The 230686-nt window shown below is 66.0% G+C and carries 211 protein-coding genes, 4 tRNA genes and 3 pseudogenes (2 of these 218 only partly in view); 113 read left to right on the top strand and 105 right to left on the bottom strand.

Annotation, left to right across the window (positions count from 1 at the left end; all coding sequences use genetic code 11):
• Window positions 1–460 carry the 5' end (the start) of a DUF6049 family protein gene (locus tag OK015_RS01370; protein WP_268128667.1) on the bottom strand. The gene continues 1940 nt to the left of window position 1, outside the view, so the window shows 460 of its 2400 coding nt (coding positions 1–460); the start codon lies at window positions 458–460; its stop codon lies off the left edge, out of view.
• Window positions 457–1188, bottom strand: coding sequence for an NUDIX hydrolase (locus tag OK015_RS01365; RefSeq protein WP_268128666.1), 732 nt, complete (start codon window positions 1186–1188; stop codon window positions 457–459). Before OK015_RS01365 ends, OK015_RS01370 begins: the two co-directional genes overlap by 4 nt.
• 95 nt (window positions 1189–1283) lie before the next feature.
• Here OK015_RS01365 and OK015_RS01360 point away from each other — a divergent pair, with 95 nt between their 5' ends.
• The 19 genes from OK015_RS01360 (at window position 1284) to OK015_RS01270 (ending at window position 23651) form a co-directional block, all read left to right on the top strand.
• Window positions 1284–2738, top strand: coding sequence for a CCA tRNA nucleotidyltransferase (locus OK015_RS01360; protein WP_268128664.1), 1455 nt, complete (start codon window positions 1284–1286; stop codon window positions 2736–2738).
• Between the two features lie 45 nt (window positions 2739–2783).
• Window positions 2784–4733, top strand: a complete 1950-nt coding sequence (locus tag OK015_RS29170) for a serine/threonine-protein kinase (RefSeq protein WP_442791185.1) — start codon at window positions 2784–2786, stop codon at window positions 4731–4733.
• Between the two features lie 43 nt (window positions 4734–4776).
• The gene (locus tag OK015_RS29165; RefSeq protein ID WP_442791184.1) at window positions 4777–6864 is read left to right on the top strand and encodes a serine/threonine-protein kinase; all 2088 of its coding nucleotides are present in this window, start codon (window positions 4777–4779) and stop codon (window positions 6862–6864) included.
• A 50-nt stretch (window positions 6865–6914) separates the two neighbouring features.
• A complete protein-coding gene (locus OK015_RS01345) occupies window positions 6915–7421 on the top strand; it encodes a pullulanase (RefSeq protein ID WP_268128663.1) in 507 nt (168 codons plus the stop codon).
• A gap of 141 nt (window positions 7422–7562) precedes the next feature.
• On the top strand, window positions 7563–7892 hold the full coding sequence (locus tag OK015_RS01340) for a WXG100 family type VII secretion target (protein WP_268128662.1): 330 nt from the start codon (window positions 7563–7565) through the stop codon (window positions 7890–7892).
• Between the two features lie 53 nt (window positions 7893–7945).
• Window positions 7946–8236 (top strand): WXG100 family type VII secretion target, encoded by a 291-nt coding sequence (locus OK015_RS01335; protein WP_268128660.1) that lies wholly within the window; start codon window positions 7946–7948, stop codon window positions 8234–8236.
• 59 nt (window positions 8237–8295) lie between these two features.
• Window positions 8296–9129, top strand: a complete 834-nt coding sequence (locus OK015_RS01330) for an ESX secretion-associated protein EspG (protein ID WP_268128658.1) — start codon at window positions 8296–8298, stop codon at window positions 9127–9129.
• Window positions 9130–9164: 35 nt separating this feature from the next.
• Window positions 9165–10193 carry a MinD/ParA family ATP-binding protein gene (locus OK015_RS01325; RefSeq protein WP_326498511.1) on the top strand — a complete coding sequence of 343 codons (1029 nt, stop codon included), beginning with the start codon at window positions 9165–9167 and terminating at the stop codon, window positions 10191–10193.
• Window positions 10193–11686 (top strand): type VII secretion integral membrane protein EccD, encoded by a 1494-nt coding sequence (gene eccD / locus OK015_RS01320; RefSeq protein WP_268128657.1) that lies wholly within the window; start codon window positions 10193–10195, stop codon window positions 11684–11686. Before OK015_RS01325 ends, eccD (OK015_RS01320) begins: the two co-directional genes overlap by 1 nt.
• Window positions 11687–11691: 5 nt before the next feature.
• Complete coding sequence (gene mycP / locus OK015_RS01315; RefSeq protein ID WP_268128656.1) at window positions 11692–13344, top strand: type VII secretion-associated serine protease mycosin; 1653 nt, start codon at window positions 11692–11694, stop codon at window positions 13342–13344.
• Window positions 13341–14891 carry a type VII secretion protein EccE gene (gene eccE / locus OK015_RS01310; RefSeq protein WP_268128654.1) on the top strand — a complete coding sequence of 517 codons (1551 nt, stop codon included), beginning with the start codon at window positions 13341–13343 and terminating at the stop codon, window positions 14889–14891. The genes mycP (OK015_RS01315) and eccE (OK015_RS01310) overlap by 4 nt, the downstream gene beginning before the upstream one ends.
• Window positions 14888–16738, top strand: a complete 1851-nt coding sequence (eccA, locus tag OK015_RS01305; protein ID WP_268128653.1) for a type VII secretion AAA-ATPase EccA — start codon at window positions 14888–14890, stop codon at window positions 16736–16738. The genes eccE (OK015_RS01310) and eccA (OK015_RS01305) overlap by 4 nt, the downstream gene beginning before the upstream one ends.
• 156 nt (window positions 16739–16894) lie before the next feature.
• A complete protein-coding gene (gene mycP / locus OK015_RS01300; RefSeq protein ID WP_268128651.1) occupies window positions 16895–18241 on the top strand; it encodes a type VII secretion-associated serine protease mycosin in 1347 nt (448 codons plus the stop codon).
• A gap of 8 nt (window positions 18242–18249) precedes the next feature.
• Window positions 18250–19650: a type VII secretion protein EccE gene (eccE, locus tag OK015_RS01295; RefSeq protein WP_268128650.1), complete on the top strand. Its 1401-nt coding sequence runs from the start codon at window positions 18250–18252 to the stop codon at window positions 19648–19650.
• Between the two features lie 137 nt (window positions 19651–19787).
• Complete coding sequence (locus tag OK015_RS01290; RefSeq protein ID WP_326498510.1) at window positions 19788–20135, top strand: YbaB/EbfC family nucleoid-associated protein; 348 nt, start codon at window positions 19788–19790, stop codon at window positions 20133–20135.
• Between the two features lie 73 nt (window positions 20136–20208).
• Window positions 20209–20988, top strand: coding sequence for a sulfotransferase family protein (locus OK015_RS01285; protein WP_268128648.1), 780 nt, complete (start codon window positions 20209–20211; stop codon window positions 20986–20988).
• Between the two features lie 12 nt (window positions 20989–21000).
• Window positions 21001–21999 carry a glycosyltransferase family 9 protein gene (locus OK015_RS01280; RefSeq protein ID WP_268128646.1) on the top strand — a complete coding sequence of 333 codons (999 nt, stop codon included), beginning with the start codon at window positions 21001–21003 and terminating at the stop codon, window positions 21997–21999.
• A gap of 58 nt (window positions 22000–22057) precedes the next feature.
• The gene (locus OK015_RS01275) at window positions 22058–23101 is read left to right on the top strand and encodes a glycosyltransferase family 9 protein (RefSeq protein WP_268128644.1); all 1044 of its coding nucleotides are present in this window, start codon (window positions 22058–22060) and stop codon (window positions 23099–23101) included.
• Window positions 23094–23651 carry a DUF4254 domain-containing protein gene (locus tag OK015_RS01270; RefSeq protein WP_268128643.1) on the top strand — a complete coding sequence of 186 codons (558 nt, stop codon included), beginning with the start codon at window positions 23094–23096 and terminating at the stop codon, window positions 23649–23651. Before OK015_RS01275 ends, OK015_RS01270 begins: the two co-directional genes overlap by 8 nt.
• 4 nt (window positions 23652–23655) lie before the next feature.
• Here the strand turns inward: OK015_RS01270 and OK015_RS01265 are convergent, their stop codons facing one another.
• From OK015_RS01265 to OK015_RS01250, 4 genes are all read right to left on the bottom strand, one after another.
• Entirely contained in the window at window positions 23656–24432 is a 777-nt protein-coding gene (locus OK015_RS01265; RefSeq protein WP_268128642.1) for a hypothetical protein, read from the bottom strand.
• Window positions 24433–24459: 27 nt separating this feature from the next.
• Entirely contained in the window at window positions 24460–25419 is a 960-nt protein-coding gene (locus OK015_RS01260) for a hypothetical protein (protein WP_268128640.1), read from the bottom strand.
• The gene (locus OK015_RS01255; protein ID WP_268128639.1) at window positions 25419–26072 is read right to left on the bottom strand and encodes a DUF6065 family protein; all 654 of its coding nucleotides are present in this window, start codon (window positions 26070–26072) and stop codon (window positions 25419–25421) included. The genes OK015_RS01260 and OK015_RS01255 overlap by 1 nt, the downstream gene beginning before the upstream one ends.
• Before the next feature lie 183 nt (window positions 26073–26255).
• Window positions 26256–27224, bottom strand: a complete 969-nt coding sequence (locus OK015_RS01250; RefSeq protein WP_268128638.1) for a TauD/TfdA dioxygenase family protein — start codon at window positions 27222–27224, stop codon at window positions 26256–26258.
• An 823-nt stretch (window positions 27225–28047) separates the two neighbouring features.
• Here OK015_RS01250 and OK015_RS01245 point away from each other — a divergent pair.
• Both OK015_RS01245 and OK015_RS01240 read left to right on the top strand, forming a co-directional pair.
• On the top strand, window positions 28048–29520 hold the full coding sequence (locus OK015_RS01245) for a PPE domain-containing protein (RefSeq protein WP_268128637.1): 1473 nt from the start codon (window positions 28048–28050) through the stop codon (window positions 29518–29520).
• A 171-nt stretch (window positions 29521–29691) separates the two neighbouring features.
• Entirely contained in the window at window positions 29692–31929 is a 2238-nt protein-coding gene (locus OK015_RS01240; RefSeq protein ID WP_268128635.1) for a secretion protein EspK, read from the top strand.
• A gap of 3 nt (window positions 31930–31932) precedes the next feature.
• Here the strand turns inward: OK015_RS01240 and OK015_RS01235 are convergent, their stop codons facing one another.
• The 15 genes from OK015_RS01235 to OK015_RS01165 form a co-directional block, all read right to left on the bottom strand.
• Window positions 31933–32667 (bottom strand): hypothetical protein, encoded by a 735-nt coding sequence (locus OK015_RS01235; protein ID WP_268128634.1) that lies wholly within the window; start codon window positions 32665–32667, stop codon window positions 31933–31935.
• Between the two features lie 105 nt (window positions 32668–32772).
• A complete protein-coding gene (gene eccD / locus OK015_RS01230; RefSeq protein WP_268128632.1) occupies window positions 32773–34341 on the bottom strand; it encodes a type VII secretion integral membrane protein EccD in 1569 nt (522 codons plus the stop codon).
• Window positions 34338–36122, bottom strand: a complete 1785-nt coding sequence (locus OK015_RS29160; protein WP_268128631.1) for a MinD/ParA family ATP-binding protein — start codon at window positions 36120–36122, stop codon at window positions 34338–34340. The genes eccD (OK015_RS01230) and OK015_RS29160 overlap by 4 nt, the downstream gene beginning before the upstream one ends.
• A gap of 103 nt (window positions 36123–36225) precedes the next feature.
• On the bottom strand, window positions 36226–36516 hold the full coding sequence (locus tag OK015_RS01220) for a WXG100 family type VII secretion target (protein WP_268128629.1): 291 nt from the start codon (window positions 36514–36516) through the stop codon (window positions 36226–36228).
• A 43-nt stretch (window positions 36517–36559) separates the two neighbouring features.
• Window positions 36560–36871 (bottom strand): WXG100 family type VII secretion target, encoded by a 312-nt coding sequence (locus OK015_RS01215; protein ID WP_268128628.1) that lies wholly within the window; start codon window positions 36869–36871, stop codon window positions 36560–36562.
• Between the two features lie 88 nt (window positions 36872–36959).
• Window positions 36960–38180, bottom strand: coding sequence for a PPE family protein (locus OK015_RS01210; RefSeq protein WP_268128626.1), 1221 nt, complete (start codon window positions 38178–38180; stop codon window positions 36960–36962).
• Window positions 38181–38439: 259 nt separating this feature from the next.
• Entirely contained in the window at window positions 38440–40215 is a 1776-nt protein-coding gene (gene eccCb, locus OK015_RS01205) for a type VII secretion protein EccCb (RefSeq protein ID WP_268128625.1), read from the bottom strand.
• 61 nt (window positions 40216–40276) lie between these two features.
• Window positions 40277–42529, bottom strand: coding sequence for a type VII secretion protein EccCa (eccCa, locus tag OK015_RS01200; protein ID WP_268128624.1), 2253 nt, complete (start codon window positions 42527–42529; stop codon window positions 40277–40279).
• Window positions 42529–43971, bottom strand: a complete 1443-nt coding sequence (eccB, locus tag OK015_RS01195) for a type VII secretion protein EccB (protein ID WP_268128623.1) — start codon at window positions 43969–43971, stop codon at window positions 42529–42531. The genes eccCa and eccB overlap by 1 nt, the downstream gene beginning before the upstream one ends.
• Before the next feature lie 3 nt (window positions 43972–43974).
• Window positions 43975–45696 carry a type VII secretion AAA-ATPase EccA gene (gene eccA / locus OK015_RS01190; protein ID WP_268128622.1) on the bottom strand — a complete coding sequence of 574 codons (1722 nt, stop codon included), beginning with the start codon at window positions 45694–45696 and terminating at the stop codon, window positions 43975–43977.
• Window positions 45693–46304 (bottom strand): hypothetical protein, encoded by a 612-nt coding sequence (locus tag OK015_RS01185; protein WP_268128620.1) that lies wholly within the window; start codon window positions 46302–46304, stop codon window positions 45693–45695. Before OK015_RS01185 ends, eccA (OK015_RS01190) begins: the two co-directional genes overlap by 4 nt.
• Before the next feature lie 41 nt (window positions 46305–46345).
• Entirely contained in the window at window positions 46346–47221 is an 876-nt protein-coding gene (locus tag OK015_RS01180; protein ID WP_268128619.1) for an ESX secretion-associated protein EspG, read from the bottom strand.
• A 2-nt stretch (window positions 47222–47223) separates the two neighbouring features.
• Window positions 47224–47538, bottom strand: a complete 315-nt coding sequence (locus OK015_RS01175) for a type VII secretion target (RefSeq protein WP_268128617.1) — start codon at window positions 47536–47538, stop codon at window positions 47224–47226.
• 71 nt (window positions 47539–47609) lie between these two features.
• Window positions 47610–48845: an EspA/EspE family type VII secretion system effector gene (locus OK015_RS01170; RefSeq protein ID WP_268128616.1), complete on the bottom strand. Its 1236-nt coding sequence runs from the start codon at window positions 48843–48845 to the stop codon at window positions 47610–47612.
• Window positions 48846–49141: 296 nt separating this feature from the next.
• On the bottom strand, window positions 49142–50257 hold the full coding sequence (locus OK015_RS01165; protein ID WP_268128615.1) for an FHA domain-containing protein: 1116 nt from the start codon (window positions 50255–50257) through the stop codon (window positions 49142–49144).
• Window positions 50258–50704: 447 nt separating this feature from the next.
• On the opposite strand from OK015_RS01165, the gene OK015_RS01160 reads away from it, so the two are divergent.
• Entirely contained in the window at window positions 50705–50986 is a 282-nt protein-coding gene (locus OK015_RS01160; protein ID WP_268128614.1) for a WhiB family transcriptional regulator, read from the top strand.
• Window positions 50987–51133: 147 nt separating this feature from the next.
• Here the strand turns inward: OK015_RS01160 and OK015_RS01155 are convergent, their stop codons facing one another.
• Both OK015_RS01155 and OK015_RS01150 read right to left on the bottom strand, forming a co-directional pair.
• Window positions 51134–51583: a nitroreductase family deazaflavin-dependent oxidoreductase gene (locus tag OK015_RS01155; RefSeq protein WP_268128613.1), complete on the bottom strand. Its 450-nt coding sequence runs from the start codon at window positions 51581–51583 to the stop codon at window positions 51134–51136.
• A 180-nt stretch (window positions 51584–51763) separates the two neighbouring features.
• Window positions 51764–51919, bottom strand: a pseudogene (locus OK015_RS01150) (NmrA family NAD(P)-binding protein); the annotation flags it as partial.
• Between the two features lie 108 nt (window positions 51920–52027).
• Here OK015_RS01150 and sigI point away from each other — a divergent pair.
• Window positions 52028–52912: an RNA polymerase sigma factor SigI gene (gene sigI / locus OK015_RS01145; protein WP_268128611.1), complete on the top strand. Its 885-nt coding sequence runs from the start codon at window positions 52028–52030 to the stop codon at window positions 52910–52912.
• Between the two features lie 11 nt (window positions 52913–52923).
• On the opposite strand, the gene OK015_RS01140 is transcribed toward sigI, so the two are convergent.
• Window positions 52924–54141, bottom strand: coding sequence for a MinD/ParA family ATP-binding protein (locus tag OK015_RS01140; RefSeq protein ID WP_268128610.1), 1218 nt, complete (start codon window positions 54139–54141; stop codon window positions 52924–52926).
• A 662-nt stretch (window positions 54142–54803) separates the two neighbouring features.
• Here OK015_RS01140 and gltB point away from each other — a divergent pair.
• Together gltB and OK015_RS01130 are read left to right on the top strand one after the other, a co-directional pair.
• Window positions 54804–59399: a glutamate synthase large subunit gene (gltB, locus tag OK015_RS01135; protein WP_268128608.1), complete on the top strand. Its 4596-nt coding sequence runs from the start codon at window positions 54804–54806 to the stop codon at window positions 59397–59399.
• Window positions 59392–60858, top strand: coding sequence for a glutamate synthase subunit beta (locus tag OK015_RS01130; RefSeq protein ID WP_268128606.1), 1467 nt, complete (start codon window positions 59392–59394; stop codon window positions 60856–60858). Before gltB ends, OK015_RS01130 begins: the two co-directional genes overlap by 8 nt.
• 426 nt (window positions 60859–61284) lie before the next feature.
• On the opposite strand, the gene OK015_RS01125 is transcribed toward OK015_RS01130, so the two are convergent.
• Complete coding sequence (locus OK015_RS01125) at window positions 61285–63135, bottom strand: sigma-54-dependent Fis family transcriptional regulator (protein WP_268128604.1); 1851 nt, start codon at window positions 63133–63135, stop codon at window positions 61285–61287.
• 207 nt (window positions 63136–63342) lie between these two features.
• Here OK015_RS01125 and OK015_RS01120 point away from each other — a divergent pair, with 207 nt between their 5' ends.
• The 11 genes from OK015_RS01120 to OK015_RS01070 all read left to right on the top strand — a co-directional run bounded on the left by OK015_RS01120 (window position 63343) and on the right by OK015_RS01070 (window position 77601).
• A complete protein-coding gene (locus OK015_RS01120) occupies window positions 63343–65256 on the top strand; it encodes a hydantoinase/oxoprolinase family protein (protein ID WP_268128603.1) in 1914 nt (637 codons plus the stop codon).
• A 39-nt stretch (window positions 65257–65295) separates the two neighbouring features.
• Entirely contained in the window at window positions 65296–65724 is a 429-nt protein-coding gene (locus OK015_RS01115) for an acetone carboxylase subunit gamma (RefSeq protein ID WP_268128601.1), read from the top strand.
• Between the two features lie 27 nt (window positions 65725–65751).
• Window positions 65752–67881: a hydantoinase/oxoprolinase family protein gene (locus OK015_RS01110; protein ID WP_268128600.1), complete on the top strand. Its 2130-nt coding sequence runs from the start codon at window positions 65752–65754 to the stop codon at window positions 67879–67881.
• Window positions 67882–67921: 40 nt separating this feature from the next.
• Window positions 67922–70234 carry a hydantoinase B/oxoprolinase family protein gene (locus OK015_RS01105; RefSeq protein WP_268128599.1) on the top strand — a complete coding sequence of 771 codons (2313 nt, stop codon included), beginning with the start codon at window positions 67922–67924 and terminating at the stop codon, window positions 70232–70234.
• A 39-nt stretch (window positions 70235–70273) separates the two neighbouring features.
• The gene (locus OK015_RS01100) at window positions 70274–71062 is read left to right on the top strand and encodes a hypothetical protein (RefSeq protein WP_268128598.1); all 789 of its coding nucleotides are present in this window, start codon (window positions 70274–70276) and stop codon (window positions 71060–71062) included.
• Between the two features lie 8 nt (window positions 71063–71070).
• Window positions 71071–71874, top strand: a complete 804-nt coding sequence (locus OK015_RS01095; protein ID WP_268128597.1) for a CoA transferase subunit A — start codon at window positions 71071–71073, stop codon at window positions 71872–71874.
• Window positions 71874–72506: a 3-oxoacid CoA-transferase subunit B gene (locus OK015_RS01090; RefSeq protein WP_268128596.1), complete on the top strand. Its 633-nt coding sequence runs from the start codon at window positions 71874–71876 to the stop codon at window positions 72504–72506. Before OK015_RS01095 ends, OK015_RS01090 begins: the two co-directional genes overlap by 1 nt.
• A 335-nt stretch (window positions 72507–72841) precedes the next feature.
• On the top strand, window positions 72842–73141 hold the full coding sequence (locus OK015_RS01085; protein WP_268128594.1) for a PE family protein: 300 nt from the start codon (window positions 72842–72844) through the stop codon (window positions 73139–73141).
• Between the two features lie 162 nt (window positions 73142–73303).
• Window positions 73304–74686 (top strand): PPE family protein, encoded by a 1383-nt coding sequence (locus tag OK015_RS01080; RefSeq protein WP_268128593.1) that lies wholly within the window; start codon window positions 73304–73306, stop codon window positions 74684–74686.
• Window positions 74683–76059, top strand: a complete 1377-nt coding sequence (locus tag OK015_RS01075; protein ID WP_268128591.1) for a PPE family protein — start codon at window positions 74683–74685, stop codon at window positions 76057–76059. Before OK015_RS01080 ends, OK015_RS01075 begins: the two co-directional genes overlap by 4 nt.
• A gap of 165 nt (window positions 76060–76224) precedes the next feature.
• On the top strand, window positions 76225–77601 hold the full coding sequence (locus OK015_RS01070) for a PPE family protein (protein WP_268128589.1): 1377 nt from the start codon (window positions 76225–76227) through the stop codon (window positions 77599–77601).
• A gap of 258 nt (window positions 77602–77859) precedes the next feature.
• Here the strand turns inward: OK015_RS01070 and OK015_RS01065 are convergent, their stop codons facing one another.
• Entirely contained in the window at window positions 77860–78711 is an 852-nt protein-coding gene (locus OK015_RS01065; RefSeq protein ID WP_268128587.1) for an LLM class F420-dependent oxidoreductase, read from the bottom strand.
• A gap of 51 nt (window positions 78712–78762) precedes the next feature.
• Here OK015_RS01065 and OK015_RS01060 point away from each other — a divergent pair, with 51 nt between their 5' ends.
• Both OK015_RS01060 and OK015_RS01055 read left to right on the top strand, forming a co-directional pair.
• On the top strand, window positions 78763–79116 hold the full coding sequence (locus OK015_RS01060) for a hypothetical protein (protein ID WP_268128586.1): 354 nt from the start codon (window positions 78763–78765) through the stop codon (window positions 79114–79116).
• Between the two features lie 75 nt (window positions 79117–79191).
• Window positions 79192–80199 carry a PHP domain-containing protein gene (locus OK015_RS01055; protein WP_268128585.1) on the top strand — a complete coding sequence of 336 codons (1008 nt, stop codon included), beginning with the start codon at window positions 79192–79194 and terminating at the stop codon, window positions 80197–80199.
• Window positions 80200–80203: 4 nt separating this feature from the next.
• On the opposite strand, the gene OK015_RS01050 is transcribed toward OK015_RS01055, so the two are convergent.
• The 3 genes from OK015_RS01050 to OK015_RS01040 form a co-directional block, all read right to left on the bottom strand.
• Window positions 80204–80962 carry a YoaK family protein gene (locus tag OK015_RS01050; protein WP_268128583.1) on the bottom strand — a complete coding sequence of 253 codons (759 nt, stop codon included), beginning with the start codon at window positions 80960–80962 and terminating at the stop codon, window positions 80204–80206.
• 150 nt (window positions 80963–81112) lie between these two features.
• Window positions 81113–82312: a DNA polymerase IV gene (gene dinB / locus OK015_RS01045; protein ID WP_268128582.1), complete on the bottom strand. Its 1200-nt coding sequence runs from the start codon at window positions 82310–82312 to the stop codon at window positions 81113–81115.
• A 23-nt stretch (window positions 82313–82335) separates the two neighbouring features.
• Window positions 82336–82977, bottom strand: a complete 642-nt coding sequence (locus OK015_RS01040; protein WP_268128581.1) for a TetR/AcrR family transcriptional regulator — start codon at window positions 82975–82977, stop codon at window positions 82336–82338.
• A 76-nt stretch (window positions 82978–83053) separates the two neighbouring features.
• On the opposite strand from OK015_RS01040, the gene OK015_RS01035 reads away from it, so the two are divergent.
• Complete coding sequence (locus tag OK015_RS01035) at window positions 83054–84523, top strand: flavin-containing monooxygenase (RefSeq protein ID WP_268128580.1); 1470 nt, start codon at window positions 83054–83056, stop codon at window positions 84521–84523.
• On the opposite strand, the gene rraA is transcribed toward OK015_RS01035, so the two are convergent.
• The 9 genes from rraA to OK015_RS00990 all read right to left on the bottom strand — a co-directional run bounded on the left by rraA (window position 84520) and on the right by OK015_RS00990 (window position 90692).
• Window positions 84520–84999 (bottom strand): ribonuclease E activity regulator RraA, encoded by a 480-nt coding sequence (gene rraA / locus OK015_RS01030; protein WP_268128579.1) that lies wholly within the window; start codon window positions 84997–84999, stop codon window positions 84520–84522. The two genes, OK015_RS01035 and rraA, sit on opposite strands and share 4 nt — an antisense overlap.
• Complete coding sequence (locus OK015_RS01025; RefSeq protein ID WP_268128577.1) at window positions 84999–85445, bottom strand: Rv3852 family protein; 447 nt, start codon at window positions 85443–85445, stop codon at window positions 84999–85001. Before OK015_RS01025 ends, rraA begins: the two co-directional genes overlap by 1 nt.
• Before the next feature lie 105 nt (window positions 85446–85550).
• Window positions 85551–86063, bottom strand: a complete 513-nt coding sequence (locus OK015_RS01020; RefSeq protein WP_268128576.1) for a copper resistance CopC family protein — start codon at window positions 86061–86063, stop codon at window positions 85551–85553.
• Window positions 86060–86737 (bottom strand): YcnI family copper-binding membrane protein, encoded by a 678-nt coding sequence (locus OK015_RS01015; RefSeq protein WP_268128574.1) that lies wholly within the window; start codon window positions 86735–86737, stop codon window positions 86060–86062. The genes OK015_RS01020 and OK015_RS01015 overlap by 4 nt, the downstream gene beginning before the upstream one ends.
• 15 nt (window positions 86738–86752) lie before the next feature.
• A complete protein-coding gene (locus OK015_RS01010) occupies window positions 86753–87409 on the bottom strand; it encodes a DUF6474 family protein (RefSeq protein WP_268128573.1) in 657 nt (218 codons plus the stop codon).
• Window positions 87410–87530: 121 nt separating this feature from the next.
• The gene (locus tag OK015_RS01005) at window positions 87531–87929 is read right to left on the bottom strand and encodes a transcriptional regulator (RefSeq protein ID WP_268128572.1); all 399 of its coding nucleotides are present in this window, start codon (window positions 87927–87929) and stop codon (window positions 87531–87533) included.
• 456 nt (window positions 87930–88385) lie between these two features.
• On the bottom strand, window positions 88386–89081 hold the full coding sequence (locus tag OK015_RS01000; protein ID WP_268132372.1) for a TMEM165/GDT1 family protein: 696 nt from the start codon (window positions 89079–89081) through the stop codon (window positions 88386–88388).
• A gap of 257 nt (window positions 89082–89338) precedes the next feature.
• Window positions 89339–89872 (bottom strand): peptidase, encoded by a 534-nt coding sequence (locus OK015_RS00995; protein WP_268128571.1) that lies wholly within the window; start codon window positions 89870–89872, stop codon window positions 89339–89341.
• Between the two features lie 196 nt (window positions 89873–90068).
• The gene (locus tag OK015_RS00990; protein ID WP_268128570.1) at window positions 90069–90692 is read right to left on the bottom strand and encodes a superoxide dismutase; all 624 of its coding nucleotides are present in this window, start codon (window positions 90690–90692) and stop codon (window positions 90069–90071) included.
• Between the two features lie 868 nt (window positions 90693–91560).
• Here OK015_RS00990 and OK015_RS00985 point away from each other — a divergent pair.
• Complete coding sequence (locus OK015_RS00985) at window positions 91561–92607, top strand: DUF4328 domain-containing protein (protein WP_268128568.1); 1047 nt, start codon at window positions 91561–91563, stop codon at window positions 92605–92607.
• A gap of 4 nt (window positions 92608–92611) precedes the next feature.
• On the top strand, window positions 92612–93436 hold the full coding sequence (locus tag OK015_RS00980) for a glycerophosphodiester phosphodiesterase (RefSeq protein WP_268128567.1): 825 nt from the start codon (window positions 92612–92614) through the stop codon (window positions 93434–93436).
• On the opposite strand, the gene OK015_RS00975 is transcribed toward OK015_RS00980, so the two are convergent.
• From OK015_RS00975 to OK015_RS00965, 3 genes are all read right to left on the bottom strand, one after another.
• Window positions 93433–93990: a ferritin gene (locus OK015_RS00975; RefSeq protein WP_268128565.1), complete on the bottom strand. Its 558-nt coding sequence runs from the start codon at window positions 93988–93990 to the stop codon at window positions 93433–93435. The genes OK015_RS00980 and OK015_RS00975 overlap by 4 nt on opposite strands.
• 172 nt (window positions 93991–94162) lie before the next feature.
• Window positions 94163–95407: an LCP family protein gene (locus OK015_RS00970; protein ID WP_268128564.1), complete on the bottom strand. Its 1245-nt coding sequence runs from the start codon at window positions 95405–95407 to the stop codon at window positions 94163–94165.
• Window positions 95408–95474: 67 nt separating this feature from the next.
• Window positions 95475–96272 carry a DUF2470 domain-containing protein gene (locus tag OK015_RS00965; RefSeq protein WP_268128563.1) on the bottom strand — a complete coding sequence of 266 codons (798 nt, stop codon included), beginning with the start codon at window positions 96270–96272 and terminating at the stop codon, window positions 95475–95477.
• Between the two features lie 94 nt (window positions 96273–96366).
• On the opposite strand from OK015_RS00965, the gene pheA reads away from it, so the two are divergent.
• On the top strand, window positions 96367–97332 hold the full coding sequence (gene pheA / locus OK015_RS00960; RefSeq protein WP_268128562.1) for a prephenate dehydratase: 966 nt from the start codon (window positions 96367–96369) through the stop codon (window positions 97330–97332).
• 3 nt (window positions 97333–97335) lie between these two features.
• Window positions 97336–98022 (top strand): histidine phosphatase family protein, encoded by a 687-nt coding sequence (locus tag OK015_RS00955; RefSeq protein ID WP_268128561.1) that lies wholly within the window; start codon window positions 97336–97338, stop codon window positions 98020–98022.
• A 1-nt stretch (window position 98023) separates the two neighbouring features.
• On the opposite strand, the gene OK015_RS00950 is transcribed toward OK015_RS00955, so the two are convergent.
• The 3 genes from OK015_RS00950 to OK015_RS00940 all read right to left on the bottom strand — a co-directional run bounded on the left by OK015_RS00950 (window position 98024) and on the right by OK015_RS00940 (window position 100004).
• Entirely contained in the window at window positions 98024–98215 is a 192-nt protein-coding gene (locus OK015_RS00950; RefSeq protein WP_268128560.1) for a hypothetical protein, read from the bottom strand.
• 63 nt (window positions 98216–98278) lie between these two features.
• A complete protein-coding gene (locus OK015_RS00945) occupies window positions 98279–98629 on the bottom strand; it encodes a metallopeptidase family protein (protein ID WP_326498508.1) in 351 nt (116 codons plus the stop codon).
• 4 nt (window positions 98630–98633) lie between these two features.
• On the bottom strand, window positions 98634–100004 hold the full coding sequence (locus tag OK015_RS00940; RefSeq protein ID WP_268128559.1) for a septum formation family protein: 1371 nt from the start codon (window positions 100002–100004) through the stop codon (window positions 98634–98636).
• A 111-nt stretch (window positions 100005–100115) separates the two neighbouring features.
• Between OK015_RS00940 and serS the strand changes: the two genes are divergently transcribed.
• Window positions 100116–101372: a serine--tRNA ligase gene (serS, locus tag OK015_RS00935; protein WP_268128558.1), complete on the top strand. Its 1257-nt coding sequence runs from the start codon at window positions 100116–100118 to the stop codon at window positions 101370–101372.
• 5 nt (window positions 101373–101377) lie between these two features.
• Here the strand turns inward: serS and OK015_RS00930 are convergent, their stop codons facing one another.
• Window positions 101378–101872, bottom strand: a complete 495-nt coding sequence (locus OK015_RS00930) for a DUF2834 domain-containing protein (protein WP_268128557.1) — start codon at window positions 101870–101872, stop codon at window positions 101378–101380.
• Window positions 101873–101960: 88 nt separating this feature from the next.
• Here OK015_RS00930 and OK015_RS00925 point away from each other — a divergent pair, with 88 nt between their 5' ends.
• Together OK015_RS00925 and OK015_RS00920 are read left to right on the top strand one after the other, a co-directional pair.
• Complete coding sequence (locus OK015_RS00925) at window positions 101961–102608, top strand: TetR/AcrR family transcriptional regulator (RefSeq protein ID WP_268128556.1); 648 nt, start codon at window positions 101961–101963, stop codon at window positions 102606–102608.
• A 63-nt stretch (window positions 102609–102671) separates the two neighbouring features.
• A complete protein-coding gene (locus tag OK015_RS00920; protein ID WP_268132371.1) occupies window positions 102672–104240 on the top strand; it encodes a phytoene desaturase family protein in 1569 nt (522 codons plus the stop codon).
• On the opposite strand, the gene OK015_RS00915 is transcribed toward OK015_RS00920, so the two are convergent.
• From OK015_RS00915 to OK015_RS00905, 3 genes are all read right to left on the bottom strand, one after another.
• The gene (locus tag OK015_RS00915; RefSeq protein WP_268128555.1) at window positions 104237–104563 is read right to left on the bottom strand and encodes a hypothetical protein; all 327 of its coding nucleotides are present in this window, start codon (window positions 104561–104563) and stop codon (window positions 104237–104239) included. The genes OK015_RS00920 and OK015_RS00915 overlap by 4 nt on opposite strands.
• On the bottom strand, window positions 104560–106110 hold the full coding sequence (locus tag OK015_RS00910; RefSeq protein ID WP_268128554.1) for an MBL fold metallo-hydrolase: 1551 nt from the start codon (window positions 106108–106110) through the stop codon (window positions 104560–104562). The genes OK015_RS00915 and OK015_RS00910 overlap by 4 nt, the downstream gene beginning before the upstream one ends.
• 89 nt (window positions 106111–106199) lie before the next feature.
• Window positions 106200–106925, bottom strand: coding sequence for a phosphotransferase (locus OK015_RS00905; protein WP_268128553.1), 726 nt, complete (start codon window positions 106923–106925; stop codon window positions 106200–106202).
• 60 nt (window positions 106926–106985) lie between these two features.
• On the opposite strand from OK015_RS00905, the gene OK015_RS00900 reads away from it, so the two are divergent.
• The 8 genes from OK015_RS00900 (at window position 106986) to OK015_RS00865 (ending at window position 112918) form a co-directional block, all read left to right on the top strand.
• Entirely contained in the window at window positions 106986–107753 is a 768-nt protein-coding gene (locus tag OK015_RS00900) for a lysophospholipid acyltransferase family protein (protein WP_268128552.1), read from the top strand.
• 6 nt (window positions 107754–107759) lie between these two features.
• On the top strand, window positions 107760–108515 hold the full coding sequence (locus OK015_RS00895) for a lysophospholipid acyltransferase family protein (RefSeq protein WP_268128551.1): 756 nt from the start codon (window positions 107760–107762) through the stop codon (window positions 108513–108515).
• Between the two features lie 13 nt (window positions 108516–108528).
• Window positions 108529–109314 carry a lysophospholipid acyltransferase family protein gene (locus tag OK015_RS00890; RefSeq protein ID WP_268128550.1) on the top strand — a complete coding sequence of 262 codons (786 nt, stop codon included), beginning with the start codon at window positions 108529–108531 and terminating at the stop codon, window positions 109312–109314.
• Between the two features lie 36 nt (window positions 109315–109350).
• Window positions 109351–110178, top strand: coding sequence for an HAD family hydrolase (locus OK015_RS00885; protein ID WP_268128549.1), 828 nt, complete (start codon window positions 109351–109353; stop codon window positions 110176–110178).
• Between the two features lie 156 nt (window positions 110179–110334).
• A complete protein-coding gene (locus OK015_RS00880) occupies window positions 110335–110976 on the top strand; it encodes a hypothetical protein (RefSeq protein ID WP_268128548.1) in 642 nt (213 codons plus the stop codon).
• Window positions 110973–112139, top strand: coding sequence for a glutathionylspermidine synthase family protein (locus tag OK015_RS00875; protein ID WP_268128547.1), 1167 nt, complete (start codon window positions 110973–110975; stop codon window positions 112137–112139). Before OK015_RS00880 ends, OK015_RS00875 begins: the two co-directional genes overlap by 4 nt.
• Window positions 112140–112171: 32 nt before the next feature.
• Window positions 112172–112642, top strand: coding sequence for a DUF350 domain-containing protein (locus OK015_RS00870; protein WP_268128546.1), 471 nt, complete (start codon window positions 112172–112174; stop codon window positions 112640–112642).
• Between the two features lie 9 nt (window positions 112643–112651).
• Entirely contained in the window at window positions 112652–112918 is a 267-nt protein-coding gene (locus tag OK015_RS00865; protein ID WP_268128545.1) for a hypothetical protein, read from the top strand.
• Here OK015_RS00865 and OK015_RS00860 read toward each other — a convergent pair.
• From OK015_RS00860 to OK015_RS00850, 3 genes are all read right to left on the bottom strand, one after another.
• Window positions 112915–114831 (bottom strand): alanine racemase, encoded by a 1917-nt coding sequence (locus tag OK015_RS00860; protein ID WP_268128544.1) that lies wholly within the window; start codon window positions 114829–114831, stop codon window positions 112915–112917. The genes OK015_RS00865 and OK015_RS00860 overlap by 4 nt on opposite strands.
• Window positions 114832–114877: 46 nt before the next feature.
• Window positions 114878–116542: an LGFP repeat-containing protein gene (locus tag OK015_RS00855; RefSeq protein ID WP_268128543.1), complete on the bottom strand. Its 1665-nt coding sequence runs from the start codon at window positions 116540–116542 to the stop codon at window positions 114878–114880.
• Window positions 116543–116685: 143 nt separating this feature from the next.
• The gene (locus OK015_RS00850; RefSeq protein ID WP_268128541.1) at window positions 116686–117594 is read right to left on the bottom strand and encodes a PirG; all 909 of its coding nucleotides are present in this window, start codon (window positions 117592–117594) and stop codon (window positions 116686–116688) included.
• Between the two features lie 251 nt (window positions 117595–117845).
• Between OK015_RS00850 and glf the strand changes: the two genes are divergently transcribed.
• From glf to OK015_RS00795, 11 genes are all read left to right on the top strand, one after another.
• Window positions 117846–119102 carry a UDP-galactopyranose mutase gene (gene glf / locus OK015_RS00845; RefSeq protein WP_268128540.1) on the top strand — a complete coding sequence of 419 codons (1257 nt, stop codon included), beginning with the start codon at window positions 117846–117848 and terminating at the stop codon, window positions 119100–119102.
• Window positions 119099–120997, top strand: coding sequence for a glycosyltransferase (locus tag OK015_RS00840; RefSeq protein WP_268128538.1), 1899 nt, complete (start codon window positions 119099–119101; stop codon window positions 120995–120997). Before glf ends, OK015_RS00840 begins: the two co-directional genes overlap by 4 nt.
• Window positions 120990–121511 carry a phosphatase PAP2 family protein gene (locus OK015_RS00835; RefSeq protein WP_268128537.1) on the top strand — a complete coding sequence of 174 codons (522 nt, stop codon included), beginning with the start codon at window positions 120990–120992 and terminating at the stop codon, window positions 121509–121511. The genes OK015_RS00840 and OK015_RS00835 overlap by 8 nt, the downstream gene beginning before the upstream one ends.
• 11 nt (window positions 121512–121522) lie before the next feature.
• Window positions 121523–122434, top strand: a complete 912-nt coding sequence (locus tag OK015_RS00830) for a decaprenyl-phosphate phosphoribosyltransferase (RefSeq protein ID WP_268128536.1) — start codon at window positions 121523–121525, stop codon at window positions 122432–122434.
• Window positions 122421–124403, top strand: a complete 1983-nt coding sequence (gene aftB / locus OK015_RS00825; RefSeq protein ID WP_326498507.1) for a terminal beta-(1->2)-arabinofuranosyltransferase — start codon at window positions 122421–122423, stop codon at window positions 124401–124403. Before OK015_RS00830 ends, aftB begins: the two co-directional genes overlap by 14 nt.
• A 324-nt stretch (window positions 124404–124727) precedes the next feature.
• Window positions 124728–125765: a diacylglycerol acyltransferase/mycolyltransferase Ag85A gene (gene ag85A / locus OK015_RS00820; RefSeq protein ID WP_268128535.1), complete on the top strand. Its 1038-nt coding sequence runs from the start codon at window positions 124728–124730 to the stop codon at window positions 125763–125765.
• A gap of 153 nt (window positions 125766–125918) precedes the next feature.
• Entirely contained in the window at window positions 125919–126824 is a 906-nt protein-coding gene (locus tag OK015_RS00815; RefSeq protein WP_442791183.1) for an esterase family protein, read from the top strand.
• A gap of 129 nt (window positions 126825–126953) precedes the next feature.
• Entirely contained in the window at window positions 126954–127964 is a 1011-nt protein-coding gene (culp6, locus tag OK015_RS00810; RefSeq protein ID WP_268128534.1) for a carboxylesterase Culp6, read from the top strand.
• Window positions 127965–128235: 271 nt separating this feature from the next.
• On the top strand, window positions 128236–130134 hold the full coding sequence (gene fadD32, locus OK015_RS00805) for a long-chain-fatty-acid--AMP ligase FadD32 (RefSeq protein WP_268128533.1): 1899 nt from the start codon (window positions 128236–128238) through the stop codon (window positions 130132–130134).
• Between the two features lie 11 nt (window positions 130135–130145).
• Window positions 130146–135482, top strand: coding sequence for a polyketide synthase Pks13 (pks13, locus tag OK015_RS00800; RefSeq protein WP_442791182.1), 5337 nt, complete (start codon window positions 130146–130148; stop codon window positions 135480–135482).
• An 11-nt stretch (window positions 135483–135493) separates the two neighbouring features.
• Window positions 135494–137053 carry an acyl-CoA carboxylase subunit beta gene (locus OK015_RS00795; RefSeq protein WP_268132365.1) on the top strand — a complete coding sequence of 520 codons (1560 nt, stop codon included), beginning with the start codon at window positions 135494–135496 and terminating at the stop codon, window positions 137051–137053.
• Window positions 137054–137203: 150 nt separating this feature from the next.
• Here OK015_RS00795 and OK015_RS00790 read toward each other — a convergent pair whose 3' ends face one another.
• A complete protein-coding gene (locus OK015_RS00790) occupies window positions 137204–138976 on the bottom strand; it encodes an acyl-CoA dehydrogenase family protein (protein WP_268128531.1) in 1773 nt (590 codons plus the stop codon).
• A 153-nt stretch (window positions 138977–139129) separates the two neighbouring features.
• Here OK015_RS00790 and OK015_RS00785 point away from each other — a divergent pair, with 153 nt between their 5' ends.
• Window positions 139130–139996, top strand: a complete 867-nt coding sequence (locus tag OK015_RS00785) for a cyclopropane mycolic acid synthase family methyltransferase (RefSeq protein ID WP_268128530.1) — start codon at window positions 139130–139132, stop codon at window positions 139994–139996.
• Between the two features lie 24 nt (window positions 139997–140020).
• Here OK015_RS00785 and OK015_RS00780 read toward each other — a convergent pair whose 3' ends face one another.
• The 3 genes from OK015_RS00780 to OK015_RS00770 all read right to left on the bottom strand — a co-directional run bounded on the left by OK015_RS00780 (window position 140021) and on the right by OK015_RS00770 (window position 147358).
• On the bottom strand, window positions 140021–140515 hold the full coding sequence (locus OK015_RS00780; protein ID WP_268128529.1) for a hypothetical protein: 495 nt from the start codon (window positions 140513–140515) through the stop codon (window positions 140021–140023).
• 304 nt (window positions 140516–140819) lie between these two features.
• Window positions 140820–144044, bottom strand: a complete 3225-nt coding sequence (locus OK015_RS00775; protein WP_268128528.1) for an arabinosyltransferase domain-containing protein — start codon at window positions 144042–144044, stop codon at window positions 140820–140822.
• On the bottom strand, window positions 144041–147358 hold the full coding sequence (locus OK015_RS00770; protein ID WP_268128526.1) for an arabinosyltransferase domain-containing protein: 3318 nt from the start codon (window positions 147356–147358) through the stop codon (window positions 144041–144043). The genes OK015_RS00775 and OK015_RS00770 overlap by 4 nt, the downstream gene beginning before the upstream one ends.
• 147 nt (window positions 147359–147505) lie before the next feature.
• Here OK015_RS00770 and OK015_RS00765 point away from each other — a divergent pair, with 147 nt between their 5' ends.
• The 3 genes from OK015_RS00765 (at window position 147506) to OK015_RS00755 (ending at window position 149442) form a co-directional block, all read left to right on the top strand.
• Window positions 147506–148648, top strand: coding sequence for a BTAD domain-containing putative transcriptional regulator (locus OK015_RS00765; RefSeq protein WP_268128524.1), 1143 nt, complete (start codon window positions 147506–147508; stop codon window positions 148646–148648).
• 160 nt (window positions 148649–148808) lie between these two features.
• Window positions 148809–149048 carry a hypothetical protein gene (locus OK015_RS00760; RefSeq protein WP_268128522.1) on the top strand — a complete coding sequence of 80 codons (240 nt, stop codon included), beginning with the start codon at window positions 148809–148811 and terminating at the stop codon, window positions 149046–149048.
• Between the two features lie 43 nt (window positions 149049–149091).
• Window positions 149092–149442, top strand: a complete 351-nt coding sequence (locus OK015_RS00755) for a hypothetical protein (protein WP_268128521.1) — start codon at window positions 149092–149094, stop codon at window positions 149440–149442.
• Window positions 149443–149445: 3 nt separating this feature from the next.
• On the opposite strand, the gene OK015_RS00750 is transcribed toward OK015_RS00755, so the two are convergent.
• The 8 genes from OK015_RS00750 to OK015_RS00715 all read right to left on the bottom strand — a co-directional run bounded on the left by OK015_RS00750 (window position 149446) and on the right by OK015_RS00715 (window position 159468).
• Complete coding sequence (locus OK015_RS00750; RefSeq protein WP_268128519.1) at window positions 149446–152712, bottom strand: arabinosyltransferase domain-containing protein; 3267 nt, start codon at window positions 152710–152712, stop codon at window positions 149446–149448.
• Window positions 152712–154685 (bottom strand): galactan 5-O-arabinofuranosyltransferase, encoded by a 1974-nt coding sequence (locus OK015_RS00745; protein WP_268128496.1) that lies wholly within the window; start codon window positions 154683–154685, stop codon window positions 152712–152714. Before OK015_RS00745 ends, OK015_RS00750 begins: the two co-directional genes overlap by 1 nt.
• 2 nt (window positions 154686–154687) lie before the next feature.
• Window positions 154688–155452 carry a decaprenylphospho-beta-D-erythro-pentofuranosid-2-ulose 2-reductase gene (locus OK015_RS00740; protein WP_268128494.1) on the bottom strand — a complete coding sequence of 255 codons (765 nt, stop codon included), beginning with the start codon at window positions 155450–155452 and terminating at the stop codon, window positions 154688–154690.
• A complete protein-coding gene (locus OK015_RS00735; protein ID WP_268128493.1) occupies window positions 155453–156835 on the bottom strand; it encodes an FAD-binding oxidoreductase in 1383 nt (460 codons plus the stop codon). It lies immediately after the preceding gene.
• Window positions 156836–156925: 90 nt separating this feature from the next.
• The gene (locus OK015_RS00730) at window positions 156926–157291 is read right to left on the bottom strand and encodes a GtrA family protein (RefSeq protein WP_268132364.1); all 366 of its coding nucleotides are present in this window, start codon (window positions 157289–157291) and stop codon (window positions 156926–156928) included.
• A 96-nt stretch (window positions 157292–157387) separates the two neighbouring features.
• Window positions 157388–157870 (bottom strand): GreA/GreB family elongation factor, encoded by a 483-nt coding sequence (locus OK015_RS00725; protein ID WP_268128492.1) that lies wholly within the window; start codon window positions 157868–157870, stop codon window positions 157388–157390.
• Window positions 157871–158061: 191 nt separating this feature from the next.
• Complete coding sequence (locus OK015_RS00720) at window positions 158062–159186, bottom strand: SPFH domain-containing protein (RefSeq protein WP_268128490.1); 1125 nt, start codon at window positions 159184–159186, stop codon at window positions 158062–158064.
• 54 nt (window positions 159187–159240) lie between these two features.
• Window positions 159241–159468, bottom strand: coding sequence for a hypothetical protein (locus OK015_RS00715; RefSeq protein ID WP_268128489.1), 228 nt, complete (start codon window positions 159466–159468; stop codon window positions 159241–159243).
• A gap of 336 nt (window positions 159469–159804) precedes the next feature.
• On the opposite strand from OK015_RS00715, the gene OK015_RS00710 reads away from it, so the two are divergent.
• The gene (locus OK015_RS00710) at window positions 159805–160524 is read left to right on the top strand and encodes a C39 family peptidase (RefSeq protein WP_442791257.1); all 720 of its coding nucleotides are present in this window, start codon (window positions 159805–159807) and stop codon (window positions 160522–160524) included.
• On the opposite strand, the gene wzm is transcribed toward OK015_RS00710, so the two are convergent.
• The 5 genes from wzm to OK015_RS00685 are packed head-to-tail and all read right to left on the bottom strand — an operon-like array spanning window position 160521 to window position 165641.
• The gene (gene wzm / locus OK015_RS00705) at window positions 160521–161351 is read right to left on the bottom strand and encodes a galactan export ABC transporter permease subunit Wzm/RfbD (RefSeq protein ID WP_268128486.1); all 831 of its coding nucleotides are present in this window, start codon (window positions 161349–161351) and stop codon (window positions 160521–160523) included. The genes OK015_RS00710 and wzm overlap by 4 nt on opposite strands.
• The gene (gene glfT1 / locus OK015_RS00700; RefSeq protein WP_268128484.1) at window positions 161348–162262 is read right to left on the bottom strand and encodes a galactofuranosyltransferase GlfT1; all 915 of its coding nucleotides are present in this window, start codon (window positions 162260–162262) and stop codon (window positions 161348–161350) included. Before glfT1 ends, wzm begins: the two co-directional genes overlap by 4 nt.
• Window positions 162255–163103 (bottom strand): galactan export ABC transporter ATP-binding subunit Wzt/RfbE, encoded by an 849-nt coding sequence (gene wzt / locus OK015_RS00695; protein WP_268128482.1) that lies wholly within the window; start codon window positions 163101–163103, stop codon window positions 162255–162257. Before wzt ends, glfT1 begins: the two co-directional genes overlap by 8 nt.
• A 12-nt stretch (window positions 163104–163115) precedes the next feature.
• Entirely contained in the window at window positions 163116–163658 is a 543-nt protein-coding gene (locus OK015_RS00690; protein ID WP_268128480.1) for a bacterial proteasome activator family protein, read from the bottom strand.
• Window positions 163659–163670: 12 nt separating this feature from the next.
• Window positions 163671–165641 (bottom strand): DUF6541 family protein, encoded by a 1971-nt coding sequence (locus tag OK015_RS00685; RefSeq protein WP_268128478.1) that lies wholly within the window; start codon window positions 165639–165641, stop codon window positions 163671–163673.
• 118 nt (window positions 165642–165759) lie between these two features.
• Here OK015_RS00685 and OK015_RS00680 point away from each other — a divergent pair, with 118 nt between their 5' ends.
• Window positions 165760–166956, top strand: a complete 1197-nt coding sequence (locus OK015_RS00680; protein ID WP_268128476.1) for a cysteine desulfurase-like protein — start codon at window positions 165760–165762, stop codon at window positions 166954–166956.
• A 91-nt stretch (window positions 166957–167047) separates the two neighbouring features.
• On the opposite strand, the gene OK015_RS00675 is transcribed toward OK015_RS00680, so the two are convergent.
• Window positions 167048–168019, bottom strand: a complete 972-nt coding sequence (locus tag OK015_RS00675; protein ID WP_268128475.1) for an NAD(P)H-quinone oxidoreductase — start codon at window positions 168017–168019, stop codon at window positions 167048–167050.
• 36 nt (window positions 168020–168055) lie between these two features.
• Here OK015_RS00675 and OK015_RS00670 point away from each other — a divergent pair.
• Window positions 168056–168142 (top strand) — tRNA-Ser (locus OK015_RS00670).
• Window positions 168143–168267: 125 nt separating this feature from the next.
• On the opposite strand, the gene OK015_RS00665 is transcribed toward OK015_RS00670, so the two are convergent.
• The 3 genes from OK015_RS00665 to OK015_RS00655 are packed head-to-tail and all read right to left on the bottom strand — an operon-like array spanning window position 168268 to window position 170591.
• A complete protein-coding gene (locus tag OK015_RS00665) occupies window positions 168268–168456 on the bottom strand; it encodes a hypothetical protein (protein ID WP_268128473.1) in 189 nt (62 codons plus the stop codon).
• Between the two features lie 28 nt (window positions 168457–168484).
• Window positions 168485–169723: a lipase LipE gene (lipE, locus tag OK015_RS00660; RefSeq protein WP_268132362.1), complete on the bottom strand. Its 1239-nt coding sequence runs from the start codon at window positions 169721–169723 to the stop codon at window positions 168485–168487.
• 43 nt (window positions 169724–169766) lie between these two features.
• The gene (locus tag OK015_RS00655) at window positions 169767–170591 is read right to left on the bottom strand and encodes a crotonase/enoyl-CoA hydratase family protein (protein ID WP_268128472.1); all 825 of its coding nucleotides are present in this window, start codon (window positions 170589–170591) and stop codon (window positions 169767–169769) included.
• Between the two features lie 23 nt (window positions 170592–170614).
• On the opposite strand from OK015_RS00655, the gene OK015_RS00650 reads away from it, so the two are divergent.
• Window positions 170615–171199, top strand: a complete 585-nt coding sequence (locus OK015_RS00650) for a TIGR03086 family metal-binding protein (RefSeq protein ID WP_268128470.1) — start codon at window positions 170615–170617, stop codon at window positions 171197–171199.
• A 134-nt stretch (window positions 171200–171333) separates the two neighbouring features.
• On the opposite strand, the gene OK015_RS00645 is transcribed toward OK015_RS00650, so the two are convergent.
• Together OK015_RS00645 and OK015_RS00640 are read right to left on the bottom strand one after the other, a co-directional pair.
• Window positions 171334–171795, bottom strand: coding sequence for a DUF4334 domain-containing protein (locus OK015_RS00645; RefSeq protein ID WP_268128469.1), 462 nt, complete (start codon window positions 171793–171795; stop codon window positions 171334–171336).
• Complete coding sequence (locus OK015_RS00640; RefSeq protein ID WP_268128468.1) at window positions 171792–172865, bottom strand: pyridoxal phosphate-dependent aminotransferase; 1074 nt, start codon at window positions 172863–172865, stop codon at window positions 171792–171794. Before OK015_RS00640 ends, OK015_RS00645 begins: the two co-directional genes overlap by 4 nt.
• 90 nt (window positions 172866–172955) lie before the next feature.
• On the opposite strand from OK015_RS00640, the gene OK015_RS00635 reads away from it, so the two are divergent.
• Window positions 172956–173044, top strand: a tRNA-Ser gene (locus tag OK015_RS00635).
• A gap of 33 nt (window positions 173045–173077) precedes the next feature.
• A tRNA-Arg gene (locus OK015_RS00630) sits at window positions 173078–173150 on the top strand.
• A 99-nt stretch (window positions 173151–173249) separates the two neighbouring features.
• Here the strand turns inward: OK015_RS00630 and OK015_RS28995 are convergent.
• The 6 genes from OK015_RS28995 to OK015_RS00605 form a co-directional block, all read right to left on the bottom strand.
• The gene (locus OK015_RS28995; RefSeq protein ID WP_326498506.1) at window positions 173250–173528 is read right to left on the bottom strand and encodes a hypothetical protein; all 279 of its coding nucleotides are present in this window, start codon (window positions 173526–173528) and stop codon (window positions 173250–173252) included.
• 81 nt (window positions 173529–173609) lie between these two features.
• On the bottom strand, window positions 173610–174038 hold the full coding sequence (locus tag OK015_RS00625; protein ID WP_268128467.1) for a hypothetical protein: 429 nt from the start codon (window positions 174036–174038) through the stop codon (window positions 173610–173612).
• 135 nt (window positions 174039–174173) lie between these two features.
• Window positions 174174–174389, bottom strand: coding sequence for a hypothetical protein (locus OK015_RS00620; protein WP_268128465.1), 216 nt, complete (start codon window positions 174387–174389; stop codon window positions 174174–174176).
• A gap of 34 nt (window positions 174390–174423) precedes the next feature.
• Window positions 174424–174900, bottom strand: coding sequence for a hypothetical protein (locus OK015_RS00615; protein WP_268128463.1), 477 nt, complete (start codon window positions 174898–174900; stop codon window positions 174424–174426).
• 11 nt (window positions 174901–174911) lie between these two features.
• Window positions 174912–175907 (bottom strand): phosphotransferase family protein, encoded by a 996-nt coding sequence (locus OK015_RS00610; protein WP_268132361.1) that lies wholly within the window; start codon window positions 175905–175907, stop codon window positions 174912–174914.
• Window positions 175908–175965: 58 nt separating this feature from the next.
• Window positions 175966–176313, bottom strand: coding sequence for a nuclear transport factor 2 family protein (locus OK015_RS00605; RefSeq protein ID WP_268128461.1), 348 nt, complete (start codon window positions 176311–176313; stop codon window positions 175966–175968).
• A gap of 130 nt (window positions 176314–176443) precedes the next feature.
• On the opposite strand from OK015_RS00605, the gene OK015_RS00600 reads away from it, so the two are divergent.
• A complete protein-coding gene (locus OK015_RS00600) occupies window positions 176444–177385 on the top strand; it encodes a class I SAM-dependent methyltransferase (protein ID WP_268128460.1) in 942 nt (313 codons plus the stop codon).
• On the opposite strand, the gene OK015_RS00595 is transcribed toward OK015_RS00600, so the two are convergent.
• Entirely contained in the window at window positions 177382–178332 is a 951-nt protein-coding gene (locus tag OK015_RS00595) for a quinone oxidoreductase family protein (protein ID WP_268128459.1), read from the bottom strand. The genes OK015_RS00600 and OK015_RS00595 overlap by 4 nt on opposite strands.
• Window positions 178333–178423: 91 nt before the next feature.
• Here OK015_RS00595 and OK015_RS00590 point away from each other — a divergent pair, with 91 nt between their 5' ends.
• Window positions 178424–178834 carry a MarR family winged helix-turn-helix transcriptional regulator gene (locus OK015_RS00590; RefSeq protein ID WP_268128458.1) on the top strand — a complete coding sequence of 137 codons (411 nt, stop codon included), beginning with the start codon at window positions 178424–178426 and terminating at the stop codon, window positions 178832–178834.
• Between the two features lie 13 nt (window positions 178835–178847).
• On the opposite strand, the gene OK015_RS00585 is transcribed toward OK015_RS00590, so the two are convergent.
• Genes OK015_RS00585 through OK015_RS00575 form a run of 3 tightly spaced genes read right to left on the bottom strand, consistent with a single transcriptional unit; the run spans window position 178848 to window position 181225 of the window.
• Entirely contained in the window at window positions 178848–179492 is a 645-nt protein-coding gene (locus OK015_RS00585; RefSeq protein WP_268128457.1) for a carboxymuconolactone decarboxylase family protein, read from the bottom strand.
• 33 nt (window positions 179493–179525) lie between these two features.
• On the bottom strand, window positions 179526–180317 hold the full coding sequence (locus tag OK015_RS00580; RefSeq protein ID WP_268128456.1) for an SDR family NAD(P)-dependent oxidoreductase: 792 nt from the start codon (window positions 180315–180317) through the stop codon (window positions 179526–179528).
• Window positions 180314–181225 (bottom strand): MBL fold metallo-hydrolase, encoded by a 912-nt coding sequence (locus OK015_RS00575; RefSeq protein ID WP_268128454.1) that lies wholly within the window; start codon window positions 181223–181225, stop codon window positions 180314–180316. The genes OK015_RS00580 and OK015_RS00575 overlap by 4 nt, the downstream gene beginning before the upstream one ends.
• Window positions 181226–181317: 92 nt before the next feature.
• Here OK015_RS00575 and OK015_RS00570 point away from each other — a divergent pair, with 92 nt between their 5' ends.
• The 6 genes and pseudogenes from OK015_RS00570 (at window position 181318) to OK015_RS00545 (ending at window position 185113) form a co-directional block, all read left to right on the top strand.
• Window positions 181318–181896 carry a TetR/AcrR family transcriptional regulator gene (locus OK015_RS00570; protein ID WP_268128452.1) on the top strand — a complete coding sequence of 193 codons (579 nt, stop codon included), beginning with the start codon at window positions 181318–181320 and terminating at the stop codon, window positions 181894–181896.
• 54 nt (window positions 181897–181950) lie between these two features.
• A pseudogene (locus OK015_RS00565) lies at window positions 181951–182269 on the top strand (hypothetical protein).
• Window positions 182270–182387: 118 nt separating this feature from the next.
• Entirely contained in the window at window positions 182388–182624 is a 237-nt protein-coding gene (locus OK015_RS00560) for a hypothetical protein (RefSeq protein ID WP_268128450.1), read from the top strand.
• A gap of 11 nt (window positions 182625–182635) precedes the next feature.
• Window positions 182636–182791 carry a DUF6131 family protein gene (locus OK015_RS00555; protein WP_268128448.1) on the top strand — a complete coding sequence of 52 codons (156 nt, stop codon included), beginning with the start codon at window positions 182636–182638 and terminating at the stop codon, window positions 182789–182791.
• 125 nt (window positions 182792–182916) lie between these two features.
• Window positions 182917–183621: a response regulator transcription factor gene (locus OK015_RS00550; protein WP_268132359.1), complete on the top strand. Its 705-nt coding sequence runs from the start codon at window positions 182917–182919 to the stop codon at window positions 183619–183621.
• Window positions 183599–185113 (top strand): sensor histidine kinase, encoded by a 1515-nt coding sequence (locus tag OK015_RS00545; RefSeq protein ID WP_268128447.1) that lies wholly within the window; start codon window positions 183599–183601, stop codon window positions 185111–185113. The genes OK015_RS00550 and OK015_RS00545 overlap by 23 nt, the downstream gene beginning before the upstream one ends.
• On the opposite strand, the gene OK015_RS00540 is transcribed toward OK015_RS00545, so the two are convergent.
• On the bottom strand, window positions 185106–185582 hold the full coding sequence (locus tag OK015_RS00540; RefSeq protein ID WP_268128446.1) for a lipoprotein LpqH: 477 nt from the start codon (window positions 185580–185582) through the stop codon (window positions 185106–185108). The genes OK015_RS00545 and OK015_RS00540 overlap by 8 nt on opposite strands.
• Before the next feature lie 166 nt (window positions 185583–185748).
• Here OK015_RS00540 and OK015_RS00535 point away from each other — a divergent pair, with 166 nt between their 5' ends.
• Window positions 185749–187629 carry an alkyl/aryl-sulfatase gene (locus tag OK015_RS00535; protein ID WP_268128444.1) on the top strand — a complete coding sequence of 627 codons (1881 nt, stop codon included), beginning with the start codon at window positions 185749–185751 and terminating at the stop codon, window positions 187627–187629.
• A 10-nt stretch (window positions 187630–187639) separates the two neighbouring features.
• On the opposite strand, the gene OK015_RS00530 is transcribed toward OK015_RS00535, so the two are convergent.
• The 6 genes from OK015_RS00530 to OK015_RS00505 all read right to left on the bottom strand — a co-directional run bounded on the left by OK015_RS00530 (window position 187640) and on the right by OK015_RS00505 (window position 193132).
• The gene (locus OK015_RS00530; RefSeq protein WP_268128443.1) at window positions 187640–188608 is read right to left on the bottom strand and encodes an NADPH:quinone oxidoreductase family protein; all 969 of its coding nucleotides are present in this window, start codon (window positions 188606–188608) and stop codon (window positions 187640–187642) included.
• Window positions 188608–189219: a TetR/AcrR family transcriptional regulator gene (locus tag OK015_RS00525; protein WP_268128441.1), complete on the bottom strand. Its 612-nt coding sequence runs from the start codon at window positions 189217–189219 to the stop codon at window positions 188608–188610. The genes OK015_RS00530 and OK015_RS00525 overlap by 1 nt, the downstream gene beginning before the upstream one ends.
• Complete coding sequence (locus tag OK015_RS00520; protein ID WP_268128439.1) at window positions 189216–190523, bottom strand: acyl-CoA dehydrogenase family protein; 1308 nt, start codon at window positions 190521–190523, stop codon at window positions 189216–189218. The genes OK015_RS00525 and OK015_RS00520 overlap by 4 nt, the downstream gene beginning before the upstream one ends.
• 94 nt (window positions 190524–190617) lie before the next feature.
• Window positions 190618–191376, bottom strand: coding sequence for an SDR family NAD(P)-dependent oxidoreductase (locus OK015_RS00515; RefSeq protein ID WP_268128438.1), 759 nt, complete (start codon window positions 191374–191376; stop codon window positions 190618–190620).
• 1 nt (window position 191377) lies between these two features.
• Window positions 191378–192424, bottom strand: a complete 1047-nt coding sequence (locus tag OK015_RS00510; RefSeq protein ID WP_268128436.1) for a phosphotransferase family protein — start codon at window positions 192422–192424, stop codon at window positions 191378–191380.
• A 51-nt stretch (window positions 192425–192475) separates the two neighbouring features.
• Window positions 192476–193132, bottom strand: a complete 657-nt coding sequence (locus tag OK015_RS00505; protein ID WP_268128434.1) for a class I SAM-dependent methyltransferase — start codon at window positions 193130–193132, stop codon at window positions 192476–192478.
• Between the two features lie 117 nt (window positions 193133–193249).
• On the opposite strand from OK015_RS00505, the gene OK015_RS00500 reads away from it, so the two are divergent.
• Together OK015_RS00500 and OK015_RS00495 are read left to right on the top strand one after the other, a co-directional pair.
• Window positions 193250–193858 (top strand): histidine phosphatase family protein, encoded by a 609-nt coding sequence (locus OK015_RS00500; RefSeq protein ID WP_268128433.1) that lies wholly within the window; start codon window positions 193250–193252, stop codon window positions 193856–193858.
• A gap of 9 nt (window positions 193859–193867) precedes the next feature.
• A complete protein-coding gene (locus OK015_RS00495; protein WP_268128431.1) occupies window positions 193868–194914 on the top strand; it encodes a phosphotransferase family protein in 1047 nt (348 codons plus the stop codon).
• Here the strand turns inward: OK015_RS00495 and OK015_RS00490 are convergent.
• The gene (locus OK015_RS00490) at window positions 194911–195324 is read right to left on the bottom strand and encodes a LapA family protein (protein ID WP_268128429.1); all 414 of its coding nucleotides are present in this window, start codon (window positions 195322–195324) and stop codon (window positions 194911–194913) included. The genes OK015_RS00495 and OK015_RS00490 overlap by 4 nt on opposite strands.
• 102 nt (window positions 195325–195426) lie before the next feature.
• Between OK015_RS00490 and OK015_RS00485 the strand changes: the two genes are divergently transcribed.
• From OK015_RS00485 to OK015_RS00465, 5 genes are read left to right on the top strand one after another with little or no spacing between them, the layout of a single operon-like run.
• Window positions 195427–196374, top strand: a complete 948-nt coding sequence (locus OK015_RS00485) for an ABC transporter substrate-binding protein (protein ID WP_268128427.1) — start codon at window positions 195427–195429, stop codon at window positions 196372–196374.
• Between the two features lie 22 nt (window positions 196375–196396).
• Complete coding sequence (locus OK015_RS00480; protein ID WP_268132358.1) at window positions 196397–197488, top strand: ABC transporter ATP-binding protein; 1092 nt, start codon at window positions 196397–196399, stop codon at window positions 197486–197488.
• Between the two features lie 2 nt (window positions 197489–197490).
• Window positions 197491–198177: an ABC transporter permease gene (locus tag OK015_RS00475; RefSeq protein ID WP_268128425.1), complete on the top strand. Its 687-nt coding sequence runs from the start codon at window positions 197491–197493 to the stop codon at window positions 198175–198177.
• Window positions 198174–198917, top strand: a complete 744-nt coding sequence (locus tag OK015_RS00470; protein WP_268128423.1) for an ABC transporter permease — start codon at window positions 198174–198176, stop codon at window positions 198915–198917. The genes OK015_RS00475 and OK015_RS00470 overlap by 4 nt, the downstream gene beginning before the upstream one ends.
• A 47-nt stretch (window positions 198918–198964) precedes the next feature.
• Window positions 198965–199519: a putative glycolipid-binding domain-containing protein gene (locus OK015_RS00465; RefSeq protein WP_442791256.1), complete on the top strand. Its 555-nt coding sequence runs from the start codon at window positions 198965–198967 to the stop codon at window positions 199517–199519.
• Here the strand turns inward: OK015_RS00465 and OK015_RS00460 are convergent.
• Window positions 199482–200426 (bottom strand): prephenate dehydrogenase, encoded by a 945-nt coding sequence (locus tag OK015_RS00460; RefSeq protein ID WP_268132356.1) that lies wholly within the window; start codon window positions 200424–200426, stop codon window positions 199482–199484. The genes OK015_RS00465 and OK015_RS00460 overlap by 38 nt on opposite strands.
• A 131-nt stretch (window positions 200427–200557) precedes the next feature.
• Between OK015_RS00460 and OK015_RS00455 the strand changes: the two genes are divergently transcribed.
• The 3 genes from OK015_RS00455 (at window position 200558) to OK015_RS00445 (ending at window position 201653) form a co-directional block, all read left to right on the top strand.
• Complete coding sequence (locus tag OK015_RS00455; RefSeq protein ID WP_268128420.1) at window positions 200558–201079, top strand: tRNA adenosine deaminase-associated protein; 522 nt, start codon at window positions 200558–200560, stop codon at window positions 201077–201079.
• The gene (locus OK015_RS00450; protein WP_268128418.1) at window positions 201076–201534 is read left to right on the top strand and encodes a nucleoside deaminase; all 459 of its coding nucleotides are present in this window, start codon (window positions 201076–201078) and stop codon (window positions 201532–201534) included. The genes OK015_RS00455 and OK015_RS00450 overlap by 4 nt, the downstream gene beginning before the upstream one ends.
• A gap of 29 nt (window positions 201535–201563) precedes the next feature.
• Window positions 201564–201653: transfer RNA gene (locus tag OK015_RS00445), tRNA-Ser, on the top strand.
• Between the two features lie 65 nt (window positions 201654–201718).
• On the opposite strand, the gene OK015_RS00440 is transcribed toward OK015_RS00445, so the two are convergent.
• The 4 genes from OK015_RS00440 to OK015_RS00425 all read right to left on the bottom strand — a co-directional run bounded on the left by OK015_RS00440 (window position 201719) and on the right by OK015_RS00425 (window position 205257).
• On the bottom strand, window positions 201719–202966 hold the full coding sequence (locus tag OK015_RS00440) for an MCE family protein (protein WP_442791255.1): 1248 nt from the start codon (window positions 202964–202966) through the stop codon (window positions 201719–201721).
• Between the two features lie 162 nt (window positions 202967–203128).
• Window positions 203129–203887 (bottom strand): alpha/beta fold hydrolase, encoded by a 759-nt coding sequence (locus tag OK015_RS00435; protein ID WP_268128416.1) that lies wholly within the window; start codon window positions 203885–203887, stop codon window positions 203129–203131.
• A 270-nt stretch (window positions 203888–204157) separates the two neighbouring features.
• On the bottom strand, window positions 204158–204787 hold the full coding sequence (locus OK015_RS00430; RefSeq protein ID WP_268128414.1) for a TetR/AcrR family transcriptional regulator: 630 nt from the start codon (window positions 204785–204787) through the stop codon (window positions 204158–204160).
• 272 nt (window positions 204788–205059) lie between these two features.
• Window positions 205060–205257: a hypothetical protein gene (locus OK015_RS00425; RefSeq protein WP_268128412.1), complete on the bottom strand. Its 198-nt coding sequence runs from the start codon at window positions 205255–205257 to the stop codon at window positions 205060–205062.
• Between the two features lie 42 nt (window positions 205258–205299).
• Between OK015_RS00425 and OK015_RS00420 the strand changes: the two genes are divergently transcribed.
• Complete coding sequence (locus tag OK015_RS00420) at window positions 205300–205623, top strand: diguanylate cyclase domain-containing protein (RefSeq protein ID WP_268128411.1); 324 nt, start codon at window positions 205300–205302, stop codon at window positions 205621–205623.
• A gap of 1 nt (window position 205624) precedes the next feature.
• Here OK015_RS00420 and OK015_RS29155 read toward each other — a convergent pair.
• Window positions 205625–205762 (bottom strand): annotated as a pseudogene (locus tag OK015_RS29155) (isomerase); the annotation flags it as partial.
• Window positions 205763–205909: 147 nt separating this feature from the next.
• Here OK015_RS29155 and OK015_RS00410 point away from each other — a divergent pair.
• The 6 genes from OK015_RS00410 (at window position 205910) to OK015_RS00385 (ending at window position 210704) form a co-directional block, all read left to right on the top strand.
• On the top strand, window positions 205910–206530 hold the full coding sequence (locus OK015_RS00410; RefSeq protein ID WP_268128410.1) for a TetR/AcrR family transcriptional regulator: 621 nt from the start codon (window positions 205910–205912) through the stop codon (window positions 206528–206530).
• A 62-nt stretch (window positions 206531–206592) separates the two neighbouring features.
• Window positions 206593–207366, top strand: coding sequence for an SDR family NAD(P)-dependent oxidoreductase (locus tag OK015_RS00405; RefSeq protein ID WP_268132353.1), 774 nt, complete (start codon window positions 206593–206595; stop codon window positions 207364–207366).
• A 12-nt stretch (window positions 207367–207378) separates the two neighbouring features.
• On the top strand, window positions 207379–207579 hold the full coding sequence (locus tag OK015_RS00400) for a limonene-1,2-epoxide hydrolase family protein (protein WP_268128408.1): 201 nt from the start codon (window positions 207379–207381) through the stop codon (window positions 207577–207579).
• A 53-nt stretch (window positions 207580–207632) separates the two neighbouring features.
• A complete protein-coding gene (locus OK015_RS00395) occupies window positions 207633–208424 on the top strand; it encodes an enoyl-CoA hydratase/isomerase family protein (RefSeq protein WP_268132352.1) in 792 nt (263 codons plus the stop codon).
• A gap of 27 nt (window positions 208425–208451) precedes the next feature.
• Window positions 208452–209555: a nitronate monooxygenase gene (locus OK015_RS00390; RefSeq protein WP_268128407.1), complete on the top strand. Its 1104-nt coding sequence runs from the start codon at window positions 208452–208454 to the stop codon at window positions 209553–209555.
• A gap of 60 nt (window positions 209556–209615) precedes the next feature.
• Window positions 209616–210704, top strand: a complete 1089-nt coding sequence (locus OK015_RS00385) for a Rieske 2Fe-2S domain-containing protein (RefSeq protein ID WP_268132350.1) — start codon at window positions 209616–209618, stop codon at window positions 210702–210704.
• 296 nt (window positions 210705–211000) lie between these two features.
• Here the strand turns inward: OK015_RS00385 and OK015_RS00380 are convergent, their stop codons facing one another.
• Window positions 211001–212131, bottom strand: coding sequence for a cellulase family glycosylhydrolase (locus OK015_RS00380; RefSeq protein ID WP_268128406.1), 1131 nt, complete (start codon window positions 212129–212131; stop codon window positions 211001–211003).
• A 95-nt stretch (window positions 212132–212226) separates the two neighbouring features.
• Window positions 212227–212703 carry a TM2 domain-containing protein gene (locus tag OK015_RS00375; protein WP_268128404.1) on the bottom strand — a complete coding sequence of 159 codons (477 nt, stop codon included), beginning with the start codon at window positions 212701–212703 and terminating at the stop codon, window positions 212227–212229.
• A 146-nt stretch (window positions 212704–212849) separates the two neighbouring features.
• Here OK015_RS00375 and OK015_RS00370 point away from each other — a divergent pair, with 146 nt between their 5' ends.
• Window positions 212850–213182, top strand: a complete 333-nt coding sequence (locus tag OK015_RS00370; RefSeq protein ID WP_268128402.1) for a PE family protein — start codon at window positions 212850–212852, stop codon at window positions 213180–213182.
• Between the two features lie 80 nt (window positions 213183–213262).
• Window positions 213263–213649, top strand: coding sequence for a DUF2237 family protein (locus OK015_RS00365; RefSeq protein ID WP_268128400.1), 387 nt, complete (start codon window positions 213263–213265; stop codon window positions 213647–213649).
• Here OK015_RS00365 and OK015_RS00360 read toward each other — a convergent pair.
• Complete coding sequence (locus OK015_RS00360) at window positions 213639–214538, bottom strand: IclR family transcriptional regulator (RefSeq protein ID WP_268128399.1); 900 nt, start codon at window positions 214536–214538, stop codon at window positions 213639–213641. The two genes, OK015_RS00365 and OK015_RS00360, sit on opposite strands and share 11 nt — an antisense overlap.
• 51 nt (window positions 214539–214589) lie before the next feature.
• On the opposite strand from OK015_RS00360, the gene OK015_RS00355 reads away from it, so the two are divergent.
• Genes OK015_RS00355 through OK015_RS00340 form a run of 4 tightly spaced genes read left to right on the top strand, consistent with a single transcriptional unit; the run spans window position 214590 to window position 218609 of the window.
• Complete coding sequence (locus OK015_RS00355; protein WP_268128397.1) at window positions 214590–215858, top strand: sulfotransferase family protein; 1269 nt, start codon at window positions 214590–214592, stop codon at window positions 215856–215858.
• 9 nt (window positions 215859–215867) lie between these two features.
• The gene (locus OK015_RS00350) at window positions 215868–217127 is read left to right on the top strand and encodes an MBL fold metallo-hydrolase (protein WP_268128396.1); all 1260 of its coding nucleotides are present in this window, start codon (window positions 215868–215870) and stop codon (window positions 217125–217127) included.
• A gap of 20 nt (window positions 217128–217147) precedes the next feature.
• Window positions 217148–217633: a VOC family protein gene (locus OK015_RS00345; RefSeq protein ID WP_268128395.1), complete on the top strand. Its 486-nt coding sequence runs from the start codon at window positions 217148–217150 to the stop codon at window positions 217631–217633.
• A 1-nt stretch (window position 217634) separates the two neighbouring features.
• Window positions 217635–218609, top strand: coding sequence for an LLM class flavin-dependent oxidoreductase (locus tag OK015_RS00340; protein WP_268128394.1), 975 nt, complete (start codon window positions 217635–217637; stop codon window positions 218607–218609).
• Between the two features lie 262 nt (window positions 218610–218871).
• Here the strand turns inward: OK015_RS00340 and OK015_RS00335 are convergent, their stop codons facing one another.
• From OK015_RS00335 to OK015_RS00325, 3 genes are read right to left on the bottom strand one after another with little or no spacing between them, the layout of a single operon-like run.
• Window positions 218872–220194 carry a M1 family metallopeptidase gene (locus tag OK015_RS00335; RefSeq protein ID WP_268128393.1) on the bottom strand — a complete coding sequence of 441 codons (1323 nt, stop codon included), beginning with the start codon at window positions 220192–220194 and terminating at the stop codon, window positions 218872–218874.
• On the bottom strand, window positions 220191–224255 hold the full coding sequence (locus tag OK015_RS00330; protein WP_442791181.1) for a Pls/PosA family non-ribosomal peptide synthetase: 4065 nt from the start codon (window positions 224253–224255) through the stop codon (window positions 220191–220193). The genes OK015_RS00335 and OK015_RS00330 overlap by 4 nt, the downstream gene beginning before the upstream one ends.
• Complete coding sequence (locus tag OK015_RS00325) at window positions 224197–224856, bottom strand: GntR family transcriptional regulator (protein ID WP_268128389.1); 660 nt, start codon at window positions 224854–224856, stop codon at window positions 224197–224199. Before OK015_RS00325 ends, OK015_RS00330 begins: the two co-directional genes overlap by 59 nt.
• A gap of 67 nt (window positions 224857–224923) precedes the next feature.
• Here OK015_RS00325 and OK015_RS00320 point away from each other — a divergent pair, with 67 nt between their 5' ends.
• The 6 genes from OK015_RS00320 (at window position 224924) to OK015_RS00295 (ending at window position 230406) form a co-directional block, all read left to right on the top strand.
• A complete protein-coding gene (locus OK015_RS00320; protein WP_268128387.1) occupies window positions 224924–226297 on the top strand; it encodes an LLM class flavin-dependent oxidoreductase in 1374 nt (457 codons plus the stop codon).
• Window positions 226290–227474 (top strand): CaiB/BaiF CoA transferase family protein, encoded by a 1185-nt coding sequence (locus OK015_RS00315; RefSeq protein ID WP_268132349.1) that lies wholly within the window; start codon window positions 226290–226292, stop codon window positions 227472–227474. Before OK015_RS00320 ends, OK015_RS00315 begins: the two co-directional genes overlap by 8 nt.
• A 13-nt stretch (window positions 227475–227487) precedes the next feature.
• Window positions 227488–228399 carry an HpcH/HpaI aldolase/citrate lyase family protein gene (locus tag OK015_RS00310; RefSeq protein WP_268128385.1) on the top strand — a complete coding sequence of 304 codons (912 nt, stop codon included), beginning with the start codon at window positions 227488–227490 and terminating at the stop codon, window positions 228397–228399.
• 94 nt (window positions 228400–228493) lie between these two features.
• Complete coding sequence (locus OK015_RS00305; RefSeq protein ID WP_268128384.1) at window positions 228494–228649, top strand: hypothetical protein; 156 nt, start codon at window positions 228494–228496, stop codon at window positions 228647–228649.
• A 211-nt stretch (window positions 228650–228860) separates the two neighbouring features.
• Entirely contained in the window at window positions 228861–229553 is a 693-nt protein-coding gene (locus tag OK015_RS00300) for a type 1 glutamine amidotransferase domain-containing protein (RefSeq protein WP_268128382.1), read from the top strand.
• A 199-nt stretch (window positions 229554–229752) separates the two neighbouring features.
• Complete coding sequence (locus tag OK015_RS00295) at window positions 229753–230406, top strand: class I SAM-dependent methyltransferase (RefSeq protein ID WP_268128381.1); 654 nt, start codon at window positions 229753–229755, stop codon at window positions 230404–230406.
• Between the two features lie 160 nt (window positions 230407–230566).
• Here the strand turns inward: OK015_RS00295 and OK015_RS00290 are convergent, their stop codons facing one another.
• On the bottom strand, window positions 230567–230686 hold the 3' portion of the coding sequence (locus tag OK015_RS00290; RefSeq protein WP_268132347.1) for a MerR family transcriptional regulator. Its footprint extends 129 nt past the window's final position; the window shows 120 of its 249 coding nt (coding positions 130–249); its start codon lies beyond the right edge, outside the window — the gene reads right to left on this strand; it ends in the stop codon at window positions 230567–230569.

Below are 230686 nucleotides of genomic sequence, written 5' to 3'. Positions count from 1 at the left end.
TCCCCGGCTGGTCGATTCCCAGCGACGGCTTGGCCAACGAGCGCAGCGGGGCGGACAGGGTGAAACCGACTTCTTGCCCACGCTGCAGTTCCGGTGCCACCGTGAGGAATTCGGCGGCCGGCTGGTACTGGTCGGTGCTGCCGTCCAGCGAGGTGCGCAGGCCTGCGGACGCGTCGACCGCGGCGGCGTGTTCGAGGCGGACCATCACGTCGCGGACGGGACGGTCACCGATGTTGGTCACCATGCCGGTGACCGTGACGACCGGCGGGCTCGTCGTGGTGACGACGTCCGGGGTCACCTGGTCGATGCGGACCCGGACGAACGGGGTCGCTCCGGGCTCGTCGGCCGCCGCGCGAGGCATAGCGATCGGCCCGGTGAGCAGCACCGCAAAACCGGCCACGATGCCGACCACGACGGCAAGGCGCAACAAACCGGCCCAGCGGAGTCGCAGAACGGTCACGGCCCCGGCCCGTGACCGTTCTTACGACCGGGGGGCTTGTCGGAATGCCGGGTTCGGGAATGTGTCTGCGGGTTTCGCCGGGGTGCGCTCGGGGGCAGCGGTGGAAGCGCGGCGGGACCGTCGCTCTGCAGCTTCCCGATCAGCTCGTTGGCGACCTCGGCGAGGCGGCGTTCGTCGGCGTAGGCCAGCCGGGAGGGCAGCTCCCGCATCGGCACCCAGGCCACCTCGGCGACTTCGAGGTCCTCGTCGGAAAGCTCGCCGCCGGAGAAGCGCATCAGATAGTGGTGCACCGTCTTGTGCACCCGGCGACCGTCGGTGACGAACCAGTAGTCGATGCGACCCAGCGCGGCCAGCACGCTGCCGCGAATTCCGGTCTCCTCGGCAACCTCGCGAATGGCGGTCTGCTCGGCCGTCTCGCCGAGTTCGATGTGCCCCTTGGGCAGCGACCACAGCATTCGCCCGCGCCGATCGACGCGCCCGATCAAAGCCGCGACCTGACCGTCGCGCGGTCCGTCGATGCCGTCGATCACCAGCCCGCCCGCGGACGTTTCGTGCACGGTGCGCAACCGCTCCGGCATCCGGCGCGGCGCGCGCGGTCGGCGCTTGTTGCCCGCCGCCGCGTTGGCGGTCACTTTGGCGTCGGCGTCGTTCTCGGACGCACCGACACCGCCACGACCCCGACGGCGCCCCCGGCGTCGACGTGGTTTGGCTTGTTCGCCATCCGACACCCAAGCGATAGTAGCTGGCACGAGCTGTTCTTCTGGACACACTCGCCGCTGGTGCGGGCGCGACGACCGCCCGCGCGCGACTAGGCTGATCGAACGTGTCTGAAGCCGCCGCCGAAGTGGAGCTGCTGACGTCGGCTGCGAAGGCCCTGAATCAGCATGCCGCGCTGCTGAGCGGACTGGGCTCCCGGTTCGAGGCCGCGGGACACGACTTGTATCTGGTCGGCGGTTCGGTGCGTGACGCGCTGCTGGGCAGGTTGAGTCCCGATCTGGACTTCACCACCGACGCGCACCCCGAGCAGGTGCAGCGGATCGTGCGGGGGTGGGCCGACGCGGTCTGGGATACCGGGATCGAATTCGGCACCGTGGGCGTCGGCAAGGACGAGCACCGCCTGGAGATCACCACGTTCCGGGCCGACACCTACGACCAGGTGTCGCGCAATCCCGAGGTGCAATTCGGCGATCGTCTCGACGACGACTTGGTGCGCCGGGATTTCACCGTGAACGCGATGGCCGTGCGCATCACGTCGAGCGGGCCGGGCGAGTTCCTGGATCCCCTGGGCGGTTTGGCGGCGCTGCGGGCCCGGGTGCTGGATACCCCGGCGGCGCCCGCGGTGTCCTTCGGCGACGACCCGCTGCGGATGCTGCGCGCCGCCCGGTTCGTCTCGCAACTCGGGTTCAGCGTGGCCCCGCGGGTGCGGACGGCGATCGAGGAGATGGCCCCGCAGCTGGGCCGCATCAGTGCCGAACGGGTGGCCGCCGAGCTGGACAAGCTGCTGTTGGGCGCCGACCCGGTGGCCGGCGTCGACCTACTGGTGCAGACCGGGATGGGTGAGGTCGTGCTGCCCGAAGTCGGCGCGATGCAGATGGCCATCGACGAACACCACCAGCACAAGGACGTCTACCAGCATTCGCTGACCGTGCTGCGCCAAGCCGTCGCCTTGGAAGACCCCCCGCCCGAGGGAGGCCCGGATCTGGTGCTGCGCTGGGCGGCGCTGCTGCACGACATCGGCAAGCCCGCCACCAGACGCCACGAAGACAACGGCGGCGTGAGCTTTCACCACCACGAGGTGGTCGGCGCCAAGATGACTCGCAAGCGGCTGCGGGCGCTCAAGTACTCCAAGCAGATGGTCGACGACATCTCCCAGCTGGTGTATCTGCATCTGCGGTTCCACGGCTACGGCGACGGGAAGTGGACCGATTCCGCGGTGCGCCGCTACGTCACCGACGCCGGGCCGTTGCTCGCGCGGCTGCACAAGCTGGTGCGCGCCGACTGCACGACCCGCAACAAACGCCGAGCCGCTCGGCTGCAGGCCAACTACGACCGCCTCGAGGCGCGCATCGCCGAGCTGGCCGCTCAGGAGGATCTGGCGCGGGTGCGTCCCGATCTGGACGGCAACCGGATCATGGAGTTGCTCGACATCCCGGCGGGGCCGCAGGTCGGTGAGGCGTGGCGGTTCTTGAAGGAGTTGCGGCTGGACCGGGGACCGTTGACCGACGAGGAGGCCACCGCCGAGCTACTGGCCTGGTGGCAATCCCGGGGGACCGGGTAAATAGTCCGCAGCATTCGGGACCCCGACGAGTTCTAGGATTTGCTCATGCCGTTAGGCGAGGGGGCGCAGTTCGCCGGCTACACCGTGGGGCGGCTGCTCGGAATTGGTGGCATGGGTGAGGTCTACGCGGTACGCCATCCCCGGCTGCCCCGTCTCGAAGCGCTGAAAATCCTGCGCGCCGATGTGTCGGCGGATCCCGACTACCAGCAACGCTTCAACCGCGAGGCCGAACTGGCGGGCGGCCTGTGGCACCCCCATATTGTCGGCGTGCACGACCGCGGCGAGTTCGAGGGCCAGTTGTGGATCGCCATGGACTATGTCAACGGGCCCGATACCCGCGCGCTGATGGACCGGCAGTACTCGCGCGGGATGCCCCCGGGCGAAGTGGTGGCGATTGTGACCGCCGTCGGCGCGGCGCTGGATTACGCCCATCACCGCGGCTTGCTGCACCGTGACGTGAAACCGGGCAATATCATGATCAGTCGACCCGATGACGGCAGCCCACCACGAATCCTGTTGAGCGACTTCGGTATTGCCCGCCCTGTCGATGACAACACGGGCTTGACGGTGACCAATGCGACGGTCGGCACCGTCGACTACTGTGCGCCCGAACAGCTGTTGGGCAGCCCCCTCGATGGGCGCGCGGATCAGTACGCGCTGGCCGCTACCGCTTATTACCTGCTGACCGGCGCCAAGCTGTTTGCCAACGCCAGCCCGGTCGCGGTGATCAGCGCGCACCTGACAGCGCCGCCGCCACTGCCCGGCATGCTGCGTCCGGACCTGGCCGCCACCGACCGGATATTCGCCCGCGCGCTGGCGAAAAACCCCGCCGAGCGGTTCGACCGCTGCAGCGACTTCGCCGCAGCCCTGGCCGGCCAACTGCATGCGTCAACTGCCGAACTCACTCGGCCCGCCCCGGCGCCTCCGCCCAGGTACGCGCCGCCCGGGCCGCCACGACCAGTCGCACCGGGCCCACCGCCCAGCGGCGTCCAACGGCGTAAGCTCGGCCGCCGGCGCGGAGTGCGAATCGCTGCCTTGCTTACGGCAGGGATCACCGTTGTGGCCGTCGTCGCCCTCATGGTGATCCCTCGACTGACCGACCACGGTCGTCACGCCGCTACCCAGCTAGGCCCGCAGCAGCAAGAAGCGGCCCGGCTCGCCGGGCAGCACTACCTGGAGGCGCTTGCTCGCGGCGACGCCGCGGCCGCGCTCGCGCTGAGTGTAAATCCGCCGGCGACAACGCAATTCGCGACCGTAGACGTGCTACGTGCCCAGCTCGCCGCGATGCCGATCAGCGCTATCACCGCGACCCAGGCCCCGGTGCCCGCCGGCGACGACCCGCAGCAAGTGCAGTATCTGATGCTGTCCGCCAGGTTCGGCCCGACGCTGTCACAGGCCCGCGTCGCCGTGCGCCGCGATAGCGACGAATGGAAACTCGACACCGCGACGGTCGCTGTCGACATCGGACCACCGGGCAGCACCGACGCATCGCTGAAAGCGGTTGCGCTGTGGGGTGTTGCCACCGACGGGGCATCGCCGGTCGCGGTCTTCCCGGGCGCACTGTCCGTCTCGTCCAGTAACCGCTTCGTCGACATCTCCGCGCAGACTCCGCCGGTGTTGCTCGACGCGCTCGGCGGCGCCACCGACCGACCCACCATCAAGCCGGCAGCGGCGCTCAACGATGTGGGCCGCCAAGCGGCCAAGACGGCCATCGACAACTGGGTGCATTACTGCTACCGCGGAGCGGAGCCGCCACCCGACTGCCCCCGACTCAGCCCGGACAATCCCACGATCGACATCTCGGCCAGCCCCGGTGATTTCACCAAAACAACCCTCAACTTTGACGCCGCCAAGATGGTGGTCTCGATCGGTGGCAGCCTCGTCTATCAGGGCCATGCCGCCGGTGTCCCTGACTACACGGTGACCCTGAACTGGGTCGGCACCGTGGATCTGACCAAGGATCCCCCGGTATTCACCCGCACGGCCGGCCGTTGATAAACACCACCCGGCAGTCCTTCGGCGAGCCTAAGATGCGCGCATGCCGTTAAGCGAAGGGGCGCAGTTCGCGGGATACACCGTGGTGCAACTTTTGGGCGCTGGCGGTATGGGTGAGGTGTACTTGGTGCGTCACCCGCGGCTACCCCGCTTCGAGGCCTTGAAGATATTGGCTGCAGAGGTGTCGGCGGATCCCGATTACCAGCAACGATTTAACCGCGAGGCCGAACTGGCCGCCGGGCTGTGGCACCCACACATCGTCGGCGTGCAGGATCGTGGCGAGTTCGAAGGCCAGCTGTGGATCGCCATGGACTACGTCGACGGTCTTGATGTGGGCGCGCTGATGGACCAGGACTACCCCGGCGGCATGCCGGCCGAGAAAGTGGCGGCGATCGTAACCGCCGTCGGCGCCGCGCTGGATCATGCGCATCACCGCGGGATGCTGCACCGGGACGTCAAACCGGGCAATATCATGATCAGTCGTCCCGATGACGGCAGCCCGCCGCGAATCCTGTTGTGTGACTTTGGCATTGCCCGCCCCGTTGATGACGCAACCGGTCTGACCGCGACCAATATGACGGTGGGCACCGTCTATTACTGTGCCCCCGAACAGTTGTCCGGCCGGCCGCTGGACGGGCGCGCGGACCAGTACGCGCTGGCAGCGACCGCCTACTATTTGCTCACCGGGGCCAAGCTGTTTCCTCATGTCAGCCCGGTGGCGGTGATCAACGCTCACCTCACGTTGCCGGCGCCGCTATTGGGTGGGTTGCGGCCCGATCTGGCCAGCGCCAATCCGGTCCTCGCGCGGGCGCTGGCCAAGAATCCGGCCGAGCGGTACGACCGCTGTAGCGATTTCGCGACCGCGCTGACCGAGCACCTGCCGAACGTCGACCCCGGGCGCACGCCACCCTTCACCCAGCCGCGCCCGCTCCTGGCATCCGAACAAACCGTGCCAGTCGCCGCGGCCGCTACCGAGGCCATCCGCCCAATCGCGCCGCCCCGCAGTGGGTACCGACCGCCCGCCTCCACCGGATACCCGGGTCCACCGATGCCACCGCCCCCGCGGAGCGCACCGCCCTGGCCGAATGTCGGTACCAATCCACCGCGCAGCCGCAAACGCGTTGTGCTACTGAGCCTTTCACTGCTCGCGATACTGGCCTTGGTCGCAGCGGTGGGGATCGTTGCGACAAGCAAAATCATGAGCGGCGACGCCACGAAGCGGGCCGAGCAAGATCGGGAGGCCGCCAGGCTGGCCGGGCAGCATTACTTGGAGGCGCTCGCGGTCGGTGATGCCCGCACCGCGCTGTCGCTGGGGCCAGACCAGCAGGCGACACCCGAGTTGCTCACCGACAAGGTGCTGCGGGCACAGCTCGCCACCACACCTATCACCGACATCAAGGTCACCAACGACCCGACGCAGGAGCCGACCACCCCACCCGACGCCCAGCGTCTCGTCCTGGCCGCGAAATTCGGCGTCACGCCCACCCAGGTAGTGATCTGGGCACACAAAAAAGATGGTCAGTGGAAGCTCGATGCCACCACGGCCGCCATCGCTATCGACAAACCGCCCAATGCGGACGAAGCAATGAAAACCCTTGCGGTGTATGGAGTGGGGACGCACGGCGCCAGTCCAATTTCGGTTTTTCCCGGTGTCATTCAGGCCGGATCGGTCAATCGCTACATCGATATCACCGCACCATCGAAAGCGGTGCTGCTCGAGGCGCTTACTGCCCCCGCGACCAATCGGCCGAGTCTCCAACCGACCGTCGCACTCAATGATGCTGGGCGCCAGGCCTCCCTGGCGGCCGTCGACACAGAACTCCGCTACTGCTTCAAAGGGGTAGCCAAGCCGCCGGAGTGTTGCCCCAAAGACGGGTGCCCACCTCAACCGGCCCCACCCCCCGGAGTGGACCCTGACAGTGTGAAACTTGAGACTCTCGAAAACACCCAAGACGTGACTTACGACTTGGACCCCAACGCCCTGACAGTTCATCTCTCTGGAACCTTCAACTACAAGGCCGAGTTGATGCAGTACTCCAAACCGACGACTTATCGGGATGCCATGCGCGTCCAAGACAGCCATGTCGACCTGACCAAAGATCCGCCGGTTTGGTTTCGCGCACCGGGCTGATTCGGCACGGGCGGCGGAACCCGCCGCGGTGGGGCCGCGTCGGAAAGGTCATGGACTACTGCATCGGCTCTGACGACGGCGCGGCCATCTGGCACGGCCAACCTGACCTTGATCTCGACCACGACGGCCGCCTCGAATCGATCGGGCTCGATTTCGATCACGACGGAATGCGTGACGATGCACTCGGCGACTTCGACGGCGACGGGTTCGCCGATCACGCCGTGCTCGACCTCGACAACGACGGCACGCCCGAGGCGTACTTCACCGACGACGGGTCAGGGACCTGGGCGGTAGCCGCCGACCGGGCCGGGGGACTGCGCTGGTACGGGCTCGACGGTGCCGAGCACACCGGCGGCCCGTTAGTCGACTTCGACGGCCGCGGCCAGCCGGATGATCGACTGGTGGACGTCGACGGCAACGGAGTCGCCGACCGGGTGCTGTGCGCAGAAGAGGGCGGCCTGACCGGCTATGTGGACACCGACGGCGACGGCCGCTGGGACGTTCGATTGTCCGACACCGACGGTGACGGCTCGGCTGACGGCGCCAGCGGCCTTTGACAAGGTGTTTTGCGCGATTCGGCAATGGGTAGATCAAGGCCTGTGCAGCAGGCAAAACAACTGAAGTGACAGACCCCGATCCCTGTCTACACTCTTACCCATATCCAGGTCGGGGAGCCTAGGGAAATCGAAGGGGAAAACATGCCAAGCTCAATCGTTGTCACGCCCGAACTGCTCCGCAGTTCACAGCAACGCATCGAAGCGCGATTGCAAGAGGCGGCCGCAATCGCCAATCAATACCTGAGCGGCCACGAGAACATCGTCAGTGCCGCCGGGTGGACAGGTCAGGCCGGGTCGACGTCGCTGAACACGGCTGGCCAAATTCAGCATGACCTGCAGCAGATCATGACCGGCGGCAACCGGTTGGCGCACGGTCTGGGCCAGACGGCGACGCTGATGGAACACCACGAAGCGGATTCGGCCCACAGCCTCAATGGCGTTTTCGGCGGCGGCGGCGTCCAGTCGACCTAGTCGGCGTGCCACCCATTCCATCCCACAGATTTATTCGTTAAGGAACAATCAACATGTCAGACCAGATCACTTACAACCACGCAGCGGTCAGCGGCCTCACCGGTGACATCGCAACTCAAGCGGCGCAGCTGATGGAAATTCACGATGACGTTCTCCACATCACCCAGTCGTTGACCGAGTTCTTTCAGGGCCACGGCGCTACGGCATTCTTCGACGCCCAACAGCAAATGCTGCACGGGCTGCAGGACATGATTCAGACGGTCAGCCTGCATGGACACACAGTGAACACGGTGCACGACAACGTACTAACGACTGACCAGAACATAGGTACCTTCTTCGTCTAGTCGCAGTTTGGCGGGGCGCACGCGAGCGTGCGCCCCGCACTTGGCTTTAAGGGAAGACCGTGTTGACCACCTCATTGGATGGCTTGTGGGTCCTTCAGGTACTCACCGGCATCGAGGTCCTGGCTCCCGAAATGGGGCTGCGGCCACATTTGCCCAGCGTTGAGCCCAAGCACAAGGCGCTGGCACATCCGGTGACGGTCGAACTACGGGCCGCCGGGGCGATCGACGAAACGGACTCCGTCGACGGCGCGATCGTCGAGTGGCTGACGGTGCTATCCCGCCGAGACGTAGGGCTGATGATCCACTTCCGCTTGGCCGAGAACGGTGAACCGGCGCGGGCCATGCTGGCCCGGTTCGCGCAGTGGTGGGTCGCGATCGAACGATCCGGAGACCTGGTCCGGATCGGCGGAGTGGGAATCTCGAGCAGCGAGGGCGCGGCCAGCTCGGTGATCAACGCCCAGATCGAACGGTTATGCGGCGCAAGCGATCCCGCGCCGTTGCGTCCCGTCACACTGGACGCGGATGCCATGCGTGCGGCCGCCACCGATCTGAAAGCTCTGCACGAATTCCTGGGCAAGCAAGGACTCGATGCCGATCAGGTGCACATGCTGAAACTGGCCAACGATCCCGACCGATCGGCCCAGGCCTCGATCATCGCGATCCAGTCCGGGGTGGACAACGGCCAGCCCACCCGGACCCACATCGACCACGGCGCGGTGACGATCATCGATACGCCGGAAGGACGCCTGGTCGCCGAACACGTCCCTTCCGCCGGCAAGAAATGGATGATCGTCGCCCCGGGGACCAAGACGAACATCGGTTCGGCGATCAACCAGATGGTGCGGCGGCTACCCGCAGACCAGGAATGGTTTTCCTACCGAAAAGTCGTGTAGTCGAAAGGTAGTGCGAAAATGATAGCATCGGCATCGTGACAAATCCGTGGACGGGCTCATCCAATTCTCCGGAACAGGGCGGACCGACTCGGCGAGAAGCTCCCGCCCCGCACTACCAGAATCAAGATTCGGTATCCGGAACACTACGCATTTCCGACATGGTCGCCCCGCGAAAAATTCCGCCGGGCGGCGGCTGGCGTAAATTCCTGTACACGGTTACCGGCCACGCCATTAATTTCGGCGAATCGCCGTCAGAAAGACATTATCGGGAATTGCAGGAGCGCATCCGGCGCCACATCCGTAAGCAATACGTCGTCGGGGTCATTTCGGGCAAGGGCGGTGTCGGCAAGACCACGATGACCGCCTGCATCGGTGCGGTGTTCCGGGAATGCCGGCCCGAGAACGTCGTCGCGATCGACGCCGCCCCTGGTTTCGGCACGCTGGCCGGGCGGATCGACGAATCCCCGCCGGGCGACTATGCGGCGGTGCTCAACGATACCGATGTCCAGGGCTACGCCGACATCCGAGAACACTTGGGGCAGAACAGCCTTGGTCTTGACGTGCTGGCCGGAAACCGGGCATCGGACCAGCCGCGGCCGCTGGTTGCGTCGATGTTCTCCGGGGTGCTGTCGCGGCTGCGCCGCACCCACACCGTGATCGTGGTCGATACCTCCGACGACCTTGAGCACCCGGTGATGAAGGCCGTGCTCGACGCGTGCGACACGTTGGTGTTCGTTTCCGGCCTGACGGCCGACACCTCGTTGCCGGTGACCCGCGCGATCGACCTGCTGCGATCGATGGGTTACCACGAATTGGTGTCTCGCAGCATGGTCATCCTGAACGATAGCCGCGATAAATACGATGCGGAGGCACGAACTTATCTCACCGAGCGATTCGCACAATCGGGTGCGACTGTCGAGTTCATGCCGTACGACCCCTACCTCGCAAAAGGCGGGATCATCGACACCCGGCATGAGTTGAAGAAGAAAACTCGCCTGCGCCTCTTCGAAATCACCGCGGCATTGGCCGACAAATACATTCCAGATGCGGACAGGCCGCGCTAATGACCCCGTACGTGGGTAAGGTTTCGTTTCCAGCCCGTTGTGCGGTCGCAGTCGTATGTGGAGAACACCTCGTTTCGCAGGTGTATCCGGCCTCGGTGCCGATTGAGGCTTTCATCGACAATGTCGTTGAGCTGCTCAACGAGGAACTCAAGCGCCGGGGCTTCACCGGGCTCGAGTCCGGTATCGGATACGAACTGCAGAAGGCCAACGGTGTTCGGCTGGATGTCACCAAGACCTTCGACGAACTCGGCGTCGAGGACGGCGCCACGCTGACCCTGGTTCCCGCGGTCGCAGGTGAATCGTTCGAGCCGCAGTACGAGTCGTTGTCCACCGGTCTGGCCCGGGTGGGCAAGGCGTTGTTCGAGCCGGTGACCTTGCAAACCGCCGCGCACACCGCGCTGGTGATTCTGGCGTTGGTCTCGCTGACCCTGCTGGGACTGGCTGTGCGCCAACGTTTCTCGACCGACTCCCTGATGCCCACCATCGTGACCGGCGTGGCCGGCCTCCTGATCGCCGGCGGCGCCGCCGCGGTGTGGCGTTGGTGGCCGGGTCGCGCCGACATGGTCGACGGGCTCGGCTGGACCGCGTTGCCGTTGCTCACGGTGAGCCTTGCGGGCGGTGCGCCCGGGCCCCTGGGGGCCGCGCACGCCTTCATCGCCGCCTTGGCCGGCGCGGTACTCACCTGCGGAATCACTTCTGCGACAGGGCGCCACGCCAATGTGGCAGCGACCGTGGTGACCGTATTGGGACTCGGTGGCGCGGTCGCCGCCGCCCGGATGTGGTGGCCGGCGCCCGCGCAATGGCTGGGCATGTGCACGCTCGTCGCACTGCTACTGCTGCTGACCATGGCCCCGACGATCGCGCTGTGGGTCGCGCGGATCCGGCCGCCGTACTTCGGGTCGATCACCGGGCGCGATCTGTTCCGGCGCAGCGCGGGTCTACCGGCCGACGCGGTGTCGCCCGTCGATGAGGGCGCCGAGGAGGAAGCAAATTCCGACACCACGCCGCGCGGTGCGCAGATCGCGCTCGCGGCGGTCCACGCCAACAACGTCCTGACCGGAATCTGCGTCGGGGCCGGGCTGTCACTTCCCGTCGCGGTGTGGGCCACCCTGATGCCGGGCCACGACCGGAGCACGGCGGCCGCGGTGCTGGCCGGGCTGTTTGTGGTGATCTTCATCAGTCGTGGGCGGGCGTTCGCCGACAAACGGCAAGCGATCGCATTGGTCTGCGGCGCCGCCGCGGCGTTGTGCGTGGGTGTCGTCAAATATGTTGTGCACGTGCCCGCTTCGTCGGGCTACGGGGTGCTATGGGGAGCGCTGGTACTGGCCGGCTTCGGCGGCGCAGGTCTGCTGGCCGCTCTGCTGGTGCCGATTACGAGGTTCACCCCGCTGGTGCGGATGACCGCCGAATGGGTGGAAATAGCAGCGATCATCGCGGCCCTGCCGCTGGCCGCATGGATCGGCGGATTGTTCACCTGGGTGCGCATGCGATGAACCGGATGGCGCTCACCGCTCGCGCATTGACCCAGCGGGTCGCCGCAACGGCGTTGACGAGTCTGCTGGTTGCGTTGATTGCGGGCCTTCCCGCAGCGCAAGCGATTCCGCCGCCGGTGGTAGATCCCGGCCGGGTCCCGGCCGATGGCAAGCCGGCCTCCGACCAGCCGATGCGGCAGAGTTTCGCATGCGCACGAACGATCACCGTCGTCGATCCGAACGTGGCCCTGCCCGCGCCCGGGTTCACGATGCTGAACGTCAGCAAGGCCTGGCAGTTCTCCACCGGCAACGGGGTGCCGGTAGCGGTGATCGACACCGGCATCAATCCCAGTCGGCGGCTGCCGGTGGTCGCGGGCGGCGATTACATCATGGGCGGCGACGGCCTGTCCGACTGCGACGCGCACGGAACCATTGTGGGTTCGGTGATTGGCGCTGCGCCGCAAGGCACTCCGATGCCCGCGCCGATGCCGGCCGTTCCGGCCTTTCCACCGCCGGCGGGCCCACCGCCGTCCGATGCGGGAGCACCGCCACCCGGCGGGCCACCGCCGCCGCCCGCACCTCCGCCACCACCCTCGCCGGTGACGATCACCCAAACCGTGCCCGCGGCGCCGCCACCACCGCCCCCACCCGACGTGCCGTCGAATGGGCCGGGCGATCCCGCGCCCGGCCAGCCTGACGATCCGGAGGTGCCAGCACCGCCCCCCGGCGCGCCCGACGGGGTCGCCGGTGTCGCGCCGCACGCGGTCGTCATTTCCATCCGCCAGTCCTCGCGGGCCTTCGAACCGGTGAATCCCGGCGGCGGCGACTTCGAGGGGCGTAAGAAGGCCGGCACCATCGCCACGCTCGCCAGCGCCATCGTGCATGCCGCGAACATGGGCGCCAAGGTGATCAATATCAGTGTGACAGCATGTGTTTCGGCCGCCGACCCGCTGGACCAGGGCGCCATCGGCGCTGCCGTCTGGTATGCCGCTACGGTGAAGGACGCCGTCATCGTCGCCGCCGCCGGCAATGACAGCGAAGACGGCTGCGCCCAAAACCCGTCGTTCGACCCGCTGAACGCGTCCGATCCGCGCGACTGGCACCAAGTCAAGACGGTGTCGTCACCGTCCTGGTTCTCCGACTATGTGTTGTCGGTCGGTGCGGTCGACAACACCGGCGCACCGATCAGCAAGAGCCTGGCCGGACCCTGGGTGGCCGCAGCTGCCCCGGGTGTCGGGATCATCGGGTTGTCGCCGGAGAGTGGCGGACCGGCGAACGCCTACCCGCCGATCCGGCCGGGTGAGAAGAACATGCCGTTCTGGGGCACCAGCTTTTCCGCGGCATATGTCAGTGGGGTGGCCGCGTTGGTGCGAGCCAAATATCCGGCACTGTCCGCGCACCAGATCATCAACAGGATTCTGCAGACGGCACACAATCCACCGCGCGGAGTCGACAACCAGGTTGGTTACGGCGTGGTCGATCCGGTGGCCGCACTGACCTTCGATGTGCCTGCGGGGGAACGACTTCCACCGGCCGCTGCCAGTCGCATCATCCACCCGGCACCGCCGCCACCGCCACCGGATCACCGCGCCCGCGACGTGGCGCTGGTCTTCGCCGGCGTGGTGGCGGCCGCTATCGCGGTGGTGTCGTTGATCGTGCGAGCACGGCGCGAGCGATGACTGCCGCCACGAAGCTGACGATCATCGTCGCCATCTTTGCCGCCGCTGTACTCGGCTGGGCGGTTGCTGGATACCCGGGTGCGGCAGCGGGTTTGGTGATCGGAGTCGCCGTCGGCGTGATCCGCTGGCGGGGCCAGCCGGTGTGGTCCTGGCTGATGCTGTGGTTGCGGCGCCGTCGGCCGATGTGGTGGACCGAGCCGCTCACGGTGGCCAACGACCGCGCCGGCGGCGGCATCCGGTACCAGGACGGCGTCGCGGTGGCCGCGGTCCAGCTGCTCGGGAAGGCCCATACGCCAACGTTGTTCACCGGGTCGACCGCGACCTACACCGGCAACTCGTTCGACGTGACCGAGCTGTTGCCACTGCTGCACCAGAGCCTGGGGCTCACCCTGCATTCCCTGAGCGTCGTCACCGCGGGGGCGCGCCGGCGCAGCACCGGTGACTACTCGCGGGTGTACGACACGTTGATCGGCACGCCACCCTATGCGGGCCAGCGCGAAACCTGGCTCATCGTACGCATTTCGGCTCTGGACAATGCCGAGGCGCTGCGCGGGCGTACTTCGGTCGGCACCGCGACGCTCGCGGCCGCCCAGCGAATCAGTGCGGCCATGCGCCAGCACGGTATTCGCGCCAAGGTCGCGACGGCCACCGACATCGTCGAGATGGAGCGGCGGTTGGGCCGCTCAGCGCTGGATGTCCTCAATCGGCGGTGGCGATCGGTGCGCGGCGACAACGGTTGGTTGACCACCTACTGGTATCGCCCCGGCGACATCACGTCGGAGAAGCTGGCGGAAGCATGGTCGGCGCGCGTCGACGGGATCGTGCAGAACGTCACGCTTTTCGGCTCCAAAACAGCACCTGGCACGGCCACGGCAACCGTCACCGTGCGCAGCGCCCAACCACCGACGGCGTCGTTGAGTATGCGATTGCGAACCCTGCACGGTGAGCAGGCACAGGCGGTCGCCGCCAGCCTGTGTGGTCCGCTGCCGGCGCTGCGCGGCATCCGCCGTGGGGTGCTGCACGGTCCGCTCGTCATTCCGATCGGACCGTCGGGTGTGCTGCTGGGCAAGGTCGCCGGTGGGAACCGGATGATGCTGCCGCTCGACGACGCCGGAGAGTTCAGCCGGGTGCACATCGCCGCAGAGGACGCGTTGGCCAAGCGTTTCATCATCCGCCTGGCCGGCGCCGGCGAGCGGATTACGGTGCACACTCGAAACATGCAGCGGTGGGCCAGCGTTCGGATGCCGGAAATCGTCGTCACCGACCAGCCGAAGCCGGTGTCCGGCACCACGGTCAGCATTGTGGACGGCAGCATGTCGCCGGCGCCGCGGCCGAACACCCTGATTTCTGTCGGAGGGCCGGGTGAGCCCTATCGAGGGACCGCCAACGTATTGATCACTCAGACGGGCCCCGCGACGGTGGATGTGGCGGCCGGCCCTCACGTGCATTCGGTGGAGGTGGAGCTGTTCCGCGCCGAGAATAGATACGTATCGTCGGAACCGATGACTTTGCGAACCCCTGATCTCGAAGCGGTGGACACCCCATGACCAGCAGCACCACGCCGGCCGCCGCACGCAAGTATTTCGATGCGGCGATGGCGTTGCTCGACAGCGACGTCGCCTCGGCCGCCGCGCGGTTTCGGGAGGCGACCGAGGTCGACCCGTCGATGGCAGACGCCTGGCTGGGCCGTATTGCCGCGGGTGACGAGGCATTGTCGACCGTCGAACAGCTCTACACCTACGGGGCCCGGCTGCACCGGGAGACCAACCGGCTGGGTGCCCGCCTGTCGGCCCCGATCAAAGCCGGTCCGTATCTATCGATTTCGGTGACCGAGGCCTCGCATGCCGGCCTGGCGCTGGCCAGCGCCCTCATCGACGATCGCCAGTACGAGAAAGCCGAGGCGCTGCTGGCGGATTCGTCGCTGCTGGACACCTGGGAAAATCACCAGTGGAAGCAGTACGTCGAGTCCTATCTGATGTTCGCGACGCAACGGTGGCCGGACGTCATCTCGGTGGCAGCGGCCATCTTGCCACCGCAGGCCATCATCATGTCCGCGGTCACGGCGGCCACCTGCACGCTGGCAGCGCACGCTGCGGCACATCTCGGTCAGGCGCGGGTCGCGCTGGAATGGACCGACCGAGTCGAGCTACGCGCCGGATACGGCGGGCCGACCGAGGCACGTCGTTCCCATCTCGAAACCGCCGTCACCGCAGTCGATCCCAGTGACTTCCCGTTGATCGCGGCCGACCTTGCCTATGTGCGCGGGATGGCGCATCGCCAGCTCGGCGAGGAGTCCACGGCGCAGATCTGGCTCTCCAAGGCGACGATCAACGGCGCATTGATCGAGCCTGCCAAGCAAGCGCTGGGCGACCCCGCGCTGCAGCTGGTCGTCACCGACGAGGACGCCATCGGTTCCCGCACCAACAAATGGGATGTGACGACCGAGGTCTCGGAGCAGCAGCGCCAAGAGGAGGAGAACGAAGAGCGGCGCACCGAACTCCTGCAGGAGGGTCGCGCGCTACTCGACAATCAGGTCGGGCTGGCCGACGTCAAGCGCGCGGTCGCCGAACTGGAGGACCAGATCGAGGTTCGTGCGCTCCGTCTGGCGGCGGGCCTGCCGGTGGCCAACCAGACCAACCACATGCTGCTGGTCGGACCGCCCGGCACCGGTAAGACCACCACTGCCGAGGCGTTGGGAAAGATCTACGCCGGGTTGGGCATCGTGCGCCACCCGGAGATCATCGAAGTCAAGCGGGCCGATTTCTGCGGGGAGCATATTGGCGCGTCAGGACCGAAGACCAACGAGCTGATCAACCGGTCGCTGGGCCGGATCCTGTTCATGGACGAGTTCTACTCACTGGTGGAACGCCACCAGGACGGTCGGCCGGACATGATCGGCATGGAGGCGGTCAACCAGTTGCTGGTGGCACTCGAGGTGCACCGGTTCGACTTCTGTTTCATCGGCGCGGGATACGAAAAGGAAGTCGACGAATTCCTCACCGTCAACCCGGGTCTGGCGGGCCGGTTCAACCGCAAATTGCGGTTCGAGTCCTACACCCCCGACGAGTTGGTGCAAATCGCGATCCGCTACGGGCAGCCGCGTGCGACGGTTCTCGACCCTGCCACCGCCGAGGCGCTGAACGCCGCATGCGTGACACTGCGGGCCTACCGTGCACCCGATGGCCAGCACGGCATCGACGCCATGCACAACGGTCGGTTCGCGCGCAATGTCGTCGAGCGCGCGGAGCGACTGCGCGACTCGCGGGTGGCCGCACAGCATCGCGTCGACAAAGGCTCGGTGACGGTGGAGGACCTGCAGACGCTACGTACCCAGGACATCGTTGCGGCGGTCAAAGACGCGTGCACGGAAAAGCATGTGCCGATAGTGCTTTGACCAGGCCCCAGGCACGAGCGGATTTGCTCAGCGTCGGCGCGGCGAGCGTTCCAGGAAACGCGTTGTCGATCCGATCGGAAAGTTTAAGATGCACGCAGGCCCGCGACCGGGGTAGCGCGGTGGCGAAGCATGGCTTAGCGAATGGAGTGTCCGGCGGTGCACCGTATCTTTCTGATCACGGTGGCCTTGACGCTCGCGATCATCAGCGCACCTCCCGCCGTCGCGGTTGCCCCGCCGGTGATCGATTCGGCCGCCGTTCCACCCGATGTGACGGGGCCGGATCAGCCCCTCGAACAGAAGCGCGTCTGTAAGGCGCCGTTGTCGCTGCCCGGCACAAATTTCCACGATGCGCCGTGGCCCAACACCTACCTCGGCATCACGCAGGCCCAGAAGTTCGCCACCGGTGCGGGTGTCACCGTTGCCGTGATCGATACCGGTGTGGATGTCTCACCCCGCGTCCCCGCGGAGCCGGGCGGCGATTTCGTCGTCAAAGACGGCGACGGGCTCTCCGATTGCGATTCGCACGGGACGCTCACCGCGTCGATCATCGCCGCGCGGCCCGCGCTCACCGACGGGTTCGTCGGCGTCGCACCGGATGCGCGGCTGATCTCGGTGCGTCAGACGTCGGAGGCCTTCGAGCCGAAGGATTCCCAACCCGAGCAAGGCGACCCGAACTCCACACCGGCGGCAGGCTCGGTCCGCAGCCTGGCCCGCGCGGTGGTGCACGCCGCCAACCTGGGCGCCGGAGTGATCAACATCAGCGAGGCCGCCTGCTTCAAAGCCAAAAAGCAGGTCGACGAGACCACCTTGGGGGGCGCGCTCAATTACGCGGTCAACGTCAAGGGCGCCGTGGTCGTGGTCGCGGCCGGCAACGTCGGTGGGGATTGCGCGCAGAACCCGCCGCCCGACCTGTCCATACCCTCCGATCCCCGCGGCTGGCAAGGGGTTCAGACGATCGTCACTCCGGCGTGGTACGCACCGCTGGTGCTGACCGTCGGTGGCGTCGGGCAAAACGGCGCACCCAGCGAGTTCTCGATGCACGGACCGTGGGTGAGCGTAGCGGCGGCGGCGGACAACGTCGTCGCGCTCGGCCCCGGCGGCGACCCGGTGGACGCGTTGTCGGGCAAAGAGGGTCCGGTGCCGATCGCCGGAACGTCCTTCGCCGCGGCGTACGTCTCCGGTCTGGCGGCGCTGCTGCGACAGCGGTTCCCCGACCTGCCGCCCGCGCAGATCATGCACCGGATCACCGCGACCGCACGCCACCCCGGAGGCGGCGTCGACGATGCCGTCGGCGCGGGCATCATCGATGCGGTCGCGGCGCTCACCTGGGACATCCCCCCCAACTCGGCACCGAACGACTACCCCGTGCAAGCAATCAAACCCCCGGTGCCGGTACCGGGTCCCGATCACGGGCCGATCGACGCTGTCACGATGGGGGTCATGGGTTTGGTCGTCGCGCTGGGATTGGCCGCATTGGTCGGGCTCGCCCTGAAACGACACTGACGAGACTCATGCAATCACTACGCCTCCGGTTGAGCAGCGGCCACGCCATGTGGGCGGCGGCACTGACCCCGCTGTGCATCCTGCTGTTCATGGGCACGCGCTACGAGTGGGCGGGCCCGACGCTGGTGGCAGTGGGCGCCGTGGTCGCGATCGTCACGTTCCGCGGCCGGCGGCTCACCGGCTGGGTGGCGGCAATGTTCGCCTGGTTGCTGCGACACCGCAGGGCTCCCGAACCCCCCTCGGAGCCTGAGGTCGGTGCCACCGTGTTGCCGGGCGATCACGTCGCGGTGCGCTGGCAAGGCGAGTACCTGGTCGCCCTCATCGAACTCATCCCTCGGCCGTTCACGCCGACGGTCATCGTCGAGGGGCAGGCCAACACCGACGACGTCGTCGACACTCGGCTGCTCGAGCAACTGCTGTCGGTGCACTGCCCCGACTTGGAGGCTGACGTCGTGTCCGCCGGCTACCGGGTCGGCACGACGGCGTCCGCGGATGTGCAGAGCGTGTACCAGGAAGTGATCGGGCGTGATCCGGCCCCGGCGCACCGCCGGACCTGGATCGTGATGCGTGCCGACCCGCGGCGCGCCGCCAAGTCGGCGTTGCGGCGCGATGACGGCGCCGCGGGGGTCGCTCGCTACCTTGTCGCGTCGACCACGCGGATTGCCGACCGGCTGGCCAGCGGTGGCGTCGACGCGGAATGTGCGCGCAGCTTCGACGATTTCGACCGCGCCACCGAGATCAGCTTCGTGCGGGAGAAGTGGTCGAAGATCAAGGGGCGCGACAACTTCACCGCCGCCTACACCGCACCCGGCGGACCGGATGTGTGGTGGTCGGCACCCGCCGACCACACCATCACCAGGGTCCGGATCGTTCCCGGGAAGGCGCCGTGGTCCACGGTGTTGCTGACCACGGCGCACAAGCCGACACGGCCACGGGGTTTTGCGTGCGTGTCCGGCGGCCAGCGCGCCGCGCTGCAAGGCCAGACCGTGGTCTCCGGTCACCACTGGCAGCTGCCGATCGGTTCAGCGGGCGTGTTGGTCGGCGAAACGTCGAGCCACTATCCGGTCTATATGCCGTTCGACGATGTCGATGCGAGCATCAACCTCGGTGATGCCCGCGTATTCATGCAGTTCACCGTCCGTGCAGCGGCGGCAGGCGGAATCGTCACCCTGGCACCGCAATTCCAGGAATTCGCCGACCTGATCGGTGCGCAGATCGGGCCGGAGGTGAAGGTGGTGTGGCCGAATGCGACGACGTATCTGGGCCGGCATTCCAGCGTTGATCGGGTAATCCTGCGCAACAACGTCATCAGCACCCCGCGGCATCGCCAATTGCCGATCCAACCGATTGCCCAGCCCGAGGAAAGCCGCTATCTGACTGCGCTTCCGGGTAGGCGGGACGGTTCCTGACGACCTCGGTTCGAGCCAGATGAACAAGAATTTAACTGTCATCGGGGTACCTCGCGCCGCCTTAGACTGAAGGCCTGCCGCGGCGAAGGTGATCGCCCAGGCACCCTGGCTATCCCCGACGCGAAGGACGATCCGAAGTGCAACCACAAGAGCACCCGCAGGCCACTGCGGTCATGGGCGAATTCAAGAAGTTCAACGATGTCCTCGAGGGCACGCTGAAGCACATGGGCGCCGGATTCTTCACCGCCAAAGACGAGACCGAGACGGTCGAGGTGGTCATCAACGGCAGCCGGTGTGTGACGCAGTTGCATATCGAGGACGGGTTGCTGCGGTTGGGTGCCGAAACGGTGGAGGAGCGCATCAACGAGGCGCTGTTGAAGGCGAACGCGGAAGCGTCGGCCGACCTCGATGCCACGTACGGGCAGACTCTTGAAGCGCTGTCCAAGATCGTCGATTCGTTGCAGAAGATCACGGCCGAGGATTAGGCGGACGAGTTTCACGCCGCGGCGTGATTGTCTTGCCACGACCCGCTTGTCGTCCAGGGGATACGGTCGAGCCGTGCAGTTGTTCGTCGTGGGACCGCCGAGGTCCGGGTTGACCATCGTCACCCAGTACCTCAACCACCATGAGGACATCAAGATCTTCGACGAGATCGATCTGATCCAGGTCGACCGCGGGTCGATTGTCGGCACCTTGGCGGCCTTCCTGCTTGAGCGCGACGTCTACCAGGCCTACCGCCGCAGCGCGCAGGAAACTGCCGACCCAGCCGGGGCCCTGCGGGCGATCATGAGCGAAATCGCGCGCCCCTGCACGATCTGGGGTGAGAAGAACCCGCGATATGCGACGCGGCTGGACCATCTCCGGCGATGCTTTCCCGAGTCGGCCATCCTCTTCGTCCTTCGCGATCCACGTCAGGTGGTGAACTCCTATCTGCTGCACCGAGATTCACCCGCACGCATGGATGTGGATTTCTGGATCAAGGACACGGTCGCCGAAGCCTTCGCGCTCTTGCAGAGTTGCCTGGAGCCGCTGACGGCCGACGACGCCGACTTGGTGGTGCTGCGCTACGAGGCTTTCGCCGCCCGGCCGAAGGAGACGCTCGACGCCGCCTGCGGCAGTTGGGGCCTCAGCTTTTCCGACAGCGCCGGGCCGCTGTCCTACAGCGCCCCGGAAACCGCCGGCGACAACCAATTCTTTCGGCGCGGCACCCCGCTGCCTTGGAAGGTCGGCAACCTTGCGCCACTGCGCCAGGTGCCATCGGCCCGCGACCGCATCGACGCCGACGATCCAACCTGGTCCGAGGTCGACGCCCTGGCACAGCGCCTCGGCTACAACTGAGCAGGTCCGAGGATGACGCTAAGCGATTTGCTGCAGGCGGAGAGACCCGCGTTTTGTTTCGTCACCAATGTGGGCGACGCCGTGCTGGCGCTGCCGACGCTGCGCGCTCTGGGCGAAATGTTCAGTGCCCCAATCACATTAATCTGCCCCAAGGCCGCATTCGACCTGTGCTTCCGGGAGGTAAGCCCGCGGCTTGTCGATGTCACGGGGCTGCCCCTGACGGGACCGCCGCCACTGCCGGGAGGACCCGAGCGGCCCCTCGATTACGACGCACTGGCGTCGGAGATCGGTCCCGTCGATGTCTTCATCGACACTCTGCCGTGGAGCTCGCTGTCCAGCGTCGTCGTTCAACCGCTGCTGCAACGCCTGGCGCCCACGACGAGCATCGGCTTCACGACCGTCGGCCACGACATCGTGGTCCCCAAGGGCGACTGTCATTCGGCGGACTCGACGTTCAGGTTGGCCCAGCTGTTCGATCCGTCGCTGCACATCGAAAGCTACGCCCAGCCACTGCCCATACCCGCAGCCGTGCAGGAGCAGGCACGATCGATCCGTGCCGCGGTTCCCGCCGGGGTCAAAGTGCTTGTCGTGCATGCGGACAGCAATTGGATGGAGAAGCGCTGGCCCGTTACCAGATTCATCGATCTGCTGGACCGGTTCTTGTCGCGCCACCCCGACTTCCTGACCTGGGTGGTCGGGATGGGATACGAGGAACTCAACGTCGGGCGGCACGGCGACCGCGTGTTCGCGCGTCTCGGTCTGCCACTTGACTTCACGATGGGGCTGGTGGCCACCGCAGACCTTTTCGTGGGAATCGATTCCAGCATGTTGCACGCCGCCGATCTGGCGCGAGTGCCCGGCGTGGGGCTTTTCGGGCCAACGCGCGCCGCGGAATGGGGATTCAGGTTCGCACCACACCGGCACATCGACATGAGCACGATGGCCGATATCACCGTCCAAGCGGCCCTGGATGCGATGGAGGAGCTTGTTGACTGCCCGCGAAGCCGATGACTTTGTGCTGCGACGCTACCGCCTTGCCGTCTAAGCTCTCGCTGGAGGTTGGACGAGGTTGAGCGAAATTACTGTCCTACGGCGCGGCCACACGTCAAGCATCGAGGCTGACGTGCTCGACAACATGCTGCAGGCGCCCACCCCTGCCGTGTATTTCTCCACCCTGATCGGGGACTCGATCCTGACGTTGCCGGCACTGCGTGCGTTATCTGAAATGTTCACCGCGCCACTGACATTGATCTGTCCGAAGTTCGCCTTCGACTTGTGCTTCCATGCGGTCAGTCCACGCTTGATCGACATCACCGGCATCGCCCCGGCCGGACCGCCGATCGGGCCGCACGCACGCAGAATCCTCGATTACGAAGACCTGGTTGCCGACATCGGCACGGTCGATGTGTTCATCAACGCGGTTCCGTGGGACATACCGTCGAACACTTTCATTCGTCCCTTGTGGCGACGCCTCGCCCCCACGACGAGTATCGGTTTCCCGACCGACGACGACTACGACATCATCGTCCCGAGGGATCTCCCGCACTCGGCCGACCTGACGTTCAAACTCGCCCGGCTTTTCGATCCGTCGCTGCAAATCGAAGACTATGCACAAGCCGTGCCTCTCCCGCCGTCGGTGGAACAGCAGGCGCGATCAATGCGGGCTGCCGTGCCTGGCGGAATCAAGGTGCTGGTGGTGCACGCCGATGCCGGCTGGACGGAGAAGCGCTGGCCCGCAACCAGGTTCATCGACGTGTTGGACCGGTTCTTGTCACGTCACCGCGACTTTGTGGCCTGGGTGGTCGGGATGGGAGACGAGGAACTCAACGTTGGGCGCGAGCGCGATCGCGTAATTCCTTACCTCGGGCTACCACTGGACCTCGCCCTGGGCGTGGTCGCCAACGCCGACCTTTTCCTGGGGGTCGACTCCTGCATGCTGCACGCCGCCGATCTTGCGAAGGTGCCCGGCGTCGGCCTTTTCGGTCCCACCCGGCCGGAGTTATGGGGGTTCAGATTCGGTCCGCACCGGCATGTCGAGAAGACCACCATGTCGGACATCACCGTGGAAGAGGTGCTCGAGGCAATGGAAGAGCTTATCGGAGAACATGTCTGAACGAGATCTCCTGTTTGCCGTGCGTCAGTTCCACGACAGCGCCGTATTGTGGCACTCCGAAGAGCCGGCCGACTCGTCGGCTATCGGCAGTCTCGCGGCGAAGGCGCTGCATCTGCACGCGTTGAACTTCGCGCTGTGGCATCACGAAGACGCTGTTCGCCGGCCTGGCGCTGACGACCACGAGGTGGCACGCACGAAGCGTTGCATCGACGACGTCAATGCCCAGCGGAATGCCGCCATCGAGGACATCGATGTGACCCTGCTGGATCGCGTCAATCTGAATCCGAGCGCGCCGCTGCACACCGAATCCCCGGGCACCATCGTTGACCGGCTTTCCGTACTTGCGTTGCGGATCGTGCACACGAATCGAGCGGACGAGCCCGCCGCGCGCCTTGCGGTGCTCGACGAGCAGTACGACGATCTGTTCGATGGGCTCGAGCGGCTTCTCGCGCGCCTGCGGGCCGGCGAGGTCAAATTCAAGCTGTATCGGCAGTTCAAGTCGGCGGCGCAGCGAAGTTACTGTGACGTGTTCGAGAGCCGCGAGACCTGAGGCATCAATAGGCCGCGGAGCGCCACCACTGGGTCCAGTCCAGGTACGGGTCCTTGTGTTCGTCGTACTGAAGATGAAGTGCCAGTGAGGGTATCGGGGTGAACAGGGTTACCTGATCGCGCCAGATCTTATTGATCGTCGATGCTTCGAAGATATGGTGCTGCTGGCCGTACGGTGTGCTCGAATGACGGGCGAGCTGTTCGAAAAGTTCCCAATTTCTGCGTAGGGTCTCGACCTCCACCCAACAGGTGTTCGTGGTGTGCGTGTTGGTACGCCAGTGTCTCCTGGTGCCGTAAACGACCCGGCACTCCTCCCGGCTGAAAATCGGGCTCCAATAGTTCTTCGGATCGTCATAAGGGTGCAGAGCGATTTCCCGGCCACCGAGGTGCTCCCGGAAACGCAGGTGCACGTCGAGCATCTCCTGGATCGCCGACGGGGTATGCAAGTAGTCGTCCTCGACGAGGTAAACCAACTCGCGAGCAACGTCGTGCGCAGTGGAAAACGAGGCGAGACAGGATGCGTTGTATCCGCGATCCTCTAGCGCGATGAATTCAACCGGGTGGTGGCATTTTTCGAGGATTTGATGCAGCGTCGGCAGCACTTCGGGCGACGAGTGATCATCGAAGACACGCAAGACGATGTCGCCCTCGGCGTGATTGATCGAAGTGACGAGCGATTGCGTACAGCGAAGCATGACTTCGCTTTTGGGCGCGTCGACGTAGCGATGCGCGCCGTGCACGCTGATGTCGGAGTGGGTCTGCAGGTGGATGTCGAGCTTCATATCACAGCGGCCTGCCCTTCTTGTTTGTCATCGCTCGCCCGACGCAAGTGCGCGATAGCCGGCCCCGGCGAATCGGTCTGCGGCCTGCCGCATCGTGCCGGACACCGGCCGGTCTTCGGCAGCGCCGCCAAAGGGCCGAGGTGTTGGGTCCTTCGAGTAGAACCGGGATTGCCGGATCATCCGGGCGATCGCTGCCGGACTCGTCTCGAGCCCGAAATGTGGTGCCGCGCGAGCCCACACCGCATCGGGCAGGTCGACATAGTCGATGACGAGCCGTCGCGCCGGTTCGTCCGCTGCGGCCGCCAGCATCGCGCCAATCGCGCGGGACGCGAACTCGGCGCGCCCCATCGGCGGAATCAGCGCCTGATCAATCCCGAAGAGCTGCGCTGCTTTACGGTGAACGGCCTGTGATCCGAGCCAGCCCGGCGGTTCGGCGAGGAGCGAGGCCAGGACGCGAACCGGATCTCGTTGGAGCCAGATCCACGGAGTGTCGGGAAAGGCCGCAACAAGAACCTGGCGACGCAGAATGTTCCAGCTGGTGCATTTGAGCACGAGCCGCTGCTCGTCGCCGTGCCGGCACCGACCAAGCGCCCGCACCAACAGCCGCACGGCCTTGACCAGGACAGCCTGATCGACGTGTTCGGGATCGAGCCCCAGCAGCGAGTTCAGCGGCGCCGGCTCGGCGATCACGACGACGCCGGGCAGTGTCGCGAGCAGGCGCGACAGTAGTGTCGATCCGCACCGCGAGACGTGAAATATCATGCCCGCCGGCTCGAGTGACGGTGCGCTGTCGACGGCTGCGAGCTCGTCGAGCCCGGTCCGAACCAGTGGCCGGGCATTCGGGCCGGATTCCCAGCGGGCAACGGTCTGGTCGAAGAAGGGATCGGTGAACCGCTCCGCCGAAAGGTCGGCCCATAAGACTGCCGGAGCTGGACCGGAGAAGTCCAACCGGATCGGCGTCCAGGCGGCGAGGTCGGAGAGGTCCATCAGACGTACGGCGGACTCGGTCGTCCGCAGAGTTCGTCTTCCACCCGCGCGAAAGACCGTAAACGCATGCGGGTTTCATGCTGCGGTGCAGCCGAACCGTCAGGGAGCTTGCCCCGAAAGTAGTCCTTCTGCCAGCCCGCCTGGCGCGCGAATGATCCCGGATACTGCAGATCCGTATTGAAGGCGCGGCGATTCTGCCACCAGGTGTGATAGGCCGCGCTCAACTCATCGGGCGCCGCCGCGATCGATACCATCTTGGGGACGAATTCGTCGAGCTCGCCTCGTCGTTGCGGTACCAGCATGCCGACCGGCTCTCCCTCTTCGAAGGTTGCCCAGACCCGTGGCCGAGTGAACTTCCAATTGATAGTGAAAGTTGAAGGAGACCAGTCGGTTTCGACGATTCCCTCCAGAGCTGCAACGCCGTGCTTCGGGCAGTTGACCGGACCACGGACCAGCAGATTGAAACCGGGCGGGGTGCGGAACAGAAACGGGAGGCTCCAGGTAATTATCCCGTGCCCGAAGTGACTCGCCGGCCGGAACGTCGTCGCATTGTCGGCGCATTCGAACTCGATGGAATCTGCGGCAGCCCCGCCATTCCAGCGCGCCCGGACACGCGCGTTGTTCACGACGAGCCAACCGGCCTGGTTGGCCATGAGCAGGGGCAAGCACCGATTGGCGAATCGTTCGCGTGTCGAGTCCCATCCAGCCGCGGTGCCGCGCAGCCGGGACCAACTCGACACCGTGCCCGCTGTGCAGCTCGTAGGCAATGAGCTCGCGATCCGCCGCTGCGCGCCCGCTACTGCCGGAAATCTCCGCTGACATCAGATTCCCGCTCTCTAGTCCGCAATCGATTCGGGTGTCCCACCACTGAGTTGCCGGCTGCGTCGCCCGTGGATATCCACCGGGACGTCGCCGATCAGGGTGACACGGTGCATCACGCGGTGCTCGTCGTCGTAGTCGTCGACCGCGCGGTGCTGGGTAGCGTAGTTGTCCCAGATCGCGACGTCGCCCGCTTCCCAATCCCACCGGATAGTGTTCTCCGGCGCGGTGATACGGGCTTGTAGCAATTCGAGCAACACCCGCGATTCGTAGTTCTCCAGACCAACGAACCCGCGCGCCCATCCCCCGAGCAGCAGGGTCCGCTCACCGGTCTCGGGGTGCACTCGGACCACCGGATGTTCGACGCGGAACGTGGATTCCTCTTCGCGCGCGGCGCTGAGCTGGTTGCTCAGCATGTTGGTGTCCTCCAGCGCGTGATACGAGGTGGGGATGCCACCTGGCGTCAGCACGGAGCCCACACTCTCGACGAAGTCGAGCTGGTCATAGCGGTTGCTGCTGTGCATTGCCCACAGATTTTCGGCCAGGTGTCTCAGCGGCACGGACAGCGCCGCGTATGCCGCAGCGGTGGATGCCCACAGTGTCGATCCGCCGTAGCGAGGCAGGCTAACCGCACGCAGTATCGAGGCCTTTGGGATATTGAGGGTGAACGTGTGATCGGTGTGCCAGCGCGTCGCCTTGCCCCGTCGGGAGTCGACGAGGGACACCCCCGGCGGGCCACCGGGAATGGCGTGGGCGCCGAACACGCGGATTGGCGCGCCAAGCCGCTTGGCGAAGGCGAAATGCCGGTCGTCGTCGAGGTGGTGCTGATCCCGGAAAAAGACCACCTTGTGACGCAGCAGCGTCGCGTGGATCTGATCCACCACGCTCGGATCGAGATCGCCGGCCAGCCGCACTCCATCGATGCGGGCGCCGATGTGGGTGCCCAATTTGATGGCGGTGAGCGCGAGCTGCGCCGGCTTTACCATCGCGGTGTCCCTCCTGATTGCGGGCGTCTCCGGTGGTGCGGACGGTGCGGATACTGCATTGACACACATCGGTGTGGCGATGCGAATATACCCATCCCTACCCGGTCTCGCGGCATATCGCGATCAGGAGATAACTGTGCTCAGTCGGCAGGCAGTTGATAGCCGAATGTTAGTGCCACCCAAGGGGTTTGTAGTGGATCACGAACCGGGCCGAGAAGGAGGTGAGAAACTACCGTTTCGAGCCGGAGTGGCGGCGCAAATTCGTAGACGAACTGTCGCAACCCGATGGAGTGTTTTTCCGCGCGGACCATTGACGGCAAGCCGCCGGGACCACACGTGACAAACATAGACCGCGGGTGAAGGGCAGGGGTTGGAATTTAACGGCTGATGTCAGCAAGCCGAACCCGATCGCAATCGAATCCGAGTCTGTCGTCGTCTCGAAGAATTGCCGCGGGAAACCGCAGGGTCCGCAATGAGTGGACGCAAATCGGTGCACGTCGGTCCTGTTTGGTGGATTACGATTGCACTCGGTCGTGGTCGGAGCCCCGCTGCCCCGCCCGCATGTCCTGGCAAGGCGAAAGAGGTGGCCGGTGATTGCACCGCATCTTGCTGAGAGGCGAGACGGCGATGCGGGCCGGCCGCCACGGACGGCAGCGTCGCGCCCCGGCGATGTACCCCGGGGCCCACTCGGGTGTCGACCAAGCAGTCTTGCGGCACAACACAATTGGTACTTCTCGGCACCGCTATCTATAGATCGAGTTGGCGCCACCAGAGAAATGGACTACCGGGCCCAAGGGCTTGGGCATGAGGAGAATGAGCCGATATGACGCAGACGGTCAACGTCGAATACCAAGAACTCATGGCGAGGGCTGACGAAATCGAGGCACCGCTGCCGAAGCTGCCCCTGGGCAACCCGCAAGCGCCATGCAACCTCTCATTTGTCCGTGACGCTGCCGTACAAATCGCGATCAACGCCGACTCGTTGCGGTTGTACATCCAGGCGTGCCAGCGGGAATGGGGCTCGCTGGCGAAATCTCTGCGAAATGCGGCCAAGGCATACGAAGAGGTCGATGAGGGCGCGGCGGACGACATCAACGCCGTGAACATGGACGGGACGACGTCCGGCTCATCGGCGAAGTTGTCCAGCGACGGTACGGTGGGGCTGCTGTGCGACCCGGACTACATCCCGGCACCGCCGCCCCCGCCGCCGCCCCCGCCGCCGTTTCAATACCCCTACTACGAGGTGAGGCAGGCGGCGACCGACATCGAGCTTCCCGACCAGGGGACGGCGTTTAGGGCATTCGCCTCCGATTGGAACAGCTACCAGCTGAAGTTCCAGCAGCTGGCCTACCGCTTCAGGCCCTTTCTGCAGTGGGAGGGCGACGCGAGGGATGCCGTCGAGCAAAATTTCGCGCAGCAGAAGCAGTGGATTTTCGGCATGGTGACGCAGTGCACGACGCTGGCTAAACAGGCCCAGATGGTCGCCGACGCGCACAAAAGGGTGAGGGCTTCAGGCGGTTACGCCGGCAACCCCATACAGTGGGGGCAGGAGGGCGAACACCCCGCGTCCTATGAAGTATCGCAGTGCGATTATTGGTACCGGTCCTACGTGCAAAATAAAAGTCCATATTTATATATGGCGGTGGACTGGTACAAAGACCTGCAGAAAAGGTCGGAGACGGCGTTAGCGACGTATGTTTCGACGGCCGGAATTCCCTTGCCCCCGTTGAATCCGAGTGCTCCTTTCGGCGCCTACGTCATCAAGCCACCCGATGAGAATCCCGATGTTCCGGACGTTCCGGACGTGCCGGTGGTGCCCACCGACCCGTCTGCCAACATGCCCATGATGCCCACCATGCCGACGCTGCCGTCGGCAGGCATGGGCGGCACGCCGCAAGTGCCACCAACGCCGGATGCCCAGGCGCTGGTGGACAAGGCGATGCAGAAATCCGGTCTGCCGAAGGGCGGTGCCGGCGGCATCAAACCGGCGTCCGTCGGCGGCGGGGGCATGCCGAAGATGCCGCTGCAAGGCTCCGGAGAAGGCGAAGCGTCGTCGGCACGGCCGGCGGCTGCCGCGGGTCCCGGGCCAGCGACCGCGGGCTTGGGCAAGGGACTGCCGGGTGCCGGCGGGATGGGTGGCGGAATGGGTGGCATGCCGATGGGCGGTCACGGCGATAAAGGCGGCGGCAAAGGCAAGCGCATTGCGGGGGCCGACGAGGACTCGCTCTACACCGAAGAGCGGGCATGGACCGAGGGCGTGATCGGTAATCGTCCGCGCAAGGGTCCCGAAAAGTAGCGACTCGAGCCAGCCACCGGACTCCGATCTGGTGATGCGCGCGTGCCGCGGCGGACGCGTCCGTTTTGGTCGCCGGAGAGCGTGAATTTTGCCGCAGTTAGCTTGCCTGGACCTCGATTACGCTTATTAATCATGATGTCCGGCAGTCCCGCGTGGCGAGAGGAGTAGCTGATGGGCCTCGCGAAGCCGACGGGGGGATATGCCGGGCAGATGCTTGATCCGGGCGGGTGGCCGGACGTCGATGAGCAAGTCTTCTACGACCGGGCCCAGGAGTACACGCAGGTTCTGCGGCAAGCGACCGATGTCATGGAGGCCAGCCAGTCTCGGCGGGCCGAGATCTTCGACGGAGGTACTTGGTCGGGGAGCGCCGCGGGTGCTGCCAACGGCGAATTCGGGACGCTCCTCGACCAGATGGTGACCCTGCAAAACGGTCTCGCCACCGTGATCACCTGGCACAAATACGTTGCCCAGGTCGTCGTGCAGGCCAAGTCGGACATCACCGACAACGTCGTCGAGGCGCATCGAACGATCAACGCCCTGGAGACTGACACCAGCCTGGACGACGCCGAGCGCAACCAGCAGATCGAAGCGGTGGTCAACGCGACGCACGGGGCCAATGAAAGCATCGTCGATGGCACCGCCGCTCAGGTCCTGGTCAGCAAGGCCTGGAAGCCGCCGGCCAACGCCCTGCAGGATCTGCTCGACCAGAAAACACCGCCGCCCGTCGTCATGCCGGACGGTCCCACCGGGCCGCCGTCCCCGCGGCCGAGGCCCGCACCGCAGGTTCCCGTCATGCCGGGAACGGGTGGGCCCAAGCCGCCCCGCATGCCGGGGACGGGTCAACTCACGCCGCCGGCGACGCCGGGAACGGGCGGGCTCACACCGACGACTCCCCCGTTGGATGGCGGCGGTCTGCTGCCGAACAACCCTCCGGCGGCTGGACCGGCCGGACCGCGGCCGCTGACCCCGGTCGGGCCCAGCCCGGCGGTGCCGGGCAGTGGACCGTCGGCTCCGCTGGGCCCGGCGGCTCCGGCAGTGCCGTTGAGTCCGGCGGCCGGGGGAGCACAGCCAGGCGGGGGTGCGGCCGGCGGCAAGGGCGTAACTCCCGCTGCGGCGTCGGGGCCGGGGGTCGCGCCGGCGTCGGTGACACCTGGCGAGGAATCGGCAGCCGGGGCGCAGGCCGGGGGCAGTGGCGTGCCGACCGCGCCGATGGGAGCCGGCGGAGCGGGCGGCGGCTCCGGCTCGGGCGCCAGGTCGGGTGGGCCCGTAGGGCAGAAGCCCGCCGACAAGTCGGCCAGTACGCAACCCGCAGCCAGCGCCCGACCGTCGAGCAAGAGCAAGCCCCGCGCCCAACCGACGCATGCTGACCGCGCCGAGATCGCGGAAGCGGTGGTGGCGGCGCCGGCTGTGGCGATCCCGGTTTCGGCCGCACGGCTGGAACGTGACGCGGTCGCCGAGGCCGCGAAGGCTGATGCGGCGCGGCGAGCCGGGCCCGACGCGCTGCAGTTGGCACGCCGCATCGGTGCCGCGCTCAACGCGGCGGACAGCGGCGGCGGGATGGATCTCGGGTTCTTCTGGGTGACCGGGGTAACCACCGACGGCTTGATCGTGGTGGCCAATAGCTTTGGTCTGGCCTACATCCCCGAAGAGGTGCAGTTGCCGCCCAAGGTGTACCTGGCCAGCGGCGACGAGACGATCCCCGCCGCCGAGCGGGCGCGCTGGGCCACCTATCCGGTGATGGCGGTGCGGGGTTGGGCGGAGCACCACGAAAAAGAGTTGCGGGCGGTCATCGGCACCGAGGAGCAGTTGGCGAATTCGGACGCCGGGGTGGCCAAGATCGTGTTGGAGCGAGACGACATCCCGGACACCGGTGAAATGGTCGGTCGGTCGCGGCTGGAGGTCGTGGATCCCGAGGCGGCGGAGCTGCTGGCCACGACTCCCCATGAGCGCTTGGTCGACCTGTTGCCGCCAGCACCGGTCGGGGCCGAGCCGGCACCCGAGCCGGCGCGTGAGCCGCAACCCGAACCCGCGGCGGTGGTGGAACCGGAGGCGGCGGCGGTGCTCGTCGCGCCGGGCGCGGGGCCGATGCGGATGGGGGAATTGCTGGCCCAGATGCCGCTTCCGGAGGCCGTGGCCGATGCACCGGATGCACCAGCAGATGATCGGTTCCTGTTGTGGTTCGAGGTCATGAAGCCGTTGGCCAGCGACGCGCCCGGCCGCCAAGCTGCGCACCTACTGGCGTTCCAGACCTACGCCGCACACGCCGAAGAAGTCCTCCTCAGGGAGGCGCACACGGCGGACGACCTTGTGATTCAGCGCAATGCCGTCGCCGACTGGATGTACTGGAAATACCTGGCGGGGCTGCTCAGCGATGCCCTGGCCGACCCGCGCTTGTTAAGTCCGGCTTAGCGGTCAGAGCGCAGTCTCTGGCTGCGTCGTCTGCGGTCGGCCGCCGGCCGGAGCCTGGACGGGAGCACTCCCGGAGCCTTGCTTGCCCGACGCGGCGCCGTCGGCGTCCTTCGTCGTTGCGTCGACCAAGCGCGATTCGTCGGCCGGCTCTTGCGTGCCGTCCTTCTTGGTGTCGTCGGCGAGCTTTGCCGGCGCCGCGCCCGCGTTGCCCATGCCTCCGCCGGCCTGCTGCACGCTCTGCATGAGGCCTTGCATGCCCTGGGTGAGGGGTTGCGCCGCCTGGGTCAGGCCCGCCAGCTGATTGAGATTGCTGGGTGCGGCCGGTTGCGGCTTCTTGTCGGGCTTCTTGTCGGGAGTCTTGTCGTCGTTCTTGTCCGTCGTCTCGGCACCCGGCAGTCTGGGTGCCGCGGCCCTCGCCGGTGGGTCCGTCCCGGCGGGTTCGGCCGTGGCCAGGAACTGAACCTTGGCGACGTGCTCGCCGAGCAACTGGTCGGTCTGGGCGTACATTTCGGCCGCAGTGACGATTTTCGATCCCGTATTGGTCAGCGCGGCTTGGACATCCGGCAACCCGGTGATCACGGGAGATTCGATTATCGGCATCGTTTGGTTGATGGCCGCCGACACGGAATCGGCTCCGGTCGCCGAAATCGGTGGTGGCGCAGCAGGCAATACCTGGTCGCGCACGGCGATCCCGTTAGTTTTGAGCCGAGCGGGGTCCACCACCAGTGATTCAGTCATGGTCTCGTCCCTTTGTGTGCGTGGCTATCACAGAGATTTTACCGAAGTCGCTGCATGCCAAGTGCAGCAATATTTCTCGGTTCATCGTCGCAGTGCCCGACCGGGTCAGAATTGGATATTGCGGACTGTGTCATAGATGCCGGTTATCCAGAGCAATAACGGGAGAATGGCCGCGACTACGGCGCCGTCGAACAATTCCAGGGCCCGCTTCATCACCGGCGTGATTCGCCGGAAGCCGGCCGCGGCGCCCACTATCGCCAGCGCGATCAGGCCTCCCACCAACAGAACAACCACGAACCACTTCGCGCTTTGCGGGTACCAGATGCTCAACCGGATGGTCACCCCAATGGGTATGGCGACGGTGGCCGCCAGTAGCGCCCACGCGCACCAGCGCTGCGCATAGAGCCTCGATCTGAACGCGCACATCACCGTCACCAAACCGGCCACCACCAGGCTGTGCACGAAGAAGTGTCCGCGCACCAAAATCGCGATGACACCGGCGGCAAGAATTAGGGTGCCGGCCGCGACGAACCCGGTCAGCAGCTGCTTGGCGAGTTGGCTGCGTTCGGTAAGTCGCACGGCGGAATCCGGCACCGACGCGATGATGGCCTGCCAGGTCCGCGTCTCTTCGTCTCCGGTGGCTTCCTCGCCCGCGATGGGATCAAGCAATTCCTCGTGTTCCACGGTCTCGCCGGGAGCGGGGATCGGCGGCAGGGCGATCCGTGCGAAGACGACGGTCAACTTGGCCGCGTTGGTCACGGTGAACAAACCGAACACGATTGCCGCTGCCGGCACCCACTGCTGCCAGCCGTATCCGTAGGCGAAGGCGGTCGCGGTGAGCATGATCCCCGTGACCGCGGCGAACGAGGCAAGCTCGATACGGCGATGAGGACCGCCCCGCGAGATCAGCGTCAAGAACAGCAGCGCCGCGGCGCCGGCGGCGAACTGCGGCGGCCCCAACGAGCCGACCATCCCGCGCGGTCGCGGGATGGCCATGGCGACGGCCACCACGATCAGGGGAAACGCAGTCGCCAGCAGGCTCTCCGACAAGTTCGGGTTCCGATAGAACCTGTTGGCGGCCCAGCTGCCCAACAAGACAATCAGCCCCGCGGCCCCTAACCCGATCGGCCACCACAGATGGTGCCCGTTAGCCGCCCACGCCACGGCGCCGATTCCGGTCATCGCCAACGTCACGACTGGAATGGCCACCCCGACAAAGCGATTCAGCGCCGCCCGGTCGAACTCCGGCGATTCGTCCAGCACCGCGATCGCATCGATGACGTCCTCGACGAGCGGACGGTACCGCTCGGTACGACTCACCGGTACCAGGGTCAACAACGAGCCATCGACGACGACCGCGTCGTCCAATGATTGGTCGGCCTGCAGCGGGGGGGCTCCCGGGCGGGCAAACGTCCACGCGCCCTGCGCGGCAAAATCGAAACCGGCGAGGACATCCGCCGGCGTTTCTCCCAAGATTTCAGCCAACACCGAGACGGTGTCGTCGACATAAGTTTCTATCGGCGCCGAGGAGGGCAGCACGACATCGGTCATCCGCCGGCCGGTAAGGATCGTGACCCGGGTGGTCGAGGGCTTGGCCGCCCCGGCGCCCGGGGCTGCCGGAGCGGCGGCGGCTCCCGCGCCGCCAGCAGTTTCAGTGGCGGTGGGCGCGCTCAACGACGTTCACCCCTGTCGAAATCATCGGACAATGCTGCGGCTAGCTCCAGGATCTTACGCTTGTACATGGGGTCCAGAAGGCTCAACTGAATCTCGGTGCCGGCCGCGATGTGTTTATCCCAGGGCAACACGATGACCCGACCGGGCTGTACATACTGCTCGAACTGCCGCACCAGATCAGCGACAGCGATATTGGTTTCTCCCGGGGACACGTGGTTGATCGCCACCGTTGCGCGGGCCAGTAGATCCTGATGGCCGTTATTGCGCAGCCAATCGATCGCGACCGCGGCTTGCCGGGCTCCGTCGACCGATGCGTTGGTCACGATAACCACCGCCGACGCCGTCGAAAGCACACCTCGGGTCACCGGGTCGAACAGTCCGGCCCCGCAGTCGGCCAGCACCAGGTTGTAGAACCTCGATACCGCGTCTGACGCATAGTGCCAATCCGATTCGCTGAACGCGCGACGTGCCGTGCTGTAGTCCTCCCCGGGAAGTACTTCGAGGTTGACCGCGTTAGCGCTGGTATGCGCGCGGACATCGTTGTAGTGCGTTAAATCTTTGTCGGCCAACAGATCCGCGATGGTAGCGTCGGACTGGCGTCCAGCCCGATCGGCGAGGTTCCCACAACTCGCATCGGCGTCGAAAGCCAGGATCCGATCGCGCCGCACCTGTGCGAACGCCGAACCGAGGGTGACTGTCACGGTCGTCTTGCCGACTCCTCCCTTCAGACCCAAAATCGCGATTTGATAGGAACCGCGGGGACTGCGGCGAATACGGTTGCGTAGGTCCAAGTCGTATTTCTCGTCGCGTGACAATCCCACATTGATGCGCGTCAGCTTATGAACCCAACGCCGCCAGCCTCGTCGGGAAACCATCCGGGTAGTCGACTTCTTGGCGGGTTTGACCGCGATATGGGAAGTCGCGCCGGGTAAGGGTTGATCGCCGGGCGCCTGCGGTGATGGCGAATCTAGTTGTGGTGCAACGCTTCTAGCGCGCCGCGGCGGCGGGGGAGCCGGGCGGCCATTGGCCGCCGGTGCAGGTGGTCCCGGGCGTGACCGTGGTGGCGGGGGGTCAGGTTTGGTGCGGCGCTGTTCCGGGTTGGCACGACGGCTGTGTGGCGCGTTGGAGGTGGGGGTGGGTCGGGTCTCGGCGGGGTCGCGAGGCCCGTGACGCGCGGGTCGTGTGTGCGGGGCAAGGGCCGCCGGCGGGGGGTCGGGTTCGATCGGCGGCGGTTTCGGCCGCGCCGGTGGGGGCTGGCTGTTCCGATCGACGGGCATTGGGGGCCGGTGGTTTTCGGGCCGGGGCGGTGTGGCTCGGTCATTCCAGTCGACCGGCATCGGGGGCGGTGCGTGCCCGTTGGGCTTGGGTGAGCCGGCCGGAGTCGGTGGCGCGCTCGCATCGAATCCCGAATTCACGTCGAATTCCGAACCCGCTGTGTCCGAGTGGGTTTCGATATCTTCGCCCGGAGTAAAGAGCTGGTCGTAGTTGACCGGCATGGGGGTCCGCGGGGGTCCGGGTTGGGGTGGCGGGGGTGGGTCGATCCGGTCCACCGGCATGGGGGGCCGGGGCGTTGCTTGCCGCGCTGGCGGGGGTGGGTCGCTCCAGTCGACCGGCAGGGGAGGCGGAGCCTGGGCAGGGGTTGTGGGCGCGCTCGTCGGCGTGGGCGGCGCGCCGCCAGCCGCATCGATGTCGAAGCCGGCATCGATGTCGAATCCCGAATCGTCGTCCGGGACCTCGCCCCCCGCGGGCGACTGAAAGAGCCGGTCGTAATCGGCTCCCATGAGAACCTCTCAGAAATCTAGCTATTCGGTGGGACACGAGAAGAGGCGAGTTCTCCCATCAGGTTGAACTCGCCCGATCCCGCATTTCGATGTTGTGTGCGTTCTAGGTGAACATCCCGGTGACGCCGGACTCCGTGTGGGACATCGTCTGGCTGGCCTCACTGATCGCCGTCGACAGCGACTGCAATGAGTTGTTGAGTTCGAGAGACTTTGAGTCCCAGTCCTTCTGGACGGCCTGGTAGGCTTCCGAACCGGTACCGCCCCACGCCTCGGCAAGCTTGCCGAGCGACTGGTTGCCTTCATCGAGAAGACTGTGAACGGTCTGCACCGATCCCGCGATAGCACTCGCGCCGGCCTCGATACCGCCGAAATTCCATGACTGTGCTTCGGACATAATTTTTCTCCGCTTCTATCTGATGTTGAGGGGTTAGGTGGGCTCAGAAGCCCATGTTCGATGCTTGCGACTGCAGGGCACTGGTCTGCTCGTCGCTGGTCCGGCTGTACTGGATACCGGCCTGGCTGATCTTCTCGTGAATGTCGGTGAGCGCCTTGATCTGCGCCTGGCCTGCTTCGTGGAAGCGACCCAACGCCTGCTGCGCCGCCGAGCCGGCCGAGCCTTTCCAGTGGCCGGCCAGTTCGCCGCCGGTGTGCTCTACCCCGTTGATGACCGTGGTGAGCTCGCTGGCGATCCGGTCGAAGTTGGCGGCCTCCGCGCTGAGGGCACTGGCATCGGTTTTCATTTCTGCCATGTTGGACTCTTTTCTGTGTGCTCTGTCCTCGCCAAGTGATGGCAAGTCTTCCGGCCCGGGCGGCCGGGAAGTCTGCTGTGGTGGATGCTCACCAGTCGTCTCCGTCGTCTACGTCGTGCAGCTCGTCGTAGTGGACGGTTTTGCCTTCTTCGTCGTCTCGCGCAAGCGCCACCGGGGCCAGACCAGGCTTGGAGCCCGTGCCGGATTGCGCACCGGCTCCCGCGGCACCCATCGGTGCGGCGCCGCCTGCGGCCGATGATCCGGCGCTGGCGCCGGCGGGGCCGACGGGCTTGTCGATGAATTCGGACATCATGGATGTGCGGGCCGCCGAGCCGCCGGATCCGGGCAACGTCTCCGCGTGCATCAGCCCCATGCCCACGCTTGCGCCGGATCCGCCCGCCAACGGATGGCTGGACAGTGGAGGCGCGCCGAGCAGGCCCACCTGACCGACGCCGGTGCCGCCCAGCTTCCCGCCCGCCAGATCAGCGCCCACGCCGGCCGGACCCCCCAATCCGCCCATGCCGGTGGACGACTGGCCGGCCATGGACGTCAGTTGCTGCAGCGGCTGCATCAGCTGCTGCATGGGTGCGCCCAGTTGGCCCAATCCGCCCATGAACTGCGAGATTTGGTCCATGCCGCCAGGGGTGGGGGCGAGGTCGTCTACGTCGTCCGCGTCGTCCGCCGCGTCGGTTGCGGCCTGAAGCAAAGCCGAGGACCCATCGCCGGAGGCCGTCTGGGCCATGGCGCCCAGCAGCCCGGCTGTCTCGGCCTCGCCCACCCCGGGTGCGACGATCGGCGTCATCTCGGGAAGGGGTTCGAACGTTGTGTTGGCCAGAGTTTCGGCCGCATAGATGTCCATGGCGCCGCCGGCCTGGTTCCACATCCGGACGAAGTAGTCGGCTTCGTTGAAGCCGATCGGCATCGTGTTGATACCGAAGAAGTTGGTAGCCGTCAGAACCGTGTGGGTGATGTGGTTCGTCGCGATCTCCGGTAGCGACGGCGTCATTCCCAACGCCTTCACGTATGCGGCCGCCTGCGCCGCGGCCTGCATGCCCCGCTTCTGCGCGGCCATCGCGGCAGTCTCCAACCACGTCACCATCGGCGCGGCCGCGGCCGTCGCGCGCTCGCTGCCCATCCCGGTCCACGATCCCTTGAGGGCGGCCAGGAGGGTGGCCAACTCGGCGGCCTGCGCCTCCAGCGAGGCGGCCAGCGCCTCCCACCCCGCGGCGGCTTGGAGCATCGGCGCCGGACCCGCGCCGGCCATCAGCCGTGCGGTGTTCAGCTCCGGTGGCATGGCGTGCCACAGCATGGCTCCGTCTCCCTTGGTTGCGAGGTGCGTGGTGGGTTAGTTATTGCGGTTTGCTGTTGCGCGAAGATTCCTGCCACGCGAACGATTCGAGATGGGTTGCATTCGGCGGCGCCCTCCTCGAATTGCGCGTGAACAAATATCAAATTCTGCGTGAACGCAAACCATTTCTGTCGCGGTGAAAGCCTAATCGCACAATGCCGGTCCCCGGGCCGCTTATCGCGGTTTAGTTCCGGGTCCCGTAATGGGCGTTGCGATAATCCTAACCGCCCGCCCCCGATGCTGGATGCACTTCTTCTGGAGGATCGATGTAGGCGGCCTGGATGACGTCCTTGCCATCCGGCGTGACCAGAAATCCCTGGCCAGGAGGCCGTCGCTTCACCTGAAACTCTCTCGAAGGGAAGTCCTGCTTGTCGCCGGAAAGGAACAGGGTCGGGGATCCCGCCCCGAAGGCGGCACCGACGAACTTGTCCATGGTCGACTTATAAGCCTGGCTCATTTGGCAGGTGACGATGATGTGCAATCCGATATCCGGAGCCGCCGGTAACAATGGAGCCAACGGCAACATTGGTGGCATACCGCCGGAAGCACCGACGATCATGTGCCAATCGTCGACCAAAAGCACCAGATCGAATCCCGTCCACCATGACCGGGAGCGCAACTGCGAGGTAGTCAGGTCGGCCGGCGGCAAGCGCTTTTGCAGGTTGATCGCGAGCGCCTTGATGGATTCGTCCAGCGATTGCGCATTGCGGTTGATCGCTCCGGCAGCGAGGAGATGGCTCTCCGGCACCGCGTCCAGGAGACCGGAACGGTAGTCCGCCAGCATGAAGCGCACTTGGTCCGGGCTGTTGCGGGCACAGATGGCCCGGGCAATGGCATGGGCAATGGTTGTCTTGCCCGACTTGGCTGCGCCGAAGATCAGCAGGTGGTTCGTGGCGTACATGTTGGCGTAGGCCACCGACAGGTCCGTCTCGCGGATGCCGACCGGAATGGTCCAGCGACTGCGGTAGTCGGATTCCGGGCCGGGTGGGCTCGGGTCGAGCTCGTACAGGTGGATGCGCTCCGGCAACACCCGGACCCGCGGCGCCTCCTCCGTGGTCTGCGCCGCAACGTGATTCACCGCGACCGTGATCGCCTCCACCAGGTTGTCGGTGCTGTGGACGCCGTCGAGCCTGGGCACGCCCATCATCAGGTGGTGCTTCTCTACCGACATCCCCCGGCCCGGTCGGTTCGCCGGGATGTCGCGGGTGGCGCGGTCCAACTGGGTGTCGTTGACGTCGCCCAGCCGGAACTCGATCTTGGTACCGAGGTAATCGCGCACGCGCGCTTTGAGTTCCGTCCAGCGCGGCGTGGTGATGATGGTGTGGACGCCGAACGACAGCCCCTGCGCCGCCAGCGTCTGAACGTGTCCTTCGAGGTCGGGGAACTCACCGACGAAAGCCGGCCACCCGTCGATGACGAGGAAGACGTCGCCGAACGGGTCGGCGGCCACCGGCTGGTTGGGATCGGCGCGCAATTCGCGGTAGGACGCGATCGAACCCACGCGATGCTCCTTGAAGGTGGCTTCTCGTTGCCGCAGAACGGCCTGCACCTCCGCTATCACCCGCATCACCCGGTCGGGCTCTGATCGGGTGGCCACCCCACCGACGTGGGGCAGGCTGTCGAGATACATCAGCCCGCCACCGCCGAGGTCGATGCAGTAGAACTGGACCTGGCGCGGGGTGTGGGTAACGGCCGCCGACAACATCAGGGTCTGCAGCAGCGTCGACTTCCCGGTCTGCGGCGCACCTCCAATGCCGATGTTGCCGCCGCCCCCGGAAACGTCGACGCCCCACGGTTCTTGGAGGTGCCGGCGCGGCTCGTCCATGATCCCCAGCGGGAAGTACAACGGTTGTAGATTGGCGCGCTCCACGAGTTGGTCGAGCGGCGTTGGATCCGTCAACGGCGGCAGCCACATCTTGTACGCCCGTGACTCCGCGGTGCTGAGTTGGTCCAGCACCACCTCGCTGAGCGCCCGGCCCTTGTTCTCGACACTCATTGGCGCCGCTTCCCCCCGCAAGCGGGTGGGGGTGCCCCCACTGCATCGTCGCCGGCGCGACTCATGCCGGAATCCCATCGTCTTCGAGCATGGGGGCCGCGGTGAAATGGCGAATTTGCGCGCCCCGGGCGCCCTTGCGCGCGCCGTCCGTGTCGGGGGCTTCGCCGTTGGTCTCGGCGTGCGCCGGCGGAACATAAGGGGCACCGGTGTAGAGCGTGCTGAACTTGACCGGGTCCTCCATACCCACCCGTAAAAACCCGACACCACTTTCCTTGTTGGTGATGTACTGCGCCTCGGGCGTTCCGATCACCGACTTTGATTCATGAGAGCTGGTGGTGCGCAGCGCGATTCGGTACGTGAGGTTGGGCTCCAGTTTGTCGATGCGCGCCCCTCCCGTCTGTAGCGACTGGGTGGCGAGCAATAGGTGCACCCGCAGGGAGCGGCCCACTCGGCAGATCCGGTCGAACAGTCCGACGAAGTCCGGGTGGCTTTGCAGCAGCTCGGCGAACTCGTCGACGACGACGAAAAGTGTTGGCAGCGGCTTGAGGTCGGCGCCGCGCTCACGGTACTTCTCGTATTCGGCCACGCCGGAGAGGGCCCCGGTCGCACCGACCTGAATTCCAGCCTGGCGCAGCAGGTTCTGCCGACGGTCGAGTTCGCCGGTCAACACCTCACCCATCCGGCCGACCAACTCGGCTTCCTCGGCCATGTTGGTGATGACAGCGGCGGTGTGCGGTAGCTTCTCCATTCCCAGAAACGTCGAACCACCCTTGAAGTCGGTAAGCAGGAGGTTCACTTGGTCAGGGTGGTGCATCGCGACCAGCGACAAAATCATGGTGCGCAGAAACTCGGACTTTCCCGACCCGGTGGTTCCGATGAGCATGCCGTGCGGTCCACCGCCGAATTCCGCGCCCTCCTTGATGTCCAGATACATGACCTCGCCGGTCTTGAGCTGGTGGCCAAACGGGATCTTGAGGCGGTCGAGGTCTTTGTCGGCGAACATCCGCCATCGGGCCGGCGTGATGTCCTCGACGCTCTTCGCGCCCACCAGCTGGTAGAACTCGGTCGCCACTTTCTTCTTGGCGCCGGCGCTGGCCTTCTTGTCGATGATGGTGCCGGTGATCGACCACCCGGCCAGCTTTCTCGCCACGCGCGTCGCCTGTTGGGCTGACATGCGGTCGGTAGTCGCCGTCACCTGTCGGAACTGCTGGCCGGGCAGTCGGTCGTCGGCCGTCCCATCCGCGGCCACCCTGATCCGGTAGTTCGAGCCGCGATGGTTGCCCAGCGTGAGCACCGTGACTCCGGCCCGGCCGTCGGGCGGAACCCCCGCTTTACCGCCGGTCAGATCCACGACGACGACGTAGGGTCCGCCCGGCGTCGAATCGGGTGAGTGCGGACCGCGTGCGGCGAGATCGGACAGACTTTCCGGGTGGCCAGAGATCATCCGGACCGGTCCGGCCGCGTCGGTGTCGGTCGGATGCTGCGCGTGCGGCAGCCATTTCAGCCAGGACCACTCTGGATCATCGGGGGTTTCCGTGAGCACCCGGATCGCCAGCAGGTCGGGCGGATGGAACACGGCCAGGTGACAAATCATCGCCGTCAGCAGGCCGGCGGCCCCCGCCGGGTCGCCACCGATGGCGATCGTCGGAAACGTCCTCAGCTGCACCAGTTTCGGGCAGTCGTGGATCAGACCATGGGTGCGCAAGAACTTGACCGCCCACATGTTGGCGACCGGCTCCAGATATGGCTGAGGTGCTGCCGTCGGTCCCGCCAGCTCGCCACCGGCGGAGGGCTTCATGAGTCGGTCGACGGCCGGCTGGTCACCGATTCCCAGGCGGGTGGCGGCGTAGAAGTCGGCACTGGCAGGGCGGGACCACTGCCGGGGGGTGCCGATGATCGAGAGCAGATCTTCGGGGTGAGGTGCGTGGTAGCTGAAGAAGGCCACCTGCGCGGTGGCGGACGACGTCACCCGGGGGCGAAGTCCGGCCAGATACCGCAGGTATTCCTTACGGTCGGCGTTGATCTCGGGCACTTTTTTGCCGCCGCCGCCTCCGCCGGCGCCCACCATGCTCAACGACATCATGATCATCATCAGCGGCGTCATCATCATGTAGGGCGACAAGGCTTTGGTGCCGGTGAACACCATGATCCCGATCATGCCCAGCATGCAGACGCCCATGACGTAGGGAAGTACTTTCTGCAGGAACCCGGGCGGGACCTCGACACCGAGGTCGTCAGGCGGTACGACGGCGATCTCGCCCGGCGTCAACCGGGGACCGCGGGTGACCGATGGGGTGAACTTCTTAGTCGACATCAACCGGCTCCGGGCGTTGCGGGTAACTTTCGCGGGCTCGGGTCGGCGGGCAGCGTGTCGTGCTCCAGCAGGGCAGCTTCCTTCGACAGCACCGGACCGTCGACCAGTAAACGAATGATCTCCCAGGGCGCGGGTTTTGGCGACTGCAGCCCGAGCGACGCGGCCGCCTTCGGGTCCGATATCCCGTACCGCACACCTTGCGGGTCGACGTAATACAGCGATTCGCCGTAGCGGGGATCCGGGGACTGCAGCTGCAAATACTTTCCACCATCGACGTAAACCGTGGCCGAACCCTGGATCTGTTTGATGCCCTGGCCCATCGCCGACGACGGAATCGGCAAATGCCGACCGGTCACCACCGCGGTCTTGGCCGCCTGCTCGCCGGGTTTGCGTTCCCACGTCCAGCACAACACCGGTTCATCCGGCCGGTTGACGATTTTGATCGATTCGTCGGGGAGAGGTGAGTTGTACACGCGCTCGGGGATTCTGACGACCAGACTCGACACCACCGACGGGGGCTCGACCAGTCCGTGCGACTGGGCCGCCCGCAGCGCCACCGCGGTGTTGGCATTGATGGGCGCGACACCGTCGGGCAGCACCACGAAATATTGCGGGCCCGATTGGGCATGGATCTGGAATACCGACCCGATCACCAGAAAGTCGGGCAGCCCAAGGCTATTGGGGGCACCGTCATCCGGGATCGGGCTCAACTGCCAGGATCCGCCGTCGGGCAGGGCGTTGAACACGGCGGCGGACAGCGGGCTCGGCTTGGCGTTCACGGGTATGCCCACCGCCGAGGTGAGGGTCCGATCGGCCAGATCGGTGGCGTGCCGCCCGGTCGGCGTGATGATCCAGTCTTTGCCCTGGTAGTAGGCCAGCAGTGCCTCGTTGGGCTGCAACGGATTGACCGCGTCGTCAATGGCCAACGGCATCGAGATCACCGATGTCTGCACGGTGGGGTTGATGGTCTCGGCCTTGGTGACGGTGTCGCACAGCGCCCAGATCGACGCGGGATCGGAGGCTACCGGCGTGGCGTAGGGCGCGCCGGGAATGCCGACCGACTGGCCCCTCGGGAACTTGCTCAGTTCGGCGGATTTCACGACGGCGGGCTCGGCGGGATTGCCCAGCACCAGTCGCGCCGAGGTCAGGTTGTAGACGGGGTGCAACTGCCCGGACACCATCAGGTACAGCTGATTGGTTGCTCGGTCGACGAACAAATTGCCGCCGCCGAGTTTGCCCTGTGGCTTGAAGTAGGCCATTGCCAACGCGCCCACCAGGATCAGTGCCGAGATGACGATGCCGATCGCGGCCGACCGGCCGTAGAACGACAGCGGGTCGTCGAACATGCGGGTGTCGCGGCGAACGATGGCATGTTCCAGGCGTCGAAGCAGGAAGCGCCAGCCACTTACCTGGACCTTGGTGGTGAGCCGAATACCTGCCATGCCCTACTCGGTGATATTGAGACGACCGTGTACCGAGGCGATCGCCTCGGCCATGTCTTCGGCGTTGATCTCGCTGAGACGATCGGCGTCGAGCGCTTCGAAGTCGACGGCCTGGGTCAGCCGGATGTCGCGGTACTGCTCGCCGGCCTCCACCAGTTGCCGGGCGTAGCGCCCGTTGCCGGCAATGTCGATCCCGGCTTTGCCGCGCACCGTCCGCTGACTGAGCAGTTTGGCCGCCTCCAGCAGATGGTCGGAGGCTTCCAAACTGAACGACGAGTCATTGGACGCGGCAATAACTTTCGCGATTTCGAGGATCTCTTCGGGAGAGTAGGAATCGAATTCTATCCGGGTGGCGAATCGCGACCTCAGGCCCTCGTTGGTCTCCAGCAGCCGGTCGATGTCGGCGCTGTAGCCGGCGATGATCACCACGAGGCGATCACGGTCGTTCTCCATCCGCGCCAGCAGCGTGTCAAGCGCCTCTTGCCCGAACGGGTCGGTCCGTCCGTCGCGCTCCTGCACGAGTGCGTAGGCCTCATCGATGAACAGCACACCGCCCAAGGCGCGATCGATCGTCTTGGTGGTCTTGACCGCGGATTGCCCTTCGTATTCCGCGACGAAATCCTTGCGGGCCGTCTCGATCAGTTTCGGTTCCTGGATCACGCCCAGCCCCGCGAGAATGTTGGCCACCACCCGCGCGATCGTCGTCTTGCCGGTACCGGGCGGCCCGGTGAAGATCATGTGCTTGCTCGGTTGCGCGACCTTCATGCCGCGAGCGGCACGAACTCTCGCCATCTGGGTCGCCGCGCGATAGCGCTCGACCTGATCCTTGACCCGGGTCAGTCCGATCTGGCGTCGTAGCTCGGCCTCCGCCTCGGCGAGCAGCTTTTCCCGTCCCGAGGTGTCGGCCACGACACTGCCCGCGTCCCAGGGATCGGTTCGGGCGGCGATCTGCTCGGCGCTGGTAGTCGTCAGCCGGTAAGACGAATCTTTCAGTGCTGCAGTGACTTTAGGGCTCGGGTGGGTAGTCTGCAGCCACTCCAGCAGGGCCAGGGCAGCGTCTTCATTCCCCTGGCCGCGGCGGGTCATTGCCAAATACCAGGCGATGGCTTGGGCACACGCTTCACCCGCGGGCGAGGAATTCGCCTCCGTGAGTCGACGCTCGGCTTCGGTGAACAAACCGAGGTTGGCCGCCGCGACGCCGTGGGCGACGCCCGCGGCGGCGGCCAGAAACGTGTCCGGCCACTTGCCGGCGGCCCGGACTTCGTCGATCACCTCGGTCCAGCGCTGCGCGGCCCCGTAGACCGCCGCCTTGGTCCACGACAGCAGGTGCTCGGCACCGGCGGCTGGACTGGCCTCGACGGCTTCCATGGCATCCGCGTAGTTACCCGCCGCCGCTTCGTTCACCGCGAAACCGATGGTGATCGCCAAGGGCGAATTGACCGGATACGTGATGTCGCCGTAGAGGCCGCCGATCGCAACCCGGGCGCCAAGGGTGTTCATCGAGATTTGGGTGGACCCGGCCAGTTGCCCGAAATTCTTCCGCGAATACCAGGCTCGAAACAGCGTCACCCGGTCGTTGTCGCCGCACCGGATGCGGCCGACCCATGCGTCGCAGGCGGTTTCGTCGTAATTCGTGATCTCGGTGAAAAGGTCGAGCGCCCGTGACTCCGCGACCGGCAGCATGCCGACCGCGCTTTCGAACAGACCAGCCAGATGATCGCTCATTTATCGGAAGAGTATCGCGCCGCGAAGACTTCAGCCTGTTCCGCGTCGGCCTGTTCCGCCGTCGGCAACCGCATGCCGCTCTCCACGAAGTCACGCAAGAGTTGGGTGCTGTCGAACCCGGCGTCGTTCAGTTGTTGCAGCCCTTCGTTCTGGGAGGCACTGTCCATCACGAAGGAACGCTGCCCGGCCAGTCCCTTTTGCCGGGCCAGCTCGGCAAGGACGACGATCTCTTCCGAGAGTTCGGCTTCGGTCAGCTTGGTCGCTGTCGGCGACAGCTTGACCCGCTGAGTCCGGCCGTCGATGAGTGCTATCACCGACACCGTCTCGGGAGGGTTGGTCACCGTGAACTGCGGGCCAATGTCCTCTTCGTCCTCTTCATCCGCGACGGCCTCGGTGGTCGCGGCGATGGCCTCCAGCTCGTTGTCGTCCTCTTCGTCCTCGATGGGCGCGTAAGCGTCCAACGCTTCTACCGCGGAGTCCTCGCCGCTCTCGTCGGTGACGGAGAAATCGAGGGCGTCCACATCTTTATGGCCGTTGTCGTCGGATCCGGACTGATACGAAGAGAAGTCCAAGGCGGAGAGATCGTCGTGCTCATCGTGCTGGGACATGGGATCCATCTTTCTGAAATCGGTAGCGGCAGATAGAGATATCAGCCTCGGTACGAGGCGTGGGCGTGATTGGTGGAGTGAGCGGAATCGTCATCGGAACTGGGGTCGAACCAGGTGCCCGCCGGGAGGAACTCGAGCAGTCCGTTCAACGTCCGCTGCAGATTTTCTTGGGTGCCGGACAGAAAACTGCCGTACAACTCGCCGTGCACCCGGCGGGGCAGCGAGACCACTCGGCCCTGCGGTGAATCGAGGACGCCGGCGGCCACCTCGGTGTGGGTGAAGGTGCCGCCGGGGTGGCGCTGGCCGGCGATGATCTCCACCCAGCTGTTCGGGTTGCTGACGATCTCGGCGTACATGCGGGCAGTGGATGGCTGGACGCCGAGATTGGCCAACTGGGCCGCGGTGGTGCATTCGGCCAGTTCGGTGGCGATCCCGGTGAGTGGTTCGACACCGGCAGCCGGCGCCGGGCCCAGCACGGCGGTCACCATGCCGGCCAGACCCACCTGTGGCGCCACGAGTTGCAGAGCGATCAGGTCGCCGTCTCGCGCGGCGATGACATGGCGCTCGCCCTTGCGGCACACGGCAAAACGCACCATCACGTCGCCCGCATCGCGCCGGAACCAACGGCCTTCCAGGGTCCGGTCCGGCCTGCTGAGGGTGTCGACCATGGTCGCCACCGCCGGGTGCGGTTGGCCCGACTGATCGAGCACCCCTTGCGCGGTGAGGTCACGTCGCACCTGGTCCCAGACAAGTTTGCGCAAGTCGTCCTGAGGGATGTTCTGCCGGATCCCCAGCGCCGTCGGGAATTCGATCAGGTGCAATCGGTCGGCAATCACCAGCATGCCGTCGATGGTCACCTCGACGCCGACAACACCGTCGACGAGCCCGGCACGGCCGGCAGCGAGGGGACTGGACATGATTATCTGTCGAGCAGCTGCTTGTTGAGGTTGCCGGCCAACTCGGAGTCGACGCCTTCGTACGCCTTCTTGGCGGTGCGCAGCTTTGCGGCAAGGAGGAGGCTGGCGTTTCCGAGAGCTTCGCCCGCCTTTTTGCGGATGCCCTCAATCGTGTCGAAGGCTCCGTCGGAGCTTCCGCTGATGACGCCGTGAGTGAGCCAGCAGTTGCTTCCGGTGCCGTTGAGTGCGTCGGCGGCGGCTTGGGCATCCTTCTGCGCGGATTCCTGCTTTGTCGCCAGTGTCTCGAGGATTGCTGGCGAGACGAGTAGATCTGCCATTGGTTGGTCTCCTTAAAGTCAGAATTTTCTCTATTGCGTTGGCTCGCTGCGCTTTTGACGCGCGAGCGGCATTAAAGGACGCGTTCGCGACCTGCCGCGGCCGGCGCAGCGGCGGCGGGCGCAGCGGCATCGACTGGTGCGCGCTCCGTACCGTCTTTACCGGCGGCGGCGCCGGCTTTCGCTTCCTCGTCCTTCTTGGCGTCCTCGTCCTTGACGTCGCTCACGTCGTGCGCCGCGACGGGAGCAGCGGCCGGAGCCGAGCCCTTTGCGGATTGGGCGAGCGACTGTATCTGTTGCATTCCCTGGCTGAGCGTCTGACTGACCTGGTTCAGCCCCTGGGACGCCTGACCGATCTGAGCCAGGCTGGGCGGCGTGTACGCCGCCGGTGTCGGGGTCTTGTCGCTCGTCTTGGTCGGTGTGTCTGTCTTTGTGTCGGCCGAGGACTTCGCGGCAACCTGGGAATTGGACTCCAGCACCGCCTTTTGCGCCGGGGAAGCCTTGTCGCCGGCTGCGGCCCCCAACTTGGAAACGGTCGGCGCCGCGGCGAAGGAGTAATCCGTGAGCCCGTCGGAGACCGCCCGGAAGCCGGACAGCTTGTTTGAGGTCTCGGCCAGGACCTTGCCCTCGATCTTCCCGAAGCTGCCCGCCAGCTTGGTGTCCACGTCCTTGCCGAGCTCGACGTATTTCTGGCCCAAGGTGGAAAGCTGATTGGAAAGGCCCATCGAACTCGACAGGGTGAGCATCTCGACGACAAAGACCGCCGCGCAGCACGCGAAAGCGGCGATGATTTGCCATGCCTGCGAAATTCCCGGGCCGGCGATAGGGATCAGGTACATGGCCAAGGCGATTCCCGCCGCGGCGGTCAGCACGGCCACGTTGACGTTGCAGCACAGGTGCGCCTGTTTGACGGCGGCGGCCTGCTCAGCCAAGTAGCCCTTCAGGATCTTGTCGTATTCTTTCATCGTCGTCGCATAGCCCTTCAGCAGGGCAACCTGACCGGCGTAGGCCGTCGCCGCGGTACCGCTCCAGTCGCGGGGGTCCGGGAGGGCCCCGGGGTCCAGATCTTTGATGAATAGGTCGAGTTTGTCCGCGGCGGTGGATACTGCCGACCCTGAGTTGGGGGACCCGAATCCATTAAGCAAGTCGACGATGGTGACGGCCAACGCGGCGGCATCGACAATCGCCGTCGGCGTCGGGAGCACCTTTGTTCCGCTCTCCTTCAACGCCTTTGCCAAGACCGCGTTCTGCTTGCCCGCGTAGATCAACCCTTTGCCGACAATGGTGGCCGCGCTTGCACCAAGGTTCACCCAGTCACCGGATGATGCGGCAGTAACGCCGGATCCAAAACTCTTCACACAGGTCGCTAAATCTGTCGCACCGTTAAGCCAAGCCACCTCGGTGTTCCCTTCAAGCTCGTTGGTCCGTGCACCGATCTCGTGCACGGTAGATCGAGCCTAACAGCGCTCAGAGCGGGTCCAATGCACGAATTTTTCGGCTACGCAACAGCTTCCACCACCCCGCGCTCGGCCGCCACGGTAAACATTGCGGCAAGGTTGCCGAAAAGCGAACAATTAGAATTGGTGTGATCGCAGACCCGCCGAAATCAGTTGATGTGGCCTATCAGCGTTTCGATCGCAGTCGTCACGTGCGCGGGCAAAGGCTCCGCGTCCTCGGCGCGCACGATCATTTCTTCGTCGACGCCGGCCGCTTGTGCAATTTCCAGCGTGGAAAGGTTAGCCCTGCGCCTGGACGCGTACAACCGCTGTGCCAGCGGCGCATCTGGAGCGTTGGCCCCGAGCGTCATTAATTCGTCGCGGTGCCGGCGAACCGCGCTCAGTGCCTTGATCAATTCCGGGGTGATTTGGCTGATCCGGGTTGCCCGGACGGCGATCGCTTCGAGTTGGCGCAAATCGGCAAGGATGGGAGCCGAGCGCTCGGTGAAATCAGGATCCTCGGGCGGCGGCAATACGGAGATGGCCAGGCTGCAACCGTCCACCGCGGCGACCACCGCCTGAGCGATCAGCGATGCCGCGCCGTCAGCCTCTGGGTCGTCGGCCGATGGGCCGTCGACCGGGGTGTTTTGCGTGGTGGCGTCATCGGCGACCCCGTCCCCTTGCCGGATACGGTCGATGGTTCCGACGGGCCACTGCAGCACTTCTTCGAGCTTGGCTCGGGTCCGTTCCCGCGGCCAGCTACGCCCCTTCTCAAAAGCGATCAGCGCGCCGGCGTTGATGATCCCGTCCGCCGCGAGGCTGCGCTGGCTGATGTCGAGTTCGCGGCGACGGGCGGCGGCTGCGGCTCCGGCGCGAACCACCCCCGGATCCAGATCTGTGGCCGCGATGTTGTCCCCCCGCTCGTCAGAATCGCTAGGCTGTTGTTGCTCAATAGAATTCGGCGGCCTGACGACCTCGAACGTCAGGATTTTTCCCGCGGTGGGGTCACCGAACCGGACGATCGTCTTGTCGGTGATCGTCACGGATGTCCTTCGCAATCCATCGACGAACATGCCGCTCGGGCTGCTGTCGACGATGCGCCACTCGCCGTCGGTGGGTTCGGCCCGCAAGTGCTCCTGGGAGATCTGGGGATCGTCGATCCGCACACCGGCCTGAGGCTCTCGGCCAATGGTCACCGCGCCACGCCCGGGCTCGATCGCGTGCGACGTGTCGCCGCTGTGCACAACCAGCAGAGCTGGCCGGGCAGTTGACGCGGCGCTGGACATCGGCTGTGATTCCTCGTTCAAAAATTCGGTGGCCGGGCGGGCTGTCCGCCACCAGGATTCTAACTGCTGCGTCCGCCAAATCCTATCGCGCCGCTACAGTTTTACGCCAAGTTGTTACGGAAAGCGTCCGCCAGCGGCCCCGCGGGGTAACCCGACCGTAACCGCATCACCGCTACAGTTCAGCTTCGCGTGTGGCGGATGCCCGGGCCCGCGGCGCGAGCCATCGCCGAAAGTCCTGGTCGGCTAGACCATTGCGGCACCGTTTCGCCACCGTTTTCCAGCCGTTAATGCTGGTGAAGCCTGCGGCGCGTGAGATGTGGACCGAAGCGCCTGCATACGGACCCGATCGAAGAGTGCAGCATGAAACTGTTGCATTGCAATAGTTAGTGCTATACCCTTTCGAGTCATAGGACGCAGAACTGCAACGCTTGCTGGAGGAACGTAGCGATGACCGCAACAACGCAGTACAACATCCCTTTGGGCGCGTGCACCACGGACCCCGATCGTTGGACGACGACTCCTGACGCGCAGGCCAAAGCCCTGTGCCGGGCATGCCCACGCCGGTGGCTGTGTGCCCGCGATGCCGTCGAATCAGCGGGTGCGGAAGGACTGTGGGCCGGCGTCGTGATTCCTGAATCGGGGCGCCCGCGGGCGTTCGCGCTGAGCCAACTGCGCTCACTGGCCGAGCGCAACGGATACCCGGTGCGCGAGACCGCAAAATCCGCCTGACCCCGGCCGCACCGACGGGGAGGGTCGGCGCCGGAACAGCTTAACCATCCGGCGGAAACACTTGCACAGCTACATCTTCCGAGCTCCTACGGCTCAGCGAGCGAAGACAGGGCGAGAACCAAACGAGGTTCCCGCCCTGTCTGTCGCTTATGTCGAGGTGGCCGGGTCGAAGCGGAAGACGGCGAGCCGGCCCGCCAGTGCCTCGAATTCGTCGGACGTGCCGTCGTGCACCATTCCCGACCTCTTGGCGAACGACACGCCAACCGGCACCTTCTTGGGGAATTCCCGCAGCACCGGGCGTGCTTGTTCGGCGGTCAGCTCGACGATTCTGACGGGCCGTGATCGTCGGCCCCGGGCCAGCGTGCCGGTACCCGCCGCCCGGGCGTTCGCGGCCCAGTCGGCGCCCGGGTAGCCGGCGACGACATAGAGGCCGCCCTGAAATTCGAACGGTGTCATCGGGGTACTGCGCGGTTGACCCGACTTACGGCCGGGCACCGTCAACACCATGGCGGGGCCGGTCGGTATCCCCAGGCGTTGCACCGCCATCATCATCTTGTTCATGGGTTTGAGGTAGCGCGGTGGCTGTGGTTCGGCCATTTCGGAATCTCCTGTCTCGGGGACTAGTTCGTGTACAGGTCGCGGTGCTCAGACACCCACTGCGCGAAGGACAGTGGTGCCCGGCCGAGGATCTTCTCTACGTCATGGGTAACCGGTGCGGGGTGGTCCAGCGTTTCGGCGAGCATTGCCATATATGCGTCGGCGAATCGAGCACCGAAACCCAAGTCGATGAATGCCGAGCATCTCGACCGGTGCGGGAAACCCGGCGGTGTCCGGCGTGCGGGTGACGGCGCGCACTCGGGCGCCCGCGGCGACAAGTTCGGTGACGAGGGGGCGCCCGACATTACCGGTCGCCCCGGTGACGACGATCGTCATGGTGTTTCCTCCCGAGGTCGAAGATCTTCATCAACGACGGGCGCGGGGGGAGGGAAAGTTACAGTCGGTGGCAGGTAACTTTTTCCGACACCGGATCGTCGACATGTCATGAACCAGTCCCCGCCGCCAACGGACCAGATCGCCGACGCCTGGCGTCGTCACCGCCCCTATCTGGTCAACCTCGGATACCAAATCCTCGGAGACGTCGGCGACGCCGAAGACGTTGCGCAAGAGGTATTTCTGCGCTTGTCCCGGGTCGGCCCGGACGAGATCGACGACGTCCGCGGGTGGCTCACCGTCGTCACGAGCCGGCTCTGCCTCGATCAGGTGCGTTCGGCGCGCACCCGCTACGAGCGGTTGAGCGGCCCCGGCCATGGGGATCCGGGCGCCGAAGTGGCGGAATCACGAAGCCTGGATCCGGCGGATCGGGTCACCCTCGACGACGAGGTCCGCACCGCCTTGATGGAAGTCCTGCGGCGACTCAGTCCCGGCGAACGGGTCGCATTCGTGCTGCACGACGTGTTCGGCGTCCCGTTCGACACGATCGCCGAAACCGTGGGCCGCCCGGTCGGCACCTGTCGTCAGCTGGCGCGCCGCGCGCGCTCGAAATTCACTGCGGCACAGCCGAATTTGAGTGACGTGGCCTCCACCGAGCACCAACTCGTCACCGAGAAGTTCATCACCGCGTGCGCCAACGGCGACATTGCCGCGTTGACCGCGGTCCTCGACCCGACGGTCTGGGGGGTCGGCACGGTGCTGGCCGACCCGACACCCCCACCGCAGATCAACCACGGTCCGGATGCGGTGGCCACCAACCTGATGCGCTATCTGGGGCCGGGAGTCACTCTGGTCAGCGGTCCCGCCGGGCAACCCGTGGTGCTCGCGTTCGCCGGGCGCCGCCTGTTCGCCGCGATCGTGCTGACCATCCGCGGCCCGCTCGTCACCAAGATCGAGGCGATCGCCGACCCGTCGGCACGGATTGCGGCCACCTGAAGCACGAAGCGTCAGCTCTCGTCGCCGCCCGGCCGGGCGTTGGGGGCACGGCTGGGGTTCGCCCCGAAAAAGCCGGCGATCATCGCGGTGGCCTGCAGTAATTTGCGCCGTGTGGGGGCGGCCATCTCGTGGCTCACGTCGATGACGCCGCCGGGGCGCAGATGGGGATCGTAGGGCACCTCGACCACCGGCCGGCCGTGATCGACGAACTCGCGGGCCAGCTGCGCCCGGGTGCGTTTGTCGGCATGCCCGTCGGAATCGTTGAGCACGACGATCGTGTGGTGCAACAACCCCGTCATGCCCTGATCCGACAGCCACTCCATGGTTCGGGCTGCCGCGGACGCCCCATCGGCCCACGGCGAGGACACCACGATCAGCGCGTCCAGGTCCCGCAGGACTTCCTGAGTGACCGGTGAATCCATCGTGGAGCCGCAATCGATGACCGAGATCGTGAAATAGCGATCCAGCCGCGACGCGGCTTCCCGGTAGATCGCGGGATCGAGCACGCGGCGCGGACCGGATGCCGGCTCGCCGGCGAGCACGTGCAGGCCCACCGAATTGCGGCCCACCCGCGCGGCGACGTCGGTGAAGGTCTCCAGATTCTTGTCGGCCGTCAGTTCCCAGAACGAGCTCGTCGACCGTGGATCGATTCGGCTGCTCAACCGACCGAAGGCCGTGTCGGCGTCGATCGCCACCACATGGTCTTGCCCCCGGCGAAGCTCGGCGAACAGGGAGCCGACGCTGGCGGCGACGGACGTCTTTCCCACACCACCCTTGCCCACGACGCCCACCTTGTGGTTGCCGCGGAAACCGGTTCGGATAGCGGCTTCGAATTGGGCGTCTTGACGTTGTGCGGGCGACGGGCCCAGGTTGATGAGGCCAAAGGTGAGCAGCCGCAGCAGGCGTCGCCAGCCGCGGGCGGCAAGTTCGGGCGTGGCGGCCGGGGCGGGGCCGGTGTCCGCCGCCGGCGGGAGGGCGGGCGGGGGAGAAGGCGGCGCGACGGGTCGCGGCGGGGGAGGGGCAGTGACGTGCTGGCGCGGCGGCGCGACCGGCGGCCGTCGTGGTGGCGGAGGCGGCGGTGGCGCGGCGGATCGCTGCGAAGGCGGCGAAAATGCCGCGGGCGGTGCGCCCCGGTGGTCCCTGGAAGGGGGCTCGGGCGGTCGTGCGGCGGGGGCGCGGGCCGGGTCGGGCTGCAGCCGGTCGCGCAGGAATTCGTCGCGCTCGTTCATGGGCTCCTCGGTGCCGGGCGATCGATCGTCGTGCGTGGGGCCGGCCGCACGGTGATACCCGATCAGTATCGGCCCGGTATCTCCTCATGCGCTCCTACCAGTATCGCGCAAACTCGATGGCCCTGATGAGGTACCCGTGTGACAGCTGAGTCGTCCGGTCGGCCCTGCCGGCGGCCGATACCGGCAGCATTACTGCCATGCATTATCGCGAGCTGGGGTGCGAATCCGCGGGTGCAGTGTGATTCCGGCCATTTTGGTGCGGGCGCAAGGCCGGCGTCACAGCAAACCCGGGTAGGCGACCGAGCGGGCGCGCGATCCGGCCGGTCTGCGCTGTCGCGGGCGGATTGTTGGCAGTTGAACGCCATTTCCCCGGGTTATCGGTTAAGGTCCGCAGCGAATTTACGTTGCCGCTACCTGCCGGGTTAGACTTGGTCCAAGTTGGCATGTCAGGCGGTTTTTGTCATATCGTTTTACGACTTGTCGAGACCGGGTACACGCCACCGTTCAGCGCCGCACGGACGATTCGCCCATCGGATCATTTTCCGCTTGGGAGAGAGCCTATCGACAAGACCGAAGGGGTCAGCCCGCAACCTCTGGGTGTAGCCCCTCCGAGCTACTGAAAAACGGTCGCGCAGCAGGTTCTGGTGAAGAGGCAGGTGCATATGACGCCCACGCGCGTTGGGTTATATAACCCCGCGTACGAGCACGATTCGTGCGGGGTAGCCATGGTCGTCGACATGCACGGCCGCCGCAGCCGCGACATCGTCGACAAGGCCATCACCGCACTGGTCAACCTCGAGCATCGTGGCGCGCAGGGCGCCGAGCCCCGCAGCGGTGACGGCGCGGGAATCCTGATTCAGGTGCCGGACGCCTTCCTGCGGGAAGTCGTGGATTTTGAGCTGCCCTCGCCGGGCAACTACGCGACTGGTATCGCGTTCTTACCGCAATCGTCCAAAGATGCCGTGGCGGCGTGCGCCGCGGTGGAGAAGATCGCCGAAGCCGAGGGCCTGACGGTGTTGGGCTGGCGCAATGTGCCCACCGACGACTCGTCGTTGGGCGCGCTGTCCCGTGACGCGATGCCCACCTTCCGGCAGGTGTTCCTGACCGGGGCCTCTGGCATGACCCTGGAACGCCGTTGCTACGTCGTCCGCAAGCGCGCCGAGCATGAACTCGGTACCAAAGGCCCGGGCCAGGATGGACCCGGGCGCGAAACGGTGTACTTCCCAAGCCTGTCCGGCCGGACGATGGTCTACAAGGGCATGCTGACCACCCCGCAGCTCAAGGCGTTTTACCTTGACCTGCAAGACGATCGGATGACCAGCGCGCTGGGCATCGTGCACTCCCGGTTCTCGACCAACACCTTCCCGTCGTGGCCGCTGGCGCATCCGTTCCGGCGTATCGCCCACAACGGCGAGATCAACACCGTGACCGGCAACGAGAACTGGATGCGGGCGCGTGAGGCGCTGATCAAGACCGACATCTTCGGGTCGGCCGACGATCTCGAGAAGTTGTTCCCGATCTGTACCCCGGGGGCCTCCGACACCGCGCGTTTCGACGAAGCGCTGGAGTTGCTACACCTGGGCGGGCGCAGCCTGCCGCACGCGGTGCTGATGATGATTCCCGAGGCCTGGGAACGTAACGAGTCGATGGACCCGGCGCGGCGGGCGTTTTACGAGTACCACGCATCGCTGATGGAACCGTGGGACGGCCCGGCGTCGATGACGTTCACCGACGGCACCGTCGTCGGCGCCGTGCTGGACCGCAATGGCCTACGCCCATCCCGCATTTGGGTCACCGAGGACGGCTTGGTGGTGATGGCGTCCGAGGCCGGTGTCTTGGACCTGGACCCGTCGACCGTGGTGCGGCGGATGCGCCTGCAACCGGGCCGGATGTTCTTGGTGGACACCACTCAGGGCCGCATCGTCGCCGACGAGGAGATCAAAGCCGCGCTGGCCGCCGAGCACCCGTACCAGGAATGGCTCGACAAGAGCCTGGTTCCGCTCGAATCGCTGCCGCAGGGTAAGTACGTCCGGATGGCGCACGATCGACTTGTCATGCGGCAGTTAGCTTTTGGATACACCTACGAAGAGCTCAACCTGCTGGTGGCCCCGATGGTGCGCAGCGGTGCCGAGCCGATCGGGTCGATGGGTACCGATACCCCGGTCGCGGTGCTGTCGCAGCGCCCCCGGCTGCTCTACGACTACTTTCACCAGCTGTTCGCGCAGGTGACCAACCCTCCGCTGGACGCCATCCGCGAAGAGGTGGTGACCAGCCTGCAGGGCACCACCGGCGGGGAGCGCGACTTGCTCAGCCCGGACGAGTACTCCTGTCATCAGATCATGCTGCGTCAACCGATTCTGCGTAACCACGAGCTGGCCAAGCTGATCAACCTGAACCCGGACGACGAGGTCAACGGGCGCCCACACGGTATGCGCTCCAAGGTGATTCACTGTCTGTACCCGGTCGCCGAGGGTGGCGCCGGGCTGGAAGCCGCGCTGGAAGAGGTGCGTGCGCAGGCGTCGGCCGCGATTGCCGACGGCGCCCGGGTCATCATCCTTTCCGACCGGGATTCCAACGAGCAGATGGCCCCGATACCGTCCCTGCTCGCGGTCGCCGGGGTGCACCACCACCTGGTGCGGGATCGGACCCGCACCCACGTGGGCTTGGTGGTCGAGTCCGGTGACGCCCGCGAGGTGCACCACATGGCGATGCTGATCGGCTGTGGCGCCGCTGCGGTCAACCCCTACCTGGCGTTCGAGTCGATCGAGGACATGCTCGACCGCGGCGTCATCGACGGCTTCTCAACCGGGCAAGACCGCGACAAGGCGTTGAACAACTACGTGAAGGCCGCCGGCAAGGGCGTGCTGAAAGTCATGTCCAAGATGGGCATTTCGACACTGGCCTCCTACACCGGTGCCCAGCTGTTCCAGGCCATCGGGATCTCCGAGGACGTGCTCGACGAGTACTTCACCGGGCTGGCCTGCCCGACCGGCGGCATCTCGCTGGACGACGTCGCCACCGACGTCGCCATCCGGCACAAGCTGGCCTATCTGGACCGTCCGGACGAGCGCGCGCACCGTGAACTCGAGGTGGGCGGGGACTACCAGTGGCGCCGTGAGGGCGAATACCACCTGTTCAACCCGGAGACCGTGTTCAAGCTGCAGCACGCCACCCGCACCGGCCAATACAAGATCTTCAAGGACTACACCCGACTGGTCGACGACCAGAGCGAGCGGATGGCATCGCTGCGCGGACTGCTGAAGTTTCGCGGCGACGTACGGCCCCCGGTTCCGCTGGACGAAGTCGAACCCGCCAGTGAGATCGTCAAACGGTTCTCGACCGGAGCGATGAGCTACGGCTCTATCTCCGCCGAGGCACACGAGACGCTCGCCATCGCGATGAACCGACTGGGCGGCCGATCCAACAGCGGTGAGGGCGGCGAGGACGTCAAACGTTTCGACCCCGACTCCAACGGGGACTGGCGCCGCAGCGCGATCAAGCAGGTCGCGTCGGCGCGGTTCGGTGTCACGTCGCACTACCTGACCAACTGCACCGACATCCAGATCAAGATGGCCCAGGGCGCGAAGCCCGGTGAGGGCGGCCAACTTCCGGGACACAAAGTGTATCCGTGGGTGGCCGAGGTCCGGCACTCCACGCCCGGAGTCGGGCTGATCTCACCGCCGCCGCACCACGACATCTATTCGATCGAGGATCTGGCCCAGCTGATCCACGACCTGAAGAACTCCAACCCGTCGGCGCGCGTGCACGTGAAGCTGGTGTCCGAGAACGGCGTCGGCACCGTCGCGGCCGGTGTGTCCAAGGCGCACGCCGACGTCGTGCTGATCTCCGGGCATGACGGCGGCACCGGTGCCACACCGCTGACCTCGCAGAAGCACGCCGGTGCACCCTGGGAGCTCGGGCTGGCCGAGACGCAGCAGACCTTGCTGCTCAACGGGTTACGCGACCGGATCGTGGTCCAGGTGGACGGACAACTCAAGACCGGACGCGACGTGATGATCGGCGCGCTGCTGGGCGCCGAGGAATTCGGTTTCGCCACGGCCCCGTTGGTGGTCGCGGGCTGCATCATGATGCGGGTATGCCACCTCGACACCTGCCCCGTCGGCGTGGCCACGCAGAATCCGGTGCTGCGCGAGCGCTTCACCGGCAAGCCGGAGTTCGTCGAGAACTTCTTCATGTTCATCGCCGAAGAAGTTCGGGAGTATATGGCGCAGTTGGGCTTCCGCACCTTCAACGAGGCCGTTGGCCAAGTGGGCGCGCTGGACACCACGCTGGCGCGCGCACACTGGAAGGCGCACAAGCTGGATCTGGCTCCGGTGCTGCACGAGCCCGAGTCCGCATTCATGAACCAGGACCTGTACTGCAGCTCGCGTCAGGACCATGGCCTGGACAAGGCGCTGGATCAGCAGTTGATCGTGATGAGTCGCGAGGCGCTGGATTCCGGTAAGCCGGTCCGGTTCTCCACCACCATCAGCAACGTCAACCGCACGGTAGGCACCATGCTTGGTCACGAGCTGACGAAAGCCTATGGCGGACAAGGCTTGCCGGACGGAACGATCGACATCACCTTCGACGGCTCCGCGGGCAACAGCTTCGGCGCCTTTGTGCCCAAGGGCATTACCCTGCGGGTGTACGGCGACGCCAACGACTACGTCGGCAAGGGCCTGTCCGGCGGCCGTATCGTGGTGCGGCCGTCAGACAATGCGCCGCAGGAATACGTAGCCGAGGAAAACATCATCGGCGGCAACGTGATCCTGTTTGGAGCCACCAGCGGGGAGGCCTTCTTGCGTGGCGTGGTCGGCGAACGGTTCGCGGTCCGCAACTCCGGTGCCCATGCAGTTGTCGAGGGCATCGGCGATCACGGATGCGAGTACATGACCGGCGGCAGGGTGGTGATTCTCGGCGCCACCGGTCGTAACTTCGCGGCCGGTATGTCCGGCGGGGTGGCCTACGTCTACGACCCCGACGAGAAATTGCCGGAGAACCTCAACACCGAAATGGTGGATCTCGAGGCTCTCGACTCCGATGATGCGGACTTCCTGCACGGCATCCTCCAGGCGCACGTCGATGCCACCGATTCCGCTGTCGGCCAGCGGATCCTGGCCGACTGGCACGGGCAACAGCGGCATTTCGCAAAGGTGATGCCGCGGGACTACAAGAAGGTGTTACAGGCGATCGCGCAAGCAGAGCGCGACGGCGTCGATGTGGGCAAGGCGATTATGGCGGCGGCGCATGGCTGATCCAACAGGCTTCCTCAAGTACACGCATCGGGAGCTGCCGCAACGCCGGCCTGTTCCGCTGCGGTTGAAGGACTGGAACGAGGTCTACGAGGAGTTCAACGACGGCACCCTGCGCGAGCAGGCGACCCGTTGCATGGACTGCGGTATTCCCTTCTGTCACAACGGCTGTCCGCTGGGCAACTTGATCCCGGAATGGAATGACCTGGTGCGCAGGGGACGATGGCGTGACGCGATCGAACGACTGCACGCCACCAACAACTTCCCCGACTTCACCGGCCGGCTGTGTCCGGCGCCCTGCGAGCCGGCGTGTGTGCTGGGAATCAACCAGGATCCGGTGACGATCAAGCAGATCGAGCTGGAGATCATCGATCACGCCTTCGACGAGGGATTCGTCGAGCCCAAGCCGCCGACGCTGCTGACCGGAAAGACCGTTGCCGTCATCGGTTCGGGCCCGGCCGGATTGGCCGCCGCCCAGCAGCTCACCCGCGCGGGACACAGCGTCACCGTCTTCGAGCGTGCCGATCGCATCGGGGGATTGCTGCGCTACGGCATTCCGGAATTCAAGATGGAGAAGCGCGTCCTGGAACGGCGACTCGACCAAATGCGGGCTGAGGGAACCGAATTCCGGGCCGGTGTCAATGTCGGAGTCGACATCACCGCCGAACAATTGCTCGCCGACTTCGACGCGGTGGTGCTGGCCGGCGGTGCCACCGCCTGGCGCGACCTGCCGATTCCGGGCCGTGAACTGGACGGCGTCCACCAGGCGATGGAATACCTGCCGTGGGGTAATCGCGTGCAGGAGGGCGACGACGTGCTGGGCCCCGACGGGGAGCCGCCGATCACCGCCAAGGGCAAGAAGGTCGTCATCATCGGCGGCGGCGACACCGGAGCCGACTGCCTGGGCACCGCGCACCGGCAGGGCGCGGCCAGCATCCACCAGTTCGAGATCATGCCGCGGCCACCGGAAGCCCGCGCCGAGTCCACCCCGTGGCCGACCTACCCGCTGATGTATCGGGTCTCGTCGGCGCACGAAGAGGGCGGCGAGCGCGTGTTCTCGGTCAACACCGAGGAGTTCGTCGGCAAAGACGGCCACGTGACCGCCCTCAAGGTTCACGAAGTGACGATGCAGGACGGCAAGTTCGTCAAGGTCGAGGGATCCGATTTCGAGCTCGAGGCGGATGTGGTGTTCCTGGCGATGGGCTTCGTCGGCCCGGAGAAAGCGGGCCTCCTCACCGACCTCGACGTGAAGCTCACCGACCGCGGCAACGTCGCGCGCGGCGCCGATTACGAGACCTCGGTGCCGGGCGTTTACGTTGCCGGAGACATGGGTCGGGGCCAGTCGCTGATCGTCTGGGCGATCGCCGAGGGTAGAGCCGCGGCCGCGGGTGTGGATCGGTATCTGATGGGGTCAACCGCGCTTCCGGCGCCGATCAAGCCGACTGCCGTACCGCTTCAGTAGTCACACCAGTCACACCAGAAACACGCCGAAAATCGTTCGGCGAGTCTCCCGCAGTTTGCCAGGGCGCGGGTATCTAATAACGACTTGTGCGCTTCGTCACAACGGAGTCACGGTTAAGCAGATCGATCGCAGGAGTGGTCACTGTGCATGTGAAACCAGTACCTCGTACACGGGTGGGGCGAATGGCCTGGTCATTGTTCCGGCACCCTGTGAAGAGCCGCGAGTTTCCCGCTAAGCAAGAGCGCCTGGTTACCGCCCAGGAGCTGTTGCTGTTCGGGGTGTGATCATCCACCACCTGTGAGCTGATAAACGACTGACCGGTTTGCTCGCGCCCGGGGGTTTGGGGTCGAGACGATAGAAGCCCGTCGGAGACGTCCCACGACCGGACGTCATCGTGCTCCATCGTCGGCCAGTTCTGTCCGCCGGTCAGACGGTGATGCCATATGTCTTGAGCTTGCGGTAAAGGCTGGAACGTGACATCCCGAGTTGTGCGGCGGCGGCCATCCTGTTGCTATTGGCCTCCTGCAAGGCGCCCACGATCGCGTCGCGTTCGGCCGCTTCCAACGGGGTCAATGTATGCCGGGCTGCGGTCTGGCAGTATCTGGGAAGATCGCAGGTCTGGATCTCGCCGACCGGGCGCCGGTGCATCGCATGCGCCAGTGCTTCGCGCAATTGAGCGATGTTGCGAGGCCACGAATATCGCGAAATGATCCGTTGGGCGTCGGGGCTGATCCGCACGTTGCGGTCGGGGGCGATGTCGCGCAGTAATGCCGTGGTGAGGCTGGGCAGATCGTCTGTGCGGCAACGTAATGGGGGCACCGTGATCGCGACTTCGAAATGGTGCAACAGTTCCTGGAACGGCAGATCGGACCCCGGCGAGGAATCCGTTCCCGTTGCCACTATCCAGACCGGGCCGTCCAGCGATTCCACCGCCGAGAAATAAGCTTCCAGGCACTGCACACTTTCGGCAGTGGCCTGGTCGATGTATCTGATGATGTGCAGAGTGGGTTCTCGTGGACATCCCGCCAGGGAAGTAATGCCCGATGGCGGGCCTCCGCCGTTGAGCTGCGCAGCATCGAGTGAGATGCTGCGCGCCTCGGGATAGACGGCATGGAACAGCTCGCCTACCAACGTGAACTTGCCGACGCCCGTCTCACCGAGCACTGGGGCCGGCTTTGCCTGTTCAAGCGCATCACGCAGCTCGCCGACCGCTCGCATCCACGCCGGTGTGGTGCCTCCGGCCAGAGATTCGCGGGACCGGGAGAGCTGCTCGACGATCTGCGAAGTCCGTGGTGCCGCGATCGCGATCGGCGGCAGTTGCTGCTCGCTGAAATCGCGCGGCGAGCTGGGTTGGCGCGTTGCGACCAGCTCCGCGACCACCACCATCCCCGCTACCTCTGAGCCAGCGACGATGCGGATTCCGCGGATGTGGACTAGCCGCTGCCCACCCGGTAAAGCCAAGGTGTCGCTGGCCCGATCCTTGCCTGCCATCAGGAAGGTTGCGTGCTCGCGCAATGTGCGTTGTTCGTTGGGGTCGAACAGCTGCTGGGCAGCGGGATTAGCCATGAACACCGAGTCGCCGAACGCAAAGACGGCTTCGCGGGGCGAACGCGCGGTGACCTTCAGGTAGGTCTCGAAGATGGCGCGCTGCGACTGCCCCCGGTCGAGCAGAAGATTACGCCCGATGTCTTTGGCGGCGCTATTGGCCAGGGTGTGCATCAGGGGACTCCACGCGTCCGACAGCGTCGAAATATCGAGCACACCCTCGACGCGTCCGGTGATCGGGTCGATCACCGGGGCCCCGGTACAGGCGAAGAGGTGCAGATTCTCGCTGAAGTGTTCGGGCCCCACCACACTGACCGGTTGGCCCGCTTCGAACACCGTGCCGATGCCGTTGGTGCCCATCGTCGACTCGGAATAGTCGAAGCCAGGTGCGAGATCCACCCGGTCGAGCAACCGTGCCACCGCCGCCGAGCTGTCGATCCGTCGCACCACCCGGGCTTTGCTGTCCGTCAAAGCGATGACCAGCGGCATGTCAGCGATATCGGTCTCGAGCTGCTCGAGTACCGGTCGCGCGCAGCGCACCAAAAGTGATCCCGTGTCGAGATCATCGGTGAACACGCTGTTGGGGCTGGATACGTCCACGCCTGCCGACTGACTGCGCTCCCACGAGGCCACCACCATGTCCGAGACGCCCGCCGCACCCGTGCTGCCGTACTCAAGGAAGTCCGCACGGGCAGCAGCTACCCGCAGCATCCGGCCGGGGTTATCAGGCATCGCGCGCTCCTGGCTGCGGGATGACTTTTGCGTCATCGCTTCGTCACGCCAAGTTTAAAGAGAGGGCGGTCATCTCCCGGGTATGCGGCTGTGTCCCATTTTGGGACAGCCCGCCGCCGTGAGACCTCGGCAATGTTTTTCGGGCAGCGATGTGGTGTGCAGCACATCCGCCGACGAATGTGAAACGCGACCTCGAAACGGAGCGGCATGGGAACCCTCATCAACATCGACAATGGCGGCACCCTGACCGACATCTGCGTCTGGGACGGCGACGGCTTCCGCTTCACCAAGACGCTGACCACCCCGCACGACCTGTCCGAATGCCTGTTCACCGGAATTGAAAAGGCATCACAAGCCCTTTACGGCGACGCCGATATCACCCGGCTGCTGCACGAGGCCGAGCACATTCGGTACTCCACCACCCAGGGCACCAACGCGCTGGTGGAACGGCGAGGCCCGATGATCGGGATCCTGACTTCGATGACGGGGCTGGCGACCGCGATGCAGCAGACTCCCGCCGGGGAAAAACTGTTCGCCGACCTGGTCGGTGATCGCTTTGTGACCTTCGACCCGGATGCCGACACCGAGGCTTTCGAGTTCGATGCGGTGCAAAAGATCAACCGGCTGACCACGTTGGGGGCGGCTCGGGTCGTCGTCACCGGAGCGAGTCCGCTGCAGGAGCAGCGGCTCCGGCACGTGCTGTTGCGCAAGTTTCCCCGCCACCTGCTGGGCTCGGTCCCGCTGATCTACAGCTGGGAGCTGGCCGGAGACCGCGATCACACGCGGCGCGCGTGGTCATGTGTGGTCAATTCATTCCTGCATCCGACGATGGAGCGGTTCTTGTACAGTGCCGAGCGGCGGCTGCAGGGCTACCGGGTGGTCAACCCGTTGCTTGTTTACCGTAACGACGGCGCGTCCTCGCGAGTTGCGAAATCGGTTGCGCTAAAGACGTATTCGTCGGGGCCGCGTGGCGGGCTGGAAGGTACCGCGGCGCTGGCGAAAGCTTACGGGTTGCAGCACGCCCTGATGATGGACGTGGGGGGCACTACCACCGACGTCGGTGTCGTCGAAGACGACATTGTCGTGGTGGCTGACCGGGGCAGCATCGAAGGGGTACGCATCTCCTATCCGATGAGCCACCTCACCTCGGCAGGTGTGGGCGGTTCATCGGTGATCCAGGTTCTCGACGGGGAGATCACGGTAGGGCCGCAGTCGGTCGGTGCCGCACCGGGTCCGGCATGCTTCGGATTCGGCGGGAAACAGGCCACCATCACCGACGTCAACCTGCTGCTCGGCGTGCTCGACGCCGACACCTACCTGGACGGGACCTTCACCCTCGATCCGGGCCGGTCGAGGTCGGTGATCACCGAAACGATCGCCGAGCCGCTCGGGATCTCGCTTGAAGAGGCGTTGATCCGCATGGAACACGCCTACTTCGACGCGCTCGCGGTCGCGCTGGCGGGGGCCGTCAAAGACGTCACGACGTTGCTGGCTTTCGGCGGAGCGGGGCCGATGAGCGCCACCGGCGCGGCCAGGCTGGCCGGCATCAAGCGGGTGCTGATCCCACGCACCGCGGCTGTCTTCTCGGCGTTCGGGATCTCGTTCTCCGACATCGGCAAGACCTACGAAGTGATCATTCCCGAGCCGAGTGCCGATTCGGCCAGTGCCGTCCATGACGCTCTGCTGGCGCGCGCCGACCGAGACATGTTCCAGGAAGGCTATTTACTGGCCGATTGCGAGACCACCTGGCGGTTGCTGCTGGAGAGCGTGGATGACGCGACGGTGTCGCACCTGCCGTACCAGCGCGGCGACGAGGTCGACTATCCGGGCTGTGTTGTTTCGCTGCAGCTGGATGTGGCTGCAGCGCTTCCACATCCAGAGCTGCCGAAGAGTACACGAGCTGATCCGAGTACCGCGCCGTCTATCGGTCGGCGCCCCATCCGCGCCGCCGCGGACCGGGTCGACGACGTTGCGGTGCATGTGCTCGACGAGCTGAGTCCCGGCCATGCCGGTACGGGGCCCGCCATCATCGAGGGCCCGTTCTTCACCGCCCGGGTACTGCCGGGTTGGGAGTTCCGGGTCACCTGGGCCGGTGACCTGATGCTGACCGACAACCTCTGAATCGCACCGTCCACGCTGTTCCGCGGAAGGAGGACTCCGATGCGAGTCCCTATGACCGAATACCTCGTCATCGATCTCGACACCGAACGGTGGGTATGCCGGGTGTGTGCCCAGGATATGGGCTCGGCGCACGAGAACTACAAGTCGAGAACCCTGGTCCATGACCGCGATCCCCGCGAAATCCACCAGCCGATCATCGATCCCGAGCGGTATGAGTACACGTTCAGTCCCGATCCGACTTACTGCCGGATTCTCGAGTACTACTGTCCCGGCTGCGGCACGCAGATCGAGTGCGAGTACCTGCCGCCGGGCCATCCGCCCGCCGTTGACATCCTCGTCGATGTCGCCGCGCTGCGTAAGCAATGGGCGGAGCGCGGCCTAGACGCCGAAGCCGTCCACAACTACGGGCCCGGTGAAGATGCGCAGAAGTACACCGCCGCGCTCAAGGCCGCCGGCCACATCCGCTGATCCCACTCACCCCGGAGAACTCAAAGCATGAAACGAATTTCGGTCGACATCGGCGGCACATTCACCGACTGCTTCTTTGTCTGGGGCGATGTCTACGTCGACGCCAAAGCGCTCACGACCCATCACAATTTGGCGATCGGGTTCAACGATGCGCTCGACCTTGCCTGCAAGCGAGCCGGATTGGACCGGTCCACGGTGCTGTCCGAAGTGGATTCGGTCCGCTACGCGACCACTCTGGGCACTAACGCGCTCATCGAGCGCAATGGGCCTAAGGTGGCCGCCATTGTCACCCACGGCTTCGAAGACACCATCCCGCTATCCCGCGGTCGCGGTTATGGGGAGGGCCTGGACTATGCGATGCAGCAGAACCTGCCGGCCGCCGAGCGTCCCGAGCCGCTGGTGTCGCGGGCGATGATCCGTTCGGTCAAGGAGCGCATCAACTCCGCCGGGAAGGTCGTCGCGCGGCTGGACCCCGACGACGTGCGCATGATGGTTCGCGAGCTGGTCGACGGCGGCGCCGAGGCGATAGTGGTATCACTGGTCAACTCGACCGAGAACCCCGAGCACGAGCTCGCGATTCAAGAGATCATTCTCGACGAGTTTCCCCCGCACGAGCTCGGTGCGATCCCGGTGCTGCTGGGTCACCAGGTCTCCGGGCGCAAGGGGGAGTACGTCCGCGCCACGTCGACGATCATCGACGCCTACCTGCACGAGATCATGTTTCACGCCCTGGCGCAGCTGTCGAGCAATCTGCGCGACTTCGGCTACGACAAGCCGATGTTGGTAATCCACAACTCCGGCGGCATGGCGCAGATGAACTCCACCGACGCGCTGCAGACGATTCACTCCGGGCCGATCGCCGGTGTTGGTGCGGCTGAACATCTTTCGAATGAAACGGGTATCGGCCACGTTATCGCAACCGATATGGGGGGGACCTCGTTCGACATCGGTCTGGTTCCCGAGGGCGGGGTGAAGCATTACGACTTCCTGCCCACCATCGATCGGTGGCTGGTGTCGGTGCCGATGGTGCACCTCGATACTCTGGGCGCTGGCGGGGGTTCGATCGCCAGCTACGACCGCATTCACAACTCGATCAAGATCGGGCCGAAGTCGGCGGGCTCTAACCCGGGCCCGGCCTGCTATGACCGCGGTGGCCTGCGCCCCACCGTCACCGATGCCGACCTGCTGCTGGGGTACCTGGATCCGGACAACTACGCCAACGGATACATCAAGCTGAACGCCAAGCGGTCGCTGTTCGCCATCGAGGAGGACCTGTGCGACCACCTCGACATGGATCCGGTCGAGGTCGCGCGGGTCATCAAGGACGGCGTCGACGAGCAGATGGCGATCGGCATCGGCAAGGAGCTGCGGGTCCGCGGATATCTGCCCGAAGACTTCACAATGCTTGCCTACGGGGGCAATGGACCGCTGCACGCCTGCGGCATCGCACGCCATGCCGGCATCAAACGCGTTCTGGCGCCGCCATTCTCGTCCGTATTCGCGGCTTGCGGCGCCGGGAACATGAAGCAGCTGCACTTCCACGAGCGCGGTGTGCACGTGACAATGTACAACACGACAACACGCAAGCTTTACGACGAGTACGACGAGTTCAACGCCGTTGTGGAGGAATTGGAGGCGAGTGGGCGTGAGGATCTGATCCGGCAGGGCTTCTCCGGCGAGGTCGTCAAGTACCGCCTCGAACTGGATATGCGCTACGGCAACCAGCTGCTGACCCAGGCCGTGGCCCTGCAGGACATCCACCGCATCAACGGCGTCGGCGACGTGCTGCAGATCATCAGGACCTTTGGGGACGTCTATAGCCATCGCTTCGGCGCGTCCTCTGCCGCCCCGGAGGCCGGGATCCGCTGCAACACCGTGCGGGTCGCGTCGTTCGTCGACGGCGACGTGGTGAACTTCGAAACATTGGAGCACGGCGGAGAACGCAGCGCGCCAATCCCGATCGGGACGCGCCAGGCGCACTTGATCGGATACGGCAACCCGATCGACACCGCGGTGTACGACCAAGACGCCCTTTCGGCCGACCGCGTGATCGCTGGTCCGGCCATCGTCACCACCGAGAACACCACCTTCCTCGTCGAACCCGGCTGGCGGCTGGAGCCGACCGTGCAGGGGGCCGTGTGGTTCCTGCAGGACTGACACCGCCAACGTTTCGCGAAGACCAAAGGACGGACAACCAATGACCACAGTTAACGAACGCCCAACCGGCCATCTGACTGCCGAAGAGCAGCAATGGGTCGACCGATTCATGGATGAGACAACGCTTTTCCTGGGGCCCGACCGGGAAATCATGCGCAGCCACAGCATCTCCGCGCGGTCGCTGCACGAAGACCTGGCCATCGCCGCCGGCGTGGATCGACTGCAGGTGGAACGCATCCGCAAACGCATTGCCGGCGCGTTGGACGAGGGCTACGAGATGTGCGAAGCCCAGGGCGCTGCGCCCGGCGCCAAGTGGGGCGACCTGACGACGGCGATTTACACCGGTGCCGGTGACGTCTCGTATCTGTCGTGTCACGGGGTCATCGCCTTCAGCGCGATCCTGCACCACCCGATCCGCTACATCATGAAGAACTGGAAGGACGAGCCGACGGTCGGCATTCATGAAGGTGACGGGTTCATCCACAACGACGCCCGGTTCGGCAACGTGCACAACACCGACCAGTCGATGATCATGCCGATCATCCGTGACGGCGAAATCATCGCGTGGGTGGCCGCCACCATTCATGAAGGCGAAAACGGCGCCTGCGAACCGGGCGGCATGCCATCGGGCTCGGAGACCGCGTTCGACGACGGGCTGCGGATGAGCCCGTTCAAGATCGTCGAGCGTGGTCAGCTGCGCCGTGATCTGCTGACCTTCTTGCAGCACTCGGTGCGCGACCCCAAACTGCAGCTGGCAGATCTCAAGGTGAAGATCACTGCGGTGCGCAAGATCATGGAGCGCATAGACAAGGTCATCGACGAGGTCGGCACCGACACGTTCGTAGCCGCGCTGCGTATCACCGTAGAGGACGTCGACGCCGAGGTACGCCGCCGGATCAGTGAATTACCGGATGGCACTTACCGATTCGACCAGTTCATGGACAGCACCCTTAAAGAGAACATCCTGATCAAGTTCGCGTGCAAGATCACCGTCAAAGGCGACACGATGACTGTCGATCTGCGCGGGACCGGGCCGGAGATCCTCAACCGTGCCATCAACTCACCCCTCTGCTCGGTGAAATCAATGATGATGCAGGCGATCCTGGCATTCTGGTGGCCGGACCTGCCGCGCTGCACCGCCGCGATGAGCTGTATTGAGATCATCTCCGACGAAGGAACCTGGGCCGATGCGTCCTACGACGCCCCGATGGGCCAGTCCCTGCAGGCCTCCTTCCGCGGCTTTTCGGCCATGCAGGCCCTCTACAGCAGGATGTCATTTTCTTGCCCGCATAAGTACAGCAACGTGGTCGCGAACTGGTTCAACCAGATCAACACATTCCTGTGGGGCGGCATCACCCAGCACGGCGACATGGTCGGGAACCTGTGCGCGGACCTCAACGGAATGCCCGGTGGCGCAAAGCCATTCCGCGATGGGGAGGACGCCGTATCGCCGTTGTTCTGCGCCATGGCAGATACCGCCGAGCAAGAGGTGATGGAAGAAGAGGTGCCGTTCATGCAGCTCGTTGCCAAGCGGTTAATCCGCGACAACATGGGCTTCGGAAAGTTCAACGGCGGAATGGGATACGAGATGATCGTAGCTGCCGAAGGTAGCCCGCAATGGGGGTTCATGACGGTGACCTCGGGCGCGAAGTTCTCGTCGATCTACGGGATGTACGGCGGCTACGGCTGCGGCACCTATCCGCTGGCCATGGTCAAGGGCACTAACGTCTATGAGCACTTCCGGCAGGACAACAAGAAATTCGACCTGTCCATGGAGAAGGTGATGAACGAACGCCCGTTCCCGGACGGCCGTTACTCCACTTATCACATGGGTCTGCAGTTCGATCTCGCCAAGGATGGCGAGTTGTACATGATCAGCCAGGGCGCCGGCGGTGGATATGGCGATCCGCTGGAGCGGCTGCCCGAGTCGGTGGTCCGCGACGCCGAACTCGGTCGGATCAGTCAGCGGGTGGCTGAGGACGTGTTCGGGGTGCGCTATGACCCGGCGACCTTCCGGCTGGACGCCGGGGGTACCGAAAAGGCGAGGGCGCAGATCCGCAAGGAACGCTTGCAACGCGGCAAGCCGTTTGCCGAATTCTGCGCGGAATTCGTCAAGCCGGAGCCGCCAAAGGACCTCGCCTACTACGGGTCGTGGGGCACGTGGACCCCGGACACACCGGACATCGTGGCCACGGTCTACACGATCGACGGCCCCGAACGCGTCACCGCACCGCTGCAGGAACTGCCCATCGTCATGGTGCCCGACCGCCGTGAGGTCAAGATCGCCAAACTCGAGGCGCGCATCGCCGAGCTCGAGCAGCGATACGGCGAAAACGTTACGCGGCTGGCCTGATCGCGACGCATCGTCGCCGACCGCTGGAAAGGTAAAGCGTTGAGTGCAAAATCGCTGGTGGCTCTCCCTCCGAGTGGGCGTACCCGGCCCCTGCTGATCAACGACGTCGACTATTCGACCGCGGTGATCCGACAAGGCGCACCGATTCCGTGGACCGATACCACGCTGGCGGCGGGCCATTTCGCGCAAGTCCGCGGCCTGCTTGACCCGGACGCGATGTGGGTCGACGTTCGTCGCTTCCAGGGTGCGCACATCGAAGTCCGCCCGGGACTGGTGCAAGCCATGGGCAGCCGTGTCCGCACGGGCTATCCGTTGCGTGCGTTGCTGGCCGACGATGCGGTGCTGGCGGCCAGTCGCGAGGTGCTAGGAACGCTGGCGGGCACGTCGCGGCGCCAACTGGTGCTGCACGTGCCATCGCCGGTGTGCTGGCTGTCGTGGGCCCACCAAGTCGCCGACAACGCACTTGATGCGGTGGCAGCCGACGACGCCGACCGGGCCGCGATGTATATCGCCGAATGGCTCGGCCAGCTGGGTTCCCTGCCGGTTGCTCTGGTTCTGCTCGACAGCCGCGGCGGGCCAACGGGAAGCCCGGAAAAGCTGGAGTCCTACGCCTCCATCGCCAACGTCGCCGGACACTTCGACTGGTCATTAGCGCTGTGGACGGACTCCGCAGTCGAGAGCTCGCCGGGCGACCCGCCCATCGGACTTCTCTCCGACGAATTTTGGACGGCGGGCGCCGACATCCCGGCGGGCGAGATTCTGCTCACCACCATTCCCGTCTCGGCATCACCCGAGCAGGTGCTCGAACAACTGGCGAAACTGCATTAGGGGCCCGCATGGACAAGACGATTAGCACGGCCGCAGAGGCAGTCGCCGACATCCCGGACTCGATCATGTTGGCCACCGGCGGATTTGGCGTTTGCGGTATTCCTGCCGTGCTGTTGGCGGCCCTGGCCGAGTTGGGCAGCCGCGATATCACCCTGGTGTCGAACAACTGTGGTATCGGCGGGCTCGGCAATTCACTGCTGCTGGAGAACCGGCAGATCCGCCGGCTCGTTGCGTCGTACGTCGGCGAGAACAAGGAACTGGAGCGCCAGTACCTGGCCGGAGAGATCGAGATCGAGCTGATCCCGCAAGGCACTCTGGCCGAACGGCTGCGTGCCGGTGGCGCGGGCATCGCCGCCTTTTACACCCGCAGCGGCGTGGGCACTGAAGTCGCCGACGGCGGGCTGCCGATCAGGTACGCACCGGATGGATCGGTGGACACTGCTTCGCAGCCCAAGACCGTCGCATCGTTCGACTGGGACGGCGGTGCGCACGAGTTTGTTCTCGAGACGGCGCTGCGGCCCGACTTCGCCCTGGTTCATGCCTGGAAGGGAGATCGGCACGGGAATCTCGTATTCCGCAGGGGGGCACGTAATTTCAACCCGTTGTGTGCGATGTCGGCACGAATCACGGCCGCCGAGGTCGAAGAGCTCGTCGAGCCGGGCGACATCGAACCCGACGCCATCCATCTGCCGGGCATCTATGTGGATCGGGTGCTGCCGCTGACTGCGGCCGACATCGCCGCCAAAGGCATCGAACGCCGAACCGTGCGGTCTCGACCACCGTGCGACGAGATTGCGGAAGAGGTGGCGTAATGGCTTGGGACCGCGGGCAAATGGCAGCACGCGCCGCTGCGGAACTGCACGACGGTGACTATGTCAACCTCGGCATCGGGTTGCCGACACTGGTGCCTGAACACGTGCCCGACGGCGTACACATCGTGCTCCAGTCGGAGAACGGAATTCTCGGCCTCGGGCCGTATCCCTATGACGGGGAGGAGGATCCGGACCTGATAAACGCCGGAAAGGAGACCGTCACCATTGTTCCGGGTGCCAGCTTCTTCGACTCGGCAGCCAGCTTCGCGATGATTCGGTCAGGCCGGATAGACATCGCGATCCTGGGCGGCATGCAGGTTAGCGTCCGGGGCGACCTGAGTAACTGGGTGGTGCCGGGAAAGCTGGTGAAGGGCATGGGCGGCGCGATGGATTTGGTGCAGGGAGCGCGCAAAATCATCGTGCTCATGGAGCATTGCGCACGCGACGGCACTCCAAAGATTCGCGTGGAGAACAGCCTGCCGCTTACCGGTAGATGCGTCGTCGACCGAATAATCACCGACCTTGCCGTCATTGACGTCACCCGCGACGGCCTACGTCTGGTCGAACTGGCGAGCGCGGTCGACGTGAAGCAGCTCCGGCAGCGAACGGGGGCACCGCTTTTAGTCGACTGATCCACGCCACGCCTTCAGGAGTTTCGGCAGTTCGCACCGACAGGAAATGACATGAATGCGCACCTTTTGCCGGAGTTACCCGCCGCCGGCACCCCGTCCGCGACGATCTGGTGGGGACATGCCCGGGTGCTGGGCTGCGCATCCCAGATTCGCTTACCAAAATCGTCGGCGTAGGGAGGCCTGTAATCGAGCAGAGCGTCAATGAACACAGCTGGGATCTGACACAGCTAGACGGGTTACGGCCCTAGCCGGTAATCGAAGGAGTGGCCGGATGTTGCGTTGGTCCCGCGTCCGTCGGCAGACCACGTATTCGATTAGAGATTTGGAGATAATCTATGCCATTCGTCACTGCTCAGCCCGCCGAACTGGCGGCGGCCGCTACCAGTTTGCGCGCAATCGGATCGGCGGTGAGCGCCGAAAATGCGAGTATAGCGGCCCCGACAACCGGGATAATGCCAGCGGCAGCCGATGAAGTTTCGGCCTTGACTGCTGCCCAGTTTAGCGCCCACGGCCGCATCTACCAGGCACTTAGTATGCAGGCCGCAGAAATTCACGAAATGTTTGTCAACACCTTGGCTTCCAGTGCCGATTCTTATGCCGCGACCGAGGCGGCCAATGCGATTGCCACCAGATGAGCACGGGCTATTTCTCCAGCATGCATAACCAGCAGCGCGGTTTCATGATTCGTAATTGAATTTTGAAAAATCACGGCAACCGTTTCTTTCGGTGGGAAACGGTTGGTATCTAGGACCGGGTCCGGCTTCTGCAGACGCCGCAACGACAAGGAGGTATTAGAAATGGATTTTGCGGTGTTGCCGCCGGAGGTTAACTCGGGTCGGATGTATGCGGGTGGGGGATCGGGGTCGTTGATGGCGGCTGCGGGGGCGTGGGACAGGGTGGCTGCGGAGTTGAATGCGGCGGCGGGGGCGTATCGGAGGGTGGTCTCCGAGGTTGCTGATAGTTGTTGGTGGGGTGCGTCGTCGATGTCGATGAGTGCTGCGGCGGCTGTTTATGCGGTGTGGATGGGCGTGACCGCGGCGCGGGCGGAACAGACCGCTGATCGAGCCAGATCGGCGGCTGCGGCGTATGAGGCGGCATTTGCTGCCACGGTGCCGCCGTCGGAGGTGGCGGCTAATAGGGCGTTGTTGGTGGCGTTGGTGGCCGGCAATGTGGTCGGGCAAAATACGGGGGCGATTGCGGCTACCGAGGCGCAGTACGGCGAGATGTGGGCCCAGGATGCCGCGGCGATGTATGGGTATGCGGGTGCCTCAGCTGCTGCGGCGACGTTGGTCGCGTTCACCGAAGCGCCGTGCAACACCAACCCGAGCGGTATGGTCGCCCAACATGTTGCTGCTCGCCACGCGGTGGCCACGTCAACAGCAGGCAACACGCAATCCGTCCTATCTCACGTGCCCAACACACTGCACAGCCTGGCAGCGGGCGGATCGTCATTCAGGCCCATTGACCAGCTAGAGAACATCTTGGCTAGCAATCCGTTTCAGCAGATCAATACGTTGGCTGGCGATACGGGGTCCTACGCCCTGGTGTATGCCTCCGCGGCGTATACGGCCGGGGGAATTCTCGCCCAAGTCTTTCCACTCATGTCGCTCGCGCTGCCAAGCGCCACGGCTGCGGCTTCGTCGGTGTCTGGGGAGCCGGGGGCCGGGTTGGGGACCTTGGCGAGTTCCTCGGGTGCGGCTGCTCGTGGTCTTGGTTCGGGTTTTGGCGAGGCCGGGATTTCGTCCGGTCTGGGCCAAGCGGCATCGGTGGGCGGGTTGTCGGTACCGCCGGCTTGGGGTTCGGCGCCACCAGGGATCCGGTTGGTCTCTGCGGGGTTGCCGATGACCAGTCTCGATGTCGTGCCCGCGGCGGGACCAGCTGCACCGGGAGGCTTCTTCGGCGGTCTGCCCCCGGTAGCCAGCATGGTCAACGCACCATCAGCCAGCTCCACCTATTCGCAGGGCTTGCGAAGCACCGTACTCGCGTCAGAGGCCGGGAAGTCGGGCGGCGGCGAGTGCGGACGAGGTCGACCTGCGCCGCCGGTGCAACGTAGTCGAAACGACGAAGGCGGCTGGACACAAGGTGAGCTCGACGAGCTTGAGCGGTTGCGCAGGGAGGTGGCTGAAGTGGCGATGGAGCATGACGCGGTGGCCCTGTTGATCAGGGAAGCGATTCGATGATCGGGTTGGATTTTGCGGTGTTGCCGCCGGAGGTTAACTCGGGTCGGATGTATGCGGGTGGGGGATCGGGGCCGTTGATGGCGGCTGCGGGGGCGTGGGACAGGGTGGCTGCGGAGTTGAATGCGGCGGCGGGGGCGTATCGGAGGGTGGTCTCCGAGGTTGCTGATAGTTGTTGGTGGGGTGCGTCGTCGATGTCGATGAGTGCTGCGGCGGCTGTTTATGCGGTGTGGATGGGCGTGACCGCGGCGCGGGCGGAACAGACCGCTGATCGAGCCAGATCGGCGGCTGCGGCGTATGAGGCGGCATTTGCTGCCACGGTGCCGCCGTCGGAGGTGGCGGCTAATAGGGCGTTGTTGGTGGCGTTGGTGGCCGGCAATGTGGTCGGGCAAAATACGGGGGCGATTGCGGCTACCGAGGCGCAGTACGGCGAGATGTGGGCCCAGGATGCCGCGGCGATGTATGGGTATGCGGGTGCCTCAGCTGCTGCGGCGACGTTGGTCGCGTTCACCGAAGCGCCGTGCAACACCAACCCGAGCGGTATGGTCGCCCAACATGTTGCTGCTCGCCACGCGGTGGCCACGTCAACAGCAGGCAACACGCAATCCGTCCTATCTCACGTGCCCAACACACTGCACAGCCTGGCAGCGGGTTCGCCACCCGGCGGCGTACCACAAATAACCGACACATTCGAATCACTGTATGGCGATTTTACGGGGTTCGCGGGATTCGCTTCCGGTATGGGGTTTTTAGGATCGGGCGCCTTATATGTCCTTTTTCCGATGGTAGCGACGTCGGAGGGGCCGTTAGTGGCCGCGCTTTCGGCGGCCAAGTCTGGGGAGCCGGGGGCCGGGTTGGGGACCTTGGCGAGTTCCTCGGGTGCGGCTGCTCGTGGTCTTGGTTCGGGTTTTGGCGAGGCCGGGATTTCGTCCGGTCTGGGCCAAGCGGCATCGGTGGGCGGGTTGTCGGTACCGCCGGCTTGGGGTTCGGCGCCACCAGGGATCCGGTTGGTCTCTGCGGGGTTGCCGATGACCAGTCTCGATGTCGTGCCCGCGGCGGGACCAGCTGCACCGGGAGGCTTCTTCGGCGGTATGCCTCCGGTAGCCAGCATGGTCAACGCACCACGCTCGCGTGACGCCCTTCCGCGTCGTCTCTGCAGCAAAGCGCTCCCATCCTGGGCTGCGGAGCCAGATGATTCCCAACGCGCACGAACCCGCCCGCTGCCGCCGCACCACCGTGCATTCGGCGCACCGACTACAGCGATCAGCGGCCGGGAAGAACTCGACCAGCTGCGCAAAAAACTCACCGACCTAACCAAGAAACGGGACCTGCTCAAAGAGACGGCAGCCTTTTTAATCGAGGAAGCGCGCGAATAGCAATATTCACTATCGAATACGAAGAATCGTAGCGCTGGAGTATCTATAGATTTGGGAAGTGCGCAATATGGCCGAAAATATAAAATTCCGGATAAACATCCGTGCGCAGCGCGACGGTACTGCGATAGCTTCAGCCAGTCGATGCCGCGGCAGGGAAGCGATTCGATGATCGGGTTGGATTTTGCGGTGTTGCCGCCGGAGGTTAACTCGGGTCGGATGTATGCGGGTGGGGGATCGGGGCCGTTGATGGCGGCTGCGGGGGCGTGGGACAGGGTGGCTGCGGAGTTGAATGCGGCGGCGGGGGCGTATCGGAGGGTGGTCTCCGAGGTTGCTGATAGTTGTTGGTGGGGTGCGTCGTCGATGTCGATGAGTGCTGCGGCGGCTGTTTATGCGGTGTGGATGGGCGTGACCGCGGCGCGGGCGGAACAGACCGCTGATCGAGCCAGATCGGCGGCTGCGGCGTATGAGGCGGCATTTGCTGCCACGGTGCCGCCGTCGGAGGTGGCGGCTAATAGGGCGTTGTTGGTGGCGTTGGTGGCCGGCAATGTGGTCGGGCAAAATACGGGGGCGATTGCGGCTACCGAGGCGCAGTACGGCGAGATGTGGGCCCAGGATGCCGCGGCGATGTATGGGTATGCGGGTGCCTCAGCTGCTGCGGCGACGTTGGTCGCGTTCACCGAAGCGCCGTGCAACACCAACCCGAGCGGTATGGTCGCCCAACATGTTGCTGCTCGCCACGCGGTGGCCACGTCAACAGCAGGCAACACGCAATCCGTCCTATCTCACGTGCCCAACACACTGCACAGCCTGGCAGCGGGTTCGCCACCCGGCGGCGTACCACAAATAACCGACACATTCGAATCACTGACCAGTGACATATCGGGATTTTTGACGCTGATACCCGCGACGAATTTCTCTGTCACAGGCACGTTATTCACTCTTTTTCCGATGGTAGCGACGTCGGAGGGGCCGTTAGTGGCCGCGCTTTCGGCGGCCAAGTCTGGGGAGCCGGGGGCCGGGTTGGGGACCTTGGCGAGTTCCTCGGGTGCGGCTGCTCGTGGTCTTGGTTCGGGTTTTGGCGAGGCCGGGATTTCGTCCGGTCTGGGCCAAGCGGCATCGGTGGGCGGGTTGTCGGTACCGCCGGCTTGGGGTTCGGCGCCACCAGGGATCCGGTTGGTCTCTGCGGGGTTGCCGATGACCAGTCTCGATGTCGTGCCCGCGGCGGGACCAGCTGCACCGGGAGGCTTCTTCGGCGGTATGCCTCCGGTAGCCAGCATGGTCAACGCACCACGCTCGCGTGACGCCCTTCCGCGTCGTCTCTGCAGCAAAGCGCTCCCATCCTGGGCTGCGGAGCCAGATGATTCCCAACGCGCACGAACCCGCCCGCTGCCGCCGCACCACCGTGCATTCGGCGCACCGACTACAGCGATCAGCGGCCGGGAAGAACTCGACCAGCTGCGCAAAAAACTCACCGACCTAACCAAGAAACGGGACCTACTCAAGCGGGCCGCCGTATTTATGATCAAGCAAGCCCAAAAATAGGGAAATCTTGCGGAGTTTCGTTCGCACAATCGAAGGTGTTGTCGTCGCAGTGGCCAGCACCTTCGCGAGGTGAGACGGCCGGCATAGCTCCAAGTTTTCGGTTCGGGCTCGTGTCTGGCCACGGCACCGGTTCTTGCGGTGGGGCCCTAGGCGGATGGCCGAAAGCGGCTTATCCGAGGCCATGCGCGGGACGAGCCGCAGTAGCAGAATGGGGCCCTTCCGAAAATCCGGGAATTCACTGCCGACTAGCGGCCCGACCTAGCCGCTCCACAACCCCGAATCCCGGATTGCCTCAGCCAGCGGCTCCAGGACGGCCGGGTCGTGCGGCGGGGGCAGGTAGACGATTCCCAAGTCGAGCCCCTCGGCCCCCAGCCCGGCTGCGGTCTCGATGACCTGCCCGTAGTCGAGGTCTTCGCCGAGGCGGACATGGGCCGACATGGTGATCTCCTTGGGGTCGCGCCCGATGTCAGCGCAGCGTGCCGCGAGCACGTCGCGCTTGCGGGCGAACTCCTCGGGCGTCCCGCCGGCGAAATTCCAGTGCTGGGCGTAGCGCGCGGTGAGCGGCAGCGTGCGCTTCTCCCCGCTGCCGCCGATGCAGATGGGCGGGTGCGGGCGCTGCGGCCCCTTGGGTTCGTTGCGCGCGTCCTTGAGCTGGTAGTACTTGCCGTCGAAGCTGGTGGTCTCCTCGCTGAGCAAGCTGATCAGCACCTGACAGGCTTCCTCGAACCGGTCGAACCGTTCCCGGATGCTGCCCAGTTCGATGCCGTAGGCACCCGACTCCTCCTCGTTCCAGCCGGCGCCGATCCCGAGTTCGAGTCGCCCGTCGGAGATGACGTCGAGAGCGGCGGCCATGTTGGCCAGAACCGCAGGGTGGCGGTAATGGATGCCCGTGACCAGGGTGCCCAGCCGCAGCCGGTTGGTGGCCTGGGCGAGCGCGGTCAGCGTCGTCCAACCTTCCAGACACGGGCCGGTGCTGTCGGAAAAGATCGGGTAGAAGTGGTCGAATGTCCACCCGGACTCGAAGACGTCGATGTCGTCGGCGGCCTGCCAGACGGCCAGCATGGCTGCCCAGGTGGTGTTTTGCGGTGAGGTTTTGAACGCGAATCGCATGCCATCGACGCTAGTCCACATTGATGAAGCGCAACTAAACTCGTGCGGACGATGACTCGCGCTATTGGGCCACTCGGCCTAGACACGAAGATCACCCTGCTGGCTGCCGGCCTCATCTTCTTGCTCGCACTGGTGCTCGGAGTCTGGAAGTACCGCCAGATCATGACGTCCGACGATCACCGGGCGCATCCCTACGTCGATATCTCGCACCGCGCGGCGTTGCTCTACTCGTTCGCGACGCTGCTGATCGCCGCGTTCGTCGACCACGGTGCGCGCCGAGACACCGTCAACCAATTCGAGAAACCGGCGCGAGGAACCGGCATGCTGATGGCCATGCTGATCGTCGGCGAGATCGGCGGCTTCGGGGTGATTTTCGCCGGGTTCATCGCCGGGCAGCTGTGCTGAGCGTGGACGTTTGGCGTTCACCTGCGGCGCCCGGCTCCGCCGCGCTTGCAGTCACCGCGCGGGCACACTGGAGCCATGGACCCGGTAGCCGCCCTTCGGGAGATTGCCTACTACAAGGACCGGAGTCGCCAGGACCCCAAACGCGTCATGGCGTATCGCAACGCCGCCGACATCGTCGAGGGTCTCGACGCCGCCGCACGCGAGCGTCACGGGCAGGCCAACAGCTGGCAGACGTTGCCGGGCATCGGGCCCAAGACCGCGAAAGTGATCGCGCAGGCCTGGGCCGGCCGTGAGCCCGACACGCTCGTTGAATTACGTGCTGCTGCAACAGATCTCGGTGGCGCGGAGGTGCGTGCCGCGTTGCGCGGAGATCTGCATCTGCATTCGAACTGGTCGGACGGCTCGGCGCCGATCGACGAGATGATGGCCACCGCGGCAGCGCTGGGGCATGAGTACTGTGCGTTGACCGATCACTCACCGCGCTTGACGATCGCCAACGGCCTGTCACCGGAGCGGTTGCGCAAACAGCTCGACGTGCTCGACGGGTTGCGGGACACGTTCGCGCCGATGCGCATTCTCAGCGGGATCGAGGTCGACATCCTCGAGGACGGCAGCCTGGATCAGGAGCCCGAACTGTTGGAACGCCTCGACGTCGTCGTGGCCAGCGTGCACTCGAAATTGTCGATGGATTCGGCCGCGATGACCCGCCGGATGGTTCGGGCCGTCTCGAACGGCCATGCGGACGTGCTGGGCCATTGCACGGGGCGGCTCGTCGCGGGCAACCGTGGCATCCGGCCGGAATCGAAATTCGATGCCGAGACTGTCTTCACCGCCTGCCGGGATCACGGCACCGCCGTGGAGATCAACTCTCGTCCCGAACGCCGCGACCCGCCGACCCGGCTGCTCAACCTGGCGCTCGACATCGGCTGCGTGTTCAGCATCGACACCGACGCGCATGCCCCCGGCCAGTTGGACTTCCTGGGCTATGGTGCTCAGCGCGCACTGGAGGCAGGGGTTCCGGTCGACCGGATCGTCAACACCTGGCCGGCCGACAAGCTACTGGCGTGGACCGGATCAAATTGACGGCTCAGACGTGCACCGTTTCCGCTGCCTCGGGAACCGGTTCGTCGCTGCGTGAACGGCTGTGCAGCACGTTGGCGCCGGCCACGGCCGCGCAGGTGGCGGCGGGAATGAGTAGCGCGTATCCACCGAAGCGAGCGCCGAACACGATCCCGGCTACGCCGCCGCCGAGAAACAGCAGGAGCGTCGTCACGAGAATCGCGGCCTTCCATTTTTCGATCCCGTGCTGCCGGCTGCGGCCGAGGATCAGGCCAAGGTCGGTGACGGTCCCGGTGAAGTGAGTGGTGCGGATCGACATTCCGCGAAAGCTCGAGGTCATCGCATTCTGCAGACCGAGGGCCGTCGCGGCGAACATCGCCTGGACCGCGGTCAGCTCGACGCCGAGCGCATCGATCTGCGCCTTGACGAAGGTTTCTTCCACGCCGGCGGCGGCCAGCACGAGCAGCGCCGCCTCGGTAAACAGCACGACGGCATGACGTGGACCCGCCAGGGCCTCGGTGGGTGCGAGAACCGCCCCGGCCATGGTCGCGCCCGCCAGGAAGCCGAACAAGATCGCGGCGAGCACATGGCCCTCATAAAGCCACGGATTGGCAGTGTTCATGCCCAGCTGGGTCGTGATCGCCGTGAGGTTGCCGACCGGCAACGCCAAGATGAGCAGAGCCACCGCGTTGACGAAGCCTGCCGACAACGCGAGGATCGCGCTGTAGACGAGCAGGACGCCTTCGCGAGGCACGCCGCTTTCGCGGGCTTTGTCAGGCGGCGGCATCGTGTTCTGTTACTCACTTTCCGGGTCGGGCTTTCGCCAGCTTACAAGCGGCCCCCTGCGCTCGCTGGGGTCGAAGGCGATCTCAAATCAAGCTCATACGATCGAAACATTATGTGCGAGAAGGGAATTGGGTGAACAGCCGGAGACGGGTCAGTCGGGAAGGTGCGGCATATCTATACCCGAATCGCGCCCGATTAACACCCCGCGGGTGAGGGCGGATTTTCCGAAGCGTGCACGGATCTGGTCGACCGCGGCGTCTACCGCAAGCGTTTCGGTCTGAAACGGCAGCATCAGCTGCTGCGCACCGCTGCGATCGATGCCCGACACCGCAAAACCGACGAGCGTCAACCCGCGTTGGGCGATCGTGGGTGCGGCCGACGCGACCAGCTGTCGGGCGGTGGTCAGAATCGGATGCGTCGACGACGTTGCCCACGGCAAGGTGTGCGAGCGGGTCGCCCGGGTGAAATCGCCGAACCGCAGCCGCAGCACCACGGTGCGCCCGGTGCGCCCGGCGGCCCGCATCCGGGCCGTGATGCGGTCGATCAGATTGACGACGACCGCGTCGATCTCGTCATACGACATGCGATTTCCGGCGCGGCCCAGCGCCCGTTGGGCACCCACGGATCGGCGACGCACACCGGTGTCGACCCGACGGCGGTCGATATTGCGTGACAGTGCATACAGTTGGCGGCCCATCGCGACCCCCAGCACCGACGCCAGCGTCGACTCGCTGAGCTCGGCGACATCGGCCACCGTCGTGATGCCGTGTGCGTGCAGCTTCTCGGCGGTCACCGCACCCACGCCCCACAGCCGGCGCACCGGCAGCGGGCGCAGGAACGCCAGCTCCCGATCGGGGGGCACCAGCAGCAGTCCGTTGGGCTTGGCTTCCTGGCTGGCCACCTTGGCCAGGAATTTCGTGCGGGCGATGCCGACGGTGATGGGTAGCCCGACGTGGTGCCGTACGTCCAGTCGCAGTTGCTCGGCAATCTGGACCGGCGTGCCGGAGACTCGGCGCAGGCCCCCGACGTCGAGAAAAGCCTCGTCCACCGACAGCGGCTCAACGAGCGGCGTGGCGTTGTGGAACACCTCGAACACCGCGTCGCTGGCGCGCGAATAGGCGGACATGCGCGGCGGCACCACGACGGCGTCCGGGCAGAGTCGGCGCGCCTGCCTGCCGCCCATCGCGGTACGAACGCCGTAGGCCTTGGCCTCGTAGCTGGCGGCCAGCACCACCCCGCCGCCCACGATCACGGGGCGACCGCGCAGAATCGGGTCGTCGCGCTGCTCTACTGACGCGTAAAACGAGTCCAGGTCCGCGTGCAGGATGGACGCATCGCACCGCACGAACACATGTTCGCACTGGGGTGTGACAACTAGCCCGATTCGCCGTAAATGCTGCTGAGCCAGATGTGGGTGAGGGTGTCGACGACTCGCTCCGCCTCGACCGCCGGCGTCTCGGCGGACAACGCCGCCATCATCGTGCGCTCGTTCATCTGGTTGAGCGAGGTCGCCAGGTCTGCGGCCGGGATGGTGTCCGGTGCGGCGCCGCGGTCCCGCTCGGCGACGATCATGGCCGCCGTCTGGTCGATCCATTTCTGCATGAATCCGGACCACACCGTCCGCAGTTCCGAGTTGGTGGTGAGCGCCTCGGTTGCGGTCCGGGCCACCGCACGGTGCGTGCTGAATGCGGTGAAAAACGCCTTGATGCCGTTGCGCCAGACCCGACGCGGGTCCGTCGGCAGCCGCTGCACCGCGCCGTCGAATTCGGAATCGGCACGCGTGATCACCGGCTCGAGCAGAGACAGCAGAACCGCCTCTTTTGACTTGAAATAGAAGTAGAACGTCGGACGCGAGATGCCGGCGCCTTTGGCCAGGTCATCGACCGAAATGTCGGCCAGTGAACGCTCCTCGAGCAGCCGCTCGGCGGTGGCGAGGATCGCCTGCTCGCGGTCGTCGCCCGAAGGGCGGATGGCGCGGCGACCGCGCAAGGCACGAGTCGGGCCGACGGCTGTCACGCTCGTTACTTTACACACGGTTGAGAATTTCGACAGTATGTTGACTAGCTCGACACCACGTTGATAGCGTGGCCGCATGACTGAGCACCTTGACGTCGTCATCGTGGGCGCCGGCATCTCCGGCGTGAGCGCGGCCTGGCACCTGCAAAACCGATGCCCGACCAAGAGCTACGCGATCCTGGAACGTCGCGACGATCTGGGCGGCACCTGGGACTTGTTCAAATACCCCGGCATTCGGTCCGACTCGGACATGTTCACCCTCGGCTTCCGGTTCAAGCCCTGGCGTTCGGCGAAATCCATCGCCGAGGGCGCCGACATCAAGGCCTACATCAACGAAACCGTCGACGAGAACGGCATCGATCGGCACATCCGTTACCGCCACCGCGTCGTGTCCGGCGATTGGTCGGATGCCGACAACCGCTGGACCCTGACCGTCGAGAACGACGGCCAACAGCGGGACATCACGTGCTCCTTCTTGTTCGCGTGCACCGGCTACTACAACTACGACGAGGGATATTCGCCGACGTTCCCCGGCGCCGAGGACTTCGAGGGCACGATCGTTCATCCGCAGCATTGGCCGGCGGACCTCGACCACACGGACAAGAAGATCATCGTCGTAGGCTCCGGCGCTACCGCGATCACGCTGATTCCGGCCCTGGTGAACTCCGGTTCCGGCCACGTGACCATGCTGCAGCGGTCGCCAACCTACATCGGCTCGCTGCCGTCGGTCGATCCCTTCGCCGAGCATGCCAACCGGCTGCTGCCGCCCCGCCTGGCGCACCTGGCGAACCGCTGGAAAGCCATTGCGTTCAGCACCTTTCAGTACCAGCTCGCGCGGAAACGCCCGGCCTACATGCGCAACTTGCTGATGACGATGGCCCAGCGGCGCCTGCCCAAGGGTTACGACGTCGAAAAGCACTTCGGACCGAAGTACAACGTGTGGGACCAAAGACTCTGCCTGGCCCCCGACGCCGATTTTTTCCGGACCATCCGGCACGGCAAGGCGGACGTCGTCACCGACACCATCGACCGGTTCACCAAGACGGGAATCAAGCTCACCTCGGGCGAAGAGTTGCAGGCCGACATCATCGTCACTGCAACGGGATTGAATATGCAACTGCTCGGCGGGGTGCGGCCCACCAGAAACGGTGAGGCATTCGACCTGACGTCGCTGATGACCTACAAGGGGTGCATGTTCTCCGGGGTGCCGAACTTCATCATCACCTTTGGATACACGAACGCATCGTGGACGCTGAAAGCGGACCTGGTTTCCGAATTCGGCTGTCGACTGCTGAACCATATGGACGCCAACGGTTTTGAGACTGTCGAGCCGGTGCGCCCGGGCAATGATGTCGACGAACTGCCGTTCATGGATTTCAATCCCGGCTACTTCCAGCGTTCGGCGCACCTACTTCCCAAATCCGGCTCGCGCGCACCGTGGCGGCTCAGGCAGAACTACTTGTTCGACATGCGAACGATCAGGCGCGGCAAGATCGACGACGAGGGCCTGCAGTTCTCCAAAAAGCGTGCACCCGTGGCAGTTTAGCGCGCGACGACAACCACGCCGTCGTCGTCGCTGTAAGCGATCTCTCCGGGTACGAACGTCACTCCGCCGAGGCTGACCTCGACGTCGCGTTCGCCGTCACCGGTTTTGGTGCTCTTGCGGGGATTGGTGCCCAGCGCTTTGATGCCGATGTCGATGCCACGCAATGCGGCGGCGTCACGCACCGCGCCATTGATGATCAACCCGGCCCAGCCGTTGGATCGGGCGAGTTCGGCGATGAGGTCCCCGACCAGCGCGGTGTGCAATGAACCGTCGCCGTCGATCACCAGCACCCCGCCCACATTCGTTTGGGAAAGTACGGATTTGAGCAGTGCATTGTCCTGAAAACAGCGCACGGTGCTGATCGGTCCGGCGAATTCGGCGCGGCCGCCGAACTGGCGGAACTGAAGATCACAGCTGCGTACGTCAGGTCCGATGTTGTCAACGAGATCGGCGGTTGCTTCGAATGACACGGTCATCAGCGCCGCCGCAGCTGCCGGATCAGCAGGATCGCCAGCAGACTCAGCGCGACGGCCACTGCCAGCGGCAACGCCGACTGGGCCGGCACCGACCGCGCAATGTCGGCGGCGACCGGGTTGTTGGCGCCTTCTACCGCTGACTTCGCTTGCGCCGCGGCATCCTTGGCGGCCGCGGCGACTTCACCGTCGGACTCGATCCGTGGCTGTGGATCGTGCTGTGCCTCCGGCGGTTTCGGGGGCGTGGGCGCGGGGTTTTCGGCGGGCACTTTCTTCGCGGCTGCTTTTTTCGCGGGAGCCTTCTTCGCGACGGCCTTTTTGGCGGGAGCCTTTTTCGCCGGTGCCTTCTTGGCGGGTGCCTTCTTCGCGGCCTTGGCGGGGGGCGCCTGCTCCGGCGGAGGAGCTGCGCCGTTGGATTCGCTGTTGGGTTGATCTTGGGGGTCTGCCATGCGGCCGCTCCTTCGCAGCTTGCTCTCGGCCATTTCTAGCGCCACAAAAGTTACTCGGCCCCCATCATGCCAGCACGGGCTATTTCGCCGTGCCGGCCAGGCCAGTCAGGGCTTGCGGCGCAGGGTCCACAACAGGCCCGCGCCGACGATGGTCACCGCGACCGCGACGAACGGCCAGACGGGAATGCCGTCGCCGGAGCCGCTGGTAGCGGCGGCGGGGCCCGGTGTGCCGGTACCGGCCACCGTCAGCCGAAAGGACCACGACCCGGAGACCACATGGCCATCGGCAGACGTCACCCGGTAGTTCACCGTGTAGGTGCCGGCCGGTCCCAGTGGGCGCAGCCCGATGCCGACGACCGCGCCCTGCACGGTGGTGTCCCCGGTGGACCAGACGTTGCCGTCCGGGCCGACGACGGTCATGGCCGCGAAGGTGGTCTGCAATTGCTCATTGAAGGTCGCACTGACTCGGTGCGGCCCGGTCGCGAGAATCGCATCGTCGGGCGGGTCGGCGGATACGCGGGTGGCATGTGCCGACGCGACCTGGGCGGTCAGTATTGCGGTCAACGGCATGCCGGCGAACAGCAGGGCCGCCCAGGCGACGACGGCCAGCCGCCTCATGTCCGGGGGCGGCGTACCAGCACCAGGACGATGCCCAGCGCGGCCACAACCAGCGCTGCTCCGCCCAACACGCGCGCGATGTTGTCGGCCGACACGGATGTCGGCGTGCCGGCGTGGCCGGCGGGCATGCCCGAATGGTGGTGTTCGTGTGAAGTGGGAGGGCCGGCGGTGAGTGTCAGCATGGGTGCCGGGTGCTCGGGCTCACCGCCGTCGGGCAACGGTTGCTGATCCCACTTCACGACCGATCCGTCGGCGTAGGTCTGGGTGGCCGGGAAGCTGACGGTGTCGGTGTCGGGCAGCTGCACCGATATCCGGAACAGCGCGAACTGGTCGACTCCGATCCCGCCGTTGGGGGCGGCGGTCCAGGTCACCGAGTGAACGACGCCCGATGCCGCGTCGCGGTCGAGCTTGGCCGTCCACCCGGGCATGGCTTCGGTGCGCGCGGACGCGACGTCGGGAAGGGTGACGGTCAGCGCCGTCGTTGCGGCGCCCTTGTCGGATTCGTTGGGCACCTGAAAGGTCACGATTGCCATGGCGCCGCGGGTCGCGTTGTCGCTGCTGGCGTGGACGTGCGCCCACGCCGGCGGGGTGGCGCCTGAGGCGCCGAGGTAGAGCGCCGCGGCGGCGGAGATGACGATCAGAGCGCGCGAAATCCACCTGTTGTGGAAAGGCATGTCAGAACACTACTTTCAGGTCAATCCGAGCCGAGCCATCAGATCCGCCTCGATGCCGTCGAGTTGTGACGAGATCGCCGAGTGCGCCGCGCGCCGGCGCGCCGCGGGCATGTTCTCCGCGGCGGCGACGGCCGCCGACAGATCGGTGAGCCGCTCGGAGATGGCGGCCCCGAACTGCTTGGTTTCTGCGTCCTTGGGTTTCTTTTCCTGCACCATCCGCAGGGATTTCTCCGAGCCGGCGATCCGGGCCGACAGCTGGGCGCCGTGTCCGGAGAACTGGCCGATCTGCGCCAACGGAATCCCGAGCTGATCCGCGCGACGCTGGTTGATCAACGCACGGGCGGCCATCGCCGCCCGGTAGATCACCGGCGTCAGGATCGGCACCAGCAGGCGCGATACCGTCAGCACCCGCCGGATCCGCGTCGGCGACAACACCTTGCCCTCCCGCGCCGCCTTGAGTTCGGCCTCGGCGACCTTCAATGCCGTGCGGTCGCTGTCGCGCTGCGATTTGATCTGCGCCTTGAGGGCCTTGTCGGCGGCGCGGCGGTCGTCCCTGAGCCGGCGCGCGTGGTTCTTGGCGGTGAGCTTGGCCTCCAGCTTGGCGCGGGCCTTGATCGCACGGGCCTCGGCGCGACGCGTCGCGCGACTCTTTCGCTTGCGAAACAGGCCCATTCCCGGCCGCCTCCCGGTATCTCGTGGACTATCGCTGGTGCGTGCGCGCGATCCGTGAGCCAACCCTAATCGGAGCTGGCGGGCGGCAGCCCTTCAGGTCGGGGTGGGCCGCGGTAGCCGACTAGGCGTCGAGGTGTTCTGCGCGGCGCAACTCGTCGACACGCTCCACGATGTCCTGCTGGGCTTGCGCGGACAGCCCGACGGCACGCAAGGCGATGCGACGCACACCGTCGTCGCGCAGCGAGGCCATCCAGGCCAGCTCCTTGTCGAGCTTTTCGTAGTACTCGTCGTCGGTGAAGTAGGCCGATTTGATGCGGAAGAAGTTGGCCAGGGCGGCCATGGTCGCTGACGACGGGTTCGTGCGGTTGCCGGAGCGTAGCTGCGACAGATAGGGAGCCGACATTGTGATGCCCTCCGCCTTGAGTGCCGCGATCACCTCGGCGGAGGTGTGCGGCCCACGCCCGGGTGGATACACGGTGTCGAACAAGCGATTCAGGCGGGCGGAAAACGTCGTGCTCATCGATATGACCTCCACTGGGCTGTAGAAGCGAAACTATTTACCTAAGTGTATTTGCTGATCATGGTAGCGAGTGTTTGTGTCCACAACCAGGTGCAAACGGGGGCGGGTTCGCTGGTGGCGGTCGTGAGGTTCGCTGTGTCCACACTTGACGAGCGTCCAACTAAATCACGGCAGTGTCCATAAAGGGAACAAAACTCACAGGTTATCCGCAGAAAGCAAGTTCGGTGTACCGGCATTTCGGCGTCTGGTCGACGGGGTGCGCCACGGCCGAGCGGAGGGTGCCCGGCGGATACCTCGCAACGGGCAGGCAACGCGGACTCATTGAAAGCCTACTTTGCTGCCGAGTCGGATATTGGCCGCGATAACGGGGGAAGAGTGCACCAAATGGCCCTCAGAGATACCTCTGGGGGCGACTGCCGGGATCGGCGGGCGTCGGGGGGAGGGTGCCGCTGCACCTTAGACGGTTTCGGGTGACCTCCCGACGAATGAAGCTTCAGTATGGCGTCGCCGCAAAGTTTGCGCCGTCGTCGCGGATCCGGCAGCCAGCGCCACCGCCGCGGTCACCGCGATGGCCACCGACCGCCAGCCCAGCGCGCTGTCGAACAGCATCCACAGGCCGAACATTCCGAACAGCACGCTGGCCACCTGGTGCAGCAGCTGCTGGGGAAGGCGGCGGTGCAGCAGCACCCCAGCGCCGATCGCCAGCGCGTCGGCCAGGACCATGCCCAGGGTGCTGCCGATCCACACACCGGCCCAGTCGTGATCGCTGGCCAACGTCATCGTCGCCAAAGTCGTCTTGTCACTCATTTCGGCGAGCGCGAACGACGACACCACGGTCAGCAACGCGAAGCGGGGCTCGGGCGCGCTCGAGACGCCTTCGTCGTCGGCAACGCTCTCGCGCCAGGCCCACCCGGCGAAAATCAGGAACGCCGCCGCCGACGCAAAGGCCATCGGGCGCGCCGGCAGCGTGGCGCCGAGGAAATGACCGATCGTCACCGAGACCCCGTGCACGCCGAACGCGGCGATCGTCACGCCCGGCAGCACCACCCACCACCGGAAGCGCAACGCGTAGGTCATCGTGATCAGCTGCGATCTGTCGCCCAGTTCGGCGAGGAAGACCACGGAAAGACTGACGAGTGTCGCGGTAAGCATTGGGGGATGACCTTTCGACGCGTCGTCGACAACCGCTGTGGTCACCGAACACCGGTCGAAGGTCTCGCCCACCGATCCGTCGGGATCGGTTCGCCGGCCGGGCTATTCGCCAGTATGTCGACGCGACGATTCGGGGCTACTCCCCTTCGCTAACGGTCCCAGGCTAGCGGGCAAATCGTGGGCACGCCAGGAAGAGCGGCAAGTTCGGACACCCGTATCTCCGGATTCGGGCACTGGGATTAATCGATTGAATTCTCTTATGCCGCAAGCAGCATGGCCAGAATCGCGGTGTCAGGATGGCTGATGGGATCGACGCCGACGCGGCTCACCATGGACGTGATGGTGCCGTCGGCCTCGGCTTCGACCCACGCCGCCCGGTGCTCTAATCCCAGATACGGTAACCCCGGCAGCAGGACACATCCCGACGCCGCTCCGGTGCATTCCGGCAACGACGGCGTGGTTTCTGACGGGGGATGCAACATGAGCAGTGCGGGAGGTTGATGAGCCGCGAAATACCCTGGCTGGATTGCTGATTCACCGAACACCGTGCCCTCGGCCAGCACCAGGCCGACGGTGTCCGGCTCGGGCTCGTCGGGCAATTCCTCACGAGCACCGAATACCGTTGTGGTGGAGAGCAACCCGGGTAGGGACGCAACCCGCACGGCGACCATCAACAGCTGCGCCCACTCCTTGGTCGAGTCAGGCCAACGGCCAGAGATCACAAACCCTTTGAGGGCACCACGAGCGTGGAAGGGGGCAACCCCTATTGGCTGGCCTGACCCAGTTTCCATCTCGACCTCCGCGCGACGTCGCCGTCCGAAATAACCACGCTGGTAGCTCGAATAATTCAGAATGCCTGCGGTTTAGGCGCGTTGCAACTCGACACGGCCACTGGCGCTTGCCTTTCCTGAACTGAGCCAGCGGGGTCGGGATAAAGGTAAGGGCGCCACGCAGTCCCGCGTGACGCCCCAGCCTCGTGAGAGGGTCTCAGCCGAAAATCAGTCCCTTGGTCTTCGACGTTGCGGCCGCGTAACGCGACTGCACATCTGCCCAATTGACCACATTCCAGAACGCCTTGACGTAGTCGGCCTTGACGTTCTTGTACTGCAGGTAGAAGGCGTGCTCCCACATGTCGACCTGCAGCAGCGGGATGATGCCCAACGGGACATTGGCCTGCTGGTCGTACAGCTGGAAGGTCAGCAGCCGGTCGCCGAGGGTGTCGTAGCCCAGCACCGCCCAGCCCGAGCCCTGCAACCCGTTGGCCGCGGCGCTGAATTGAGCGCGAAACTTATCGAACGACCCGAAAGCATCGTCGATGGCGGCACCAAGCTCGCCGGTCGGCTTGTCCCCGCCGTTGGGCGACAGGTTCTTCCACCAGATCGAGTGGTTGACATGACCACCCAAGTGGAACGCCAGGTTCTTCTCGTTCAAGAAGATCGCGGCGTGGTCGTCGTTAGCGCGCGCCTCTTCGAGTTTGGCTATGGCGTCGTTCAAGCCCTTGACGTAGGTCGCATGGTGCTTGCTGTGGTGGATCTCGTTGATCTGACCGGAGATGTGTGGTTCCAGCGCTGCGTAGTCCCAGTCCAAATCGGGCAGGGTGTATTCAGCCACGTTATTCCTTTCCTCGATGATCGTCTTAACGCGCATTCGCACGGAGTCCGCCACGCGACAGGCTCAGCCTAATCAACCCTGCTCCATGACCGCGCGCGCCGCAAGGACGACCCCTGCGGGCCGCACCGCCGAATACCCGTTCGGAGCGGTTTCAAGAGGAAATAATCAAGACAAAACAATGAGGGCGAGAACCGCGAGCAATGCCAGCGCGATCAGGCCGGCACGCAAGGCGGCGACGCTGTAACTGTGGTTCCAGGCAGGCGATCCGGAATACGAGTTCGACGGGGCCGCGGTACCCGGACCGAACGAGTGCATCGCCATCAATTGCCTTTCACCTGTCGGCCACCTCGTGCGAGTGAGGTGAGTCACAACATTTTTCGTGATCGCGATCATAACCCTTTGTGATGGGGTTGGAAAATGTCTCGCTCGATAACACGTTGAGCTGCGAATTTGTACTGGCAGTCGGCGATAGGGCTCGTTCGGGATGCAAGGGAGTCCGCTCGCGAATCGGCGGATCCGATCGCTGTGCAACGAGGCAGTCATTCGCTCGGCTACTCGTCTGGCCTGTCGATGGCGCATCACAAATGCCCGGCGTTATCCACAATCGGGGCCAGGGTGAACCGCTAGTGGCTGATCGATTGCGTGTGTTCCCCAACGACTCATGTGGATAAACCTGTGGAAACTGTGGATAGCCACCAAGTAGCTGTGACCGGCGTAACAGGTGTCGACCCGGGCGCCGGAGGCCGGTGGGCCGGCGCAACGGCGAGGTTTGCGAAGCGCCCCGTGGCAGGTAATTCGGCGGCGTGTTCGCCCTTCCAGAGGGCTGCGTCGCAGCGGCCCGCAACATCCCCGGGGCTACGCTGGTCCGGTGATCCAGGTGTGCTCCCAGTGCGGCACTCGGTGGAACGTGCGCGAGCGGCGGCGCGAGTGGTGCCCCCGCTGTCGGGGAGCGCTGTTGGCGCCGCTGGCGGATGTTCCGGCCCCCGATCCCCGATGGAGCACGCACGGCAGCCCGTCGGCGGTCGTTCGGTCCCCCGCGCCGCAACGGACACCGCCGCTGTTGCCGCCGGGTTTCCGATGGATCGCGGTGCGCCCGGGCGCCGCGCCCCCCGCGCGGCGGGGACCGCGGTCATTGGGCCCCACACCCCGCTACGCGGTGATCCCGCGTTGGGGTTTGACCGACCGCGTGGAGCAGACCCCGGCCGGCGCGGAAGTTTCGGCGCGGACCGGCCCGTCGGCGGCAGCGGTGCGCCTCGTGCTGTTCATCAGTGTGCTTGTGCTCGGTGCTGCAGCGCTGGTGTACGTCGCCCGCTACATCCTGTTGGTCTTCAACCGGAAAACCTTGCTGAACTCAATCGTGGCGACGGTCGCGGACTGGTTGGGCGATCTGGCCAGTGTGGCGGCGCTGGGGGCGCTCATTGCCTCGGGTGTGTTTCTGATCCGGTGGCTGATTGCCCGGCGGGCTGCGGTGTTTTCGCATTACGGCCTGTCCGATCACCGATCAGTTGCGGCGTTGTGGGCCGGTTGCGTCGTACCGTTCGCCAATCTGCTGTGGGCTCCGGTTTACGTCATCGAGCTGGCCGCGCTCGAAGACCACTACGGCCGGGCGCGGCGGCCGATCGTGGCGTGGTGGATCGCTTGGATCGTCAGCTACGTGGTTTCGATCTGGGCCATCGTCAGCAGCTTCGCCACGGACGCCCAAGGTATCGCGAACAACACCGTCCTGATGGTGTTCGGATACCTGTTTGCCGGGGCGACACTGGCCGCCGTCGCCCGAGTTTTCGAGGGATTTGAACGCAAGCCCGTCGCACGGCCCGCGCATCGCTGGGTCGTGGTGACCCCGGATCTCCCGGATCACTCCGGCGAGCCCGCCGCTGCTCCGGTTGAGTTGAAGGGGGAGGAACCGGCAGCATAGGGGAATGACGTGGGCCGAAGGGGTGCTCGCCGGGCATCCTTTTGTCGTTGCCCACCGAGGTGCATCAGCATCTCGCCCCGAACACACGCTCGCTGCGTACGACCTAGCGCTCAAAGAGGGCGCCGACGGTGTCGAGTGCGATGTGCGGCTGACCCGCGACGGCCACTTGGTGTGTGTCCACGACCGCCGACTGGACCGGACGTCTACCGGCGCAGGCCTGGTCAGCACGATGACCCTCGCGCAGTTGCGGGAGCTCGAATACGGCGCCTGGCACGACAGCTGGCGGCCCGACGGCACGCAGGGTGACACCAGCCTGTTGACGCTGGATGCGCTGGTGTCGCTGGTTCTTGACTGGAACCGGCCGGTGAAGATCTTCATAGAGACCAAGCATCCGGTCCGGTACGGCTCGCTGGTGGAAAGCAAGGTGCTGGCGCTGCTGCACCGCTTCGGTATCGCCTCGCCGGCCTCCGCCGATCGGTCGCGGGCGGTGGTGATGTCGTTCTCGGCGGCGGCGGTCTGGCGTATCCGGCGAGCAGCACCGCTGCTGCCAACGGTGCTGCTCGGCCGCAATGCTCGCTACCTGACCAGCAGCGCGGCCACGGCCGTCGGTGCCACGGCCGTCGGGCCTTCGGTCGCCGCGCTGAAGGACTACCCGCAGCTGGTGGATCGCGCCGCGGCCCAGGGCCGGGCCGTGTACTGCTGGACCGTCGACGGGTACGACGACATCGACTTCTGCCGGGACGTGGGGGTGGCCTGGATTGCTAGCAATCACCCCGGCCGCACGAAGATGTGGCTGGACAACGCGCGGACCATCGGGGGCAGGGGCTAAACCGGAGAGACGAGGTGGCCACCAGCGGCAGGTGGCGCACTCGCGCTGAGGGCCTGGGTAGACACCTCGCGGGCGACGAAGTTCTCCAGATCGAACAAGTTGGCCCCGGCGCGATCGGACACCGTCACCAGGGTTTTCATCACCGCTACCTCTTCGACCTGCTCTTGCAGGAACCACTGCATGAACTGTTCGCCGAGATAGTCACCCTCGTCGCGAGCAACCCGCGCCAGTTGGGTGATTTGGTCGGTGACGACGCGCTCCTGCTCGAGCGCCAGGACCAGCGCGTCGCGTGGTTGGTCGAATTGATTGCGTACCGCGTCGACGCCCGAGATCTCGACGTGCACGTCACGGTCGAGCAGATGCTGGACCAGCATCATCGCGTGATTGCGTTCCTCGATCGCGCGCCCGTAAAAATGCTTCGCCAATTGCGGAAGTTCGGCAGCGCTAAAATAAACGGCAATCGCAACGTATTGCTGAGAGCTGGTGAATTCGTGAGAAATCTGTTCCTGGAGTAATGAGTGGAACTTAGACTTGGGGGCATCGGTTTCGGTCATGGCAGCAGCTTAGCGCAGGTAGAAGGCCGCTGCAAAGGGCGCGGACCGATCCAGAAAAGTTGCTAATCCGATGTATGCGCTATTTGTTCAGGCGAGTTTTACTTAAGTAAAGAAAGGCCATATCGCCTCGCCCACATTTTGGGAATGCACGGAGCATAAGCGCCTCGAATCCCTACGACTGGCCGTCGAGTGCGATGGCGGGCACCGCCGCGTCGGCGGCCAGTGCGTCGAACAGCTTGCCCGCCACGTCGTGATTCCACACCACCACCGAGCCGACGTTGTTGCTGGCGAAATCGGCGATCGGAACGGTGAGTGTGGTGGTGGATCCGCCCAACGCCCAGCCCAGTCGAGCCAGGTCCCACACATGATCGCCGTCGCCGACCGTCAGCGCGTCGGCCGCGGCGTGCGGTATCGAGTACCAGCGCCACGGGTTGAGCCACACCGACGGCTCGGCGGCGCGGTGCAGCAGGGCCGAGATGAACTGCCGCTGGTTGACCATCCGGTCCAGATCCGCGCGGGGGGTGTCGCGGGTCCGGACATATCCGAGCGCGTTGCGACCGTTGAGCTTCTGGCAGCCGGCGGGCAGGTCGATGCCGGCCAATGGGTCGTTGATCGGCGCGGTCGGACAGACGGTGATGCCGCCGAGGGCGTCGACCAGGACCGCGAACCCGCTGAAGCCGATCTCGGCGTAGTGGTCGAGGCGCAGCCCGGTGGCCTGCTCCACCGTCTGGGTCAGCAACGATGCCCCGCCGATCGCGAATGCGGAGTTGATCTTGTCCTTGCCGTGCTCGGGGATCGGCACGAACGAGTCACGCGGTATCGACACCATCGTCGTCGGCGTGCTCGAACCCGGCGCGGGGATGTGAATCAGCAGGATGGTGTCGGTGCGACCGCTACCGACATCGCCGCCGGTGGCCAGATTCTCCTGCTGTTGGGCAGACAGGCCGTCACGACTATCCGACCCGACGAGCAGCCAGTTGGTGCCACGGCCGGCCCCCGGCCGATCGGGGTAGCTGGTCAAAGCCGGTTTGCGGTGCAGCGTGGTATCCAGCCAAATGGCGGCGCTCAATACGCCGGCGCCGACCAGCAGCAAACCGATCGTCAACATGGACGCGATGATGCGGCCCCAGCGGTGTTTTTTGCGCTTGCGGTGCACTCCCGGCACGGCGGCCGGTGTCCCCGAGCGGCCGCGTGGGCGCGCGCGCGATCTCGGCTTCACCGCTGGTGCCAGATGGCCCGGGGCCGCCTTAGCGGCGGAAACCGGTGGCGAGACACGGGGGAGCGGCACGGTCACGTCGGTTGCCGACGGCGGGACAGTCGGGCGGCGGTGCAGCACCGGCGGCGGCTCGGGACGCGACTGCCGCGGTGGGATCGAACGTGTCGGCCGTCCCCGGTGCGGTGATCGGTCGCCGTCCACCCGGCTAACTTACGTGCCCCACTCGGTGCGGCCATGCAGAAACACCTGCGCCGCGGACCCCGATCGGCTAGGGGCGAGCGCGCAGGCCGTTGATGAACGGGCAACCCATCAGCACGCGAATGGCCTGGCTCAACCCGGTCATGTCATCGACCGGTTTGTGGAAGGGCAGCCGGATGTCGTGGTCGCCGTCGCTGCCTTCGACGCGGAACCGCACGCCGTACCGGTCGAGCCCCAGCGGGCGGACCTGTCCGCGCCGTAACGGCGCCGGCAGCCGGGATACCAGGCGTGCGACCACGTCGCTGTGGGCGTTGTCCAGGTGCCACAGCAGGGTCGACTCCATCTCGCAGAATGGGTCTGGCCGGGCCGCGAGCAGGTCCTCGACGCTGACGGGCTCGGCGCCGGTGGCGTCGGTCACCACGACCGACGCGATCTCGAGACGCAGCAGTGTGTACCGTTCGTCGCCCGGGGCGGGCGCCGCGCATTTCGGTGTATCGACTTGCAGTAGCGCCGGACGCGGACACTCGCTGGCGATCACATCGAGGGTCGGGTTGATCTCGGCCAACGGGACCCGTTGCAGGCGGCCGCGAACCCACACCAGCGAGCGGACCGGCTCCCGCAAGGGAAGCGGCGCGTAGTCGGTCAGTTCGAGCAGAGCTTGGGAGCCATCCACCCGGTCATCGGTGGCGTTGTCGATGGGCAGCGCGACGGCGAAGGAGCCGTCGGGCAGAAGGTGATGCACCGGCGTGGATACCGGGTCCTCGCGCGCATCCCTGTTCTCGATGGCCAGGAGGGCGCCGCCGGCCCGAGCGCAGGCGCTGCGGATGCGCTCGGCAGTCGTCGGCGCGGCGCTGGTCAGCGGTAACATCGTTCTCCTTCGATCCTTAGGTAAGCCTAAGTTAACTTAGATCGAAGGGCGAAGCAAGGCCTGCTTTCGGATATACGCCACTAGGGTTGTGGTCGTGGTCGGCATCACTTACCTCGGTCCCGAGGGGACCTTCACCGAGGCGGCGCTCCTGCAGATGACGTCCGCCGGTCTGATCCCCGACCAAGATCTGGGCCCGGTGCGGCGGTTGCCGGTCGACAGCACACCCGCGGCGCTGGAGGCGGTCCGCAACCGTGACACCGAGTACGCGTGCGTGCCGATCGAGAACTCGATCGACGGCTCCGTGGTGCCGACAATGGACACCTTGGCCAACGGATCGCCGCTGCAGATATTCGCCGAGACGACGCTGGACGTGGCGTTCAGCATCGTCGTCAACCCCGGGCTGGGAAAGGACCGCAGCGCCGGCCAGGTTCGGACGGTGGCGGCATTTCCCGTGGCCGCGGCCCAGGTGCGCCGCTGGCTGGCCGCCAACCTGCCCGGCGTCGAACTACGGCCGGCGTACTCGAACGCCGATGCCGCTCGGCAGGTGGCCGAGGGCGAGGCCGACGCCGCGGTGACCTCGCCGCTGGCGGCCGCGCATTGGCAGCTCGCGGCCCTGGCCGAAGGCGTGGTCGACGAACTCAACGCCCGTACCCGCTTCGTCCTGGTGGGCTTGCCGGGGCCGCCGCCGGTTCGCACCGGCGCCGACCGGACGTCGGTGGTGTTACGGATCGAGAATGCGCCGGGCGCGCTGCTCGCCGCGCTGGGCGAGTTCGGCATCCGCGATATCGACCTCACCCGAATCGAATCTCGGCCGACCCGAACCGAACTCGGCACCTACCAGTTCTTCGCCGACTGCGCGGGCCACATCGACGACGATGCCGTCGCCGAGGCACTCAAGGCGCTGCATCGTCGTTGTGTGGATGTGCGGTATTTGGGTTCCTGGCCCACCGGCCCGGCGGCGGGCATCGGGCCACCACCACCAGACGAGGCGTCGCGCTGGCTGGCGCGGCTGCGGGAGGGCAAACCTGAGCAGACCGAAGCTTCCGGCGGGGGGATTTGAACAATGAGTGGTCGGTTGGTGCTACTTCGGCACGGCCAGTCCTTCGCCAATGTCGAGCGCCGGTTGGACACCCGGCCGCCCGGGGCAGATTTGACGCCGACGGGACGTGACCAGGCCCGGGCGTTCGCTCTCGAGGCCGGACGGCCCGCGCTGCTCGCGCACTCGGTGGCCAACCGGGCGTCGCAGACGGCCGCGGTGATCGGCACCCAGGTCGACGTGACGCCGCGCGAATTCGCCGGCATCCACGAGGTGCAGGTCGGGGCGTTGGAAAACCGCAACGACGACGAGGCGGTCGCGGAATTCAATGCCATCTACGAGCGCTGGCAGCACGGCGAACTCGACGTGCCGTTGCCGGGTGGCGAGACGGCCAGCGAGGTGCTGGATCGCTACGTCCCAGTGCTCACCGACTTGCGAATGCGCTACCTCGACGACCACGACTGGAGCGGTGACATCATCGTCGTAAGCCACGGCGCCGCGATCCGGCTGGTGTCCGCGGTGCTGGCCGGAGTGGACGCAAACTTCGCGCTCGACAACCATCTCGGCAACGCCGAGTCGGTGGTGTTGGCGCCGATCACCGACGGGCGGTGGAGCTGCGTGCGGTGGGGAACCCTGACACCGCCGTTTTACCCCGAAGCGGAGGCCACTCCGGTCGCCGACGCGGTTCGGTCAGGCACCGATCCGATGGGCTGATCTAGACAGCCAGCGCGACCAGTTCCGTGCAGGTGCAGCCCACGGCGTCGCAGTCGATGGCGAACGTGTGCGCGAGCAACTCGGGACTGACGCAGTCCGGCTCGGTGCACTCCGAACGGCGCAATGAGTGGTGAATGATGGTGCCGTGGCAGTGTTCGAGGCCTGCCCGGCAGTCGCGGCATGCTGCGCTCATAAACCGTTCCTAGCACCAGGTCATGACAAATCCGCGCTGCCGCGCCCGGATGCCGCCGGATTATCAGCCCCAGCCCAGTTCTTCCAGTCGGTCGTCGTCGATGCCGAAGTGATGGGCGATTTCGTGGATCACCGTGATCGCCACCTCCTCGACGACGTCGTTGTCGGATTCGCAGATGTCGAGCAGCGCCTCGCGGTAGATCGTGATGGTGTCCGGCAGCGCGCCGCCGTAGTCGGAGTCGCGTTCGGTCAACGCCACCCCTTCGTAGAGTCCCAGCAGTTCGGGGTCGTCGGGGTGGCGATCCGCAACGAGGATGACGACGTTGTCCATGGCGGCCGCCAGCTGGGCGGGGATCAGGTCGAGTGCGTCGGACACCAGTTCGTCGAACCGCTGCGGATCCATCCGCACGGCCACCCGGCTAACCTCCCGGCACCGGCTCGGCTGGCGGGGGCGCCCCGGGCGGGGGTGCGTCCGGCATGGGCGGCGGTGCCTGGTTGGCCGGTGGCGCCGGTGCACCACCGTCCGTCGGCGGCGGTAGCTGATCCTGCGGCGCCTGATTGGCCGGCGCCTGCGAAGCGGTCGCGCGCGGTGGCGTCACCACCGGCTGCTGTTGGGGCAGGTGCTGATTGCCCGGGGGCATCTCCGGCGGGGTGTTCGACTGCGCGGGCGGGCTAGCCGGCACCCGGACCGGAATCGGCGGCAACGTGAGCCGTTCCTCGGGAATGTCGGGTGGGGGTACCGGTGCCTGACCGTTGATCAGCAGCTGACCCTTGGCGCTATTGACCAGGGTGGCCCAGCCTCCGTTGCCCAGCGTGGCGCCGATGCTGCAGGCGACCTCCCGGCTACCCGCCGACCAACTCGGCAGCGACACCGTCGGGTAGATCAGCGTCAGCGTGGTGGTGCGCAACTTGACCGGCGCGAGGTAAGCGTCGGTCATCTTGGTGCAGGCGTCCTTGATGTAGGCGTCCTGCTCGGGTTCGGCCGGCAGCACACCCGGGAACCTCTCGGCCAGGTTGACCGTGCCGGTGACCTCCATCGCGTGCGGGGTCTTGCAGTCCACCGGGACGTCGACGGGCTGGTTGGCCGCCGAGTCGATGCCTAGGCAGGTGCCGGCGGGCCAGACCTTCGACTGGTCGACGTCGGCGACCTTGCCCTTGAAGGCGGCTTGTTCGTTGTTCGCGCCGGGCATCTGCAGGCCGCACAACATGCGGCGTTCGCCGGACTGACGCCACGCCCGGTCACCCGCCCACAGCAGGCTGACGCTGTACTTGCTGTTGGGGTCGAACTTGGGGCCGAGGTATCGGCGCACCGCGGCCTCGCACTGCTCCTGGCTGATCTGCTGAATACGCGCCGGCGACGGCGGGGCGGCGGTGGGCCCGTATTCCGAGCCGGGGAAGGTCCGCATATCGATGGACTCGGCGACCTCGAACTTGTGGTCGTCGGCGCACTTGACGATGCTCGCGGCCTCCGGCGTGACATCCGGCCACATCAAACAGTCGCCGCTTTTGGCGCGGTTGAATGCGGCATCGGCCTTAGCTCCGGTGGTGGGCACCGGATTGCTGTCGAGATAGCCGGCAAGCCGGCCCTGACCGGGGCCGCCGACCGGAAGGGCGGTTACCAGGCCGGCGATCAACAGGCCACCCAGCGCGAAGAGGAGCAGGGCCCGCCGGGTCGCGGTCGCCTGCAAGGTGCGCGGCAACTGAAAGGCAGCCAGCTCCTGCTTCGCCTCGGTGGCGGGCGGGCTGGGTGCGGCGACTTCCGTCTCGAGCGTGTCCGACATCGACTCCATTCTGACAGGGCGCTCGAGTTAACGTGACAAACGTTACAGATGTGAGTCCTGGGATTACCTCTGGCGGGTGCTCCGCGCGGTCGGTGCCGAGCCAAAAGTAATCTTGCGGCCGTGATCGACCTCAAACTGCTCCGGGAAGACCCCGACGCCGTCCGCCGCTCCCAACTCAGCCGCGGCGAGGATCCGGCGCTGGTCGACGCGCTGCTGACGGCCGACGCCGCGCGCCGGGCCGCGATCTCGACCGCCGACACGCTGCGGGGCGAGCAGAAGTCCGCCAGCAAGAGCGTGGGCGCCGCCTCGCCCGAGGAGCGGCCGGCCGTGTTGGCGCGCGCGAAGGAGCTCGCCGAGCGGGTGAAGGCCGCCGAATCCGACCAAGCCGATGCGGAGACGGCGTTCACCGCGGCGCACATGGCGATCTCGAACGTCGTCATCGACGGCGTTCCCGCCGGCGGGGAGGACAACTTCGCCGTCCTCGACAGCGTCGGCGAGCCGCCCGCGATCGACAACCCGAAGGATCATCTGGAGCTGGGGGAGTCGCTGGGTCTGATCGACATGGCGCGCGGCGCCAAGGTGTCGGGCACCCGGTTCTACTTCCTCACCGGCCAGGGCGCCCTGCTACAGCTCGGCCTGTTGCAACTGGCCTTGCGGCTGGCCGTCGAGAACGGATTCATCCCGATGATCCCGCCGGTGCTGGTCCGCCCGGAAGTGATGGCCGGCACCGGTTTCCTGGGCGCGCACGGCGACGAGATCTACCGGATCGAGGCCGACGACCTTTACCTGGTCGGCACCTCGGAGGTGCCGCTGGCCGGCTACCACTCCGACGAGATCCTCGACCTGTCCGGCGGACCACTGCGCTACGCGGGCTGGTCCTCGTGTTTCCGCCGGGAGGCCGGCAGCTATGGCAAGGACACCCGCGGCATCATCCGGGTGCATCAGTTCGACAAGGTCGAGGGGTTCGTCTACTGCCGGCCCGACACCGCCGAGGCCGAACACCAGCGGCTGCTGGGCTGGCAGCGCGAGATGCTGGCGCTTATCGAGGTGCCGTATCGGGTCATCGACGTCGCCGCAGGCGATCTCGGTTCATCGGCGGCCCGCAAGTTCGACTGCGAGGCGTGGGTTCCGACCCAGCAGACCTACCGCGAGTTGACGTCGACATCGAACTGCACGACGTTCCAGGCTCGCCGGCTGGCCACCCGGTACCGGGACGACAACGGCAAGCCGCAGATCGCGGCCACGCTCAACGGCACGCTGGGCACCACGCGGTGGCTGGTGTCGATCCTGGAGAACCATCAGCAACCCGACGGCAGCGTGCGCGTGCCTGCCGCGCTGGTGCCATTCGTCGGCACCGAGGTGCTGGAACCGGCTTAGCGGGCTTAGGCGTTGACGGTCTCGCGCTCCCGTGCGTGCCTGCGCTGGCGCTCCAGCGTCGCGAAGTAGAACGCGAAGGCGAACGCGAAGCTGGTGAACAGGCTGGACACGAAGTAAAGCCACGGCCGCTTGAAACCGCGGCGGTACCCGTCAACGATCGAAAACAACGGCAGCAGAATGACATTGGCGATTGTGTAGTCCTGTCCCGCTGAACCCGCGGCGGGGTTGACGAACATCAACTGGATGTACTGCGTCCAACTGCCGGGACCCCAGATCGGGTTGTGCGCCCCGGACAGTCCGTGCGGCGCGTATTCCTGCACAAAGCGGATGTTGAAGTAGTAACCCAGCGCAACGGACGCGATGCCGACGACGTAGTACACGATTTCCAGCGGGGAGAAGAGTGGGCCGCCGGTGGGCGTGGCGAATACCTTCGAGTTCGACTTGACGATCCAGATGATGACAGCCAGTCCGAGTACCGCATGGATGATGAGGGAGACCATGGCCGCAGTCTCACCCCCGCCGCGAAGTTTTGTCAACATTGACACAACGAGTGGAATGACACTGCCAAAGCCTTGGTACCTTACTGAAATGGTCAGGCCCGCTCAGACGGCGCGCAGCGAACGCACGCGCGAAGCATTGCGCCAGGCAGCAGTGGTGCGATTCCTGGCCCAGGGCGTCGAGGACACCTCGGCCGAGCAGATTGCCGCCGATGCCGGGGTGTCGCTGCGGACGTTCTACCGGCACTTCAGTTCTAAGCACGACTTGCTCTTTGCCGACTACACCGGCCTGCACTGGTTTCGTGCGGCGCTGGATGCCAGACCGGCCGAGGAGCCGATCATCGACTCGGTGCAGTCGGCCATCTTCTCGTTCCCGTACGACGTTGACGCGGTGAGCAAGATCGCGGCGTTGCGCCACGACGAGCTCGACCCCGGTCGCATCGTCCGCCACATTCGGGAGGTCCAGGCCGACTTCGCCGACGCCATTGAGGGCCAGTTGCAACGGCGTAGCCACGGGGGCAACGGTGCCGCGGACCCGACGGCCGACCATCGGGTGCACACCGCGGTGACCGCGCGCTGCATCGCCGCCGCGGTGTTCGGCGCGATGGAGGTCTGGATGGACGGCGACGACCGGTCCCTCGGCGAACTCGCGCGGGTGTGCCACGCGGCGCTGGAGTCCCTGCGAGCGGGCATCACCGACTCCTGGATCAGCGCCGGCGCCCGCAAAGTTTCGTCATAATTGACAAAACTTTGCGGGCGTGCGAGCCTCCTTTCCGGAGGGCAGGACATGACAGGGCAGGACATGACTGGGTGCGAAACCACGTTTGACGCGATAGTTATCGGTGCCGGGCATAACGGGCTGACCGCGGCGGTGCTGCTGCAGAAGGCCGGACTGCGCACGCTGTGCCTGGATCCCAAGCTGTATGCGGGCGGCATGGCTTCCACCGTCGAGCTATTCGACGGGTACCAGTTCGAGATCGCCGGTTCGGTGCTGTTCCCGACGGCCCTCGAAGTGGTCAGCGAGCTGGGCCTGGACACCATGCCGACGATCGACTTGGACGTGATGTCGGTGGCAGTGCGTGGTGTCGGCGACGATCCGCTCATTCAGTACAGCGATCCGATCAAGCTGTTCACCCACCTCAACGAGGTCCACGGCGCTGACGCCGTCAACGGAATGGCGGGGCTGATGGGTTGGGCCCAGGCGCCGATCCGCGCGTTGGGCCGGTTCGAAGCCGGAATGCCGCCCAAGAGCATCGACGAGATGTATGCCTGTGCCACCAACGAATTCGAGCGCTCGGCGATCGACGACATGTTGTTCGGATCGGTCACCGACGTGTTGGACCGCTACCTGCCCGACCGCGAGAAACACGGCGCGATCCGCGGCTCGATGACCGTGCTGGCGGTCAACACGCTCTACCGCGGCCCGTCCACGCCGGGTAGCGCGGCGGCGCTCGCCTTCGGACTCGGCGTTCCCAACGGGGACACCATGCAGATGAAGAAGCTGCGGGGTGGCATCGGCGCGCTCACCGCGCATCTGCGCGAGGTGCTGGAGACCCACGGCGGTGAAGTTCGGTTGCGTACCAAGGTGACCGAGATTCTCGTCGCCGACGGGCGGGTGACCGGAGTGCGCACCGAGGCAGGGGAGACGCTGAACGCCCCGATCGTCGTGTCCGGCATCGCGCCGGACGTCACGCTCAACGAGTTGATCGATCCCGCCGCGCTGCCCGCCGATATCCGGGAACGTTATGCGCGCATCGACCACCGCGGAAGTTATCTGCAGATGCACTTCGCGCTGGAGGAAGCCCCCGCCTTCGCCGCGCCCTACGAGGCGCTCAACGACCCTGCCATGCAGGCCTCGATCGGCCTGTTCTGCACACCGGAAGAAGTCCAGCAGCAGTGGGAAGGCGCCCGACGTGGCATCGTGCCGGCCGATCCGACGGTCGTGTTGCAGATCCCGTCGCAGAACGATCCGGACCTGGCGCCCCAGGGCAAGCATGCCGCGTCGGCATTCGCGCTGTTTTTCCCGATCGAGGGCGATGTGGATTACGGGCAGGCCAAGGTCGAGATGGGGCAGCGGGTGATCGACAAGATCACCCGGCTCGCACCGAATTTCGAGCGCAGCATCATCCGGCACACCACCTTCACGCCCAGGCACATGGGGGTGATGTTCGGCGCCCCCGGCGGCGACTACTGTCACGGCTTGTTGAATGCCAACCAGATCGGCCCCAACCGGCCCGGGCCGAAAGGCTTTCTCGGTCAACCGATCCCGATCACGGGGTTGTACCTGGGCAGTGCGGGCTGTCACGGCGGACCGGGGATCACGTTCACCCCGGGCTACAACGCCGCTCGTGCGGCGCTGGCGGATCGCTAGCGGGCCAGCAGTGCGTCCAGCAGGGCGATGAACTCGGCCGGGCGCGCGGGGGTGAACCCCGGGCGCGGCCGCGTTCCCGGAACGTCGAGCGTGATCAGCGTCGACTTGAGTGGCCGCTGCACATCCAGCGGCAGCCAATAGCGCGGGTCCGGGCCGCCCCAGAAGGTGAACCGGGCGGTGAACCAACCCAACGGCTGGGCCTGGTAGCCGCGGATCGCGTCCAGCGCGATGATCTTCGACGTGCCGGAGGGAAAGTGATAGCGCTGCAACGTGATCGCTGCCCGATCCAGCTGCACCAGGCCGTCGTCGTAGGTATTGCTCATGCCCGGCGGCTCCGCAGCTCGTGACCGCGGGTGGTCAGGCACCGGCCGTTATCCAGTCGCCATTGCCAGCCGTGCAGATTGCAGGTCAGCGTGTCGCCTTCTACCACACCGAATTTCGACAGGTCAGCCTTGAGGTGGGGGCAACGGCGTTGGATCTCCCAGCCGTTCACGGTGATCGATGCGGAGTCATCGTGAGTTTCGGCGAACCAGCCGTCGGCGTAGGCGATCCGCTCGTCGGTCAGGCATTTGAAGAAGGTGTACAGGTACTCGTTGTAGCCGCCGACTCGCCAGGCCTGGAAACGCGTGGACAAGAAGATGGTGTTGACCCAGTCCGGCTCGCGATCGCGCAATACGGTGCGGACCAACTCCGGCGCGATGGCGAAGCCGTACCGGACCTTTTCGTGGGGAATACGTTCGCGCACAATCCGTTTCGGAAAGTCGAGAACTACGGTCTCCGGGCCGATCACCAGCTCGACGGGGTAACCGATGCCGTCGCAGATCTCGTCGCTTTGCAGCATGATCGGCTCGAACAGGGCGCGCAGCGGTTCCAACAGCGGCTCGCCGGCCGCGGCGGCCCAGCTCGCCCGCTGCGCGGCCAAGACCGGCGCCATCCGGTCGGCATAGTCGGCGATGTACGCGGCCTTGCCGGTCGTGAAGATGGCCTCCACTTCGTCGTCAGGCAACGGGTGTCGCAGTGAATCCAATGACGTGCCAGTGAAATCCGCGACCGAACCGGGGATCATCAGCAAACCGCGGTCATGCCCGTGGCTGCGCATCTGGTCCAGGAACACCATCTGGTCGGGGAAGATGTTGGCCGGGTCCCCATGGTCGTCGTTGAGGTGACGCAACTCGGCGTCCAAAAAGCACGGCGGTCCCGCGGACGGCACCACCCACGTCGCGTCTACCTGGGCGATGTACTGGCGAGCGCGATCCATTTGGCGCTGCCGTTTCTGGGTGCCGAACGACTCCTTGGCCCGGGCCGGCATGTCGTAGACCATTGGGTACCAGATCGCACCGGAGTACTGCAGCAGGTGCACATCGATGTGCCCGAACTCAGTTGCCAGCATGTCCAAATCGACCGGTCGGGCGTCGTTCATGTTGAAAACCGTTGTCGCGCCGTCGGAGACGACGAGGGCCGAGTCGCCGATCGGGCCGTCGGCGGGCGCCCGCAGCGCGATGACCATGACGTCAAGATCGCCTTTGGGGCCGCTGACGTGGTGTTTGACCGAGTCGGTGGTCTCGAAGAATCGGTGAAACCCTAGCTTCTGCAGTTCATTTCGAAGATCCGGCACCGGGAAGTCGGGCAGCAGCACCACCGCGTCCTTGTTGACGTGGTCGCGCAGATGGTTCGCGTCGAAATGGTCCTTGTGCAGGTGTGAGACATACAGGTAGTCGCAGTCGCCGAGAGCGTCCCAGTCCAGTGCGGTGTTGTCCGGGAATGGGAACCACGACGCGAAGTAGGCCGGATTGACCCAGGGGTCGCACAGGATGCTGCCTGCCTGGGTTTGGATCAGAAATCCTGCGTGGCCTACGCTCGTGACCTGCACAAATGCCTCTCGAATGGTTCTTGGAATCGTTTCGAGCTTAGCGTGAGGCGCTGTCTGAGGTGGCATCCGAGGTTGGAGCCGGGATTGGATCAGGCCTGCCACAGCCGCCGGTAGTAGTCGATGCGGGCCGGGTCCGGCTCGACGCCGTAGGCGGTGAAGAACTCCGGCTCCCAATTCCGGCCGGGATAGTTCCAGCCCAACGAGAGCGTCGCGACCGCGAGATCGGCCCATCGGTCGGCCACTCCGAGATCGCCGACGTCGACGTGCCCGCAACAGCGACCGTTGTCGCCGATCAGGGTGTTGGGGGCACACGCATCGCCGTGACAGACCACCAGCCGATCGACCGGCGGCGCCTCGCCGACGCGAAGCCGGGCGGCCGCGGTGAGCGCGGCCAGCCGGCCGGTCGTCGACCAATCGAAAGGGCATGTGCGCGTCGGCAATCCGTCGTGCAGTTGGCGTAGCCCGGCGCCGATTGCGCGCACCGCCACGTCCGGTACCCGCTGCCAGCTTGGATGCACCGCGGAAAGCCCCGGCAACCCTCGGGTGTGCAGCCAGGCACGGTCCGCGTCGACACCGAATCCCAGCACCCGCGGCACCGCCGCGTACCGGGCCGCCCAGCGCAGCCGCGCTGCTTCGGCGGCGAAGTCGGTGCCGGGCACGTCGGCTACCTTGACGAACTCCCTGGCGGAACGGCCCGTGTCCAGCCGGAACGTCACCCCGCCCTCGTCGTTGACCCAGACCGCGCGCACGGGCCGGCCGTCGGCCAACTCGCCGACGATTGCGGGCGCCGGCGGCTGCGACGACGGGTAGGTCACGGGTGGCCTCTTTTCACCACTTCAGGCGGCTCACAGCCGGGCGCACTAGGCTGGCAAGCTGTGGAACCGGTATACGGCACTGCGATCCTGCTCGCACGCACGATCTGGCGCATGCAGGGCCTGAAGATCACCGTCACGGGCGTCGAGCATCTGCCGACCAGCGGCGGCGCGGTCATCGCGATCAACCACACCGGCTACCTCGACTTCACCTTCGCTGGTCTGCCGGCGTACAAGCAGGGCCTCGGCCGCAAAGTGCGGTTCATGGCCAAGCAAGAGGTGTTCGACGACAAGTTCACCGGTCCGATCATGCGCAGCCTGCGGCACATCCCGGTGGATCGGCAAGACGGGGCCGCGTCCTACGAAGCGGCCGTCAGAAATCTCAAGGACGGCGAGCTGGTCGGCGTCTATCCCGAAGCCACCATCAGCCGCAGTTTCGAGATCAAGGAATGTAAGAGCGGTGCCGCTCGGATGGCGGTGGAGGCCGGGGTTCCGATCGTTCCGCACATCGTCTGGGGTGCGCAGCGGATCTGGACCAAGGGCCACCCGAAAAAGCTCGCTCGCCCGAAGGTGCCGATCACGGTGCTGGTCGGCGAGCCGATCGAACCGACGCTGGACGTGCCGGAATTGCGAGGGCTGCTGCACTCGCGGATGCAGCAATTGCTGGAACGGGCCCAGGAGCAGTACGGACCGCACCCGGCCGGTGAGTTCTGGGTGCCGCACCGGTTGGGCGGCGGCGCCCCGTCTTTGGCTGACGCGGCTCGCCTTGACACCGAAGAGGCGGCGGCGCGGGCGGCTCGGCGGGCCGAGGCCGCGGGGGCGCCGGAGTAGCTGCCCATGGTGGAGCCGACCTATCGCACCTTGGAGATCCTGACCCAGCTGGCGATTTTGGCGTCTGGCACCAGGATCAGCTACCGAGGGGTCGAGAACATCCCGGCGCGCGGCGGCGCCGTGATCGCCATCAATCACACCAGCTATGTCGACTGGTTGCCCGCCGCGCTGGCCATCCATCGTCGCGGCCGCCGGCTGCGGTTCATGATCAAGGCCGAGATGGAACAGGTGAAGGTGGTCAACTTCCTGATCAAGCGCACGGGCACCATTCCGGTGGACCGAAACGCCGGGGCGGGTGCATATGCGGTGGCCGTGCAGCGGTTACGGGCGGGGGAGCTGGTGGGGGTCTATCCGGAAGCCACCATCAGCCGCAGCTTCGAGCTGAAAGGGTTCAAGACCGGGGCCGCCCGCATGGCGATCGAAGCGGACGCCCCGATCGTCCCGGTGATCGTCTGGGGGGCACAGCGGCTCTGGACCAAGGATCACCCCCGGGATCTAGGCCGCAACAAGGTGCCGATCACCGTGCAGGTGGGCGCGCCGCTACATGCCGACAATGACATCGCGCGGACCGACGACGCGCTGCGCGAGTCGATGACCAAGCTGCTGCACCAGGCTCAGCACGATTATCCGCATCCGGCGGGGGAGTATTGGGTGCCGCACCGGCTCGGCGGAGGGGCGCCGACAATGGCCGAAGCGGCTCAGATCGAGGCTGACGAGGCTGCCGCGCGGGCGGCGAATCGAGCCCCCGGCCAATCGCGTTAGGCGAAGGAGAGACATGGCAGAGCGGTTCTACCGATTCGGGGAGTTGATCGTGCCCCCGCTCGTCGCGATGAACGGGACCAAGTTCACGTTCCACGGCCTCGAGAACATTCCGCAACGCGGCGGTGCGCTGCTGGCCCAAAACCACACCAGCTACCTGGATTGGCTTCCGCCGTTGTTCGCGGCGCGGGAGCGGGGCCGGCGCATGTACTTCATGATCAAGGCCGAAATGGCTGACGTGAAGGCCGTCGACTATGTGATCAAGCACGCCAGGCTCATCCCGGTGGACCGCCGCAACGGGCAGGATGCTTTCGCGCTGGCGGTGCAGCGGCTACGCGCCGGCGAACTGATCGGGATGCACCCAGAGGCCACCATCAGCCGCAGTTTCGAGCTCCGGGAATTCAAGACCGGGGCGGCGCGCATGGCGTTGGACGCCCAAGTGCCGATCATTCCGGTGATTGTGTGGGGCGCCCACCGGATTTGGCCCAAGGATCATCCAAAGAAGGTGTTCCGCAACAAGGTTCCGATCACCGTGGCCGCCGGACGGCCGATTGCGCCACTCGGCAGCCCCGAGCAACTCAACGTCGCGCTGCGCGACGCGATGAACGCCCTGCTCTACCGGGTGCAAGAGGAGTATCCGCACCCCGAGGGGGAGTACTGGGTGCCACGCCGGCTGGGCGGCAGCGCGCCGAACCGCGAGGATTCCCAGGCGATCCGGCTGGCCGAGCTGCAAGAGCGGATTGCCAAGTACGGGACCGACGGCGTGACCCGTCCGGGAGACCCGCAAAGCGGACGGCATTGACCGGCCGGACGGGCGGATCGTCTCAGTGATCGCTCAATGACGGGGCTGACTCCGAGGCCGGCACTCATCGCCTGCGATGTCGACGGCACCTTGTTCGACGACGACGAAACCATCACCCCACGTACTCGTGATGCGGTGCGCGCCGCCGTCGCCGCCGGCGCCAATTTTGTTGTGGCAACCGGTCGTCCGCCCCGGTGGATACGTCCGATCGTGGACGAGCTGGGATTCGCCCCGATGGCGGTGTGCGCCAACGGCGCCGTCATCTACGACCCTGCCAGCGACCGGGTGATCTCGGCGCGCACACTGCCCGTCGACGCCCTGGCCGAATTGGCCGAGCTCGCGACCCGCGTCATCCCCGGTGCCGGCCTGGCGGTAGAGCGGATCGGTCGGAGCGCCCACGACACCGCGACTCCGCAATTCATTAGTTCGCCGGGCTATGAGCACGCGTGGCTGAACCCGGACAACACCGAGGTGTCGATCGAAGACCTGCTCAGCGCGCCGGCCATCAAGCTGTTGATCCGCCAGGCCGGTGCCCGTAGCGCAGACATGGCCGCCGAACTCGCCAAGCACGTCGGCCTCGAGGGCGACATCACCTACTCCACCAACAACGGGCTGGTGGAGATCGTGCCGCTGGGAATCAGCAAGGCCACCGGCATCGCGGAGATCGCCAAGCCGCTGGAGATCGTCAGCGGCCAGGTGGTGGCGTTCGGAGACATGCCCAACGATCTTCCGATGCTGCGGTGGGCGGGTCACGGGGTGGCGATGGGCAATGCCCATCCCGACGTGCTCGCCATCGCCAACGAGGTCACGGCGCGCAACAGCGAGGATGGCGTGGGACGCGTGCTGGAACGTTGGTGGGGTTAGCCGATCGAGCCGGCGCCGTCCTCTGCCGTAGCCGTAGCAAATGTGGCAGACTGCCCGCGTGTCCGCCTTCCGGTCCGTCGCCCCTCGTCAGGTGTTCGCTTGTCCGGAGGCTGAGGGTGCCGCCGGCGGCCATTTGTCCGGGTCGAAGGATCGGTAGTGGTATCGGAAGACGAGCCACCGAAGGGCGGCGAGCCCGCGGACGATAAGCCGGAGCCGGAGAGGCAGGCCGGCGGCGGCGAGTCCGAGCAACCCGAGCCCGAGGACGACGAGGCCGCTGAGCAAACGTCACGCGGCAGCATTGAGTTCCAGGATGCGGCGACGACCAAGCCGCGGCCGCCGACGCCCGCCGAATTGCGGGCGCGGGACAAGTACGCGAAGAAGCAGAAGGCGCTCGAAGAGGCGCGCCTGGCCGCCGAGGAAAAGCGGCGCCATCAGCGCCGGGTGTTGATGGGCGCCGCGGCGGCCGTCGGCGTGGTGGGTCTCGTTGCCGGCCTGGGTTATTGGATGTTGTCGACGCCGAACGTCACCGCTCAATGCGTCCAGGAAGACCCCAGCGGTCAGCCGGTCATCGTGCCGGACAGCTACTGTACCGGTCACACCGAAGGCCTTAACGGATTCTTCTTCTACGGCGGGCACCAGTACCACTACTACTACGGCAGCTCGGGATCGGTGGGTTCGCGGCCGAGCGGCGGGACCACCGTCGCCCCCAAGGGCGCCAACATCACCACCAAGTCCGGCAGCACCATTTCGCGAGGCGGACTTGGCGGTTCGTCCGGCGGCAAGGGCAGCGGATCATGAAGCGCGCCCGGCAGAAGCCGCGGTCGAACTGGCAGGCGATCGTGGAATCGCAAGGCCTGGTGTACGGGACCCCCGCGCGCGACGCGCGGGGTCGGGACCGGCCGTACTGGGACGAATCGGTCCGCTACGAATTCGACATGGACGAGATCCTGGCGCTGGAAGCCGACGTCGAACTCCTGCATTCGATGTGCCTGAACGCCGTCGAGCAGGTGGTTCTGATGGAGCGCTTCGCCGAGTTCGGTCTGCCGGAATGGAGTTGGCAACCCATCGCCGAATCGTGGCGCCGATCCGACCCACATGTGTACGGGCGCTTCGACTTACGCTACGACGGCCGGCGGCCGGCGGTACTGCTCGAGTACAACGCCGATACACCGACGACGCTGCTGGAAGCCGCGATCCTGCAATGGTATTGGCTCAAGGACTGCTTTCCCGAGGACGACCAGTGGAACTCATTGCACGAACAGCTCGTCGACCGTTGGAAGCAGCTGCGGGATCTGTTGCCCAGCAGCGCGTTGCACTTGGCCTGGTCGGGTGTGGAAGCCACGGGTGAGGACCAGATCACGACCACCTATCTGCAGGAAACCGCGGCGGAGGCGGGTTTTCAGACCATCGGGCTGACGATCGAGGACCTCGGCTGGGACTCCGCCCTGGAGCGCTTCGTCGATCTGGAGGAGTCACAGATCGACGCCGTCTTCAAGCTCTACCCGTGGGAATGGGTGCTCGACGACGAGTTTGGCAAACACGTGGTATCCAGCCTGCCGCAGACGGCGTGGATCGAACCGCTGTGGAAGACGTTGTTGTCCAACAAGGCGATCCTCGGCATTTTGTGGGAGATGTATCCGGGGCACCCAAACCTGTTGCCCGCCTATATCGACGATCCGCACGAGCTGACCGAGTACGTCCGTAAACCCAAGCTCGGGCGCGAAGGCGCGAACATCACCGTGGTCGGCGCCGGAATGGAGACCGCCACCGGCGGGGTCTACGGCGAAGAGGGATACGTCTATCAGCTGCTGGATCCGTTGCCGGAATTCGACGACATGCGCCCCGCGCTGGGTGCGTGGATCGTCGGCGATACGGCGGCCGGTCTCGGTATCCGAGAGACGGCGGGACTGATCACCGACGACGGCGCAGCCTTTGTCCCACACCGGATCCCCCAGAAGTGAACTTCTTAGCAAGTGAACGGAGTTGAACATCGATGACAACGACCAGCGTGGCGCTGAATTCGGGCTACTGGGAGCACGGTTACTGGGCGGTGCTCGGCCGGGGCGCGGGCGCCATCATTCTGTACGCGATCGTCGGCCTGGTGCTGATGCTGGTCGGGTTCTACGCCATCGACCTCACCACGCCCGGGCCGCTGCGCAAGATGGTCAACGCGGGAAAGCCGAACGCGATCATCGTGTCCGCCGCAGGCATGGTGAGCATGGCACTGATCGTGGTACTGGCGATCTACTCGTCATCCGGAAAACTGGCCGAGGGGCTGGTGGGATCGGCGGTCTTCGGGCTGGTGGGCATCATCGCCCAGGTGGTGATGATGCGGATCGCGACCATGGTGATCGGCATCGACATGGACGCGTTGTTCAACGCTGACGAGTTCAACTACGAGGCACTCATGGTGGCCGCGGCGCAGGTCGCGCTGGGCATCGTGGTGGCAGTCGCGATTCTGTGAAGCGACAACATGTTTGAGGCGGGTGAGCAGCTGCGCGTTGCCGTCGATGTCATGACGGCGTGGACGACGGAACCGGACAATGTCGATTTCGCGATCGGTCGGGCGAACGGATACTTGAATGAGGGCCCCGACGGCTATCAGACCCTGTTGGCCGGGTTTGTCGGGCTCTCGGGTTGGCTGCTGATCAGGTTGGCGAGGGCCGAGAGCGAGTCGGGCAAGGCCACCCGGGACGAGATGAGGGCGATCCTGCAAGACATCGCGCGAAGGTCGATCTAGCGGGCCCGCAGGCTTTTCGGCGGTACGGTGGAAGCGGTCAGCGTGTCCGCGTCGATGGTTTCGGGTCGGTAGTGGAGCGCCGGCAATCGCGCCGCCATCGCCGCAACGGGGTCGTCGTAGGTTTCGGTCAGCCCGGATAGAAACGCCCACTCGTGCTCGTCGCTGCCGAAATAGACGACGGTGCTGAAGGTTTCGCGGAATCGCCGCCACGACGAGCGCAGCGATTCGTTGCGCCACACAGTCGGGCAGCCGGCTTGAGCGACGACCACGCGACTGATGTCGCGGCAGCGCCGCAGGAAATCGGCGCCGTAGAGGCGGTTGTGCTGGGCGTGCTCGGTTCGCTCGTCGGGCAGGTCGATCACCGCGATGTCGTATGCCGCGGCGGACCGATCCACAAACTCCCAGCCGTCGCAATAGTGGACGGTTACGGGTCCGAATCCTGTTTCGGCTCTGCTGAGTTCGTCCATGGTGTAACCGTAGGGAAGGTGGCGTGCGCACAGCCGGACCGCTTCGCGGTCGATATCGACGTGATCGACGTGCGTGGCCCCCGCTGCTACCGCGAGCTGGCTGACCACGCCCTCGCCCGAGCCGATGACGAGTACCCGGTCGACCTCGCCGGCCAGCAGCAGCGCCGGCACCAGCAGCGCCTCGTGGTAGACGAGTTGACTGAATTCGGTGCTTTGTCGTTCGCCGTCGCTGAACAACGCGATGCCCTGGTGGGTGCGGCCGATCACCAGGTTCTGGAAGCCGGTGTCGACGTCGCAGATGATCTGAGAGAGGTCCCAGGTCCGGATCAGTCCAGGCGCCAGTGGTTCGTGGATCTCCCAGCGGTTCTCCGAAGGCTTCTCGAAATAGGTTGGGAGCGGGGGTATTCCGTTGAAATCCACCGATGCATAGCTCGCGGTGTAGGCGCCGGTATCGTCGATCTCGACCCGGTCGCCGGGCCGCAGCGTGGTCGGAAGTGGATAGCGCTGGTACAGCACGTCGTCGCCGTCGCACGTGGGGCCGGCCACAACGGCATCGCCGACTGGATCGCCGTCGCGGTCGGTCCGAAGCCGGTAGCGGATGTACTCGTTCTCGGTCTCGGCAAGACCGCTGTAGCGACCGATGTCGAGGTACACCCAGCGCCGGGCATCGGTGCCCGCGCGCACCGCGACCACCTCGCAGCTGATCGTGCCCGCCGACCCCGCGATCGCCCGTCCGGGTTCGACGGCCAGCTGTGGCGGGTTCGTGCCGAAATAGCGGGCCAGCGCCGATTGGATGGCCGCGGCGACCACGTCGAGATCCGGCGCGCCGACCGCATACGCCAGCGGGTACCCGCCGCCGACGTTGATCGTGCTGAGTTCGCTCACCGCCTCGAAAATCGAAGCAGCACTGCGTATTCCCAGCTCCCATGCCGAGGCGTCGAGTTGCTGTGAGCCGACGTGGAAGCACACGCCTTCCGGCTGCAGCCCCAGCCGCTCGGCACGCCTCAGCAACGGGGCGGCGGCATCCGGGGCACAACCGAACTTGTGCCCGAACGGCGTCACCGACGACGGAAAGTCCGGTGCGATACGGCATTCCACCGCTGCGCCCGGAGCGTGCTCCGCGATGGCCGTCATGCCCTGCTCGGTGTCGAACGCGAACCGCCGAACCCCGCATGCATACGCGCGGGCGATGTCGGCCGGCTTCTTCACGGTGTTCCCGAATGTGAGCAGCCGCCCCTCGATCCCGGCGGATTCGCACACGTCGATCTCGCCGACCGAGGCGACGTCGAATGCGGACCCCTCCGCCGCCAGCACGCGCAGGACTGGTTCCGCGGGGTTCGCCTTGACCGCGTAGCGGATCTGCGCCTGCGGAAATGCGGTGCGCAGTGCCCGGAAGTTCCTGCGCACCTGAGCAAGATCGATGCTCAGGTAGGGCGTTTCGGGCACAGGTCGCAGACTAGTACGCGAGGCGACGCCGTGGCGGGGCCGGGAGTCAGGCGTCCGGGTGCGTCGGTAGCGAGAAGTGTTCCGGCGGGACGCTGGGCGCGCCGGGGGCTGCCGCCGAGAGCGGTGTCGTGATCCCGTCGAGGACCTCGTTGACGTCTCCGGTGAGCCGGTTGTAATTCAGCGTGCCATGCTGGAAGTTCTGCGTGATCTGCAGCGGCTCTTGGATTTCGGCGCTGGTGGGCAAGCCCAGCGGACCGCGTTCGTAGCTCTGCGAGGCCCAGGCGTCATAGATCGCGCCGGTGACGGGCTGTGCTCCGGTCACGGCGGACCAGTACATGGCGCCCTTGGCGAAGGTGGAGTAGCGGGCATCACCTTCGGCGTTGTCTTCCGGCGAGGTCGGTGCGCCCAGCACACTGTTCATCCCGCCGAGCTCCTCCCAATGCTGGTAGATCGCGCCGCCCTGCAACGCCTTGATCAACTCTTCGGGCGGGTCGTTGAAATGGGATGCGATATCCCGAATTTCGTCCATCAGCGCGTAGGCCGCGTTGCCAGGGCAGTCGGTGTTGCCGACGTCGCGGTGGGTGAAGATGGTAGGGAGCGTCGCGAAGGCGCCGGCGGGGAACGTGGTGTAGTGGCTGCCCGCGGACTCCAGTGTCACCGTGCCCTTGGGATCGACGCCGTCCAGGCCGAGGCGCCAGCCGAGCAGCCGCCCGACGGCGCGAAGCTGAAGTGGGGTCGGCGGTACATCGTCGAAGTTGCCGATCATCGCGACACCCCAGGTGTTGCGGTTGAACCCGCCGGTGTGGAAGCCCTCGACCGCTTTGGTGAGACCCCCGGCGCTGCCCTCGAACACCTGGCCGTACTTGTCGACCAGGGCGTTGTAGGCGATGTCGCACCAGCCCAACGTCTTGCTGTGGTAGGTGTAGATGGCCTTGACGATGCCCGCCGATTCCAGTGGCGAGTAGTCGTTGCTGCCCGCGGTGTGATGGATGACGGCCGCGCGAATTCCATTGTCGTACTGCGGGCTACCGCACCGCAGCGACTCGTCGGCACCCCATTCCGCCCGGCTGATGATGGCGGGCGCCTGCCCGGGCATCAGGACTCCGGACGGCGGCGTCCACTGCGTCTTGGCCGGAGCCTGCGGCGGGGAGATCAGGATCGCGGAGATGGTCTGTCCGAACGGCTGTTCCTTGGAGGCGGGCCGATAGCCCAGATCGTTGTTCGGTGCCGCCGCGGGGGGCGCCCCCAGGGTCACCGCGGCATCGAGTGGGCGGGTGACCGCGATCTGCACGGTTGTCGTGGTGCCGACGAACACCGGATCGGTGCTGCGGGGTCCCTCGGTCGGCCCGACCGGCTGGGCCGACTCGCCCGCCGGTGGGCTGGTGTTGTCGGGTGCCGCGGTCTCGTACTCGGTCTGATACCAGGGCCCCCACGAACCGTCGGGGCGTTTAGCCCGCACCCGGGTGGAGGTGCCGGCCAGGTCGCCGGTGAGCGCGACCAGAGAAAACGGTGTCTCCTGGGTGATTTCGCGAACGGTGACGCCGCCGCCCAGCCCGACGAGCGGCTGCTCGGTGAGCTGGGTATCGCGGGCCGGCGGTGCGCCGGCGCGGGCGCCGGAGTCGCGGGTCAGCCCCGCCACCGCCGACACGATGACCACCGTGGCCGCGATGGCCGTAAGAAACGTCGTGGGCGCACGACTACGGGACGACACCAGCTGATGTTACGTGTGTTTCTGATGTTATTGATGAGGCGACACGATATTCTGCGTGTCCAACCTGGGGCGGAAACTGTTCGACGACACCGCAGAGGTTTGATGCCTCTGCGGTGCCGTCAGGTAACAGGACCCCGGAAGTTCTAGACGGGAGGCAGCGCCGGTGGCAGCGCTGCGGCCGCTCCCGGCAGAGCGCCGGCGGCACCCGGCAGGGCCCCGAGCGCACCCGGCAGGGCGTGTGCCGCACCCGGCAGCGCACCGGCGGCACCCGGCAGGGCGCCAGCGGCACCCGGCAGCGCGCCGCCTTGAGCCTGCGCGATGGCCGGCATCACCAAGCCCTTGAGCAGGTCAATGGCCTGACCGGCGCCCAGCTGGTTGGCGGCCTGCATCACATCGTTGACAAGGCCGCCACCACCGCTGCCGCCGGTAGGCGAACCGCCACCCAGCGTCGACGGGTCACCGAGGATCGGGTAGGTGCCGTCGGCACCCGCGTCCAGCGGCGCACTGATCGGCACCTCGCCGGGGGCGCCCAGGCCGCCCGGAGTGAGCCCGGCAGCCGGGCTGGTCAGCGCCGGGTTTATCCCCGCGCCAGGCGTTGTCGCCAGGCCGGGAGTCGTCGGCGCACCGGGTGTCAGCGCACTAGGCGCGGTGAGGCCGGGACTCGTCAGGCCCGGGTTCGTCAGACCCGGGGTGCCCAGGCCAGGAGCTCCCAGACCCGGACTGGCCAGACCCGGGCTGGTCAGACCCGTAGTACCCAGACCGGGAGTCCCCAGGCCGGGGCTGGTGAGGCCGCTCGCGCCGGTACCGGCACCGCCCAGGGCGGGAATCGGCGGCAGGTTGAGCCCGAACGAGGACAAGCCTTGGGTGAGCGCGCCAACGAGCTCACCGGGCAGGTCGGTCATGACCGCTGCCTGCTTGAACTCGTGGTGCTCCACGGGCTTGCTGCTGGCGGTCGATTCGTAAACAAGGAAGTAGGCGCAAGGACTCGCCACTGCCAGGGCGGCGACCGCGCTCATGGCTGTCGAGAGCTTGCGACGGCGTCGGTTCGGCACGGAAGTCTCCTCAATCTATCGGTTGTGTCGGGCGGATCCCGTCAGTCCGTATTCGCGGGAACCACACAAAGTCGATGGTACGAGTGAGGAAGGTGTTACTAGAGTGGTGATATTGAATCGTGAGGTTTTTGCGACCCTGCGCGTTACGTGCGATTCGGGTCCCTGCAAACCAGTCTTCACGTGCTCTAACCCCGCCCCACAGCCTTGTCAAATGGGGTTGCGCCCGTGGCGTCGGATACCCTAAGCAACCGATGACTGCACGTTTTGACCTCCTCGTCGTCGGCTCTGGATTCTTTGGCCTCACCATCGCCGAACGCGTGGCCAGCCAACTCGGGAAGCGGGTCCTTGTCGTCGACAGGCGCCCGCACATCGGCGGCAACGCCTATTCCGAAGCCGAGCCGCAGACCGGTATCGAGGTACACAAGTACGGCGCCCACCTGTTCCACACCTCGAACAAGAGGGTCTGGGATTACGTGCGCCAGTTCACCGATTTCACCAACTACCAGCACCGCGTGTTCGCCCTGTACAAGGGGCAGGCCTACCAGTTCCCGATGGGCCTGGGCCTGGTGTCGCAGTTCTTCGGCAAGTACTTCACCCCCGAGCAGGCCCGGCAGCTGATCGCCGAGCAGGCCGCCGAGATCGACACCGCCGACGCGCAGAACCTCGAGGAAAAGGCCATTTCGCTGATCGGCCGGCCGCTCTACGAGGCATTCGTCAAGGGCTACACCGCCAAGCAATGGCAGACCGATCCGAGGGAGCTGCCCGCAGCCAACATCACCCGGCTGCCGGTGCGCTACACCTTCGACAACCGCTACTTCAACGACACCTACGAAGGCCTGCCGGTCGGTGGTTACACCGCATGGCTGGAGAACATGGCCGCCGACGACCGCATCGAGGTCCGCACTCACACCGACTGGTTCGACGTCCGCGATCAACTGCGCGCCGAGAGCCCCGACGCCCCGGTCGTCTATACCGGCCCGCTGGACCGCTACTTCGATTACGCGGAGGGCCGGCTCGGCTGGCGCACCCTGGACTTCGAGCTCGAGGTCCTACCCGTCGGCGACTTCCAGGGCACACCGGTGATGAACTACAACGATCCCGACGTCCCCTACACCCGCATCCACGAGTTCCGTCATTTCCATGTCGAGCGCGACTACCCGACCGACAAGACCGTGATCATGCGGGAGTACTCCCGGTTCGCCGGCGCCGACGACGAGCCCTACTATCCGATTAACACCGAGGCCGACCGCGCCCTGTTGGCCGCCTATCGAGCGAGGGCGAAGTCCGAGACCGCTGCTTCGAAGGTTCTTTTCGGCGGGCGGTTGGGCACCTATCAGTATCTGGATATGCATATGGCGATTGCCAGCGCGCTGAACATGTACGACAACATCCTCGCGCCACACCTGCGCGACGGGGTCGCTCTACTGGATGGGCCGGCTTCTCCGCAGGCCGATCCACGGCCTGCATCGTCGCCGACCGAAATCGAAGAGGAAGGCGCGCACCGATGACCGCCGTGAGCTTGCTGTCCCGAATCATCTTGCCCCGTCCGGGTGAACCGCTCGACGTGCGCAAGCTGTACCTCGAGGAGTCGACCACCAACGCCCGGCGCGCGCACGCGACCAGCCGCACCTCGCTGGAGATCGGCAAGGAGTCCGAGGTCTCGTTCGCCACGTACTTCAACGCCTTCCCGGCGAGTTATTGGCGCCGCTGGTCGATCTGCCAAGCGGTGGTGCTGCGGGTCGAGCTGACCGGGACCGGACGCGTCGACCTGTACCGCACCAAGGCCACCGGGGTGCGGATCTCGGTGGAGGGCCGCCAATTCGTCGGCACCGACGAGCAGCCGGCCGTCGTCGAGATAGAGGTCGCGCTCAAGTCGTTCGAGGACGGCGGCTGGATCTGGTTCGACATCACCACCGACACCGCGGTCAACGTGATCAGCGGAGGCTGGTATGCGACCGAACCCGCGCCGGGCACGGCCAACATCGCCGTCGGCATCCCGACGTTCAACCGCCCCGCCGACTGTGTCAATGCGCTGGCAGACCTCACCGCAGACCCGTTGGTGGACAAGGTAATTGGTGCGGTGATCGTCCCGGATCAGGGCACGCGCAAGGTGCGCGATCATCCGGACTTTGCGGCAGCGTCCGCGGGCCTGGGCAATCGGCTCTCGATCCACGACCAACCCAACCTCGGCGGTTCCGGTGGCTACAGCCGAGTGATGTATGAAGCGCTGAAAAACACTGATTGCCAACAGATTCTGTTCATGGACGACGACATCCGCATCGAGCCGGACACGATTCTGCGGGTGCTGGCGATGAACCGCTTCGCCAAGACTCCCACGCTGATCGGCGGTCAGATGCTCAATCTGCAGGAGCCGTCGCACCTGCACATCATGGGTGAGGTCGTCGATCAGTCGAACTTCATGTGGACGGCCGCGCCGCACGCCGAGTATGACCATGACTTCGCCGAATTCCCGTTGGGCGACAAGAACGATCGCAGCGCGCTGCTGCACCGCCGCATCGACGTGGACTTCAACGGCTGGTGGACGTGCATGATCCCGCGCCAGGTCGCCGAGGAGCTGGGCCAGCCGCTGCCGCTGTTCATCAAATGGGACGACGCCGAATACGGTCTCCGCGCCGGCGAGCACGGCTACCCAACGGTCACGCTGCCCGGGGCGGCGATCTGGCACATGGCCTGGAGCGACAAGGACGACGCCATCGATTGGCAGGCCTACTTCCACCTGCGCAACCGGCTGGTGGTCGCCGCCTTGCACTGGGACGGCGACATTTCCGGCCTGGTGCGCAGCCACTTCAAGGCGACGCTGAAACACCTTGCCTGCCTTGAATATTCAACGGTCGCGATCCAGAACCGGGCCATCGACGACTTCCTCGCCGGCCCCGAGCACATCTTCTCGATTCTGGAATCGGGGCTGCCGGAAGTGCACCGGCTGCGCAAGGAGTACCCGGACGCCGTCGTGCTGCCGGCGGCCAGCGAGCTGCCCCCGCCGCAGCACCAGAGCAAGGCGATGAAGCCGCCGGTGAACCCGGTGTCCATCGGCTATCGACTGGCCCGGGGAATCCTGCACAACGCCACCAAGGCCGACCCGGAAAGCCACCAGCGCCCGGAGTTCAACGTGCCGACCCAGGATGCGCGCTGGTTCCGGCTGTGCACTGTCGACGGTGTCACCGTCACCACCGCGGACGGGTGTGGCGTGGTCTACCGGCAGCGTGATCGGCGCAAGATGTTCACGCTGCTGCTGCAGTCGCTGCGTCGCCAGCGTCAGCTGTTGACCCGGTTCGACGAGATGCGCCGGGTGTACCGGGGCGCGCTGCCGGTGCTGTCCAGCAAGCAGAAGTGGGAGACCGTGCTACTGCCGGAGGCCAAACGCGAGTCGCAACATGCCTGATCCGGCGGTGCCGGGCGGCGAAGTTGCCGCGTTGGTGGCCGTCCAGTCGGCGCTGGCCGGCCGCCCGGGTGTGCTGTCGACCGCGCGCGGACTGTCGCACTTCGGGGAGCACAGCGTCGGCTGGCTGATCGCCGAGCTGCTCGGCGCGCTGCTGTTCGAGCGCCGGCGCCGGGACTGGCTGGTGGCCTTCGCGGGTACGTTCGCCGCGCACGCGGCCGCGGTGCTGCTCAAGCGGGTGGTGCGGCGCGAACGACCGCACGATCCGGCCGTCGCGGTCAATGTCGGAACTCCCAGCCGGCTGAGTTTCCCGTCCGCGCACGCCACGTCCACCACGGCCGCGGCGATTTTGATGGGCCGCGCTACCGGGGTCCCGCTGCCCGCGGTACTGGTGCCGCCGATGGCGTTGTCCCGGCTGGTGCTGGGCGTGCACTATCCCAGTGACGTCGCCTTCGGCGTGGCGTTGGGCGCCGCGGTCGCGCGCCTTGCACTCTGGCTCGATAGAAAGTCGAGATAGGTGTGACCGAAATGAGTGAAGACGTGGCGACCGGACAACCCCCGGCAAACCTGATCACCGGGGTGATCAAGGCGATACGCCCCCGGCAATGGGTGAAGAACGTGCTGGTGGTGGCCGCACCCGTGGCCGCGGCCGGCCGCGGCGTCCGTTACGACTACGCCGAAGTGGCGACCAAGGTGGGCGTGGCGTTCGTCGTGTTCAGCCTGGCTGCCTCGGCGATCTACCTGATCAACGACGTCCGCGACGTCGAGGCCGACCGGGAGCACCCGACCAAGCGATTCCGGCCGATCGCGGCCGGCGTCGTGCCCGAATGGCTGGCGTACGTGCTGGCCGCGGTGCTCGGCACGGCCTCCCTCGCGATTTCGTGGTGGCTCACGCCGAACCTCGCCGTCGTGATGGCCGTCTACATCGCGATGCAGCTGGCCTACTGTTTCGGCCTCAAACACCAAGCGGTGATGGACATCTGCATCGTGTCGTCGGCGTATCTGCTGCGGGCGATCGCCGGGGGTGCGGCCGCGAGTATCCCGCTGTCCCAATGGTTCTTGTTGACGGCGGCGTTCGCGTCCCTGTTCATGGTGGCCGGCAAACGCTACGCCGAGTTGCAGTTGGCCGAGCGCACCGGAGCTGCGATCCGCAAATCCCTGGAAAGCTACACCAGCACCTACCTTCGATTCGTCTGGACGATGTCGGCGACCGCGGTGGTGCTGTGCTACGGGATGTGGGCATTCGAGCGGGACCGCTACTCGGGATCCTGGTTCGCGGTCTCGATGGTTCCGTTCACAATCGCGATCCTGCGTTATGCGGTCGACGTCGACGGCGGACTGGCCGGTGAGCCTGAGGACATCGCGTTGCGGGACCGGGTGTTGCAGCTGCTGTTTCTAGCGTGGATCGCAACAGTTGGTGCCGCCGTTGCCTTCGGCTAGCACCGGGCTGGAGGCGCTCAAGCGCTTCAACGGCACCGTGATGCGCCGTCGACCGCGGGTCAGGCCGGTTGGCCGGTCGCCGTTCCCGTACGCCGTCGCGGTCCGGGTCAGCCTGTGGAGCAGCGTGGCGGTGGTCGCCGTGCTGTTCGGGTGGGGAGCATGGGAACGGCGCTGGATCGCCGACGACGGACTGATCGTGCTGCGCACGGTGCGCAACCTGCTGGCGGGTAACGGACCGGTGTTCAACCAGGGCGAGCGGGTCGAGGCGAACACCTCCACGGCGTGGACCTACCTGATGTACGTCGGAAGCTGGGTCGGCGGGCCGCTGCGCATGGAGTATGTGGCGCTGGCGCTGGCGCTGGCGCTCTCCGTGTCGGGTGTGGCGCTGCTGATGCTCGGCGCCGCTCGGCTCTACGCGCCCAGCTTGCGGGGCCGCCGGGCGGTGATGCTGCCCGCCGGGGCGCTGGTCTACATCGCGCTGCCACCGGCGCGTGACTTCGCCACGTCCGGCTTGGAGAGCGGGTTGACGCTGGCCTACCTGGGGTTGCTGTGGTGGATGATGGTCCGCTGGTCGCAGCCGCTGCGGAACCGGCCGGATAGTGAGGTGTTCCTCGGCGCGCTGGCCTTCGTCGCGGGGTGCAGTGTGCTGGTCCGCCCCGAGTTGGCGCTGATGGGCGGGCTGGCCCTGATCATGATGCTGATCGCGGCCCGGACCTGGCGCCGTCGGGCGCTGATCGTGGTGGTCGGCGGCTTCCTTCCGGTGGCCTACCAGATCTTCCGGATGGGCTATTACGGCTTGTTGGTGCCCGGCACGGCTCTGGCAAAGGACGCCGCTGGTGACAAGTGGTCCCAGGGCATGATCTACCTGTCGAATTTCGTCCAGCCCTACGCGGTGTGGCTGCCGGTGCTGCTACTGGTGCCGCTGGGGCTGCTGCTGGTGGCGGCCCGGCGTCGGCCGTCGTTCTTGCGCCCGATGCTCGCGCCCAACTACGGCCGGCTGGCCCGGGCGGTGCAGAGCCCGCCGGCGGCGGTGACGTTCGTCCTCGTGAGCGGACTTCTGCAGGCGCTGTACTGGACCCGGCAGGGCGGCGATTTCATGCACGCGCGAGTGCTGCTGGCGCCGCTGTTTTGTTTGCTGGCCCCGGTGGCGGTGATCCCCGTGCTGATCCCCGACGGGCAGGACTACTCACGTGAGACGGGCTACTGGCTGACCGGTGCCGCCAGCCTGCTGTGGCTCGGCATCGCGGGCTGGTCACTGTGGGCAGCAAACTCGCCGGGGATGGGGTACGACGCCACCCACGTCACCTACACCGGGATCGTCGACGAGCGCCGTTTCTATGCCCAGGCGACCGGGCACGCGCACCCGCTGACCGCCGCCGATTACCTCGACTACCCGAGGATGGCGGCCGTGCTGACGGCGCTGGACAACACTCCGGACGGGGCCTTGTTGCTGCCGTCCGGCAACTACACGCAGTGGGACCTGGTACCGATGGCACAGCCCGGGCCGGGTAGCCCCACGCCTCAGAAGCCGCAGCATGCGGTCTTTTTCACGAACCTGGGCATGCTGGGTATGAACGTCGGACTCGACGTCCGGGTGATCGACCAAATCGGCTTGGCGAATCCGCTCGCCCAGCACACGCAGCGTCTGACGCACGGCCGGATCGGGCATGACAAAAACCTCTTCCCGGACTGGGTGATCGCCGACGGACCCTGGGTGAAGATCTATCCGGGCGTTCCGGGCTACCTGGACGTGAATTGGGTCGCCCAGGCGGTGGCGGCCCTGCAGTGTCCCGAGACCAAGGCGATGCTGGCGTCGGTGCGTGCGCCGATGTCGCTGCACCGGTTCGTCTCAAACTTCTTGCACTCCTTCGACTTCACCGCCTACCGGATCGACCGGGTTCCGCTCTACGAGCTCGCCAGGTGTGGCCTACCGGTGCCGGAACCGGCTCCGCCGCTGCCGCGTGAGTGAATGTTGCGCGGATAAATCTCACCGATCGCGAACCAGTCACAATTTTGCGGGTCGGGACTCTGACAGCAAATTCACATTTGCGCCGTCACCTGTGCGCGTGCACCGCCCGGCACATGGGGAAATGCAGTTTTCGGCCATCGTTTCCGGTCCGAAAACCCCCCGAAATCGTCGCTGGAGGCGCGTTTGCGGAATCTCCTCGATGAGAGCGCTCGCGGGTTGGTGTGGTTGACTACAGAAGCACTGCTGCGCCCGATCGCATGCAGTTCGACCCCAATCAACGACGCGTCCCGATGGCGGGCGCGCCGAGAGGATGAGGAAGCAAGAATGACGTTTGTTGACAGGTTTCGCGGCGCCGTGGCACGGATGCCACGCCGACTCGCAGTTGGAGCCGTGGGCGCGGCCCTGCTTTCGGGTCTGATCGGCGTCGTGGGGGGCCCGGCGACCGCAGGGGCGTTTTCTCGCCCGGGTCTGCCGGTGGATTACCTGCAGGTTCCGTCCGCGGCCATGGGCCGCGACATCAAGGTCCAGTTCCAGAGCGGTGGCGCCAACTCGCCTGCGCTGTACCTGCTCGACGGGATGCGTGCACAGGACGACTTCAACGGCTGGGACATCAACACCCCCGTCTTCGAGTGGTACAACCAGTCGGGCATCTCGGTTGTCATGCCGGTCGGCGGTCAGTCCAGCTTCTACTCCGACTGGTACGCGCCCGCCTGCGGTAAGGCCGGCTGCACCACCTACAAGTGGGAGACCTTCCTGACCAGCGAGCTGCCGCAGTATCTGTCGGCCCAGAAGCAGGTCAAGCCGACCGGCAGCGCGGCCGTCGGTCTGTCGATGGCGGGCTCGTCGGCGTTGATCCTGGCGGCCTACCACCCTGAACAGTTCCCGTACGCCGGCTCGCTGTCAGCGCTGCTGGACCCGTCGCAGGGGATGGGCCCGTCGCTGATCGGCCTGGCCATGGGTGACGCCGGCGGCTACAAGACCAAGGACATGTGGGGCCCCTCCAGCGACCCGGCATGGCAGCGCAACGACCCGTCGCTGCAGGTCGGCAAGCTCGTCGCGAACAACACCCGCATCTGGGTGTATTGCGGTAACGGCAAGCCGTCCGACCTCGGTGGCGACAACCTGCCCGCCAAGTTCCTGGAAGGCTTCGTGCGGACCAGCAACCTGAAGTTCCAGGACGCCTACAACGCGGCCGGCGGCCACAACGCGGTGTGGAACTTCGACGCCAACGGCACCCACGACTGGCCCTACTGGGGCGCGCAGGTGCACGCCATGCTGCCTGACCTGCAGTCGGCACTGGGCGCTACCCCGGGTGCGGGCCCGGCCACCGCGTCCAACGCCGGTTCCACTCAGGGCACGTAGAACCTTCAGAGCAACGCGATCGACGGCGGGAACCCTTCGGGGTTTCCGCCGTTAGTCGTCCTGCGGTGTGATCTGTTTCACTACCCTGCGGGTCCGCTTCACTTCGGCCCTGGTTACTGTGCAAACACGGCGACTACACGATGGAGGGTGGACATGGGTAGCGTGCGGGGTTTGGCAACGCTTCTGCGGGTGCTCTGCGTTGCCACGTTGACACTCGGATTCGGCGGTGCGGCGGCAGGAATCACGGGCAAGGCTGCGCCGGCGCCTTACGAGACCCTGATGGTGCCGTCCGGCGCCATGGGCCGTGATATCCCGGTCGCGTTCCTGGGGGGTGGTCCACACGCGGTGTATCTGCTGGACGCCTTCAATGCCGCGCCGGACGTCAGCAATTGGGTGACCGCGGGTAACGCGATGGGCACGCTGGGCGGCAAGGGCATCTCGGTGGTGGCACCCGCCGGCGGCGCGTGGAGCATGTACACCAACTGGGAGCAAGACGGCAGCAAGCAGTGGGACACCTTCCTGTCCAGTGAGCTACCCGACTGGCTGGCGGCCAACAAGGGTCTGGCACCCGGCGGCCACGCCGCCGTGGGCGCCTCCCAGGGCGGCTATGCCGCGATGGCGCTGGCCGCTTTCCACCCCGACCGCTTCGGCTTCGCCGGCTCGCTGTCGGGATTCCTCTACCCGTCGAATACGACGACGAACGGTTCGATCCTGGCCGGCCTGCAGCAGTTCGGCGGCGTGGACGGCAACGGCATGTGGGGGGCCCCGCAACTGGGCCGGTGGAAGTGGCACGACCCGTGGGTGCACGCGTCGCTGTTGGCGCAGAACAACACCCGGGTATGGGTCTGGAGCCCGACGAACATGGGCGGCGATGCGGCCGCGATGATCGGGCAAGCCGGTGAGGCGATGGGCAACAGCCGCATGTTCTATCAGCAGTACCGCAGCGTCGGCGGCCACAACGGCCACTTCGACTTCCCGGGCGGCGGCGACAACGGCTGGGGCTCGTGGTCGGGACAGCTGGGTGCCATGTCGGGCGACATCGTGGGCGCTATCCGCTAGCCCGCGGCCCGCTGGCAGGACGGACGGCGCCGCGCGCCGAGCCGGTACCGTGTACTGGGTCAGCAGAGGGCGGGATGGCCACTTGCCTGTTATCGAACTGCGACCCCCCGACTCTGCTAGCAGGAGAACATGAGCACCAACGCCCAGCGCAAGCGGCGCCGAATCCTCGCCTGGGTGGCCGCGCTGTCCATGGCCGGGGTCGTGTTGTTGGTCATCGTGGCCGTGGTGACGATGCTGCGCAGCACCGAACCGCCGCCCAGCGCGGTGCCGCCCGGCGTGCTACCCCCGTCCTCGACGACGACCCATCCGCACAAGCCGCGGCCCGCGTCGCAAGACGCGTCCTGCCCCGATGTGGAATTGATGGTGATTCCCGGGACGTGGGAATCGTCGCTGCAGGACGATCCCCTGAACCCGATGCAATTCCCCAATGCGTTGCTGCACAATCTGACCGGGGCGATCAGTCAGCAGTTTCCGACCTCGCGGGTGCTGACCTACACGGTTCCCTATACGGCGCAGTTCAACAATCCGCTCGGCGGCGTCAAGCAGATGTCGTACAACGACAGCCGGGCGGAAGGCACCCGCGCGGCGGTCCAGGCGCTCACCGATATGACCAACAAGTGCCCGTTGACCAGCTACGTGCTGCTGGGTTTCTCGCAGGGCGCGGTGATCGCGGGCGACATCGCCAGCGATGTCGGCAACGGCCGCGGACCCGTCGACGACGACCTGGTCCTCGGGGTGACGCTGATCGCCGACGGCCGCCGCCAGCAAGGCGTGGGCAACGACGTCGGGCCCAACCCGCCGGGCGAGGGTGCCGAAGTCACCCTCCACGAGGTGCCCATGTTGTCCGGCCTCGGTTTGACGATGACCGGTGCGCGGCCCGGTGGATTCGGTGACCTCAACAGCAAGACGAACGAGATCTGCGCACCCGGTGATCTGATCTGCGCCGCTCCGAACGAGGCGTTCAGCGTCGCGAACCTGCCGAATACACTCAACACGCTGGCCGGTGGTGCGGGCCAGCCGGTCCACGCCATGTACGCCACCACCCAGTTCTGGAATCTGGACGGCGCCGCGGCCACGGATTGGACATTGAACTGGACGCGTAGTCTCATCGAAAACGCTCCGCACCCCAAGCACGGGTGACTCCCGGGGGACACAGCGATTAGGTAGGCGGTACCGAGAGCAATCGGCGGTACCTTGAGATTTGGTCTGCCGCGCGCCGACGCCTAACATTAAGAGAAAACTAAGAGCGATAGAAGTTTGGCGGTTCCCGACCCGGGTGGAAACTCGGACGGACCGGCGCAGATTTGCGCCGAACGCGAGGCCGGCCCGCGCGCAGAGGACATCGTCGGCGAAGCCGACACCAGGACCGCCGGAATAGCTGACCGGCGAGTGTGTAACAGGAGAGGGCGGCATGGCGTACCACAACCCGTTCATCGTGAACGGAAAGATCAAGTTTCCGGACAACACGAACTTGGTCAAGCACGTCGAGAAGTGGGCGAAGGTGCGCGGCAACAAGCTGGCCTACCGCTTCATCGACTACTCGACCGAACGTGACGGTGTCGAGCGCGACATCGTCTGGTCCGACTTCAGCGCCCGCAACCGCGCCGTCGGAGCCCGGCTGCAGCAGGTCACCGAGCCGGGCGACCGCATCGCGATCCTGTGCCCGCAGAACCTCGACTACCTCGTCGCCTTCTTCGGTGCGCTGTATGCCGGACGGATCGCGGTGCCCCTGTTCGATCCGGCCGAGCCGGGTCACGTCGGCCGCCTGCACGCCGTGTTGGACGACTGCACCCCGTCGACGATCCTGACCACCACCGAGGCCGCCGAAGGCGTCCGCAAGTTCATCCGGGCCCGGGCGGCCAAGGAGCGGCCGCGCGTCGTGGCCGTCGATGCGGTGCCCACCGAAGTCGCGGCCACCTGGGTAGCTCCCGATGCCGACGAGGACACGATCGCCTACCTGCAGTACACCTCGGGCTCCACTCGGACCCCGACCGGCGTGCAGATCACCCACTTGAACCTGCCCACCAACGTGCTGCAGGTACTCAACGGGCTTGAGGGCAAAGAAGGCGACCGTGGCCTGTCCTGGTTGCCGTTCTTCCACGACATGGGCCTGATCACCGCGCTGCTGTCGCCGGTGCTCGGCCACAGCTTCACCTTCATGACCCCGGCCGCGTTCGTGCGCCGGCCGGGCCGCTGGATCCGGGAGATGGCGCGCAAGCCCGAGGACGGCCCGGACTGCGAGGTCTTCACCGTGGCGCCGAACTTCGCCTTCGAGCACGCCGCGGTCCGCGGCCTACCCAAAGACGACGAACCGCCGCTGGACCTGAGCAATGTCAAGGGCATCCTCAACGGGAGCGAGCCGGTGTCCCCGGCGTCGATGCGCAAGTTCTACGAAGCGTTCGCGCCCTACGGTCTGCGTAAGACCGCGATCAAGCCGTCCTACGGTCTGGCCGAGGCGACGCTGTTTGTCTCGACCACCCCGATGGACGAGGCGCCGACCGTCATCCACGTCGACCGCGAGGAGCTGAACAAGCAGCGCTTCGTCGAGGTGGCCGCGGACTCACCTAACGCCGTCGCCCAGGTGTCGGCCGGCGTCATCGGTGTGGACGAGTGGGCGGTCATCGTGGACCCCGACACGGCCACCGAGCTGCCGGACGGCCAGATCGGCGAGATCTGGTTGCACGGCAAGAACCTGGGCACCGGCTACTGGGGCAAGGAAGCGGAGACCACGGAGGTATTCCGCAACATCCTCAAGTCGCGCATCAGCCAGTCACACGCCGAGGGAGCCGAGGACGGCGGGCTGTGGGTGCGCACCGGTGACTACGGCACCTACTTCAACGGCCACCTCTATATAGCGGGCCGGATCAAGGACCTGGTCATCATCGACGGGCGTAACCACTACCCGCAGGACCTGGAATACTCGGCGCAGGAGGCCAGCAAGGCGCTGCGCACGGGATACGTCGCCGCCTTCTCGGTTCCGGCCAACCAGCTGCCGCAAACGGTGTTCGACAACCCGCACGCCGGGCTCAAGTTCGACCCGGACGACACTTCCGAGCAGCTGGTGATCGTCGCCGAACGCGCCGCCGGCACCCACAAGCTCGACTACCAGCCCATCGCCGACGACATTCGCGCGGCCATCGCCGTGCGCCACGGGGTCACCGTCCGTGACTTGCTGCTGGTGCAGTCGGGGACCATTCCTCGGACGTCCAGCGGCAAGATCGGGCACCGGGCCTGCCGCGCCGCCTACCTCGACGGCAGTCTGCGCAGCGGCATCGGCTCCCCGACCGCCTTTGCCACTGCAACAGACTGAAATCAGGAACCATGGCTGACACAGAATCTGACCTTCCGGACAACTCTGACAACGCCGCCCAGGCCGCTGGCGGGCAGGTACCCGCCAAGAAGACCGACATGACGGTGCCCGAGATGCGGGAATGGTTGCGCAACTGGGTGGGCCGGGCCGTCGGGCAATCGCCCGACTCCATCGATGAGTCCGTTCCGATGGTGGAGCTGGGCCTGTCATCACGAGATGCCGTGGCGATGGCCTCCGACATCGAAGACATGACCGGTGTCATGCTGTCGGTCGCGGTGGCCTTCCAGCACCCGACGATCGAATCGCTGGCCACCCGCATCATCGAGGGTGAACCCGAACGCCCCGATGACGATCTCGCCGGTGTCGACTGGACCCGCACCGGCCCGGCCGAGCGTGTGGACATCGCGATCGTGGGGCTGTCCACCCGGCTGCCCGGTGACATGAACAGCCCGGACGAAACCTGGCAAGCGCTGATGGAGGGTCGCGATGCCATCACCGACCTGCCCGAAGGGCGTTGGTCGGAGTTCCTGGAAGAACCGCGGCTGGCCGCACGCATCGCCGCCGCGCGCACCCGCGGCGGTTACCTCAAGGACATCAAGGGCTTCGACTCCGAGTTCTTCGCGGTGGCCAAGACCGAGGCCGACAACATCGACCCGCAGCAGCGGATGGCATTGGAAATGACCTGGGAGGCGCTCGAGCACGCCCGCATCCCGGCGTCCAGCCTGCGCGGCGAGGCCGTCGGCGTCTATGTCGGCTTCACCAACAACGACTACGGCTTCCTGGCCATCTCGGACCCGACCGTCGCGCATCCCTATGCGATCACCGGTAACTCGACTGCGATCATCGCCAACCGGGTGTCGTATTTCTATGACTTCCGCGGCCCCTCGGTCGCCGTCGACACGGCCTGCTCGAGTTCGTTGGTGGCGACCCATCAGGCGGTGCAGGCGCTGCGCAACGGCGAGTGCGACGTGGCGGTTGCCGGTGGTGTCAACGCGCTGATCACTCCCGCGGTGACCCTGGGTTTCGACGAGATCGGCGCGGTGCTGGCACCCGACGGCCGGATCAAGTCGTTCTCCTCGGACGCGGACGGCTACACGCGCTCCGAGGGCGCCGGCATGGTGGTGCTCAAGCGGATCGACGACGCGCGCCGCGACGGCGACCAGATCCTGGCCGTCATCGCCGGTAGCGCCATCAACCACGACGGCCGGTCCAACGGCCTGATTGCCCCCAACCAGGATGCGCAGGCCGAGGTGCTGCGCCGGGCGTACAAGGACGCCGGCATCGACCCCCGGACGGTCGACTACGTCGAGGCGCACGGTACGGGCACCATCCTCGGTGACCCGATCGAGGCCGAGGCGCTTGGTCGGGTGGTCGGGCGCGGCCGCGCCGCCGATCAGCCCGTGCTGCTGGGTGCGATAAAGACCAACATCGGCCACCTGGAGTCGGCGGCCGGCGTGGCCGCCATGGCCAAGGTGGTGTTGGCGCTGCAGCACGACAAGCTGCCGCCGTCGATCAACTTCGCCGGGCCCAGCCCCTACATCGACTTCGACGGTATGCACTTGAAAGTCGTTGAAACCGCCACCGATTGGCCGCGCTACGGCGGCTACGCCGTGGCGGGGGTGTCAAGCTTCGGCTTCGGGGGGGCCAACGCGCACCTGGTGCTCCGCGAGGTCTTGCCGAGCGACGGGATCGAACCCGAACCCGAGCCCGAGGTAGCGGCGGCCGCCGAAGCCGACCCGGCCGAGGCGCCCACGCCTGAAGGTCACTCGCTGCGGTTCGACGATTTCGGCAACATCATCACCGACGGATTGGTCTTCGACGAGGCCGAGCCCGAGCTGCCGGGCGTCACCGAAGAGGCGTTGGACCTCAAAGCGGCGGCACTGGAGGAGCTTGCCGCGCGACAGGAGTCAGAACCAACCAAGCCGCTCATCCCGCTCGCGGTGTCGGCGTTTCTGACCTCGCGCAAGAAGGCGGCCGCAGCCGAGCTGGCGGACTGGATGGAAAGCCCCGAAGGCCGGGCGGCGTCGCTGGAGTCGATCGGGCGGTCGCTGTCGCGGCGCAACCATGGCCGCTCGCGCGCGGTGGTGTTGGCCCACGACCACGAGGAAGCCGTCAAGGGACTGCGCGCGGTGGCCGAGGGCAAGCAGCGACCCAACGTGTTCAGCGTCGACGGGCCGGTGACCAACGGCCCGGTGTGGGTGCTCGCCGGGTTCGGTGCCCAGCACCGCAAGATGGGCAAGAGCCTGTATTTGCGCAACGAGGTTTTCGCCGAGTGGATCGAAAAGGTCGACGCACTGGTCCAGGACGAGCTGGGTTACTCGGTGCTCGAATTGATCCTCGACGACTCGCAGGACTACGGCATCGAAACCACCCAGGTCACCATCTTCGCGATCCAGATCGCGCTCGGTGAGCTACTCAAGTATCACGGCGCCAAACCCGCCGCGGTGGTGGGTCAATCGCTGGGTGAGGCCGCGTCGGCCTACTTCGCCGGTGGCCTGTCGCTGCGCGACGCCACCCGCGCGATCTGCTCCCGCTCGCACCTGATGGGCGAGGGCGAGGCGATGCTGTTCGGCGAATACATCCGGCTGATGGCGTTGGTGGAGTATTCCGCCGACGAGATCAAGACGGTGTTCTCCGACTTCCCCGATCTCGAGGTGTGCGTCTACGCCGCGCCCACCCAGACCGTCATCGGCGGTCCGCCGGAACAGGTCGACGCGATCATCGCCCGCGCCGAATCCGAGGGCAAGTTCGCCCGCAAGTTCCAGACCAAGGGCGCCAGCCACACCCAGCAGATGGACCCGCTGCTCGGCGAGCTCACCGCCGAGCTGCAGGGCATCAAGCCGATGAGCCCCACCGCCGGCATCTTCTCGACGGTGCACGAGGGCAGCTACATCAAGCCCGGCAGCGAGCCGATCCACGACGTCGACTACTGGAAGAAGGGGCTGCGTCACAGCGTCTACTTCACCCACGGCATCCGCAACGCGGTCGACAGCGGGCACACCACGTTCCTGGAGCTCGCCCCCAATCCGGTCGCGCTGATGCAGGTGGGTCTGACCACCGCGGACGCCGGTCTGCATGACGCCCAGCTGATCCCGACGCTGGCCCGCAAGCAGGACGAGGTCGAGTCGATCACGTCGACCCTGGCGCAGCTCTACGTCTACGGCCACGACCTGGACATGCGGACGCTGTTCACCCGCGCCGCCGGACCGCAGGACTACGCCAACATCCCGCCGACCCGCTTCAAGCGCAAGGAGCACTGGCTGGACGCGCACTTCGCCGGCGATGGCTCGGTGCTGATGCCGGGCGCCCATGTCGCACTCCCGGACGGCCGCCACGTGTGGGAATACGCGCCCCGGGAGACGACCGATCTCGCGGCACTGGTGCGAGCCGCCGCAGCCGAAGTGTTTCCGGACGCCCAGCTGACGGCCTCGGAGAAGCGAGCGGTGCCAGGTTTGGGTGCCCGGTTGGTGACGACGCTGACGCGGCACCCCGGCGGCGCCTCGATTCAGGTGCACGCCCGAATCGACGAGTCGTTCACGCTGGTCTACGACGCGCTGGTGGCCCGGGGCGGTTCGGAATCGGTGTTGCCCGCCGCGGTCGGCGCCGGCACGGCTATCGCGACCGGGACCTCCGTGGCCAGCCCGGTCGCAGCGCCCGTTGCGGAGGAGCTCGTCGAGGATGACGGCGCCGAAACGCTGGGCGACAGTCTGACCACTCGCTACATGCCGGCCGGCTTCACGAAATGGTCGCCGGAGTCCGGCGAGACCATCGCCGAGCGGCTGGGCGCGATCGTCGCGGCGGCCATGGGCTATGAGCCCGAGGACCTGCCGTGGGAGGTGCCGCTGATCGAGCTGGGCCTGGACTCGCTGATGGCGGTGCGAATCAAGAACCGCGTCGAGTACGACTTCGACCTGCCGCCGATCCAATTGACGGCGGTGCGCGACGCCAACCTATACAACGTCGAGAAGCTGATCGAGTACGCGATCGAGCACCGTGACGAGGTTCAGGAGCTATCCGAGCACCAGAAGACGCAGACGGCCGACGAGATCGCCCGGGAGCAGGCCGAGCTGTTGCACGGCGGCCCCAAGACCGCTGAGGCAGCCGAAGCTCCGACCCCTGCTGCCGGAGACCTTCCGATTCCGCCACCGCCGACCGATCCGTCCGGCCCTTCGGGCAACGCCAACGGCGCCAAGCCGAATCTGACTGCGGCGGCCGAGGCGCTCAGCCAGGAGGCGGTGGCCAAGGCGCTGAACTCCGATGTGCCGCCGCGCGATGCAGCCGAGCGGGTCGTGTTCGCCACCTGGGCGATCGTCACCGGCAAGTCTCCGGGCGGCATCTTCAATCCGCTGCCCAAGCTCGACGACGACACCGCCGCCAAGATGGCGCGACGGCTCGCCGAGCGTGCCGAGGGGCCGATCAGCGCCGAGGATGTGCTGACGTCGGAAACCATCGAGGCGCTGGCCGAGAAGGTGCGCTCCTACTTCGAGGCCGGTCAGATCGACGGCTTCGTCCGCACGCTGCGCCCGCGCCCCGAGGACGACTCCAAGGTGCCGGTGTTCGTGTTCCACCCGGCGGGCGGGTCGACCGTGGTGTACGAGCCGCTGCTCAACCGGTTGCCGGCGGACACACCGATGTACGGCTTCGAGCGCGTCGAAGGCACCGTTGCGGAGCGGGCCGCCCAGTACGTGCCGAAGCTGTTGGAAATGAACGAGGGCAAACCGTTCGTCCTGGCCGGGTGGTCACTGGGCGGTGCGCTGGCGTATGCGTGCGCGATCGGGTTGAAGCGGGCGGGCGCCGACGTGCGGTTTGTCGGGTTGATCGACACGGTGCGCGCCGGCGAGGAGATCCCGCAGACCAAGGAGGAAACGCGCAAGCGCTGGGACCGGTACGCGAAGTTCGCCGAGCGAACCTTCAACGTCGAGATTCCCGGGATCCCCTACGAGCAGCTCGAAGAACTCGACGACGAGGGTCAGGTCAAGTTTGTGCTTGACATCGTCCAGCAAAGCGGCGTGCAGGTTCCCGGTGGCATCATCGAGCACCAGCGGACGTCCTACCTGGACAACCGGGCGCTCGAGACCGTCGAGATCGAGCCCTACGACGGCCACGTGACTCTCTACATGGCCGATCGCTACCACGATGACGTCATCGAGTTCGAGCCCCGGTATGCCGTCCGCAAGCCCGACGGCGGCTGGGGCGAGTATGTGGCCGACCTCGAGGTCGTGCCGATCGGTGGCGAGCACATTCAGGCCATCGACGAACCGATCATCGCCAAGGTGGGTGCTCACCTGGCGGAGGTGCTGAATAAGGTGGAGGCGCAAACCACTCAAACAACTGAGGTAGGCAAGTAGTGACGGGTGAAGTGCCTTCTCGCGCACACACGACCGCTGAGAAGCTGGCCGAGCTGAATGCTCGCCTGGAACTGGCCAAGGAGCCCGGCGGCGAGAAGGCCGCCGCCAAGCGCGACGCGAAAGGCATCCCCAGCGCGCGTGCCCGCATCCACGCGCTGCTGGATCCGGGCACGTTCTTCGAAGTCGGGGCCCTCGCCAAGACTCCGAACGACCCGAACGCGCTCTACGGTGACGGCTGCGTCACCGGCCACGGCCTGGTCGACGGCCGGCCCGTCGGGGTGTTCTCCCACGACCAGACCGTTTTCCAGGGCACCGTCGGCGAGATGTTCGGCCGCAAGGTGGCCCGGCTGATGGAATGGTGCGCGATGGTCGGGTGTCCGATCATCGGCATCCAGGACTCGGGTGGAGCCCGGATTCAGGACGCGGTCACCTCGCTGGCGTGGTACGCCGAGCTGGGCCGCCGCCACGAGGCGCTGTCCGGTCTGGTGCCGCAGATCTCCCTCATCTTCGGCAAATGTGCTGGGGGAGCGGTGTATTCGCCGATCCAGGATGACCTGCTCGTCTCGGTGCGCGACCAGGGCTACTTCTTCGTCACGGGGCCGGACGTGATCCGGGAGGTCACCGGCGAAGACGTGAGCCTCGACGAGCTCGGTGGCTCCGACGCTCAGGCCCGTTATGGCAACTTGCATCAGGTCGTCGACTCCGAGGCCGAGGCCTTCCAGTACGTGCGTGACTTCCTGTCCTTCCTGCCGTCCAACTGCTTCGACAAGCCGCCCATCGTCAATCCTGGGCTGGAGCCGGAGATCACGCCGAGCGACCTGGAACTCGACACGATCATTCCGGACTCGGACAACGCGGCCTACGACATGCACGAAGTGCTGCTGCGGATCTTCGACGACGGCGACTTCCTCGACGTCGCCGCGCAGCACGGGCCGGCCATCATCACCGGGTATGCCCGGGTCGACGGCCGCCCGGTCGGTGTCGTCGCCAACCAGCCCATGTACCTGGCCGGCTCGATCGACAATGAAGCCTCCGACAAGGCCGCGCGGTTCATCCGGTTCTGCGACGCGTTCGACATCCCGCTGGTGTTCGTGGTGGATACGCCCGGCTTCCTGCCCGGAGCCGAGCAGGAGAAGAACGGCATCATCAAGCGCGGCGGCCGATTCCTCTACTCCGTGGTGGAAGCCGACGTGCCGAAGGTGACCGTCACGATCCGCAAGTCCTACGGCGGCGCCTACGCCGTGATGGGATCGCGGCAGCTGACCGCCGACTTCAACTTCGCCTGGCCCACCGCGCGCATCGCGGTGATCGGTGCCGAAGGGGCCGCGCAGCTGCTGATGAAGCGCTTCCCGGACCCCACCACGCCCGAGGCGCAGCAGATCAAGAAGGACTTCATCGAGGGCTACAACCTCAACATGGCGATCCCGTGGACCGCCGCCGAGCGCGGGTTCATCGACTCGGTTATCGACCCGCACGACACCCGGCTGCTGATCCGCAAGTCCATGCACCTGTTGCGGGACAAGCAATTATGGTTCCGGGTCGGACGCAAGCACGGGCTGATCCCGGTCTAGCCGTCGAATCACACCCGTCTCAGCGGCACCGGGAAACCGGAGGCCACATCGTGCGAGAAAGCGATAGCGCATGCGGTATCGCTTTCCAGAAGTGTTCTAACCCAACCTTTTTGGTGTTGACGAGGCTGGCGACTGCCGTACCGAGATTCCTCATAGCGCCAGTGCCCCGTCGACCAACTCGTCGAAGCGCTCCAGTGCCTCGTCGGAGTCGGCGTCGATACCCCGTAGCGGTCCGCGATCGGCAAGATAGCGCTGCGCGTAGAGCCGCGCGACGAGCGCCTTGCGCTCGCCGCTCCGGGTGGCCCGCTCCCAGGCGGCCTGTTCGATCAGCAGCGCGCCGCCATAGACGTCGCCCATGAATTGGGCAAGCGGGAACAGCCGTGCCTCGGCGACCGTGCCGTCGAGTTTGGTCCAGGCCGTGATCGCCGCGTCGAGATCCTCGACGCGGCGGGCCACCAGGGCGGTGGTCTCGTCGTCGTCGGAGACCGACACGGCATCGTGCAGGCGCGCCAACAACGTCTCGTGCGCCTGGGTCTGCTCGATGCCGCGGCGCACATCGAGACACAGGATGTTGTCCGGGCCTTCCCAAATCGTGTTCACTTGTGCGTCGCGCAACAGCCGCGCCACCGGCCAGGTCTCGATATAACCGTTGCCACCGTGGATCTCGATCGCGTCCGAGGCCGCGGTGATGCCGAGCCGACACACCTTGAGTTTGGTGACGGGCACCGCGATGCGCTGCCGCATGCTGCGGGACTGGCGGTGGTTGGCGGCGCCGGTGCCGTCGAAAACCATTGCCTGCGCGGCTTCGACATCGACGATCAGCTCGGCCAGCTTGCGCCGCATCAGCGGCTTGTCGATGAGCGGGCCGCCGAACGCTCGCCGCTGCCGCGCGTAGCACAGCGACTCGACCAGCGCGCGGCGCGCGTTGCCCAGCCCGAACAACGCGATGCCAAGGCGTGCGGCGTTGGTCAGCTCCATCATCCGGCCGAGCCCCTTGCCGTCGGACGGCCCCGACCCGGCGCTGGATTCGCCGGACAGCAGAAAGGCCTCGGCGTCGACGAACTCGACCTCGCCGGAGGCCACCGAGCGGGTGCCGAGTTTGTCCTTCAGCCGGCGCACCCGCACCCCGTTGCGCGAACCGTCGCGGCGGGTGCGCAGCACCAGGAAGTTCGCGATGCCGCGGGTCGAGTCGGGAGCGCCCTCGGGTTTGGCCAGCACCACGAAGGCCTCCCCGGCGCAGTTGGACGCGAACCATTTGAAGCCGTTGAGCAGCCACGCGTCTCCACTACGGGTAGCCGTGGTCTCCAGCGCCCCGAGGTCGGATCCGCCGGTGCGCTCGGTCAGCAGCTGCGCCGTCTCGCCGGCCCACTCGCCGGAGGCGAACTTGGCCAGCACGTGGTCGCGCACGTCGGCGGGTGCATACGCGGATACCAGCGACTGGACCATGCCCCCGCCGGTGCCCAGCGCGCAACCCATCCCGATGTCGGCCTGGTTGAGCAGGTAGTTGGATGCGAACAACGCCAGTCCCGAGCTCACCTTGGCCGCGCGGGCGTCGGCGCGCAGCGCCTGCTGGGCGTCCAGCACGGCACGCTTGGACTGTGTGAACGACTCCGGCATGACGACCTGACTGACGTCGTGTCCCCACCGGTCGTAGCGGTCCAGCCGCGGCGGGTTGCGGTCGGTCTCGTCGGCCCACCGGGCCACCGGCCCACCCATCAGCTCACCGATGCGCGTCAGGTGGGGTTCGGCGACGGCCAGCTCGTCGGGCTGTAGGTAGTACGCCATGGTGAACTGCAGCGTGGGATCGGTGCGGTACCAGTTGAGGCCCACCGCGCCGCAATAGTCGTCCGTTCGGTAGCGCAGCGCCTTGTCCGGAGTGGAAAAGGGCAACCTGTCCACGGCCTCTAGGTCGTACTCGCTCATAACGCGACGGTATTACAGCCAGACCCCGTGAGGTGAAAGCAACGAACTGCTCACTCGTGGTGTTCGTCTTACAGTGGACCAACCACGACTCACCAACGCCAAGCCGCACAGCGACTGGACCGCCGACGGGGTCCAGGGAAAGGCAACACAGTCATGGCCGAGGAGCTGACGCCGCATTTCGGGGATGTGCAGGCTCACTACGATCTATCTGACGACTTCTTCCGCCTTTTCCTCGACCCCACTCAGACTTACACCTGCGCCTACTTCCTGGGTGAGGACCTGACATTGGAACAGGCGCAGATAGCCAAGATCGACCTCTCGCTTGGCAAGCTGGGCTTGCAGCCGGGCATGACGTTGCTTGATATCGGCTGCGGCTGGGGCGCCGCCATGATGCGAGCCATCGAGAAATGGGACGTCAACGTCATCGGGTTGACGTTGTCCAAGAACCAGGTTGCCCACGTCGAGCAGCTGTTCGCGGCGTCGGAGAGCCCGCGTTCCAAGCGGGTGCTGCTCGAGGGCTGGGAGCGGTTTCACGAGCCGGTGGACCGGATCGTGGCGATCGGCCCGTTGGAGCATGTCGGCTATGACCGCTACACCGGTTTCTTCGAGCGGGCCTATGACCTGTTGCCGGCCGGTGGCACGATGCTGCTGCACACGATCACCGTCTTGTCGGAGAGGGAAATCATCGCGTCCGGCTTGCCGCTGACGATGGAGATAGTCGAATTCAGCGACTTCATGAAAACCGAAATCTTCCCGGGCGGCTACCTGCCGACCATCCAGATGGTGCAGGAGTTCTCGGCGAAGGCCGGGTTTAAGCTGAAGCGTCGCCAATCGCTGCAACGGCATTACGCAAAGACTCTAGACGTATGGGCCGCGGGCCTCGAGGCGCACAAGAGCGAGGCCATCGCGATTCAGTCCCAAGAGGTTTACGACCGCTACATGAAGTACCTCACCGGCTGCGCGAATCTCTTCCGCAAGGGCTACACCGACCTCAACCAATTCACCCTGCGGAAGCAGTGATGGTGCCCTTCCGGCCGGCGGGTCTTAAACCGGCGCGACAAACTCAGATGTGTAGTACTCGGCCGGGTTTTGGGAGTTCGGATTCGGGCGCTCGACAATTACCCAGACACCCGTCGTGCCTTGCCGAATAGTGTCCGAAACGGTGACGGTTCCGCCGCCGGCCCCGTCGGTGTCCATGCCGGAAAAGGCGGTGCCCGGAGTGCCGGGGCCACAGTTATCCGATGCCGGCCGAGGTTCCTGAATAAGGCCGACGTCGAAATGGGTTCCCGGCTCCGGGGCATCCGACAGACGCACCTCGGCGATCGCTTTCCCTCCTGCGGTATGAATGATCACCGAACCGGTGCCCAGTGCGGACCGCGGCACCATCGGCACGGTGCTCACCAGGCTGAAGTCGCAGCGACGGAGTTTGCTATCCAAAACGACGATTGTCCCGGCCTCGGCCCCAACGACGGCGATCCCCGCGGTCGCCATCGGGGACACCGCCGCGGCACATGCCGCTAACCGTTTCCAAGTGTGCATCGAGTCACCCTTCCTCCCCCTGGGTTAGCTGCATCACAGCGAAATAGATATTGACCTTTATTTGCCGGGATCAAACCAATTGCAAGGAATTACTCAAACGTCAATTAATGCCATTATTCGACCGGTGCCGAATTGCAGCGTCAGCCCGCACCATCGCGGTTGATCACATTCCGGGCCCATGCAAGATGGAACACCGTTGGGGCCCTATCAATTGCTCGACCTGATAAGCCGCGGCGAGAAGTGGCGGGTCAGGCGTCAAATGCCCGGATCAAGCGGGCGACGAAACATGCACGCGCACAGTCGATTAGGGCTTGATCCGGATCTGGCCGGGTGACCACCAACCGGTGCGGGTCGCGGTGCCCAGGTCGAGTTGGGCGGGTTGGGCATCGGCGATGGTGTCGAACTGACGCAGTGACCCCCAGTCGCGGCCCCAGTCATGGGACAGGTAGGTGGACATCACGTGCGCGCGCAGCAGCAAGTCGGTGATGCCCAGCAGGCCACCGTTGACGCCGTCCTGCCAGGTGTCGGTGTCCTGCTTCTTGGCGTTGTAGTCCGGGGTGATGCGAAACCTCGGGATCTCGGTGACGCCGTTGACGTGCAGCATCGGCTGCTGGCACGGGAACGCGAGCCCGACCGCCCAGTCCATCAGCACCGGCTGCGTCGAGCCGACGTACTCCTGCAGGGAACGCAACTCCGGTACCCGAGGCGGGGTCACCGCGATCCAGTCGTCCGGCGTCAGCGACAGGTCCTCGGCCACTACCCGCACGGCAACCGCGTCCGACGGCATGGCGGACCGGTCGAAGCGCAAGTTGCGCCACACCTTGGGCTGCTCACCGTAGAGGTCGTAGGGCACCAGGCGGCCGGCCGGCCGCACGGAGCCGTCGGGTCCGGCCATGCCGAATTCCAGTTCCACGGTCTGCCCGTTGGTGTGATGGTGCAGGATGCTGTTGCCGGCGATCGTGCCGGCGGCGGTCACCACCACCAGCGGATGTCCGGCGTCGGGTTTCGGCAGCTGATACCACGCCGAGGTCAGCCTGCTCTGCTGTTGGGCGCCGGTGGTGTAGCTGCCCGCCACCGGAACCTGAGCGGCGTTGAGGCCGTACGGCAGCGGTACCGTCGACCCGTTGATGCCCGGCGCCGTCAGCTTGGTGGGCCCGTACCAGTCGTAATCGGTCCCGGGCTGCGGCACCGCCGTCTCCCGGATCGCTTCGGCCAGTGTGCGTTCCGGTATGCCGTTGGCGGTGAAACCTGTTGGGTTGACCCCACCCAGCGCGCCCAACGGGCTGTAGCTGCCGGCGAACGGCATCATGAAGCCGGCGTTGCTGTCCGGCTCGACGAGTACGTCGTCGGCCAGGCCGCAGCCTCCGCTGAACTCGCGCAGGTTGTCCCAGGCATTGGAGTAGGTGGGGTACTGCCGAACGATGCCGGCCACCATCGACCCCACGAACACCAGCGCCATGAAGCCGGCTGCAAGCGGGATGGGCGCCGCCGTCAGCGCGCGGGCCAACCGGCCATTGCCATGGCTGGTGTCCGCGAAGTGTAGCCAGGCCGCGTACACCGCGGTAATCGCAAACAGCGCGAAAAATATTGTGCTGATTGAGATTCCGGCGACTTTTGGCATGGAGCTGTTGAACGGTACGCCGTAGCTCGAGACGTACCACCAACCGTTGGTGGTGGCGAAGCACAGCGCCAGCACGAACATCACCGCCGCAACGAATGCCATCCGGTTGCGCGACCAGCGCACCACCTTCGGCGATACCAGCACGGTCGTCAGCGCGGCCATCGCCGCGCCCACCGCGGCGAACAGCCCGAAGTGGTGCACCCACTTGGTCGGGGTGAACATCAGGAAGAACATGGTGCCGAAGATGACGCCCATCAGGCGCCACGCCGGACCGCGGGCCACTCCGGGAACTCGCTTGCGCCGCAACATGATAAACAGTGCCGTGAACAGACACAGCGCGGTGATCAGGAACCCGAACCGACGCGACAGTGAACCGTCGACGGTCGGCAGAATCAGGTAGTAGTAGCGCAGATTCTCGGTGTACCAGGCTTGGCTGGGCCCGATCGCGGTGCGAATCCTGGTGGCTTCCAACACCGTTGACAGCGTCTGGTCGGCGAACACCACGGTGAGGATGACGAATCCGGCGGCCAGTATCGGGGCCACCAGCGGCCAGGTCCCGACCAGGCGGTGGCGGCGCACCAGAATCCGCAGGATCGGGCGGCCGCCGGCGACCAGCGCGGCCACCGCGATCAGTCCGGTGGGCTGCACGCCCAGGGTGAACGCCGCGGTGACCACCGCCAGTGCCGCCGGGGTCAGCCGGGACGCGCACATCGAGCGCTCGATCAGCACGTAGGTGATCAGCGAACCGAGCGCGATGATCGGTTCGGGTCGCAGACCGTTGTCGAACGGCATCCACGCTGTCAGCAACACCAGGGCCGCCGCCCAGTTGGCGGCCTTGCTCGATGTCACCGCGGGCCCCAGCCGGGGCAGCACCTCGCGTGACAGCAGCAGCCAGCAGACCAGCCCGGCAATCAGGTCCGGCAGCCGCATCCAGAGGCTGTTGTCGCTGACGTGGGTCATCAGTGCCAGCAGGTTGTAGTACCAGCCGAACGGGTCCTCCGGGCTGCCGAACCAGCGGAAGTAGTTGGACATGTAGCCGGCATGGTCGGCGACCCGGGCCATGCCCAGGATGTAGCCGTCGTCGGACGAGTTCGCCCCGATCACATGCCACAGCACGAATCCGAAGATCACCGTGGCGTCGGCGAGGGTGAACTTCTTCCAGCGAGTCGGGATTAGCCGGTGCATCCGGCGGCCGTCGAGCTGGTCCAGTCGCCACAACGCGACCAGCGAGACGATCGTGGACAGGATGGCGCCCACCATCGCCAGCAGCTTGAGAGTCGTTGGGGTAGTGGAGAACCGGGTGTCGATGGTCGCCGAGAACTTCAGTCCCGGCGGGGCGGCCCCGGTGAGGTCGGTGAACACCCCGACGATCTGCGGGCGCAGGTTAGGGTCGCTGAAGCCGCCGGACTGCGGCTTGCCCGCCGAGTCGGTCAGCCCGACGAAGGTGGCGAAAGTGCCAGCGCGCGTGGAGGTTATCTCGATGCGCTGGCACTGTCCGGACTCCGCCTGTTCGCGCGACACGCTGGCGATCACCACGTTGCGGTCCGTGACGTCGACGCGCTTGGCGTTGACGACGACGAACAGCGCATTTAGCGCGGCGTCCTTGCCCTTCTTGGGTGCGGTGCTCAGCACCACGCCGCCCTCGGGCGGCAGGTCGCGGATCACGGAGCAGGGCACGCTGGCCGTCACGTCGACCGGGCTCAGTGAAATAAGCGGCGCCGTAACGCTATTCAGTTGGCCGTTCTGTGGCCAGTTCAGCTGCGCGGTTGTCTGCACTACCGGCAGCAGCGGCGTCGCGACCGACAATACGAAGCCGATCAGCCCGGCGATCGTGGCGACCCACCGGGTGACCCGGACATTGTCGCGGGTACTGCCGACCGCTTGTTCTTCGTGGTGGATAACGCTCACGGCAGTGCCCGAATCGGTCCTTGCCGGCTCCAACCGTTCACGGTCATCACACCCTGTTCGACGACGGCATTCGGTGCCTGATCACTTGGCACCAGTGGGTAATACTGCTCGACCGAACCCCAATCGCGATACCAGTCGCCGCGCAGGTAGGTCGCGACCGTCGAGGTCCGCAGCAGCACCTGGGTGAACAGGAACGGCCCGCCGGTCTCGCTGGCCTCCCAGCCGTTCGACGACGACGCCGTCTGCTTGTGGTCGGGCAGGATGCGGTACGCGGGAAGCTCTGCGATGCCAAGGTGTTCGGCGAACGGCCGCTGGCACGGGAAGTTCGCGGCGGTCGCAATGTCCATCAGCACGGGTGTCTGCGATCCCATCAGCTGCTGCAGGGTCTGCAGCACCGGGACCCGCGGCGGCGTGAACGCGAACCACTGTTCCTCACTCAGGTTCGGGTCGTAGGCGACGATGCGTGCCACGTTGGCCTCCGGCGGTGCCCAGGTCAGCGGAAACCGCAGATTGCGCCAGGCCGGCTCCGGCCCGATGTCGATGGGCTGCACCTCGCCGAGCGCCTGGGTGGTGCCGTCGGGGCGGGCGACGCCCCACTGCAGTTTGAGCTGTTGCCCGTACGTGAAGGTGCCGTCCTCCTTGTAGGACCAGATGGCACCGGCCGCCGACACGACGACCAGCGGCCGGTCGGGGGTCCGTGGCGGCAACTGGTACCAGGATGAGGTTGCGGTGGCCGCAAGCGAATTCTCGCCGTAGCTGCCCATCACCGGCGTGCGGGCCGGGTCGAGGCCGAACGGCAGTGCGACGTTCGAGCCGTTCACCCCGACCGGGCCTTTGCCGCCGGCGGTGCCCGCGGAGTCGGTCATCGCGGCGTTGGGCTTGTTGGGCGACGCATCCGAATTCACCACCCCCGGTTTGGTCACCACCGGGTACGACCTCAAGTCATCACCCACCCCGTTGGGCTTGAAGCCGACCGGGTTGATACCCCCGAGCGGCCCGTCGGGCCCGAACGTCTGCCCCGGAACCGGTTGCAGCAGGCCGATATTGGGGTCCGGCTCGGTCAGCACGTCGTCGGCCATGGCGCAGCTGGTAGGGGACAGTCCGGACTCGATGGCCGCCAGGTTGGCCTTGGCGGTGGTGTAGAGCGGGTAGCGGAATACCGCACCCTTGGCCAGCGAGCCAACTTCGCCCAGCACCATGATCGTCGCGACGACCAGCAGGGGAGTGGACGCCAGCACCCGGTTGCGCCGGCTGTCCTTGACCTCGGTGTGCCCGGCGTAGTCCATCCGGAAGTGCTGCCAGGCGGCCAGCAGCCCGGTCGCGATCGACAGCGCGAGGAACATCGACGTCACCGGGTGGCTGGCGACGACGGGCTGGATGTCGAACCACGGCACCCCGTAGTTGCCGACATAGAACCAGCCATTGACGCCCGAGGTCGCCCAGGCCAGCACGAACAGCAGCGCCGTCACGTACAGCGTCAGGTTGCGGCGGCTGTGCAGACCGATGCGGGCGACGGCGAACGCGGTGACCGCGCCGAGCGCGCCGGCCAGACTGGCGAACGCACCGAACTGCACCGCCCACTTGGTCGGCGTGAACGTCAGCAGCAGCAGGCCCACCGCGGTGGTGCCGATCAGGCGCCAGGCCGGGCCACTGGCCAGCCCCGGCACCCGGCCGCGGCGCAGCAGCACCACCAGCATGCCGAACAGGCACAGCAGCAGCACCAGCACCGCGAATCGCCGCGCCATCGATCCGTCGGGGTTGGACTCGACCGTCAGGAAGTAGTAGCGCAGCCAATCCTGATACCACGCGATCGTCGGCCCGACCTTGTATTTGATGCGGGCCGACTCGGCGACCGTCGCCAGCGTCTGGCTGCGGAACACCACCACCAGGATCAGCGACAGTGACGCCGCCAGCACGGCCAGCGGTGCGAGCAGTCCGTCGGTCGCCCGGCGGCGCCGGATGATCGTCGCGATGGCCCGGGCTCCGGTCAGCAGCGCGGCCACGGCGATCAACCCCTGCGGCGCCAGCGTCGCGGTCAGCATCGCGACCACGATGGCCACCGCGGCGGGAGCCAGCCGCTGCAACGCGATCGCGCGCTCCACCAGCATCCAGGTGACGATCACGCCGAGGGCGACGATCGGCTCGGGCCGCAGGCCGTTGTTGAACGGCAGCCACGCGGCCAGGAACACCACGCCCCCGGTGAGCACCGCCACCGTGTTGGACCCCAGGCCGCCCTTTCCGGGTCCCAGCCGGCGCAGCCCCCAGTGGCCGATGACCAGCCAGCAGGCGATCCCGGCCAGCGTGGCCGGTAGGCGCATCCACACGCCCGCCGTGCTGACCGATGCCAGTTTGGACAGCACCGAGAGATACCAGTCGAACGGCGCATCGGTGGTCCCGAAGTAGCGGTAGTAGTCGGCCACGTAGCCGGCTTTCGGCGCCACCCGCGCGATGGTCAGGTTGTAGCCGTCGTCGGACGAGGTGGCGCCGATGACGTGCCAGACCAGCAGCGTCACGATCACCCCCGCATCGGACAGCCAGGTGGCCCAGCCGATCCGCCACCACGAGGCCCGCTGCTCGCGTGGGCGGTAGCGGGACAGCCAGGCGATCGGGGACCGCCAGTTGACCAGCGTGTCGCCCCGGCTATGGCGATCCAGCATGGCCAACGCGATGATGGCGACCACGACCGCCAGCACGCCCGCCGCCATCGCCAGCTGCTTGAGCGCAGTCGGCGTCGTGATGAACCGGGTGTCGATATCGACCCGGGCCGACAGCCCCGGCTGGGCAGCCACCTTCAGGTCGGTGAAAATACCGCCGAACTGTGGCTTCTTCTCGGCCGGCAGGGTCCCGGCGGCGCCCGGTATGCCGACGAAATCCGCGCCCGCCGCGCCCGCATCAGCCCAGACGTGCAGCACGCTGCAGGCTCCCGCGGCGATTGCCGAGCGCTGGGCGAAGGCGGCCACCGTATCCCGGAACGCGACGACCACCACGTCCTTGTCGGCACGGACGAAGAGCCCGTTCTTGCCGGGGTCCACGCCGCCGGCCGGCAGAGTCGAGACCACCAATCCGCCGCTGGGCGGCAAGGTGGCCATCGCCGGGCAGGGGATGGAGATGTCGAGTGCCCGCGGCGCCCCGGAGACCAACGGCGCGGTGATCTGGGTGACGTGCCCGTCAACGCTGCCTTGCGGCCACGCGATCGTCGCGGCGGTCTGTTTGACCGGGAGCAATGGAACCGTGAGGCACAACAGCAGACCCGCGAGCCCGGCGACGACGGCGACCAAGCGAAGGATCCGCTGCGATCGCTCGTCGTGGGGCACGGGGTTCGATGGTAAGCGACGCCCCTTTGTTGGGTGAGGACGCGGGGCCGCGCGACCGCCACCGTTCGCCGGGTGAGCATGCCGCCCGCCGGGCACCTTCAAAGATTCGCGCATTTTCTCCTGCCGGGTCTGAAAACATTCAGTGCGATGACGGACTCAGGTCTCGGGTTCGGCGTCCTGGGGCCCTTAATGGTCACCGCCAACGGCACCCGGATGCCCTTGGGCCCCCCGAAGCAGCGAGCGGTGTTGGCCATGCTGGCCATCAACCGCAACCGGCCGGTGTCGGTCGACTCGCTGATCAGCGCGGTCTGGGACGAGGATCCGGTGCCGGCCGCACGCGTCAGCATCCAGTCCCACGTGTCCAACCTGCGGCGGCTGCTGCGCACCGCCGAGGCCGAGCCCAGCCAGGTGCTCGCGAGCGTGCCACCCGGTTATCAGCTCAGCATCGCCGACGCGGACTGCGACCTCGGCCGCTTCAGCGCCGAAAAGGCCGCCGGCGCACAGGCCGCCGCCGCGGGACGGTTCGACGAGGCCAGCAGCCACCTGTCCGCCGCGCTGAGCGAATGGCGCGGGCCGGTCCTCGACGATTTGCGCGGGTTCGCCTTCGTCGAGGCGTTCGCGACGGCCCTGGTGGAGGAGAAGGTCGCGGTCCACACCGCTCGCGCCGAGGCGGAGATCGCTTGCGGGCGTGCGGAATCCGTCATCGCCGAGCTCGAGGCGATCAGCGCCGAGCATCCCTACCGGGAACGGCTTTGGGCGCAGCTGATGACCGCCTACTACGTGACCGAGCGTCAATCCGATGCCCTCGGCGCGTATCGGCGGCTGAAGACCGCCCTGGCCGAGGGGCTCGGCATCGATCCCGGGCCGACGGTCACCGAGTTGCATGCGCGGATCCTGCGCCAGGAACCCCCCGCCGCCACGCGGGCGGCCGTGACGACGCTGAAGGTGAGCGTCGACACGACGGCGGACGCGGCGGTCGCGATTCCTCCCGACCAGGCAGCCGTTGTGCTGCTGCGCGACAAGGCCGGAAGGCAGTATCGGCTCAACGACGCCACCACCCGGATCGGGCGTATCACCGACAACGACATCGTGCTCGACGACAACGATGTCAGCCGTTACCACGCCGTCATCACCGACAGCGGAACCGGTTTCGTGATCACCGATCTACGCTCCACCAACGGCGTCGAGGTGCAAGGCAAGCGCATCCGCGGCAGCGTGACCCTCGGCGACGGTGATCACATCAAAATCGGCAGCCGCGAGTTCACCGTCGAAATCCTTCGGGCTGAATAGCCAGGGCCGCTGAGCCGTGAAAGCCCAGGTCAGCAGCGCATGAATTTCGCAAGAAACTCGCAAAGACCCTGCAAGTGGGGTGCGTGAAACTACCGCTGCCGGCAACCAAACCGAGAACGTGTCGCGAGCCGACGGCGACGAAGGCGCGAAGGAACCGACCATGAACACCTCTGGGAACTGGACACGGATTATCGTCGGACTGCTGGTGTCGGGGGGCATCGCGGCGGCTGGCTGGGGTTTGAGTGCGTTCGCCGTGGAGGGCGGCCCGCAGTACTGGTGCCCCGGGCAGAACCTGCCGACGTCGAACCCGCCGCTCACCTGGGACATGAGCGTCTGCCACCAATATCACCAGGTTTCCCAGGGCGGCTACGCCGAGGGCCCTGCGCCGGGGCACCGCTGAGTAATTGGGATCGGTAGCAGCCTTGACCGTCTGCACTGGCGGCATGAACACTTCTCACAAGATGAAGCGGGTACTCGCCGCTGCGGTCCTGTCGGGCGGCTTCGCCGTCGTCGGGCTGGGCTTGGCCGCGGGAATCGGCCAGGCTCAGCCCGCCCCGATGGTGTGCCAGGATCCGAGCCGGGGGGCCAGCCCCACCAACAGCTGCACCTATCAGTGGTGCCCGGGCTCACCGGAGCTGAAGAACATGCCGAACTGGGACAGAAACGCCTGTCACCCTTGGTATTTCGACAAGAACAGTCCGGTGACCAACTCGACGATCATCGAGGGCTTTCCGCCGCCGTACCCGCCATCGCCGCCCTGCATCCCGTTCATCAACTGCTTGCCGGGGCTGTAGCAACTAGCCCCGGCGCAGCGGAGCCGGATCCCACAGGCCGCTGCGCGTCGCCGTCCCCAATTGGAGACGGGCGGGCTGGGCATTGGGGTAGTACGGCGTAAGCCGTTGCAGCGAGCCCCAATCGCGTGACCAGTCGTCCTTCAGGTAGGTCGAGATCGTGGTCGCCTTCACCAGCAAATCGGTGACACCCAGCGGGCCACCGCCGTTGTTGTCCATCACCGGCGAGTTGGCCTCGGCACCGAATCGGTCCGGCAGGATGCGCCACTTAGGCGTTTCGTCGACACCGTTCTGATGGCCGAACGGTCGCTGGCACGGGAACGCCAGACCCACCAGCCAGTCCAGGAACACCGGGTCCGCCGAGCCCACCACCTGCTGCAGCGTGTGCAGCTCCGGAATCCGCGGCGGCGTGACCGCGATCCAGTGCTGCGGCGCGAGGTCTTCGTCGTTGACGACCAAGCGGACCTGGGTGGCGGCGGCGGGGATCAGCGACAACGGCAGCCGCAAATTGCGCCACGCCGGGGACGCGCCGACATCGAAGAGCTGGAACGACCCGCCCGGGTGTCCCGCGGCGGCCTCGTCATCGGTGGCCCACTGCACCTGCACCTCGCGGGGATCGAACCGACCGGCCGCCGACACCACCAGCAGCGGTCCCACCTGGTCGCGCGGCGGCAGTCGATACCAACCCGAGCGCAGCATGGCGGGAACCTGAATGCCGGGCCGCCAGCTGCCCAGCACCGGCGTGTGAGCCGGATCAAGGTTGTAGGGCAGCTGGGCGCGCGACCCGTTGACGCCCGGTGCGGCGCTGGTGCCGCCCTCGGTGCCGGCCTCGCTGGTGGTCGTTCTTCCGTCTTCGTTGACGAAACTGCGGTCGCCCGGACGCTCCATCACCGGGTCGGCGGAGACGTCGGCGGGAATACCGTTGGGGGTAAAGGCCTCCGATAGGCCGGCGCCCAACGCGTCGCCCACCGAGGCGGACACCGGTGCCAGCATGCCGGCATTGGGATCCTGCTCCACCATGACGTCCTCGGCCAGTCCGCAGGACTTACCGGTCAGGGCCTCCAGGTTGGACCGGCCTACCGACCAGGCGGGGTACTGTCCGGTCATCGCCAGCGTCAGTGAGACGACTTCGAACGTCACCAGCGCCCACGCCGCAATTGCCAACGGGGCCTGGACGATTGCGGCTAGGCGTGCCCCGGCGCGGGTTTTAGGAGGCCCGTTGTCGGGAGAGACGAAGTGAAACCACGCCGATCCCAGCAGCACCAGCACCGTCAGCCCGAGCAGCGCGGTGGCGAACGCGTAGTGCCATGCCGGGAATGAATTCGACCATGGCACACCGAAATTGGATACATACCACCAGCCGTTGACGCTGGCGAACGACAAGGCGACCAGGAACAGCACCGTCGCGGCGAACACGGTGCGGTTGCGACGCGAGCGCATTGCCACGCTGGTTACCGCGACCGCCGCCAACGCACCGAGCGAGCCCGCCAGGCCGGCGAACACCCCGAAGTGGTGGGTCCATTTGGTCGGGGTGAACATCATCGCGAGGAACGAGATGATCGTGATGCCGACGATGCGGCGGCTCGGCCCGGCCGCGGTGCCCGGAATTCGGCCCTTGCGCAACGACATTGCCACCGTGATGCCCAGTGCGAGCAGCACCGCCAGCACCGCGAAACGCCGGGCGACGGATCCGTCGGGGCTGGCCATGAACAGCCGCTCGTAGCGGATGTGCTCGTCGAACCAGCTCAGGCTCGGCCCCAGAGCCCGCTTGAGGGCGGTCGCCTGCATTTCGCCGGCCAGGGTCTGGTCACGGAAGATCAGGATCACGGTGACGGTGGCCGCGGCGAGAATGGGCGCCAGCAACGGCAGCGCACCAAACTGTCGGGATCTGCGGTGCATGATGGTCCGCAGCGGCCCGATCGCGACCAGCAAGGCGCCGATGGACGCGATGCCGGTGGGCCCGGAGAACAGAGTCAGCGCGCCGGTGATGCAGGCGATCGCCACCGGCAGCAACCGATTCGTGGCCACCGCGCGCTCCACCGAGCACCAGGTGAGCAGGATGCCCAGGGCGATGATCGGCTCGGGGCGCAGCCCGTTGTCGAGCGGCAGCCAGGTCGCCAGGAACAGTCCCGCCGCCGTCCATGCCGGCGCGCGGGTGGTCTTCACGGCGTGGCCCAGCCGGGGGATGACTTCCCGACTGATCGCCCACCAGCAGGTCAATGCCATGACCAGGGTGGGTAGCCGCATCCAGACGCTGCTGGTGCTGACGTGCGCCCAGAGCGCCAGCAGGTCGTAGTACCACCCGAACGGCGCCTCGGGGGTGCCCAGCCAGCGGTAGTAGTTGGCCATGTACCCGGCGTGCTCGGACACCCGGGCCATGGTCAGGATGTAGCCGTCGTCGGAGGTGTTGGCGCCGACGAAGTGCCACCACACCAGTACGGCGATGACGAGCGCATCGAGCGCGCCGATCGACCACCACCGCGACGGCAGGAAACGGCGGTGCCGGGTGCCGTCGGCGGTGTCCAGCACGTGCAGCGCGATCAGCGCGACCGCGGTCAGCACCACGCCGAGGATCATCGCGGCCAGCTTCAGCGGGGTGGGGCTGGTGCTGTAGCGGGTGTCGACGACCGCCGAGAAACTCAGACCCGGCGGCGTCGGCCCGGACAGGTCGGTGAACACCCCGACGATCTGCGGCCGGAAGTCGTATCCGCTTTTCTCGCCGCGCAGCGGGGCGCCGGGATGTTCGGCGTTGGGACCCTGCGTCAGCCCGACGAATTCGGCGGTCACCCGGTCGGCGTGCCCGGTGAAGGTCAGGCGCTGGCAGGCCGGGCTGAGGACCTGGCTCAGCGGTGCGGTGACCACCGGGACGTTGCGCACCACCAGCACCAACTCATCGTTGGCGCGCAGAATCAGCAGCCCGCGGTCGATGGCCTTCGGGGCCTGCTTGGGCACCGTCGACAACAAGACGGTCTTGCCGGCGTTCTGCGGTCCGGTCAGTCCGGCGGCGGCCGCACACGGCACGGAAATGTTCAGCTCGGGGGCCACATAGCCGATCAGCGGGGCCTCGACGCTTTCGAAGGTGCCGTTCTGCGGCCAGTTGAGTTGGGCGGTGGTCTGGTTGACCGGCAGCAGGGGCGTGGCGATCGCCAGCACGGCACCGAGCAGGCCGGCGACGACGGCGACGACGCGCGCGATCCGGTACCTTGCTCCCGCGCCCTTCACGGACGTAGATCGTAGTTCTTCGGCCAAGTCACGTGAGGTGTCGGTCGCCATCAGCGGCTTGCCACCGGTTGGGCCGCGGGCCGGCGGATGGCCAGCACAAACGGGCCGATACTTTGCACGACGAACCGCGGGTCGTCGAACAGCGCGGCCCGCAGCTCGACCGTGTAGCGACGAACGTTGGGCTGGTTGGGGTAGACGTCCTCGGCCAACCGCAGCGTGTAGTTGTTGTTCGCGCCCCGGCGCATCAGGAACACCGTCGGCGGTGGCCAGGGCGAGGTGTCCAGCGCGTGGACGAACTGGTCGGGGCTCTTGAGGTTGGACCACTTCTTGATCTGTTCGGCCCGCAAGTCGAACTGCGCCAGCGGGTTGGCGTAGTGCGACGTCAATCCCTGGAAGCCCCAATAGGGGTAGTAGGACAGGAAGCTGTAGTCGGCGGTCAGCACGACCGTTTGATCCCGTGGCACTCCGGTGACTCGGGCGATGGCGGCGTCGACGGCGGGGTAGAACTTCTCGGAGCCCGCCGGTCGCCGGTCGCCGCGCTGGCCGTGGCCGTCGGTGTCGGTGTAGGCGATGGTGAGATCCGGCCGCAGCACGTCGGGAATGTCCTGGCTGAACGCGATGGCGGCGGTCAGCCCGATCGCGCCGGCCACCGGAAGGACGGCGCGGCTGCGGTGCATCAGGGCAAGCGTGGCCTCCAGGAAGCCGAATACGCCGGCGGCCACCAGCAGCACCGACAGCGTCGGTTGCAGCCGGAATGACAGCAGCGTGGTCCGGGCCAGCGTGGTCAGCATCGACAGCAGCGACCACAGGTAGATGGCCAGCACGCCGATGGTCAGGGCGCCGGCCCGCACCGACGTGCGAGTTCGCACGACCAGCCACAGCGTGCCCAGCATGCAGATCGCTCCCAGCAGCGAGAACTGCAGCATCGGGAAGCTCAACTCGGCGCCGTCGGCCGGGAGGTAGTGGAACGCACTGCCGCTATCGCTGACGGGGTTGCTGGCCGCGCGCACCAGGAAGGGCAGCCAGGTGGTGGCCGCGATGGCGGCGGCGATGACGGCGATGACGGCCACCCGGCGCAGCGGGTCGAGCGCGGCTTGCCGCCCGGCCCGCCGCCAGCGGGACACCACCAGCACCAGCGCCATCAGGGCCATCGTGAAGGCCGTGTAGCCGAATAGCAGCGAGTACCAGGTCGCGGTGAAACCGAGGAACAATCCGGCGCCGACCACCGCGGCCCAGCCCGTTCTCGGTACACCATCGTCGGGCCCAAGCGCCTTATCGCCGAGCGTGAAGCCAGCTTCACGCTCGAGTTCGAGAGCGGCCCCCAGCGCGCGCTCACCGGCGCGCAGGCCCGACCAGGTCAGCACCAGCACCGGCGGCAGCAGCACGGTGATCATCGCCGCGTAGGGCTCCGGCGAGCCGTAGGCCAGCGTCACCGCGGCGGTCGCGGTCGTGACGATCAGCGCGTACTCGAACCGGATCATCCGCCACCACAGCACCAGCGCGACGGCGATCGCGATCGTGATCGAGGTGATCGCCCACGGCTTGTACAGCTCCCAAGCGGGCATCCCGGTCAGGGCCGCGGCGCGTCCGCCGATCCAGAACCAGCCCGGCGGATAGAAGGACGGCAGCCCGAGGTAGGTCATGTCGTGCAGGGCGGGGCTGTCGGTGAGCCGCGTCAGGTACTCGGTGCGGAACTGTTGGTCGACGGAGATGCCGAACAGATACAGCTGGGTGGCTCCCAGCGGCATGCCCAGCGTGACGACGGGAAACGCGGACACGAACACCACCCCGCCCAGCCGGGCTCCCAACCGCCACCGGCCCGACCGCCGCCACAGCCAGCCGACGGCGAGGAGCCCGATCAGGCAACCGACCTGCCCGACCGTGGTCAGCGCGTGCAGCTGGTTCGACGACGGAAAGGCTGGCCACTGCACTCGCGCGATGGCAATCAGCGAAACCGCCGAGACGACGACGGCCACCAGCGCCGCCGCGAACATCTGGCCGAGGCTGGCCAGTGCGTTTCGCATGATCAGATGGGCAGCTTGCGGAAGATGGGCCGCGGGACGTGCCGCAACACCATCATCACGTACTTGAATGCTGCTGGCGCCCAAACCAATTCCTTACCTTTTGCGGCCGCGGTCACCGCGAGGTTGGCGACGTACTCCTTGTCGACGGTCAGCGGCGCTTCTTTGACATGCGCGCTCATCCGGGTACGCACTTGGCCGGGGCGGATCACCAGAACGCGAACTCCGTACTCGCGCAACGCCTCTCCCAGCCCTAGATAGAAGCCGTCCAGGCCGGCCTTGGTGGAGCCGTAGACGAAGTTGGACCGGCGCACTCGCTCGCCGGCCGCCGAGCTCATCGCGATGATCTGACCGAACCCCTGGGCGCGCATCTTCTCGCCTAACAGCACGCCTACCGAAACCGCTGCGGTGTAATTGATCTCGACGGCGAGCACGGCCTTGTGCTGGTTTTGCCACAGCTCTTCGGCGTCGCCCAGTATGCCGAACGCCACGATGGCGACGTCCACGTCGCCGCCCGAGAAGGCCTCCTCGATCATCTTGGGGTGGCTGTCCGGGTCGGTGGCTTCGAAGTCGATCAGTTCGACCGAGCGCGCACCGGCGGCCTTCATCTGCGCGACAGCGTCGTCACGGCCGGGGTCGCCGGGCATGGCGGCCAACACGATTCGCGCGTGCGCGTTCTGCAGGTAGCGCGCGCAGATCGCCAGCCCGATCTCGGAGGTACCGCCCAGCAGCAAGATGGTCTGCGGGTTTCCTACGGCGTCGAGCACCATCTACAGCAGCTCCAAGCGTCGGGCCATGTCAGAGGCGAAGACCCGTAGCGGGTCGACCTTGCGGCGCACGGCGATCCACTCGTCGATGCGCGGATACATGGCGTGAAAGGTTTCGGCGGTGGTGCGCGAGTCCTTGGCGGTGTAGACGCGCCCGCCGAATTCGAGTACCCGGCGGTCGAGTTCGTTGAGGAACTCGTTGATCCCGGGCTTGTTGGGAAAGTCCATCGCGACGTTCCAGCCGGCCATCGGGAAACTCAGCGGCGCGCGGTTGCCCGGGCCGAACAGCTTGAACACGTTCAGCGCCGAGTAGTGGCCCCGCGTCTGGATCCAACGGATGATGGCCTTGAACTCGTCCATCGCGTCCGGCGGAACCAAGAATTGGTGTTGCGCGAAACCCGTTGGCCCGTAAGCGTTATTCCAGCCGCTGACCAGGTCGAGCATGTGGTAGAACTGCGACAGATTCTGGATCTTGCCGCTGTAGGTTCCGCCGAGCCGGTAGTACACCTCGCCGATCGCCATGAACGAAAGCTTGTTCATCGCGCTGAGCGGAAACACGTTGGGCACCGTCAACAGGTGTGGCGCATCGAATTTGAGTGGGTTCTTGGCGAGCTTTTTCGGCAATTGGTCCAGCTTCGCCAGGCTGCCCCGGCTGACCGCGGCCCGGCCGAGCTTCGGCGGCGGGCTGATCAGGTCGAACCAGGCACTCGAGTAGGTGTATTGACTCTCGCTGCCGTCGACGTGCACCGCGACCGTTTCGTCGAGATCCTTGGTGGCCACGCCGTCGGCGATGAAGTACGCCGTTTCGGTGGGCGTCATGGCGATGGTGGCGCGCAGCACGATCCCCGTCAGGCCGTTGCCCCCGACGGTGGCCCAGAACAACTCGGAATCCGGGCCGTCGGGGGTGATCGTGCGGACGGAGCCATCGGCCATCAGCAGATCCATCGACCGCACATGGCTGCCGAAGCTGCCCGCACTGTGATGGTTCTTGCCGTGGATGTCGGACGCGATCGCGCCGCCGACGGTCACTTGGCGGGTTCCGGGCAGCACCGGAACCCACAGCCCGAACGGCAGCGCCGCCCGCATCAGTTGGTCCAGGCTGACGCCGGCGTCGACATCGACCAGCTGGGTGTCGGCGCTGATCGAGTGGATGCGGTTCAGCACCGTCATGTCGATGACCAGGCCACCGCCGTTTTGCGCGTTGTCTCCATAGGATCGGCCCAGCCCGCGTGCGATGACGCCCCGACCGCCAGCGTCGGCGACCCGGGCCACTGCCTTCGCAATGACCTCGGGATCCGGGGTCGACAGCACCTGGGCCACCGACGGCGCGGTGCGGCCGAAGCCCATCAGCCGGGTGGGGGTGGTCGGAAAATCGGCGCTCAACATCGTCAAAGAGGGTACCGCCTGGCCCGGCGACGATGCGGGACGCTTGCGTCCCGCTGAGGAGTGGGCCCATCCAGAGAAGCACGGTAGGGGTCAGCGGATGCGGAAGATTACGACTCGCTGCACGACGAAGTTGATCACCGTCGCGGTGCCCTGCGCGATGACGAACGCGACCGGCATCGCCCAGCCGGTGTAGTGCAACAACACCAGGCACAGATGGTTGAGCCCGACCTGGACCGCGAAGGTGACGCCGTAGAGAACCATCACCGCGACGAACCGCGCGGTGCTCGGTGCGGCCTGAAATGTCCATCGGCGGTTGATCAGGTAGGCCGTAAGGGTGCCCACGATGAAACTGATCGCCTTGGACAGATCAACCTGCAAACCCACCGCTTTGTACAGCGTCGCGTAGATGCCGAAGTCGACGACGGCCGCCAGCCCGCCGGTCACCACGAAGCGCATGATCTGCGTGGTCAGACTCAGGCGCGCCGGCGCGGCGCCGGACTCGGGGGGAAGCATTGGGGGAGTTTAACGGGGGCGAATGCGCCCCAGCGGCAGTCAGCGGGGCAGCTTCACCGCGATCAACTCGACCTGGCTTTCGCCCTGCGGTGTCGAGTAGGTGACCGTGTCGCCCGCTTTGTGCCCGGCCAGCGCCTGCCCCAGCGGACTGTGCGAGGTCAGCGTCTCGGCCTCGCGACCGACGGGGGTCTCTTCGACGATGGAGATCACGTGCATCGTGACGACCTCGCCGTCGGCGAAGCGCAGGGTCACCTCGGTGCCACCGGGTAGCGATTCGTCGTCTTCGTCGGAGTGCGACGGCCCGGTCCGCAGCCGCCGGTCGAGTTCGTTGATCCGGTCGCCGAGGACAACCAATTCCTCAGCCCGCTGGATCGCCTCCGCGGCGTCGCCGTGATCGCCGACCATCCCGCGGTCGTCCTTGACCTCGGCCTCGAGGAGGTCACGGCGCTGCCGCAACCGGTCCAGCTCCGCGGCGAGGTTCTCGCGTGCGGCATCCGCCACTGATTGGACTTTTTTACTCACGTCCGTCGACCTTCCGGCGGCACGCCGTCCTGGTCACGGGGCGCCCCAACTTGCCTAGTGGTGAATTTGTGGTGCCTCAGTGTTGCACCACCCGAACCCGGCCGCCACCGATATTCGGCGAGCGGCTTGCCATCGGTTATACACGCGTGCCGCAACCGGACGGCAGCACTTTCGCACCGCCGGGACGCGCGTTACCGGCGTGGCTCGGTGTTCGGGACCAGCGAGGTTTCTGGTTCGTCGTAGTCGAAGGTCTCGCCGCGCAGCGCGTCGAAGATCGCTTTGCCCTGCGACACGAGTCCACTGGCCACCTGGCTGAGCCCGTCAGCCCCGTTGAGCACGGTGAGATTCGCGCCGGCGAGCCCCGCCGCGGCCCGCTCCACGATGTCGGGCAGCTGGTCGATGAGCGCCTTGTCCAAGGCCACCCGGTTGTGCGACGCCGCCGCCTCGGCCAAGATCTTCATCTTCTCCGCGTCGGCGACGGCCAAGATCCGGACCCGCTCGGCTTCGGCCTCCGCCGGCTTGACCACCTCGGCGACCAGCTCCTGCTGGCGCAGCTCGGCAGCGCGCTGGGCCAATTCGGTCCGCATCGCCAGCACCTCACGCTGAGCCTCGGCCTCGGCCAGCGGGCCCGCCTGGGCGGCCTCCGCCTGAGCCTTGTCGACCTCGGCCTTGTACTGCGCCTTGACGACGGCGGTCTGACGGGCGAATTCGGCTTGCTGGCGCTGCGATTCCTGTTCGGCCTCCGCGGCCTTCTGGTTCGCTTGCGCCTGGGCGATCTGCGCCATCTGCTGGATGGCGGCGTTGTGCGGAGCCGACATCGCGTTGATGTAGCCGAGCCCGTCGTCGTCGATGGACTGGATCTGCAGGGCGTCGACGGTCAGGCCGATCCGGGCCATCTCCTCCTTTGAGCCGTCGAGCACCTCGGTGGCCAACTTCTGGCGTTCCCGGATGATCTGCTCGACGGTCATCGAGCCGATGATCGAGCGCAGGTGGCCGGCGAAAATTCGGCCGGTGAGTATCGACATCTGGTCTTGCTCGGACAGAAATCGCTGTGCGGCACTGATGATGCTTTCGGTGTCGTTGCCGACCTTGAAGGCGATCACCGCCCGCACATTGAGGGTGATGCCCTGCTGGGTGACGCACTTTTCGGCCACCTCGGACTCGCACATGGCCAACGTCAGGAATCGGGCCTTGCGAAAGAACGGGACGACGAAGGCGCCGTGGCCGGTCACCACACGGAAGGGGGCGTCGCCCTTGGCTTTGGCGCCGGAGATCAGCATCGCCTCGTCCGGCGCGGGCACCCTATAACCGAGCATTCGTAGACTCCTTACGGTTCGCTGTTGTGTAGCAAGGGATTTCGGTTGTCTGCATCAGGACAGGTCCTGCCCGGCGCGTTCCCACGGCTCGACCACTACCGTCCGTCCGCCGCGGATCTCTACCACCAGGACCTTGCTGCCCTTCGGTAGCGGGTCGTCGGACCAGGCCAGGAAGGTCTCCTTCGACCCCCGTACGGTCACCAACACCTCGCCGGGGCCGCGGTCACCGCGCGTTGCCACGACCAGCTTCCCCACACAACCGATTGCGGAGGCGTCGCTCACGATCGCATATTCCTCCATCGACGGGTTCCAGCGTCGAGTTTCGGCACGCTTGCCGCAAGGATAGACGCCGGCACCGCGGTCCGTTCGCTGTCGAACGGGATGCATATGAAGCCTTTCGCTGTGCGCCGGACGCTTGCTAAATCGCCTGTTATCCAGGGGTTTTCCTGTCAGCACAGCGTCTGGCCGATCCCTTGGCGGATTCTCAACGGATCCTTGGCGACGCGCTCGAAGCACCTACCTCTCGCCACGGTTCCAAGAATTCGTAGAGGGCGATGGTCGAACCTTTTCTCACGCACCTGAATCGCCAGGCGCAGATGAGCAAAGGAGCCCGTCATGATGACCACCAAGCTTGGCGCCGCGGCCGGAAAGGCCGCCCGTATCGTCGGTCTCGCGGCCTTCGCCGCATGCCTGACGCTCGGCTCTGCTATGGGATTGGCTCACGCCGACGACCCCAGCGCCGGCGGGATGTACGGCGACCCGGTCGCGGCGGCCGCGTTCTGGCACCCCCAGACCTATGACGACTGCGCAGTGATGGCCGCAGCCGACGTGATCGGCGAGGTGACCGGGCACCAGGTCGAGGAGCAGGAGATCATCGCGGTGGCGCAGAAGCTGCCGAGCCAGTCCCACCCCGGATCGATCTACACGGTGCCCAAGGACACCAACGACCCGAACAGCGGTCAAGGCACCACCCCCGACGATCTCCCGGTGCTGCTGGCGCACTACGGCGTCGGCGCCACTCTGACCAACACGACCGATGCGCCTACGACCGGGGTCGCAACCGGCATGACCGCACTCAAGCACTACCTGGCCAGCGGTCGCAAGGTGATCGTCGAGGTCAACGGCGAGATGATCTGGGGTCTGGCGGTGGATGCCAAGGACAAGACCGGCCAGCCGACCTCGGACCACGCGGTCGTCGTGACTGGGATCGACGTCGTCAACGGTAAAGCGCACCTCAACGACAGCGGGGCCGAGGATGGCGCCGACGAGATCGTCTCCCTCGAGGTCTTCTCCAAGGCCTGGGCCACCAGTGATGACGAGATGATCGTCACCCGCTAGACCCAGTACGGCACCCGGGCGCGGTATTGCCGCATCGCGAACGCCGCCAGTATCCAGCCGACCACGGTCAGCACCAGCACCACCGCCCAATGCCGCAGCTCCTGGTGGGCGCCGAGCAACGGCGCGCGCACGATGTCGAGATAGTGCAGCAGCGGGTTGAGTTCGACGACGCTCGACCAGCGTCCGGCGCCCTGCTGGCGCAATGTGTCGTCGTTCCAGATGATCGGCGTCATGAAGAACAGCAGCTGCACGACCGAAAACAGCAGGGGACCGATATCGCGGTAGCGGGTTGCCAGGATGCCGAAGCACAGGGAGACCCAGATGCAATTGAGCACGATCAGCCCCAGCGCCGGAATCACCGACAGGTCGGCCCACGACCACGGCTTGGGAAAGATCATCGCGACGACGAGATAGATGACGATGTTGTGGGCGAACAGGATCATCTGCCGCCATACCAGCCGGTAGACGTGCACGCTCAACGGCGTTGGCAACTGTTTGATCAGGCCCTCGTTGGCGACGAAAACGTCGGCGCCTTCCAGGATGGCCGCGTTGATCAGGTTCCAGATGATCAGGCCGAGCGTCACATACGGCAGATGCACCGACAGGTCGAGGTGAAACAGCTTGGAATACAGCCCGCCCATCGCCACGGCCGTCGTCCCGGTCGCGATGGTGATCCAGAACGGTCCCAGCACCGAGCGGCGGTAGCGCTGCTTGATGTCCTGCCAGCCCAGGTGCAGCCACAGCTCTCGACGGCGAAATCCGTCGGCCAGGTCGCCCCGAGCCCGGGTGAAGGTCCGCGACTGCGCGGCGGCGTCGACGAAAGTCATGCGGTTCCTCCAGGCTTGCCGAATTGCTCACGACGTCCCAAGCGGCGCAGCCGAATCCACTCCAGCAGGCCCCCGGGATCGCGCCGGGATACCAGAAAGAACCAGCCGAACCGCACCCACTCTTGGACCAGCAGCTTGCGCAGACCCGGCTGTGCCAACAGATACCCGCGGTTGCGGTAGGTGTAGAACCGCTTCGTCGGGTTGTCGGGATACTGCGTGTGCATGCGGCCGCCCAGAATCGGCCGGAACTCGTCGGATCCACAGGGATGCAGGTAGATCGTGTCCAGGCAGGTCCCGAACGGCAGGCCGGAGCGCACCAGCCGGCGGTGCAATTCCACCTCGTCGCCGCGAATGAACAGCCGCATGTCCGGAACGCCGACCGTGTCCAGCGCGGAGGCCCGGAACAACGCGCCATTGAACAGCGACGCGATCCCGGGCAACAAGTCCTGTCCTGCTTCGGTGCGCAATTCGCTTGCGCGCCTGCGCCATACCAGGCCACGACGCAGCGGGAAGGCCAGTCGCTCCGGGTCGTCCATATTGCACACCATCGGCGACACCTCGGCCAGGTTGTGCTTCTCGGCGCAAGCCAGCAGCGTGGCCAGCACCTGGGAGTCCTGCGGACGACCGTCATCGTCGGCCAGCCACACCCAGTCGGCCCCTTGCGCTAGCGCGTGCAGCATGCCCAAGGCGAAACCGCCTGCGCCGCCGAGGTTTCGGCTCGATGCCAGGTAAGTGGTCGAGATCGGCTGGGCGGCAACCAGATCACGGATCCGGCTATCCGCGGCGCCGTCGTTGTCGACGACGATCAGGTGATCGGGCAATCGGGTCTGCGCGCTGAGCATGCCCAGCGACTTGGCGAGTTCTTGCGCGCGCCGGTGGGTCACCACGACGGCCACGATGGATTCACTCATCCCCGGGAGCGCTTTGCGCCAGCGGCTTGTCGGCTTGGATCTGCAGGCTGGTCTCTTCGAGCACCTCTCGGACATGCCGCGCCGCGTCTTCGCCCTCGTAGGCGCGCACCACGTCTTCGATGCCGCCGGTCTGGCGGATGATGCCGTGGTCGATCCACATCGCGGTCTTGCACAGCCGGGCCAAGAATTCGTTGGAATGGCTGGCGAACACCAGGATTCCGGAACGTTCCACCAGGCCCTGCAATCGCGACTGGGCCTTCTTCAGGAAGTCGGCGTCCACGGCGCCGATACCCTCGTCGAGGAGCAGGATCTCGGGGTCGATGCTGGTGACCACGCCCATCGCCAGCCGGACCCGCATCCCGGTGGAGTAGGTGCGCAGCGGCATCGACAGGTAATCCCCGAGCTCGGTGAACTCGGCGATCTCGTCGACCTTGGCCAGCATCTGCTTTCGGGTCTGACCCAGGAACAGGCCGCGGATGATGATGTTCTCGTAGCCGGAGATCTCGGGGTCCATCCCGACGCCGAGGTCGAAGACGGGGGCGACCCGGCCGGTGACCTTGGCCCAGCCCCGGGTGGGTTCGTAGATGCCCGAAAGTAGGCGCAGCAGAGTCGATTTCCCGGCCCCGTTGTGGCCGACCAGACCGACCCGGTCACCCAGCTCGAGCGACATGGTGATGTCCCGCAACGCCTCGACGACGACGACGTTGGAGTTGTTGCGCCCGATCGTGCCACCCGCCTTGCCCAGGAAGGCCTTCTTCAACGATCGCGACTTGGCGTCGAAGATGGGAAATTCCACCCAGGCGTTGCTGGTCTCGATATGCGGACCGCGAGGACCGGACACTGATGCCTTCGCCTACAGGTATTGCCCGGTGCCCGAGCCCGGTCCGTGGCCCGATCGCCCGATTCCGGGGGGCAGGGCTCCTTGGCGCATCTGCTCGAGCTGCGCGCGGGCGGCCATCTGCTGGGCGAACAGCGCGGTCTGGATGCCGTGGAACAACCCCTCGAGCCAGCCGACGAGCTGGGCCTGGGCGATACGCAACTCGGCGTCCGACGGGTCGGTGTCCTCGTTGAACGGCAGGGTGAGGCGGTCGAGTTCCTCGCGAAGTTCCGGCGCGAGACCGTCTTCCAGCTCCCGGATGCTTTTGGCGTGGATATCGCGCAGCCGCTTGCGGCTGGCATCGTCAAGTGGTGCCGCACGCACCTCTTCGAGCAGTTGCTTGATCATGGTGCCGATGCGCATCACCTTGGCTGGCTGCTCGATCAGATCGGTCACGGAGCGCTCGTCGGAATCGTCGTCGTCGTCCGCGGCGTGGATCGCCGAGATCCGCGGATCGGCGCCGCCGATGATCTCGACGGCGCCGTCGTCGTCGTTGCCGTTAGTCAATCCGGTCTCCATCCTCTTCTGCGGCTAGGGGCGGGGTGGTGTGGCATTTCCGCGCCATTCGTAAATTCTGGCCCCGCCGTTGTCGTAGATCAGCGCCCACGACTTCGACTTTTCCAGCGACACTAGTCCGTCGGGCACGGCGAACCCGCGAACCGTGGGCGAGCTCGTGTAGATGTAGCGGATATTGAGCGCCTTGATCGCCTCGACCACCTTGGGATCGGAATCGCCGCGGCGCGCGTACGCCCAGATGATGTAGCGCTCGGGTCCCGGCCCGGTCTGCTGCGGATAGTCGTAGTGGGTCCACAGCGGATGCAGGTCGGCCACCGCGTACATCCAAGCGGTGCCGTCGGTGTTGGCATTGCCGATCAGGGTGTCGTGTGCGCCCGGCAGTGTCGCCAGGTACGCCATGGCCATCAGGTCGCGCTGGTCGATCATCACCGAGTCGTATTTGTCGCCGAACAGCACCAGGTGCCGATAAAAGTAATGCCGCGCGGTGAACACGGTCGTCACGACCAGCAGCACCGCGGTGGCCGATACCCATACCGGCGCGGGTAGGGCTTTGAACCGGCCGGTGATTCGTTTGGCGATCGCGACCACGAGCACGACCGCGCCGAACATCGCGATGGCTGCCATCGGTGTCACCAGCATCGTCACCACGGCCGTGAGCCGGCGCGGATCGTTGTAGAAGAATGTGCTGAGCCCTTCGATGGCGGCGCCGAGCGGATTGTGAAACGGTGCGCCCGAATAGATGGTCGCCACGGTCAGCACCAGCCAAACCGCCACCGGCCACCAGATGCGCTTGTACAGCAGATACGCCATGCCGAGGTAGGCCAGCGCGACCAGGCCGTATTGGGTCGGGAAATCGTTGAGGTGGCGGGTATGCAGCAGCAGCGCATCGACGACGCCCTGCTTGACGCTCTTGAAGCTGGGGAACGCGTGCCCGGCGATGATGTCGGCCTGCTTGAGCACGCCGATGAACTGTGGCGCCAGGATCAGCCCGGTCGGCACCGCGACGGCGGCCAGGATCCCGACGTCGGCGAGCCGGCCCCGCACCGGATGCCACAACGCATCCAACAGCCACCAGCCCAACAGGAACAAGATGACGATGAACCCGCCGGTCAGGTGCACCGACAGCACACCCACCAGGGCCAGCACGGCCACCGGAATGCGGTCGCGGTGCCGCAGCGTCGAGACGATCAAGAGAAACGTCGGGATCGCGACGCCGTAGGCCGCCAGGTTGGGCATTGCGGCGACCCCGAATTCGACGTAGGGCACCGAGGTGAACGACGCCGACAGTGCGGCCGCGGTGGCCGCGATCGCGGCGGTGCGAGCCGCCGTCGTCACCGGACGCAGCAGATGCCAGGTCAGCATTGCCGCGCTGGTCGGGAACAGCCAGATCGAGGCCGCCACCGAGCTCAGGGTGTAGCCGGTGGTCGGTGCCGCCCCGGTGAGCTGGCAGAACACCGCGGTCAGCGCGTGGAACACCGACGGGTAGTACAGCGTCTGGTGGGTCTCGACGTTGCGCAGCTCACCCATGTGGGTGGAGGACGCCTGGCCGGTGTCGAGCATGAAGCGCACCTCGTTGGCGTGCCACACCGCATCCCAGGTACTGGGGACCGACTGCCAATGGGTGAGGCCGCGATAGGCGGCCCACATGATCAGCAGCGTGCCCAGCAGCACACCGGCCGCGACGGTCAACGCGGGCCAACCAGCGAGCCCCCGCGCCTCGGCGTCGGAGTCGCGGTAGCGGGCGAGTAGCAACTGCAAACCCGTCGTCACCACACACACGACAGCGAGCGCCGCGAGCGCAGTCCAACCGTTCCACGGGATTCCGAGCGCGCCGTAAGGGATGATCGCCAGCGCGATCACACCGTAGGTCAGCACCGGGCCAACGGCGACCGCGATTGGCCACGTCAGCTGGGTGATACGCGCAACGATTGTCCCCGGGGCGATCAGCAAAAACAGTGCGATCAGCGTTCCGATCCAGAGCCCCACTCGACTAGTATGGCTGGCCGGGTGACCTGGCTCGGGAAGCCACCGGCTGGCTCGAATGGCTGTGGCACCCGCTACCGTCACAATTTCGCTCTAGCGCGGAAGCTCTAAGGTGGCTGGCATGGCTTATGACGTCGCCCGGGTGCGCGGACTGCATCCGTCTCTGGGTGACGGATGGGCGCACTTCGACGCGCCGGCCGGGATGCTGATTCCCGATTCCGTGGCGACCACGGTGTCCACGGCGTTCCGCCGGTCCGCTGCCAGCACCGTGGGTGCGCACCCAGCAGCGCAACGCAGCGCGGCAGTGTTGGATGCGGCGCGCGCGGCGGTCGCGGATCTGCTCAACGCCGACCCGGCGGGCATCGTGCTGGGCGCCGATCGCGCGATCCTGCTGTCGTCCTTGGCCGAGGCGTCGTCCTCGCGAGCCGGCTTGGGGTACGAGGTCATCGTCAGCCGCCTGGACGACGAGGCGAACATCGCCCCGTGGTTACGGGCGGCACACCGCTACGGCGCCAAGGTGAAGTGGGCCGAGGTCGACATCGAAACCGGCGAGCTGCCGACGTGGCAGTGGGAAAGCCTGATCGGGAAATCCACCCGGCTGGTGGCGGTCACCTCGGCGTCGGGAACGCTGGGCACGGTCACCGATCTGCGCGCGATGACCAAGTTGGTTCACGACGTCGGCGGGCTGGTGATCGTCGACCATTCCGCGGCCGCGCCCTTCCGGTTGCTTGACATCAAAGAAGCCGAGGTCGACGTCGTGGCGGTGAACGCCCTCGCGTGGGGCGGCCCGCCGATCGGGGCGATCGTGTTCCGCGATCCGGCGCTGATCAACTCGTTCAGCTCGGTCTCCACCGATCCCAATGCCACCGGCCCGGCGCGCCTCGAGGTGGGCGCGCATCAGTTCGGCCTGCTGGGCGGCGTGGTGGCCAGCATCGAATACCTTGCGGCGTTGGATGAGTCGGCTCGCGGCAGCCGACGCGAGCGGCTATCGGTGTCGATGCAATCCGCGGCCTCGTATCTGAACCGGATCTTCGATTACCTGATGGTCTCGTTGCGGTCATTGCCGTTGATGATGCTGATCGGTCGTCCGGAGGCACGAATACCGGTCGTCAGCTTCGCGTTGCAGGGCGTGCCCGCCGAGCGGGTCGTGCAGCGCCTGGCAGACAACGGAATTCTGGCCGTCTCCAACGAAAGTTCACGCGTGCTGGATGCGCTGGGCGCCAACGAGGTTGGCGGCGCGGTCACCGTCGGGTTGGCGCACTACACGACGATGGCCGAGGTCGATCAGCTGGTGCGCGCGCTGGCGTCGTTGGGTTGAGCCGCTCCGCTCGCCGCGCACCACGGCTCGAGTGTGCGCTCAGGGCGGCGTAGTCGCACACTGACAGCCCTCGGCGCGCACTCGACGGCCGTCAGACCGCCAGCACGATCTTTCCGTGCACGTCGCCCGACACCAGCTGCTGGTGGGCTTCTGCCGCTTGCTGAATCGGCATGCGCGCGCCGATGAACGGCCGGACCCGGCCGTCGGCGATCATCGGCCACACCGACGCCGTCACCGCGGCGACGATCTCGCCCTTGCTGTTCGGGCCGCTCACCGGCCGGCCACGCAGCGTGGTGCCGATGATCCGGGCGCGCTTGGGTAGCAGCTTGCCGATGTTGAGTTCGGCCTTGAGACCGCCCTGCATCCCGATGATCACCAGCTGTCCGTCGTTGGCCAACGCGTCGAGATTGCGGTCGAGATAGGAGGCACCCATGATGTCGAAGATCACGTCGGCGCCGTCGGTCTCCTCCCGCAGCCGCGCGACGAAATCCTCGTCGTGATAGTTAATGGTGATCTCGGCGCCCAGATCGCGGCAGGTGTCCAGCTTGGCCGCCGAGCCGGCGGTGACCGCCACCCGGGCGCCCAACGCGCGCGCGACCTGAATCGCGTGGGTCCCGATGCCGCTGGCCCCGCCGTGCATCAGCAGCAGCTGGCCTTTGCTCAGGTGGGCCGTCAGCACCAGGTTCGACCACACCGTGCAGGCCACCTCGGGCAGGCCCGCGGCGTCCTCCAGCGTGACGCCGTCCGGGATCGGCAGCAGCTGAGGGGCCGGGACCGCGACGTATTCGGCATATCCGCCGCCAGCGAGCAACGCGCAAACTTCTTGTCCGACGGACCATTCCGTGACACCGGAGCCCAATTCGGCGACGACACCGGAAACCTCCATGCCGATGATTTCGCTGGCTCCCGGCGGGGGCGGATACTTGCCGGCGGCTTGCAGCACATCGGCGCGGTTGACGCCGGCCGCGGTGGTTTTGATCAGCACCTCGCCGGGCCCGGCGGAGACATCGGGGACCTCTTGCCAGACGAGTTGGTCGGAGGATTCGGCGACGATGGCGCGCATGCGGGCCACGGTACTAGCCCCGTTACCCTTGTCAGCGGTGGCGTGGCAGAGCGGCCTAATGCACTCGCCTTGAAAGCGAGAGACGGCTAAAACCGTCCGGGGGTTCAAATCCCTCCGCCACCGCCGTGTTCAGCGGCGACGCTGATCGGCCGCCGCCGCGAAGCCATTGTCGCGCGAAGGGCCGAGACGCGGCCCACGTTTTGCGGTCGGCTCCCACGGTCGCCCCTCGGCCGGAGAGGCACACCCGCTTAGGTCCGGCTGCCCTCGGAGTCGTCGAAGAACGACCAGTCGCCGTCGTCCTCGACCTCCATACGCCAGCCAAGTTCGGTGTTGTCGGCCTTGTTGTCGACGAACCAGGCATGGGCGTCTTCGGCGCTGGCGATGTCCTTGGTGGCGACGACCTCTCCCTGCGGGTTCAGCACTCGATAGTTAGCCATCACCGCAGTGTTCCCACTGCCGGCGTGCTCAACCTATCGGGATCTGCGCCGCGATGGTGTTCATCAGCGCCGTGTAACGGCGCAGTTCCGGGTCGCGGCCGGGTTTGCCGCTGCTGATCAGTCCGGCGGCCAGGCTGCGCTCGGGGTCGGCCCAGATCGCGATATTGCTGAGACCGAGACTGCCGAACGCGGCCGCTGCGTTGCGGCCGAACGGCCCCCATCGGTTCGTGCCGAGGATGAAGCCCGTACCCCAGCGAGCCGGCATCAGACCCACCGCGAAATCCGGCCGCAAGCGCCGGGATTCGGTCACCGCGCCCCGCAGCGTTTCCGCCTGCAATACCCGTACACCGTCGAGTTCGCCGTAGCGGCGCCAGATTTCGGCGAAGCGTGACATCTCGTTAGCGGTCGACACGGTGTTCGACGACGGAATCACGGTCGTCAGGTAGAACGGGGTGTTGGTCACCGGGATCATCTCGTGCACCGTTCCGCCGATCGCCTTGCGGAATATCTGCGCAACCACCGGCGGCAAGGGCCGGCCGGTGGCGTGGCTCGGCGCGACCAGGGCGACGTCTTGCTTGGCGACGCCGAAGTTCGTCCACCGAAAGCCCAGCGGGTCGAGGATTTCGGCGGCCAGGATCTCGCGAATGTCCTTGCCGGTGGCCGTGTAGACGATCTCGCGGATCAGCGGACCCCAGGTCAGCGCGTGGTACATGTGCACCAGCCCCGGCCGATACAGCGGCCGCAAATTGCCCAGCATCTCCTGCACGTACTCGTGGTCGTCGGTGCGTTTGAGGTCGGGCAGCGGCCCGGTGGGAAACGGGAGGCCGGCGCTGTGGGTCAGCACGTGCCGGATCGTGATGCGGTGCTTGCCGTGGCTGGTGAAGGTGGGCATGTATTCGCAGACCCGGTCGTCGAGGGAAAAGGCTCCCCGCTCGACGAGCCTGTGCACCACGGTCGCGGCGATACTCTTGGCCGCCGAGTACACACAGAACGGGGTGTCCGTCGTGACGGGAACCTTCTCGGCGTCGGGAGCGTCGGTGGGCGCATTGCCCCAGCCGTGGCCGATCGCGCGATTGAGCACGACGCGGCCCCGGTGCCGGATGCACAGCTGGATCGCCGGGTGCATGCCCGCCTGGTACCAATGGCGGGCGGCCTGCCAGATGCGTTCGACGGCCACGCTGTCGATTTCCGAGTGGTCCTCGTCGCCGACCGCGGTCACCGCGTCCAGGTCGGCCGGGACATGGATCTTGCCGTCCTCGGTGAGGATCGCGGTCGTGTTCGCCACCCCCGCGAGGGTACGTGGCGCCCGGCTACTCCCCGGTGAACTGGGGCGGACGCTTGGCGAAGGTCGCCGAGATGCCCTCGGTCAGGTCTTTGGACGGCAGGAAGGCCGCGTTCCAGGTAGCGACGTAGCGCAGGCTCTCCGAAACCGCCGAAATACGCTGCTGGTCCAGCACGTCCTTGATGCCGTAGACCGTCAGCGGTGGGTTGGCGGCGATCTCGGCGGCGGTGGCATGCGCCGCGGCCAGCGTTTTGTCTGGGTCGTCGTAGACGTCGTTGACCAGGCCGATCTTCTCGGCGCGTGCCGCGTCGATGTCCTTACCCGTCAGCGCCAGCTCCCGCAGATGGCCATCGTTCAGGATCAGCGGCAGGCGGGCCAGGCTGCCGACATCCGCGACGATGGCGAGCTTGACCTCCCGGACCGAGAACTTGGCGTCGGCGCTGGCATAGCGGATGTCGACCGCCGAGATCAGGTCGACGCCGCCGCCGATGCACCAACCGTGCACCGCGGCGATCGTCGGGGTCCGGCAGTCGGCGACCGCGGTGATCGCCCCCTGCATGCGCTTGATCTCGGCGTGGAAGTCGGTGCGCGGGCGCGCCAGCGCACCTTCGGCCAGCACCCCGGCGAACGACCCGCCCATCGCGGGCACGTCAAGGCCATAGCTGAAGTTCTTGCCCGACCCGGCGATGACGATGGCGCGGACGTCGCGGTCGGCGTCCAGCGCTGCGAACACCTCCGGCATCTCTACCCAGAAGGCGGGCCCCATCGCGTTGCCCTTACCCGGTCCGATCAGCGTCACCTGCGCTACGTGATCTTTGACCTCGACGGTGACGGATTCGTATGTATCGCCCATATCGAGACCGTAGCGTGGCGAATATGCCTCGTGATTTGCGACCCGGACCAGACTCTCCACCGGCCGACGAGCTACAGGCCGCCGAAGACACCCTCGGGGTACTGCGGCATGTCCTGCACACCATCGCCGACGACGATCTGTCCCGCCAGACTCCGTGCACCGAGTTCGATGTGGCCAAGTTGACCGAGCATCTACTGAAGTCGATCGGCGGCATCGGCCGCATAGCGGGTGCGGAGTTCCCAGAGCGCGAACCGGGCGACTCGGTGGAAAGGCAGATCATCAGCGTGGCCCGCCCGGTTCTGGATGCGTGGCACCGTCGCGGCCTGGACGGCAACGTGCCGTTCGGCAAGGGCGAGATGTCGGCCAAGTCGGCCTGCGGCATTTTCTCGATCGAATTCCTGGTGCACGCTTGGGATTACGCGGCAGCCGTGGGACGCGATGTCGAGGCCCCGGAGCCGCTGGCCGAATACGTGCTGGACTTGGCGCACAACACCATCAGGCCGGAATTCCGCGGTGCCGCCGGGTTCGACGACCCCGTCGGCGTGCCTGCGGACGCGAGCGCCCTGGTCCAGCTCGTCGCGTTCACCGGCCGCAACCCCGCGGGCTAGGCAGCCGCTTTCAACTCCCGCCGCTGCTTTCAACTCCCGCCGCTGCTTTCAACTCCCGCCGCGTCGACTGCGCGGCCAGGGCTGCGAGTGTGCGCCCGCGCCGCCCTGAGCGCACACGCGAGCGTATCCGGGGACTACACCCGCTCGAGGTAGAAGTAGTAATACCGGCCGTTATCCAGGACACCCTTGCCGTTCATGATGCCCATCACGGCGTCGTCGTCGATCTTCTTGAAGTGATCGTGCACCGGCTGCCCGTCGTAGACCATCGTCGCGGTGACCTCGCCGCGGAATTCCTCGAGCCACAGGCTCGCCTCGCCCTTGCCCATCTCCTTGTTGGAGAACTTCTTTCCGTCGGCGTCCAGGCAGACCAGCGGCTGGACGTCACGTGCGGATGTGAACGTTTTGCCGAACCAGCCGGCCTTCTCCAGCTGCCCGTTCATCTTGTGGCCGGTGACGAACTCGCCGCCCTTCCACTCGCCGAGCATGCCCTCGACCGTCGCCGGCTCCAGAGTCGCCCACAAATCATCGAGCTCGGCATCGCCGATCTTCTCGCTGCGTTCCCTCAATTCGTCGAACTTCTTGCGGGCAAGGCTCATTCGTCGACCTCCGGGCGGGTGATCCAGTCGCGGGCGAACGCCAGCAGGGCGTCGTTTTCTTTCGGCGCACCGATGGAGACGCGGACGCCGTCGGTGCCGTACTGACGAACCACGATCCCCGCGTCGGCCGCCCGCGTGACGAAATCCTGAGTGCGGGGCCCGAGCGGCAGCCAGACGAAGTTCGCCTGCGACGGCGGCAAGGTGAACCCGGCATCACGCAACTCGGCGCTCACCCGAACACGGTCGGCGACCAGGGCGTCGGTGCGGGCCAACAACTCGTCGGCGGCGTCCAGCGACGCGATGGCGGCGACCTGCGAGATGTTCGTCACGGAGAACGGCACGAACACCTGGTCCAGGGCGGTGATCAGGTCCGGGTGCCCGACCGCGTAGCCGACGCGCAGACCCGCCAGCCCGTATGCCTTCGAAAAGGTGCGCAGCACAACAACATTGCAGTGCCCTCGGACCAGGCCCAGGCTGTCTGGCAGCATGCCGTCACGGATGTATTCGACGTAGGCCTCGTCGATGGCAATCACGATGTGCGGCGGAACGGCCTCGACGAAGCGGGTCAGCGCGTCGGGGTCGACGACGGTGGAGGTCGGGTTGTTGGGGTTGCAGACGAAGATCAGCCGGGTGCGGTCGGTGATCGCGGCAAGCATCGCGTAGAGGTCGAAGGTGTGGTCGGTCAACGGCACCTTGATGGCCGTCGCGCCGGCGACCTGGACCTGCGGCGGGTAGAGCTCGAAGCTGCGCCAGCCGAAGATCACCTCGTCGCCCGCCGAGGCGGTGATCTGAACCAGCTGCTGGCACAGGCTGACCGAGCCGGCGCCGACGGCGACGTGCTCCGGTTCGAAACCGGAACCCAGATGCTTGGCCAGCGCCGCTTTGAGGTGTACGCAGCCGTTGTCCGGGTAGCGGTTGATGATGTCGGTGGCCTGCTCGATGGCAGCGCGGACACTGGGCAGCGGGCCGAACACCGTCTCGTTGCTGGCCAGTTTCATCGAGCCCGGCACGGTCTTGCCAGGAACATAAACTGGCAGCCCGGCCAGCTCCGGCCGTAGGCGGGCAGTCATTTCGACAGCATATGTCCCCGCTGTGTACGCTATGCCTCCGGCGGTTCAGGGACGCCCGCACTGTGTCGGGTACCCTCATGAAGTCCATAGGGAGGCGTGCCAGAGCGGCCGAATGGGGCTCACTGCTAATGAGTTGTCCCCCTCAAAGGGGACCGGAGGTTCAAATCCTCTCGCCTCCGCTGAGTCCTTTCGAGGACACAACTGAAGTACCGGCGCCCGTAGCTCAACGGATAGAGCATCTGACTACGGATCAGAAGGTTAGGGGTTCGAATCCCTTCGGGCGCGCACACTGCGAATTCGGGCTATGCCGTTAACCGGCTGCCAGCTCAGCACCGGGAGCCCATTCCAGCATCCCCTCCGCATTGAGCGGAGACTTGCGGGGCCTCAGGGCTGCGGCGGCGGAGCCGGCGGGTTATCCCAACTCCCCGGCGTGCCCGCGGGCACCTGCATTCCGAGCCAGTTGCACGGCATCATCGACCGCCACGCGATAAACGCGCACTGCTGCTCAGGCGTCAAGGGACTAGGACCCGCGCACGGCGGCGTTCCCGGCGCACCGCAGATGGGGTCGGCGGCCGCGGTCGGCGCAGTGGCAAACGCGGCAGTGGCGATCGTTAGCGTGCAGGCTGCGATGAATGCAACGATCAGACGTCGGGTGCGTTCCATGGCTGACTCGAATCTGTCGGGCGCCCCCCTGCGCAGATCGTAACCCCGATATCTGGCGCTGCGTAACCCCTCGGTTGACCGTCAGTACCCCTCGGTTGGCCGTCCGCCCGACGTCGTTTCGGTGAGCTTGACGGGCTCGGATTCCGCCAGCCGGTCGCCAGTGTCGGCGCCACGCGCTTCAAGCTTCGACTCGCCGGAGGTAATGCCGTTGCCGTCTAACCGCCCCCGGCGCGCCTGAGTTAGACCGGGCCCGCTGTCCAGTTCGCGGCGGGTATGGGGGTCATGGTCGTACTCCGTCCAACCGCCTTCTTCGCGGCGCATCAGCGCATGTGTCACCAATAGGTGCGCCCGGCACAGCGCGGCGCGATCATTGGCACTCCCCGGCTGTGCCGGGAAGTATCCGCCGCACACCTGGCAGGTCCGCATGACATGGTCAGGCTCTTCGTCAGCCGCTATCGGCGAAAACCCCAGCGCGTCCGACGAGAATTCTGGGTGGTCTTCCGTATTCATCAGCAGCTCCTCGAGCCGGTCCTTCGGGGTTTTGACCTTCCCCCGCTCGTCCAGGACGCGGTGACGGCTAATGCCGTAATCCGTTGCTTCACAGGACGTTAACGACTGGCTACGACTCTGTTCGGACGCGCTTCGCTAAGCGCAGTCGCCGGTGTCTGTGTCGGTCGATTTGTCCGGCATCGGGCCTACCGTCGCGATCATCGGGATTTTGAGCGTCCTACCGCCGGCGATCGGGACATGGACCGAGAAGAACACGATCTTCAACTCCAGGCTTACCTGTCGCATGGGCTGGGCGTACAGGTCAAAGCGCATGTCCCGCAGCCGCGCCAGGCCGCGCTCGAGCCGACTCATGGCCTCGACCCTAGTTGCTTGGATTCCCGCACCGCTACGGGCGTGGATCGAACGGCCGGCGCGTCGGCACGGTTACCGTCTGGGTGACCGTGCTGGTCTCCGTGCTCGGCGACAGCGTGACGGTGCTCGGCGGGACGGTCGTCGTGGGGGCGTCTGTGCTGGGTGGTGGGGCCGTTTCGGTCACCGTCTGGGTCGGAGCGCCGCCGCCACCGGGTGGGTGATGTCGAGTGGGCTCCGCAGCGGTGGTGGTCACCGTCGTCGTGGGCGACGGTGGGGGCGTCGTCGTCGGACTCGGGGCCGGCGAACCGCTCACCAACGTGACGATCGCGTAGATCGCCAAGCCAAGCACGATCACCCCGACCGCGCCCGCCGCGACCAGCGCCAGCGGGCGCCGGTACCACGGTGTCGGGGGCTCCGGCTCGGGCGCGGGGTCGTAGCCGCCGCCGTACCGCGCGGCCTGCGTCGGCTCGTACTCGGAGTAGTAGTCGGGTTCCTCAGGATAAGGAGGCACGTCAGAAGATGCTAGCCGGTGCCGATCTGGGTCAGCGCGCGCTCGAACAGGTGAACCGTCGCCGCGTGCAGTTGATCGCCGACGTCCTTCTCGGCCTTGCCGGCACACGCGCGCGCCAGTGTGCCCTCGATGACGATGCCCAGCTTGAAACAGGCCAGCACGGTGTACCAGGTGATGTGCGACAGGTCGCGGGTGGTGTTGGCGGCGTAGCGCTCGAACAGCTCGTCGGTGCTGGCCAATCCGTCCTGGCCGCCCAGGGCATGGCTGAAGACGCTGGACCCGTCGGGCTGGCGCCAGGTGGCCAGCAGCCAGCCCAGATCGAGCAGCGGGTCACCGATCGTGCACATCTCCCAGTCGACGATCGCGACCACGTCGGGCCCGGTACGGGAGAACATCACGTTGGCGGCGTGGTAGTCGCCGTGCATGATGCCGGGTGACCAGGTCGCCGGCCGGTGCCGTTCCAGCCAGGACGACACTTCCTCGATGCCCGGGATGTCGGGCCCGGGGTAGCCGTCGTACTCGCTGTAGCTGTCCAGCTCCGAAAGCCAGCGCGGCACCTGGCGTTCCAGGAAGCCCTCCGGCTTGCCGAAATCGGCGAGTCCCACCGCGACGTGGTCGACGGCGCCCAGCTTCGCCAGCGCGTCGGCCATCGACAGGCCCATGCCGTGCCGCACGCTGGCATCGCTCGCATGCAACGGCGGCAGCCCTTCGCCCGCGTTGAATCCGTCGACCGGGTCCATCAGGTAGAAGACGGCGTCGCCGAGCACCCTCGTGTCGTCGCAGGCAGCGATCAGGTGCGGGTGCGGCACATCAGAACCGGCCAGCGCCGCAAGGACTTTGGTTTCCCGCAGGATCACGTTGTTGCTGCGCGGACGCAGGTGCCGTGGTCCACGCCGCAACACGTAGGCTCGGCCGGATCGGGTGAACCGCAGCATCACGTTCTGTGTTCCACCCGTGACGGCGGAAACGTCTTCGAGCGGTCCCTCGCCCAGTCCCTGCTCGGACATCCATTGCGCGACGGCGTTCAAGTCCACGTGCTCCACGTGGTGTGAACCTACTCTGACGTCAGCGCTTGGCCCGTGCGGTGTACCGGAGGGTCTGCGCGCGGATCACGCCGCCGCGGAAGACGAAGGTGTCGACGCCGTCATCGACCCGGCTGAGCGCCGAATCGGCGGTCCACTCGAGGAACAACACGTCGCCGTCGAAGAACTGGGTTTTCAGGTCCCAGTCCGCGTTCGGCAGATCGGCGAGCAAGTTGGCGAAGACGTCCCGGATGGCGTCCTTGCCGCGCGCGACGCCGCCCGGGCTGATCACCACCGAATCGTCGGCGTAATCGGCGACGATCTCGTCGAGGTCCCCCGCGGCCAGCGCTTCCCCGTGGTGAGCGAAGATTTCCTGGGGCGTACGTGTCATCGCCTTGCTCCCTCGCAACCTGTGGGCCCCCTGGGAAAAGAGCCTAATTCAACAGCCGCGCGTGCCACGAGACCTCAGCAGCTGGAAGAATAGTGAACGCAACCGACTATGAGGGTGGAGAGGACTGGCGATGCCACGTACCGACGACGATTCCTGGGACATCACTCAGAGCGTGGGGTCCACCGCACTCGGGGTCGCGGCGGCCCGCGCCGCAGAGACCGAGAGCGAGCATCCGCTCATCAACGACCCGTTCGCACGCGTCTTCGTGGACGCCGCGGGGGAGGGGTTGTGGAGCATCTACGCCGACCCCGCGTTGTTGGCCAAGGCCGTCGAGATCGAACCCGAGATGCGCACGCGGATCCAGCTGATGGTCGACTTCATGGCGACGCGGACGGCGTTTTTCGACGAGTTCTTCCTCGGTGCGGCCGACGCCGGGGTTCGGCAGGTGGTGATTCTGGCGTCCGGACTTGACGCGCGGTCGTGGCGGTTGCCGTGGCCCGACAGCACGGTGGTGTACGAACTTGACCAGCCGAAGGTGCTGGACTTCAAGACGGCCACGTTGCGCGACCACGGCGCGAAGCCCACCGCAGACCTCGTGACCATACCGATCGATCTGCGTCAGGACTGGCCAAAGGCGTTACAGGAAGCAGGTTTTGACGCATCGAAGCCGAGCGTCTGGTCTGCGGAGGGGTTGGTACGCTACCTGCCATCGCAAGCTCAGGATCTGTTGTTCGAGCGCATGCATTCGCTCAGCGCGCCGGGCAGCTGGCTGGCTTCCAACGTTCCCAGCCCGGGCTTTACCGACCCCGACCGAGTACGGCGTCAGCGTGAAGACGCGCAGCGCCTGCGCGCCGCGGCCGCGAAGTTGGTCGACGCCGAGATCACCGATGTCGAGGACCTCTGGTACGCGGAGGAGCGCACACCGGTCGACGCATGGCTGCGTGAACACGGCTGGGACGTCGCCGCCTTGTCCTTCCCGGAGTTGATGGCTCGCTACCACCGCTCCCTGCCGGACGACGCCGTCGACGCCATGCCGCCCACTCTGTACGTCTCCGCTCAGCGACGCCACTAGGGCGTGATAACGATCCGCTGATCGGCGTCGGTGGCATCCCAGGCGGCTTCGACATCGGCCAGCGGCACGGCCCGGGCATCGAATTCGAAACCGCCGCTGCTGATTTCGGTAGCCATCGCGGGTAGTTCGGCCAGGATGTCGCTGGTCGGGACCGAGCCTTGTCCGCTGCCGACGATCTGTAGGCGTACGGCGCGCAGTGCCGCGGAGAAGATCTCGGCCGAGGGGCCAGCGACCGAGCCGATTTCGATCCACGTGAGCGGCTTTGCCTGATCGCTACGGTGGGTGGCGATACCGGCCATCACCTGGGCCGTGATCGGACCCCACAGATAGTCGATCACGACATCGACGTCGCGCGCGGCGTGCGCGAGATCGTTTATCGCCGAATCGTTGTCGATTTGAGCGACAGCGTCGGCCCCCAGCTGCGGAAGGGAAGCGAGCCGCTGCGCGTCGCGTCCGGCGCCGATGACGTGGCCCGCGCCAAGGCGTTTGGCGACCTGTACGGCCATGCGACCCGAGCTGCCGGTGGCACCGAGAATCAACACCGTTTGACCGGGTTCGAAGTCGATACGCCGGCGAAGGGCGACCCAGGAGGACATGACGGGGTTCATCGCGGCGGCCACCAGGATGGGGTCGGTGCCCTCCGGAAGCACGAAACTGCGCCGTTGGTCGATGACGGTCTGTTCGGCCATCGCGCCCATCGTGGTATCGGGCAGGACGAAGTAGCGAAGCGTGCCGTCGGGTGCGCGCCCCACGCCGTCGATGCCGGGGACCAGGGGTAGCGTCCCGGAGCTGGTGTAATGCGAGCCGTCAGCCTGAGATCGTACCCGTGGATGCAGGCCGGAGGCGATCACGTCGACCACGACCTCGTCGGCGGTTTGCGAGGTGGGACTAGGGAACTCGCGGTAGGCGGGAGGCCTGTCGAATGTGGTGACGACGGCTGCGTGCATGGAGTTCTCCTCGGCGAAAGCGGCAGATTTAGATGGTAACACGAACTATATTAGGTGGCGATACCAACTAACTCAAGGTATGGTCCACGGCATGGAGACGGCCGACGACCTCAGGGATAATCTCGTGCAGGTGTCGTTCGCAGTGATCGCGGTGCTGAGCCGTGTTGCCGCCGAACATGATTTGTCGCTAACTCAGCTGCGGGTGCTGGGGATACTGCGTGACCGTGAACCGGCGATGGCCGAACTTGCGACATACCTCGGGTTGGAACGCTCGACCGTCAGCGGGCTCATCGACCGCGCGGTTCAGCGCGGATTGGTGCGAAAGAGCACCGACGCCGTCGACGGCCGGTCGGTACGGGTCAGCCTCACCGCCCAGGCGCGGCGACTCCAGGTGCGGGTCATTGCCGAGATCGGCGAGCTGATGGCGCCGATGACAGGCTCCCTCAACGGCACTGAACAGCAGCGGCTCTCCGCCCTGCTGGCCAAAATGCTGGAGCGCTAGCGGCGGCGTGCCATTACCGGGTGTCGAGGGCGAACGTGGGCTCGACTTCACAACCGGCGACGTCGAGCATCATCGCGGCCATCATGTAATGACCGACAAGCATTGAGAACTCGAGGATCTGGTTCTCGTCGAGCTCGCGGCGCAGTCGCTGATAAGTGGCCGCGGAGAGGTTCTTGGTGGCGAATAGTTCGTCGGCGGCAGCCAGCAGCGTGCGGGTGCGATCCGACCACTCTTCGTCGGTCTCGTTGGTCAGCGATTCGATCTCACGCCGGGAGATGCCGTGCTGGAGGGCCATCCGGGTGTGGTGGGCGTACTCGTATTGACAACCCATCCGCCAGGCGATGCGGATGATGATGCGTTCCGTGTCGGCCGGTGAGATCGTGCCACCCCGCAGCAGCTGGCCGACCAGCATCGCATGGATCGGGAAGATCCGGCCCAGCCGCGCCAACACCAGAAAGCAGTTGTAGTCGTAGTTTTCGTGGGCGCTGCGACGGATTGCCGCCAAGAAGAAGCGATGGAAGAGGCGCTGCTGCGCACGCGGCAGCGGCGGTATACGGCGTGGATACAGCTCGCCCTGCCAATCTCCCTCGGGTACAACGAACGGTGGTTGGACCACCGGAGGACTCGTAGTGCGGTTGCGGCGGAGCAGCGAAGTCATGGCTGGTCGTCCTTGGTGGAGGTGTTAACAGGGTCAGGCGCCGATGGCTTTGCCGGTAATCGCCAAGACGACGCGGCGAGGCGCGAACCGGTTGGCGAATGCGGGCACGGCGTTGAGCGTTCCGGAGATGATGCTGGGTGGAGCCGAACGACGGTCCAGCGTCCGCAATGTCTGCGCGGCAACGGCTTCGGGCGTCTGCCAGCGTCCGACGCCCGGCCGGGTGGTGCCCAGCACCTCGAAAAACGGGGTGCGCATCGGACCGGGTGATACGGCGAGTACGCGCAGGCCGCTATGCCGGTGTTCGTAGGCCAGCGCCTCGGTGAAGCTCAGCACGAAGGCCTTGCTGGCGCCGTAAACGGCCATCGACGGAGTGGGCTGGTAGGCGCTGGTGCTCGCGACGTTCACCAATGCGCCCCGACCGCTACTCAGCAGCTGCGGCAGTAACGCACGGGTAAGATCGACCACCGCATCAACATTCAATCGCACCTGAGCGGTGATCGCGTCGGGATCCTGCGTGACGAAATCGCCGTGGGTGCCCACACCGGCGTTGTTGATCACGGTGTCCACTCGCACACCGTCGTCGGAGAGCCATTCGGCCAGTGCAACCCCGGCACCGGGTCGCGACAGGTCACAGTCGTACGCCAGCACGTCGACACCGTGCCGTGCGTGCAGTTCCTTCGCGGTCAGCTCCAGCTTGTCGCGGCTTCGCGCCACCAGCACCAGATTGGCGCCGCGCTCGGCCAGCTGGTGTGCGAACGCGGCGCCCAAACCTGAACTGGCACCGGTGATCAGCACGGTGGTGCCGCGGTAAGCCAGGGCGGTCATTTGGCCTCCATCGAGGACCCGCTGGTACGAGCGGATCCGACGGACCGGTTGTCTGGCTTCCATGCTCGGGCGGTCGCGATGCCTCGGGGCGTGTCGCCGTTACGCTCGGCCAGGTCGAGGTACTCGAAAGGATTGTGTGCGCAGAAGATATCGACCTCGGGGTGGTCGGCGTGCAGGCTACGCAATCGATCCTGGTTGTGGCGGCGGTTGGCGCGCTCGGTGGTCACCATCATCTGGAACAGCGCCACACCGGCACCGCAACGCCGTTGCGGAAGCTTGATTTCGCGGGCGTCGAAGTAGGCATCTCCAGCGTCGAGCAACCAGCCGTCGGAGGTGTTGACCGCGATTCCGCAATGGCCGTGGGTGTGCCCGAACAGCGGGACCATCAGGATGTCGTCGCCAAGCCCTTCCAGTCCGCGCACCGCATCGAAGCCCATCCAGCCCTCGCCACCGTGGGTGTAGGTGCGCCACTTCGGGTCATGAGTCCACATCTTGGGCCGGTACCGTCGCTTTGCCCGCAACCCGTGGCGGCGGCGGGCGGCGTCCAATTCGGTAGCGTGCACATGAACCAGGGCCTGCGGGAAGTCGCTGAGGCCGCCGACGTGGTCGAGGTCGAGGTGGGTCTGCACGATGTGCCGGACATCGCTCACTGAGAAGCCCAGCTCGCGGATCTGCTCAACGGCGGCCAGCGATGGGTCGAGGCCGGGCCGCGCGTACACCTTGGCGAACTCCCAGCCGAGTCGCGACGAAATGTCGGCGTAGTCGGCGCTGCCCAACCCGGTGTCGACCAGCACCAGGCCGGCATCGGTTGTCTCCAGCAGCAGAACGTGGCAGACCAGATGCTGCCCAAGCAGTGAAATGCCTTGAATCGAGGCGCAATTGAGGTGATGGATCCGGGTGATCGTCATACTGGGAGGCCTTTCCGTGAATATTCGTTCATTTTTACCGTGCGCCACCCAGGCTGTCAATAGTGAATGTTCCTTCACGTAAGATGTCGCTTATGCCGAAGGTGACCGAGGAGCAGTGGAAGGCTCAGGAGCAGCGCTACCTGGACGCGGCCCGAAGATGTTTCAGTCGGATCGGGGTGGCGCCGGCCTCGATGGACGAGATCCGTAGCGAGGCCGGCGTGTCGGCAGGCGCCATGTACCGCTACTTTCCGTCCAAGGACGCCCTGATCCATGCGGCGATCGAGACGTCGCTGATCGAAGTCGGGGAGTTGACGGCCAAGGTTGGCGAGCGCGACGACATCGCCGGCCCCAATGCGTATCTGCTCGCGGTACTCGAAACCCTCCAGCGATTCCGCCACCACACGGAAGGCGTGGACCTTTTCCGGCTCGCCGTGCAGGGTTGGGCGCATGCGCAGACCCAGCCCAAGACCAAGGCGATGGTCATGGCAGCCTTTCAGGCTCAACGCGCCGCGTTCGCCGATGCCGTTTCTCGATGGACGGGCCGAAATGATGCGTCTGCCATCGCGGCCGCCATCGGCGGCGCGGTGATTGGCTACGTCGTGCAATCGCTGTTCACCGACGGCGGCGTCGATCCGCGGTGGTATTGCCAGGGCATCGCCGGTCTGAATTGAGCGAGGCGAAAGTGCTTGCACACTCGAAAGTGCTTGCACACTAAGGCCGCCGCGATGGCGCATCGACCCGCGCGGATAAGCGATGTGCATCGGACCGACGCGTCGATGCCGCACCTGAAACGTGTGGAGAGGCCGAACGCAAATGCGATCCATCAAGTGGGCGGCAAGCCGTTCGTCTTCTTTGGCACTTCTCAGCCCGTCGCGACCGACCCGGATACCGGCGGACGCTACGCCGACCCGTTCTTCACTACGGACCACCGCAACGGACCACCGCAAATCACGATGACGGAACTGGGCGGGCTGATTGCCCCACGCGTGGCTGTCAAGGGGTTCCAAGAGGCGGGTCGCGGAATGGTTGGCCGCTCATTCGTAGTGCTCAGATCCCGGGTCTGGGAACGACACCTGAGTTAGCCTCGGCGAGGTTTAGACACGAGTCCAATGGGTATCGCTACGCGACGAGAAAATTTTTCTCGGACACAACGGAGGTCACCATGCGTGGTCGCGGAATAATCGGCGCGATCGTCTTGATTTGGCTAATCGTTGGAGTCTTCGCGGCGTGGCAACGCGACTACTTCAAAACTGGGCAAACGGATTGTGTCACAGCGGGAAACATAGCTCTGACGGTGGTCGCGGGGCCGTTGAACTACGGGGGCGTCAACCCGAAAGTTAAGGATTGTCATGTGCCCCAACCCAGTTCAATGCCCAGTAACTTAGCATCCCTCACGTAAAGGAAATCGTCATGATCGTCTTGGGTATCGTTCTCCTCATTCTCGGATATGTATTCGCCATTCCCTTGCTGTGGACAATCGGCATTGTCCTCATCGTCATTGGTGCAGTGCTGTGGGTGCTCGGCTCGGTCGGCCGCCCGGTCGGCGGCAGGCGGTATTGGTACTAGGCACCGCTAGCCAGGCTCGCCGGCTGTTTCACAGGACACACAAAGGAATGTCATAGCGGCGGCCCAGTCGGGCGCGGATACTGGAACCTGTGACACAGCCTCGAACTTCTGTAGAGCGCGTTGTCATGTGCCGCGCGGACGGCAAGCCAATCAACGTGCTGGTCGTGGACGACGAATCGGTGTTGGCCGAGATGGTGTCGATGGCGCTGCGGTACGAGGGCTGGAACATTGCGACCGCCAGTGACGGGTCATCGGCAATCGCCTCGGCCCGTGCCCAACGCCCCGACGTCGTCGTGCTCGACGTGATGTTGCCCGACATGAGCGGGCTCGACGTATTACACAAACTGCGCGAAGAGAATCCGCAGCTCCCGGTGCTGCTGTTGACGGCCAAGGACGCGGTGGAAGATCGGATCGCGGGGTTGACCGCGGGTGGCGATGACTATGTCACCAAGCCGTTCAGCATCGAAGAGGTCGTGCTTCGATTGCGGGCGTTGTTGCGGCGCACCGGGGTCACGACGGTGGACAGCGGGGCGCAGCTCGTGGTCGGCGACTTGGTGCTGGACGAGGACAGCCACGAGGTGACCCGTGCCGGCGAGCCGATTTCGTTGACCTCCACCGAGTTCGAGCTGTTGCGGTTCATGATGCGCAATTCGAAGCGGGTGCTGAGCAAGGCGCAGATTCTCGATCGGGTATGGAGCTACGACTTCGGCGGTCGGTCCAACATCGTCGAGCTGTATATCTCCTACTTGCGCAAGAAGATCGACAACGGCCGTGACCCGATGATCCACACACTGCGCGGTGCGGGTTATGTCCTCAAACCAGCCCGCTAGGACACGGCGAGTCTGGTCGCTTCGGCTGCGGCTTCTGGTCGGTCAGGTCGTTGTGCTCGCCCTGGTCTGCGTCGGGATCACCGCGGCAACCGAACTCTCGCTGAACCACCACTTGGTGCGACAGCTCGACGGACAACTGGGCGGGACCTCGCATCGTTCGGCGCTGATGTACCCCGAACCGAACCGTCCCGGCTGGCGGCACGACCACGCCTACCCACGACCCGGCCCCGGTCCGCGGTTCCTGGATGCTCCGGGGCAGCCAGCGGGCATGGTCGCCGCGGTGGTCAACGACGGCAAGACGGTCGACGCCGGCTACCTGACCAGCATCGGTTCCCGCGCTGCGCTGAGCGACAAGGCCCAGGATCAACTCGCGGCGATCGCGAATAGCCGTAAGCCGGTAACCCTGAATCTCGACGGCCTCGGGCGGTACCGCGTCGTGGCCGCCCCGAGCCGGCGCGGCGGCGACGTGATCGTCACCGGATTATCCATGTCCGACGTCGACGCGACACTGCTGCAGATGCTGGTCATATTCGGGGTCGTCACCATAATCGCGCTGGCCGCAGCGACGATCGCCGGGATGGTGATCATCAGGCGAGCACTCGCGCCGCTGCGCCGCGTCGCGCAAACCGCGCGCAGAGTTTCCGACCTGCAACTGGACCGCGGTGAGGTCGAAATGCCGGTGCGGGTCCCCGAATCCGACGCCAACCCCTCCACCGAGGTGGGCCAACTGGGGTCGGCGCTGAACCGGATGCTCGACCACATCGCGGCCGCGCTGTCGGCACGGCAGGCTAGTGAGACCCGGGTCCGTCAGTTCGTCGCCGACGCGAGTCACGAACTGCGCACGCCACTGGCGGCGATCCGCGGCTACACCGAACTCACCCAGCGGATGGGCGACGATCGCGAGGCGGTGGCACACGCGATGAGCCGCGTCGCGTCGGAGACCGAGCGAATTACGCGCCTCGTCGAGGACCTACTGCTGCTGGCCCGCCTGGACTCGGGCCGCCCCCTGGAACGCGAACCGGTGGATCTATCGCGGGTGGCGGTCGATGCGGTCAGCGACGCGCACGTTGCGGGACCGGATCACCAGTGGGAGCTCGATCTGCCCGAGGAACCGGTCATCATCGTCGGCGATGCGGCACGCCTGCATCAGGTGTTGACCAATCTGCTTGCCAATGCGCGCATCCACACCGGTGCGGGAACCGTCGTCACCACGCGGCTGAACACCGGACCGACGCATAGCGTGCTGCAGGTGATCGACAACGGGCCCGGTATTCCGGCGGCGCTGCAGTCAGAGGTGTTCGAGCGGTTTGCCCGCGGTGACACCTCGCGCTCCCGCAAGGGTGGCAGCACCGGGCTCGGGCTGGCGATCGTCTCCGCCGTCGTCAAGGCGCACAACGGGACGATCACCGTCGACAGCTCGCCCGGCCATACCGAGTTCACGGTGCGGTTGCCGCTCAACGGATGGCAACCGCCCGCAGCCTCGCCTAACTAGAGCAGGTGACGTCGATCTCGAACGGTTTGCTCACCGGTTGCGTGGGGTTGGCCATGTCCACGCCGGTGGCAGTCCCGGTGATCTTGTAGCTGTTGCCGTTCTTGGTCGCCGAGGCATTGCCCCCGCCGCCGGCCGAGGCGTATGCGAGGGTCACGCCGTTGACGTTGCCGAGCCCGACGGACGTCACCGTGGGCGGGTTTCCGTCGCTGAGCACGGCGGCGATGCCCGTCGCGGCCCCGCCGATCGCGATGTTGACGCTGCCGCCCGCCGTTGAGCAGACGACCGAACCGGTGACGTTCTGGTCCTTACCGTCGATGATCACCTTGGTGCCGCCGCCTCCGCCGGTGCTCGCCGAAGTGCTTGCGCCCGACGAGGACCCACTCGAACTCTTCTTGTCGCTCGAACAGCCGGAAATTCCCGCAACCAGAATTGCTGCTCCGGCTACCGCGACCGTCAGTTCACGCTTCACCTGTGCTCCTTTGCCGATGTAGCGGTCCTCCGAGGTTGGAGAGCCATCTCGGCAGTATGCGGGTTTGCCGGGGCGTAGAGAAGGGATCCGACAAATTGTTTCGTTCCGGTTAACTGGCCCGCTCTCCGCACGTCCTTTCGGGCAAGGCCGCGTTAATGGCAATGTATTGCCGGTGAACCCCAAGCCCCCCACCGCCGTCATCGAGTCGGCGCATCGCCAACATGTTCTGCCCTGGGATGACACAACGGATTTCGACAACGCGGATCGTGGATTCATCGCGGCCTTGTCTCCCTGCGTCGTCAGGGCGGCCGACGGCCGCGTGGTGTGGGACAACGACATCTATTCGTTCCTCGGCGGCGCCGCGCCGGCATCGGTGCACCCCAGCCTGTGGCGGCAATCGACCCTGGCCGCCAAACAAGGCCTGTACGAAGTGGTGCCGGGGGTCTACCAGGTTCGTGGCCTTGACCTTTCGAACATCAGCTTCATCGAGGGTGACACCGGAATCATCGTCATCGATCCGCTGGTTTCCACCGAGGTGGCCGCGGCGGCGCTGGACCTCTACCGCACCCACCGCGGCGATCACCGCCCCGTCGTCGCGGTGATCTACACCCACAGCCACGTCGACCATTTCGGCGGCGTGCTGGGCGTGACCTCGCAGGCGCAGGTCGATGCCGGCAAGGTCGCGGTGCTCGCGCCGGAAGGCTTCACCGCGCACGCCGTGCAGGAGAACGTCTACGCCGGGCCCGCGATGACCCGACGGGCCACCTACATGTACGGCACCCTGCTCGAACGCGGACCTCAGGGACAAGTCGGCTGCGGGCTGGGCCAGGCACCGTCCACTGGCGAGGTAGCCATCATCGTCCCGACCATCGACATCCGGGAGACCGGTGAGACGCACACGATCGACGGTGTGGAGATCGAGTTTCAAATGGCGCCCGGCACCGAAGCTCCCGCGGAAATGCATTTCTATTTCCCGCGATTCCGTGCATTGTGCATGGCCGAGAACGCCACCCACAATCTGCACAATCTGCTCACCCTGAGGGGCGCGCTGGTGCGTGACCCGCACGCCTGGGCGGGGTATCTCACCGAGGCGATCGACACCTTCGCCGACCGCGCCGACGTGGTGTTCGCATCCCATCACTGGCCGACCTGGGGCCGCGAGAGCATCGTCGAGTTCTTGTCGCTGCAACGCGACCTGTACTCGTATCTGCACGACCAGACGCTTCGGCTGCTCAACCAGGGCCACACCGGTGTCGAAATCGCCGAAATGTTCCGGATGCCACCCGCTTTGGATCGCGCCTGGCACACCCACGGTTACTACGGATCGGTCAGCCACAACGTCAAGGCCGTCTACCAGCGTTACATGGGTTGGTTCGACGGCAATCCGGGCCGGTTGTGGCCGCATCCTCCGGAGTCGCTGGCGCCCCGGTATGTCGAGGCGATAGGGGGCATCGACCGAGTCGTCGAACTTGCCCAAGCAGCTTTCAACTCCGGCGACTTTCGTTGGGCAGCAACACTTTTAGATCACGCGATCTTCACCGACAGCGATCACGCCGCGGCTCGCGCACTGTACGCGGACACATTGGAGCAACTGGCCTACGGCGCCGAGAACGCGACGTGGCGCAACTTCTTCATGAGCGGCGCAACCGAATTGCGCGGCGGAAACTTTGGCACCGCCACCACGGCCACCTCGATGTCGATGCTCAGTCAACTGACGCCGGAGCAAATCTTCGACAGCCTTGCCATCAGCGTCAACGGTCCGCGCAGCTGGGACCTCGATCTCGCCATCGACATCTCGTTTGCCGATCTGGCGGTCAACTACCGGCTCACCCTGCGCAATGGGGTGCTTGTCTATCGCAAGGTCGCCGCCGACTCCGCCTCGGCAGACGTTACGGTCAAGCTGGACAGCAAGTCTCGTCTGTTGGCGGTGGCGATGGGCGATTCCTCCTCGGCCGGGCTCGACATCTCTGGAGACCGCTCGGCACTGCAGGCGTTGCTGGATGTGCTGGACAAACCCGACCCGAAATTCAACATCGTCACGCCTTAGCCGGGCCGGGTCATGCGACGTCGATGACCACCTTGCCCAGGACCTTGCGTTCGGCCACGTAGCGCAACGCCGCGGGGGTTTCAGCCAACGGGAATCGCGCGCCGATGTAGGGGCGGACGGTTCCCGCGGCGAACATCGCTGCTAGCTCCTGCTCGTCGCGGACCGCCTCATCGGGATAGTCGTTCGCGAAGGTGCGGATCTCCATGCCACGCACGTAGAGGTCTTTGAGCAGAACGAGATTGAGCGGAATGGCCGGGATCGTGCCCGCCGCGTAGCCGAGGGTGACGAAGGTGCCGCCGCGCGCCAGACCCCGCAGCGCCGGCTCCGAATACTGTCCGCCGACCGGGTCCAGCACAACCCGGGCCGCATCGCCGGTGAGCTCGCGGATCCGCATCTTCAGGTCCTCGCGGTCGTAGTCGACGACGGCCTCGGCCCCGCGTTGACGGCACAGTTCGAGCTTCTCCGCGCTTGACGCCGCGGCCAGCACCCGGGCCTTCATCGCGACTGCCAGGTCGACGGCGGCCAGCCCCACACCACCTGCGGCACCGAGAACTACGACCCAATCGCCTTCTGTCACAGCGGCAGTCGAGCGCAGGGCGTAATACGCCGTGCGGTAGGTCACGCCGAAAGCCGCGGCCGACGCGAAATCGGCGTCGTCGGGCATGAGCGACGCCTGAGTCGTGTCGAGCAGCGCCTGTTCGGCGAACGCCCCGAAGGTGGTTCCGGCCACCCGCTGGCCGGGGCGAAACGGCGCGCCCGCACCGACGGCGAGCACTTCCCCGGCGATCTCGTTGCCCGGTATGAACGGTGGTGGAATCTTGACCTGGTACTTGCCGGCGATGAACAGCACGTCGGGAAAATTGACCGCCGCGGCGCGCACCCGCACCAACATCTGACCGGATGCGGGGACGGGCTCGGGAACGTCGTCGACCACCAGGTTTTCCGGCGGCCCGTAGCTGCGACAGACGACAGCGCGCATCAATCGACTCCCAATCCGTTCAGGCAGAACCTCACCACGTGTGCGATGTCGTCGGGCTCGGGCCGAACGGTCGAGCCCATGTAGCGTCGCATCGTCGCCGCCGTACAGCAGAACACCGCCTCGACGTCGCGTTCGACATCGGTACTTCCCAGTGCCGCAACCGGTTCGACCAGCAGGTCGCGCAGTGGGTTCATCATTTCGTGATCGACGGTACGCCAGTTCGTCGCGGATGCCATCTGACCGGCCGCCGCGCGGCTCTTCCTGATCAGGTCCGGTTCGGCGACCTGTGCCAGGGTGCCCTCGATCCAGCGGGCGATCTTGTCCCGCGGTCGGGCCTCCTTGGCCATCTGGTGTTCGAGGTAGGACACGACGATCCCGACACCCCGCTCCATCACCGCCAGAATGAGATCATCCTTGCCGGCGAAATACCGGTAGAACGCCTTATTCGACGACCCGGCCTCGGCCACGATGTCACTGACCCGAGGCGCCTCGGGCGCGACGCGCTCCATCACCCGCACCGCCGCGACCAGGATGCGTTCGACCTCCGCGGTCGCCCCCCGCTGCCGGTCGTCGAGCGCGCGTTCGACGGCCGCGGCGACTCTGCTGATCATGGCGAATGTGGGTGCGCCGGAACGCTACCCACCAGGGCGCCGTATTTTTCCCGGGCGGCGTCGCGACGCACTTCCAGCATTTCGCTGGGCCAGTCACCTTTCTCGGCGTCGTAGCCCTTGAGCAGCATCCGGGCCAGGTTGACCTTGTGTGCCTCGGTCGGCCCGTCGGCCAGGCCGAGCGCGATACCCCCCAGCAACACGTTGACCAATGGCAGCTGGTCGGTGAGCCCGAGCGCGCCGTGGACTTGGATCGCCCGCAGCGCAATCGATTTCAACACCTGCGAGGCGAGGATCTTGCAGGCGGCGATCTCGGCCCGCGCGCCCTGCTCGTCGCCGTTGTCGATCAGCCACGCGGCGTGCAGCACGGTCAGTCGAAACGGGATCAGCTCGGTGTAGGAATCGGCGACGAATTCTTGCACCAGCTGCTTGTCGGCCAGCGGACTGCCCTGGGTAAAGCGGCTTTTCGCGCGTCGCGACATCATGTCGACGGCACGTTGCGCCATCCCGATGGAACGCATCGCGTGATGCAACCGCCCGCCCGCCAATCGGGTCTGCAGGATCAGGAAGCCCTGCCCGGCTTCGCCGAGCAGCGCATCCGCTCCTACCCGCACCCCGTCGTAGTGCACCAGCGAATGCCCCGGCTCGTGCGGGTCGGCTCCCACCAGGTGGTGGTTGGCTTCCAGATTCAGCCCTTCGGTGCCGGCGGGGATCAGGAACGTCGAGGCGCCGCGGTGGACCGGCACATCTGGATCGGTGATCGCGACGACAATGAAGAAGGACGCCACAGACGCGTTGGAGGAGAAGTACTTTCGTCCGGTGATCACCCACTCGTCGCCATCGCGGACGGCTCGGGTGGTGAACACGCGCGGATCGGCGCCGCCTTGGGGTTCCGTCATCGAGAAGCAGGAAAAGATCTCCCCGGAGAGCAGCCCTTTCAGATAGCGGTCCTTCTGCTCCTGCGTTCCGAAGCGCGCGATGATCTCCGCGTTGCCGGTATCGGGCGCCTGGGTGCCGAAGACGATCGGCGCCCACGGGCTGCGGCCCAGAATCTCGTTGATCAATGTCAGCTTGACCGCGCCGAAGCCCTGACCGCCGAGTTCCGGGCCCAGATGCGGTGCCCACAAGCCATTGTCACGGACCTGCTGCTTGAGCGGGTCGACGATCCGCCGGCGCTCGTCGTTGAGCGGCAGGAACTCGCAGCCCGGGAACAGCACTTCGAGTGGCTCCACCTCTTCGTGCACGAACTCGCGCACCCAGGCGAGCTTCTTCTCGAACTCCGGCTCGGTAGAGAAATCCCAAGACATTCGAATACTCCTACTCGTTCGTTGTGGCGACCCGTCCCCCGTCAGCGGGAGGTGCCCCCAGCGTCCGGCTCCGCCGCGCTTGCGATCGCCATGTTTAGGGAATTCCGCCGTCGGTCCGCAGGATCGAACCGGTGGTGAAACTGGATGCGTCGGAAGCCAGGAACAGCGCGGCTCCGACGACTTCGCGTGGGTCGCCGGCCCGTTTCAGGTGGAGATGGCCGAAGTTGTCGTTGCCGCTCAGATCCCACGCCTTGCTGACGTCGGTCAAGTACGGCCCGGCCATCAGTGTATTGACCCGTACCGTCGGCCCGAACGCCTGCGCCAGCCCCTCGGTCATCGCGTTGAGCCCGGCCTTGGCGGCCGCGTAGGGGATGATGCCGCCGTTCGGGCGCAGCGATCCGGTAGAGCTCACGTTGATGATAGAGCCGCTGCCCGCGGCCACCATGCGCTCGCCCACCAACGCCGACAACCGAAACGGCCCTTTGAGATTGAGGTTCACCACTGCGTCGAACAGCTTCTCGGTGACGTTGCTCAGCTTGTCGTAAACCGGTGACATGCCGGCGTTGTTGATCAGGGTGTCCACCTTGCCGAACCGTTCGTAGGTGGCGTCGACCAGGCCGTCGAGTTGGTCCCAGCGTCCGACGTGCACGCCAAAGGGCATAGCGGTGCGTCCGGTCTCGGCCTCGATCTCCTCGGCGGCGGCGACGCAGTTGTCGAAGTTGCGGCTGGCGATCACCACGTCGGCGCCGCAGTGGGCGGCGGCGAACGCCATTTCCCGTCCCAGTCCACGGCTGCCGCCGGTGATCAGTACCACGCGGTCGGTGAGGTCGAAAAGTTGGTCGGCATAACCCATTTCAGCGGCACCTCGCCGGCAGGCTGCGCGCCATCTCGGCGGCCGTCGCGATGAGCTGAAGGATCATCGGCCCGAAGGCGTCGGTGATCTTGGGGTCGACTTTTCCGGTGCGCACGCCCGCGGCGTAAGTCTTTTCCAGCACGATGCCGAGTTTCCAGTTGGCCAGCACCAGGTAGTAGTCGATGTTCTCGGTGGAAAGCCCGCTGACTTTCTCGTAGTGGCTGAGCAACTCGCTGCGCGTCGGCATGCCGTGCATGTCGAGATAAAATCCGTCGCCCTTGGGGTTTTCGCCGTCGTAGCCCAGCAGCGACCACGCGAGGTCCAGCAGCGGATCGCCGACCGTTGTCATCTCCCAGTCCACGATCGCGGCGAGTCGGGCCTGGCTGCCGTGCGCGAACATGACGTTGGCGAACTGGTAGTCGCCGTGCATGATGCCCGCGTTGTATTTTGCGGGCCGGTTGCGGCGCAACCAATCGGCGGCCTCGTTCAGGCCCGGCAACTCACGCACCCTGTAGGCGTCGAGAAACGCGAGCCAACGATCGACCTGCCGGTCGTGAAATCCGTCCGGGCGGCCGAAGCCCTCGAGTCCTTGGCTTCGCCAGTCCACCCTGCCCAGCTTGGCGGCGCCTTCGACGAGTTGGAATGCCAGCCCGCGTCGGGCGTCGAGATCGGTGTCGAACGGTGACTGCCAGCCGCCGTCCATCGGGCTCCATCCGTCGATTGCCTGCATCACGTAGAACGGCATGCCGAGCACCGTGCCGGTGTCGTCGGCGGCTATCAGCTCGGCGTGCGGCACGTCGGTCCCCGACAGCGCACGTACCAGTCGGATTTCGCGCAGCAAGCCGTCGATGCGGGCGGCGTCCGCGCGGGCGCCGGGCATCCGCAGTACCATCCGCTCGCCGCCGCGCGTAATCAGGTACAGCGTGTTCTGGGAACCGCCCTTGAGTTGTTCCAGCAGCGGTTCTTCGCCGCTTCCCGGCGCGTCGTTGGCGTCCAGCCATCGACCGAGAACGCCCGCGTCCAGTTGGGTTTCACCAGCAGTCGTCATTGTCCGCACACCCCACTCTCCGTGTGGAGAATAGCATTCTCCCCGATGCGGCTAGCCCGGCTTGTGCGCGCTGAGCAGGAAACCCGGCACCATGAAGTGCCCGTCGTCGTCGTGTTCGACGTTGGGCAACGCGGCATCAAGGGCAGCGTCGTTGCCGTAGACCTTCGCGGGGCGAACAGCGTCGACCTGCCATATCGTCGCGACGGCCTCTCGCAGTTCGTTTTCGGTGAAACCGCGCGGCCCGGGCCCATTTCGTTCTCCGAGCGCACCGGCGGCGAACGCCAGGATGTACAACGCCGCCCCGGGTGCGGCCGCCCGAAAGATCGACTGCAGATAGCCCCGGCGTCCCTCGGGCGGCAGAGCGTGGAACAGCCCGCTGTCCACGATGGTGGAGAAACGGCCGTCGTAGCCGCCAAAGCAGGTGACGTCGGCCTGCTTGAAAGTTGCTGTTGTCAGTCCTTGTTCGGCGGCGGCCGTGGCTGCGGCGTCGACCGCGGTCGCGCTGGCGTCCAGCCCGACGACTGTGTAGCCGCGCGCGGCGAGTGCCAGCGACAGGGCCGCGTGGCCACAACCGGAATCCAGCACATCGCCGCGGACCTTGCCTTGATCGATGAGCATCGCCAATGCGGGCTGCGGCCTTCCGATGCTCCACGGCGGCGGTGATTGCCGTCGGTAGGCGGCGTCCCAATCAATGTTCGGCTGGGTCATCTGTCCTCCTCGCGAATGGACCTCCTTGCAGATTAGGCGGCGGCCGCGCGCCGCAGCGGCGCGCGATGAGAAACTGCGAACCGGCCACCGACCTCCCGTCTGTAAGGGGACACCAACATGCAAGTGCTTCTGGTCCGGCATGCGTTGCCGCTGCGCAGCGAACACGGCCAGGGTTCCGACCCGGACCTGTCGGAAGAGGGGGTGGCCCAGATCGCGCGCCTGCCCGAGGCCCTTGCCAGGTTCCCGATCTCCCGAGTGGTCAGCAGTCCACAGCGGCGCGCCATCCAGACCGCGGAACCGGTCGCGGCGGCCCGGCAACTGTCCATCGAGATTGACGACCGGTTCGCCGAATATGATCGCGACCTTCCCGTCTATATCCCGGTCGAGCAGATCCGTCAGGAAAACCCCAAGGAGTGGGCGCGGTTGGCTCAGGGCCAGCTGCCCAGCGCGGTCGACGAACACGCGTTCCGAGCGCGGATCGTGGCGGCGGTGGACGACCTCGTCGCGTCTGGCGACCCCGACGACACCGTCGCGGTGTTCAGCCACGGCGGTGTGATCAACCTGCTCCTGCACGAAATCCTCGGGACGGCCCGGCTGTTGTCGTTTCCCGTCGACTACGCATCCGTGACTCGATTGTTGTACTCGCGGACCGGCCAGGCGACCGTGGCGGGAGTCAACGGGGTCGAACACGTGTGGGACCTGTTGCCGCGTAATCAGCGATGGTAAACAAGTTCGGTGACTTCGGCTGATCGACTCGACGGGCTAGACCTGCCCGCGTTGGACCGGTATCTGCGTTCGCTCGGCATCGAACGCGACGGCGAATTGCGCGGGGACTTCATCTCCGGCGGCCGTTCCAACCTGACGTTCCGCGTCTACGACGACAAAACGAACTGGCTGGTGCGGCGTCCACCGCTACACGGGCTGACCCCGTCGGCGCACGACATGGCCCGCGAATACAAAGTGGTGGCGGCACTGCAGGACACGCCCGTGCCGGTGGCTCGCGCGGTCGCGCTGTGCGAGGACGACTCGGTGCTGGGCGCGCCGTTCCAGATCGTCGAGTTCGTCGCCGGCCAAGTGGTTCGTCGCCGCACTCAACTCGAAGCCTTCAACCACACCGTGATCGACAAGTGCGTCGACTCATTGGTCCGGGTGCTGGTGGACTTGCACAACGTCGACCCGAATGCCGTGGGACTGGCCGATTTCGGCAAGCCGACCGGCTATCTGGGGCGCCAAGTGCGCCGCTGGGGCTCGCAATGGGAACTGGTACGGCTGCCCGACGACCATCGTGACGCCGACGTCGAACGCTTGCATTCCGGTCTGCAGCAAGCCATTCCGCAGCAGAGCCGCACCTCGATCGTGCATGGCGACTACCGGATCGACAACACCATCCTGGACGCCGACGACCCGACGCGGGTGCGCGCCGTGGTGGACTGGGAGCTCTCGACGCTCGGGGATCCGCTTTCCGACGCGGCCCTGATGTGTGTGTACCGCGACCCGGCACTGGACCTGATCGTCAATGCGCAAGCCGCTTGGACGTCGCCGCTGCTGCCCACGGCCGACGAGCTGGCCGACCGGTACTCGCTCGTCTCCGGATTGCCGCTGGCGCATTGGGAGTTCTACATGGCGTTGGGCTACTTCAAGCTCGCTATCATCGCCGCCGGCATCGACTTCCGCCGGCGCATGTCGGATCAGGCCAGCGGTAAAGACAGCGAGCACATGCCCGAGGTCGTCGCGCCGCTGATCTCCCGCGGGCTCGGAGAACTGGCCAAGCTACCCGGCTAGCGGCGCAACGCCGCGGCGTGCTGCTTCTTGGCGACGCGGCGCAACTGCAGGATCCGCCCGGTGCCGACGGCCACGGTGAGCAGCCCGCCGGCCACCGCCGCCAGCAGAATCGCCACACCCAGTGGCAGGCTCCAATGCCACCCCAGGAACTGGAACGGCGTCGACGTCGTGTTCTGGGTGATGAAAACCAGCAACAAAATCAGGATCAAGAAGCCCGCGATCAACGCTGACCACAAGGCCCCGGCTCGGGTGAACCCGATGGCCGGTTCCTTGGGTTTCGTACCTGCGTGGGACGGCGGAGGAGGCGCTGGGGCCGGGCTAGGGGGAGGCGCCGCAGGGGGCTTAGGGGGAGACGCCGGAGTCGGCTTAGGCGGCTGGTTGCCGGGCGAGCCAGGGTTGGTGCTGCTCATAGATCTATCTTTGTCCCATCCCGCCCAGAATGAAACCAAACCAGGCAAACCGCGTGTTTGTGGCCGCAGCGCCCGGCCGGTTCTGCCGTTACTGTCAGCGTTATGAGGATGCTGCGGCGTCTGCGTGGCGCGATCGTCCCCGCGGCAGTGTGCTTGTTGATCGCGTGCCTGGTCACGTCCTGCAGCAATTCGGATCCGCTGGCGCCGCAGATCCGCAGCATGAGATCCATCGTTGTCGGGTCCGCTGACTTCCCGGAGTCCCAGATCATTGCCGAGATCTATGCACAAACGTTGCAGGCCAACGGTTTCGATGTGGGACGGCGGATGGGTATCGGCAGCCGCGAAACGTATGTCCCCGCGCTCAAAGACCATTCCATCGATTTGGTGCCGGAATATGTCGGCAATCTGCTGCGGTACTTCGCCCCCCACTCGGCGGCCACCATGCTCGACACGGTGGAATTAGAGCTCTACCAGAAATTGCCGGGTGACCTGTCGATTCTGACGCCGTCACCGGCTTCCGATACCGACACGGTCAGCGTCACCGACGCGACCGCCGCCGCGTGGCACCTCAAGACGATCGCCGACCTGGCGGGCCACTCACCGAACGTAAAATTCGGGGCACCCTCGGCTTTCGAGAATCGCCCGTCCGGCCTGCCCGGGCTGCGGCAGAAGTATTCGCTCAACATCAGTCCCGGCAACTTCATCGCGATCAACGACAGTGGCGGTGCGGTGACCGTCCGCGCGTTGCTGGAGGGAAAGGTGAACGCGGCCAACATCTTCACCACTTCGCCGGCGATTCCGCAAAACCATTTGGTCGTGCTCGAGGACCCGCAACACAATTTCGTCGCCGGCAACATCGTGCCGCTGGTGAATTCCCAGAAGAAATCCGATCGGCTCAAGGAAGTCCTGGATGCGGTCTCGGCGAAGCTGACCACCGCGGGCGTGGCCGGACTCAACGCCGCCGTCGCCGGCAATTCTGGCATTGATCCTAACCAGGCAGCACGAAACTGGGTGCGGGACAACGGCTTCAATCATCCGATCGCGCAATGATGACCGGTTGGAAGGTTACGCGTTGATCGTCTTCGAGAAGGTCAGCAAGGAGTTCGCCGACGGTACCACCGCCGTTGACCAGCTGAGTCTGGTGATCCCGAGCGGCAAGCTGACGGTTTTCGTCGGCTCCTCCGGGAGCGGCAAAACCACCGCGCTGCGGATGATCAACCGGATGATCGAGCCGACCTCCGGCACGATCACGGTCGACGGAGAGGACGTCGCGGGCGTCAACCCGGTGCAGCTGCGGCTCGGAATCGGTTACGTGATCCAGCATGCCGGGCTGATGCCGCATCAGCGGGTCATCGACAACGTCGCGACGGTACCGGTGTTGCGCGGGCAGTCGCGCCGGGCAGCCCGCAAGGCGGCCTACGAGGTGCTCGAACGCGTCGGGCTGGACGCCAAGCTCGCCAACCGCTATCCGGCGCAGCTTTCCGGCGGTGAACAACAACGCATCGGCGTGGCACGGGCGCTGGCCGCCGATCCGCCAATCCTGTTGATGGACGAACCATTCTCGGCGGTCGACCCCGTGGTTCGTCTCGAGCTGCAAAACGAAATACTGCGCCTGCAAAACGAATTGCACAAAACCATCGTGTTCGTCACACACGATATCGACGAGGCGCTCAAACTCGCCGACCAAGTCGCGATCTTCGGCCGCGGCGGCGTGCTGCAGCAGTACGACGAACCCACCCAACTACTTTCGCGGCCGGCCAACGACTTCGTATCGAGATTCATCGGCCTCGGCCGCGGCTACCGGTGGCTGCAACTGATCGACGCGAACGGCCTGCCGTTGCACGCCGTCGACACACTCCCGGCCAGCGGCCTGACCAATCGTGAGCTCGTCGGGTGGGCGGTGGTCGTCGACGACGACGGGCTCCCGGTGGGCTGGATCGATGGCGAGGGCCTGCGGCGGCACTGCGGCGGTGCGTCGTTGGCCGACAGCATGAGCGGCATCGGGGCCCTGTTCCGTCCCGGCAGCAATCTCAGCCACGCGCTGGACGCGGCGCTGTCGTCTCCCTCGACAGTGGGGATCGCCGTCGACGAGGACGGCAAGGTCATCGGCGGGGTGCTGGCCGCCGACGTGCTGGCCGCGGTCGAATCCCAGCGGCGGAGTTGACCATGCACTATCTGCTTACCCACCTGAACGACGCCTGGACGCTGACCGTGATCCACCTGCGGATGGCGTTGATACCGGTGCTGATCGGACTGCTGATCGCTCTGCCACTGGGAGTGCTGGTGCAACGCGCACCGATTCCGCGACGGCTGACGACGGCGACCGCCAGTGTGGTGTTCACCGTCCCGTCCCTGGCGTTGTTCGTGGTGCTGCCGGTGATCATCGGAACCCGGATCCTGGACGAGGCCAACGTGCTCGTGGCACTGACGGCCTACACCGCGGCGTTGATGGTGCGCGCGGTCCTGGAGGCGCTGGACGCGGTACCTGCCCAGGTGCTTGACGCCGCCACCGCCGTCGGCTATTCGCGTCTCAAGCGGATTCTGAAAGTTGAACTGCCGCTGTCGGTCCCGGTCATGGTCGCGGGGCTGCGCGTCGTCGTGGTGACCAATATCGCGATGGTCTCGGTGGGTTCGGTGATCGGGATCGGCGGTCTGGGAACCTGGTTCACCGAGGGCTACGCGACCGACAAGAGCGATCAGATCCTGGCCGGCATCATCGCGCTGTTCGTGTTGGCGGTCGTCATCGACATGGTGATCGTGCTGGTCGGCCGCCTGGCCACGCCGTGGTCTCGCGCCGGGGCCGCCGCGCGCCGGCGGCGGGTGGTGGCCCCGGTGGTGGGTGGCGCGCGATGAACTTCGTCCAGGGCGCCGTTTCCTATCTGCTCACCGTGGACAACTGGACCGGTCCGGTCGGTCTCGCGGCGCGCATTTTGGAGCATGTGGAGTACACCGCCATCGCGGTGGGTGCGTCGGCGCTGATCGCGGTCCCGATCGGGATGATCATCGGCCATACCGGCCGCGGCACGCTGCTCGTCGTGGGCGCGGTCAACGGGCTGCGCTCACTGCCCACCCTCGGGGTCCTGCTGCTGGGCGTGCTGTTGTTCGGGCTGGGGCTCGGGCCGCCGCTGGTTGCCCTGATGCTGCTCGGTATCCCGTCGCTGTTGGCCGGTACCTATGCGGGCATCGCCAACGTCGACCCGGTTGTGGTGGACGCCGCCCGGGCGATGGGCATGACCGAGGCGCAGGTGCTGCTGCGGGTCGAGGTGCCCAACGCGATGCCATTGATGCTCGGCGGGCTGCGCAACGCGACGTTGCAGGTGGTCGCCACCGCAACCGTGGCCGCCTATGCCAGCCTCGGCGGGCTGGGCCGTTACCTGATCGACGGCATCAAAGAGCGCGAATTCCAACTCGCTCTGGTCGGTGCGCTGATGGTTGCGGCGTTGGCGCTGATTCTCGACGGCCTGCTCGCGATGGCGGTCTGGGCCTCGGTGCCCGGCACCGGACGGTTACGCAGGCCTCATCGGCGCGAGGATGTGACGGTGACCCCAGTTGCCGACCAGCCTGCCGCGGCGAGTGGCCACGTCTTACGGTAGGGAGTGTGAACAGCCCCCCTGACCCGACTCAACACGTCTGGCCCGCGATGCTGACCTGGCGCGCGCCGGATATCTCCCGTATGGAATCGGTTCGAGTGCAGGTGTCCGGCAAGCGAATTAAGGCGACCGGACGCATCGTCGCCGCGGCTACCGCGACGAACCCGGGCTTCGGCGCCTTCTACGAAGTGCAGACCGACGAGAGCGGAGCCACCAAGAGGTTCGGGCTGACGATCACCCTCGCCGAGCGGGAACGCCAGCTCGCGATTGCCCGCGACGAAGAGAACATGTGGATGGTCACCGACCACCAAGGGGAGCGACGCGAGGCCTACAACGGTGCACTCGACGTCGACGTGGTGTTCAGCCCGTTCTTCAATGCACTGCCCATCCGGCGGCTGGGGCTACACGAGCGGGCGGAAACCATCACATTGCCCGTGGTCTACGTCAACGTGCCGGACATGACCGTCACCGCGGCGACGGTGAGCTATACCGGGCAAGGTGGCCCCGAAGGGATCAAGCTGCATTCCCCGGTCGCCGACACCACCGTCAGCGTCGACTCCGACGGGTTCATCGTGGACTATCCCGGATTGGCAGAGCGGATCTGATCACTCCGCCCGCGCGCCCGGCGGCGGCCAGCTCCTCGCGCCAGTTGTCCGCGCCGATCACGACCGTGAAGATGTCAGAGCGCGGGAACCGGTCGTAGCGGATTCGCGCGGCATGGCCGGCCTCGACGAGTTCGGCCACCGAGTTGTCCCAGTCCAGCGAGTCACGGGCGCGGCCGAGCAGGTCGATCACGCGGTCCACGGCTGTGAGTAGGTGGCGGGCATTGGCTTCACACATGGCGCGCACCAGGTCCGGGGCGCTGCCCGCCACCCGGGTTCCATCCCGGAATGACCCGGCCGCCAGTGCGAAGGCCAACGGCACCTCCGCGGCCGTCACCGCCAACGCCTCGGCAAGCAGGTGCGGTAGATGCGAGATGGCGGCCGCCGCGGCGTCGTGCTCGTCGGATTTGGCCGGCACCACCACCGAGCCGCAGTCCAGCGCCAGGGTCATCACCATCCACCACACCACCGGATCCACGTAGTCGTCGACGCTGACTACCCACGGTGCCGCCGTGAACAATCCGGCGTGGCCGGCCGCCCACCCCGAGCTCTCGGTCCCGGTCATCGGGTGGCCGCCGACAAATCGGTCCCGCAGGCCGGCCGCTACGACCTCGTCGAGCACCGCCGTTTTGACGCTGGTGACGTCGGTGAGCGGACACTTGGGGGCCAATTCGCTGACATGGGCGAGCATCGTCGGCAGGGCGGGCATCGGCACAGCCAACACGATCAAGGCTCCGGTATCGGCGGCGCGGGTCAACGCGTCGGTCAGCTCGGTTGTGGCGGCAAAGCCGTCGGCGAGCGCTCCGTGGGCACCTTCCACCGACCGGTTGTAGCCGAACACTTCACGGCCGGCGGCCGCGGCCGCCCGCATGATCGAACCGCCGATAAGTCCCAACCCCAGCACGCACACCGGGGTCTTCGTCGGAGTCCACGCCACAGTCCAAGGTTGGCACAGTTAGATGGACAACGGCCGTCCGAGGTCGCCTCGCCGGTTTGCGCTGTCTGGTCAAGCCGCCTGGTCAGCGACTAGCGTAGGCGCCCATGGGACGAGAGCGGGCCGCAACGCAAGGCCCGTCCGTGGACACACCGGACGGCTTTGGCGTCGCCGTCGTACGCGAAGAGGGCCAATGGCGTTGTTCTGTGCTGGCTCCCAAATCGCTGACGAGTCTGGCTGCCGCCGAGACAGAACTGCGTGAACTGCGCAGCGCGGGAGCAGTCTTTGGGCTCCTCGACATCGACGACGAGTTCTTCGTGATCGTGCGCCCGGCGCCGTCGGGAACCCGGCTGCTGCTGTCGGATGCGACAGCAGCACTGGACTACGACATCGCCGCCGAAGTTCTGGACAGCCTGGACGCCGACATCGATCCCGAGGACCTGGAGGATTCGGAGCCGTTCGAAGAAGGCGACCTCGGATTGTTGTCCGACATCGGGTTGCCCGAGGCGGTGCTGGGCGTCATCCTCGACGAGAGCGACCTCTACGCCGACGAGCAATTGGGTCGCATCGCCCGCGAGATGGGCTTCGCCGACCAGCTGTCGGCGGTGGTCGACCGCCTCAATCGGTGATCAATGACGACGAACTGATCCGCGCCGCGCTGGAAGCCGCCGCAACGGCGGGCCCCCGCGACGTGCCCATCGGCGCGGTGGTCGTCGCTGCTGACGGAACTGAACTCGCCCGGGCGGTGAATGCCCGTGAGGCCCTCGGTGATCCGACTGCGCACGCGGAAGTATTGGCGATGCGCGCGGCGGCTACAGCGCTCGGTGACGGGTGGCGGCTGGAGGGGGCCACGCTGGCCGTCACCGTCGAACCCTGCACGATGTGCGCGGGTGCCCTGGTCCTGGCCCGCGTCGCCCGGTTGGTGTTCGGCGCGTGGGAACCGAAGACCGGAGCGGTCGGCTCGCTGTGGGACGTAGTTCGCGACCGTCGGCTCAATCACCGCCCCGAGGTGCGCGGTGGTGTACTCGCGCGGGAGTGCGCCGCGCCGCTGGAGGAGTTCTTCGCCCGCCAGCGATTGGGGTGAGTGGGTGCTGGTTGGGTAAGCTGCTCGGCGGTGGCGTGTCCGAGCGGCCTAAGGAGCACGCCTCGAAAGCGTGTGACGGCTAAAACCGTCCGAGGGTTCAAATCCCTCCGCCACCGCCACAACTACCGGCGCGAAAGCGCGGGTAGAGCTTGACCAAGTGGATCCGAACGATGCGCGTCGGCATCTATCCACCACCTCCCGTCGGTGCCGTTGCCGGCGGCGCTTGACCAAGATCCGCGTCAGGCACCGGTGCCGGTGGCGGGCCAGGAAGCGGGATACCCGGCGGCGGCCCGGGCAGGGGAAGCGCATTGGGATCGACCCACGGCGGCCGCACGGGGTTATCCAACGGGTCGAGGGTGTACTTCAAGCGGTACGGGTCGCCGGGCTCGGGTGGTATGGGCATATCCGGCTGTCCCCAGTGGGTTCCCAACAGCAATCCCCGCTTGAGCCGTGGAATCGTCAGGTCTAATTCGGCAGTGATGTTGAAGTAGTCGCCTCGGACCGCGCGGTCGACGAAGTTCTGGGTGAACGGGAACACGAACCCGGCCGCGATCGCCGTGCCGAACTCCGGTCCGACGTCGGCGAGCGCTTTGATGGTCGGTTCCAGGTTTTTGAGGTTCTTGACCAGGTCGGCCTGGGCGTCGTTGACCAACCGGGTGGCGGTATTGCTGAACACCCGAAGGTGCTCCAGAGCGGCCGTCAGGCGCGGGCGCTCCTTGAGCAACACATCAAGCGCGGGCGGAATCTTGTGCAGCGCCTCGGTGATGACGTCGCGTTGACCGGCGAAGGTGGCCGCAAGCCGGTTCAGCGCCTCAATCGAGTCAACGAGGTTGTCCCGCTGATCATCCAGAGTTCCCACGAACGTGTCGAGGCGAGTAATCAGATCACGAAACGCGCCCTCGTGCCCCGACAGGGCGGCCGAGAAATTATGGACGATCTCCCCGATCTGTCCCAGCCCCCCGCCGTTGACGACCGCGCCCAGCGACGACAGCGTCTGCTCCGTCGACGGGTAGGCGGTCGACCGGCTCAGCGGGATGGTCGCCCCCGGCTGCAGCCGCCCGCTTCCCGACTGGCCCAGCGGCGTATTGAGCTCCACATGCATCGTCCCCAGCAGGCTGGTCTGACCGACGCTGGCTATCACGTTGGCCGGCACGACGACATCGCGCTTGACCGAGATCTCGACGTCGGCGTGCCAACCTTGCACCCGCATCGCACCGACACTGCCGACCACGACATCGTCGATCATCACCGGCGAATTCGATTCCATCGTCCCGACATTCGGCAGCTCGACGTGGTAGACGTTAGCCCCCGGCCCACGGCCGACCGCCCCCGGCAGCGGTAGCGAATTCAGGCCATGGAATTCGCATCCCGTCGCCGACAACACCACACAACAACCGATGGTGACCACCCGCCGAACCGCGGCCCGCGTGATTAACGTTGCCGCACTTGCGGTTTCAAACCGGTCGAAGGGGCGACGCCCGGGGTGATCCGTCACTTTCCTTTTCCTAACCTCTCCTACCCGGACAGGTCGAAGTTGCCGTTGGAGCCGCCGAAATACATGTGGATCAGCAGGATGTATTCCTTTCCGGTGTGATTACGGCGGGATCAGTGGGCCTATCGGTGTGGTGGTCGTCGCGGCGACGAGCAGTCCGGCAAGCTCGGCCGGCCGGCTCAGGAACGGCGAATGCGAGGAGTCGATGGTCAGTGGTTCGACGCCAAGGCGCTTGATCACCACATCGGAGAGCCACCGTGGCTTGGAGCGATCCTGCAGGCACAGGATGTAGCTGCGAGGCAGGTCGGCTGCCCAGAAACGGGGTACCGATACGGGTGTGGTCGTCGTGTCGCCGAACCGTTCCGGGCACAAGCGCTCAAACGCCCATCGTGCGGTTTGCTCGTCGCAGTCGTGGTAGAAGTATTTCCACGCGCCTTCGAAGGTGGCGAAGCTCATGGCGCCGTCGTCGCCGAAATGCAAGTGGCCGAACATCTCTCCGACGTCGGCGTCAAACGAACCGTCCTCGGAGTCGCGCATCGCCATCGCCTCGGGGTAGGTGCGGCCCTCGCGAGGCAACCCGGCGGCCAGGTAAACGATGTGGGCGACGAGGTCACTGGCTGCGTCTGCGGCCAAGGTGATGTCGAAACCACCTCCGGAGTGGCCGACCAGGACATCTCCTGGCCGTAGAACGCCAACGATGGCGTCGCGTCGGTTGGCAAGCGTGGATTCCTCGTGAAGGCGCGTGCCGTGGCCGGGAATGTCGACGGCCACCGCGTCGTGCCCGAGGCGGTGGAGTTCGAGAATGGTCCGCTCCCAGCACCATGCAGCGTGAAAGCCACCGTGCACGAGGACGAAACGCATAGATCCTTCCTTCCCGGCCCAGGTGCGTCGAGGCCGAAGCGGTCGATGCCGAGCAACCCGCTAGTTCGTGCCGCAGTGTGCACATCCCCGACGCGGACATCGCTTGCGCGGGCCGGGGATTGGTGCGCACCCTCGCCGGAGTCGGCGACGCGGTGACCCATGAGCCCAGACCGTAACACGATTTCTACAAATGTAGGAAAAAAATCCTACGTTTGTAGAAATACATACGCGTACAGGGACATGCCGATTTGCCGTGCCCTTCGGTCAGAACTAGCCGTTGTGCACGTGGTGGGTAGCGGCGACTCCGGCAACCAGCGCGTGCAGCAACTGGGTGAGTTCCTCGGCGCTGTCGACGCCCGGATGTCCGAATACCTGCCGGACGATTACGCCGTTGATGAAGGTGGTGATCGCGCGGGCCTGCTTTTCCACGAGAGCGCGATCGACAGGGCCGGGCTGCAGCTGTGTGACCGCCTGTTCACTCAGCGCTACGAAACCCGCAATCGCATCCTGAATGGCGCCCTGCAGCACGTCGTCTCGGTGCGCATGCAACGCCAGTTCGTAGCGCGCCCGCGACCGAGCTAGGCCGGGGCCGGTCGCCGAATGAACGACCATTTCGGCGAGTACCGACAAAGTTGTGGCCGTCGCTACGGCATCTGGCGCAGCGCACCGCAGCATGATGGCTTCGAAATCGACGGCGTCCAGCTCGGCCACGCGCTCAGCTGTTGCGCGGAGCAACGCCGAGCGGGTGCGAAAATACGATGACGTCGTGCCGTCGGGCAGCCCTGCCTGTCGCTCCACCCGGCGATGTGTGAGCCCCTTGGCGCCTTCGTCGGCAAGGAGTTGGATCGCGGCATCACACAGAATGCGGCGGCGCCCCTCGACATCAGCTTTCCGCTTCATAGCAACGCGGGCAGTGTATCTCAGCCAATTGTGTTCCGAGAGGTCACGGCCGCACTGGAATCTGTGGCCTTCCGCCGTGGTGGCGCTTCAGTCACGCTCCGTTTCACTCCCGGCTTTGCCTGGCCGGTGCGTCGCGCGGAACGCTCAAGGGTGCACGCCGGCTAACGGAATATCGGCGGGCTTAATCCGCTCATCCAACGCTGAGTCGACGCGCTGGGCCAACGGTGGCTGGCCAACGCCTAATCCCGCCGTGACCGCTAAAGCTGCATCGGTTAGTTCTCGGGGGACGGCTGAAAATCCCAACCCGGATCGGCATTCCACCCCGGATCCGATGGGTCGTCTGCGGCGAATCCGCTGCCCGCCAGCTGCCCCGCACCCCACGCGATAGCGGTCTCGGCAGCTCCGGGCACCGCGACGCCGAGCCCCGAGAGCGCCGCGATGGTTGCGGCACCGGCGAAGATCACGTGCACCGCCCGGATTTGTGGACGCCGACTGCCGGCTGAGTGTGTTTCATGCTCCGGGTGGTTGCCGGCGCCTTGAACGCTGCCTGCGGCGACACCGTGGTCGGTCGGGTCGGCGGTGAGGAATTCTTGATCGCCGACATCGTGACAGCAGAGCAGAAGGTCGGGTGGGGTCGACACCTCTGTGACGCCGTGGCCGGAACCAACGCCCCCGTGACCGCTAGCGTCGGAATCGCCACCCTGGCGTTGCGCAGCATCGTTTCCGACTTTGCGGATCAAGCTTTTCGCCGGTTGGTTGCTCACGCCGACAACGCAATGTACGAAGCCAAACGGTGCGGGAGCAACCAAATTCGCCACCACCAGATCGCGGTCTGAATCAGCGGCCAAGTCGCTGGGAGACGAGCTTGGCGAACTCGACCGTCGAGGGCGGACGGATTCGAGTTCCAGTGACACTAAACAGCGAGTCCACCATCGCGAACGGCAGCGTGGTGACGACCGCCCCGCGACGGTACTCCCGACAACTTCTCTGGCGATGTTGTGCAGCGAATCCGGATCGATTTTGTACGAATCAGTGACGTCCCGTCAGACACTGGGTCACGCCGCGAACCAGCAGCGTCCGGTTCCACGCGCCCGCCCTTTATTGGCTGGGTATGGTTCGACGATGACGCCGGCCGCACAGCGCGACAGCGGTGGGACCGCCGAAGACGCCACGCGTGGGCGCCCGCGCGACATGCACCGCCGCGCGGCGGTCATCTCCGCGACCCGTGAACTGTTGATCGCCAACGGCTACGACGAAATCACGCTGGCCGGTGTGGCGCGTCATGCCGGGGTGTCGCGGCCGTTTGTCTACGAACACTGGGGCAGCAAGTTCGCGCTCGTTGAGGATGCGATCTTTTCCGCACCCGGAGAATTTCCCGCGATCGACGAACTCCCCTTCGCCGAGGCGTTGACCGGCCTGATCACCGGGATGGTCCGCGTCCAATCCGATCCCGCATATCTGGCCGGCATGCCGGGTGTCGCGACCGTGCTCTATCGCCGGCCCGACCTGGTCGAACAGGTCGAAGCACGCTACATGGCGCCGATCCGGGCACGGTGGGTTGGCCTGATCGAACGCGGAAAGGCCGAGGGCCTGGTGCGGTCCGACGTCGACGGGAGCGCGCTGATGGATACCGTGCGCGGTGCCGTCACGCTGCACACCTCGGTGAACAAGGCACTCGGAGAGTCCGAACTGATCGCCCATCTGTGGTCATTGATCGTGCATGGGATCACTGCCGGTGAGTGACTATCATTTAGTTTCCTTACGTTGTGTAAGGTAATGGCGCTGCGGAGGAGGCATCGGTGACCCTGACCAAGAATTCGCTGCACGCACTCTTCGACCTCAGCGGCCGCACCGCCATCGTCACCGGCGGCACGCGCGGCATCGGGCTATCGATCGCCGAGGGGTTGGCCGAGTGCGGGGCCAATGTGGTCGTCGCCAGCCGGAAGCCGGATGCGTGCGCCGCGGCGGCCGAGAAGCTGCAGGCGCTGGGCGACGGGCGCGCCGTCGGCGTCCCCACACATCTGGGTGACCTCGATGCCATCGAGCGTCTCGTCGACGCCACCGTCGCGGAGTTCGGCGGAATCGACATGGTGGTCAACAACGCCGCCAATGCGCTTTCGCTGCCGCTGGGTGAGTTCACACCCGAAGCGTGGTCGAAGTCGTTCTCGGTCAACCTGCAAGGTCCGGTGTTCCTGATTCAGGCGGCGCTGCCGCACCTGCGCAACAGCGAGCACGCGTCGGTCCTCAACGTGGTATCCGCCGGCGCCTTCATCTATTCGCCTGCGGTGTCGATGTATGCGGCGGCTAAGGCCGCGATGGTGTCGTTCACGCGATCCATGGCCGCGGAGTTCGCATCGCAGGGAATTCGGGTCAATGCCTTGGCGCCCGGCTCGGTCGATACCGACATGGCGCGCGCCAACCCGCCGGAGTTCCTCGAGGTGATGAAGGCCGCGGCGCTGCTGAAGCGAATCGCCGAGCCCGCCGAGATGGTGCCTCCGGCACTCCTATTGCTTTCCGACGCGGGAAGTTTCATCACCGGTCAGACCATCATCGCCGATGGCGGAATGGTAGCCCGGTAGAAGGGTTTGGTCATGACCGACATAGACAGCGCGCTCGACCTCGACGCGGTCATCGGCGAACTGCACGACGATGTCCGATTCGAATTCCACTACATCGGCGTGTTCGAGTTCCGCGACGGGAAGATCACCCTCTGGCGCGAGTTCGACGACCCCATGGTGTCCGCCGCGATGGTCGCGGGGTTCGCCGAAGGCTCCCCCGGGGCGAGCGCGTGAGCGCCGATCCCGCGATCACCGTCGAGCGCCTTGACGACGGCGCCATCGCCGTCATGACGATCAACCGTCCGCACCGTCGAAATGCGTTGGACTCGCAGACCTTAACCGATATGCATCGCCTGCTGGACGGACTGAACGGAGATCCGACGCTGCGAGCGATCGTGGTGACGGGCACCGGAGTCTCGTTTTGCAGTGGTGCCGACCTGAAATCGCAACCCGATGATCTGTCCGACAGTGCGGGCGTCCCATACGCCGAGCTGCGCTCCGCGGCCACCTCGACGGTCGCCATCACCATGGCCGCACAGGAACTCATGGCCTCGGCCTTCGAGAAGATCCATCGGCTGCGGGTACCGGTTATCGCGGCGGTCAACGGGTTTGCGTTGGGGGGTGGCTTCGCGCTGGCGTTGGCATGCGACATCCGGTATGCGGCTGATTCGGCCACGTTCGGCGCGGTGTTCATCCGGCATGGGGTATCGGCATGCGACATGGGCACCAGCTACTACCTGCCACGTCTGGTCGGAGCATCGCGGGCTGCCGAATTGATGCTCACCGGACGGGTATTCGACGCAGCCGAAGCGGTCGCCATCGGATTGGTCCTCGAGGTGGTCGACGCGGCGAGCCTGCTCGACGCTGCTATGGCGAAAGCCCGCGAGATAGCTCAGAATTCGCCGTTAGCGGTCTGGATGACCAAGGAAACCATGTGGCAGACCATCGACTCGCCGAGCCTGCGTCATGCGCTCGACCTCGAGAACCGAACGCAGGTGATGTGCACGGGCAGCGGGGATCTGGCCAACTCGTTCGCCGCATTCCACGACGACCGAATCGCTCGTTGGAACCCATTGTGAGCAACGCAGCAGACAGGAGACTGATACATGGCAAATGCGCTGTGTGAGCGACTCGGTATCGAGTTCCCGCTCTTCGCGTTCTCGCACTGCCGCGACGTGGTCGCGGAGGTTAGCAAGGCCGGTGGATACGGGGTGCTGGGCGCGCTGGCCTACAACGCCGAGCGCCTCGAGGTCGAGCTGTCCTGGATCGACGAGCACGTCGGTGGCCGGCCGTACGGCGTGGACTTCGCGATGCCGGAGAAGTTCGTCGGCAAGGGGGAGGCCTACAGCCTCGATGCGTTGCGTGAACTCATCCCGCCCGGCCACACCGAACACATGGAAAAGGTGCTGAGTAATCATGGCGTGCCGCCGCTACCGGTGGACACCGAACGGCGGGTGATCGCGGCCGGCCTCGCGGTCGAGGCGGAAGGACCCGGCCAGGTAGAGGTCGCGCTGCGCCATCCGGTGTCGATGATCGTCAACGCGCTGGGGCCGCCGCCGACATACGCGATCGATGCCGCGCATGAAAAGGGGGTTCTGGTGGGCGCATTGAGTGGCTCACCGCGCCATGCTCGGCGCAACGTCGATGCGGGAGTGGATGTGATCATCGCCCAGGGCGGCGAGGCCGGGGGACACACCGGCGAGATCGCCACCATGGTTCTGGTGCCCGCGGTCGTGGATGAGGTCGGACCGGACATCCCCGTCCTGGCTGCCGGAGGTATCGGCAACGGCCGGCAGATGGCCGCGGCGATGGCCCTTGGCGCCCAGGGGGCCTGGACCGGCTCGTTGTGGTTGACGGTCGCCGAGGCATCGACGGAACCGTGGGTCGTCGAGAATCTGCTGAAGGCCGGGTATTCCGACACGGTCCGTTCGCGCGCGATGACCGGCAAGCCGGCCCGTCAGATCCGCACCGAGTGGACCGAGGCGTGGGATGGCCCTGACAACCCTGATCCGTTGCCAATGCCGTTGCAGGGCATCGTGTATGCGGATGCCGCCGCCCGGTTCATGCGTGCGCGGTCGAGCGCGCTGTCGGGTTCCCCGGCAGGGCAGATCGTTGGTTCGATCAACAAGGTACGGCGCTCGCGGGAGGTGGTCCTCGACATCGTCGAGGAATGGCTGTCCACCGTGCGACGACTGGCAGAAGACGGCTGAGGAGGAATCGCTGTGGTCACAATCGACAACGACGTCCGGGACATCGACACCGGCACACCCATGACGCGCTTCGCCCGCGGCTGGCACTGCATAGGTCTGGCCGAAAACTTCCGTGACGGAAATCCGCATGCGATCAACGCATTCGGCACCCGGCTCGTGGTGTTCGCCGACTCGGCGGGCGAGCTGCATGTCCTGGACGCGTACTGCCGTCACATGGGCGGCGACCTGTCCCAAGGGACCGTCAAGGGCGATTCGGTGGCGTGCCCGTTCCACGACTGGCGCTGGCAGGGCTCGACCGGTCGCTGCTCACTGGTCCCGTACGCCAAGCGCACGCCCCGATTGGCCCGCACGCGACGTTGGCCGACCGGAGAAGTCAACGGCCAACTGCTTGTCTGGCACGACCCCGAGGGGTCGACGCCCCCCGCCGAGATCCTGCCGCCGACGATCGACGGATACGCGGAAGGCCAGTGGTCGCCGTGGTCGTGGAACTCGATCCTGATTGAGGGATCACACTGCCGCGAGATCGTCGACAACAACGTCGACATGGCCCACTTCTTCTACATCCACCACGCGTACCCGACGTTCTTCAAGAACATCATCGAAGGCCACACGGCGACCCAGATCATGGAATCGAAGGCCCGACCCGATACCACAAAGAATTACGAGAAGCTCTGGGAGGGAACGAAACTTCGTTCCGAGGCAACGTATTTCGGGCCCGCCTACATGATCAACTGGCTGCACAACGACGTGGCGCCGGACTTCACGATTGAAGTGGCCCTGATCAACTGCCACTACCCGGTGACCCACGACTCGTTCGTATTGCAGTGGGGCGTGGCGGTCCAGGAACTGCCCGGACTGCCGGCGGCCAACGCGGCCAAGCTCGCTACCGCCATGAGTCGATCTTTCGGCGAGGGCTTCCTCGAAGACGTCGAGATCTGGAAGCACAAGACACGCATCGAGAATCCGTTACTCACCGAGGAGGACGGCGCGGTGTATCAACACCGGCGCTGGTACGAGCAGTTCTACGTCGACGCCGCCGACGTCACGGCGGAGATGACCGAACGCTTCGAAATCGAGGTCGACACCAACCATGCCAACGGGTTCTGGCAGCGCGAGGTGGCGGAGAATCTCGCGGCGAGCGCGCGGTGAGAGCTTTCTCCTCCCAGATCAGAGGAGATTTCTCCTGACCGTGTCCTGCCGCTCGCCACATCTTGGAGCGGCAGCCGACACGGTGGCGTCAAACTGATGACCGTCGCGCGAGTCGCGATCACCGCAGGTACCCGCGGCATCGGCCTCGCCACGGCGCGGGCATGTGAGCGCGCCGGGATGGCGGTTGCGACCGGCGCTTGCGACTGTGGCCAAAGTGCAGCAGTGGCTGAACAATTGGGGGGCCGTGCGGTCGGGTTGCCCTCGATGTGCGCGACGCGGTCGCCGATGCAATCGGGCTAGCCGAGACCGCCGGTGAGCCCCCTAGCCGCCTGTATTTCGCTTGCCCGATAAGGCCGCCCATCGGGTAGGAGCAAGTCGTGAAACCACAGTTTCGGCGGGGCTGTGTACGGGTGATTCCACGAGTCCCACGGAAAGTAGGTCTGGGTCTTTCCGGCCACGAAACCCCAGTTGAAAGCACCAACGTTGTGCCGCTTGGCAATTGGCAGGATCGTCTCCACGGTGCTGCCTTGAGACCGGGCCATGTATTCGGTGCAGAGGATCGGGCGACCCATTGGCGCCAGTTCGTTGATCTTTGACTCGAAGTCGGCCGGTTTGCCGTAGTTGTGAAAGGTGATCACGTCGGCATTGTCGAGCTGAATGGCGCTGATTGCGCTGCGGCTTCCCGGGTCTCCCCAGGATCCTTGCCACACTCCGCTCGTCAACGGCTGAGCGGGGTCTACCGAACGTGCCCATCGGAACACCTGGGGAAGCAGGTCGGTGACATGCTGCAACTTGTCGGCGCGCTCGACCTTGCGATACTCCTTCGCCGGATTGTCGGGTTCGTTCCACAGGTCCCAACCCAGGACCCGGTCGTCGTTGCGGAACTGACTCAATACTCCCGTCACGTAGTCCTGCATGACGGGGACGTAGCGGGGGTCGCCGAGGCGTTCGGCACCTGGGCTTTGCACCCAACCGGAGTTGTGCACTCCCGGTACGGGCGCGTGCTGAGCGCCGGCCTTGGGGAACGGGTCCCAACAGGAGTCGAACAAGACGAAGAGCGGCTTGATGCCGTGGCGCGAGGCGATTCCGACGAACTGGGAGAGACGGCTTTGGAAGCCCGGGCGATCTGCGGCCCACAACTGGTCGTGCAGGAAGACCCGCATGGTGTTGAACCCGAGTGTCCTGGCCGCACCCAGCTCGCCGTCGATGCGCTGGGGGTCATAGGTGCCCGGCTGAAACATCTCAAGCTGATTGATCGCGTTCGAGGGGATGTAGTTCGCGCCGACAAGCCAGCCCTGCGCACGATACCAATTGTTAGCGCGGTCGGCCGACCACCGGCCGGCTTCCGCTGCGGCGCTAGGCATTTTGGCTAGCGCCGTGCCCGCTGCCAGTATCAGTGGCAGCTTCATAGCCGTTCGGCGGTTCACGTAGTGACACTAGATTTCCCTTGTGCGGCAGGCGGTTCGACGCGCCGATCGCAATCATGCCAGGTTGGTAATTGTGATCTGATCGTGATCTGGCGCTAGCGCAGCTTGCGGCCGTAGTTATCCTTCACGCTCCCGGTGAACATCATCACCGCGTCGACAATCGCCCAGATGACGCTGCCCAGAAGGAGCGGCGCTGCGATAAAGCAGAACAGGGTGAAGACGCACCCGAGCAGACCCAGCAGCAGCTGTGCGACCGCGATCTGGGTCGAGTCGATGTAGAAGCGGCCGATGCCGAACACGCCAAGGAACAGCTGCAACAGCCCCGCTGTGGTGGCGGACTTGTCGGACAGCGGCAGTCCGGTCGCCGGATCGCGTCCGAACGGCGCCGGGTCGCCCAGGTAACCCGCGTAGCCGGTGTATGGCGGCGGCGTTGGATAGCCGGGTTGCGGCGGGTATCCCGGATACCCCGACGGCGGTGGCATCGGTGGACCTTGGGGCGGCACGTAACCGGGCGGCCGCCACCCCTCAGGCGGCGGGCCGTACGGAAATTCGGGTGGGTTCGGCGTCGACATCGACCTCAGTTAACCCGCCCACCGCGGGCCAGTCCATTCGCGGCCATTGCTCGTCCAGGCCCTGGGCCTCATCTGTTGTAGACGCAAACAATTTCCTACTGCTACTATCGCACCAGACATCGTTTCGTCGATCCAGGAGTGCGCGGATGCAGTCCATGTCCTTCGACCCGGCTGTGGCTGGGGTTGGCACTCAGATCGTCGGCAGTGCGATGCAGGCCATCGCGGCCGGTGCATCCGCGTCGCCGACGGTGACCGCACTGATACCCGCCGGTGCGGATGAGGTCTCTACCCTGGCTGCGACGCAGTTCGCGGCGGACGCCACCGAGATGTTGGCTTTGCTCAACGAGGCGCACACCGAATTGGCGAGGATGGGCTCCGCACTGGTCGAGATTGCGCGGGTGTACAACGACACCGACGTCGCCGCGGCCGGCAGGCTTCACCAGATTCGACCGACGATCGGGTACCCACTGGCGGGCTAGCGCACGGGCGCGGCAAATTCGTTGCCTTCGGACGGCGATGTCTCTTCTCTCTTGTGCCCCGGCGGCGCGATACTGACGTGATGTCCGAACGCAACGTGCTCGGCGGCCCGCTGCAACCGTGCGGAACCGAGCCCCTCACCGGCTACTACCGCGACGGTTGTTGCTCCAGCGGGCCCGAGGATGTCGGCCGTCACACGATCTGTGCGGTGATGACCGCCGAGTTCCTCGAGCACCAGCGTTCCATCGGCAATGACTTGTTGACGCCGGTTCCCGAATACCGATTTCCGGGCCTGCTTCCCGGCGACCGCTGGTGTGTTACCGCCCTGAATTGGCTTCGGGCTCACCAGGATGGCTGCGCGGCCCCGGTGGTGTTGGCCTCCACGCACGAACGCACCCTGCAGGTCGTCCCCCTGACGGTGCTGCAGGAACACCAGATCGACGTTCCCGACGACCTGGCTAACTTGTAGGGCTCGCGATCCCCGGTTCGATCCGTCGTGCTGCGGCGCGGACCTGCTCGCTCAGCCGTCTCACCTCGGCCGCAGTCAGATCGGTGAAGGGCGCGGCGCTGATCGACATCGCGACGATCCCGTCGTCGTCGAATATCGGGGCGGAGATGGTGGCGATGCTGTGCATGCCGTTTCCGGTGAGTTCCACGTCCAAGACGTCGATCACCGTGAGGTCGGCGAATGCGCGGGCGAGTCGTGCGGTGATCGCGTCGGGTTCGCCGTCTCCGCGCAGCGCGCGCAGGGCGCTGTAAACCTGCAGGTATTCGCGGCTGAGACGTTCGACGGTGTACCCCCGTTCCCGAATATCGCTGAGCACCGCGGTGATTCGCCGCGATTGCGCGGTGGACGGTTTGCCGAGAGCCTCCAGCCAGGTGCGCCGCGCGGTAGCCGGGCTCCAGGCGATGTAATCGCGCCCGAACGGAGCAACCAGCGGCATGCGCAATCCCCGGTCGATCCGCATCCCGGAAGTCGATTCACCGGCACTGTCCATCACAACGATGGCACTGCCCTCCCGGCGGGCCAGAAATGCTTGTGCCGCTGTCGATTCTGCGAGTTGTTGCAGAATTCCGTGAAACACTCGATCGCCGGCGGGCTTCGCCAGCGACGCAATGCCGGGCCCCCAGGAGTAGGCGGCCGTCGCGATGTCACGCACCACCCACTGATGAGCGGCCAGCGTGGTCAGGATTGCGTGCCCGGTGGCCCGGCTGATGCCCAGCTCGCGGGTGATCTCCGCGAGGGAGAACGCTCGCGTGGGCCGAGACCCGAGCAGCCGCATGACCGCGACCACGCGCTCCGTCGGCGGGGAAGCGGGTTGACGAGGCATCTGCACCGCGTCTACCGTCCGTATCATATTTCGAATCATACGTCGAATATTCGACATTACAGTCGAGGAGGCGATCGCATGGGCGCTGCGGGCTCCGACATCGCCGACATTGATTTCGACGATCTGACCTCCCCGCAGTTGACCGAGGTCCAGCGTCAGATTCTGGAATTCACCGAGGCCAAACACGTCGACTTCGATATCTACCGGATGCTCGCGGAGGCCGCCGAGCAAGCCGGTGCCGACGATCTGGACGACACCGACGGCTTCGGTGACCGCCTGACCGCGCACGTCGCCGCGATCGAAGCCGACGATGGCCTGCGGCAGCTCAGCCGTTCGACCTTGCGGCAACGAGTAGTTCGCCTGCTGCGAAACCGGTTGTCGCTGACCGAGCTAGTCAAGCGCTATCCCGAGATCGAGTCGATTTCGATCGAGAGGCCGATCATCGTCGTCGGGATGCCGAGATCCGGTACCACCCATCTGGTGAATCTCATTGCCGCGGACCCGCGCCGGCGGGCATTGCCGTATTGGGAGAGTCAGGAGCCGGTACCCGCGCGCGGCGAGGGCCCCGACGTCTTCGGGGTTGACCCGCGGTATGCGCGTGCCAAGGCCGAACACGACGCTCTGATGGTCAGCGCTCCCATAGTGGCCGCCATGCACGACCGGTTCCCCGAGGCGATCGAGGAGGAGGTGGAACTCCTGGATCTCGATCTCGCCGGCTATGTCCTGGAATGGCATGCCCGCGTTCCGGATTGGCGCGATTACTACCTTACGCTCGATCAGACGCGGCATTATGCCTATCTGAAGAAGGTCTTGCAGGTGCTGACGTTTCTGCGCGGCCCGCAGACCTGGATCCTGAAGAGTCCCCAGCATTGTGAGCAGCTCGGTCCACTGATGGCGACCTTTCCCGACGCGACGGTGGCCTTCACGCACCGCGATCCCGTCGCGGTCGTCCAGTCGGCCATCACGATGATGGCCTACTCCGATCGGCTGCGCCGCACGAGCATCGATCCGGGGTGGCTGCTGGACTACTGGACGGATCGGGTGCACCGACTGCTCAGCGCGTGTGTCCGCGACCGAGACCTGGTGCCATCCGAGCGCAGCATCGACATCAATTTCCACCAGCTCAACGGCAACGAAATACCGGTGCTCGAAGAGCTCTACCGGCGCGGCGGGGTCGAACTGACACCCAAGGTGCGCAAGCGGTTCCAGCATTACCTCGACGGCAATCCGCGCGGCAAACATGGCCGTATCCGCTACGATCTGCAACGGCACTTCGGGATCTCGGCCGACGAACTGCGTGGGCGGTTCGGCTTCTACTTCGACCGGTTCGACGTCCGCGCCGAATGAGGAGCATCGATGGGTAGCCAAGAGTTCGAGCCGGTCTACCGCAGCAGGCCGGGCGCCGACGGCCTGCGTCCGGCGGCTGCCGAACGGGCCGAGCAGATCGCCCCGGGACTGTGGTGCTCGCCGGGCCTGTCGAACGCGTACCTGCTCACCACCGGCGATGGCCGGGTGATCGTCAACACCGGCATGGGCTTCGAGGGTCCGGTGCACCGCGCCAACTTCGACGCCGTCGACTCCTCGCCGGTGCGCTACATTATCTTCACCCAAGGCCACGTGGACCACGTCGGTGGCCTGGACAGCGTCCGCGATCCCGATACAACCGTTGTCGCCCAGGCCAACTGGATCAAGTGGCGAGACGACAACGAGCGCCTCATCCCCTACCGCGCGAGCCGCAGCGCCTTCGCGTTCAAGGACATCCTGTCGGCGGGCATCGAAGCCATTCAACGTCGCCTCGGCACCACCCGGCTGCCTGGTCAGAGTGTTCCCACTGTCGACCTCGACTTCGAAGACACGCTCACCCTCGAAGTCGGCGGACGTCGCTTGGAGCTGATCTCGGTCCCGGGCGGTGAGACCACCGACTCGCTGGTGATCTGGCTTCCCGATGAGCGAATATGTCTGTGCGGAAACACCTTCGGTCCGATATTCGGTCACATTCCCAACCTCGTCACGATACGCGGGGACCGCTATCGTGACGCCCTGACCGCCATCGCGTCGGTCGAGCGGGTCCGCGATCTTGAGCCGGAACTCCTGGTGACCGGTCACTTCGAACCGATCGCGGGCGCCGAGCGCATCCACCGCGAGCTCAACCGGCTGCGCGACGCCATCGAGTACATTCACGACCAGACCGTGGCCGGGATGAACGCCGGAAAAGATGTCCAGACGCTGATGCGCGAGATCTCCTTACCCGCGGAATACGAAGTGGGCCAAGGCTATGGAAAGGTCTCCTGGGATGTGCGCGCAGTATGGGAGAACTACTCGGGTTGGTTCCACCACCGGTCGACCACCGAGCTCTATCCCATCGGGTTCGACGCCGTCGGTACCGACGTGGTGGAACTGGCCGGAGCTGACGCGCTCGTGGGCCGAGCGAGGGCACACCTCGCCGAGAACCGCCCACTGCATGCCATCCACCTTGCCGAGCTCGTTACCACCGCGCAGCCGGCGCATCCTGGGGCGCGCGAAGTGCTGCGGGAAGCCCATGAAAGTCTGCTGGGCAGCACCACTAATTTCTGGGAAAGAGCCTGGCTCTCGCGACAAATCACGCGTAACTCCTGACGGACGGGAAAGACATCGCCATGTCATTCGTATTGCAGCCCAAAGACTTCTATCACACCGGTATCGTCGTTCCCGACCTCGACGCCGCGATGACCCGCCTCACTGCACTGGCCGGCTACCGGTGGATCACCCCGCTCAGCTATACGTTGCCCTTCCGTACGACGGCCGGGGTTCGCGAACTGACCTCGACGATCGTCTACTCGGTCCAGGCCCCGCACCTCGAACTCGTCCAAGAGGTTCCGGGAACGCCGTGGACCGCAGCGCCGGGTAACGCCGTCCACCATGTCGGCTATTTCACCGACAGCCTGGTCGAGACCGCGCGTGCGTTGGAGAGCAACGGTTTCACCTTCGAAATGACCGGTGAAGTACCGGGTTCGGAGTTTGGGATGTTCGCCTACTACGTCGACGCGTTCGGCACCCGCATCGAGGTCGTCGATCGCGCATTGTTCCCCGACTTCGCCGCGTTCGTCGAATCCATTGCCGCGTCGGGTCCCGCCGGAGTCTGACATGGTATTGACGGTGCTGCGCTTCAACTTCGCCTCCCCGCAAGGGGACCCACGCGTCCAGAGCCAGCTCCTCTCGGGCGCGCTGGAATTGGTGCAATGGGGTGAGTCGCACGGCGTCACGTCGGTGAGCGTCGACGAGCACCACGCCACCGGCCACGGGTGGAGTTGCAACCCGATCATGGCCGCGGCCATGTTCCTGGCGCGCACCTCGACGATGATCGCCAGCGTGGATTGCGCGCTGGGGCCGCTGTGGAATCCGGTCCGGCTCGCCGAGGACATCGCGCTCGTCGACAATATGAGCCGCGGGCGGCTGCACACCACGGTCGGCCTGGGTTATCGGCCTGTCGAATACGATTCGCTGGGACTGGATTTCAGTCAACGGGGCGCACTGATGGACGACCTCGTCGCGCAGGTGCTGGCGGCCTGGTCCGGTGCCGGGGCGGGAATCTGTACCGGTACCTGGACCCGACCGCATCCACCGCTGTACGTCGGCGGCGGCGCGCGCGCCACGGCGCGGCGGGCGGCGCGTTTCGGGCTGCCGCTCAGCCTGGCCGACCATCTGCCCGACATCGCCGCCTACTACCGCGAACTGTGTGCCGCCGCGGGCATCAAGCCGCTCATCCTGATGCCCGGGCCTATCAACCGCGGAATGATCTACCTGCACGAGGACCCCGACCGGGCGTGGGCCGAACTCGGCGAGTACATCCTCTGGGAGGCAGTCACTTACGGTGAATGGTCATCCGACCAACGATCCCTGATGCACCTGCCCGGCGTCCGGACACTGGACGAGGTCAGGGCGTCGGGCAGATACCGGTTCCTGACTCCTGACCAGCTCATCGCCGAAATCCGGGACAGCGACGGCGACTACGGACCACTGGTGTTGCACCCGCTGGTCGGCGGCCTGCCAGTCGACGAAGCGTGGAAATCGGTGCAGCTGCTGACCGACACCGTGCTGCCCGCGCTGATCTCCTCGTAGCCGCGATTGGGCTCGCCGTGAACGGGTACCGCGAGAAGATGATGAGACCTGATTACGTCAAAAAGGGATTCGTGCTTCTCAGCGGTGCGGGCATGCTCGTGCTAACCGTCGCATGCGGAAGTGGCGCGGGCAGTCTGGCGTCGCCACCGCCGGTATCTTCAACGCCGACGTCGCCGTCGACCTCCGGGCCAACGGTACCCGGAGGTGGGTACGGCGGCGACAATTCGCCGGGCGGCGGAGCGGGTGCGGGCGGAGGCTGAATTCACGGCACGGCCGTCGAGTACAACCACATCTCCCACAACTCCCGCAGTGACTCGTCGGAGTAGTTGGCGGCCAGGCCGGTGAAGTCGGCGGTGACGGCGGTGCCGTGACGATGCCGCGTGGTCCAATCCTTCAGTAGCGCAAAGAAATTGTCGCTACCCAACCGCGCGCGCAGCGCGTGCAAGGTCAATGCCCCACGTTTGTATACGCGATCGTCGAACATGTCGCGCGCTCCGGGATCCGCCAGCAGCAGATCTTGAGGCTGGGACCGCAGCTGCGCATGGTGCAGCCGGGCGAGTTCGTCGGCACTGGGGCCGCCGCTGTGCTCCGACCACAACCACTCCGCATAACACGCGAATCCTTCGTGCAGCCAGATGTCGCGCCACTGACCCGCCGTCACCGAGTTGCCGAACCACTGATGCGCCAATTCGTGGGCGATTAGCCGCTCGCTGGATCGCGTGCCATCGCAATGGTTGGCGCCGAAGATCGAAATCCCCTGGGCCTCAAGGGGTATCTCCAGCGGATCGTCGGTCACAACGACGGTGTACCCGGTGGCCAGCGGATACGGTCCAAACAGTTCGATGAACAACGTCATCATCTCTGGTTGACGGGCGAAACCATGATCGAACTCGCGGCGCAGGCGCGCGGGCAGTGCGGCCCGTATCGGTACCGGCGTGCGGGCCAGCCGCCGCATCTCGTAGCTGCCGATCTGTAAGGTGATCAGGTAAGTCGACGTCGGCTCGCGCTGTTCATAGGTCCACACGGTGCGCGACGCGCGCGCGCGTCGCGACAGTAACTGCCCGTTGGCGATGACGAGGTATCGGCTTTCGGTGCTGATCTGGAGATGGAACGCGGCCTTGGCACTGGGATGGTCGTTGCAGGGGAACCACGAGGCTGCGCCGTTGGGTTGCCCGGCGACCAGCACGCCGTCGGTCAGTTCCTCGAAACCGACGTTGCCCCACAGTGAACGAATCGGCCGCGGTGAACCGCCATAGCGCACCACGATCGACAACGTGGCCCCAGTCGGCAGCTTCACTCCCAGGCGGATGTGCAATTTACCACCGCGACAAGAGAATTGGTCCACACGTTTGCCGTTCACCGACACCTTCGAGACCGTCAACGCGTTGGACAGGTCGAGGCTGAAACGTTGCAACTCGGTCAACGTGACGGCGGTGACCGTCGCCGAGCCGGACAGCCGGTTCAATGCGACCTTGTAGTCCAGATCCAGCTCATAGCGCGACACCTGGTAACCGGCGTTGCCGTTCTTCGGCAGGTATTCGTCGATCACATCCGACGGCGGCGCCTTCTTGGCGGAGGCCTTCACGCCTCGGTGTCCTCGATGCCACGCCCGGATGCGCCCTTACCCGCCTTCTTGCGGCGCGGAGTCCACGGCCGGATCGGATTACCCTGCCAGCGTGTCGATCCTGGCACCTCGTCGCCGCGCACCACCAGGGATGCGGGTCCTACGGTCGCACCGGCGCCCAGCCGGGCGGCGGGCAGCGCAACGCAATGCGGCCCCAGCGTCGCACCGGGTTCCAACACTACGCCGTCCATCCGCATGATCCGGTCGTGGAACAAGTGTGTCTGCACCACGCAGCCGCGGTTGACGGTGGCCCCATCACCCAGGGTCACAAGGTCCGCCTCAGGGAGCCAATAGGATTCACACCACACGCCGCGCCCGATGTGGGCACCCAGCGCGCGCAGCCACAGATTCAAGATCGGTGTCCCGCTGGCCGCGCGGGCGAACCATGGCGCGGCAACGGTTTCGACGAACGTGTCGGCCACCTCATTGCGCCACACGAACGACGACCACAGCGGAAATTCGCTGGCCCTGATCCGGCCGACCAGAAGCCATTTCGCGATGATCGTGATCGCACCGGCGATCGCGCCTGCCGCTAGGAGCACCGGCCCACTGGCCAAGGCGGCCCACCAGATGCCGAAAATCCGTGCCAGCGCCTGCAATCCGCCCAGTACGGCGAGCCCGATCGCGACCGACATGATCACCGGCAGCAACCGCAACGTTTCCACCACCGCACGCATCGCCTTCAACCGTCGCGGCGGGTCGTACGTGGTCGCCGCGTCCGCTTCGGCGGGGCGCCGGCGCAGCCGCATCGGCGGGCTGCCCAGCCAGGATGAGCCGCGCTTGGCCTTCGGCGGCGCGGCGGACAGCACCGCCACCAGTCCGTCATCAGGGACCCGTCGGCCCGGCTGAGTGATACCGGAGTTGCCGAGGAACGCCCGCCTGCCGACGGTCGTCTTCGCCGCGTAGATCCAGCCGCCGCCGAGTTCGTACGACGCGACCATCGTGTCGTCGGCCAAAAACGCCCCGTCCTCGATCACGGTGAACTTCGGCATCAGCAACGCCGTCGAGATCTCGGTGCCGGCACCGACTTTCGCGCCCAGCAACCGCAGCCACGCCGGCGTCAGCAGGCTGGCATACAACGGGAACAGGTAGTTGCGCGCGGCGTCCATCAGCCGCTCCGTGGACCACAGCTGCCAGCCGGCCCGGCTGCGCACCGGGTGATAGCCCTCGCGCAGCCCCAGCGACATTGCCCGCACCCCGAGCACCGTCAGCAGGGCGTAGACGGTGAGTCCGGCCAGCGTCGCGGCCGGTGTCCACAGCAGTGCCGGGACCACGGCCTGTGACAGGCGGTGTGTGTGGCGGACCGCAATCCCGATGACGGCCAGACCAGCGCCCACCGCGATCAGCGGCAATGCCCCCAGTGCGACCGATGTCAGCCCGTACATCACGACCCACCGCGTTCTGCGTGGCGGCCGTTCGTCCGGCCACGGATGGTTGACCCGGCCGGATTTCACCGCCGGCGAGCCCTTCCAGTACTGGCCGTTCTTGATCTTGTCCAGCACGCCCGCGCCCGGCGCCACGTCGGCATTCTTGCCGACGATCGCGCCGGGCAGCAACGTGCTGCGGGCGCCGATCGTCGCGTCGTCGCCGATCGTGATCTCGCCGACGTGAAACGCGTCCCCGTCGACCCAGTGACCGCACAGGTCGACTTCGGGTTCGATCGCGCAGCGGTGACCAAGGGTGAGCAACCCGGTGACCGGCGGCAGTGAATGCAGGTCGACACCCTTGCCGATGTCGGCGCCGAGGGCGCGGGCGTAGTACACCAGCCACGGCGCCCCGGCCAGGTTGTGAGCACCGCTGGCCTCGGCGAGCCGTTCGGTAAACCAGATCCTCAGGTGCACCGACCCGCCGCGGCGATAGCTGCCCGGCCGCACCTTCGACAGCAACAGCCGCGCGCACAGCACCGCGATGCCCATCCGGCCCAGCGGCGTGACGAACGCGACGATCGCCACCGCGATCAGCCACCAGTTCACCGCCACGGTCCACGGCACGACGTGCAGGGCTCGGGCGACGTTGTTGCCCAACGCCAGCCACGCCAACCAGGGCAGCGCCGACAGCGTCGCCAGCGGCACGGCGAGCGCGGTCTGCGCGAACCGGGCAAGCCACGGCGTCGGCCGGACCGTGCGCTCGGCGACCCGCGGCGGCGCCTCGAGTTCGTCGAGGAACCCGCCGAGCGAGCCCAGCCGAGGGTGGTCGTACAGGTCGGCGACAGTGACTTGCGGGTACTGCTGCCGCAGCGCGGCGACAAGTTGCGCCGCGGCCAGCGAACCGCCGCCCAGCGCGAAAAAGTCAGCCTCCGGGGTGTCGACTTGTCCGGTTTCAAAGCCGCCGAGCAGGTCCCGCCACAACCCCGCCAGCCAGCCGATCGTGCCGCCCAGATCGGCCGCTTCGTCCGACTCGCCACCCGGCGGCGGCCAGGGCAGCGCGTCCCGGTCGACCTTGCCCGACGTCCGGGTGGGGAGCTCCTCCACCCGGACCAGCCGCGGCACCAGCGAGGCCGGCAGCTGCGCGGCGAGCCGGGCGCGTGCCTCGTTGAGGTCGAACTCCGGATCGGCGCTGACCAGGTAACCGACCAGCACCGGGGTGCCGGCGGCGGTGTGGCGAACCGCGGCCGTCCCGCCGCTGACGCCCGGCAGGTGCACCAGCGCCGAGTCGACCTCGCCCAGCTCGATCCGCCGACCACCGACCTTGACCTGGTCGTCGCTGCGGCCGCAGAAATACAGCCCGTCGCGTTCCAAGCGAACCAGATCGCCGCTGCGGTAGGCGCGCGACCAGCCCAGCGACGGCATCGCGGCGTACTTCTCGGCGTCCTTGTCCTTGTCCAGATAGCGGGCCAGCCCGACGCCGCCGATCACCAGTTCGCCAACATCGCCGTAGGCCACCGGCAGGCAGTCGGCGTCGACGACGGCCAGGTCCCAGCCGGGCAGCGGCAGCCCGATGGGGATCGGGCCGGTGCCGCCGAGTCTCGCCGCGCACGCGACCACCGTCGCCTCCGTCGGGCCGTAGGTGTTCCACACTTCCCGGCCGTCAACGGCGAGGCGCTCGACCAGTTCCGGCGGGCAGGCTTCACCGCCAAAGATCAACAGCCGCACCGCTTCCAGAGCCTCGCTGGGCCACAGCGCGGCCAGCGCGGGCACCGTCGAGACCACCGTCACGTCGCGGGTGACCAACCAGGGGCCGAGGTCCATCCCGCTGCGCACCAGCGACCGCGGCGCGGGAACCAGGCAGGCACCGTGCCGCCAGGCCAGCCACATTTCCTCGCACGACGCATCGAAAGCCACCGACAGTCCCGCGAGAACTCTGTCGGCGGGGCCAATCGGGTTGTCCTGCAAGAACAGCTGCGCCTCGGCGTCGACGAAAGCGGCCGCGCTGCGGTGGGTCACCGCGACACCTTTCGGCGTGCCGGTCGAACCGGAGGTGAAGATGATCCAGGCGTCGTCGCGGGCCAGCGGCGCCGTGGCCCGCCAGCCCCGCGAGGAGCCGCCGCCCCGGAGTAAACCCGCCTCGGTGATGACGCCCACGACGTTGGCCTCACCGAACACCAACTCGGCGCGCTCGTCGGGATCGTCGGCGTCGACGGGCACGTATGCCGCACCGGTGGCCAGCGTCGACAGGATCGCCACGTACAGCGCGTAGCTGCCCGACGGCATCCGGATTCCGATCCGGTCGCCGCGACCGATGCCCCTGGCGGCCAGCCATTCCACGCTGGCCTCGATGTCGCTGATCAATTCGCTGTAGGTGAGCTGGACCGCTCCGTCGTCGATGGCCGTCGCGTCCGGGTAGCGCGCGGCGGTCTCGTAGAGGATGTCGATCAGCGTGCGCGGGCTCGGTGCGGTCGGCGACAGCGTGTACTGCGCTGGGACTCGGGCTGGGACAGGAGGCCCAGAAGGCAAAGTCACCCCACGAAAATACTCAAATCCCGGCGCCACGCCCGCAACCGCTCGCGGCGTGGTCGGCGGGGCGTCAGGCGGTGCGGCGCTGCTCGAGCCACTCGGCCAGCGAGCGCCCGGCGTCCAGGACATGGTGTTCGGCGATCCTGCGGGATCGTTCGACGTCCTTGTCCCCGAGCGCGTCGAGTAGCTCCTGGTGCTCGTCGAGGGAGTGCTTCTCGTGGTCGGGGAACAAGGTGAGGAAGTTGCTCGGCACCACTCGCGCGGCCTGCTTGATCTGCGTCAACAGCCGCGGGGAGTGCGCGGCGCGGTGGATCTTCTGGTGAAAATGCCAGTTGGCCTCGCCGATACCGTCGTCACCGGAACGCGCCACCACATCCGCCGCGAGCTCGCGCAACATGTCGAGCTCTCCGGGCTCGAGGCGTTGGGCCGCCCAGGCGGCGGCCTGGCCGGTGAGGACACCGAGGATGGTGAAGCTGTCCATGACATCGGTGGGGCTGATCCCGATCACGGTGACGCCGCTACGCGGCGCGACCTGGACTAATCCCTCGAAGGAGAGCTCCAGCAGCGCCTCGCGGACCGGGGTCCGACTGGTCGCGAACTCCTCGGTGATGGCGTCCAGGTCGACCCGTGCGCCGGCAGGCAGGGCGCCGGTCAGGATGCGGTCCCGGAGTTCGCGGGCGGCGCGTTCGCGCACCGTGCCGGCGATGTCGATCCCCGAAATCGAAGCCATCAGAGAATGCTATCAAACAACACATCTAACATTTGAAATCTGAAATATCAGATGCTAGATTCCGATTATGCCTGGTCGACGACAAGACAAGATGGCCCTCGTTGCTTTCATGCAGGCGGGCAATACCTCGGTGTACGCGGGCTCGTGGCGACACCCCGCGACCGAACACGGGTACCTCGACGCGTCCTACTACGCGAAGATCGGTCGTCAGCTCGAAGAAGGCTGCTTCGACCTGATGTTCTTCGACGATCGCCTGGCGATGCCGGGGGTGTACGGCGGATCGGTGAATGACGCGGTCTCCTACGGGGCCCGCCCGGTCAAGCTGGACCTCAGCGTCGTGCTCGGGGCGCTGGCTCAGGCCACGTCGCGGATCGGCCTGGGCGCGACCTACTCGACCACCTATCACCAGCCGTTCCACGTGGCCCGAACCTTCGCCACGCTGGACCACCTCTCCGGTGGGCGAGCCGCCTGGAACGTGGTCACCTCGGTCAACGACAGCGAGGCGCAGAACTTCGGCGTCGACGCGCACCTGGGCCACGACGAGCGCTATGACCGCGCCGACGAGTTCATGGACGTGGTCGCCGGGCTCTGGGACACCTGGGAGGACGGCGCGATCCTGCATGACCGGGCAGCCGGGCGCTACGCGGACCCGGACAAGGTGCACGAGTTGGGACACGTCGGGCAGTACTTCTCCGCGCGCGGGCCGCTGACCGTGCCCCGCACCCCACAGGGCAGGCCGGTCATCATCCAGGCCGGATCGTCGGGACGCGGCCGCGAATTCGCTTCGCGCTGGGCTGAATTGATCTTCACCGGCGATCCGGGCCTCGATGTCGCCCGCAGTCACTACGCCGACCAGAAAGAACGCATCGCCGATGCCGGGCGCGATCCTGCCTCGGTACGGATCTGCCCGATGGCCTACCCTGTGGTGGGCGAATCCGAGGCCCACGCCAAGGAACGCGAAGCTTTGTTCCTCAACGAACTGGTTCACCCCATGGCATCACTGACGTTGTTGTCGGAGTTGATGAATTACGACTTCGCGCAACACGATCTGGACGACCCGGTCACCGACGAGCTGATCGCGTCGGCCTCCGGAATTCGTGGGCTGGTTCAGAACCTGCGCACCCATATCGGCGGCGACACCGTGACCGTCCGTGATCTGGCCGGCCATCGCGCGACGCTGCTGCAGGGCCCCCGCTTCGTCGGCACCGGCGAGCAGGTTGCCGACCAGATGGCGGACTGGTTCGAAAGCGGAGCCTGCGACGGCTTCGTCCTGGCGGCAACGCATCTGCCCGGTGCATTCGAAGACGTTGTGCGGATGGTGGTTCCGGAGCTGCAACGACGCGGCTTGTTCCGCACCAAGTACGAGTCCTCGACACTTCGGGGACACCTTGGGCTGCAACGGCCCTCGAACACCCGGGTGGGCGCCGGTGCGAATGCTTGACGGCGTGCGAGTGCTCGACCTCGCCACTTTGGCCGCCGCCCCACTGGTCGCGACCTACCTGGGTGAGTTCGGTGCCGACGTGATCAAGGTCGAAGACCCGCGACGCGGCGATCCGATCCGAGGTTGGGGTAATCAGCGCGAGGACGTCGGGCTGATGTGGAAGTCCTTGTCGCGCAACAAGCGGGCCATCACGCTGGATCTACGCTGTGCTGAAGGCCAGGCGATGGTGCGTCGTCTGGTCGAACAAGCCGACGTCGTCATCTTCAACACCCGGCCGCAGACGTTGCGTAAATGGGGCCTGGACTACGAGAACCTGCGCGCCGTCAACGACCGGATCGTGATGCTGCACATCACGGGGTACGGGTTGACCGGGCCGAAGAGCGAACGCCCCGGCTTCGGCACGCTCGGTGAGGCGATGAGCGGCTTCGCGCACATCACCGGCCCGGCCGGCGGCCCGCCCACGCTGCCGCCGTTCATGCTGGCCGACGGCGTGGCCTCGTTGAATGCCGCCTACGCGGTCATGATGGCGCTGTACCACCGCGACGTGCACGGTGCACCGGGGCAGCTGATCGATGTCAACCTCATCGATCCGCTGGCGCGATTGCTGGAACAGACACTGTTGGGTTACGACCAACTGGGCGTGGTGCCCGAGCGTGCCGGCAATCGTTGGGACATCTCGGCCCCGCGCAACACCTACCGCACTGCGGACGGGCGATGGCTGGCCATGTCCGGCAGCTCACCCGCCTTGGCGTTGCGCGTGTTTCGCGCAATCGGCCGAGACGACCTACTGTCCGATCCCGACTTCTCCGATCCGCAGCGGCGGCTGGCCCGGGCCCGTGAGGTCGACACCGTCGTCGCGGATTGGGTTGCCACCAAAAGCCTTTCGGAGGCAATGGAGACATTCGAAGCCCACGAGGTAGCCGCGGCCCCCGTCTATGACATCCGCGATCTGGTCGCCGACGAGCAGCTGGCGCATCGCGAGGTGTTCATCTCGGTCGAGGACGAACAGCTCGGGTCGATGACGGTGCAGGCCCCGGTTCCCCGCTTCTCGTCGGCGTCCGGAACGGTCGGCCACCTCGGACCCCGCATCGGTGAGCACAACACCGAAGTCTACGGCGAGCTACTTGGCTTGACTCCCAACGATATTGACGATCTACGCGCCCGTGGCGTGTTGTGACAGAAGGAAATTGGTGACTGATCTGCTCCGTCGTTCCGAACTCGCGGTGCCCGCGAGCAACGACAACATGTTCGAGAAGGGCGCCAGGTGCGGCGCGGACCTGGTGTTCCTCGACCTCGAGGACGCGGTGCCGCCGGCATTCAAGGAGGAATCGCGCGTCAAGGCGATTACCGCGCTCAACGACATCGATTGGGGGCGTACGGCACGGGCGATCCGGATCAATGGCCTGGACACTCAGTGGTGCCACGACGACGTCATCGACGTCGTCACCAAGGCCGGCGAGAACCTGGACACGATCATCATCCCAAAGGCCCGCAAGGCGCGTGATGTCTGGTGGGTGGACGTGCTGCTGACCCAGCTCGAATCGAAACTTGGTCTGAGCAACAAGATTCGGCTCGAGGTTCTCATCGAGGAGGTGGAAGGCCTTGCCAACGCGGAGCAGATCGCCGTGGCCAGCCCGCGGCTGGACGCGATGATCTTCGGGGTTGGCGATTTCTCACTGTCGCAGGGTGCGCGGGTGGACACCAACTTCGTCCCGGTCGGCGAATACCCCGGCGAATTCTGGGCTTACGCGCGGAACAAGGTGATTGTCGCGGCGCGCATCGCCGGTATCGACGCGATCGACGCCCCCTATCCCGACTACCGAGACCTTTCCGGCTATGAGCGCGACGCCCGGCGCGCATCGTTGCTGGGCTACACCGGCAAGTGGGCCATCCATCCCGACCAGGTGCCGGTCGCCAACGGCGTTTACGCGCCGACCGCGGATGAGATCGCCCGTGCCGAAGCCAATGTCGCCGCCTACCGGGACGCCGAAGCCAAGGGGCGGGGCGCGGTCGGAGTCAACGGGGTGCTGGTCGACGTCGCCCACGTGAAGCAGGCGGAGCAGACGCTAGCCCGCGCCGCGTTGATCAATGGCAGCGGCTAGGTCTGAAATCGACGGTTGTCTGATTGAGGTCGTCCTTGCCGGGGTAGTCCGTGATTGATCAATTCTACGGACGCCCAATAGAAAGGGGCATAACGTGATCGTCTTAGGCATCATTCTTGTTGTCGTCGGTTATTTCGCCGCTATCCCGATTCTGGAAACGCTCGGTGGCATCCTGGTGCTTATCGGTGTGATCTTGTGGATTCTCGGGGCGGTCGGGCGTCCGGTGGCCGGCCGCAAGGTGTGGTTTTAGCGGTCTGATCGCCTCCGGCGTGCGTTGACGGTGCAGAGTGTGTGTTCAGGAGCCCGGCGGCACTAAGCCTGCCCCGAATGCACACTCTGCGCCGTGGGCGCACGCGACCGCTAGCCCTACCCGCAGAGTGAGACGCGCACCGATTGCCATCAAGGCGCACAAGCTATTTCGACGCGTTGCCGACGGTTCGCTGTCGACGTAGGTTCATTTCATGGCCAGGATCCTGTTCGTCGTTACTGCAGCCAGTTACTGGACGCTCAACGATGGCACGCGGCACCCGACCGGCTATTGGGCCGAAGAATTCGCGGCCCCCTACGACGCACTTAGCCGGGCCGGCCATCAAATCGTGGTCGCCACGCCCGGCGGCACCGTGCCGTACGTCGACGTGATGAGCCTGCGTCCGTCGATGGCCGGCAGCCTCGAGATCGCCGAGAAACTCGAAGGAATCCTGCGCTCGGCCGAAGAGCTGCGCCGCCCGATCCAACTCGCCAACGCTCGGCTGGACGATTACGACGCCGTGTATTACCCCGGCGGCCACGGCCCGATGGAAGACCTGTGGCGGGATGCCGATTCGGGACGGCTGCTGATCGCCGCCCTCGCGTCGGGCAAGCCGCTGGCCATCGTCTGCCACGCACCAGCTGCGATCCTGGCCACCCGCCGCGACGGGACCTCGCCCTTCGCGGGCTATCGGGTCACCGCCTTCACCAACGACGAAGAGGACGGGGTCGGTCTCCGTGCGAAGGCGCCTTGGACGGCCGAGGACGAACTGGTCAAATTGGGCGTCGACTTCGTTCGCGGCGAGATGTGGAAGCCGTTCACGGTGACGGACCGCAATCTCTTGACCGGGCAGAACCCCGCGTCGGCCGGGCCCCTCGCCGAGAAGGTACTCGAAGTGCTTCGTTAGACGCGGCGCCAAGCGAATTCACAATCCGGCAAGATCCCGCCGACCGCCGACCGCCGAGCAGCTGGACCGCGGAAGCGGCGGCCGTAGCGGACCGCCGACCGCGGCGCTGCGGATACAGTACATTTTCCCTCGGCGCGAACTGCAGGCGAGATGTCAGACGGCAGGTCAGCATCCGGGCTGGGTTGAGGAATGAGGGCCGATGTCAAACTGGCTGCGAGACTTCGCGACAGATGTCGATTCGGCACGGTCGCTGTCCGGACGGGCTCGCGCCCGACGCTGGCAGCACCTGATCACATGCTTCCCGTCGTTGTCGGAAATGAGAGTGTTGGATCTGGGCGGAACGCCAGAGTCGTGGCAGCTGGCGCCGGTGTCGCCCCGGGCCGTGACTACGGTGAACCTGATGCCCGCGCAATCCGAGACCCCGGGAGTGACCGCGATCCAAGCCGACGCGTGCGATCTGCCGAGTTCGGTGACGAATGATCGTTTCGACTTGGTGTTTTCCAATTCGCTGCTCGAACATGTCGGCGGTCACGTGGGACGACAACGGCTGGCGGACAACGTGCACACGCTGGCCGACCGCCATTGGGTGCAGACCCCGTATCGCTACTTCCCGATCGAACCGCACTGGCTCTTTCCCGGCATGCAATGGCTGCCGTACGAAGCGCGCATCCAGGTGTCGATGCATTGGAACCGCGGTCACATTCGAACGCACACCCGCGCGGCGGCGCAGGAGCAGGTCGACGAGATCGACTTGATTGGCATCTCCCAGATGCGTACTTACTTCCCGTCCTCGGTTATCTGGTACGAGCGGTTCGCCGGATTGGTCAAGTCGTTGGTGGCTATCCAAACGTGAAGGTCAGGCTCCAGGCAAGACCGCAATCGACTTGATGTTGAATCCAGGATTATCGGTCGCGTAGGACGCCGATCGTGCGGGCTGCGTCGACGACGTTCGACGGTTGCGTCGAATGGCCTGAAAACAGTGTTCGTGCTGGACAATACGCGGGGCGGGCTGGTCATGGGTGGAGCTGGCGTTGCAGGGCGGTGTTGTGGTCTTCGAGGTCGAGGATGCGGGTGATGCCGGCGATGTTGACACCAGCGGCGGCCAGGGCGGTGATGCGGGTGATGCGGGTCAG

Source organism: Mycobacterium sp. Aquia_216, assembly GCF_026723865.1.
GTDB lineage: Bacteria > Actinomycetota > Actinomycetes > Mycobacteriales > Mycobacteriaceae > Mycobacterium.
Note: the sequence above shows the minus strand (reverse complement) of the source record. Positions and strands in the feature narration are given on the sequence as shown.

Coding starts and splice junctions, on each gene's coding strand:
- OK015_RS29170 (WP_442791185.1), top strand. CDS start 2,784: ATGCCGTTAGGCGAGGGGGCGCAGTTCGCCGGCTACACCGTGGGGCGG.
- OK015_RS29165 (WP_442791184.1), top strand. CDS start 4,777: ATGCCGTTAAGCGAAGGGGCGCAGTTCGCGGGATACACCGTGGTGCAA.
- OK015_RS01345 (WP_268128663.1), top strand. CDS start 6,915: ATGGACTACTGCATCGGCTCTGACGACGGCGCGGCCATCTGGCACGGC.
- OK015_RS01340 (WP_268128662.1), top strand. CDS start 7,563: ATGCCAAGCTCAATCGTTGTCACGCCCGAACTGCTCCGCAGTTCACAG.
- OK015_RS01335 (WP_268128660.1), top strand. CDS start 7,946: ATGTCAGACCAGATCACTTACAACCACGCAGCGGTCAGCGGCCTCACC.
- eccD (WP_268128657.1), top strand. CDS start 10,193: ATGACCCCGTACGTGGGTAAGGTTTCGTTTCCAGCCCGTTGTGCGGTC.
- mycP (WP_268128656.1), top strand. CDS start 11,692: ATGGCGCTCACCGCTCGCGCATTGACCCAGCGGGTCGCCGCAACGGCG.
- eccE (WP_268128654.1), top strand. CDS start 13,341: ATGACTGCCGCCACGAAGCTGACGATCATCGTCGCCATCTTTGCCGCC.
- eccA (WP_268128653.1), top strand. CDS start 14,888: ATGACCAGCAGCACCACGCCGGCCGCCGCACGCAAGTATTTCGATGCG.
- eccE (WP_268128650.1), top strand. CDS start 18,250: ATGCAATCACTACGCCTCCGGTTGAGCAGCGGCCACGCCATGTGGGCG.
- OK015_RS01280 (WP_268128646.1), top strand. CDS start 21,001: ATGACGCTAAGCGATTTGCTGCAGGCGGAGAGACCCGCGTTTTGTTTC.
- OK015_RS01270 (WP_268128643.1), top strand. CDS start 23,094: ATGTCTGAACGAGATCTCCTGTTTGCCGTGCGTCAGTTCCACGACAGC.
- OK015_RS01265 (WP_268128642.1), bottom strand. CDS start 24,432: ATGAAGCTCGACATCCACCTGCAGACCCACTCCGACATCAGCGTGCAC.
- OK015_RS01260 (WP_268128640.1), bottom strand. CDS start 25,419: ATGGACCTCTCCGACCTCGCCGCCTGGACGCCGATCCGGTTGGACTTC.
- OK015_RS01255 (WP_268128639.1), bottom strand. CDS start 26,072: ATGGCCAACCAGGCCGGTTGGCTCGTCGTGAACAACGCGCGTGTCCGG.
- OK015_RS01250 (WP_268128638.1), bottom strand. CDS start 27,224: ATGGTAAAGCCGGCGCAGCTCGCGCTCACCGCCATCAAATTGGGCACC.
- OK015_RS01245 (WP_268128637.1), top strand. CDS start 28,048: ATGACGCAGACGGTCAACGTCGAATACCAAGAACTCATGGCGAGGGCT.
- OK015_RS01240 (WP_268128635.1), top strand. CDS start 29,692: ATGGGCCTCGCGAAGCCGACGGGGGGATATGCCGGGCAGATGCTTGAT.
- OK015_RS01235 (WP_268128634.1), bottom strand. CDS start 32,667: ATGACTGAATCACTGGTGGTGGACCCCGCTCGGCTCAAAACTAACGGG.
- OK015_RS29160 (WP_268128631.1), bottom strand. CDS start 36,122: ATGGGAGCCGATTACGACCGGCTCTTTCAGTCGCCCGCGGGGGGCGAG.
- OK015_RS01220 (WP_268128629.1), bottom strand. CDS start 36,516: ATGTCCGAAGCACAGTCATGGAATTTCGGCGGTATCGAGGCCGGCGCG.
- OK015_RS01215 (WP_268128628.1), bottom strand. CDS start 36,871: ATGGCAGAAATGAAAACCGATGCCAGTGCCCTCAGCGCGGAGGCCGCC.
- OK015_RS01210 (WP_268128626.1), bottom strand. CDS start 38,180: ATGCTGTGGCACGCCATGCCACCGGAGCTGAACACCGCACGGCTGATG.
- eccCb (WP_268128625.1), bottom strand. CDS start 40,215: ATGAGTGTCGAGAACAAGGGCCGGGCGCTCAGCGAGGTGGTGCTGGAC.
- eccCa (WP_268128624.1), bottom strand. CDS start 42,529: ATGTCGACTAAGAAGTTCACCCCATCGGTCACCCGCGGTCCCCGGTTG.
- eccB (WP_268128623.1), bottom strand. CDS start 43,971: ATGGCAGGTATTCGGCTCACCACCAAGGTCCAGGTAAGTGGCTGGCGC.
- eccA (WP_268128622.1), bottom strand. CDS start 45,696: ATGAGCGATCATCTGGCTGGTCTGTTCGAAAGCGCGGTCGGCATGCTG.
- OK015_RS01185 (WP_268128620.1), bottom strand. CDS start 46,304: ATGTCCCAGCACGATGAGCACGACGATCTCTCCGCCTTGGACTTCTCT.
- OK015_RS01180 (WP_268128619.1), bottom strand. CDS start 47,221: ATGTCCAGTCCCCTCGCTGCCGGCCGTGCCGGGCTCGTCGACGGTGTT.
- OK015_RS01175 (WP_268128617.1), bottom strand. CDS start 47,538: ATGGCAGATCTACTCGTCTCGCCAGCAATCCTCGAGACACTGGCGACA.
- OK015_RS01165 (WP_268128615.1), bottom strand. CDS start 50,257: ATGTCCAGCGCCGCGTCAACTGCCCGGCCAGCTCTGCTGGTTGTGCAC.
- OK015_RS01160 (WP_268128614.1), top strand. CDS start 50,705: ATGACCGCAACAACGCAGTACAACATCCCTTTGGGCGCGTGCACCACG.
- OK015_RS01155 (WP_268128613.1), bottom strand. CDS start 51,583: ATGGCCGAACCACAGCCACCGCGCTACCTCAAACCCATGAACAAGATG.
- sigI (WP_268128611.1), top strand. CDS start 52,028: ATGAACCAGTCCCCGCCGCCAACGGACCAGATCGCCGACGCCTGGCGT.
- OK015_RS01140 (WP_268128610.1), bottom strand. CDS start 54,141: ATGAACGAGCGCGACGAATTCCTGCGCGACCGGCTGCAGCCCGACCCG.
- gltB (WP_268128608.1), top strand. CDS start 54,804: ATGACGCCCACGCGCGTTGGGTTATATAACCCCGCGTACGAGCACGAT.
- OK015_RS01130 (WP_268128606.1), top strand. CDS start 59,392: ATGGCTGATCCAACAGGCTTCCTCAAGTACACGCATCGGGAGCTGCCG.
- OK015_RS01125 (WP_268128604.1), bottom strand. CDS start 63,135: ATGCCTGATAACCCCGGCCGGATGCTGCGGGTAGCTGCTGCCCGTGCG.
- OK015_RS01120 (WP_268128603.1), top strand. CDS start 63,343: ATGGGAACCCTCATCAACATCGACAATGGCGGCACCCTGACCGACATC.
- OK015_RS01115 (WP_268128601.1), top strand. CDS start 65,296: ATGCGAGTCCCTATGACCGAATACCTCGTCATCGATCTCGACACCGAA.
- OK015_RS01110 (WP_268128600.1), top strand. CDS start 65,752: ATGAAACGAATTTCGGTCGACATCGGCGGCACATTCACCGACTGCTTC.
- OK015_RS01105 (WP_268128599.1), top strand. CDS start 67,922: ATGACCACAGTTAACGAACGCCCAACCGGCCATCTGACTGCCGAAGAG.
- OK015_RS01095 (WP_268128597.1), top strand. CDS start 71,071: ATGGACAAGACGATTAGCACGGCCGCAGAGGCAGTCGCCGACATCCCG.
- OK015_RS01090 (WP_268128596.1), top strand. CDS start 71,874: ATGGCTTGGGACCGCGGGCAAATGGCAGCACGCGCCGCTGCGGAACTG.
- OK015_RS01085 (WP_268128594.1), top strand. CDS start 72,842: ATGCCATTCGTCACTGCTCAGCCCGCCGAACTGGCGGCGGCCGCTACC.
- OK015_RS01080 (WP_268128593.1), top strand. CDS start 73,304: ATGGATTTTGCGGTGTTGCCGCCGGAGGTTAACTCGGGTCGGATGTAT.
- OK015_RS01075 (WP_268128591.1), top strand. CDS start 74,683: ATGATCGGGTTGGATTTTGCGGTGTTGCCGCCGGAGGTTAACTCGGGT.
- OK015_RS01070 (WP_268128589.1), top strand. CDS start 76,225: ATGATCGGGTTGGATTTTGCGGTGTTGCCGCCGGAGGTTAACTCGGGT.
- OK015_RS01065 (WP_268128587.1), bottom strand. CDS start 78,711: ATGCGATTCGCGTTCAAAACCTCACCGCAAAACACCACCTGGGCAGCC.
- OK015_RS01060 (WP_268128586.1), top strand. CDS start 78,763: ATGACTCGCGCTATTGGGCCACTCGGCCTAGACACGAAGATCACCCTG.
- OK015_RS01055 (WP_268128585.1), top strand. CDS start 79,192: ATGGACCCGGTAGCCGCCCTTCGGGAGATTGCCTACTACAAGGACCGG.
- OK015_RS01050 (WP_268128583.1), bottom strand. CDS start 80,962: ATGCCGCCGCCTGACAAAGCCCGCGAAAGCGGCGTGCCTCGCGAAGGC.
- OK015_RS01035 (WP_268128580.1), top strand. CDS start 83,054: ATGACTGAGCACCTTGACGTCGTCATCGTGGGCGCCGGCATCTCCGGC.
- rraA (WP_268128579.1), bottom strand. CDS start 84,999: ATGACCGTGTCATTCGAAGCAACCGCCGATCTCGTTGACAACATCGGA.
- OK015_RS01025 (WP_268128577.1), bottom strand. CDS start 85,445: ATGGCAGACCCCCAAGATCAACCCAACAGCGAATCCAACGGCGCAGCT.
- OK015_RS01020 (WP_268128576.1), bottom strand. CDS start 86,063: ATGAGGCGGCTGGCCGTCGTCGCCTGGGCGGCCCTGCTGTTCGCCGGC.
- OK015_RS01015 (WP_268128574.1), bottom strand. CDS start 86,737: ATGCCTTTCCACAACAGGTGGATTTCGCGCGCTCTGATCGTCATCTCC.
- OK015_RS01010 (WP_268128573.1), bottom strand. CDS start 87,409: ATGGGCCTGTTTCGCAAGCGAAAGAGTCGCGCGACGCGTCGCGCCGAG.
- OK015_RS01005 (WP_268128572.1), bottom strand. CDS start 87,929: ATGAGCACGACGTTTTCCGCCCGCCTGAATCGCTTGTTCGACACCGTG.
- OK015_RS01000 (WP_268132372.1), bottom strand. CDS start 89,081: ATGCTTACCGCGACACTCGTCAGTCTTTCCGTGGTCTTCCTCGCCGAA.
- OK015_RS00995 (WP_268128571.1), bottom strand. CDS start 89,872: ATGGAAACTGGGTCAGGCCAGCCAATAGGGGTTGCCCCCTTCCACGCT.
- OK015_RS00980 (WP_268128567.1), top strand. CDS start 92,612: ATGACGTGGGCCGAAGGGGTGCTCGCCGGGCATCCTTTTGTCGTTGCC.
- OK015_RS00975 (WP_268128565.1), bottom strand. CDS start 93,990: ATGACCGAAACCGATGCCCCCAAGTCTAAGTTCCACTCATTACTCCAG.
- OK015_RS00965 (WP_268128563.1), bottom strand. CDS start 96,272: ATGTTACCGCTGACCAGCGCCGCGCCGACGACTGCCGAGCGCATCCGC.
- OK015_RS00955 (WP_268128561.1), top strand. CDS start 97,336: ATGAGTGGTCGGTTGGTGCTACTTCGGCACGGCCAGTCCTTCGCCAAT.
- OK015_RS00950 (WP_268128560.1), bottom strand. CDS start 98,215: ATGAGCGCAGCATGCCGCGACTGCCGGGCAGGCCTCGAACACTGCCAC.
- OK015_RS00940 (WP_268128559.1), bottom strand. CDS start 100,004: ATGGAGTCGATGTCGGACACGCTCGAGACGGAAGTCGCCGCACCCAGC.
- OK015_RS00930 (WP_268128557.1), bottom strand. CDS start 101,872: ATGGTCTCCCTCATCATCCATGCGGTACTCGGACTGGCTGTCATCATC.
- OK015_RS00925 (WP_268128556.1), top strand. CDS start 101,961: ATGGTCAGGCCCGCTCAGACGGCGCGCAGCGAACGCACGCGCGAAGCA.
- OK015_RS00920 (WP_268132371.1), top strand. CDS start 102,672: ATGACTGGGTGCGAAACCACGTTTGACGCGATAGTTATCGGTGCCGGG.
- OK015_RS00915 (WP_268128555.1), bottom strand. CDS start 104,563: ATGAGCAATACCTACGACGACGGCCTGGTGCAGCTGGATCGGGCAGCG.
- OK015_RS00895 (WP_268128551.1), top strand. CDS start 107,760: ATGGTGGAGCCGACCTATCGCACCTTGGAGATCCTGACCCAGCTGGCG.
- OK015_RS00890 (WP_268128550.1), top strand. CDS start 108,529: ATGGCAGAGCGGTTCTACCGATTCGGGGAGTTGATCGTGCCCCCGCTC.
- OK015_RS00885 (WP_268128549.1), top strand. CDS start 109,351: ATGACGGGGCTGACTCCGAGGCCGGCACTCATCGCCTGCGATGTCGAC.
- OK015_RS00875 (WP_268128547.1), top strand. CDS start 110,973: ATGAAGCGCGCCCGGCAGAAGCCGCGGTCGAACTGGCAGGCGATCGTG.
- OK015_RS00870 (WP_268128546.1), top strand. CDS start 112,172: ATGACAACGACCAGCGTGGCGCTGAATTCGGGCTACTGGGAGCACGGT.
- OK015_RS00865 (WP_268128545.1), top strand. CDS start 112,652: ATGTTTGAGGCGGGTGAGCAGCTGCGCGTTGCCGTCGATGTCATGACG.
- glf (WP_268128540.1), top strand. CDS start 117,846: ATGACTGCACGTTTTGACCTCCTCGTCGTCGGCTCTGGATTCTTTGGC.
- OK015_RS00840 (WP_268128538.1), top strand. CDS start 119,099: ATGACCGCCGTGAGCTTGCTGTCCCGAATCATCTTGCCCCGTCCGGGT.
- OK015_RS00835 (WP_268128537.1), top strand. CDS start 120,990: ATGCCTGATCCGGCGGTGCCGGGCGGCGAAGTTGCCGCGTTGGTGGCC.
- OK015_RS00830 (WP_268128536.1), top strand. CDS start 121,523: ATGAGTGAAGACGTGGCGACCGGACAACCCCCGGCAAACCTGATCACC.
- ag85A (WP_268128535.1), top strand. CDS start 124,728: ATGACGTTTGTTGACAGGTTTCGCGGCGCCGTGGCACGGATGCCACGC.
- OK015_RS00815 (WP_442791183.1), top strand. CDS start 125,919: ATGGGTAGCGTGCGGGGTTTGGCAACGCTTCTGCGGGTGCTCTGCGTT.
- culp6 (WP_268128534.1), top strand. CDS start 126,954: ATGAGCACCAACGCCCAGCGCAAGCGGCGCCGAATCCTCGCCTGGGTG.
- fadD32 (WP_268128533.1), top strand. CDS start 128,236: ATGGCGTACCACAACCCGTTCATCGTGAACGGAAAGATCAAGTTTCCG.
- pks13 (WP_442791182.1), top strand. CDS start 130,146: ATGGCTGACACAGAATCTGACCTTCCGGACAACTCTGACAACGCCGCC.
- OK015_RS00790 (WP_268128531.1), bottom strand. CDS start 138,976: ATGAGCGAGTACGACCTAGAGGCCGTGGACAGGTTGCCCTTTTCCACT.
- OK015_RS00785 (WP_268128530.1), top strand. CDS start 139,130: ATGGCCGAGGAGCTGACGCCGCATTTCGGGGATGTGCAGGCTCACTAC.
- OK015_RS00780 (WP_268128529.1), bottom strand. CDS start 140,515: ATGCACACTTGGAAACGGTTAGCGGCATGTGCCGCGGCGGTGTCCCCG.
- OK015_RS00765 (WP_268128524.1), top strand. CDS start 147,506: ATGACGGACTCAGGTCTCGGGTTCGGCGTCCTGGGGCCCTTAATGGTC.
- OK015_RS00760 (WP_268128522.1), top strand. CDS start 148,809: ATGAACACCTCTGGGAACTGGACACGGATTATCGTCGGACTGCTGGTG.
- OK015_RS00755 (WP_268128521.1), top strand. CDS start 149,092: ATGAACACTTCTCACAAGATGAAGCGGGTACTCGCCGCTGCGGTCCTG.
- OK015_RS00750 (WP_268128519.1), bottom strand. CDS start 152,712: ATGGCGACCGACACCTCACGTGACTTGGCCGAAGAACTACGATCTACG.
- OK015_RS00745 (WP_268128496.1), bottom strand. CDS start 154,685: ATGCGAAACGCACTGGCCAGCCTCGGCCAGATGTTCGCGGCGGCGCTG.
- OK015_RS00740 (WP_268128494.1), bottom strand. CDS start 155,452: ATGGTGCTCGACGCCGTAGGAAACCCGCAGACCATCTTGCTGCTGGGC.
- OK015_RS00735 (WP_268128493.1), bottom strand. CDS start 156,835: ATGTTGAGCGCCGATTTTCCGACCACCCCCACCCGGCTGATGGGCTTC.
- OK015_RS00730 (WP_268132364.1), bottom strand. CDS start 157,291: ATGCGCTTCGTGGTGACCGGCGGGCTGGCGGCCGTCGTCGACTTCGGC.
- OK015_RS00720 (WP_268128490.1), bottom strand. CDS start 159,186: ATGCTCGGTTATAGGGTGCCCGCGCCGGACGAGGCGATGCTGATCTCC.
- OK015_RS00710 (WP_442791257.1), top strand. CDS start 159,805: ATGACCACCAAGCTTGGCGCCGCGGCCGGAAAGGCCGCCCGTATCGTC.
- wzm (WP_268128486.1), bottom strand. CDS start 161,351: ATGACTTTCGTCGACGCCGCCGCGCAGTCGCGGACCTTCACCCGGGCT.
- glfT1 (WP_268128484.1), bottom strand. CDS start 162,262: ATGAGTGAATCCATCGTGGCCGTCGTGGTGACCCACCGGCGCGCGCAA.
- OK015_RS00690 (WP_268128480.1), bottom strand. CDS start 163,658: ATGGAGACCGGATTGACTAACGGCAACGACGACGACGGCGCCGTCGAG.
- OK015_RS00680 (WP_268128476.1), top strand. CDS start 165,760: ATGGCTTATGACGTCGCCCGGGTGCGCGGACTGCATCCGTCTCTGGGT.
- OK015_RS00675 (WP_268128475.1), bottom strand. CDS start 168,019: ATGCGCGCCATCGTCGCCGAATCCTCCGACCAACTCGTCTGGCAAGAG.
- OK015_RS00665 (WP_268128473.1), bottom strand. CDS start 168,456: ATGGCTAACTATCGAGTGCTGAACCCGCAGGGAGAGGTCGTCGCCACC.
- OK015_RS00655 (WP_268128472.1), bottom strand. CDS start 170,591: ATGGGCGATACATACGAATCCGTCACCGTCGAGGTCAAAGATCACGTA.
- OK015_RS00650 (WP_268128470.1), top strand. CDS start 170,615: ATGCCTCGTGATTTGCGACCCGGACCAGACTCTCCACCGGCCGACGAG.
- OK015_RS00645 (WP_268128469.1), bottom strand. CDS start 171,795: ATGAGCCTTGCCCGCAAGAAGTTCGACGAATTGAGGGAACGCAGCGAG.
- OK015_RS00640 (WP_268128468.1), bottom strand. CDS start 172,865: ATGACTGCCCGCCTACGGCCGGAGCTGGCCGGGCTGCCAGTTTATGTT.
- OK015_RS28995 (WP_326498506.1), bottom strand. CDS start 173,528: ATGGAACGCACCCGACGTCTGATCGTTGCATTCATCGCAGCCTGCACG.
- OK015_RS00625 (WP_268128467.1), bottom strand. CDS start 174,038: ATGAATACGGAAGACCACCCAGAATTCTCGTCGGACGCGCTGGGGTTT.
- OK015_RS00620 (WP_268128465.1), bottom strand. CDS start 174,389: ATGAGTCGGCTCGAGCGCGGCCTGGCGCGGCTGCGGGACATGCGCTTT.
- OK015_RS00610 (WP_268132361.1), bottom strand. CDS start 175,907: ATGTCCGAGCAGGGACTGGGCGAGGGACCGCTCGAAGACGTTTCCGCC.
- OK015_RS00605 (WP_268128461.1), bottom strand. CDS start 176,313: ATGACACGTACGCCCCAGGAAATCTTCGCTCACCACGGGGAAGCGCTG.
- OK015_RS00600 (WP_268128460.1), top strand. CDS start 176,444: ATGCCACGTACCGACGACGATTCCTGGGACATCACTCAGAGCGTGGGG.
- OK015_RS00595 (WP_268128459.1), bottom strand. CDS start 178,332: ATGCACGCAGCCGTCGTCACCACATTCGACAGGCCTCCCGCCTACCGC.
- OK015_RS00590 (WP_268128458.1), top strand. CDS start 178,424: ATGGAGACGGCCGACGACCTCAGGGATAATCTCGTGCAGGTGTCGTTC.
- OK015_RS00585 (WP_268128457.1), bottom strand. CDS start 179,492: ATGACTTCGCTGCTCCGCCGCAACCGCACTACGAGTCCTCCGGTGGTC.
- OK015_RS00580 (WP_268128456.1), bottom strand. CDS start 180,317: ATGACCGCCCTGGCTTACCGCGGCACCACCGTGCTGATCACCGGTGCC.
- OK015_RS00575 (WP_268128454.1), bottom strand. CDS start 181,225: ATGACGATCACCCGGATCCATCACCTCAATTGCGCCTCGATTCAAGGC.
- OK015_RS00570 (WP_268128452.1), top strand. CDS start 181,318: ATGCCGAAGGTGACCGAGGAGCAGTGGAAGGCTCAGGAGCAGCGCTAC.
- OK015_RS00560 (WP_268128450.1), top strand. CDS start 182,388: ATGCGTGGTCGCGGAATAATCGGCGCGATCGTCTTGATTTGGCTAATC.
- OK015_RS00555 (WP_268128448.1), top strand. CDS start 182,636: ATGATCGTCTTGGGTATCGTTCTCCTCATTCTCGGATATGTATTCGCC.
- OK015_RS00550 (WP_268132359.1), top strand. CDS start 182,917: ATGTGCCGCGCGGACGGCAAGCCAATCAACGTGCTGGTCGTGGACGAC.
- OK015_RS00545 (WP_268128447.1), top strand. CDS start 183,599: ATGTCCTCAAACCAGCCCGCTAGGACACGGCGAGTCTGGTCGCTTCGG.
- OK015_RS00530 (WP_268128443.1), bottom strand. CDS start 188,608: ATGCGCGCTGTCGTCTGTCGCAGCTACGGGCCGCCGGAAAACCTGGTG.
- OK015_RS00525 (WP_268128441.1), bottom strand. CDS start 189,219: ATGATCAGCAGAGTCGCCGCGGCCGTCGAACGCGCGCTCGACGACCGG.
- OK015_RS00520 (WP_268128439.1), bottom strand. CDS start 190,523: ATGTCTTGGGATTTCTCTACCGAGCCGGAGTTCGAGAAGAAGCTCGCC.
- OK015_RS00515 (WP_268128438.1), bottom strand. CDS start 191,376: ATGGGTTATGCCGACCAACTTTTCGACCTCACCGACCGCGTGGTACTG.
- OK015_RS00510 (WP_268128436.1), bottom strand. CDS start 192,424: ATGACGACTGCTGGTGAAACCCAACTGGACGCGGGCGTTCTCGGTCGA.
- OK015_RS00505 (WP_268128434.1), bottom strand. CDS start 193,132: ATGACCCAGCCGAACATTGATTGGGACGCCGCCTACCGACGGCAATCA.
- OK015_RS00500 (WP_268128433.1), top strand. CDS start 193,250: ATGCAAGTGCTTCTGGTCCGGCATGCGTTGCCGCTGCGCAGCGAACAC.
- OK015_RS00490 (WP_268128429.1), bottom strand. CDS start 195,324: ATGAGCAGCACCAACCCTGGCTCGCCCGGCAACCAGCCGCCTAAGCCG.
- OK015_RS00485 (WP_268128427.1), top strand. CDS start 195,427: ATGAGGATGCTGCGGCGTCTGCGTGGCGCGATCGTCCCCGCGGCAGTG.
- OK015_RS00475 (WP_268128425.1), top strand. CDS start 197,491: ATGCACTATCTGCTTACCCACCTGAACGACGCCTGGACGCTGACCGTG.
- OK015_RS00470 (WP_268128423.1), top strand. CDS start 198,174: ATGAACTTCGTCCAGGGCGCCGTTTCCTATCTGCTCACCGTGGACAAC.
- OK015_RS00465 (WP_442791256.1), top strand. CDS start 198,965: ATGCTGACCTGGCGCGCGCCGGATATCTCCCGTATGGAATCGGTTCGA.
- OK015_RS00455 (WP_268128420.1), top strand. CDS start 200,558: ATGGGACGAGAGCGGGCCGCAACGCAAGGCCCGTCCGTGGACACACCG.
- OK015_RS00435 (WP_268128416.1), bottom strand. CDS start 203,887: ATGCGTTTCGTCCTCGTGCACGGTGGCTTTCACGCTGCATGGTGCTGG.
- OK015_RS00430 (WP_268128414.1), bottom strand. CDS start 204,787: ATGAAGCGGAAAGCTGATGTCGAGGGGCGCCGCCGCATTCTGTGTGAT.
- OK015_RS00420 (WP_268128411.1), top strand. CDS start 205,300: ATGCTCCGGGTGGTTGCCGGCGCCTTGAACGCTGCCTGCGGCGACACC.
- OK015_RS00410 (WP_268128410.1), top strand. CDS start 205,910: ATGACGCCGGCCGCACAGCGCGACAGCGGTGGGACCGCCGAAGACGCC.
- OK015_RS00400 (WP_268128408.1), top strand. CDS start 207,379: ATGACCGACATAGACAGCGCGCTCGACCTCGACGCGGTCATCGGCGAA.
- OK015_RS00395 (WP_268132352.1), top strand. CDS start 207,633: ATGACGATCAACCGTCCGCACCGTCGAAATGCGTTGGACTCGCAGACC.
- OK015_RS00390 (WP_268128407.1), top strand. CDS start 208,452: ATGGCAAATGCGCTGTGTGAGCGACTCGGTATCGAGTTCCCGCTCTTC.
- OK015_RS00385 (WP_268132350.1), top strand. CDS start 209,616: ATGACGCGCTTCGCCCGCGGCTGGCACTGCATAGGTCTGGCCGAAAAC.
- OK015_RS00375 (WP_268128404.1), bottom strand. CDS start 212,703: ATGTCGACGCCGAACCCACCCGAATTTCCGTACGGCCCGCCGCCTGAG.
- OK015_RS00370 (WP_268128402.1), top strand. CDS start 212,850: ATGCAGTCCATGTCCTTCGACCCGGCTGTGGCTGGGGTTGGCACTCAG.
- OK015_RS00365 (WP_268128400.1), top strand. CDS start 213,263: ATGTCCGAACGCAACGTGCTCGGCGGCCCGCTGCAACCGTGCGGAACC.
- OK015_RS00360 (WP_268128399.1), bottom strand. CDS start 214,538: ATGATACGGACGGTAGACGCGGTGCAGATGCCTCGTCAACCCGCTTCC.
- OK015_RS00355 (WP_268128397.1), top strand. CDS start 214,590: ATGGGCGCTGCGGGCTCCGACATCGCCGACATTGATTTCGACGATCTG.
- OK015_RS00350 (WP_268128396.1), top strand. CDS start 215,868: ATGGGTAGCCAAGAGTTCGAGCCGGTCTACCGCAGCAGGCCGGGCGCC.
- OK015_RS00345 (WP_268128395.1), top strand. CDS start 217,148: ATGTCATTCGTATTGCAGCCCAAAGACTTCTATCACACCGGTATCGTC.
- OK015_RS00340 (WP_268128394.1), top strand. CDS start 217,635: ATGGTATTGACGGTGCTGCGCTTCAACTTCGCCTCCCCGCAAGGGGAC.
- OK015_RS00330 (WP_442791181.1), bottom strand. CDS start 224,255: ATGTCCTGGACGCCGGGCGCTCGCTGGCCGAGTGGCTCGAGCAGCGCC.
- OK015_RS00325 (WP_268128389.1), bottom strand. CDS start 224,856: ATGGCTTCGATTTCGGGGATCGACATCGCCGGCACGGTGCGCGAACGC.
- OK015_RS00320 (WP_268128387.1), top strand. CDS start 224,924: ATGCCTGGTCGACGACAAGACAAGATGGCCCTCGTTGCTTTCATGCAG.
- OK015_RS00315 (WP_268132349.1), top strand. CDS start 226,290: ATGCTTGACGGCGTGCGAGTGCTCGACCTCGCCACTTTGGCCGCCGCC.
- OK015_RS00300 (WP_268128382.1), top strand. CDS start 228,861: ATGGCCAGGATCCTGTTCGTCGTTACTGCAGCCAGTTACTGGACGCTC.
- OK015_RS00295 (WP_268128381.1), top strand. CDS start 229,753: ATGTCAAACTGGCTGCGAGACTTCGCGACAGATGTCGATTCGGCACGG.